At 65.1% G+C, this 220,421-nt stretch carries 225 protein-coding genes, 3 tRNA genes and 1 rRNA gene (2 of these 229 cut by a window edge); 120 read left to right on the top strand and 109 right to left on the bottom strand.

What is annotated here, in order from left to right; genetic code table 11:
• Positions 1-1,952, bottom strand: the 5' portion of a protein-coding gene (pepN, locus tag ACZ1JV_RS09505) for an aminopeptidase N (RefSeq protein ID WP_465151375.1). Its footprint begins 682 nt before the window's first position; the window shows 1,952 of its 2,634 coding nt (coding positions 1-1,952); the start codon lies at positions 1,950-1,952; its stop codon lies beyond the left edge, outside the window.
• An 84-nt stretch (positions 1,953-2,036) separates the two neighbouring features.
• Here pepN and ACZ1JV_RS09500 point away from each other — a divergent pair, with 84 nt between their 5' ends.
• Entirely contained in the window at positions 2,037-2,885 is an 849-nt protein-coding gene (locus ACZ1JV_RS09500) for a Rossmann-fold NAD(P)-binding domain-containing protein (RefSeq protein WP_465151374.1), read from the top strand.
• Here the strand turns inward: ACZ1JV_RS09500 and ACZ1JV_RS09495 are convergent.
• Together ACZ1JV_RS09495 and ACZ1JV_RS09490 are read right to left on the bottom strand one after the other, a co-directional pair.
• Positions 2,795-3,715: a DMT family transporter gene (locus ACZ1JV_RS09495; RefSeq protein ID WP_465151373.1), complete on the bottom strand. Its 921-nt coding sequence runs from the start codon at positions 3,713-3,715 to the stop codon at positions 2,795-2,797. The genes ACZ1JV_RS09500 and ACZ1JV_RS09495 overlap by 91 nt on opposite strands.
• Positions 3,712-4,707 carry a threonine aldolase family protein gene (locus tag ACZ1JV_RS09490; protein WP_465151372.1) on the bottom strand — a complete coding sequence of 332 codons (996 nt, stop codon included), beginning with the start codon at positions 4,705-4,707 and terminating at the stop codon, positions 3,712-3,714. The genes ACZ1JV_RS09495 and ACZ1JV_RS09490 overlap by 4 nt, the downstream gene beginning before the upstream one ends.
• A 62-nt stretch (positions 4,708-4,769) precedes the next feature.
• On the opposite strand from ACZ1JV_RS09490, the gene ACZ1JV_RS09485 reads away from it, so the two are divergent.
• Positions 4,770-5,060, top strand: coding sequence for a GNAT family N-acetyltransferase (locus tag ACZ1JV_RS09485; protein ID WP_465151371.1), 291 nt, complete (start codon positions 4,770-4,772; stop codon positions 5,058-5,060).
• Between the two features lie 141 nt (positions 5,061-5,201).
• Here the strand turns inward: ACZ1JV_RS09485 and ACZ1JV_RS09480 are convergent, their stop codons facing one another.
• The 4 genes from ACZ1JV_RS09480 to ACZ1JV_RS09465 form a co-directional block, all read right to left on the bottom strand.
• On the bottom strand, positions 5,202-8,798 hold the full coding sequence (locus tag ACZ1JV_RS09480; RefSeq protein ID WP_465151370.1) for a hydantoinase B/oxoprolinase family protein: 3,597 nt from the start codon (positions 8,796-8,798) through the stop codon (positions 5,202-5,204).
• 263 nt (positions 8,799-9,061) lie between these two features.
• Entirely contained in the window at positions 9,062-10,360 is a 1,299-nt protein-coding gene (locus tag ACZ1JV_RS09475; RefSeq protein ID WP_465151369.1) for an amidohydrolase family protein, read from the bottom strand.
• Positions 10,357-11,742: an amidohydrolase gene (locus ACZ1JV_RS09470; RefSeq protein ID WP_465151368.1), complete on the bottom strand. Its 1,386-nt coding sequence runs from the start codon at positions 11,740-11,742 to the stop codon at positions 10,357-10,359. Before ACZ1JV_RS09470 ends, ACZ1JV_RS09475 begins: the two co-directional genes overlap by 4 nt.
• Positions 11,743-11,816: 74 nt before the next feature.
• Positions 11,817-13,439, bottom strand: a complete 1,623-nt coding sequence (locus ACZ1JV_RS09465; protein ID WP_465136654.1) for a peptide MFS transporter — start codon at positions 13,437-13,439, stop codon at positions 11,817-11,819.
• Positions 13,440-13,748: 309 nt separating this feature from the next.
• Between ACZ1JV_RS09465 and ACZ1JV_RS09460 the strand changes: the two genes are divergently transcribed.
• From ACZ1JV_RS09460 to ACZ1JV_RS09450, 3 genes are all read left to right on the top strand, one after another.
• Positions 13,749-14,030, top strand: a complete 282-nt coding sequence (locus ACZ1JV_RS09460) for an integration host factor subunit beta (RefSeq protein WP_395329446.1) — start codon at positions 13,749-13,751, stop codon at positions 14,028-14,030.
• Between the two features lie 223 nt (positions 14,031-14,253).
• Positions 14,254-14,338, top strand: a tRNA-Leu gene (locus tag ACZ1JV_RS09455).
• Positions 14,339-14,543: 205 nt separating this feature from the next.
• Positions 14,544-15,230, top strand: coding sequence for a PilZ domain-containing protein (locus ACZ1JV_RS09450; protein WP_465151367.1), 687 nt, complete (start codon positions 14,544-14,546; stop codon positions 15,228-15,230).
• 48 nt (positions 15,231-15,278) lie between these two features.
• On the opposite strand, the gene msrB is transcribed toward ACZ1JV_RS09450, so the two are convergent.
• From msrB to ACZ1JV_RS09435, 3 genes are read right to left on the bottom strand one after another with little or no spacing between them, the layout of a single operon-like run.
• Complete coding sequence (gene msrB, locus ACZ1JV_RS09445; protein ID WP_465151366.1) at positions 15,279-15,770, bottom strand: peptide-methionine (R)-S-oxide reductase MsrB; 492 nt, start codon at positions 15,768-15,770, stop codon at positions 15,279-15,281.
• Positions 15,771-15,796: 26 nt separating this feature from the next.
• Positions 15,797-17,062: an ABC transporter permease gene (locus ACZ1JV_RS09440; protein WP_465151365.1), complete on the bottom strand. Its 1,266-nt coding sequence runs from the start codon at positions 17,060-17,062 to the stop codon at positions 15,797-15,799.
• Positions 17,059-18,066, bottom strand: coding sequence for an ABC transporter ATP-binding protein (locus tag ACZ1JV_RS09435; protein ID WP_465151364.1), 1,008 nt, complete (start codon positions 18,064-18,066; stop codon positions 17,059-17,061). Before ACZ1JV_RS09435 ends, ACZ1JV_RS09440 begins: the two co-directional genes overlap by 4 nt.
• A gap of 74 nt (positions 18,067-18,140) precedes the next feature.
• Here ACZ1JV_RS09435 and queG point away from each other — a divergent pair, with 74 nt between their 5' ends.
• Complete coding sequence (gene queG / locus ACZ1JV_RS09430) at positions 18,141-19,181, top strand: tRNA epoxyqueuosine(34) reductase QueG (RefSeq protein ID WP_465151363.1); 1,041 nt, start codon at positions 18,141-18,143, stop codon at positions 19,179-19,181.
• A gap of 543 nt (positions 19,182-19,724) precedes the next feature.
• Here queG and ACZ1JV_RS09425 read toward each other — a convergent pair.
• The 4 genes from ACZ1JV_RS09425 to lgt all read right to left on the bottom strand — a co-directional run bounded on the left by ACZ1JV_RS09425 (position 19,725) and on the right by lgt (position 23,149).
• A complete protein-coding gene (locus ACZ1JV_RS09425; RefSeq protein WP_465151362.1) occupies positions 19,725-20,177 on the bottom strand; it encodes a hypothetical protein in 453 nt (150 codons plus the stop codon).
• A gap of 443 nt (positions 20,178-20,620) precedes the next feature.
• Entirely contained in the window at positions 20,621-21,130 is a 510-nt protein-coding gene (locus ACZ1JV_RS09420) for a DUF2306 domain-containing protein (protein ID WP_465151361.1), read from the bottom strand.
• 59 nt (positions 21,131-21,189) lie between these two features.
• The gene (locus ACZ1JV_RS09415) at positions 21,190-22,242 is read right to left on the bottom strand and encodes a class I SAM-dependent methyltransferase (protein ID WP_465151360.1); all 1,053 of its coding nucleotides are present in this window, start codon (positions 22,240-22,242) and stop codon (positions 21,190-21,192) included.
• Positions 22,243-22,249: 7 nt separating this feature from the next.
• Positions 22,250-23,149 carry a prolipoprotein diacylglyceryl transferase gene (gene lgt / locus ACZ1JV_RS09410; RefSeq protein ID WP_465151359.1) on the bottom strand — a complete coding sequence of 300 codons (900 nt, stop codon included), beginning with the start codon at positions 23,147-23,149 and terminating at the stop codon, positions 22,250-22,252.
• A gap of 186 nt (positions 23,150-23,335) precedes the next feature.
• Here lgt and ACZ1JV_RS09405 point away from each other — a divergent pair, with 186 nt between their 5' ends.
• The 3 genes from ACZ1JV_RS09405 to ACZ1JV_RS09395 all read left to right on the top strand — a co-directional run bounded on the left by ACZ1JV_RS09405 (position 23,336) and on the right by ACZ1JV_RS09395 (position 28,202).
• Positions 23,336-26,113: a [protein-PII] uridylyltransferase gene (locus ACZ1JV_RS09405; RefSeq protein WP_465151358.1), complete on the top strand. Its 2,778-nt coding sequence runs from the start codon at positions 23,336-23,338 to the stop codon at positions 26,111-26,113.
• Positions 26,114-26,203: 90 nt separating this feature from the next.
• Positions 26,204-27,370: a patatin-like phospholipase family protein gene (locus ACZ1JV_RS09400; protein WP_465151357.1), complete on the top strand. Its 1,167-nt coding sequence runs from the start codon at positions 26,204-26,206 to the stop codon at positions 27,368-27,370.
• 49 nt (positions 27,371-27,419) lie between these two features.
• On the top strand, positions 27,420-28,202 hold the full coding sequence (locus ACZ1JV_RS09395; RefSeq protein ID WP_465151356.1) for a 3-hydroxybutyrate dehydrogenase: 783 nt from the start codon (positions 27,420-27,422) through the stop codon (positions 28,200-28,202).
• Between the two features lie 161 nt (positions 28,203-28,363).
• Here the strand turns inward: ACZ1JV_RS09395 and ACZ1JV_RS09390 are convergent, their stop codons facing one another.
• Genes ACZ1JV_RS09390 through ACZ1JV_RS09380 form a run of 3 tightly spaced genes read right to left on the bottom strand, consistent with a single transcriptional unit; the run spans position 28,364 to position 30,992 of the window.
• Positions 28,364-28,600 carry a hypothetical protein gene (locus ACZ1JV_RS09390; protein ID WP_465151355.1) on the bottom strand — a complete coding sequence of 79 codons (237 nt, stop codon included), beginning with the start codon at positions 28,598-28,600 and terminating at the stop codon, positions 28,364-28,366.
• Positions 28,600-30,183, bottom strand: coding sequence for a phytoene desaturase family protein (locus ACZ1JV_RS09385; protein ID WP_465151354.1), 1,584 nt, complete (start codon positions 30,181-30,183; stop codon positions 28,600-28,602). Before ACZ1JV_RS09385 ends, ACZ1JV_RS09390 begins: the two co-directional genes overlap by 1 nt.
• On the bottom strand, positions 30,180-30,992 hold the full coding sequence (locus tag ACZ1JV_RS09380; protein WP_465151353.1) for an SDR family NAD(P)-dependent oxidoreductase: 813 nt from the start codon (positions 30,990-30,992) through the stop codon (positions 30,180-30,182). Before ACZ1JV_RS09380 ends, ACZ1JV_RS09385 begins: the two co-directional genes overlap by 4 nt.
• 96 nt (positions 30,993-31,088) lie before the next feature.
• Between ACZ1JV_RS09380 and ACZ1JV_RS09375 the strand changes: the two genes are divergently transcribed.
• A complete protein-coding gene (locus tag ACZ1JV_RS09375) occupies positions 31,089-31,541 on the top strand; it encodes a winged helix-turn-helix transcriptional regulator (RefSeq protein WP_465151352.1) in 453 nt (150 codons plus the stop codon).
• Between the two features lie 167 nt (positions 31,542-31,708).
• On the opposite strand, the gene ACZ1JV_RS09370 is transcribed toward ACZ1JV_RS09375, so the two are convergent.
• Genes ACZ1JV_RS09370 through ACZ1JV_RS09355 form a run of 4 tightly spaced genes read right to left on the bottom strand, consistent with a single transcriptional unit; the run spans position 31,709 to position 37,542 of the window.
• A complete protein-coding gene (locus ACZ1JV_RS09370) occupies positions 31,709-32,719 on the bottom strand; it encodes a LysR family transcriptional regulator (protein ID WP_465151351.1) in 1,011 nt (336 codons plus the stop codon).
• A 12-nt stretch (positions 32,720-32,731) separates the two neighbouring features.
• On the bottom strand, positions 32,732-33,652 hold the full coding sequence (locus ACZ1JV_RS09365) for an NAD-dependent epimerase/dehydratase family protein (protein ID WP_465151350.1): 921 nt from the start codon (positions 33,650-33,652) through the stop codon (positions 32,732-32,734).
• 10 nt (positions 33,653-33,662) lie between these two features.
• Complete coding sequence (locus ACZ1JV_RS09360) at positions 33,663-35,069, bottom strand: sulfatase-like hydrolase/transferase (protein ID WP_465151349.1); 1,407 nt, start codon at positions 35,067-35,069, stop codon at positions 33,663-33,665.
• Between the two features lie 4 nt (positions 35,070-35,073).
• A complete protein-coding gene (locus tag ACZ1JV_RS09355) occupies positions 35,074-37,542 on the bottom strand; it encodes a TonB-dependent receptor (protein WP_465151348.1) in 2,469 nt (822 codons plus the stop codon).
• 136 nt (positions 37,543-37,678) lie between these two features.
• Here ACZ1JV_RS09355 and ACZ1JV_RS09350 point away from each other — a divergent pair, with 136 nt between their 5' ends.
• The gene (locus ACZ1JV_RS09350; RefSeq protein WP_465151347.1) at positions 37,679-38,818 is read left to right on the top strand and encodes an FAD-dependent oxidoreductase; all 1,140 of its coding nucleotides are present in this window, start codon (positions 37,679-37,681) and stop codon (positions 38,816-38,818) included.
• A gap of 47 nt (positions 38,819-38,865) precedes the next feature.
• Here ACZ1JV_RS09350 and ACZ1JV_RS09345 read toward each other — a convergent pair whose 3' ends face one another.
• From ACZ1JV_RS09345 to ACZ1JV_RS09335, 3 genes are read right to left on the bottom strand one after another with little or no spacing between them, the layout of a single operon-like run.
• Positions 38,866-39,861, bottom strand: a complete 996-nt coding sequence (locus ACZ1JV_RS09345) for an LLM class flavin-dependent oxidoreductase (RefSeq protein ID WP_465152532.1) — start codon at positions 39,859-39,861, stop codon at positions 38,866-38,868.
• The gene (locus ACZ1JV_RS09340; RefSeq protein ID WP_465151346.1) at positions 39,861-40,748 is read right to left on the bottom strand and encodes a tetratricopeptide repeat protein; all 888 of its coding nucleotides are present in this window, start codon (positions 40,746-40,748) and stop codon (positions 39,861-39,863) included. Before ACZ1JV_RS09340 ends, ACZ1JV_RS09345 begins: the two co-directional genes overlap by 1 nt.
• A gap of 18 nt (positions 40,749-40,766) precedes the next feature.
• Positions 40,767-41,519 carry an alpha/beta fold hydrolase gene (locus ACZ1JV_RS09335; RefSeq protein WP_465136677.1) on the bottom strand — a complete coding sequence of 251 codons (753 nt, stop codon included), beginning with the start codon at positions 41,517-41,519 and terminating at the stop codon, positions 40,767-40,769.
• Positions 41,520-41,862: 343 nt separating this feature from the next.
• Between ACZ1JV_RS09335 and ACZ1JV_RS09330 the strand changes: the two genes are divergently transcribed.
• Positions 41,863-43,197 carry a glycosyl transferase gene (locus tag ACZ1JV_RS09330; RefSeq protein ID WP_465151345.1) on the top strand — a complete coding sequence of 445 codons (1,335 nt, stop codon included), beginning with the start codon at positions 41,863-41,865 and terminating at the stop codon, positions 43,195-43,197.
• A gap of 12 nt (positions 43,198-43,209) precedes the next feature.
• On the opposite strand, the gene ACZ1JV_RS09325 is transcribed toward ACZ1JV_RS09330, so the two are convergent.
• Genes ACZ1JV_RS09325 through ACZ1JV_RS09310 form a run of 4 tightly spaced genes read right to left on the bottom strand, consistent with a single transcriptional unit; the run spans position 43,210 to position 44,611 of the window.
• A complete protein-coding gene (locus tag ACZ1JV_RS09325; RefSeq protein WP_465151344.1) occupies positions 43,210-43,362 on the bottom strand; it encodes a hypothetical protein in 153 nt (50 codons plus the stop codon).
• A 6-nt stretch (positions 43,363-43,368) separates the two neighbouring features.
• Positions 43,369-43,560, bottom strand: a complete 192-nt coding sequence (locus tag ACZ1JV_RS09320; RefSeq protein WP_465136680.1) for a helix-turn-helix transcriptional regulator — start codon at positions 43,558-43,560, stop codon at positions 43,369-43,371.
• Positions 43,557-44,171 (bottom strand): hypothetical protein, encoded by a 615-nt coding sequence (locus ACZ1JV_RS09315; RefSeq protein WP_465151343.1) that lies wholly within the window; start codon positions 44,169-44,171, stop codon positions 43,557-43,559. The genes ACZ1JV_RS09320 and ACZ1JV_RS09315 overlap by 4 nt, the downstream gene beginning before the upstream one ends.
• Positions 44,172-44,173: 2 nt before the next feature.
• Complete coding sequence (locus ACZ1JV_RS09310; protein WP_465136682.1) at positions 44,174-44,611, bottom strand: hypothetical protein; 438 nt, start codon at positions 44,609-44,611, stop codon at positions 44,174-44,176.
• Positions 44,612-44,998: 387 nt separating this feature from the next.
• On the opposite strand from ACZ1JV_RS09310, the gene thrS reads away from it, so the two are divergent.
• From thrS to ACZ1JV_RS09295, 3 genes are read left to right on the top strand one after another with little or no spacing between them, the layout of a single operon-like run.
• Entirely contained in the window at positions 44,999-46,996 is a 1,998-nt protein-coding gene (thrS, locus tag ACZ1JV_RS09305; protein WP_465151342.1) for a threonine--tRNA ligase, read from the top strand.
• A 13-nt stretch (positions 46,997-47,009) separates the two neighbouring features.
• Complete coding sequence (locus ACZ1JV_RS09300) at positions 47,010-47,453, top strand: acetyltransferase (protein WP_465151341.1); 444 nt, start codon at positions 47,010-47,012, stop codon at positions 47,451-47,453.
• A complete protein-coding gene (locus tag ACZ1JV_RS09295; RefSeq protein WP_465151340.1) occupies positions 47,450-48,124 on the top strand; it encodes a spermidine synthase in 675 nt (224 codons plus the stop codon). Before ACZ1JV_RS09300 ends, ACZ1JV_RS09295 begins: the two co-directional genes overlap by 4 nt.
• 324 nt (positions 48,125-48,448) lie before the next feature.
• Here the strand turns inward: ACZ1JV_RS09295 and ACZ1JV_RS09290 are convergent, their stop codons facing one another.
• From ACZ1JV_RS09290 to ACZ1JV_RS09260, 7 genes are all read right to left on the bottom strand, one after another.
• The gene (locus tag ACZ1JV_RS09290; RefSeq protein WP_465151339.1) at positions 48,449-48,667 is read right to left on the bottom strand and encodes a hypothetical protein; all 219 of its coding nucleotides are present in this window, start codon (positions 48,665-48,667) and stop codon (positions 48,449-48,451) included.
• A 30-nt stretch (positions 48,668-48,697) separates the two neighbouring features.
• On the bottom strand, positions 48,698-49,039 hold the full coding sequence (locus tag ACZ1JV_RS09285; RefSeq protein WP_465151338.1) for a hypothetical protein: 342 nt from the start codon (positions 49,037-49,039) through the stop codon (positions 48,698-48,700).
• 29 nt (positions 49,040-49,068) lie between these two features.
• Positions 49,069-49,956, bottom strand: a complete 888-nt coding sequence (locus ACZ1JV_RS09280) for a bestrophin family protein (RefSeq protein ID WP_465136688.1) — start codon at positions 49,954-49,956, stop codon at positions 49,069-49,071.
• Positions 49,953-50,180 (bottom strand): hypothetical protein, encoded by a 228-nt coding sequence (locus ACZ1JV_RS09275; RefSeq protein WP_465136689.1) that lies wholly within the window; start codon positions 50,178-50,180, stop codon positions 49,953-49,955. The genes ACZ1JV_RS09280 and ACZ1JV_RS09275 overlap by 4 nt, the downstream gene beginning before the upstream one ends.
• Positions 50,181-50,391: 211 nt before the next feature.
• Positions 50,392-50,517 (bottom strand): hypothetical protein, encoded by a 126-nt coding sequence (locus ACZ1JV_RS09270; protein WP_465151337.1) that lies wholly within the window; start codon positions 50,515-50,517, stop codon positions 50,392-50,394.
• Positions 50,518-50,590: 73 nt separating this feature from the next.
• Positions 50,591-51,571 (bottom strand): agmatine deiminase family protein, encoded by a 981-nt coding sequence (locus tag ACZ1JV_RS09265; protein ID WP_465151336.1) that lies wholly within the window; start codon positions 51,569-51,571, stop codon positions 50,591-50,593.
• Positions 51,568-53,277 carry a M28 family metallopeptidase gene (locus ACZ1JV_RS09260; RefSeq protein WP_465151335.1) on the bottom strand — a complete coding sequence of 570 codons (1,710 nt, stop codon included), beginning with the start codon at positions 53,275-53,277 and terminating at the stop codon, positions 51,568-51,570. The genes ACZ1JV_RS09265 and ACZ1JV_RS09260 overlap by 4 nt, the downstream gene beginning before the upstream one ends.
• Positions 53,278-53,574: 297 nt before the next feature.
• Here ACZ1JV_RS09260 and glnE point away from each other — a divergent pair, with 297 nt between their 5' ends.
• From glnE to ACZ1JV_RS09215, 9 genes are all read left to right on the top strand, one after another.
• The gene (gene glnE, locus ACZ1JV_RS09255; RefSeq protein WP_465151334.1) at positions 53,575-56,295 is read left to right on the top strand and encodes a bifunctional [glutamate--ammonia ligase]-adenylyl-L-tyrosine phosphorylase/[glutamate--ammonia-ligase] adenylyltransferase; all 2,721 of its coding nucleotides are present in this window, start codon (positions 53,575-53,577) and stop codon (positions 56,293-56,295) included.
• Positions 56,295-56,768, top strand: coding sequence for a peroxiredoxin (locus ACZ1JV_RS09250; protein ID WP_465151333.1), 474 nt, complete (start codon positions 56,295-56,297; stop codon positions 56,766-56,768). The genes glnE and ACZ1JV_RS09250 overlap by 1 nt, the downstream gene beginning before the upstream one ends.
• A 14-nt stretch (positions 56,769-56,782) precedes the next feature.
• Positions 56,783-57,574 carry a ferritin-like domain-containing protein gene (locus ACZ1JV_RS09245; RefSeq protein ID WP_465151332.1) on the top strand — a complete coding sequence of 264 codons (792 nt, stop codon included), beginning with the start codon at positions 56,783-56,785 and terminating at the stop codon, positions 57,572-57,574.
• A 150-nt stretch (positions 57,575-57,724) separates the two neighbouring features.
• Complete coding sequence (locus ACZ1JV_RS09240) at positions 57,725-58,423, top strand: M23 family metallopeptidase (protein ID WP_465136695.1); 699 nt, start codon at positions 57,725-57,727, stop codon at positions 58,421-58,423.
• A 328-nt stretch (positions 58,424-58,751) separates the two neighbouring features.
• Positions 58,752-58,982 carry a ribbon-helix-helix domain-containing protein gene (locus ACZ1JV_RS09235; protein WP_465151331.1) on the top strand — a complete coding sequence of 77 codons (231 nt, stop codon included), beginning with the start codon at positions 58,752-58,754 and terminating at the stop codon, positions 58,980-58,982.
• A 131-nt stretch (positions 58,983-59,113) separates the two neighbouring features.
• Positions 59,114-60,475: a M48 family metalloprotease gene (locus ACZ1JV_RS09230; RefSeq protein WP_465151330.1), complete on the top strand. Its 1,362-nt coding sequence runs from the start codon at positions 59,114-59,116 to the stop codon at positions 60,473-60,475.
• Positions 60,476-60,511: 36 nt separating this feature from the next.
• Complete coding sequence (locus ACZ1JV_RS09225; RefSeq protein WP_465151329.1) at positions 60,512-61,210, top strand: DsbA family protein; 699 nt, start codon at positions 60,512-60,514, stop codon at positions 61,208-61,210.
• A gap of 121 nt (positions 61,211-61,331) precedes the next feature.
• A complete protein-coding gene (locus ACZ1JV_RS09220) occupies positions 61,332-62,495 on the top strand; it encodes a sensor histidine kinase (protein WP_465151328.1) in 1,164 nt (387 codons plus the stop codon).
• Between the two features lie 46 nt (positions 62,496-62,541).
• On the top strand, positions 62,542-63,339 hold the full coding sequence (locus tag ACZ1JV_RS09215; protein ID WP_465136700.1) for a LytR/AlgR family response regulator transcription factor: 798 nt from the start codon (positions 62,542-62,544) through the stop codon (positions 63,337-63,339).
• Positions 63,340-63,491: 152 nt separating this feature from the next.
• On the opposite strand, the gene ACZ1JV_RS09210 is transcribed toward ACZ1JV_RS09215, so the two are convergent.
• Complete coding sequence (locus ACZ1JV_RS09210) at positions 63,492-64,298, bottom strand: 3'(2'),5'-bisphosphate nucleotidase CysQ (protein WP_465151327.1); 807 nt, start codon at positions 64,296-64,298, stop codon at positions 63,492-63,494.
• Between the two features lie 201 nt (positions 64,299-64,499).
• On the opposite strand from ACZ1JV_RS09210, the gene sucC reads away from it, so the two are divergent.
• The 4 genes from sucC to ACZ1JV_RS09190 all read left to right on the top strand — a co-directional run bounded on the left by sucC (position 64,500) and on the right by ACZ1JV_RS09190 (position 68,713).
• Positions 64,500-65,702 carry an ADP-forming succinate--CoA ligase subunit beta gene (sucC, locus tag ACZ1JV_RS09205; RefSeq protein ID WP_465151326.1) on the top strand — a complete coding sequence of 401 codons (1,203 nt, stop codon included), beginning with the start codon at positions 64,500-64,502 and terminating at the stop codon, positions 65,700-65,702.
• 322 nt (positions 65,703-66,024) lie between these two features.
• On the top strand, positions 66,025-66,771 hold the full coding sequence (locus ACZ1JV_RS09200; protein ID WP_465136703.1) for an electron transfer flavoprotein subunit beta/FixA family protein: 747 nt from the start codon (positions 66,025-66,027) through the stop codon (positions 66,769-66,771).
• Complete coding sequence (locus ACZ1JV_RS09195; RefSeq protein WP_465136704.1) at positions 66,771-67,700, top strand: electron transfer flavoprotein subunit alpha/FixB family protein; 930 nt, start codon at positions 66,771-66,773, stop codon at positions 67,698-67,700. Before ACZ1JV_RS09200 ends, ACZ1JV_RS09195 begins: the two co-directional genes overlap by 1 nt.
• Before the next feature lie 212 nt (positions 67,701-67,912).
• Positions 67,913-68,713 (top strand): energy transducer TonB, encoded by an 801-nt coding sequence (locus ACZ1JV_RS09190; RefSeq protein ID WP_465151325.1) that lies wholly within the window; start codon positions 67,913-67,915, stop codon positions 68,711-68,713.
• Positions 68,714-68,808: 95 nt separating this feature from the next.
• Here ACZ1JV_RS09190 and ACZ1JV_RS09185 read toward each other — a convergent pair whose 3' ends face one another.
• The 6 genes from ACZ1JV_RS09185 to ACZ1JV_RS09160 form a co-directional block, all read right to left on the bottom strand.
• On the bottom strand, positions 68,809-69,354 hold the full coding sequence (locus ACZ1JV_RS09185; protein WP_465151324.1) for a GNAT family N-acetyltransferase: 546 nt from the start codon (positions 69,352-69,354) through the stop codon (positions 68,809-68,811).
• Entirely contained in the window at positions 69,351-70,571 is a 1,221-nt protein-coding gene (locus ACZ1JV_RS09180) for a DUF445 domain-containing protein (RefSeq protein ID WP_465151323.1), read from the bottom strand. Before ACZ1JV_RS09180 ends, ACZ1JV_RS09185 begins: the two co-directional genes overlap by 4 nt.
• Positions 70,572-70,670: 99 nt before the next feature.
• The gene (locus ACZ1JV_RS09175) at positions 70,671-74,114 is read right to left on the bottom strand and encodes an efflux RND transporter permease subunit (RefSeq protein WP_465151322.1); all 3,444 of its coding nucleotides are present in this window, start codon (positions 74,112-74,114) and stop codon (positions 70,671-70,673) included.
• Between the two features lie 16 nt (positions 74,115-74,130).
• Entirely contained in the window at positions 74,131-75,333 is a 1,203-nt protein-coding gene (locus ACZ1JV_RS09170; protein WP_465136709.1) for an efflux RND transporter periplasmic adaptor subunit, read from the bottom strand.
• Between the two features lie 330 nt (positions 75,334-75,663).
• A complete protein-coding gene (gene sciP / locus ACZ1JV_RS09165; RefSeq protein ID WP_132387726.1) occupies positions 75,664-75,963 on the bottom strand; it encodes a CtrA inhibitor SciP in 300 nt (99 codons plus the stop codon).
• Positions 75,964-75,965: 2 nt separating this feature from the next.
• Positions 75,966-76,298 carry a hypothetical protein gene (locus ACZ1JV_RS09160; RefSeq protein ID WP_465136710.1) on the bottom strand — a complete coding sequence of 111 codons (333 nt, stop codon included), beginning with the start codon at positions 76,296-76,298 and terminating at the stop codon, positions 75,966-75,968.
• A 162-nt stretch (positions 76,299-76,460) separates the two neighbouring features.
• Between ACZ1JV_RS09160 and mnmA the strand changes: the two genes are divergently transcribed.
• Positions 76,461-77,633, top strand: coding sequence for a tRNA 2-thiouridine(34) synthase MnmA (mnmA, locus tag ACZ1JV_RS09155; RefSeq protein WP_465151321.1), 1,173 nt, complete (start codon positions 76,461-76,463; stop codon positions 77,631-77,633).
• A gap of 207 nt (positions 77,634-77,840) precedes the next feature.
• Here mnmA and ACZ1JV_RS09150 read toward each other — a convergent pair whose 3' ends face one another.
• Positions 77,841-78,809 (bottom strand): DnaJ C-terminal domain-containing protein, encoded by a 969-nt coding sequence (locus ACZ1JV_RS09150; protein ID WP_465151320.1) that lies wholly within the window; start codon positions 78,807-78,809, stop codon positions 77,841-77,843.
• Positions 78,810-79,042: 233 nt separating this feature from the next.
• Between ACZ1JV_RS09150 and pdxH the strand changes: the two genes are divergently transcribed.
• Both pdxH and ACZ1JV_RS09140 read left to right on the top strand, forming a co-directional pair.
• Positions 79,043-79,651, top strand: coding sequence for a pyridoxamine 5'-phosphate oxidase (pdxH, locus tag ACZ1JV_RS09145; RefSeq protein WP_465151319.1), 609 nt, complete (start codon positions 79,043-79,045; stop codon positions 79,649-79,651).
• Between the two features lie 10 nt (positions 79,652-79,661).
• Positions 79,662-80,591, top strand: a complete 930-nt coding sequence (locus tag ACZ1JV_RS09140; RefSeq protein WP_465151318.1) for a cation diffusion facilitator family transporter — start codon at positions 79,662-79,664, stop codon at positions 80,589-80,591.
• Here ACZ1JV_RS09140 and ACZ1JV_RS09135 read toward each other — a convergent pair whose 3' ends face one another.
• Positions 80,592-81,749 carry a serine hydrolase domain-containing protein gene (locus tag ACZ1JV_RS09135; RefSeq protein ID WP_465152531.1) on the bottom strand — a complete coding sequence of 386 codons (1,158 nt, stop codon included), beginning with the start codon at positions 81,747-81,749 and terminating at the stop codon, positions 80,592-80,594.
• A 97-nt stretch (positions 81,750-81,846) separates the two neighbouring features.
• Here ACZ1JV_RS09135 and ACZ1JV_RS09130 point away from each other — a divergent pair, with 97 nt between their 5' ends.
• The 5 genes from ACZ1JV_RS09130 to ACZ1JV_RS09110 all read left to right on the top strand — a co-directional run bounded on the left by ACZ1JV_RS09130 (position 81,847) and on the right by ACZ1JV_RS09110 (position 87,440).
• The gene (locus ACZ1JV_RS09130; RefSeq protein ID WP_465151317.1) at positions 81,847-82,167 is read left to right on the top strand and encodes a hypothetical protein; all 321 of its coding nucleotides are present in this window, start codon (positions 81,847-81,849) and stop codon (positions 82,165-82,167) included.
• Positions 82,168-82,576: 409 nt separating this feature from the next.
• Positions 82,577-83,467 carry an SPFH domain-containing protein gene (locus ACZ1JV_RS09125; RefSeq protein WP_465151316.1) on the top strand — a complete coding sequence of 297 codons (891 nt, stop codon included), beginning with the start codon at positions 82,577-82,579 and terminating at the stop codon, positions 83,465-83,467.
• Between the two features lie 109 nt (positions 83,468-83,576).
• Positions 83,577-86,486 (top strand): isoleucine--tRNA ligase, encoded by a 2,910-nt coding sequence (gene ileS, locus ACZ1JV_RS09120; RefSeq protein ID WP_465151315.1) that lies wholly within the window; start codon positions 83,577-83,579, stop codon positions 86,484-86,486.
• Entirely contained in the window at positions 86,483-87,019 is a 537-nt protein-coding gene (gene lspA / locus ACZ1JV_RS09115) for a signal peptidase II (protein ID WP_465151314.1), read from the top strand. Before ileS ends, lspA begins: the two co-directional genes overlap by 4 nt.
• A gap of 4 nt (positions 87,020-87,023) precedes the next feature.
• Positions 87,024-87,440 (top strand): DUF3035 domain-containing protein, encoded by a 417-nt coding sequence (locus tag ACZ1JV_RS09110; protein WP_395329574.1) that lies wholly within the window; start codon positions 87,024-87,026, stop codon positions 87,438-87,440.
• 252 nt (positions 87,441-87,692) lie between these two features.
• Here the strand turns inward: ACZ1JV_RS09110 and ACZ1JV_RS09105 are convergent, their stop codons facing one another.
• Entirely contained in the window at positions 87,693-89,027 is a 1,335-nt protein-coding gene (locus ACZ1JV_RS09105) for a hemolysin family protein (RefSeq protein WP_465151313.1), read from the bottom strand.
• A 233-nt stretch (positions 89,028-89,260) separates the two neighbouring features.
• Between ACZ1JV_RS09105 and ACZ1JV_RS09100 the strand changes: the two genes are divergently transcribed.
• The 3 genes from ACZ1JV_RS09100 to nadC all read left to right on the top strand — a co-directional run bounded on the left by ACZ1JV_RS09100 (position 89,261) and on the right by nadC (position 91,182).
• The gene (locus ACZ1JV_RS09100) at positions 89,261-89,935 is read left to right on the top strand and encodes a YiaD family glycine zipper/OmpA-like lipoprotein (RefSeq protein WP_465151312.1); all 675 of its coding nucleotides are present in this window, start codon (positions 89,261-89,263) and stop codon (positions 89,933-89,935) included.
• 82 nt (positions 89,936-90,017) lie between these two features.
• Entirely contained in the window at positions 90,018-90,269 is a 252-nt protein-coding gene (locus ACZ1JV_RS09095; protein ID WP_465151311.1) for a putative hemolysin, read from the top strand.
• Between the two features lie 52 nt (positions 90,270-90,321).
• Positions 90,322-91,182, top strand: coding sequence for a carboxylating nicotinate-nucleotide diphosphorylase (gene nadC, locus ACZ1JV_RS09090; protein WP_465151310.1), 861 nt, complete (start codon positions 90,322-90,324; stop codon positions 91,180-91,182).
• Between the two features lie 7 nt (positions 91,183-91,189).
• Here the strand turns inward: nadC and ACZ1JV_RS09085 are convergent, their stop codons facing one another.
• Positions 91,190-91,645 (bottom strand): nucleoside deaminase, encoded by a 456-nt coding sequence (locus ACZ1JV_RS09085; protein ID WP_465151309.1) that lies wholly within the window; start codon positions 91,643-91,645, stop codon positions 91,190-91,192.
• A gap of 115 nt (positions 91,646-91,760) precedes the next feature.
• Between ACZ1JV_RS09085 and rpmB the strand changes: the two genes are divergently transcribed.
• Complete coding sequence (gene rpmB, locus ACZ1JV_RS09080; protein ID WP_465136725.1) at positions 91,761-92,045, top strand: 50S ribosomal protein L28; 285 nt, start codon at positions 91,761-91,763, stop codon at positions 92,043-92,045.
• Between the two features lie 145 nt (positions 92,046-92,190).
• Here rpmB and ACZ1JV_RS09075 read toward each other — a convergent pair whose 3' ends face one another.
• From ACZ1JV_RS09075 to xseA, 4 genes are all read right to left on the bottom strand, one after another.
• Positions 92,191-93,195, bottom strand: a complete 1,005-nt coding sequence (locus ACZ1JV_RS09075; RefSeq protein WP_465151308.1) for an esterase-like activity of phytase family protein — start codon at positions 93,193-93,195, stop codon at positions 92,191-92,193.
• A 61-nt stretch (positions 93,196-93,256) separates the two neighbouring features.
• Entirely contained in the window at positions 93,257-94,123 is an 867-nt protein-coding gene (locus ACZ1JV_RS09070; protein ID WP_465151307.1) for a M23 family metallopeptidase, read from the bottom strand.
• On the bottom strand, positions 94,120-94,323 hold the full coding sequence (locus tag ACZ1JV_RS09065) for a DUF2093 domain-containing protein (protein WP_132387764.1): 204 nt from the start codon (positions 94,321-94,323) through the stop codon (positions 94,120-94,122). The genes ACZ1JV_RS09070 and ACZ1JV_RS09065 overlap by 4 nt, the downstream gene beginning before the upstream one ends.
• Positions 94,324-94,349: 26 nt before the next feature.
• The gene (xseA, locus tag ACZ1JV_RS09060) at positions 94,350-95,906 is read right to left on the bottom strand and encodes an exodeoxyribonuclease VII large subunit (RefSeq protein ID WP_465151306.1); all 1,557 of its coding nucleotides are present in this window, start codon (positions 95,904-95,906) and stop codon (positions 94,350-94,352) included.
• On the opposite strand from xseA, the gene purD reads away from it, so the two are divergent.
• Entirely contained in the window at positions 95,906-97,192 is a 1,287-nt protein-coding gene (purD, locus tag ACZ1JV_RS09055; RefSeq protein WP_465151305.1) for a phosphoribosylamine--glycine ligase, read from the top strand. The genes xseA and purD overlap by 1 nt on opposite strands.
• A gap of 4 nt (positions 97,193-97,196) precedes the next feature.
• Complete coding sequence (locus ACZ1JV_RS09050) at positions 97,197-97,763, top strand: hypothetical protein (protein WP_465151304.1); 567 nt, start codon at positions 97,197-97,199, stop codon at positions 97,761-97,763.
• 157 nt (positions 97,764-97,920) lie between these two features.
• Here ACZ1JV_RS09050 and ACZ1JV_RS09045 read toward each other — a convergent pair whose 3' ends face one another.
• The 3 genes from ACZ1JV_RS09045 to ACZ1JV_RS09035 form a co-directional block, all read right to left on the bottom strand.
• The gene (locus ACZ1JV_RS09045; protein WP_465151303.1) at positions 97,921-98,325 is read right to left on the bottom strand and encodes a hypothetical protein; all 405 of its coding nucleotides are present in this window, start codon (positions 98,323-98,325) and stop codon (positions 97,921-97,923) included.
• Complete coding sequence (locus ACZ1JV_RS09040; RefSeq protein ID WP_465151302.1) at positions 98,322-98,846, bottom strand: 3'-5' exonuclease; 525 nt, start codon at positions 98,844-98,846, stop codon at positions 98,322-98,324. Before ACZ1JV_RS09040 ends, ACZ1JV_RS09045 begins: the two co-directional genes overlap by 4 nt.
• A 72-nt stretch (positions 98,847-98,918) precedes the next feature.
• A complete protein-coding gene (locus ACZ1JV_RS09035) occupies positions 98,919-99,923 on the bottom strand; it encodes an adenosine kinase (RefSeq protein ID WP_465151301.1) in 1,005 nt (334 codons plus the stop codon).
• A 128-nt stretch (positions 99,924-100,051) separates the two neighbouring features.
• Between ACZ1JV_RS09035 and ACZ1JV_RS09030 the strand changes: the two genes are divergently transcribed.
• The 3 genes from ACZ1JV_RS09030 (at position 100,052) to ACZ1JV_RS09020 (ending at position 102,740) form a co-directional block, all read left to right on the top strand.
• Entirely contained in the window at positions 100,052-100,525 is a 474-nt protein-coding gene (locus tag ACZ1JV_RS09030; RefSeq protein ID WP_465151300.1) for a hypothetical protein, read from the top strand.
• 114 nt (positions 100,526-100,639) lie between these two features.
• Positions 100,640-101,998: a sensor histidine kinase gene (locus ACZ1JV_RS09025; RefSeq protein WP_465151299.1), complete on the top strand. Its 1,359-nt coding sequence runs from the start codon at positions 100,640-100,642 to the stop codon at positions 101,996-101,998.
• Complete coding sequence (locus ACZ1JV_RS09020) at positions 101,991-102,740, top strand: LytR/AlgR family response regulator transcription factor (RefSeq protein ID WP_465151298.1); 750 nt, start codon at positions 101,991-101,993, stop codon at positions 102,738-102,740. Before ACZ1JV_RS09025 ends, ACZ1JV_RS09020 begins: the two co-directional genes overlap by 8 nt.
• 70 nt (positions 102,741-102,810) lie before the next feature.
• Here the strand turns inward: ACZ1JV_RS09020 and ACZ1JV_RS09015 are convergent, their stop codons facing one another.
• Entirely contained in the window at positions 102,811-103,140 is a 330-nt protein-coding gene (locus ACZ1JV_RS09015; protein WP_465151297.1) for a UrcA family protein, read from the bottom strand.
• 259 nt (positions 103,141-103,399) lie between these two features.
• Here ACZ1JV_RS09015 and ACZ1JV_RS09010 point away from each other — a divergent pair, with 259 nt between their 5' ends.
• Genes ACZ1JV_RS09010 through ACZ1JV_RS09000 form a run of 3 tightly spaced genes read left to right on the top strand, consistent with a single transcriptional unit; the run spans position 103,400 to position 105,453 of the window.
• Positions 103,400-103,666: a hypothetical protein gene (locus ACZ1JV_RS09010; RefSeq protein ID WP_465136737.1), complete on the top strand. Its 267-nt coding sequence runs from the start codon at positions 103,400-103,402 to the stop codon at positions 103,664-103,666.
• Between the two features lie 46 nt (positions 103,667-103,712).
• Complete coding sequence (locus ACZ1JV_RS09005; protein ID WP_465151296.1) at positions 103,713-104,579, top strand: diacylglycerol kinase family protein; 867 nt, start codon at positions 103,713-103,715, stop codon at positions 104,577-104,579.
• Entirely contained in the window at positions 104,569-105,453 is an 885-nt protein-coding gene (locus ACZ1JV_RS09000) for a metallophosphoesterase family protein (protein ID WP_465151295.1), read from the top strand. Before ACZ1JV_RS09005 ends, ACZ1JV_RS09000 begins: the two co-directional genes overlap by 11 nt.
• Before the next feature lie 146 nt (positions 105,454-105,599).
• On the opposite strand, the gene ACZ1JV_RS08995 is transcribed toward ACZ1JV_RS09000, so the two are convergent.
• The 3 genes from ACZ1JV_RS08995 to ACZ1JV_RS08985 are packed head-to-tail and all read right to left on the bottom strand — an operon-like array spanning position 105,600 to position 107,291.
• The gene (locus ACZ1JV_RS08995; protein ID WP_465151294.1) at positions 105,600-106,316 is read right to left on the bottom strand and encodes a GIN domain-containing protein; all 717 of its coding nucleotides are present in this window, start codon (positions 106,314-106,316) and stop codon (positions 105,600-105,602) included.
• Positions 106,317-106,342: 26 nt separating this feature from the next.
• Positions 106,343-106,909, bottom strand: coding sequence for a DUF1700 domain-containing protein (locus ACZ1JV_RS08990; protein WP_465136741.1), 567 nt, complete (start codon positions 106,907-106,909; stop codon positions 106,343-106,345).
• Positions 106,899-107,291: a PadR family transcriptional regulator gene (locus ACZ1JV_RS08985; RefSeq protein WP_465136742.1), complete on the bottom strand. Its 393-nt coding sequence runs from the start codon at positions 107,289-107,291 to the stop codon at positions 106,899-106,901. Before ACZ1JV_RS08985 ends, ACZ1JV_RS08990 begins: the two co-directional genes overlap by 11 nt.
• Positions 107,292-107,521: 230 nt before the next feature.
• Between ACZ1JV_RS08985 and ACZ1JV_RS08980 the strand changes: the two genes are divergently transcribed.
• Together ACZ1JV_RS08980 and ACZ1JV_RS08975 are read left to right on the top strand one after the other, a co-directional pair.
• Entirely contained in the window at positions 107,522-109,933 is a 2,412-nt protein-coding gene (locus ACZ1JV_RS08980) for a membrane-bound PQQ-dependent dehydrogenase, glucose/quinate/shikimate family (protein ID WP_465151293.1), read from the top strand.
• Between the two features lie 188 nt (positions 109,934-110,121).
• Entirely contained in the window at positions 110,122-110,805 is a 684-nt protein-coding gene (locus tag ACZ1JV_RS08975; protein ID WP_465151292.1) for a thermonuclease family protein, read from the top strand.
• Between the two features lie 91 nt (positions 110,806-110,896).
• Here ACZ1JV_RS08975 and rpsI read toward each other — a convergent pair whose 3' ends face one another.
• The 4 genes from rpsI to ACZ1JV_RS08955 form a co-directional block, all read right to left on the bottom strand.
• Positions 110,897-111,415: a 30S ribosomal protein S9 gene (gene rpsI / locus ACZ1JV_RS08970; RefSeq protein ID WP_465136744.1), complete on the bottom strand. Its 519-nt coding sequence runs from the start codon at positions 111,413-111,415 to the stop codon at positions 110,897-110,899.
• Complete coding sequence (rplM, locus tag ACZ1JV_RS08965) at positions 111,415-111,894, bottom strand: 50S ribosomal protein L13 (protein ID WP_142636519.1); 480 nt, start codon at positions 111,892-111,894, stop codon at positions 111,415-111,417. The genes rpsI and rplM overlap by 1 nt, the downstream gene beginning before the upstream one ends.
• A 289-nt stretch (positions 111,895-112,183) precedes the next feature.
• Entirely contained in the window at positions 112,184-112,519 is a 336-nt protein-coding gene (gene cutA, locus ACZ1JV_RS08960; protein WP_465151291.1) for a divalent-cation tolerance protein CutA, read from the bottom strand.
• Positions 112,516-113,604 (bottom strand): COX15/CtaA family protein, encoded by a 1,089-nt coding sequence (locus ACZ1JV_RS08955; protein WP_465151290.1) that lies wholly within the window; start codon positions 113,602-113,604, stop codon positions 112,516-112,518. The genes cutA and ACZ1JV_RS08955 overlap by 4 nt, the downstream gene beginning before the upstream one ends.
• 272 nt (positions 113,605-113,876) lie before the next feature.
• On the opposite strand from ACZ1JV_RS08955, the gene ACZ1JV_RS08950 reads away from it, so the two are divergent.
• The 6 genes from ACZ1JV_RS08950 (at position 113,877) to ACZ1JV_RS08925 (ending at position 118,369) form a co-directional block, all read left to right on the top strand.
• Positions 113,877-114,272 (top strand): MerC domain-containing protein, encoded by a 396-nt coding sequence (locus tag ACZ1JV_RS08950; protein ID WP_465136747.1) that lies wholly within the window; start codon positions 113,877-113,879, stop codon positions 114,270-114,272.
• Between the two features lie 51 nt (positions 114,273-114,323).
• Positions 114,324-114,536, top strand: coding sequence for a sulfur carrier protein ThiS (gene thiS, locus ACZ1JV_RS08945; protein WP_465136748.1), 213 nt, complete (start codon positions 114,324-114,326; stop codon positions 114,534-114,536).
• Positions 114,537-114,600: 64 nt separating this feature from the next.
• Positions 114,601-115,383, top strand: coding sequence for a thiazole synthase (locus tag ACZ1JV_RS08940; RefSeq protein ID WP_465152530.1), 783 nt, complete (start codon positions 114,601-114,603; stop codon positions 115,381-115,383).
• Between the two features lie 142 nt (positions 115,384-115,525).
• Positions 115,526-116,053 (top strand): hypothetical protein, encoded by a 528-nt coding sequence (locus ACZ1JV_RS08935; RefSeq protein WP_465136750.1) that lies wholly within the window; start codon positions 115,526-115,528, stop codon positions 116,051-116,053.
• A 217-nt stretch (positions 116,054-116,270) separates the two neighbouring features.
• Entirely contained in the window at positions 116,271-117,215 is a 945-nt protein-coding gene (locus tag ACZ1JV_RS08930) for a hypothetical protein (RefSeq protein ID WP_465151289.1), read from the top strand.
• 56 nt (positions 117,216-117,271) lie between these two features.
• Positions 117,272-118,369, top strand: a complete 1,098-nt coding sequence (locus tag ACZ1JV_RS08925) for a calcium:cation antiporter (RefSeq protein WP_465136752.1) — start codon at positions 117,272-117,274, stop codon at positions 118,367-118,369.
• Positions 118,370-118,559: 190 nt separating this feature from the next.
• Here the strand turns inward: ACZ1JV_RS08925 and ACZ1JV_RS08920 are convergent, their stop codons facing one another.
• Both ACZ1JV_RS08920 and ACZ1JV_RS08915 read right to left on the bottom strand, forming a co-directional pair.
• Complete coding sequence (locus tag ACZ1JV_RS08920) at positions 118,560-120,365, bottom strand: AMP-dependent synthetase/ligase (protein ID WP_465151288.1); 1,806 nt, start codon at positions 120,363-120,365, stop codon at positions 118,560-118,562.
• A gap of 125 nt (positions 120,366-120,490) precedes the next feature.
• Positions 120,491-121,564, bottom strand: a complete 1,074-nt coding sequence (locus ACZ1JV_RS08915) for a quinone-dependent dihydroorotate dehydrogenase (protein WP_465151287.1) — start codon at positions 121,562-121,564, stop codon at positions 120,491-120,493.
• Positions 121,565-121,978: 414 nt separating this feature from the next.
• Here ACZ1JV_RS08915 and ACZ1JV_RS08910 point away from each other — a divergent pair, with 414 nt between their 5' ends.
• From ACZ1JV_RS08910 to ACZ1JV_RS08860, 11 genes are read left to right on the top strand one after another with little or no spacing between them, the layout of a single operon-like run.
• Positions 121,979-122,416 carry an SUF system Fe-S cluster assembly regulator gene (locus tag ACZ1JV_RS08910; protein ID WP_465136755.1) on the top strand — a complete coding sequence of 146 codons (438 nt, stop codon included), beginning with the start codon at positions 121,979-121,981 and terminating at the stop codon, positions 122,414-122,416.
• The gene (gene sufB, locus ACZ1JV_RS08905) at positions 122,417-123,925 is read left to right on the top strand and encodes a Fe-S cluster assembly protein SufB (protein ID WP_465151286.1); all 1,509 of its coding nucleotides are present in this window, start codon (positions 122,417-122,419) and stop codon (positions 123,923-123,925) included. It abuts the gene before it with no gap.
• Between the two features lie 44 nt (positions 123,926-123,969).
• Complete coding sequence (locus ACZ1JV_RS08900) at positions 123,970-124,473, top strand: endonuclease domain-containing protein (RefSeq protein ID WP_465151285.1); 504 nt, start codon at positions 123,970-123,972, stop codon at positions 124,471-124,473.
• Complete coding sequence (locus tag ACZ1JV_RS08895; protein ID WP_465151284.1) at positions 124,470-124,964, top strand: endonuclease domain-containing protein; 495 nt, start codon at positions 124,470-124,472, stop codon at positions 124,962-124,964. The genes ACZ1JV_RS08900 and ACZ1JV_RS08895 overlap by 4 nt, the downstream gene beginning before the upstream one ends.
• Complete coding sequence (gene sufC / locus ACZ1JV_RS08890; protein WP_465151283.1) at positions 124,961-125,710, top strand: Fe-S cluster assembly ATPase SufC; 750 nt, start codon at positions 124,961-124,963, stop codon at positions 125,708-125,710. Before ACZ1JV_RS08895 ends, sufC begins: the two co-directional genes overlap by 4 nt.
• Positions 125,707-125,922 carry a hypothetical protein gene (locus ACZ1JV_RS08885; protein WP_465136758.1) on the top strand — a complete coding sequence of 72 codons (216 nt, stop codon included), beginning with the start codon at positions 125,707-125,709 and terminating at the stop codon, positions 125,920-125,922. Before sufC ends, ACZ1JV_RS08885 begins: the two co-directional genes overlap by 4 nt.
• Entirely contained in the window at positions 125,915-126,652 is a 738-nt protein-coding gene (locus ACZ1JV_RS08880; protein WP_465151282.1) for a SufD family Fe-S cluster assembly protein, read from the top strand. Before ACZ1JV_RS08885 ends, ACZ1JV_RS08880 begins: the two co-directional genes overlap by 8 nt.
• On the top strand, positions 126,649-127,848 hold the full coding sequence (locus tag ACZ1JV_RS08875; protein ID WP_465136760.1) for an aminotransferase class V-fold PLP-dependent enzyme: 1,200 nt from the start codon (positions 126,649-126,651) through the stop codon (positions 127,846-127,848). The genes ACZ1JV_RS08880 and ACZ1JV_RS08875 overlap by 4 nt, the downstream gene beginning before the upstream one ends.
• Positions 127,845-128,315 carry an SUF system Fe-S cluster assembly protein gene (locus ACZ1JV_RS08870; protein WP_465136761.1) on the top strand — a complete coding sequence of 157 codons (471 nt, stop codon included), beginning with the start codon at positions 127,845-127,847 and terminating at the stop codon, positions 128,313-128,315. The genes ACZ1JV_RS08875 and ACZ1JV_RS08870 overlap by 4 nt, the downstream gene beginning before the upstream one ends.
• The gene (locus ACZ1JV_RS08865; RefSeq protein WP_465151281.1) at positions 128,315-128,812 is read left to right on the top strand and encodes a GNAT family N-acetyltransferase; all 498 of its coding nucleotides are present in this window, start codon (positions 128,315-128,317) and stop codon (positions 128,810-128,812) included. Before ACZ1JV_RS08870 ends, ACZ1JV_RS08865 begins: the two co-directional genes overlap by 1 nt.
• Positions 128,809-129,177, top strand: coding sequence for a HesB/IscA family protein (locus ACZ1JV_RS08860; RefSeq protein WP_465151280.1), 369 nt, complete (start codon positions 128,809-128,811; stop codon positions 129,175-129,177). The genes ACZ1JV_RS08865 and ACZ1JV_RS08860 overlap by 4 nt, the downstream gene beginning before the upstream one ends.
• 206 nt (positions 129,178-129,383) lie before the next feature.
• Here ACZ1JV_RS08860 and ACZ1JV_RS08855 read toward each other — a convergent pair whose 3' ends face one another.
• Entirely contained in the window at positions 129,384-130,907 is a 1,524-nt protein-coding gene (locus ACZ1JV_RS08855) for a fumarate hydratase (protein ID WP_132387663.1), read from the bottom strand.
• Between the two features lie 297 nt (positions 130,908-131,204).
• Between ACZ1JV_RS08855 and ACZ1JV_RS08850 the strand changes: the two genes are divergently transcribed.
• From ACZ1JV_RS08850 to ACZ1JV_RS08830, 5 genes are all read left to right on the top strand, one after another.
• Positions 131,205-131,798 (top strand): protein-L-isoaspartate O-methyltransferase family protein, encoded by a 594-nt coding sequence (locus ACZ1JV_RS08850; protein WP_465151279.1) that lies wholly within the window; start codon positions 131,205-131,207, stop codon positions 131,796-131,798.
• Between the two features lie 2 nt (positions 131,799-131,800).
• On the top strand, positions 131,801-133,249 hold the full coding sequence (locus tag ACZ1JV_RS08845; RefSeq protein WP_465151278.1) for a TolC family outer membrane protein: 1,449 nt from the start codon (positions 131,801-131,803) through the stop codon (positions 133,247-133,249).
• A 94-nt stretch (positions 133,250-133,343) separates the two neighbouring features.
• Positions 133,344-133,787, top strand: a complete 444-nt coding sequence (locus ACZ1JV_RS08840; RefSeq protein ID WP_465151277.1) for a DUF2497 domain-containing protein — start codon at positions 133,344-133,346, stop codon at positions 133,785-133,787.
• A gap of 62 nt (positions 133,788-133,849) precedes the next feature.
• The gene (locus ACZ1JV_RS08835) at positions 133,850-134,281 is read left to right on the top strand and encodes an acyl-CoA thioesterase (protein WP_465136767.1); all 432 of its coding nucleotides are present in this window, start codon (positions 133,850-133,852) and stop codon (positions 134,279-134,281) included.
• Entirely contained in the window at positions 134,278-134,667 is a 390-nt protein-coding gene (locus tag ACZ1JV_RS08830; RefSeq protein WP_465151276.1) for a (2Fe-2S) ferredoxin domain-containing protein, read from the top strand. Before ACZ1JV_RS08835 ends, ACZ1JV_RS08830 begins: the two co-directional genes overlap by 4 nt.
• A gap of 41 nt (positions 134,668-134,708) precedes the next feature.
• Here ACZ1JV_RS08830 and ACZ1JV_RS08825 read toward each other — a convergent pair whose 3' ends face one another.
• Entirely contained in the window at positions 134,709-135,005 is a 297-nt protein-coding gene (locus ACZ1JV_RS08825) for a hypothetical protein (protein ID WP_465152529.1), read from the bottom strand.
• Between the two features lie 205 nt (positions 135,006-135,210).
• On the opposite strand from ACZ1JV_RS08825, the gene ACZ1JV_RS08820 reads away from it, so the two are divergent.
• From ACZ1JV_RS08820 to xth, 3 genes are all read left to right on the top strand, one after another.
• Positions 135,211-135,636, top strand: coding sequence for a CBS domain-containing protein (locus ACZ1JV_RS08820; RefSeq protein ID WP_465136769.1), 426 nt, complete (start codon positions 135,211-135,213; stop codon positions 135,634-135,636).
• Between the two features lie 86 nt (positions 135,637-135,722).
• On the top strand, positions 135,723-136,052 hold the full coding sequence (gene erpA / locus ACZ1JV_RS08815) for an iron-sulfur cluster insertion protein ErpA (protein ID WP_465138620.1): 330 nt from the start codon (positions 135,723-135,725) through the stop codon (positions 136,050-136,052).
• Positions 136,049-136,825 (top strand): exodeoxyribonuclease III, encoded by a 777-nt coding sequence (gene xth, locus ACZ1JV_RS08810; RefSeq protein ID WP_465151275.1) that lies wholly within the window; start codon positions 136,049-136,051, stop codon positions 136,823-136,825. The genes erpA and xth overlap by 4 nt, the downstream gene beginning before the upstream one ends.
• A 102-nt stretch (positions 136,826-136,927) precedes the next feature.
• Here the strand turns inward: xth and ACZ1JV_RS08805 are convergent, their stop codons facing one another.
• The 10 genes from ACZ1JV_RS08805 to ACZ1JV_RS08760 form a co-directional block, all read right to left on the bottom strand.
• Positions 136,928-137,572: a cell wall hydrolase gene (locus tag ACZ1JV_RS08805; protein WP_465151274.1), complete on the bottom strand. Its 645-nt coding sequence runs from the start codon at positions 137,570-137,572 to the stop codon at positions 136,928-136,930.
• A gap of 191 nt (positions 137,573-137,763) precedes the next feature.
• Complete coding sequence (locus tag ACZ1JV_RS08800) at positions 137,764-138,096, bottom strand: DUF1491 family protein (protein ID WP_465151273.1); 333 nt, start codon at positions 138,094-138,096, stop codon at positions 137,764-137,766.
• 2 nt (positions 138,097-138,098) lie between these two features.
• Positions 138,099-138,596 carry a PaaI family thioesterase gene (locus tag ACZ1JV_RS08795; RefSeq protein WP_465151272.1) on the bottom strand — a complete coding sequence of 166 codons (498 nt, stop codon included), beginning with the start codon at positions 138,594-138,596 and terminating at the stop codon, positions 138,099-138,101.
• A complete protein-coding gene (locus ACZ1JV_RS08790; protein WP_465136774.1) occupies positions 138,586-139,047 on the bottom strand; it encodes a PTS sugar transporter subunit IIA in 462 nt (153 codons plus the stop codon). Before ACZ1JV_RS08790 ends, ACZ1JV_RS08795 begins: the two co-directional genes overlap by 11 nt.
• A gap of 127 nt (positions 139,048-139,174) precedes the next feature.
• Positions 139,175-139,744 carry a ribosome hibernation-promoting factor, HPF/YfiA family gene (gene hpf / locus ACZ1JV_RS08785; protein ID WP_465136775.1) on the bottom strand — a complete coding sequence of 190 codons (570 nt, stop codon included), beginning with the start codon at positions 139,742-139,744 and terminating at the stop codon, positions 139,175-139,177.
• A gap of 25 nt (positions 139,745-139,769) precedes the next feature.
• Positions 139,770-140,453, bottom strand: a complete 684-nt coding sequence (gene dnaQ / locus ACZ1JV_RS08780; protein WP_465136776.1) for a DNA polymerase III subunit epsilon — start codon at positions 140,451-140,453, stop codon at positions 139,770-139,772.
• A gap of 50 nt (positions 140,454-140,503) precedes the next feature.
• On the bottom strand, positions 140,504-141,124 hold the full coding sequence (gene coaE / locus ACZ1JV_RS08775) for a dephospho-CoA kinase (RefSeq protein WP_465151271.1): 621 nt from the start codon (positions 141,122-141,124) through the stop codon (positions 140,504-140,506).
• Positions 141,121-141,984, bottom strand: a complete 864-nt coding sequence (locus tag ACZ1JV_RS08770; protein WP_465151270.1) for a shikimate dehydrogenase family protein — start codon at positions 141,982-141,984, stop codon at positions 141,121-141,123. The genes coaE and ACZ1JV_RS08770 overlap by 4 nt, the downstream gene beginning before the upstream one ends.
• Positions 141,981-142,565: a Maf family protein gene (locus ACZ1JV_RS08765; RefSeq protein WP_465151269.1), complete on the bottom strand. Its 585-nt coding sequence runs from the start codon at positions 142,563-142,565 to the stop codon at positions 141,981-141,983. The genes ACZ1JV_RS08770 and ACZ1JV_RS08765 overlap by 4 nt, the downstream gene beginning before the upstream one ends.
• A gap of 16 nt (positions 142,566-142,581) precedes the next feature.
• A complete protein-coding gene (locus tag ACZ1JV_RS08760) occupies positions 142,582-143,424 on the bottom strand; it encodes a pyruvate, water dikinase regulatory protein (RefSeq protein ID WP_465136780.1) in 843 nt (280 codons plus the stop codon).
• A 346-nt stretch (positions 143,425-143,770) separates the two neighbouring features.
• Here ACZ1JV_RS08760 and hemE point away from each other — a divergent pair, with 346 nt between their 5' ends.
• From hemE to ACZ1JV_RS08740, 4 genes are all read left to right on the top strand, one after another.
• Entirely contained in the window at positions 143,771-144,796 is a 1,026-nt protein-coding gene (hemE, locus tag ACZ1JV_RS08755; RefSeq protein ID WP_465151268.1) for a uroporphyrinogen decarboxylase, read from the top strand.
• Between the two features lie 113 nt (positions 144,797-144,909).
• Positions 144,910-145,353, top strand: coding sequence for a CopD family protein (locus tag ACZ1JV_RS08750; protein WP_465152528.1), 444 nt, complete (start codon positions 144,910-144,912; stop codon positions 145,351-145,353).
• A gap of 217 nt (positions 145,354-145,570) precedes the next feature.
• Entirely contained in the window at positions 145,571-146,827 is a 1,257-nt protein-coding gene (rho, locus tag ACZ1JV_RS08745) for a transcription termination factor Rho (protein ID WP_395329707.1), read from the top strand.
• A 51-nt stretch (positions 146,828-146,878) separates the two neighbouring features.
• Positions 146,879-147,556, top strand: a complete 678-nt coding sequence (locus ACZ1JV_RS08740) for a TerC family protein (RefSeq protein WP_465152527.1) — start codon at positions 146,879-146,881, stop codon at positions 147,554-147,556.
• A 241-nt stretch (positions 147,557-147,797) separates the two neighbouring features.
• On the opposite strand, the gene ACZ1JV_RS08735 is transcribed toward ACZ1JV_RS08740, so the two are convergent.
• The 3 genes from ACZ1JV_RS08735 to ACZ1JV_RS08725 are packed head-to-tail and all read right to left on the bottom strand — an operon-like array spanning position 147,798 to position 151,071.
• The gene (locus tag ACZ1JV_RS08735; protein WP_465151267.1) at positions 147,798-148,766 is read right to left on the bottom strand and encodes a quinone oxidoreductase family protein; all 969 of its coding nucleotides are present in this window, start codon (positions 148,764-148,766) and stop codon (positions 147,798-147,800) included.
• A 13-nt stretch (positions 148,767-148,779) separates the two neighbouring features.
• Positions 148,780-150,366, bottom strand: a complete 1,587-nt coding sequence (locus ACZ1JV_RS08730; RefSeq protein ID WP_465151266.1) for an FMN-binding glutamate synthase family protein — start codon at positions 150,364-150,366, stop codon at positions 148,780-148,782.
• 6 nt (positions 150,367-150,372) lie between these two features.
• Complete coding sequence (locus tag ACZ1JV_RS08725; RefSeq protein ID WP_465151265.1) at positions 150,373-151,071, bottom strand: dienelactone hydrolase family protein; 699 nt, start codon at positions 151,069-151,071, stop codon at positions 150,373-150,375.
• A 104-nt stretch (positions 151,072-151,175) separates the two neighbouring features.
• Between ACZ1JV_RS08725 and ACZ1JV_RS08720 the strand changes: the two genes are divergently transcribed.
• The 6 genes from ACZ1JV_RS08720 to ACZ1JV_RS08695 all read left to right on the top strand — a co-directional run bounded on the left by ACZ1JV_RS08720 (position 151,176) and on the right by ACZ1JV_RS08695 (position 157,081).
• Complete coding sequence (locus ACZ1JV_RS08720) at positions 151,176-151,451, top strand: DUF6489 family protein (protein WP_465136786.1); 276 nt, start codon at positions 151,176-151,178, stop codon at positions 151,449-151,451.
• A gap of 38 nt (positions 151,452-151,489) precedes the next feature.
• Positions 151,490-152,782, top strand: coding sequence for a tRNA uridine-5-carboxymethylaminomethyl(34) synthesis GTPase MnmE (gene mnmE / locus ACZ1JV_RS08715; RefSeq protein WP_465151264.1), 1,293 nt, complete (start codon positions 151,490-151,492; stop codon positions 152,780-152,782).
• Between the two features lie 72 nt (positions 152,783-152,854).
• Positions 152,855-154,702 (top strand): tRNA uridine-5-carboxymethylaminomethyl(34) synthesis enzyme MnmG, encoded by a 1,848-nt coding sequence (gene mnmG, locus ACZ1JV_RS08710; protein WP_465151263.1) that lies wholly within the window; start codon positions 152,855-152,857, stop codon positions 154,700-154,702.
• Entirely contained in the window at positions 154,699-155,340 is a 642-nt protein-coding gene (rsmG, locus tag ACZ1JV_RS08705) for a 16S rRNA (guanine(527)-N(7))-methyltransferase RsmG (RefSeq protein WP_465136789.1), read from the top strand. The genes mnmG and rsmG overlap by 4 nt, the downstream gene beginning before the upstream one ends.
• Positions 155,337-156,113: a ParA family protein gene (locus ACZ1JV_RS08700; protein ID WP_465136790.1), complete on the top strand. Its 777-nt coding sequence runs from the start codon at positions 155,337-155,339 to the stop codon at positions 156,111-156,113. Before rsmG ends, ACZ1JV_RS08700 begins: the two co-directional genes overlap by 4 nt.
• Positions 156,110-157,081 (top strand): ParB/RepB/Spo0J family partition protein, encoded by a 972-nt coding sequence (locus ACZ1JV_RS08695; RefSeq protein WP_465151262.1) that lies wholly within the window; start codon positions 156,110-156,112, stop codon positions 157,079-157,081. The genes ACZ1JV_RS08700 and ACZ1JV_RS08695 overlap by 4 nt, the downstream gene beginning before the upstream one ends.
• A 116-nt stretch (positions 157,082-157,197) precedes the next feature.
• On the opposite strand, the gene ACZ1JV_RS08690 is transcribed toward ACZ1JV_RS08695, so the two are convergent.
• The gene (locus tag ACZ1JV_RS08690) at positions 157,198-157,680 is read right to left on the bottom strand and encodes a GAF domain-containing protein (protein ID WP_465151261.1); all 483 of its coding nucleotides are present in this window, start codon (positions 157,678-157,680) and stop codon (positions 157,198-157,200) included.
• A 62-nt stretch (positions 157,681-157,742) separates the two neighbouring features.
• Here ACZ1JV_RS08690 and ACZ1JV_RS08685 point away from each other — a divergent pair, with 62 nt between their 5' ends.
• Positions 157,743-159,224 (top strand): PQQ-dependent sugar dehydrogenase, encoded by a 1,482-nt coding sequence (locus tag ACZ1JV_RS08685; RefSeq protein ID WP_465151260.1) that lies wholly within the window; start codon positions 157,743-157,745, stop codon positions 159,222-159,224.
• A gap of 60 nt (positions 159,225-159,284) precedes the next feature.
• Here ACZ1JV_RS08685 and ACZ1JV_RS08680 read toward each other — a convergent pair whose 3' ends face one another.
• Entirely contained in the window at positions 159,285-160,112 is an 828-nt protein-coding gene (locus tag ACZ1JV_RS08680; RefSeq protein WP_465151259.1) for a DUF815 domain-containing protein, read from the bottom strand.
• On the bottom strand, positions 160,109-161,842 hold the full coding sequence (locus ACZ1JV_RS08675; RefSeq protein WP_465151258.1) for an acyl-CoA dehydrogenase: 1,734 nt from the start codon (positions 161,840-161,842) through the stop codon (positions 160,109-160,111). The genes ACZ1JV_RS08680 and ACZ1JV_RS08675 overlap by 4 nt, the downstream gene beginning before the upstream one ends.
• A gap of 49 nt (positions 161,843-161,891) precedes the next feature.
• Here ACZ1JV_RS08675 and ACZ1JV_RS08670 point away from each other — a divergent pair, with 49 nt between their 5' ends.
• Complete coding sequence (locus ACZ1JV_RS08670) at positions 161,892-162,839, top strand: L-threonylcarbamoyladenylate synthase (RefSeq protein ID WP_465151257.1); 948 nt, start codon at positions 161,892-161,894, stop codon at positions 162,837-162,839.
• Between the two features lie 16 nt (positions 162,840-162,855).
• On the opposite strand, the gene ACZ1JV_RS08665 is transcribed toward ACZ1JV_RS08670, so the two are convergent.
• The 5 genes from ACZ1JV_RS08665 to ACZ1JV_RS08645 all read right to left on the bottom strand — a co-directional run bounded on the left by ACZ1JV_RS08665 (position 162,856) and on the right by ACZ1JV_RS08645 (position 167,420).
• Complete coding sequence (locus ACZ1JV_RS08665; RefSeq protein ID WP_465151256.1) at positions 162,856-163,182, bottom strand: hypothetical protein; 327 nt, start codon at positions 163,180-163,182, stop codon at positions 162,856-162,858.
• 130 nt (positions 163,183-163,312) lie between these two features.
• Complete coding sequence (locus tag ACZ1JV_RS08660) at positions 163,313-163,846, bottom strand: CarD family transcriptional regulator (RefSeq protein WP_465136798.1); 534 nt, start codon at positions 163,844-163,846, stop codon at positions 163,313-163,315.
• Positions 163,847-164,182: 336 nt separating this feature from the next.
• The gene (gene fdxA, locus ACZ1JV_RS08655) at positions 164,183-164,521 is read right to left on the bottom strand and encodes a ferredoxin FdxA (protein ID WP_395329738.1); all 339 of its coding nucleotides are present in this window, start codon (positions 164,519-164,521) and stop codon (positions 164,183-164,185) included.
• Positions 164,522-164,536: 15 nt separating this feature from the next.
• Positions 164,537-164,833: an RNA-binding S4 domain-containing protein gene (locus ACZ1JV_RS08650; RefSeq protein WP_465136799.1), complete on the bottom strand. Its 297-nt coding sequence runs from the start codon at positions 164,831-164,833 to the stop codon at positions 164,537-164,539.
• A 34-nt stretch (positions 164,834-164,867) separates the two neighbouring features.
• The gene (locus tag ACZ1JV_RS08645; RefSeq protein ID WP_465151255.1) at positions 164,868-167,420 is read right to left on the bottom strand and encodes a helicase-related protein; all 2,553 of its coding nucleotides are present in this window, start codon (positions 167,418-167,420) and stop codon (positions 164,868-164,870) included.
• A gap of 141 nt (positions 167,421-167,561) precedes the next feature.
• Between ACZ1JV_RS08645 and ACZ1JV_RS08640 the strand changes: the two genes are divergently transcribed.
• The 5 genes from ACZ1JV_RS08640 (at position 167,562) to ACZ1JV_RS08620 (ending at position 171,826) form a co-directional block, all read left to right on the top strand.
• Positions 167,562-169,283 (top strand): M23 family metallopeptidase, encoded by a 1,722-nt coding sequence (locus tag ACZ1JV_RS08640; protein WP_465151254.1) that lies wholly within the window; start codon positions 167,562-167,564, stop codon positions 169,281-169,283.
• 106 nt (positions 169,284-169,389) lie between these two features.
• Complete coding sequence (gene hemB, locus ACZ1JV_RS08635; protein ID WP_465151253.1) at positions 169,390-170,385, top strand: porphobilinogen synthase; 996 nt, start codon at positions 169,390-169,392, stop codon at positions 170,383-170,385.
• 4 nt (positions 170,386-170,389) lie between these two features.
• On the top strand, positions 170,390-170,965 hold the full coding sequence (locus ACZ1JV_RS08630) for a GNAT family N-acetyltransferase (RefSeq protein WP_465151252.1): 576 nt from the start codon (positions 170,390-170,392) through the stop codon (positions 170,963-170,965).
• Positions 170,966-170,987: 22 nt separating this feature from the next.
• Positions 170,988-171,545, top strand: a complete 558-nt coding sequence (locus ACZ1JV_RS08625) for a gamma carbonic anhydrase family protein (protein ID WP_465151251.1) — start codon at positions 170,988-170,990, stop codon at positions 171,543-171,545.
• Positions 171,545-171,826, top strand: coding sequence for a DUF167 domain-containing protein (locus ACZ1JV_RS08620; RefSeq protein WP_465151250.1), 282 nt, complete (start codon positions 171,545-171,547; stop codon positions 171,824-171,826). Before ACZ1JV_RS08625 ends, ACZ1JV_RS08620 begins: the two co-directional genes overlap by 1 nt.
• On the opposite strand, the gene ACZ1JV_RS08615 is transcribed toward ACZ1JV_RS08620, so the two are convergent.
• The 6 genes from ACZ1JV_RS08615 to ACZ1JV_RS08590 form a co-directional block, all read right to left on the bottom strand.
• Complete coding sequence (locus ACZ1JV_RS08615) at positions 171,813-172,520, bottom strand: YoaK family protein (RefSeq protein ID WP_465151249.1); 708 nt, start codon at positions 172,518-172,520, stop codon at positions 171,813-171,815. The two genes, ACZ1JV_RS08620 and ACZ1JV_RS08615, sit on opposite strands and share 14 nt — an antisense overlap.
• Positions 172,483-172,872 carry a group II truncated hemoglobin gene (locus ACZ1JV_RS08610; RefSeq protein ID WP_465151248.1) on the bottom strand — a complete coding sequence of 130 codons (390 nt, stop codon included), beginning with the start codon at positions 172,870-172,872 and terminating at the stop codon, positions 172,483-172,485. The genes ACZ1JV_RS08615 and ACZ1JV_RS08610 overlap by 38 nt, the downstream gene beginning before the upstream one ends.
• 76 nt (positions 172,873-172,948) lie before the next feature.
• The gene (locus ACZ1JV_RS08605; RefSeq protein ID WP_465151247.1) at positions 172,949-174,553 is read right to left on the bottom strand and encodes a cisplatin damage response ATP-dependent DNA ligase; all 1,605 of its coding nucleotides are present in this window, start codon (positions 174,551-174,553) and stop codon (positions 172,949-172,951) included.
• Positions 174,554-174,724: 171 nt separating this feature from the next.
• The gene (locus ACZ1JV_RS08600) at positions 174,725-175,729 is read right to left on the bottom strand and encodes a ligase-associated DNA damage response exonuclease (RefSeq protein ID WP_465151246.1); all 1,005 of its coding nucleotides are present in this window, start codon (positions 175,727-175,729) and stop codon (positions 174,725-174,727) included.
• A 67-nt stretch (positions 175,730-175,796) separates the two neighbouring features.
• Positions 175,797-178,166, bottom strand: coding sequence for an ATP-dependent Clp protease ATP-binding subunit ClpA (gene clpA / locus ACZ1JV_RS08595; protein ID WP_465136809.1), 2,370 nt, complete (start codon positions 178,164-178,166; stop codon positions 175,797-175,799).
• Positions 178,167-178,302: 136 nt separating this feature from the next.
• Positions 178,303-178,533 carry a DUF1192 domain-containing protein gene (locus ACZ1JV_RS08590; RefSeq protein ID WP_465136810.1) on the bottom strand — a complete coding sequence of 77 codons (231 nt, stop codon included), beginning with the start codon at positions 178,531-178,533 and terminating at the stop codon, positions 178,303-178,305.
• 113 nt (positions 178,534-178,646) lie between these two features.
• On the opposite strand from ACZ1JV_RS08590, the gene ACZ1JV_RS08585 reads away from it, so the two are divergent.
• Positions 178,647-179,624, top strand: coding sequence for an NAD(P)H-quinone oxidoreductase (locus tag ACZ1JV_RS08585; RefSeq protein WP_465151245.1), 978 nt, complete (start codon positions 178,647-178,649; stop codon positions 179,622-179,624).
• 240 nt (positions 179,625-179,864) lie between these two features.
• Positions 179,865-180,572: a DUF1013 domain-containing protein gene (locus ACZ1JV_RS08580; protein ID WP_465136812.1), complete on the top strand. Its 708-nt coding sequence runs from the start codon at positions 179,865-179,867 to the stop codon at positions 180,570-180,572.
• 145 nt (positions 180,573-180,717) lie between these two features.
• On the opposite strand, the gene ACZ1JV_RS08575 is transcribed toward ACZ1JV_RS08580, so the two are convergent.
• Both ACZ1JV_RS08575 and ACZ1JV_RS08570 read right to left on the bottom strand, forming a co-directional pair.
• Positions 180,718-181,128, bottom strand: a complete 411-nt coding sequence (locus tag ACZ1JV_RS08575; protein ID WP_465136813.1) for a bactofilin family protein — start codon at positions 181,126-181,128, stop codon at positions 180,718-180,720.
• Positions 181,129-181,132: 4 nt separating this feature from the next.
• Positions 181,133-182,266: a M23 family metallopeptidase gene (locus ACZ1JV_RS08570; protein WP_465148408.1), complete on the bottom strand. Its 1,134-nt coding sequence runs from the start codon at positions 182,264-182,266 to the stop codon at positions 181,133-181,135.
• 347 nt (positions 182,267-182,613) lie between these two features.
• On the opposite strand from ACZ1JV_RS08570, the gene ACZ1JV_RS08565 reads away from it, so the two are divergent.
• The 8 genes from ACZ1JV_RS08565 (at position 182,614) to ACZ1JV_RS08530 (ending at position 189,956) form a co-directional block, all read left to right on the top strand.
• Entirely contained in the window at positions 182,614-183,903 is a 1,290-nt protein-coding gene (locus tag ACZ1JV_RS08565) for a glutamate-5-semialdehyde dehydrogenase (protein WP_465151244.1), read from the top strand.
• On the top strand, positions 183,867-184,625 hold the full coding sequence (locus tag ACZ1JV_RS08560; RefSeq protein WP_465151243.1) for a nicotinate-nucleotide adenylyltransferase: 759 nt from the start codon (positions 183,867-183,869) through the stop codon (positions 184,623-184,625). Before ACZ1JV_RS08565 ends, ACZ1JV_RS08560 begins: the two co-directional genes overlap by 37 nt.
• 165 nt (positions 184,626-184,790) lie before the next feature.
• Positions 184,791-185,138 (top strand): ribosome silencing factor, encoded by a 348-nt coding sequence (gene rsfS, locus ACZ1JV_RS08555; RefSeq protein ID WP_395334211.1) that lies wholly within the window; start codon positions 184,791-184,793, stop codon positions 185,136-185,138.
• Positions 185,139-185,295: 157 nt separating this feature from the next.
• Complete coding sequence (locus tag ACZ1JV_RS08550) at positions 185,296-185,721, top strand: 23S rRNA (pseudouridine(1915)-N(3))-methyltransferase RlmH (protein WP_465151242.1); 426 nt, start codon at positions 185,296-185,298, stop codon at positions 185,719-185,721.
• Between the two features lie 305 nt (positions 185,722-186,026).
• Positions 186,027-186,707: a sterol desaturase family protein gene (locus tag ACZ1JV_RS08545; RefSeq protein WP_465151241.1), complete on the top strand. Its 681-nt coding sequence runs from the start codon at positions 186,027-186,029 to the stop codon at positions 186,705-186,707.
• 47 nt (positions 186,708-186,754) lie between these two features.
• Positions 186,755-187,117: a DUF2141 domain-containing protein gene (locus ACZ1JV_RS08540; protein WP_465151240.1), complete on the top strand. Its 363-nt coding sequence runs from the start codon at positions 186,755-186,757 to the stop codon at positions 187,115-187,117.
• A 42-nt stretch (positions 187,118-187,159) separates the two neighbouring features.
• Positions 187,160-188,461 (top strand): MFS transporter, encoded by a 1,302-nt coding sequence (locus tag ACZ1JV_RS08535; protein ID WP_465151239.1) that lies wholly within the window; start codon positions 187,160-187,162, stop codon positions 188,459-188,461.
• Positions 188,462-188,582: 121 nt separating this feature from the next.
• Positions 188,583-189,956: a PAS domain-containing protein gene (locus ACZ1JV_RS08530; RefSeq protein ID WP_465151238.1), complete on the top strand. Its 1,374-nt coding sequence runs from the start codon at positions 188,583-188,585 to the stop codon at positions 189,954-189,956.
• A 73-nt stretch (positions 189,957-190,029) separates the two neighbouring features.
• Here the strand turns inward: ACZ1JV_RS08530 and ACZ1JV_RS08525 are convergent, their stop codons facing one another.
• Positions 190,030-190,245, bottom strand: coding sequence for a hypothetical protein (locus ACZ1JV_RS08525; RefSeq protein WP_465151237.1), 216 nt, complete (start codon positions 190,243-190,245; stop codon positions 190,030-190,032).
• Between the two features lie 93 nt (positions 190,246-190,338).
• Positions 190,339-191,622 (bottom strand): UDP-N-acetylglucosamine 1-carboxyvinyltransferase, encoded by a 1,284-nt coding sequence (gene murA / locus ACZ1JV_RS08520; protein WP_465151236.1) that lies wholly within the window; start codon positions 191,620-191,622, stop codon positions 190,339-190,341.
• 127 nt (positions 191,623-191,749) lie between these two features.
• Here murA and ACZ1JV_RS08515 point away from each other — a divergent pair, with 127 nt between their 5' ends.
• A complete protein-coding gene (locus tag ACZ1JV_RS08515) occupies positions 191,750-192,631 on the top strand; it encodes a UTP--glucose-1-phosphate uridylyltransferase (RefSeq protein WP_465151235.1) in 882 nt (293 codons plus the stop codon).
• A 30-nt stretch (positions 192,632-192,661) separates the two neighbouring features.
• On the opposite strand, the gene ACZ1JV_RS08510 is transcribed toward ACZ1JV_RS08515, so the two are convergent.
• From ACZ1JV_RS08510 to ACZ1JV_RS08495, 4 genes are all read right to left on the bottom strand, one after another.
• On the bottom strand, positions 192,662-193,282 hold the full coding sequence (locus tag ACZ1JV_RS08510) for a lytic transglycosylase domain-containing protein (RefSeq protein ID WP_465151234.1): 621 nt from the start codon (positions 193,280-193,282) through the stop codon (positions 192,662-192,664).
• An 82-nt stretch (positions 193,283-193,364) separates the two neighbouring features.
• On the bottom strand, positions 193,365-194,468 hold the full coding sequence (locus ACZ1JV_RS08505) for a phytase (protein ID WP_465151233.1): 1,104 nt from the start codon (positions 194,466-194,468) through the stop codon (positions 193,365-193,367).
• Positions 194,468-197,257 (bottom strand): TonB-dependent receptor, encoded by a 2,790-nt coding sequence (locus ACZ1JV_RS08500; protein WP_465151232.1) that lies wholly within the window; start codon positions 197,255-197,257, stop codon positions 194,468-194,470. The genes ACZ1JV_RS08505 and ACZ1JV_RS08500 overlap by 1 nt, the downstream gene beginning before the upstream one ends.
• A gap of 185 nt (positions 197,258-197,442) precedes the next feature.
• Positions 197,443-197,517, bottom strand: a tRNA-Thr gene (locus ACZ1JV_RS08495).
• Between the two features lie 70 nt (positions 197,518-197,587).
• Here ACZ1JV_RS08495 and ACZ1JV_RS08490 point away from each other — a divergent pair.
• The 8 genes from ACZ1JV_RS08490 to fabI all read left to right on the top strand — a co-directional run bounded on the left by ACZ1JV_RS08490 (position 197,588) and on the right by fabI (position 203,574).
• Positions 197,588-197,911, top strand: coding sequence for a hypothetical protein (locus ACZ1JV_RS08490; protein WP_465151231.1), 324 nt, complete (start codon positions 197,588-197,590; stop codon positions 197,909-197,911).
• Positions 197,912-197,988: 77 nt separating this feature from the next.
• Complete coding sequence (gene gpmA, locus ACZ1JV_RS08485) at positions 197,989-198,675, top strand: 2,3-diphosphoglycerate-dependent phosphoglycerate mutase (RefSeq protein ID WP_465151230.1); 687 nt, start codon at positions 197,989-197,991, stop codon at positions 198,673-198,675.
• Position 198,676: 1 nt separating this feature from the next.
• Positions 198,677-199,162 carry a 5-(carboxyamino)imidazole ribonucleotide mutase gene (gene purE / locus ACZ1JV_RS08480; protein WP_465151229.1) on the top strand — a complete coding sequence of 162 codons (486 nt, stop codon included), beginning with the start codon at positions 198,677-198,679 and terminating at the stop codon, positions 199,160-199,162.
• A 19-nt stretch (positions 199,163-199,181) separates the two neighbouring features.
• Positions 199,182-200,246 carry a 5-(carboxyamino)imidazole ribonucleotide synthase gene (locus tag ACZ1JV_RS08475; RefSeq protein WP_465151228.1) on the top strand — a complete coding sequence of 355 codons (1,065 nt, stop codon included), beginning with the start codon at positions 199,182-199,184 and terminating at the stop codon, positions 200,244-200,246.
• A gap of 8 nt (positions 200,247-200,254) precedes the next feature.
• Entirely contained in the window at positions 200,255-200,740 is a 486-nt protein-coding gene (locus tag ACZ1JV_RS08470) for a dihydrofolate reductase (protein ID WP_465151227.1), read from the top strand.
• Between the two features lie 12 nt (positions 200,741-200,752).
• On the top strand, positions 200,753-201,685 hold the full coding sequence (locus ACZ1JV_RS08465) for a bifunctional riboflavin kinase/FAD synthetase (protein ID WP_465136832.1): 933 nt from the start codon (positions 200,753-200,755) through the stop codon (positions 201,683-201,685).
• A gap of 99 nt (positions 201,686-201,784) precedes the next feature.
• Positions 201,785-202,774 carry a YihY/virulence factor BrkB family protein gene (locus ACZ1JV_RS08460; RefSeq protein WP_465151226.1) on the top strand — a complete coding sequence of 330 codons (990 nt, stop codon included), beginning with the start codon at positions 201,785-201,787 and terminating at the stop codon, positions 202,772-202,774.
• Complete coding sequence (gene fabI, locus ACZ1JV_RS08455) at positions 202,771-203,574, top strand: enoyl-ACP reductase FabI (protein WP_465136834.1); 804 nt, start codon at positions 202,771-202,773, stop codon at positions 203,572-203,574. Before ACZ1JV_RS08460 ends, fabI begins: the two co-directional genes overlap by 4 nt.
• 74 nt (positions 203,575-203,648) lie before the next feature.
• Here the strand turns inward: fabI and ACZ1JV_RS08450 are convergent, their stop codons facing one another.
• From ACZ1JV_RS08450 to ACZ1JV_RS08415, 8 genes are all read right to left on the bottom strand, one after another.
• Positions 203,649-204,260 (bottom strand): hypothetical protein, encoded by a 612-nt coding sequence (locus ACZ1JV_RS08450; protein WP_465151225.1) that lies wholly within the window; start codon positions 204,258-204,260, stop codon positions 203,649-203,651.
• 127 nt (positions 204,261-204,387) lie between these two features.
• On the bottom strand, positions 204,388-204,903 hold the full coding sequence (locus ACZ1JV_RS08445; RefSeq protein WP_465151224.1) for a demethoxyubiquinone hydroxylase family protein: 516 nt from the start codon (positions 204,901-204,903) through the stop codon (positions 204,388-204,390).
• The gene (locus tag ACZ1JV_RS08440; RefSeq protein WP_465151223.1) at positions 204,900-205,409 is read right to left on the bottom strand and encodes a disulfide bond formation protein B; all 510 of its coding nucleotides are present in this window, start codon (positions 205,407-205,409) and stop codon (positions 204,900-204,902) included. Before ACZ1JV_RS08440 ends, ACZ1JV_RS08445 begins: the two co-directional genes overlap by 4 nt.
• A gap of 11 nt (positions 205,410-205,420) precedes the next feature.
• A complete protein-coding gene (locus tag ACZ1JV_RS08435; RefSeq protein ID WP_465136838.1) occupies positions 205,421-206,806 on the bottom strand; it encodes a S41 family peptidase in 1,386 nt (461 codons plus the stop codon).
• Between the two features lie 138 nt (positions 206,807-206,944).
• A complete protein-coding gene (locus ACZ1JV_RS08430) occupies positions 206,945-208,189 on the bottom strand; it encodes a murein hydrolase activator EnvC family protein (RefSeq protein WP_465151222.1) in 1,245 nt (414 codons plus the stop codon).
• Positions 208,190-208,414: 225 nt separating this feature from the next.
• Positions 208,415-209,959, bottom strand: coding sequence for a DEAD/DEAH box helicase (locus tag ACZ1JV_RS08425; protein ID WP_465151221.1), 1,545 nt, complete (start codon positions 209,957-209,959; stop codon positions 208,415-208,417).
• A gap of 293 nt (positions 209,960-210,252) precedes the next feature.
• Positions 210,253-210,738 (bottom strand): MmcB family DNA repair protein, encoded by a 486-nt coding sequence (locus ACZ1JV_RS08420; protein ID WP_465151220.1) that lies wholly within the window; start codon positions 210,736-210,738, stop codon positions 210,253-210,255.
• Positions 210,739-210,767: 29 nt separating this feature from the next.
• Entirely contained in the window at positions 210,768-211,268 is a 501-nt protein-coding gene (locus ACZ1JV_RS08415) for a hypothetical protein (protein WP_465151219.1), read from the bottom strand.
• A gap of 136 nt (positions 211,269-211,404) precedes the next feature.
• Here ACZ1JV_RS08415 and ACZ1JV_RS08410 point away from each other — a divergent pair.
• A tRNA-Arg gene (locus tag ACZ1JV_RS08410) sits at positions 211,405-211,481 on the top strand.
• A 78-nt stretch (positions 211,482-211,559) separates the two neighbouring features.
• Here the strand turns inward: ACZ1JV_RS08410 and ACZ1JV_RS08405 are convergent.
• Complete coding sequence (locus ACZ1JV_RS08405) at positions 211,560-212,546, bottom strand: GlxA family transcriptional regulator (protein ID WP_465151218.1); 987 nt, start codon at positions 212,544-212,546, stop codon at positions 211,560-211,562.
• Positions 212,547-212,706: 160 nt separating this feature from the next.
• Between ACZ1JV_RS08405 and ACZ1JV_RS08400 the strand changes: the two genes are divergently transcribed.
• From ACZ1JV_RS08400 to ACZ1JV_RS08365, 8 genes are all read left to right on the top strand, one after another.
• Positions 212,707-213,534 carry an alpha/beta fold hydrolase gene (locus ACZ1JV_RS08400; RefSeq protein WP_465151217.1) on the top strand — a complete coding sequence of 276 codons (828 nt, stop codon included), beginning with the start codon at positions 212,707-212,709 and terminating at the stop codon, positions 213,532-213,534.
• A gap of 59 nt (positions 213,535-213,593) precedes the next feature.
• Positions 213,594-214,385, top strand: a complete 792-nt coding sequence (locus ACZ1JV_RS08395) for an SDR family NAD(P)-dependent oxidoreductase (protein ID WP_465151216.1) — start codon at positions 213,594-213,596, stop codon at positions 214,383-214,385.
• A 12-nt stretch (positions 214,386-214,397) separates the two neighbouring features.
• Positions 214,398-214,901, top strand: coding sequence for a hypothetical protein (locus ACZ1JV_RS08390; RefSeq protein ID WP_465136846.1), 504 nt, complete (start codon positions 214,398-214,400; stop codon positions 214,899-214,901).
• 158 nt (positions 214,902-215,059) lie between these two features.
• Positions 215,060-215,503 (top strand): RrF2 family transcriptional regulator, encoded by a 444-nt coding sequence (locus tag ACZ1JV_RS08385; RefSeq protein WP_465151215.1) that lies wholly within the window; start codon positions 215,060-215,062, stop codon positions 215,501-215,503.
• 266 nt (positions 215,504-215,769) lie between these two features.
• The gene (locus ACZ1JV_RS08380; RefSeq protein WP_395329831.1) at positions 215,770-215,970 is read left to right on the top strand and encodes a YezD family protein; all 201 of its coding nucleotides are present in this window, start codon (positions 215,770-215,772) and stop codon (positions 215,968-215,970) included.
• A 141-nt stretch (positions 215,971-216,111) separates the two neighbouring features.
• Positions 216,112-218,655 (top strand): TonB-dependent receptor, encoded by a 2,544-nt coding sequence (locus ACZ1JV_RS08375; protein ID WP_465151214.1) that lies wholly within the window; start codon positions 216,112-216,114, stop codon positions 218,653-218,655.
• Between the two features lie 30 nt (positions 218,656-218,685).
• Positions 218,686-219,468, top strand: a complete 783-nt coding sequence (locus ACZ1JV_RS08370) for a sulfite exporter TauE/SafE family protein (RefSeq protein WP_465136849.1) — start codon at positions 218,686-218,688, stop codon at positions 219,466-219,468.
• Between the two features lie 515 nt (positions 219,469-219,983).
• Positions 219,984-220,421: ribosomal RNA gene (locus tag ACZ1JV_RS08365) — 16S ribosomal RNA — on the top strand (it continues 1,051 nt past the right edge of the window).

Raw genomic sequence — 220,421 nt, 5'->3', positions numbered from 1 at the left:
GCCTCACGCTCTTCATGGATCGCGTAAGGATCGGCGACGAGCACCTGCTCGGCCAGATAGGCGACGGTCGGCAGGCGCATGAGTTCGCCGCGCATCAGGTCGTCGAGCGCCTCATCGGCGATAATCGCCGCGAAAGCCTTGCCGATGGCGGCACGGCCGGCGGCGCGATCGGCATCGCTCAGCCCGCCGCTCACCGCCGCAACAAGGTGCTGGACGACGAGGCTCTGCATCGCCTCATAGCGCGCAAAGGGATCGTCGTCCCGCGCGGCCAGGAACACCAGATCCTCGGCATCGCGCTCGAATTCGATGGCGACGGGGGCCGAGAAGCCGCGGTTGATCGACAGCACCGGCAGGCGCGCGAAGCCTTCGAACGCGAAGCTGTCCCGCGCCTTGTCGAGCACGATCAGCCGCTCGCCCCCGTGGGTGCCGGTGTCGCGGTCATAGAGCGCGATGCGCAGCGGGATCGGCATCGGCTGCTTGTCCGGCTGGCCGGGCGTGGCCGGCACGGTCTGCGCCAGGGTCAGCGTCGCCACATCGCCTTCGTGGGTGAGCGAGACCGAGACTTGCGGGGTGCCCGCCTGCGAATACCAGAGGCGGAACTGCGTGAGATCCAGCCCGGCCCCGTCCTCGATCGCCTTGACGAAGTCCTCGCACGTCGCCGCCTCGCCATCGTGACGGTCGAAGTAGAGGTCAGTGCCGTTACGGAACCGTTCGGTGCCGGCCATGGTCCGCATCATGCGGATCACCTCGGCACCCTTGTTGTAGACGGTCGCCGTGTAGAAATTGCTGATTTCCTGATAGGAATCCGGGCGGATCGGATGGGCGAGCGGCCCCGAATCCTCGGGGAACTGGCCGCCGCGCAAGGTGCGCACATCCTCGATCCGCTTGACCGGCTCGCTGCCCATGTCGGCGCTGAACAGCTGGTCGCGCAGGACGGTAAAGCCTTCCTTCAGCGAAAGCTGGAACCAGTCGCGGCAGGTCACGCGGTTGCCCGACCAGTTGTGGAAGTATTCGTGGCCGATCACGCTCTCGATCCCGTCATAATCGGCATCGGTCGCGGTTTCCGGGTCGGCAAGGACGTAGCGGGTGTTGAAGACGTTGAGGCCCTTGTTCTCCATCGCGCCCATGTTGAAGTCCGACACGGCGACGACGTTGAACAAGTCGAGATCGTACTCGCGCCCGAAGGCTTCTTCATCCCACTTCATCGAGTGAATCAGCGAATCCATCGCGTGCTGCGTGCGCTGTTCGTCGCCCGCGCGGACCCAGATGTTGAGATCGACCTTGCGGCCCGAGCGCGTGGTGAACTGGGCATGGTTGGCCACCAGATCGCCTGCCACCAGCGCGAAGAGGTAGCTCGGCTTGGGCCAGGGATCGTGCCATTCGGCCCAGTGCGTGCCGTCGGCATTCTCGCCCGTGGCGGTGCAGTTGCCGTTGGAGAGCAGGATCGGGAACTGCGCCTTGTCGCCCGCCATGTGCACCGAATACGTCGAAAGCACATCGGGGCGGTCGGGGAAGAACGTGATGCGGCGGAAGCCCTCGGCCTCGCACTGGGTGCAGAGCATGCCGTTCGAGGCGTAAAGGCCCATCAGCTGGCTGTTGCCGGCCGGGTTCATCGCCGTTTCGACTTCGACCTCATGCGCGTCGCCCGAAAGCTCCACCAGCAGGTCGGGCCCATCCAGCCGCCAGTTGTTCACCGCCTCGCCATCAACACGCACGGCGAGCGGGGCGATCTGGTCGCCGTTTAGGCGCAGCGTCGGGCTGCTCTCGCCGGCCGGATTGCGCGTTACCGAGAGTTTCGCGGTGACATGCGTGGCGTCGATGCCCAGACGGAAGTCCAGCGCGATCTGCGGCACCAGCCATTCGGGCGGCCGATAATCCTCGCGGTGGATCACGGGCGGGGCCGTGATTACGGGCGCGGCGTCGGGCTGGGCGGCGTTGCTGACGATGTCCATAGGCTTCGAGTTAAGCCCCCCGCCTTGCGATTGCCAGCCGTGCCGCTACGAATTCGCAGCGATTTTTGAGAGAAAGCGAAAGCGATGGCGCCCCGCCTGTTCATCTTCGGCCTTGGCTATACCGCCTCTGTGGTGGCCGAGCGGCTGTCCCGCATGGGCTGGGAAGTGATCTCCACCGGCCGCGACGGCACGCTTTCGTTCGAGGATGAGGGCAATGTGCGCCTCGCGCTGGCCGATGCCGATCATGTGCTGTCTTCAGTGCCACCGGGCAACGAAGGGCGCGGCGAAGCGCTCGATCCGGTGCTGGACCGCTATGGAAACGCGCTGAAGGGCAAGGCGCTGTCCTACCTTTCCTCCACCGGCGTCTATGGCGATGCCGGCGGTGCATGGGTGGACGAGAGCGCCCCCATCGGCACCGGCCGCCGCACCGCACGGGCAGAGGCGGACCGCGAATGGCTCTCGCTGGGGGCGCGGGTCTATCGGCTGCCCGGCATCTACGGCCCCGGCCGCTCGATGCTCGACCGCGTGCGCGAAGGCCGCGCGCATCGCATCGACCTGCCGGGACAGGTGTTCAGCCGCGTGCATGTGGCGGACATCGCCTCGGGCGTGATCGCCGGCCTAGAGGCTCCGGCCGGCGCCTATAACCTTGCCGACGACCTGCCCTGCGCGCAGAACTTGGTGGTGGAGGAAGCCTGCCGCCTCACCGGCGCGCCGCTGCCCCCGCTGCAGAGGCTGGAGGAAGCGGCGCTCTCCCCGATGGCGCGGGCGTTCTATGCAGAGAACCGCCGCGTCACCAACGGCAAGGCGCGGCAGGTACTTGGCTGGAAACCGCGCTTCGCGACTTACCGCGAAGGGCTGCGCGACATCAGCGCCACCACCAGGCCTACCGTGGCCAGCCCTGCCCCGGCAATCGCCAGCGGCGACCAGCGGTAGCCTTCGAACAGCGTCGAGATGAACATGGCGATCACGATCACCGCCACGCCGTTATAGGCCGCCTTGCCCGCGCCCAACTGGCGGATCAGCGTGTAGTAGAGCGGGAACGTCACCACGGAGCCGAGAATGGCGAGGTAGGCCGTGCCCATCCAGTAGCTCGCCTCATGCGGGATTACCGGCGCGCCGGCGAAGACCAGCGCCAGAATCACGTCGCAGATCGTGCCGTAGAGCATCGCCCAGGATAGCAGGCTCACCATCGGCAGCGCCTTGCCGGTGTCGTTGGCCTGAATCACGTTCGAGACCGAGGCGCACATCATCGCGATCAGCGCGAAGACGGTGCCCAGCACCACCTTGCCGCCCAGCGGCGCCTCATGCGCCTCGTGCAGTAACAGCAGCGCAAGGCCGCCGATGGCGATCAGGCTGCCGATGGCGAATCGCAAGGTGATCGGCTGCTTCAGCAGCACCCGCGCCAAAATCGCATTGGGCACCAGCAGCAGCCCGATCATGACCGCGACGATGCCCGACGTCAGATGCATCTCCGCCCGATAGACGAAGTTGTAATTGCCGCAGAACTGCGTGAGGCCGACCGCGAAAGCCAGCAATTGCCCGGCTTTGCCCAGTTTCAGGCTCTTGCGCATGGCAATCGCCACCAGGAACATCGCCGGCGTCGCCAGCGCAAAGCGCCACGCCACCGACCAGCTGGCCGGCACCACACTAATCTGCCCGGTGATGACGAACCAGGTCGATCCCCAAATCAGCGCCACCAGCAGAAACGGCAGCGCCACCGCCGGCTTGAGGAAGCTCGGCGCGCTATCGGCTCCCTCGCTCACAGCGCGGCGATCGCGCGGGCGAGCGCGGAAACGTGCTCTTCGCGGGCATCCCATGCGGTAACGAGGCGCGCGGCATCGTCGCCCCAGTCATAGAACTCGAAGCCCTGCGCCCGCAGCGCCGCACGTTCGGCAGCGGTGGAAGTGAGGAAAATCTCGTTCGCCTCGACCGGGTGCAGCAAGCGCGTCCCTGCCGAGCCCGCGATTTCAGCGGCGGCGGCATTGGCCGCGCGCGCATTCCTCAGCCAGAGGTCGCCTTCCAGCATCGCCAGAATCTGCGCGGCCAGATAGCGGCCCTTCGATTGCAGATGCCCGGCGCGCTTGCGGCGGAAGCGGACCTTGTCGGCCATCCCCGGATCGAAGAAGACAATGGCCTCGGCGCTCATCGCCCCGTTCTTGACCATGCCAAAGCTCAGTGCATCGACGCCCAGCGCCGCATCCGCCGCGCTACCGCCGAGGAACGCCACGGCATTGCCGAAGCGCGCGCCGTCCATATGCAGGCCAAGACCCTTGCCCTTCACGAAGGCGGAGAGCGCCGTCAGTTCCTCGGGCCGATAGACGCAGCCATATTCGCTGGCCTGCGTGATCGAGACGGCATGCGGCTGCACCTGATGCACGCCGTCACGGATCGGGTCGATCACGCCGGCAATCGCATCGGGCGTGATCTTCGCGCTCTCGCCATCGGCCAGCAGCAGCTTGGCGCCGTGCAGGTAGAAACCGGGCGCGCCACCCTCGTCCATCTCGATATGCGCCTCACGGTGGCAGATCACCGCGCCGTGCGGCTCGACCATGGCCGAAAGCGCCAGACAGTTCGCCGCCGTCCCGGTCGCCACCCAGAGCGCCGCGGAGTCACGCCCGAACAGCGCGGAAAAGCGCGCGTCCAGCGCCTTGCTGAGACCGTCGCCATCGTAAGGCGAATCAGGCTCGTCGGCAGCCTTCATGGCATCCCAGACCCTCGGGTGGACCCGTGCGGCGTTGTCGGAAAGGAACTTCATGGCCATATGCCCTAAAGCGGACGCACTGGCCGTCAAGCATACCTTTTCGGGAGCCTCCACATATGGTCGGCGTGACTATCACTGCGCATGAAAACGGAAATTCCGACGAATACATCGCCCACGTCGCCGACAGCGATGCCACCGGGCGCCTTGTATGGTCGGAACGCGGCGGTGTTCGCTATGCCGAGCATACTCTAGTGCCGCCCGTGATCGGCGGACGCGGCGTGGCCGCGCGGCTGGTGGAAGCGATGGTCGCCGATGCGCGGGAAAACCACTTCAGGATCGGCCCTTCGTGCAGCTACGTCGCCGCGGCGTTCAAGCGACATCCGGAATGGGCGGATGTGAAGGCCTGAACTGACACACTACTTTTCCGAACGAATTCCGTCGCCCCCGCGAATGCGGGGGCCCCGCTTTCCTTGTGCTCGGCCTGAAAGAACAAGCGGGATCCCCGCCTTCGCGGGGATGACGAGGTAGGGTTAGGGGGAGGCCCGGATTTACAACCTCCGCCCGAATCCTCCGCCCCCCGGCGTCTCGATCACAAACACGTCGCCTGCCGCCAACTGCGCCGTGGCCGTGGCCCCCAGTTCCTCAACCGAGCCATCGGCTCGATCGATCCGGTTCCGCCCCGGCTCGCCATCCGCACCGCCCGAAAGGCCGAAAGGCGAAGTCTTGCGCCGCTGCGAGAGGATGCCCGCCTGCATCGGCTCCAGAAACCGCACGCGTCGGGTGGCGCCGTCGCCGCCCTTGTGTTCGCCCGCGCCGCCCGATCCGCGCCGGATCGAGAACTCCTCCAGCAGCACCGGATAATTGGTTTCCAGCACTTCGGGATCGGTAAGGCGGCTGTTGGTCATGTGCGTCTGCACCACCGGCGTGCCGTCAAAATCCGGCCCCGCGCCCGAACCGCCCGAGATCGTCTCGTAATACTGATAGCGGGCATTGCCGAAAGTGAAGTTGTTCATCGTCCCCTGCGAGGCAGCCATGGCCCCCAATGCGCCGAACAGCGCGTCGGTGATCGCCTGACTCGTCTCGACATTGCCCGCGACGACGGCGGCAGCGGCCTTGGGATAAAGCATCGAGCCTTCCGGCACGCGCAAGGTGATCGGCCGAAGGCACCCCTCGTTCATCGGCACCGCATCGTCGATCAGCGTGCGCACGACGTAGAGCACCGCCGCGCGCACAACCGGCAGCGGGGCGTTGAAATTGTCGGGAAGCTGGGCGCTGGTGCCGGCGAAGTCGATGGTCGCCCCGCGCGCCAAGCGGTCGATAGTGACCGAGACGGCGATCTCGGCACCGTTGTCCATCGGCACGCGGAAACTGCCCTCCTGCAGCCGGTCGATCAGCGCGCGGACGGCCTGTTCGGCATGGGCCTGTGCGTGGGCCATGTAGGCGTCCACCACCTCACGCCCCTGTTCGCGCGCGACGCGCCGCAGTTCGGAAGCACCGCGCTGGCAGGCGGCAAGCTGCGCGCGCAAGTCGGCAAGGTTCTGCTCGATGGCGCGTGAGGGGTGCGGGCCGGACGCCAGCAGATCGCGCAGCGGCGCCTCCTGAAGCGTGCCGCGATCGACCAGCAGCACGTTGTCGATCAGCATGCCCTCCTCATCCAGCGAGCGCGAGCCCGGCGGCATCGAGCCGGGGCTGATCCCGCCGATATCAGCATGGTGCCCGCGCGCGGCGACGAACCAAGCCGGAACCGTCTCGCCCTCGATAAAGACGGGCATGACCACGGTAATGTCGGGCAGATGGGTGCCGCCATCGTAAGGCGCGTTGAGGACATAGGCGTCGCCGGGCTGGATGCCCCGGCCGTCCTTCGCATCCCCGCGCCGCTGAAGGATCGTGCGCACGCTCTGCCCCATCGAGCCCAGATGCACCGGCATATGCGGCGCATTGGCGACGAGATTGCCCTCGCGGTCGAACAGCGCGCAGGAGAAATCCAGCCGCTCGCGGATGTTCACCGAACTGGCCGAGTGCTGGAGCGCGGCCCCCATTTCCTCGGCAATCGCCATGAACAGCGCGCCCATGATTTCGAGGCGCACCGGATCGCATTCGGTCGAAAGATCGGCCTGCACCTGCTGCGGTGCATCGCGGGTGAGAATCAGGTTGCCGACATGATCGACGCGCACGCGCCAGCCGGGTTCGACGACGGTGGTGGAGACGTCATCCACCACCAGCAGTGGGCCATCGGCCGTAAAGCCCTCGGCCAGCCCCTCGCGCAGATAGAGCGGCACGCGGTGGTGTGCCCCCTGCGTCCAGAGATCGACCTGTTCCGCCGCGGGCGAGGATTCGGCGGGAAGAACCAGCGTCGCGCCGCCCCCGGAATGGCCGGCATGGACCGCCTCCACCCGCAGCGTTTCGCCGATCAACTGCTCGCCCGCGCCGAAGCCGAAACGCTGGTGCCAGCCGGCGTGGAATGCCTCCCGCATGGCATCAAGCGGGCCGACCGGCACTTCGATGGCATTGTCGCTGCCCTTGGGACGCACGGCCAGCGCCGCCTCGATCGCGATCTCCTCCGGGGCGATGCCCTGCGCGGCCAGCGCCGCCCGCGCCTCATCGCCCAGAGCGGCAACGGCGGCGTCGAGTGACGTCATGGCGTCACCCTCCAGCGACAGCGCCAAAGTGCGCTGGCGCAGCATCCGCCGGTCCGCAAGGCCCATGCCATAGGCCGAGAGCACCGAGGCCAGCGGGTGGCACAGCACGCTCGTCACGCCCAGTGCATCGGCCACCTTGCAGGCGTGCTGACCGCCCGCACCGCCAAACGTCACCAGCGCCGCGCGGGTCATGTCGTGGCCGCGCCGCAGCGAGACGGTCTTGATCGCATTGGCCATGTTGGCGACGGCGATTTCCAGAAAACCTTCCGCCGCCTGCTCGCGCGTCAGTTCCCGGCCGGTCGCGGCGCGGACTTCGGCCAGGACTTCGTCCATCCGCGCCTCGGCCGCGGCAAGGTCGAGCGGTTCGTTGCCTTCGGGGCCGAAGACGTGCGGGAAATGTTCGGGCCGCAGCTTGCCGAGCAGCAGATTGCAGTCGGTCACCGCCAGTGGGCCGCCGCGCCGGTAGCAGGCCGGGCCGGGCACCGCGCCAGCGCTTTCCGGCCCAACGAGGAAACGCGCGCCGTCGAAGCGGCAGATCGATCCGCCACCCGCCGCCACCGTCTCGATCCGCATCATCGGCACGCGCACGCGGGCGCCCGCCACGCGCGTCTCGCTGTCGCGCTCATAGGCGCCGGCATAGTGCGACACGTCGGTGGAAGTGCCGCCCATGTCGAAGCCCAGCACGTGGTCGAACCCGGCCTCTTTGGCGATGGCCGCCATGCCGACGATGCCGCCGGCCGGACCGGACAGGATCGCGTCCTTGCCCGCAAAGGCGTCCCCCGTGGTCAGCCCACCGCTCGACTGCATGTAGAGCGCGGAAACCTTGGGCCCCAGCCCCGCCTCCAGCCCCGCGACGTAACGGGCCAGCACCGGCGAGAGGTTCGCGTCCACCACGGTGGTATCGCCGCGTGCGATCAGCTTGATGAGCGGGGCGACTTCGTGACTCACGGAGACCTGTGTGAAGCCGATCTCCCGCGCGAGATCGGCCAGTGCCGCCTCGTGCGCCTTGTGGCGATAGCCGTGCATCAGCACTATGGCCACGGTGCGCAGACCCGCGTCGAAGTGGCGTTGCAGGCCCGCACGCGCGGCGCCCAGATCGAGAGGATGGTGGACGATGCCATCGGCCCCGACGCGCTCGTCTATTTCCAGCACGGCGGAATGGAGCGGCTGCGGCAGGACGATATGGCGCGCGAAAATGTCGGGCCGCTCCTGCGTGCCGATCTTAAGCGCATCGCCGAAACCGCGCGTGATTGCCAGCAACACCGGCTCACCCTTGCCTTCGAGCAGGGCGTTGGTGGCGACGGTGGTGCCCAAGCGCAGTTCGGCTTCGGGAAGGTCTCCCGTCGCCGTGCCGGTCAGCCGCCGCATCGCCTCAACAGCAGCGTCGTCATAGCGGCCGGGGTCTTCGGAGAGCAGCTTCAGCCGCTCGAACCGCCCATCGGGCGCGCGCGCCACGACGTCGGTAAAGGTGCCACCACGATCGACCCAGAATTGCCATGTGCTCATGCGGAGCTTCATGGCCGGGTGAGCGGGGAGAGGGAAGGCGAAATGGGAGAAAATGTTCGGGTTGGGTTGGCGCCGCCCCACAATGGTCAACGTCGCCAACCAAACTCCGTCGCCCCCGCGAAGGCGGGGGTCCCGCTTCCCTTTGCCAAGCGCGCAAGAAAAAGCGGGATCCCCGCCTTCGCGGGGATGACGAAATGGTTTTGGTAAGGCTTGCGTGCCGATACGGGCAGGATGCCGCTGAAGGGCGCCCTGCCCGTACGATTTTACCAGTCGAAGGCCTTGGGCAGATAAGTCCGATCAAGGCTCTTGTAGCGCTGCTTCAGGCGGCTCTGATGGTTGTCGAGCGGCTGCTTGACGCCATCGATGAACACCTCGGTCGGGGCCGAGGACAGTTCCAGCGGATCGCCGTCCCAGATCACCACGTCGCCCACCGCGCCGGGAGCCAGCACGCCGGCTTTTCCGCCCATGCCGCTGATCTCGGCGGGGACCGAGGTGATCGCCGCGAAAGCCTCTCCCCAAGTCAGCCCCGCTGCGCCGGGCAGCTTGCCGAGAGCGACGAGGTTGCCCGCTTCCTGCGGGGCATAGCGCGGCTGGTTGGAGGTGTTGAACATGCCGATGGCGACCTTCACGCCCGCCTTCTTCATGCGCCCGACATTGGACTGCGTGGCCGCCAGCGCCTCGAACGCGGAAGGCAGGTCGCGCAGCGGCATCGTGATCACCGGCACCTTGGCGGCGGCGATATCGGCCGCGACCAGCCAGCCCTCGGTCGCGCCGACCAACACGAGATCGAGCTTGGGGAACTCGGTCTTGAGCGCCAGCACACTGCGAATGTCGGAAGCGCGCTCGACGCCGACGTAGAGCGGCTGGCGACCGTCGATCACTTGCGCCAGCGCCACGGCATCCGCACGAGTCAGCAGCGCATCGGGGCTGCGCGCGGCGTTAGGCGAAGCGGCCACGTCGCGCGCCTCACGCAGGGCATTGCGCAAGGCCACGTGAGCCGCCACGCGGCTGCCACCTGCGAGCTTCGCGCCTGCTTCGCCCAGTTCGACGAACTGGAAGGCGCGCGCCTTGGTCACCGCATTGGGATCGGCACCAAGGTCGATCACCGCGCCCTGCCCGGCAAAAATCGAATGCCCGTTGTAGGGCGAGACGCTGGCGCGGGTGACGCCGCCTTCGCGGCTGATGGCGATATGCTCGCTGTTCGGATTGACGGCCGGGCTAACGTCCAGCGCGGCGTTGAACGGCGAATCCTCGGCTTCGGTATCGTTGCTGTTGGCCACGCCTTCGACATCGAGCAGGCCCAGGTCGGTCACCGCCGCGAACAGGCCCGGCGTCACCCATTTGCCGGTGCCGTCGATGGTCTGGACGCCGGCGGGCACGGCCACGCCGGCCCCGGCCGCGACGACCCTGCCGCCGCGCACGACGACAGTGCCGTGCTCGATCGGCGCGGAACCGTCACCGGTGGCGACGGTGGCGTTGGTGATGGCGAAGTCCTGCGCGAAGGCAGCAGGAGAGAAAGCAGCAGCCGCGAGTGCCGCGGCAATGATGGCGCGGCGGCTCATTTCACGTCTCCTTCACCGGCCTGCCCAAGTTCGAAATCGCTCACCGGGCGGCGCTTGGGGTCCATCGCGTCGAACATCAGCGCGCCGTCGATCCACACCTTCTCTGGCCGCGAATAGACCGAGAGCGGGTTGCCGTTCCACAGCACCACGTCGGCCATCTTGCCGGTTTCGAGGCTGCCGGTCTTCTCGCCGATACCCATGGCCTTGGCGGCGTTGTAGGTGAACCAGCCGACCACCTTGGCGTCGGGAATGTCGATGCCGATGCGGCGGCCGTCGGCCTGCGCCTTGGCAGCTTCCTGATTCAGGCGCTGGATGCCGTTCTCGTCATCCGAGTGGATCACCACGCAGGTGCCCGCATTGGCCAGCAGCGCCGCGTTCTCGGGGATCGCGTCGTAGGCTTCCATCTTGAAGCCGTACCAGTCCGCCCAGACCGCCGCGCAGATGTCGTTTTCACGCAAGACATCGGCGATCTTGTAAGCTTCGACCGCATGATGGAAGGCCGTGACCTTGTAGCCCATCTCCTTGGACATATCGATCACCTGCGCCATCTCGTCCGCGCGGTAGCAGTGGTTCTGGACGAGGATCTCGCCCTTCAACACGCCTTCCAGCGTATCCTTGCCCAGATCGCGTTCGGAATGATCGCCGTCCATGTACTGGCGCGCATCGATCCAGGCCTGACGGTCCACGGAGAAATTACCCATGCGGGTGGAGGGCTTCTGCCCCTTGCTGCCGTAGACGCGCTTGGGATTCTCACCGCAGGCCATCTTCAGCGAATAGGGCGCGCCGGGGAACTTCATGCCCTGCACGGTGATGCTGGGCACGTTCTTCAGCGTGACGGTACGGCCGCCCATCAGGTTGCCGGAGCCGGGCAGGATTTCCAGCGTGGTGACGCCGCCATTGGCCAGCGCGCGGGTGAAGCCGGGGTCCTGCGGCCAAACCGAGTGTTCGGCCCAGACGTCGGGCGTGGTCGGGCTGGTCATCTCGTTGCCGTCCGCCAGCGCATCGACCGAGGGGGAGGGATAGACGCCAAGGTGCGAGTGGATGTCGATCACGCCGGGGGTGACGAACTTGCCGGTGCCGTCAATCCGCGTGTAGCCATCGGGGATGGCCATGCCGGCGGCGCCGATGGCGACAAGCTTGCCGTCCTTGAACAGCACCACGCCGTTGTCGATCCGGCCGCCGCGCCCGTCATAGACAGTGGCGCCGACCAGCGCGGTGGGCGTGCCCGGATAGGCCTTGTAGGTGGAGGGATAAGGATCGGCGACGATGGGCGCCGGCTTCTTGTCCTGCTTCTTGGCGTCCGCGCTGTTGGCGCTCAGCGCGAGCGCGGTGCCCAGCACGAGCAGCGACGTCCAGCGCCGCAATCCCGGCGTTTTGGTCATGTGAATTCCCCTGTTTTGAAGCGTATTCGTGAAACCGGCCCGGAAACCTTGGTTTCCGGGCCGGTGAGAAGGTGTCAGTTCGGCTTGAGCGTTGGGTGGATGCCGGCCTCCTGCGCCTCCAGCCCGAACTCGGAGGATCCCTCCAGTTCGATGTCCTTCAGCGTGTCCACGTGCATCCAGCGCTTCACCAGTCGGGCGACGAGGATGACGGCAACACCGATACCCACGACCCACCAGCCGATGGTGCCATAGATCGCCACGGTGCCCTCACGCGTCATCGCCCCGTGCTCGCCGCCGGTCGCCTGGCCGATCATGCCGGCCACGAAGTTGCCGCCGGCGGTGGCGAAGAACCACGCGCCCATGATGAAGCTGGCAAGATGGCGGGGGGCAAGGCGGTTCATCGCGCTGAGGCCCACCGGCGAGAGGCAAAGCTCACCCAGCGTGTGGAACCAGTAGATCAGGAAGATGAAGAACACGCCGACCTTGGCGCCCTGACCTGCAACCGCATCACCCCAGACCAGCGACACGAAGCCGAGGCCGACGAGCACGAGGCCGAAACCGAACTTGGCCGGTGCCGAAGGCTCCACCTGCTTGCGGCCGAGCGAACGCCACAGCCACGCCAGGATCGGCGCGAACGTGACGATGAAGATCGGGTTGACCGCCTGGAACAGCGACGTCGGTACGCCGCCGCGCTCCACGAAGCGATCGGTGAACAGCGAGAGCGAACCGCCGGCCTGTTCGAACAGCCCCCAGAAGATCGGCTGGAAGGCCAGCAGGAAGATGATCGCGAAGATGCGCTCACGCGGTTCCTTGGGCATGCGGAACGCTTCGATCAGCAGGTAGCCGAGTAGCGCCACCGCCGAGAGCAGCAGCAGCGTGCCGACAACGGCCTGGAACTGGATCAGCGCCCAGAGCACCGCGACGGAGGCCGTGCCGATCACATAGAGCGTCCATTCGCGCTTCTTTGCCAGCGGCGCCGGCGGTTCGCCGCGGCCGTTCAGCGCGGGCTTGCCGACCATGAAGATGATCAGGCCCAGCACCATGCCGATGCCGGCAAGGCCGAAGCCATAGCCCCAGCCGATCGTCTCGCCCAGATAGCCGACCAGGATCGTGCCCAGCGCGGCGCCGGTGTTGATGCCCATGTAGAACAGCGAATAGGCACCGTCGCGGCGCTCATCGGTGAGCTTGTAGAGCTGGCCGACGATCACCGAGATGTTCGCCTTCAGGAAGCCGGAGCCGACGATGATGAAGGCGAGCGCCAGCCAGAACACGTTGATCGTGGGATCGCTCTGCCCGCCGGTGCCCTCGAACGCCATCAGCACGTGGCCGAAGGCCAGCAGAACGCCGCCGAACAGCACAGCCTTGCGCTGGCCGAGGTAGCGGTCGGCCAGATAACCGCCGAGCACGGGGGTGATGTAGACCAGGCTGGTATAGGCGCCGTAGATTAGGTTCGCCTTGCCGTCATCAAACAGCCAATGTTTGGTGAGATAGAGGATGAGCAGGGCGCGCATCCCGTAGTACGAGAAGCGTTCCCACATTTCCGTGTAGAACAGCACGAAAAGACCGCGCGGGTGGCCAACCACTTCCTGGCTCTTGCGCGAGGCGATGACGCCGCCGATCGCCAATATGGCGAACAGCAGGATCGCGCCGATGGCGCCGACCCAGTCCCCCTCGTTCCAGGTTCCGATATCCTTCATGCGTCCTCTTGTGCTTTGTTCACGCCGACCCGTGGCGCCAAAAGAGGCGACGTTAACGGGCAAATTCGCGCTGTAAATGGGCGAAAGGCACGCGGAACCGCAGTTGCGGGCCTGCATACCCCCTCCCGGAAGGGCAAAACACCCTCATCCGGTAGGAGCATTGCGCGAAAGCCCCGGCAATGGCATTTTCTGCACCAGAGGGATCCAAGTCACGCGAAATATTGTGATTCGCGCTTGGGCTGAGGATTTTTTCGCCTGAGGATGTTTTCGCCTGGGAACGTCCTGATTGCCTCTATGGAAAGGTGCGAGATGATCAGATCCGAACTGCTGCAAGCCCTGTCCAAGGAAAATCCCGAACTGCGCACGGAAGACGTGGAACGGGCCGTGGACACGTTCTTCGATGAGATCGCCCAGCGGCTTGCCGATGGTGGCCGAGTCGAACTGCGCGGCTTCGGTGCCTTCTCCACGCGCCATCGCGACAGCCGCAAGGGCCGCAATCCCCGCACCGGCGAAAGCGTGGAAGTGCCTGAAAAGCGCGTCCCCTATTTCAAGCCCGGCAAGGAGATGCGCGTTCGCCTGAACGTGCATTGAGCCGAGGCCGCTAAACCGCAAGCACAAGTCATCGCGCCGGAGGCCGCAGGTTTCCGGCGGACTTGTTGTTTCCGGCAAACTCGTTGCCGCCCCCTGCCCCGCCACTTGCGAAGGGTAATCACGCCAACGGTAATCAACGGCCCCGTGTCGATGGCCTGTTGCCGGACCCGCTGCGATCTGCCAGATCGCCCACGGCTTTTGAGACGTGCTTCCGGCATGTCGTGCGGGCGTGGCGGAATGGTAGACGCAGGGGACTTAAAATCCCTTGATCTGTGATCGTGCGGGTTCGAGTCCCGCCGCCCGCACCAGCCTCCCTTCGGGAATCCCCTTTACACTTCGGTAACCCGCGAATCGCTATCCTGATCGCGTGCCCGTTTAGCGCGTCTGAGATTTCCCTTCCGCCCGGCCTTGCGCCGGATGAGGGCCGCTGCCTGACGCAGAGCCTCTTTGCGGACCGAATCGAGCAGGATCGCCGGCCCCATTCCCGGCAATCGACCAGGGTGCCCCCAGGATATGACCAATCCCGATCGCCTTCCCCATGAAACGTCACCTGATTCGGGGCATGATTCCGGGCCCGCTTCACCGGACCCGCTTGACGCCGCCCGGACCGACCGACTGGCCGACCAGCGGGTGCAACCGCGCTTTGCGCTGTTGTTGCGGCAGGCCAAGCTGATCGGAACGGGCCGCGAATTCCTGTGCATCGTGCGCGACGTTTCCGAAACCGGCGTCCGGCTGAAGCTGTTCCACGAACTGCCCCCCGGCGAAGGCTTCGCGCTGGAAATCACCACCGGCGAAAGCTTCCCGCTCGAACGTGTGTGGGAACGCGAAGGAGAGGCCGGATTCCGCTTCGCCGGCCCGGTGGACCTCATGCGGTTCATTACCGAGGCCGGCCCTTTCCCCAAGCGCGGGGTGCGGCTGAGGGTGGACCACCCCGCACGGATCGCCGTCAATGGCGAGGAGCATCCCGCCACGATCCGCGATCTTTCGCGGCAGGGCGCGGGGATCGAGACTGCGCAGATGCTGGCAATCGGCCAGAAGCTGCGGCTTTCCGCCAGCGAACTGCCCGCCTTCGACGCCACCGTCTGCTGGCGCCAGCATCCCGACTATGGGCTGGTCTTCGCCCAATTGCTGAGCCTTGAGCAATTGGCACTAAGAACTTCCCGCATGAAAGGCGGCGATTCGGTTCCGTCCGACGATTGACCGGCGCCTGACAGGGGCCTGTGCGGGAGACGGCTTTTTCGGGACGCTTCAGCCCGGTTTGAACGTCATCGCCGCGCCGTTCATGCAATAGCGCTTGCCGGTGGGCGGCGGCCCGTCGTCGAAGACATGGCCCAGATGCCCGCCGCAGCGCGTGCAGTGCACTTCCGTCCGCGACACGCCGATCAGATAGTCGGTAGAGGTTTCCACCGCGCCGGGCAGCGGCTTCGTGAAACTGGGCCAGCCGGTGTGGCTGTCGAACTTGGCAGTGGAGGAAAACAGCGGATTCCCGTCCGCCGCGCAGACGAACGTGCCCTTGCGATGCTCGTCATTGAGCGGCGAGGAATAGGAGCGTTCGGTGCCGGCCTCGCGCAGGATATGGAACTGCGCCGGCGTCAGCAGCTTGCGCCACTCCGCCGGGGTGTGGCTGACCGGGTAGGTCTTCGCCTGGGCAGTGCCGCTGTCGCAGGCGGCCAGCACCGGCATGGCGGCACCGGCGCCCAGCCAGCCCAGGATTTCACGGCGTGTCGATAGAAACGGCATCGAAGGTCCTCTCCTTCTCATGCCTTTCAATTCGCTGCGGCTTCACCCACGGTTACACGCCGCGACCACGCGCGCTTTGCCGAACGCCGCTTCGGCCCCTTGGCCGGGCCGGACTTCATTACCCGCGAACGGAACAGCCGCGCGCCGATGCGCACCAGCAGCAGCACCCATGCCGCCTGCCAGCCGATCGCCATCAGGTGGGGCATGATCGCCGGATCCTGCGCCGCGCGCGCCAGCATCGCGAAGGGCGAACTGAACGGGAAGATCATCGCGGCAGTCTCCACCATGCTGCCGGGCTGGGTCATCGCGAAGCTGGCGAAGAAGAACACCATCAGCTGCAGCATGGTCACCGGCATCGACAGGGTCTGCACCTCGCGCACGGTGGTCGCCATCGATCCGATGGAGAGGAATACCGAGCCGAGCAGCAGATAGGCCATCGCGAAGTAGACGACGCCCAGCGCGATCAGCAGCGGCCAGCCCACGGCGGGCTCGGCCAGATGCGGCAGCGCCGATCCGCCGAAGAAGAACACCACCGATCCCACCGTCGCCCAGGTGCCGATGCCCACCAGCGAGACCCCCAGCATCGCGAAAAGCTTGCCCAGAAACACCGAATCCATCGGAATCGCGGCTGCCAGCACTTCGATGATCTTGTTGCCCTTTTCCTCGACAAGGTTGGACAGGACCATGCCCGCCAGCATCATCGTCAGCAGGAACAGCATCATCTGCGCGCTCTGCGCGGTGGTCAGGCGCCCGCGGCGTTCGCCTGCAGAGCTGCTGGCCACGGGTTTCAGCGCAATCTCGGGATAGGCGATCACATGGCTGGAACGAGCCTGCACCGCCAGCAGCGAAACCGGGCCGCGCCAATTGCCGATCAGCCCTTCGGGACCAGTCAGGACCGGCGCCGCCACGCTGCCGGTGAGGACGGCGGCGACATTGCCCTTCTTCGCCGCCAATGCCGCATGGGCATCGAACGTCTGGCCGGGCGCAAGCTTCTGCAGGACGATCAGGTTCGGCACTGCGTCCCCCAAAGCCGGAGTCAGCCGCGCCCGCGCCGTCGTCAGCGCATCGATATCGGCCGCCTGCATCGCCACGCCAAGCGCCGGCTGCTCCGCGCTCGCCTGAACCCGCGCGCCGACGCTGCCGGCGAGTCCGCCGACGATCACCGGAAACAGCGGGCCGAGCAGGAAGAAGAAGAAGCTGCGGCTGAACAGGATCGCCGTGAAATCGCGCCTGGCCACCACCCAGGCGGCGGCAAGCACCGAAAGTCGGCCGGTTCGGACATGTTCGCTCATCGGCCCTGCTCCTGTTCCGGGCTTTCTTCCAGCGCCTTGGCGGCCGCCTCGCCGGCAATCGCAACGAAGGCATCGTGCAGCCCCGCCCGCTCGATCGAGAGCGAGAGAATGCCCGCATCGCCCTCGATCAGCGCGCGCAGCAACGGCTCCACCCCGGTTTCGGGCAGCGAGAAATTCCAGAACGCCCCTTCCCGCCGCAAATCGGCGGGCAGCGCGGCGCGCCATGGGCCATCGGCGGCGCGGGTTTCCAGCCGGACTTGCGGGCGGATGCGGTCTCGCGCCACGTCAACGGGGCCCGCAAACGGCACTTTTCCGCCGGCGATGATCGCCACATCGTCGCAAAGGCGTTCGGCGTGGGCGATGACGTGGGTGGAAAAGATCACCGTCGTCCCCTCTTCCGCCAAGCCGCGCATCATGCGCTCCAGCTTGCCCTGATTCAGCGCGTCGAGCCCGGAAAACGGCTCATCGAAGATCACCAGTCGCGGACGGTGGACCAGAGTCCCCAGAATCTGCACCTGCTGCGCCATGCCCTTGGAAAGCTGACGAATCTGCCGGTCCGCCGCATAGCCGAGGCCATGGCGTTCGAGCAGTTCGTGCGCCCGCTTGCGCCCTTCCTTCAGCGGCAGACCGCGCAGCGAACCCAGAAAGGCGATGGCTTCGGTGGCCTTCATCGCCGGGTAGAGGCCGCGTTCTTCGGGCAGGTAGCCGATGGCGTGGGCCACATCGTGCGGCCGCTCCGCGCCCAGAATCCGGCGGGTTCCCTCATCCGGATCGATGATCCCCAGCAGCATCCGCAGCGTCGTGGTCTTGCCGGCGCCATTGGGACCTAGAATGCCGTAAACGGCACCTACCGGCACCTGAAGGTCCACACCGTCCACCGCGGTGAACCCGTCGAACCGCTTGACCAGCCCGCGCGCCTCGATCGCAAGAGGGCGCGGATCGACCTTCGCCGAATCGGCTCCCTCATTGCTGGCCACGGGCCAATCTCCTAGTGCGATGTTCATTGGCCCCACCTACCGTCATGACGTGAACCGGAGCATCCGCAAGCTTGGTTAACAACCCTCTAAGTGATCTGACCATGGATCTGGAAGCGCAAGCCCGCGCCTTGGGCTTCTGCGCCTTCGGAATCGCGTCCGCCGAAGAGGATCCGGATCGCGCCGCGCGGCTCGATTCGTGGCTGGCGGAAGGGATGCATGGTTCGATGGAATGGATGGCCGACCGCGCGCACCATCGCCGGTCGCCCCAAGGGCTTTGGCCAGAGGCGCAGCGGGTGATCGCGTTGGGCATGAGCTATGCCCCTGCCGCCGATCCTTTGCGGCTTGCCGATGTGCCCGAAGTGGGCCGCATCTCGGTCTATTCGCAAGGCGCCGACTATCACGACGTGGTCAAGAAAGCGCTGAAACACCTTGCTCGCTGGCTGGTGGAGGAAGCGCGCAAGCGCGGCTTGGGCGAGGCCGGAGTGAAAGTCTTCACCGATACCGCCCCGGTCATGGAAAAGCCGCTGGCCGCCGCCGCCGGCCTGGGCTGGCAGGGCAAGCACACCAATGTGGTCAGCCGCGAGCATGGATCGTGGCTGTTCCTGGGCGAGATCTACACGACGCTGGACCTGCCGCTCTCCGCGCCGGGCCGCGACCGCTGCGGATCGTGCCGCGCCTGTCAGGATGCCTGCCCGACTGCCGCTTTCCCGGCGCCCTACCGCCTCGATGCGCGGCGCTGCGTCAGTTACCTGACCATCGAGCACAAGGGGCCGATCCCGGAGGAATTCCGCACCGCACTGGGCAATCGCATCTATGGCTGCGACGATTGCCTGGCCGTCTGCCCGTGGAACAAGTTCGCCGAGACCGCCCACACCATCAAGGCCTTCCTCCCGCGCGCCGAGCTGACCGTGCCGGAGCTGGCCGACCTGCTGACGCTGGACGATGCGGGCTTCCGCAAGCTGTTCTCCGGATCCCCGATCAAACGCATCGGGCGGGGCCGTTTCGTCCGCAACTGCCTTTATGCGGCAGGGAACAGCGGTTCATCGGCGCTGCTGGGCACGGTTGAAGGCTTGCGGGACGATCCCGACCCGGCGGTGGCCGATGCCGCCGCCTGGGCAGCCGGACAATTACGCGGACATTAGGCCGCGCGGACAAATTCCAGCCTGAACGATTGTCGGCTTCCGGGAAATTCCAGAGCGTGCTGAATGGGAGAAATGTCGGGGGTGGCCGCCCTCCGCTTTTTGATCGAGAGTGCATTTTGACGCAACTTAGGTCATCTCAAGGCCATTGCTCGCATGGCTTTGAATTATCATAGAATCAAAAAACAACCCCAATATAGTATAAAACTTGAAGTACATTAATTGCGATTGAAACAGCCAGCCCCACTAAATTTATAGAAAACGTATACCAAAAAATTGCAGGACATTGCGCCTTGTAAGCAAACTTAGTTTTTACGAAAATTTTCCCGTACACGAAAGCACAATAAGCATTCCACCCAAGCACGATCGACATAATGATGGTTATGAAAATCATTGTATTCTCAGAAAAATCACTATCGTTCGGAAACGACAAGAGAGTTCGATAAGAACAGCAGCTTTCCGGTTAAACCTTTGAAAATATGCCATTCCACTTTCAGGCGCGTTGCGCTGCGGCTCGGATGGCCGGGATGTCGGGGAGCGGACCCCTCACCTAATGAGGTGCAAGGCAATTTCCGCCCCGAGCAAGCATGAGGCTATCGTTGCCCCCTTGATGTCCACACCTGCGTTGAGAGCTTTACTCGTCGCATCAATGTCTGCGCTACTGGCGGCGATGAGCTTGAATGTCTCATGGTCCATTCGACCACGTGCGCGGTGAGCGCGTGCCAATTTCAGGCCACCGACATATTCCGGTTGCCGGTTCAAGTCCGCTGTAACGCTTGTACCATCGGCCTTCAGCGCGGTAATTCTATTAGAAAAATGGCGGACACCTAACTCCTCCAAGATCGGGCGACTGAAGGCCAAAGGTAGCAACTCAACCAGCCGAAAGGCCTCCCCTTCAGAAAAGCCGTCGCTACGAAGGGCTTCAATTTTATGATCGTCCGAAGGGCCCCAATGCTGAGCAATTATCGTCGCGCCTCGAATAATCAGGGCTTCTGACATTTCAGCTTTTTGCCATGGTAACCTCATGGACAAGAGACCTATCGCCCGATCCGGATGTCGGCAATGTCGGCGTGTCCGGAACGGCCGCAATCCGCTGTAAAGTCGTGTGAGCGGACGCTTTCAACCGACGTCATCCCAGCGAAAGCTGGGATCGATCTCACAATCGCGCGAGGCCGATGGCGATCCCAGCTGTCGCTGGGATGACGATAGGATCGTAACGCACGCAGAAACGCGTAGGCGCAAAGCGCGGCAGGTCACTTTCTCCCTTCAACCTCGCGGAAACCGCAAGGTCAGGGAGAGCGGCTTTGCCGCAGGAGCGACCTCTCCGCGCCTCTGCGTGAATTCTTCTTTCATGCCTGCAACGCATCCGGGAGGCAGGTCGGATCGGAATCCGATAAACGCCCTCCATTCCGCGCCTGAATTTGCCTGCGCGCGCCCGGCTCTCAGACTCCGAACAGCCAGCGACCGAGCAGGCGGCCGAAGGGGAATGTGAAGAACCCGGCCACCAGCAGCGCACCGATGATCAGGCCGCGCACGGTGCGGCGGTGGCGGGCGACGCGGTGGCTGCGGGCCGAGAGTACCAGCACCGGCACCATCACGATCACGAAGGCGGAGAGCACGTGGATCACGCTGAATTCGCCATTCTTGCCGCGAATGAACAGGCTGTCGATCGCGGTGGCCATCATCGCCGCGCTCCAGACATAGCCCAGCACGCGGTGCCGCCCGTCGCCGCGCCGCCGCCAGAGCAAGACCGGCGTCAGCGCCAGCGCCGTCAGCATCGTTGCCAGATGGAACCACACGATGCCGGGAATGCGCGCCCATTCGGCCATACCGCGCGCGATGGCGATGAGGATCACCGCCAGCATCGCCAGCGAGAGCAGCCCCAACACGCGTTCGAGCCGGTCCGGCCCCTTCAGATCCCTTGCGGTTACGCCTTTTACCTTGTCGTGCACGGTGCCCCCTATGCCCCTTTGTCAGAACCCGGTGTTGGAATCCGGCGCTAAAACCCGCGCTAAAAACCCGCGCCTTCGGGCCACTCCGGCCCGGCCAGCCCCATCACCTTGAACAGCGTCCCCATCTGTTCATCGGCAATCAGCCGGTCCAGCGCGGACTGGATAGCATCGCCTTGCTGCGGTGCGGAAGCGGCAAGTCGCGCGGCGCGCGCTGCAATGCCCAGCGCGCGCAGAAAATGACCCTGCGTGGTCGTGCCCAGCCACCGGGCCCCGCTCGCCTGTGCCACTTCGGCGGCGGTGGCGAAATCGACGAGGCAGGTCAGGTCCGCCTCACCCGGCATCGCGAAAGGATCGACCTTGGTGTGTTCGCGCAGCGCCTGCAGCGTCGATCCGGTCTGCTTGTCGGCAAAGCCATAGTCGATCAGCAGTGCCGCGCCGCCCTGCGCGGCCAGCCGATAGCCCAGTTCCTGCACGGCAGCGGCCGCGCCGGGGCAGGTTTCCAGAATCGTGCCCTCGGCCGCGTCCTGCCATTCGTCCGGCACGGCGGCATCCATCGGCTTGTCGCCGGCGACGGGGCGGAAGCGATCCTCCGCCCAGTCCACCATGCGTTCGCGCCAGCCGTCTTCGGCCCTGACCAGTTGGCGTACCGGCAACGCATCGAGGAATTCGTTGCCCACCACCAGCAACGGCGCATCGGTGGGCAAGGTGCCGAGATCGTCGTGGAACTGCACTTGCGGCACCGCCTCACGCTGCAAGGCGCGCAGCGCGGTGGAGCCCTCGACGAAGTGGACATCCGGCGTCAGACCAAAGCGCGCCATCGTGCGCAGTGCATCGCGCGCCAAAGTGCCGCGACCGGGGCCGAGTTCGACGTAGTGGACCGTGGGGCTACCCGCGCGGCTCCACATGTCGGCCAGCCAGAGGCCGATCATCTCACCGAACATCTGGCTGATTTCGGGCGCGGTGATGAAGTCGCCCGCGCTGCCGAGCGGGTCCTTGCCCGCGTAATAGCGTGCGTTGGACTCGCCCATGTAGTGCAGCAGCGAAATCGGGCCGTAGTTCTGGATCAGCCGCCTGAAGATATCCGTCAGCGGCTCGGAACGGCCCTCGGTCATCGGTGAATCACGCCGGAAGCGGGCGGCCGGTGGCGAGCGCCGGGCGCACCAGCGAACGCGCGATCAACATCAGGCCCAGCACGAAGAGCGGGATCGTCAGCCACTGGCCCATCGAAAGGCCGGTGCGCATGGCGAAATCCTGCAGCTGCGCATCGGGTTCCCGGAAGAATTCCACGGTGAAGCGCGCGGCGGCAATGCCGGTGGTGAACACGCCGACCAGCATGCCGGGGCGGAAACGCGCGCGCGTCTTCCAGAACAGCGTGAGCATGATCACGGCCATCGCCAGCCCTTCCAGCCCGGCTTCGTAAAGCTGGCTGGGGTGGCGCGGCAGCGGGCCGGCATCGGGGAAGACCATCGCCCAGGGCAGATTCGGATTGGCGACCACGCGGCCCCACAGTTCGCCGTTCACGAAGTTGGCGAGGCGGCCGAACATCATGCCGAACGGCACGCAGACCGCGATGTAGTCCGCCACCCGCAGGAAATCGAGCTTGCCCCGCCACGATACCCAGGCCAGTGCCAACAGCACGCCGATCAGCCCGCCGTGGAAGCTCATGCCGCCATGCCAGAGCGACAGCAGCGCCTTGGGATCGGTCCAGAGGCTGGGAATGCCGGTATCGCCGCCGGTGTAGAACGTGGCGTAGCCCAGGCGCCCGCCCAGGATGATGCCCAAGGTGCAGTAGAAGAACAGATCGTCCGCATGGCGCTGCGCCAGCGGGGCGCCGGGCGCCTTGATCATGCGGGTCAGGTGCCAGTAACCCAGCACGATCCCGGCCAGATAGGCCAGCGAGTACCAGCGCAGTTCGAAACTGCCGATCCGGAACAGATAGTTCTTCAGGCCCAGATTGGCCCAGTAGATCGGCTCATGCGCCTGTGCGGCCGCGCTTGCGGCAAGTGCTGTGAGGGACAAGTGGTTCGACCTCGTATCCATGTGGTCCTGCGCGCCGGGGCGGCGCGAGGGATGCATTGCCGGCCTTCTGGCATAGCCTTGGGGGCGATGGTAGGCTCGTTTTAGGAACTTGCGGGCAAAATCAACGCAGGCAGCGCATCCGCGCGCCTTTCCCTGCGGCCTGCGAAGGATTAGATACCGCCTGACATGAGCGTGATCCGCATCCCTTCGCCCCGTTCCGTGATCGACCGCCGCGCGCTGGTCGAGGCCATAGAAGCCGTTGTCGCCGCCGAAAGCGCCGCCAAGGGCCGCGCCAGCGAAAACACGGCCAAGGGCCGTAGGCAGATCGTCGATCTGCTCCGCGGCGCGCTGGAGGACGGACGGGCGGAGATCGCCCGCCGCCTGGTCGAAAAGCCTTCCGCCGGGCACGAAGTGGCCGAGGCGCAGGCCTATCTGGTCGATCAGCTGCTGCGCGTGATTCACGATCACGTCTCCACCCACGTCTATCCGGCGATGAACCGCTCCACCGGCGAGCGACTGACGATCATCGCCGTCGGCGGCTATGGCCGGGGCGAGATGGCGCCGCATTCGGATGTGGATCTGGCCTTCGTCACCCCTATCAAGCAGACCGCCTGGTGCGAGCAGATCATCGAGGCAATGCTCTATTTCCTCTGGGATCTGGGCCTGAAGATCGGCCATTCCAGCCGCTCTGCGGACGAAATGGTGCGCATGAGCCGGTCCGACCTGACGATCCGCACCGCCATGCTGGAAGGCCGCTATGTCTGGGGCGACCAGCATCTCTACGAGGAAGTGCGCAGCCGCTTCTGGAAGGACGTCGTTGCCGGAACCGAGCGGCAGTTCGTGGTGGAAAAGCTGGCCGAGCGCGAGGAACGCCACAAGCGCATGGGCGACAGCCGCTATGTCGTCGAACCCAATGTGAAGGAAGGCAAGGGCGGCCTGCGCGACCTGCACACGCTCTACTGGATCGGCAAGTACATCCACAAAGTGCGCGATCCCAGCGAACTGGTGGACGTGGGCCTGCTGACCCACAAGGAATACCGCGCCTTCCGCCGGGCGGAGAACTTCTTCTGGGCGGTGCGCTGCCACCTCCACACGATCACCCGCCGTGCCGAGGACCGGCTGACCTTCGACCTACAGCGCGAAGTGGCGATGCGGATGAACTATGCCGACCGCCCCGGCAAAAGCGCGGTCGAGCGGTTCATGCAGATGTTCTTCCTGCAGGCGAAGATGGTCGGCACCCTGACCGGCGTGTTCCTGGCCCAGCTGGACGAGCAGATCGCCAAGAAGCAGCCGCGCGGGTTGCTGGCGGGTTTCCGTGCCCGTCCGCGCGTGCTGAAAGGCTACAAGGTGTTCGGCGGGCGGATCATGGCCCCGTCGGACACCTGGTTCGAAGCCGATCCGGTGCGCCTGATCGAGATTTTCGTGCTGGCGGACCGCGAGGGGCTGGAGATCCATCCGGAAACCATGCGCCTCGTCTCCCGCGATGCCGCGCTGATCCGTGAGGAGGTGCGCCGCGATCCGCGCGCGAACGAGCTGTTCATGGAACTGCTCACCAGCCGCAACAATCCCGAAGCGGCGCTGCGCTCGTTCAACGAAGCCGGCGTGTTCGGCCGCTTCGTCACCGAATTCGGCCGCGTGAACGCGCAGATGCAGTTCGACATGTACCACCACTACACGGTGGACGAACACACGATCCGCGCCATCGGCCTGCTCTCACGCATCGAGAAGGGCGAGCTGAAGCAGGACCATCCGCTCAGCCACGAGATCATCCACAAGGTCCGCTCACGCCGGGCGCTCTATGCCGCCGTGCTGCTGCATGACATCGCCAAGGGCCGCGGCGGGGACCATTCCGAACTGGGCGCGGAGATCGCCCTGAAGCTCTGCCCGCGCTTCGGGCTGGATGAGGAGGAGACCGAACTGGTCTCCTGGCTGGTGCTGCGCCACCTGCTGCTCTCCGCCACCGCGTTCAAGCGTGACCTCTCGGACGCGAAAACCATCAGCGATTTCGTGGCGGTCGTGCAATCGGTCGATCGCCTGCGCCAGCTGACGCTGCTCACCATCGTCGATATCCGCGCGGTGGGGCCGGGCACGTGGAATTCGTGGAAACGCCAGCTGATCAGCGAGCTTTACGGCGCCGCCGAAGAACGCCTGCGCCTCGGCCATGTGGAATTCGGGCGCGAGAAGCGCGTGGCGGCGAAGAAGGCGATGGTCATCGCCCGCGATCCCGCCAACGAAGCGCTGATCGAGGAACTGGGCAGCCAGTTCGCCGATGCCTACTGGATCGCCGAGCCGGACGACGTGATCGCCCGCAACCTCGCCCAGTTCAGCGCCTCTCGCAACGAGCCGCTGTCGATCCTCAGCGAATATTACCCGGCGCGCGGGGCGACACTGGTGACGGTGATCGCATCCGACCATCCCGGCCTGTTCTACCGCATCGCCGGGGGTATTCACCTTGCCGGCGGCAACATCATCGACGCGCGCATCCACACCACGCGCACCGGCCGCGCGGTCGACAACTTCCTGATTCAGGATCCGCTCGGCCGCCCGTTCAGCGAAGATACGCAGCTCGCCCGGCTCAGCGCCTCGATCGAGAATGCGCTGGCCAACCGCATCAAGATCCTGCCGCAGCTGGTCGCCAAGCCCGACGCCCGCCCGCGCGCCGATGCCTTCGACGTGCGCCCGCGCGTGCTGGTGGACAACAAGGCGTCGAACCGCCTGACCGTGGTGGAAGTCAACGCCCGCGATCGTCCGGCGCTGCTCAACCGGCTGGCCCACGCCCTGTTCGAGAGCAAGCTGATGGTCCATTCCGCGCACATCGACACTTATGGCGAACGCGCGGCGGATACGTTCTATGTGACCGACCTGCTGGGCGAGAAGCTGACCTCGACGAGCCGCATCAAGGCGCTGGAAAGGCGTCTACTGGAAGCGGCGAGCGAGGGGAGCCTGACCGAAGTGGCGGCGTAAGAACCCTTTTAAAGATTCTTACGGCTTGAAAGGAACCGCGCATGGGCCCACTTGTTGCATCGCAACATCCCCATGCGCAGGACCCTGCCCATGAATGCCAGCAAGACTACCGCTTCTCCAAAAGACTTGGGCGACGACTTGGGTGATCACCAGTCGGTTCTCGTATTGCAGGGAGGCGGGGCGCTGGGGGCCTATCAGGCCGGGGTCTTCGAAGCCTTGAGCGAGGCCGGCCACGCGCCGGACTGGGTGGCGGGCATCTCCATCGGCGCGATCAATGCCGCGATCATCGCCGGCAACGCGCCAGGAGAGCGGATCAAACAATTGCGCGCCTTCTGGGAAGGCGTGAGCCACGAACTGCTCTACAAGCTGGACGTCGGCAACGGCTTCGCCCGCCGCGCCTTCAACGAAACCTCGTCCGCATGGGCCGCCGCTTTCGGCATTCCCGGCTTCTTCACCCCGCGCATCCCGACGCCGCTGCCCGAATGGCCGAACGATATCGGCCGCCTGAGCTTCTACGACACCACGCCGCTGCGCCAGACCTTGCTCGATCTGGTCGATTTCGACCGGATCAACCACGGCGAAACCCGCTTCTCGGTCGGCGCGGTGAATATGATGACCGGCAACTTCGCCTACTTCGACAACCAGAGCGAGCGCGAGATCGGCCCCGAACACGTGATGGCCAGCGGCGCCCTGCCCCCCGGTTTCCCGCCGGTGGAGATCGACGGCGAGTGGTACTGGGACGGCGGCCTCGTTTCCAACACCCCGCTGCAATACGTGCTCGACAACCGCAGCCCGTGCGAGATGACGGTGTTTCAGGTGGACCTGTTCCCCTCGCGCGGGGTCATGCCCAAGACGATGGCGGACATCGCCCAGCGTGAGAAGGACATCCGCTATTCCAGCCGCACGCGCATGAACACGGACCTGTCCAAACAGCTCCAGAAGATGCGCGCCGCCGCCCAGCGCCTCTATCGCAAGCTGCCGGATGAGTTGCGCGACGATCCCGATCTGCACCACCTGCTCGGCTGCCGACCGGCCGGAGCAGTCGCGATCATGCACCTGATCAACCGCCCGCGCGGCTATGAAACCATGTCGAAAGACTACGAATTTTCACGGATGACGGTTACCGAGCACTGGGAGGCCGGCAAGGCCGACGCCCGCTGGTCGCTGGACAAGCCGGACTGGACCGGGCGCCACCTGAAGCCCGATGAGATCATGACGTTCGACCTCGCGGCCGACCGTCCCGTCAACGGACACTGAACACAAGGCCGAGGGTGCCCCGGCAGACAAAATCAAGGAGAAGAGGTCAATGAAGCTGAAGGACAAGTCCTGCATCGTCACCGGCGCCGCCAGCGGCATCGGCAATGCGATTGCCCACAAGTACGCCTCCGAAGGCGGCAAAGTGGCGATCGCCGACCTCAATCTGGACGCCGCGCAGAAGGCCGCGGACGACATCAAGGCGAAGTACGGTACTGACGCGATCGCTGTCGCCATGGACGTGACCAGCGAGGATCAGGTCACCGCCGGCGTCGCCAAAGTGGTCGAGGCCTGGGGCACGGTGGACGTGCTCGTCTCCAACGCCGGTATCCAGATCGTCAACCCGGTGGAGCAGTTCGCCTTTTCCGACTGGAAGAAGATGCTGGCGATCCACCTCGACGGTGCCTTCCTCACCTCCAAGGCGGTGCTGCCGCACATGTATGCGCAGAAGTCGGGTTCGATCATCTTCATGGGATCCGTCCATTCCAAGGAAGCGAGCCCGCTCAAGTCGGCCTATGTCACCGCCAAGCACGGGTTGCTCGGCCTGTCGCGCGTGATCGCCAAGGAAGGCGGCAAGAAGGGCGTGCGCAGCAACGTGATCTGCCCCGGCTTCGTGCGCACCCCGCTGGTGGACAAGCAGATCCCCGAACAGGCCAAGGAACTGGGCATTTCCGAAGAGGAAGTGGTGAGCAAGGTCATGCTGGGCCAGACCGTGGACGGCGAATTCACCACTGTGGAAGACATTGCCGAAGTGGCGCTGTTCTTCGCAGGGTTCGAAACCAATGCGCTGACCGGCCAGTCGCTGATCGCCTCGCACGGCTGGTTCATGGAGTGATTGCGGGCGGGGCTAAGTCGCTTTGACTGGCCCCCTTCCCCTCTTCGTCATTGCGAGCGGCCGAAGGTCGCGCGGCAATCCAGGGGCGGCTTGTGCGGCTCTGGATTGCTTCTCCCGCTTCGCGGGCTCGCAATGACGAAGGAGGATGGGTGAATCCCGCCCTACTTTGCCTTGCGGAACAGCAGGCTGACGATGAACAGCATCGTCCGCGCATCCAGCAGCTTCAGCGCCGCGCGCGCTTCTTCCGGCGTCACTTTCGCCACCATCGGCATCGCGCCGAAGATCTTGCCGCGAATGACCAGATTGTCGCCGTCCCGCTCGATCCGGCGCACCGCCATCAGTTCCTTGTCCTGCGCGTCGAGGATGCGCATCACCGGGCCCTTCTTGCTCTCCGCCATCACACGCGCTCCCCACAAACTTTGTCGAATTCGATATCGAGGTCATCCATCATCTGGATCGCCGTCGCCCGGCCCGCGCCGAATACGCCGCCGCCGGGGTGCATGAACGGCCCGACAAGGTAGAGCCCGTCGATCTGCGGCACCCGATACGATCCAAGGTCCGGCGTCGGCCGATGCCCGACCGACTGGTAGAAGAACGGCGCGCAGCCGTGGATGTCACCCTTCAGGAAGCTGGCCGGGCTGTCCCGCTCGTGATCGACGGGGGAACGGATCAGGCGGCCGGTGATGTTGTCGTCATCGAGGTTCGCGTAGAACTTGCGGTACTGCGCCAGCGCCTTGTCGGCGATCTCCTCCTTGCGATCGTCCCAAGACGCCGGCCCGCCGGGCCAGAGGTCGTAGGGGGCAAAGTTCACGCCGTAGAACACGCCCGCGCCTTCGGGGGCACGGCTGGGATCGAAGATCGTATTGTCCCCGCCCGCGATCAGCCGTTCGGACACTTCGCCGCGCCGCAGCTTGTCGTACTCCAGCAGCATGTCGCGCATGGTGTAGAAGTCCATCAGCTCGGTCATCATGGCATTGGTTTCGTTGCCGACCTTCAGCCGCAGCCGCTCCTTCAGGGTCAGGTGCGTGAGGTTGATCGAGAAGGTGGACTGCGTGACTCGCTCCGCCCGCTGGAGCACCGGCTCGGGCGTTTCGGCCACGAACTTGCGCAGCACATGCGGATGGATCGCGCCGATCACACCGTCCTTCGCCATGAAGGTTTCGCCATCCACCAGTTCGAGGCCGACGGCTTTCCCGCCCGAGACGATCACCCGGCGCACTTCGGCATTGCAGCGCACTTCGCCGCCGAAATGCTCGATGGCGCGGACCAGCGCGTGGGAAAGCTGGCCGGAGCCGCCCTTGGGCATCGAACAGCCATAGGCGTGGATGATCCCCGGCATCAGGAAGGCGCCCATGCCGGTGCCGAGTTCGTCGGGCATCTGCAGGTTTTCGGTGACCATGCGCACGATGTGGATGCGCAGCAGGTCGCTTTCGAAATACTGGTTCACCACATCGAGTGCAGAGCGCTGCATGACGTCGAGCAGGAAGCGTCCTTCGTCGGACTGGTCCATCATCGCCACGAAGGCACCCATCGGGAACGGCGGTGCATAGAGGCCGGACATGAACATCGGCAGCGCCGCCATCGATGCGCTGGCGAACTTCCGATAGGCCTCCGCATCCTTGGGCGAGAACATGGCGATTTCCTCGCAAGTGCGGTCCAGGTCGCGCCACGATCGCACCATCGTCCCGTCTTCCCAGATCGAGGCGTGGGGCAGTTCGGGATAGATGTATTCCAGCCCGAACTTGCCGAACAGGCCCAGTTCGTCCTCGCGCAGCATCGGATTGCCCTGAATCATGATGTGCACATTGGAGTGCTCGTCATGCCAGAAGCCGGGCTGGATCAGTTCGCGCGTGGAAACGCCGCCGCCGTAGTGGGGCTTGCGCTCCAGCACGATCACCTTCTTGCCCGCCTTGGCCATGTAGGCGGCGGCGACGAGGCCGTTGTGCCCCCCGCCCATGACGACCACGTCGTACTGGCTCATGCATGCTCTCCCGAAAAGAAGGCCCGGAACCGCGCGATTCCGGGTACGTGGCTGGCGCAGCCGCCATCGGCGACGAGCACTTGCCCGGTAATGTTGCGTGCCGCGTCGGAGGCGAGGAAGGCCACTGCCTCCGCAATGTCCTCCGGCGCGCCGAGGCGGTCGCGCAGGGTTTCGTCCTCCACCGCCTGTCGCAGCACGGGCGGGAAGGCCTCGCGCAGCGCCGGGGTCATCGTCATGCCGGGGGCGACGGCGTTGCAGCGCACGCCGTGAATGCCGTGGCTGGCGGCGATGGCGCGGGTCATCTGGATCACCGCCGCCTTGGACGAGGAATAGGCCGCCTGGATCAGGTGCCCCTGCAGCGCCAGATTGCTGACGGTGTTGACGATGTTGCCGCCGCTTGTCCGCAAGTGCGGCAGCGCGGCGCGGCAGGCGATCATCGTGCCGCGCACGTTCACCGCGTAAGTCCGGTCCCAAAGCGCGGTCGCCATGTGCTCCACATCGCCATCGTGGCGCGCGATATCGGGGCCGAGAAGTGCCGCGTTGTTGTGCAGCACATCGATCCGGCCGTAGTGCGCGAGGGTGCGCGCGATCATCGCTTCTATCGAGGCTTCCTGCTCCAGATCGAGGTGCACCGCGATGGCATCGGGCATTGTCGCGGCCAGTTCCTCGGCAGCCGAAAGGGCGATATCGGCAATCACGACCTTCGCCCCGCGTGCGGTGAGCAGCCGGGCCGTGGCGCCGCCGATCCCGCCGGCACCGCCGGTGATCACGGCGACTTTACCATCCATTCTCGTCGCGTCTGCGACCATCTCTCTCTCCCGGAATTGACCTTGTTTGATCCGGGCATAAAGTGGCCGCAGATGGATGGAAGACGGCACTTTTTTGTGCCCATTGCGGGGTAGTTCGTGGATCCGCTGGACCTGCCGGGGCTGCGCGCTCTGGCCAACGAAATGGCCCGCTACGGCCACGAGCGCGAGGCGCCTGCCCGCGCGGTCATGGCCATGCTGGGCGACCGCTGGACCACGCTGATCCTGCTGGTGCTGGGCGAGGGCGAAATGCGCCATGCCGACCTCAAGCGCGTGGTCGCGCAGCTATCGTCCGAGCAGGCGATTTCGCAGCGGGTGCTGACCTTGAAACTGCGCGCGTTGGAGCGGGACGGCTTCGTGCTGCGCAGCGTGAGTGCGGACGTTCCGCCCAAGGTCGCCTATCGGCTGTCTGGGCTGGGCGAGGACTTGTTCGCCAAAGCGCGGGGGATGATCGACTGGATCAACGCCCGCTCGGACGCGATTCACGAGGCGCGCGAGCGGTATGATCGGGAGCATGGGCGGGAGCACGAGCGCGACGGCGAGTGCGACTGACTCTTCCGCTTACACCATAAACCCTCGTCGCCCCCGCGCAGGCGGGGGCCCCGCTTTCTTCTGCGACCTCTCGCATGCCGCAAGAAAAGCGGGATCCCCGCCTTCGCGGGGATGACGAGTTGGGGTTTGGCGAGAGGGTAGACGATGCCGTTAGCTGAAGTGGGCCGTCAAAGCGGCTTGTTGTTCATCCGGAACGCATATTCGATCCGCTCGCGCTCATTTTCCTCGCGCTGGCCTTGCTCGATGGGCACGACGTTGCCCGTGCTGCCGCTGCGCCGGGCGACGGCTTCCAGCTTCTCCACCACCCAGCGCAGCCCGGCGTCGTTGGTGTTGGAGATGTGCCACTGGATCGCCTCGCGGATCGGCGGGAAGCTGAAGGGCATCTCGCGCATGACCAGTGGGAGATCGCGCACGAAGATCTCGGCCATGCGGCGGTGGACGGTGGCGATGCGGTTGCCGTTCATCACCAGGCCGACGATCGAGAGGAAACTGGGCGCCACCACTTCCACCCGGCGCTGCTGCTTTTGCCGGCGCATGAACCAGTCATCGAACGCGGGCACGCGGGCTTTGCCGAAGCGTGCGGTGACGTGGCCGAGTTCGAAGTACAGCTCCCGCGTCATCGGCCCGGCCAGCGCCGGGTTCCCCTCCCAGCCGAGCACTACGTAGTCATCCTCGAACAGAATCTGGCTGGGGTGGTCGGTGGAGATGGCGTAATCGATCGTCAGCAACAGATCGATGTACCCGCGTTCGAGGGACTCGACCGGGGTTTCGTGCATCGGCTGGATTTCGAAACGGATGCCGGGGGCCTCGCGCGAAATTTCAGCGATGGCTTCGGCCAGCAGGACCTGCGTCGAATAGTCGGAAGCCATGATGCGGATCTGGCGTTCCGCCGTGGCCGGATCGAACGGCGGCGCGACGGTGATGGTGGAGCGGATCTGCTCCAGCACCGCGCGCACCGGCTCGATCAGTTCCTCGGCCCGGGCGGTGAGGATCATGTTGCGGCCCTTCACCACCAGCAGTTCGTCCCCGAAGTATTCGCGTAGCCGCCCCAGCGCGCTGGAGGTGGCCGATTGCGAGAGGCACAGCTTGTCCGCCGCCAGCGAGACGCTGCGCTCGGTCAGCAGCGCGTCGAGTGCCACCAGAAGATTGAGATCGAGCCGACCGAACCGCATTGCCATCTCCCGCGCTCCTTACGAAAGGGTTCGCAGGGCGCTTTCGACGAGCATAGCAAGATCGCCGTCGTGCGCAAAACCCGCCTTTTCCGCCGCCGGCGTGGAGAGCGGCGGCTGCGCGGCAAACGCCGCCTCCAGCGCGGCGTCAGGCTCATAGCCGACCAGATCGGCCGAGACGCCGCACTGCCGCGCGATCTCGGCAGCCAGATCGCCCATCGTCACGCGCAGAGCGGGCAGAGTCACCGCGCGGGTCGGCGGCAGCGGCGCGGTGTCGAGCGTTAGGGCATGAACGAAGTTGCGGGCCACGCATTCCAGCGATTCCGCCCAGATCGTGCCCGCAGCGGAGACGGGGCAGGTAAACGCCTCCCCCGCCTTCAGCGCGTGGAACAGGTTCGACATGAAGGCGGACTTCATGCCCGAAGGCCCCTTGGGCCGCGCGAGAATGCCGGGCAGGCGCACCGTCACCCCGTCGATCAACCCGCGATTGGAGAACAGGGCCACGGCATGTTCCATCATCGCCTTGTGCCCGCCGTAGATCATCTTGGGCGAAAGCGGCGTCTGATCGTCCACCTCGGCAGGCAGCGGATCGCCGTAAACCGCGATGGAGCTGGCATAAGCGACCCTGAGACCCGGCGTGAGCGCGCTCGCTTCCAGCAACAGGTCGTACATGGCATCTACGTTGATCCGGCGCGAGGCCACCGGATCGGCTTCCGCCGCGCCGCCGGGGACGGTGGCGAGATGGACCAGCGCGTCGCAGCCTTCCCCCAGAGCCTCTGCCCGGACCGAAGCCGCGCCCAGATCGCCCTCGACCGCGCGCGCACCGGCGGGAATGCCCCCGGCATGGCTGTCGATCCCGACGACTTCATGCCCGGCATCGAGCAGGCTGCGGACGAGTTGCCGGCCGACGAAGCCGCCGGCGCCGGTCACGAGCACTTTCACATCGATCTCCCTAGTATCGGTCAGCGTAAGCCTTGCGCACGTCTTCGGAATATCCGTCGACGCGGTAAGGCAGCATCTGGGCGTTCCAGCCGTCCCACAGGCCTTTCAATTCGGCCAGTTTTGCGGGTTCGGCGGCGGCACGCTCGGCGCGTTCGTGTTCATCTTCGGCGAGGTTGTAGAGGTGCTCCTTCCCGCCGATCTTCACGTACTTCCAGTCGCCCTGCCGCACCGCCGCCTGCTCGTTCGCCTTGAAGCGCCAGAACAGCGTGCGCGGCACCGGTGCGGCCTTGCCGGTCAGTTGCGCCGAAAGATCGACGCCATCGAACTTGCCCGCCTTGGAGACATTGCCGCCCGCCATGGCCAGGAAAGTCGGCAGGAAATCCATCGAGGCCATGACCTGATCGGAAAGCGTGCCCGGCACGATGTGCCCCGGCCAGCGCATCAGGATCGGCACGCGGATGCCGCCTTCCAGCACTTCGCCCTTGTGGCCGATGAAGGGCCAGGTTTCCGAGAACCGCTCGCCGCCGTTGTCGCTGGTGAAGACGACGATGGTGTTCTGCGCCTTGCCGGTGCGTTCCAGCGCGACGAGCACTTTGGCGACGTTCTGATCCATCGCCTCCACCATTTCCTTGTACTTGGCGAGGTTGCCGCCTTCGTAGTGGAAGGAATTGGGCAGCGTCTTTGCCGCCGCCGCATCCTCCCGCCCTTCCCAGGGCCAGTGAGGGGCATTGAAGTGGAGCGAGAGGAAGAACGGCTTGTCGCCCGCGCTCTCGATAGTCCGGACCGCTTCGTCCCCGAACAGGTCGGTGAGGTAGCCCTCCCGCTGTTCGGGCGCGTTGTTCTGGGCAAGGCCGATGCCGACGTCCTTGCCGCCCATCACCATGTGATGCCGGAAGTAATCCGCCGCCCCTTCGACCACGCCAAGGAACTCGTCGTAGCCGTGCTGCAGCGGGCCGTGCTCGGGCGGTTCGCCCAGGTGCCACTTGCCGATCAGCTTGGTGCGATAGCCCTGATCGCGCAGGACCGAGGCGATGGTCGGCCGGTCCAGCGGCACGCCGATATGCGGCGGCGCGCCGGGGCCGAGCGGTTCCTCGATGCCGATGGCGAAGCGCTGGGCATAGCAGCCGGTCAGCAACGCCGTGCGCGTGGGCGAGCAGATCGGCGTGCTGGCATAGCCCTGCGTCAGCCGCACGCCATCGCGGCCGAGGCTGTCGATCGCGGGCGTGCGGATCGCGTGCGAGCCGGTGGCGGAAAGGTCCGCATAGCCGAGGTCATCGGCCATGATGTAGACGATGTTCGGCCGGTTTGGAGGGGGAACCGGGCGGGCAAGCGCCCTGCCCGGCCCCGAAAGCGCGACGAGTGCGGTCGTTGCGCCCAGCCACCCCAGCACTCTGCGACGGTCGGTAGGTACCCCCATACCCTCAGAATTCCGCCGAGAGACGCAGGCCGTAGGTACGCGGCGCGGTATAGCGCGCCACCGCGAAGCCGATGGGCGAGGATTGCGGCGTCGCGATCCGGCGCTTGTTCTCGATATTCTGGATGAAGCCGCCGATGGAGAGGCCGCCGTCCGACAGGCGCACCGCCAGATTGGCGTCGGTCAGCCAGTACGAACGGATCTTCTCGAAATCGAGATACTCGAACGCGCCATATTGGGAGGACCGCCAAGAGGTGTTGACCCCGCCGACCAGCTCGTACTTGTCGCTGAGCGGCACGATCTGCTCCACGCCCAGATTCACCGTCCACTTCGGCGAATAGAGCAGCGGACGGCCCGAGCAATCGAAGGCCAGGATCGGCGTGACGCCGTCGCTGAGGTAGCTGCCGGTCTGGCTGGACGGGCAATTGATGTTGTTGCGCGGCGATGCGGTGGTGAGCGTCAGCTCCTTGTACTCGGTATCGAGGTACTGGACCTTGGCCGACAGCGTAGTGTTGTGCATCGGCTTGGCCATGAAATCGACATCGAAGCCCTTGATGTCCGCCTTGCCCGCATTGTCGATCGTGTTGATCAGCACCGAATCCGGAGAGACGGTGAAGTAGTTGATCTGCTGGTCCTTGTACTTCCAGTAGAACGCTTCGAGGTTGAGCTGGATCTTGTTGTTGAAGAAGCGGTTCTTCGATCCGATCGTGTAGGCGGTGATGAATTCCGGCTTGTAGCTGGGATTGCCCTCGGAAAGCTGGAAGCCGCCGGCGCGGTAGCCGCTTTCGGCGGTGGCATAGAGCAGCGAATCCGGCGCCAGATCGTATTCTGCCCCGGCCTTCCAGGTGACGCGGCTGAAATTGCCGGATTCCACCACCGGGTAATAGGTTTTCTGGATGATCCCCACGCCATTGGTCAGGTTGTAGAACTGGGCATTGGGTTCATCCGTGCTGTTCGCGGCGATGAAGCCGTTGGAAATCAGCCAGTTCACCGTATCGCCGGTGGACGTGAAGTTCGGGAAGTGCGGCAGCGCGCCGGGCGCGGCGCAGCCAGCCGCGAACGAGGCGGGCGGCGTCGTCGGCGGCAAGCCGCCGCAATAGACGATGAAGTTGTTGATGATGCCGTCGATCGACTTGTGATCGTGCGTGTAGCGCAAGCCGCCGATCAGGCGGAACTGGTCGGTAAGGTGTGCGGTCAGCTGGCCGAAGGCGGCGTAGGATTCGGTCTTGTGGGTATAGTGCTGGATCGGCAGCACGAATTCCTGATTGTACTCGCCGGTGTTCTGGATCTTCTCGTTGAAATAGAAGCCGCCAACCACGTAATCGAACATGCCGACCTTGCCCGCCAGACGGGTTTCCAGACTGGCCTGCCGGTCATGCTCGTCGGTAAAGGCGGTGTTGAACGCCGGGCCGTAGAAGAAGCTGGTGGCATCGGCCTCGCGGTAGGCAGGCAGCACCGTCAGCGTGCCGATGCCGGTATCCAGCGTGACTTCGGCATTGACGCCCCAATAGGTGTTGTCGGTCTTCTGCTGCTGGTTCATCGGATCGAGGAAGCCGAAGCCGGGCGCGCCGAGCGAGGTCTGGCGGAAGGCGTTGGCGGCATCGGTATTGAAGCCTTCCGATTTACCCAGCCCGGATTCGGTGAAAGTGAAGCCGGTCGGCCCCGGGGTGAACGATCCGATGTAACTGCCGCCCGCGCCGACGCCGCCGACATGCGTATAGTCGCCGCCCACGCGCACGCTCAGCGTGTCGGTCGGTTCCCAGAGGATCTGTGCGCGCAGGCCGGCACGGTCGAGATCGTCGCTGTCGTCCTTGTTGTAGCCATCATGGTACTGGCGCGTGGCGGCCACGCGCAGCGCGGCGTTCTGGCCGATGGCAAGGTTGCCGAAGCCTTCGACGTTCACGGCATCGTAATTGCCGACCGAAAGCGTGAAGCCGCCCTTGTTCTGGCCCAGTTCGGGCCGGTTCGGGATGATGTTCACCGCGCCGCCGGTAGCATTGCGGCCATAGAGGATGCCCTGTGGGCCCTTCAGCACTTCGACACGGGCCAGATCGTAGAAGGCCGCACCGAACGCGCCGGCCGCGCGGCCCAGCACGACGCCGTCATAGCTCGGCGTCACCGCCGGGTCGTTGTAGCTGGAATTGGTGACGTTGCCGACGCCGCGCAGGAAGATCGAGGTGTTGGAACCGCCGCCGTTGGTGACGGTCAGCGCCGGCACCACCTTGTTCAGCGCGTCGGCCTGGTTGATGCCCGACTGGATCAGGCGATCGCTGCCCACCGCATCGATGGCGATGCCCGCGCGCTGCGCCGATTCCGAACGGCGCTGCGCGGTGACGATGATGTCGCCGATGCCGCCGGTGTTTTCTGTAGTATTGTCGGAACTGCTCTGCGGAGCCTGCGTGCTATCTTGAGCCATGGCCGGTGTCGCCAGTGCGATGGCAGACAGGCAGGCGGATTCCAGAAGCCCTTTACGCACGATCTTCCTCCCAAATGCTGTTTTCTTGCATTCGGGCTACTCAAGCCGGCGCTCCGCGTCACACCGATTGTATCGATAGTCAGGCATCCACAGTACGGATTTGTCTCAGGGCGCCGGCTCGTTAGTCCTCAAGGACATGACACGGGAGAGCATCAGCAGCATCGCCACGGCACTTGTCGTGGGCGGGGGGATCGGCGGCATGGCCACGGCCATCAGCCTTGCGGAGCGCGGCGTCAGGGTGGACCTGATCGACCTCGATCCGGAATGGCGGGTCTATGGCGCCGGCATAACCATCACCGGGCCGACCTTGCGCGCCTATCGCCGGCTTGGCCTGCTGGACGAGATCAAGCAGGCCGGCGCCATCACCAACAAGACGCGGCTCTACCGCTATGACGGCACCCTGATGCACGTTCTGGATGAGCCGGTGATCGAGGAAGGGCTGCCGGCCACCGGCGGCATCATGCGCCCGGTGCTGCACCGGATCATGCAGACGCGGGTGAAGGCGCTGGATATTCCGGTGCGCCTTGGCCTGACCGTCACCGCGCTGGACAGCGACGAAAGCGGCGTCGACGTTACCTTTTCCGATGGATCCACCGGCCGCTACGATCTGGTGATCGGCGCCGACAGCGTATTTTCGACCGTACGCGAACTGGCCTTCCCGCACATGGCACCGCCGCAGCCCACCGGGCAGGGCTGCTGGCGCATCTCGATCCGCAAGCCGCCCGGCCTGACCGAAAGCGAATTCTTCCTGGGGCTGGACAACCCTTGCGGGATCACTGCCTGCAGCCCGGACAACGTCTATATGTGGATGCTGACTCGCCATGAGGAGCGCGAAAGCTTCATGGACGAGGAGGAACTCTACACCACGCTGAAAGGCCTGCTCGCCCCGTTCGGCGGCAATGCCGGCTGGATCCGCGACACCATGACGCGCGAGGACTGGATCAATTATCGCCCCCTCGCCGCCGCCCTGCAGCCGCGTCCGTGGTCGAGCGGGCGGGTGGTGCTGGTGGGCGACGCGGTGCATGCGACCACGCCGCATCTTGCCTCAGGCGCGGGCATGGCTGTGGAAAGCGCGATAGTGTTGGCGGAGGAACTGGCCAAAGCCGATACGGTGGACGAAGGGCTCGCCGCTTATGAGGAGCGCCGTTTCGAGCGCTGTCGTGACGTCATCGAAAGCAGCATCGGCATCGGCCGCCTGCAAATGGAGCATCGCCCGCCGCAGGAACATGCCGCCCTGCTGGAAGGCGCGCTGGCCCGCCTCAACGAACCGTTCTGATGGCAGGGGGATGACGCCGGAACCCGGCCGTCATCCCCCTCTGTCGATCAGGCCTGCGCCGTCGCTCCCAGCGCTTCCATCGCCAGTTCCAGCGAGCGCACTTGCGCATCGGGATCGAAGATCGCGCCGGAGACGATCAGTTCGTCCGCCTGCGTGCGTTCCTGAAACGCCAGAATCTCGTCCCGCACGCGCGCCGGGGTGCCGATGGCGCTGACCGAGCGCACTTCCTCCAGCATCGCCCGCGCCGCGCCGGGCAGCGAATCGCGATAGTCGCGGATCGGCGGCGGCAGGCGGCCCGGCGTGCCGGTGCGCAGGGCGACGAAGCTCTGGTCGATGGAGGAGCCCAGATAACGCGCTTCCTCATCGGTATCGGCGGCCACCACGTTGATCGCCGCCATGAAGTGCGGTTTGTCGAGGAACTTTCCGGGCTGGAACCGCTCGCGATAGATCTGCGCCGCCTGATTCAGCATGGCCGGCGCGAAGTGCGAGGCGAAGGCATAGGGCATGCCCAGCGTGGCGGCGAGGTGCGCGCCGAACAGGCTGGAGCCCAGCACCCACATCTCCACCTCTGCGCCTTCGGCCTGCGGCGCGGAAACGCCGCCCACCGCGTGCCCGGCAAAGCGTGCCTGCAGTTCCACGACGTCCTGCGGGAAGTGCTCCGCCGCGCCGACGATGTCCTTGCGCAGGGCATTCGCCAGCCGCCCGTCGGCACCCGCCGCACGGCCGAGGCCAAGGTCTATCCGGCCGGGGAACAGCGCCGCCAGCGTGCCGAACTGCTCCGCGATCACGTATGGGTTGTGATTGGGCAGCATGATGCCGCCCGCGCCGATGCGGATGGTGGAGGTGGCCGCGCCGACATGGGCGAGCACAACCGAAGTGGCCCCGCCCGCGATCCCATCCATGCCGTGGTGTTCGGCGACCCAGAAGCGCTTGTAGCCCGCCCTTTCGGCGGCCTGCGCGGTGCGGGCGGTGATCGCCAGCGCTTCGGAAACGGTGCCGCCCTGACGGACGGGGACGAGATCGAGAACGGAGAGTGGGAACATCATCTGGCCTTTGTGGGGGGAGCCTTGGATTCGGAACCGAGCTGGGCGATGTAGCCCTTGGCGGTGGCGGCCTGCGGACTGTCGGGGCTGGTCGCGATCACCGAATTCCAGCTTCGGCGGGCTGCTTCGTCGCGCCCCGCAAGGACGGCGATCACGCCCGCTTCCAGTCCTATGTCGGCGTCCTGCGGTGCCAATTGGCTGGCCTGTTCGATCTGGGCCTGCGCCTCGATCAGCTTGCTCTGGCGGCGCGAGAGCGTGGCCGACAGCAGCCAGGCCTGCGCATTGGCAGGATCGGCGGTGCGCGCCTCGCTGAGCGCTGCGCTTGCTTCGTCCGGCTGACCCAGCGCGACGAGCGCGCGGGCGCGGTCCAGCCAGATCGACGCGAGAAGGTCTTTGTCCTCGGCCACTTTGGCATCGGCGGTAGCCGGGGCGAGGATCGACAGCGCCTCACCCGGCTTGCCGCCGGCCAGCGCCGCATTGCCGGCCATGGCCCCCAGACGCGCGCGGCTGGGGTGATCTTCGATGTCGGCGGCATCGCGCGCCTGGATGAAGGCGGTACGCGCCTCGTCCCAGCGGTCCAGTTCCGAAAGCGCGACGCCCAGGCACAATCCGGCGCGCACGCGCACCCGGCCTTGCGCCTCGCTCATCGCCTGGCGGGCAATTTCGGCCGAATGCTCGGGATCGGATTCGACCGCGAGCATGCAGCCGGTGTTCGATTCGGGAACGGCGGGGCCCGCCGCCTGCGCCGCCTGTTCGGCGCGGCGCTTGCGCGCTTCCTCTTCCTTCTTCTCGACGATCTCGCGCGGGAGGGCCGAGGCATAAGGGCTGCGGATGCCGGCCGGATCGAGATTGGCTTGCATCATCATGAGGGGAAGCAGGACGGGCATGAAGGATGGGTCTCCGGGTCAGGCCGCCGGCGCGCGGGAAAGGACCAGTTCGGCCACGCTGCGCAGCAGCTGGTGGACGTCGGACTCGCGCGAAAGGCGGTGATCGCCGTCCTTGATCAGAGTCACCTGCACCTCGGATGAACGCAACTTTTCCGCCAGCCGCACGGAGATTTCCCAGGGCACGTCGTCATCACGCTGGCCGTGCAGCAGGCGCACCGGGCCGTCGAAGGGAATCGGCTTTTCCAGCATGAGGTTGGCCTGCCCGTCCGCCCAGAATCCGGGGTGCGTGGGGGTGGGTTCGGGGCCGTAGGGATTGTCTTCCCAGATCGTTTCGCCATCGGCCAGGACGTTCTTGTCCATCTGGGCGATGCCCCATTCGGTGAAGTCCGGCGCGGCGGCCACGCCGACCATGCCCTTGACCCGGTCCCCCAGCTTGTCCGCCACCAGCAGCATCAGCCAGCCGCCCATCGACGATCCCACCAGCACCACGTCGCGCAAGTTCGCCGCCTCCACCAGCGCGATCACTTCGTCGCGCCAGCGGCTGAGCGTGCCGTCCGCGAACTGGCCGGAGCTTTCGCCGCAGCCCGAATAGTCCAGCAGCATGCAGGCGCGGCCGCTGGCGACTGCCATGTCGAACAGGGCAGTCGCCTTGCTGCCCGCCATGTCGGACATGTAGCCGGGCAGGAAAACGATGGTGGGGCCCATGCCGGGCGTGAAGCGGTGGGCGATCTGGCGCCCGTCGGGCATTGCGTGGAAACGGATTTCGGTCATGCCCGCGATTGTGGGGGCGCGGTAGGGACACGACAAGGGGGCCGGTGCGCGTGAGGCTGGAAAGATGGGGCGAATTGGGACGCCTTGCATGATCCGCGCCGGCAGAACGCAATCACAATAATCCTCGTCGCCCCCGCGAAGGCGGGCGCCCCGCTTGCCTTTAGCCACGCACGCCAAGACCGAGCGGGATCCCCGCCTGCGCGGGGATGACGAGGTTTTAGGCGCTTGGAAGGGGTGTATGTCACGCGCCCCCTTTGCCAGATCGATCCTCCTACTGTTGCCCCCCGTGCTCAGAACCGCGTAAGGCGATGTTAAAGCGTCCGCTTCAGGATCCCGTCGCACTATGTCCGCGCAGATTCTCGATTTTCCGACCCGGCCCGGCCGGCTGGCCTTGCAGCTGGAATGGTTCGCCACCGAACGTTCGGTGCTGCTCGCGATCTGGGCGCTCTATTTCGCGCTGCGCGTGGCGGTGCTGTTCATCGACGTGGCGCCCACATCCGATGCCGAATGGTACTTTCTGCGCGCCGCGGACATCGCTGCGGGCAAGGGCTATCTGAACGATGCCGGCGCGGCGACCGCGTTCTGGCCGCCGGGCTGGCCGATCGCGCTGGGCTTCGCCTTCACCCAGTTCGGCACTTCTCCGGTAACGCTGGGGGCGTTCAACCTGATCTCCGCGCTGCTGATCGGCCTGCTGACGCTGATGCTGGGCCGCCGCCTGTTCGGCAGCGAGGCCGCAGCGCGGCTGGGGCTGCTGCTGCTGGCAGTCTATCCCAATGCCATCGGCTATGTGCCGCTGGCATTGACGGAAGTGTTCTATACCCTGCTGCTGATGGCCGGGTGCTGGGCCGTGGTGGCGCGCGAAAATCGCTGGCAACTGGTGGGCGCCGGGCTGATCTTCGGCTTCGCGACACTGGTGAAGGCGCAGACTCTCGTCGTGGTGCCGCTGCTGTTTGCGATCGACTGGCTGCGAATGAAGCCGATGGGCAAGCGCCTGCCGCGCCTGCTGGTCGATGGGCTGGTGGTCGTGGCCGTCGCCATGCTGGTGGTGCTGCCGTGGTCGGTGCGCAACCGGGTGGAGCTGGGGCATTGGGTCGCCGTTTCCACCAATGGCGGCTACACGCTGCTGACCGGCAATCACGACAGCGCCAGCGGCGACTATTCGCCCGATGCGCCGGTGGTCAAAGCGCTGATGGCGCGCAAGGATCTGGACGAAGTGGCCCGCGACGCGCAGGCCCGCGAACTGGCCATGGCGTGGATCACCGCGCATCCGGACAAGTTCCTGGCACTCGCGCCCAAAAAGTTCATCCGCCTGTGGCTGCCCGATGGCGAGGCGGAATGGGCCTATCAGGCAGGCACGCCCGGCTATGCGCGCTTCGAAAGCCTGTTCCGCGCGGTGCGCTGGGGCAATCAGGTCTATTACGGGCTGCTGATGATCGCCTTCGCGCTGGCCTTCGTGGTGATGACCATGCGGCGGCTGCATGACCGGATCCGCTGGGCCGGCTGGTGGCTGCTGCCATACGGCCTGGCGCTATATCCGACTGCGATCTGTCTGGTCTTCTCCGGCCAGTCCCGCTTCCACTATCCGGTCATGCCTTTCGTCTGCATGGCAGCGGGCTGGGTGCTGGTGGCGGCGCTGGAACGGCTGGCGTGGCGGCGGCGGCGAGTCACGATTCACTAGGGCGCGAGGGCGCTAGAACAGAGCCGGAGCGATCACCCGGATAAGGATAGTGCCGGCCGGGCGCCCTGCCCCCGTTGCCCCCCGGCTTCCGGCGCCGCTTTCATGCAGCACGCCCAGAATTACCAGCACGATCAGCCCAATCGCCAGCCCCGCCTTCGCACGCATTGGCCCTCAATCCTTCTGAAAAATGCCCTCGATCGCGAGGTCAAAAACCTCGGCAATGCGGAAGGCCAGCGGCAGGGAGGGATCGTAGCGACCGGTCTCGATCGCATTGACGCTCTGGCGGCTGACCTCCAGCCGCTCGGCGAGGTCCTGCTGGCTCCAGCCGCGCTCGGCCCGCAGGACCTTGAGGCGATTCTTCATCGCTCCCCCGCACGCATTCGCAACTGGCCAATCCCCATGCCGATGGCCCAGACCGGCACCACCGCCCAGCCGGGAACGTGCGGTACCAGCCGGAAAGTCTCCAGAAAACCCCAGAGCGAGCCCAGCGCCAGAACCGCGCCCAGCCCGTAGAGCGAGGCGATGGCGGCGCGCTGCCGCAGATACTCGTCGGTTTCCTCATGCAGATAGCGCGCGGTGGCCCAGATCATGCCGAAGATCGGCACCACGACCGCCAGCGCAAGGGCCACGGTCACCGCCGTTCCCGGATGGAACTGCTGCCAGCACCAGATGCCCAGCCCCAGCGCCACCACATAGCCGGCCGAACTCACGCCCATGCGCGTATTGAAGCGCCGCACCGCCGGACTGCCGCAGCCATTCTCACGGGCAAGGCGATTGGCGGAGCGCATCATCGGCACGATCATCACCGGCCCCGCCACCAGCATCAGCGCCAGACTGCCGGAAGCGCCGATCACGCCCGCGATCTGCAGTCCGGCGATGATCGCCATGACCGCGAAGAAGGCCAGCCCCCAGAACACCGGGCTGCCGGTGATGCCACGGCGTGTGGTGGGGGCCAATGGTGCGTTCGCGCTCATCGTCATTCCCCCCGGTTGCGCAGGCGCTGGATCGTGCCGCAAGTGCTCTGCGTCACCACCCAGACCACCGCGATCCAGTAATTGGCGATGGGCGCTATCCCGCCCAGTTCGCTGAGAAAGCCCCAGACCACCGCACAGCACATCGCCACCGTGGTCGCCACCAGGATCTGGCGCACCACCATCATGCGCACGTACTCGTCGTTCTCTTCGGACAGGTAGCGCGCGAAATTGGCGAAGATTGCGATCAGCGGCAGCGCCGGCACCAGCGAGAGCAGCGCGACCCAAGGCTGCTGCAGCGGATAGATGTCCGCATGGACGCGCAGCCAGACAATCGGCGGCAGCACCAGTGCGTAGACGCCCAGCGCCATCAGCGAACGGCGATTATGCCGCCGCTGGGCGGGCGTGAAACTGGCCCAGTACGAAGATGCAGGCCCCTTCATCGGAACGACTCCATGCAAACGCCATCGCCTCGATGACAAGCACGCTTTACTTCATCGCCCGATCTTTGACAAGCACACTTTACAAAATGACGTGCCTGCTTTCCAGATCGACCCGTCGATCCGGGGTGACATTTCCGCGCGGGATCGCTACATCGGCGGGCGATGACGCAGCTGCGCAACACGATGACCACTACTACCACCCGGCGCTCCCGGGGACGGTTGGTTGTGGCCTAAGCAGGCAGCCACCGTCGCCCGGGGTCCGGGCGAGCGGCGTCACTCTTCCGGATCGAGCGAATTTCTAAGGCGCAAAAGCTTCACCCGCGCGCGTGCCTGTGCCATTGGGCCAGAAAATCTGGCACGCAGCCGGAAACCGGAAAGACAAGTTCGATGTCCGAGATGTTCAAGATCAGCCTGCCCGACGGTTCGGTTCGCGAAATGCCCGAAGGCTCCACGCCTGCCGACGTCGCCGCCGCCATCGGCCCCGGCCTTGCCAAGGCCGCGCTTGCCGCGAAGATCGACGGCGAACTGGTGGACCTCAGCCGCCCCTTCACCGGCGATGCCAATCTCGCGCTCGTCACCAGCCGGGACGAGGAAGAGGCGCTGGACCTTGCCCGTCACGACTATGCCCACGTGCTGGCCGAAGCGGTACAGGCGCTGTTCCCCGGCACGCAGATCACCTTCGGCCCTTCGACGGGTGACGGTTTCTATTACGACTTCGCCCCGAATCCGGAGCGCGGGCCGTTCACCGACGAAGACCTGCCGGCGATCGAGGCGGAGATGCGCAAGATCATCGCCGCCGACAAGCCGCTGCGCCGCGAGGTGTGGGACCGCGAAACGCTGATCAGCCGCTGGAAGCAGCAGGGTGAGAACTTCAAGGCCGAATGGGCCGCCGAACTTCCGGGCGATGAGCCGCTGACCGTCTACTGGTCGGGCGAGGACTGGCTGGACATGTGCCGCGGCCCTCACTTGCCCTCCACCGGCAAGCTGGACCCGGCCGCCTTCAAGCTGACGCGCGTTTCGGGCGCCTATTGGCGCGGCGACCAGAAGAACGCGATGCTTTCGCGCATCTACGGCACCGGCTGGCTGAACAAGAAGCAGCTTGCCGCGCACCTGACGCGCCTTGAGGAAGCCGCCAAGCGCGACCACCGCAAGCTGGGCAACGAGATGGACCTGTTCCACCTCCAGGCCGAAGCGCACGGTTCGGTGTTCTGGCACCCCAAGGGCTATGTGATCTATCGCGCGCTTGAGGATTACATGCGCCGCGCGATCAGCCAGGCCGACTGCAAGGAAGTGAAGACGCCGCAGGTCATGGACGCGCGGCAGTGGGAAGCCTCGGGCCACTGGGGCAAGTACCGCGAGAACATGTTCGTCATCCCCGACGAAGTGCCGAATACCGAGGATGACGGCCCGATCATCTCGAACGACGCGCAGTGGATGGCCCTCAAGCCCATGAACTGCCCGGCGCACGTGCTGATCTTCAAGCAGGGCATCAAGTCCTACCGCGATCTGCCGCTGCGCATCGTCGAGAATGGCTGCTGCCACCGCAACGAGCCGCACGGCGCGCTGCACGGGCTGATGCGCGTGCGCCAGTTCACGCAGGACGATGGCCACATCTTCTGCCGCGAAGACCAGATCGTCGGCGAAGTGCAGGCCTTCTGCGAGATGGCGGACCGCGTCTACAAGGACTTCGGCTTCACCTACTCGATCAAGCTGGCGCTGCGTCCGGACAACCGCATCGGCACCGAAGAGCAGTGGGACAAGGCAGAGGCTGAACTGCGCGACGCCGTTGTGCGCGCGGGCCTCGCCACGGAGGAATACGGCTGGGAAGAACTGCCCGGCGAAGGCGCGTTCTATGCGCCCAAGCTGGAATGGCATCTGACCGACGCGATCGGCCGCACCTGGCAGGTCGGCACGATCCAGTCCGACCGCATGCTGCCCGAACGCCTCGACGCGCACTACATCGGCGAGGACGGCGAGAAGCACCGCCCGGTCATGCTGCACCGCGCGATCTTCGGTTCCTACGAGCGCTTCATCGGCATCCTGATCGAGCACTTCGCCGGCAAGCTGCCGGTCTGGCTCGCCCCGGTTCAGGCCGTGGTGACCACGATCGTCTCCGACGCCGACAGCTATGCGCAGGAAGTCTCGCAGAAGCTGAAGGCCGCCGGCGTGCGCGTCGAAACCGACCTGCGCAACGAGAAGATCAACTACAAGGTGCGCGACCATTCGCTGAAGAAGGTTCCGCATCTGGTGGTGGTCGGCAAGCGCGAGGCTGAGGAAGGCACCGTTGCCATCCGCACGCTGGGCGCAGAGCACCAGAAGGTCATGACGCTCGACGAAGCCATCGCCATGCTCAAGGCCGAATCCACCGCGCCCGATCTGCGCTGATGGCCAAGCTCCGGTGATCAGGCCCGGCTCCCCCGACGACGCCCCGCGCGCCTTTGCCATCTGGCGCGCGGCGGTGGACGCCACCCACGGCTTCCTGTCGGCGGAGCACAAGGTCGAGATCGCCAGACAGGTCGAAGCCATGCTCCCGGCGGTCCCCTTGTGGATCGCCGAGGATGCGGGCGGCACGGCGCAGGGCTTCATGGTCTTCGTCGATGGATCGATAGAGGCGCTGTTCGTCGATCCCGCGGTCCACGGCCGGGGCTTCGGCTCCGCGCTGGTCGCCCATGCGCTGGCGCTGGAGCCGCAGGCCCGCGTCGATGCCAACGAGCAGGCCGACAACGCCCTGCCCTTTTACGAATCGCGCGGTTTCCTGCGCACCGGCCGGTCCGAACGCGACGCCGACGGCCGCGCCTATCCCATCATTCACTTGCGTCATCCCGGAAAGACATCAGCATGATCAAGCGCGAGCTTATCGACACCGCGTGGATCCCTGACGGGGAGAAGCTCGAACTCTACAAGCACGACCAGGATTACATGATCGTCCTGGGCCACAACGAGCTGATGTCCACGCGCAAGTGGGGCAGCGAGGAAGCCCTCGCGACGATGGCGTACGAGCGCATCAAGGGTATTACCAAGCGCCCGCACTTCCTGATCGGCGGCTACGGCATGGGTTTCACCCTGCGCGCCGCGCTGCGCACTCTGCCTGAAGATTCGAAGATCACGGTCGTCGAACTGGTGCCCGAGATCATCGAATGGGCGCGCGGGCCGATGGCCGATCTGGCACAGGGCTGCCTCGACAATCCGCGCGTCAATCTGGTGATGAGCGATGTGGCGCACGTGATCGACGGATCGCGCGCCGCCTACGACGCGATCCTGCTCGACGTCGACAACGGCCCCGACGGGCTGGTGCGCGAGGACAACAACGTCATCTATTCGAAGGCCGGCCTGCGCGCGGCGCGCAATGCGCTGACGCCGGACGGCGTGCTGGCGGTCTGGTCCGCCGGTGCCGATCCCGCCTTCACTCGCCGTCTGGAGCGTGCCGGGTTCAAGGTGGACGAAGTGAAGGTCTCCTCGCGCAGCAACGGCAAGGGGCCGAAGCACGTGATCTGGTTCGCCACCCCGGAATAAGTCCGGCGGGCGGCGGCCTATCTGCGCGCGATATTGGCGCACAAGCTCCGCAATCAAAAACTCGTCGCCCCCGCGAAGGCGGGGGCCCCGCTTATTTTGGTTCACGCGGAGACGCAGAAGTGTCGGCGGCAGCACGATCCCTCTGCGTCTCCGCGTCTCCGCGTGCTAAAAAAGAAAGAAGCGGGATCCCCGCCTTCGCGGGGATGACGGGGTTATTTGATTAGGTCGGGGTAGGTTGGGTTGAATTGAGCCGGCTAGGCTAGGCTAGGCTGGGCTGGGCTGGGCTGGGCTGGGCTGAGCGTGAAATCCCCGCCCGAAACCCAGTCAACGCGGAAGGCTGCGATCCCCGCGCGCCTGAATCCGCCGCGCTTTGGCCCTTCCGGCCGCCGCCACCAGAACGCTGGTGCTCAGCAGAATGCCCGAGACCAATATGCCCACGGCCACCAGCCCCGGCGGGCTGAAGTCGGTGCGGGCGTCGAGTTCCACCCATTTGCCCAGCCGCGCAGTGGCGCGGGCGGTCTGGCGATCCTTGGAGAGACGCATCACGGCTCCTTCGTGCTATCGCACCAAGGACTAGCCTTCCTGCGCCAGCCGATCCAGCCAAGCCTGCGCCTGCTTGGGCTCACCTACGGCGTGCGACTGCACCGGCCCGCGCGCCGCAAGGAATTCGGCGTGGAGCGCGAAAGGCTCCATATCCAGCTGATCGCGCAACTGGTCGATCTCGTCGGCCAGTTCGGTAAGGCCGTCCACCAGCGGCGCGGCCTTGGCGCGGGCCTGTTTGTCCTTGTTGTGGCCGAACAGGCCCCACTGCCCCGCCGCCGTCACCCGCAGCGCCTCGATCAGCGCGGCGCGGTATTCGATTTCGAGGTCGGCACGGCGGGAGTCCATGCGCTCAAGACGGTCTATTTTGGCCATGCACCGCTCCTAGAGCGCTTTGTCCAGAATCACCACAGGATGCCGTGCTTGTCCTGCACGATCGGCGGCGGTGCTTCCTCGCCGATGGACTGGAGCAGGTCGATCTCGATGGTGCGGCACATGGCGTTGAGCGGCAAGTCGTGAACCGAGTTGGCGAAAGGATCGACCAGATCGTCACCGATCGCCAGCACCGCCAGGAACATGATTCCCGCCAGGGTCGAGCCCAGCGGCGTCGCCACGCCCAGCGTCTCCACCAGGCCGATCGGCAGCAGGATGCAGAACATGTGGGTGAAGACGGTGGGGAAGAAGCGATACTGATAGGGCAGCGGCGTGTTCTTCAGCCGTTCCATACCGCCCTGCGCATTGGCGATGTCCACCAACACGGCTTCCATCTGCGTCTGCTGGATGGTGTCGATCCAGCCCTTGCGCCGCGCCTCATCTATACGGCGGCCGGTATCGTCGAGAATGCCGTTGGCGATGTTCACCCGCTCCAGCGATTCGTCGGCATCCCCGCGCGACAGCATGCGCCGCACTTCCTCGTCCGGCTTGATCCGGCGCAGCTGGCAGCGCAGCGCGTTCACGTAGGCGATCTGGCGCAGCACCACGCGGCGCTTCAGCTCGGTGGCTTCGGGATCGGGCATGAAATTGCGCGCGGCACGGGCGATGTTGCGGCTGGCATTGATCATCAGCCCCCACAGCCCGCGCCCTTCCCACCAGCGCTGGTAGGCGGAGTTGCTGCGAAAGCCGAGGAACAGCGCCAGCGCCGAACCGAACAGCGTCACCGGCAGGTTGGGCGCGTGGAACGGCAGCATGAAGTACGTCACCGTGACCACGACGTCCCAGACGAACAGCACGGTAATCGGCTTCCAGATCTCTCGCAGGATCTGGAGGGGTTGCAGCGAAGGGGTAACGATCATCGCTTGGCGGAATCCTCCACGACGGCCGCCTTGCCATCGGTCTTGACGGTCGCGGCATTGGACAGCGCGACCGAGGTTCCCGAAACCGGCCGCAGGGTGAACCATTCGGCCCTGTCGACGGCAACGAGAAAGCCCAGCACGCCCAGGCCGAACAGCAATAGCAGAAAATTCCCGACGAGCGATTGGCGAAGACGGGCCCGCTCGGCTTCGGTCGTGGGTTGCATGGCGTATCTCCAGTTCAAATCGCGTGAGCGCTTAAACTGGGAGGCTATGATTTCGTTTGCATCGACCGAACGTGACAATTCATTGCTGCACCGCAGCAGACACGATGTGCAGTGCAGCAGAAACGATGAGACGCAAACAACCACGTCAAAACGTTTTGAAACGGAATGGAAAATTGGCGGACTTGTGTGCCTTACGCACACTTCCATTGCCTCAGAAGGGCAGCGGAGCCTTGGCAAGGATTAGAGCCAGTGCGCAGCCGCACACGATGGCGGTGCGCAGGATCTCGACCTGAACGGCGGAGCGGGCGACGGGCGCAAGGGCGAGAATGCGGGCCATGGAGGGGATCATGCGCCTGCCCGGTTGCCAATCGGTTAAGGACGGCGGGGAGCGCGTTGCTCCCCACCATTCCTTATTTTGAGGGCATCTGCTGGCTGGAGCAGTGGAACGAACCACCACCGGCCAGCACCGCATCGGCCATGACGCCCACGGTATCGCGATCGGGGAACAGTTCGGCGATGGCGGCAATGCCGTCCGCGTCGTGCTCGGTGCCGTAGATCGGCACGACCACCAGCTTGGAGGTGATCGCGAAATTCATGTAGCTGGCGGGCTCGATCCGGCCGTCAGACTCCACGCGGCCCGGCGAGGGCACTTCGCGCACCGTCACGCCCATCGCCTCGGCCCGGGCCTTGGCATCGGCGTAGATCGCGGCGTTGGGATCGTTCGGGCCGGTCGCGCGCGGCAGGGCCAGCACATTGGGCGCAACGAAGCGCGCAAGGTTGTCGACATGGCCGTCGGTATGATCGTTGATCAGGCCGTCGCCCAGCCACAGCACGCGGTCGTAGCCCAGATCGCGCTTCAGGCGCATTTCCAGATCGTCGCGGCTCAGGTGCGGGTTGCGGTTGGGGTTGAGCAGGCACTGCTCGGTGGTGGCGACCAGCCCGGTGCCGTCGCCGTCCAGCGCGCCGCCTTCCAGAATCCAGTCCGAGGTTTCCACCGCCAGCCCGGCATCGTGCGCCAGTTCGGCGCCGATTTCCTGGTCCCCATCCATCAGGTACTTGCCGCCCCAGCCGTTGAAGCCGAAGCGCATCGCCTTGAGCGCGCCCGCACCGTCGGCACAGACCAACGGCCCGGTATCGCGCAGCCAGACGTCGCCATAGCGGCGCACTTCCAGCGAGACCTTGGACGAAACGAGCGAGGCCGCGCGCGCACGGTTGGCCTCGTCCCGCACGATCAGGCGCACTTCCTGCCCCGATTCGGCCACGGCCGAGGCGAACTCGGCCATCTGCACCTGTGCGGCTTCCAGGAAGCCCGGCCATTCGACCGGGTCATGCGGGAAGCCGATCCAGATCCAGTCCTGCGGATGCCATTCGGGAGGAAGGGCGAAAGTCACTTGTGGCAGCCTCCTTGAGCCGCGGCGCAAGCCTTGTCGCGGATCGCGCGGAATTCGTCGGTTTCGTGCCAGTTCGGCCAGAAGTCCGAATCGGCGAGCGTGCGGCCGAGCCGATAGTAGAGCCCCGCCGTCTGGGCAATGCCGTCCCAGTTCCAGCTTTCCGAGTATTCGTCCTTGGGCCCGTGATAGCGGTTGGAGTTGTAGTCCTCGCTCGCCGCATCGCCTGCGGCCTTGCCGCCGTCCACCCAGTCGGTGCTGGCGGCCAGATCGAACATCGGCACACCGCGCTTCGCCATCGAGAAGTGGTCGGAACGGTAGTAGTAGCCGCGCTCCGTGTGCTCCTCGGGCACTTCGCTCAGACCTTCATCGGCCAGTTCGTCGCGGAAGATCGAGGTGAGGTCGGACTTGTCGCCACCCGTCATGGCATAGGAACGCGTGCGACTGCCCGGCAGCAGCGCATCCATGTTGACCCCGCCCACGGTGTGGTCGAGCGGGTAGATCGGGTTGGCGGCATAGTATTCCGAACCGAGCAGGCCTGATTCCTCCAGCGTCACCGCCACGAAGACCTGGCTACGCGCAGCCGGGCCGGCCTTGGCATTGGCCTCAGCAATCGCGGCCAGCGCGGCGACGCCGGTGGCATTGTCCACCGCGCCATTGCAGATGCCGTCGCCGGTATTGTCCGGGGTGCAGTGGCCAAGGTGGTCCCAGTGCGCCGAATAGAGCACGTATTCATCCGGGCGCACCTTGCCCGGCAGCACGCCGACGACATTGTGCGAGGTGGAGCGGCGGATCGCATTGTCGAAGCCCAGGCTGACCTTCAGGCCCAGCGGCACCGGCTTGAAGCCCTTCTGCTTGGCAGCAGCCGACAGCGCGGCAAGGTCCTTGCCCGAAGCCTTCAGGATCGATTCGGCAACCGACTTCTGGATCCAGCCGTTGGCGGCGGTCTGGTCCATGTCATCGTTCGGGGTGGCGACGCGGTACTGCGCGCCGGTCCAGCTGGAATTGACGACGTTCCAGCCATAGGCAGCGGGGAAAGTGTCATGCACGATCAGCGCGGCGGTCGCGCCCTGACGCGCGGCTTCCTCGAACTTGTAGGTCCAGCGGCCGTAATAGGTCATGCGGCGGCCCTTGAAGGGACCTTCTTCGGTGGCGGCGTCATAGTCGGCATCGTTGACCAGGATGACCGCGGTCTTCCCGTGCATGTCGATCCCGGCATAATCGTTCCAGCCCAGTTCCGGCGCGTTGATGCCGTAGCCGACGAAGACCAGTTCGCTGTCCTTCACCTGCGTCTTGGGCGTCACGCGGTAGCTGGCGGCCACATAGTCGTCACCGAACTTGAACGAGAGCGGCGTCTTGCTGCCCGTCACCGTCAGCGCGGAATGGTTGCTGCCGGTGATCTCCACCGTCGGCACGTCCTGCAGCCACTGGCCCTTGTTGCCCGGCTGGAGCCCGGCCTTCTTGAAGGACGCGATGATGGTATCGAGCACCTTGGGCTCCGCACTCGTGCTGGGCGCGCGGCCTTCGAAATCGTCCGACGACAGCGTCTTCACCAACGTCTTCATGTTGTCGACCGAAAGCTGCGGTGCCGGTTCGGCAGTCATCGGCGGCGGCGGCAGGGCGGTGCCCTTGGGCAGCTTGGGCGCGGCGATGGCGGCCGTGCCGAAGCACAGGGCGACAGAGGCAAGCAGGGCGGCGGTGCGTTTCATTATCTGGGCGATCCTGTTTTCAGACCTCGACTGCATCGGGCCTGTTGTATTTTGGATGACCGGCCTCGTGCCAGAGGCAGGCGGTGGGCACAAGGCGGAGCGAACGCACGGCATCTCCTCCAATTAACCCGTCATCCCCGCGAATGCGGGGATCCCGCTTGTCTTTCAACGCCCGCGCCATGACTCAAGAAAAGCGGGGCTCCCGCATTCGCGAGGGCGACGATCTGTTAAGTTCGGGATACGCCGCGCCAACTGACACGCTTGCCCTCACGCTCCCGCTTGGGCAGGAACCCCGGCATGGATGCCGAACTGCAAGCCGACTGGACCGGCGCGATCGAACGCGCGCGTGCCCATGCCCCTTACCTCGCCTCGCTGCTGGACCGGCATCCGGACCTTGCCGCGCTCCTGGCACAAGGGAAGGGCGAGGAAGCGCTGGCCTTCGCCCGCACCGCCGGCAGCGGCATCGACGATGTCGGCATCGCGCTGCGCCGCGAGAAGCAGGCAATGGCCCTCGCCCTCGGCATCGGCGACCTTGCCGGGGCCTTCCCGCTGCTGCGCGTCACCGGCGAGCTTTCCGCACTGGCCGACCGCGCGCTCGATGGCGCCATTGCCGAGGGTATCCGCCGCCGCGTGCCCGATGCGGAGCCTGCCGGTTTCCTCGCCCTCGCACTCGGCAAGCATGGCGCGGGCGAACTCAACTACAGTTCGGATATCGATCCGATCCTGCTGTTCGATCCCGAACTGCTCCCCCGGCGAGAGCGGGACGAACCGGGCGAGGCCGCGCAGCGCGTGGCCCGCGCGGTGGTGGAGACGCTCGGCAAAGTCACCGACCACGGCTACGTCTTCCGCATCGACTTGCGCCTGCGCCCGGCCTCCGAGGTCAGCCCGCTGGCGATTTCGATCAATGGGGCGCTGAGTCATTATGAATCGTCCGCGCTGGCGTGGGAGCGCGCCGCCTTCATCCGCGCCCGCGCCTGTTCGGGCGACATTGCCGCGGGCGAGGCGTTCCTGGCCGCGATCCGCCCCTTCGTATGGCGCAAGAGCCTGGATTTCGGCGCCATTGCCGAGATCGGCCGCCTCACCGCGCAGATTCGCGCCAATACGCGCGGCAGCGCCACGGTCGGCCCCGGCTTCGACCTCAAGAAAGGGCGAGGCGGCATTCGCGAGGTGGAGTTCTACGCCCAGACCCACCAGCTGATTCACGGCGGCCGCAACCCCGCGCTGCGCCTGCGCGGCACCCGCGCCACGCTGGACGCACTGGCTGAAGCCGGGCTGGTGCCGGCCGAGGATGCGCGCCTGCTGGGCGAAAGCTACGACCGCCTGCGCACCATCGAACACCGCCTGCAGATGGTGCAGGATCAGCAGACTCACGCCCTGCCGATGCGGCCCGAAGCGCTGGAAGCCGTGGCCCAGCTCGACGGGTTGCCCGACGGCGAGACCCTGCTCAGCGAGTTGCGCGCGATCACCGATGCCGTGGGCGAACGCTATGACGCGCTGGTCATGGCCCAGACCCCGCTCGGCCCCACCACGCAAGTCGCCATGCCAGCGCAGGATGACCTACGCGACGAACTGGCCGGCCTTGGCATTGCCGATGCCGAGACGATGGCCCACCGCGTCGAAGGCTGGCTTTCCGGCGGCATGCGCGCACTGCGTTCGGACGCAGCGCGCGCCGCCTTCGCTGCCGTGCGCGCCGATCTGTTCGCCGCGCTGGCCGCCGCGCCGGAGCCGGAGCGCGCCTTCGCCCGCTTCGAAAAGCTGCTGAACAACCTGCCCTCCGCCATCAACCTGTTCCGCCTGCTGGAAGCGCGCCCGGCGCTGCTGGAACGGCTGGCGCGCATTCTCAGCCTTGCGCCCACGCTGGCCGACGCGCTGGCCCGGCGCGCCGACCTGCTGGACCCGCTGATCGATGCCAGCGCCTTCGACCTGCCCGGATCGGTAGAGGAACTGGTCGCCGAATTTACCCAATTCGAGCCGGGTGCCGACTACGAACAGAAGCTGGGCACCGTGCGCCGCAAGGTGGGCGATCGCCGCTTTGCGCTGGGCGTACAACTGATCGAGGGCGCCAACGATCCGCTCGACATCGGCCATGCCCTCGCCCGCATTGCCGAGGCCGCACTGGTGGTGCTGACCGATGCCGCGCTGGAGGAATTCCGCGCCGTCCACGGCGTGGTGCCGGGCAGCGAACTGGTCGTGCTCGGCCTTGGCCGCATGGGCGGCGGCGTGCTCACCCATGCCTCCGACCTCGATCTGATCTACCTGTTCACCGGCGATTTCGCGGGCGAATCGGATGGGCGGCGGCCGCTGGGGGCAACGCTCTATTACAACCGCGTCTCGCAGCGCGTGACCGCCGCGCTATCGGTGCCGACGGCCGAAGGCGCGCTCTACGAAGTCGATACCCGCCTTCGGCCCTCTGGCGAGCAGGGCCCGCCTGCCGCCAGCCTCGACAGCTTTGCACGCTATCAGCAGGAACAGGCCTGGACCTGGGAACACATGGCGCTCTGCCGCGCCCGCGCGCTTTACGGCTCGGCCAAGGCGCGCGCCGACCTTGGCGACGTGATTCACAGCGTGCTCGCCGCGCCGCGCGATGCGGACAAGCTGCGCGCGGACGTGCTGGAAATGCGCGCCAAGATGGCCGGGCACAAACCCGCCAAGGGCCCGCTGGATGTGAAGCTGATGCGCGGCGGGTTGGTGGACCTCGAATTCCTTGTCCACTTCACGCAGCTGCGCAGTGGGCTCGGCCTCGATCCCGATCTGGGCGCGGCGCTGCAATTGCTGGTGGCGGACGGGTTGCTGCCGGCCACGCTGGTGGAGGCGCATGACGTCATGACGCGCCTGCTGGTGGCAGGCCGCCTCTTCGCGCCCGATACCCACGTGCCGGGCAAGCCCTCCTGCATGGCGCTGGAACGCGCCTGCGGCTATGCCGCATGGCAAGAGCTTGAATCCGCCCTCGCCCGGGCCCGCGCGCATGTCGCCGCGAGTTGGAGCGAGACTTTCGGCGAAACACTGGAGACCACTTGATGAGCACCCGTCCTGCAGCCGGAGACCTGTTCCCCGATATCGCGATGGAAACGCCCGAAGGCGGCAGCGTGAAGGCTTCGGACTTCGCGGGCCGGAAGCTGGTCGTGTTCTTCTACCCCAAGGACAACACCCCCGGCTGCACCACCGAAAACCTCGATTTCTCGGCGCTGAAGGGTGAGTTCGACGCGGCCGGCGTCGCCCTGCTGGGCGTCAGCAAGGATTCGGCGAAGAAGCACCAGAACTTCATCGCCAAGCACGACCTCAAGGCCCCGCTCGCCAGCGATGCCGAGGAAGGCGGCCTGTCCGACGCGCTTGGCATCTGGACCGAAAAGCAGAACTATGGCCGCACGTATATGGGCATGGTCCGCACCACCTACCTGATCGGCCCGGACGGCAAGATCGCCCGCGTGTGGGATAAGGTGAAGGTCAAGGACCACGCCGCACAAGTGCTGGAGGCCGCCAAGGCGCTCTGATCGTGCAGTCTCCAATGCCCAGTGTTGCCGCCGCGATCCGCGAGGTGCTGCTCGAATCCGACCCCCGCGCCAAAATCATGGCTACCCGCAAGGTGGCACGCGACTGGCGGCTGGGCCGCCTCGCCTATGCCTTCGATGTGGAAATGCCCGAGGAACCGGGTCGGCCGGCCGCGCCTGAACTGCTGCCGCCGAACCGCATGCCCAAGCGCGGCAAGGGCGGTTCGGAGCGCGGGCGGCTCGCGCTCTGGCATGCCATCGCCCACATCGAATTCGTTGCCATCGACCTTGCGCTCGACATGGCGGGGCGATTCGGCGGGCAGATGAATGAGGGCTTCGTCAGCGATTTCCTCTCGGTCGCCGCCGATGAAGCACTGCACTTCGCGCTGATCGACCGGCATATGCGGGCACTGGGCGGCCACTACGGCGCCCTGCCCGCACACAGCGGACTCTGGGACGCCGCGCACGAAACGCGCCACGACGTTACCGCCCGCCTCGCGGTGGTACCGATGGTGCTGGAAGCGCGCGGGCTGGACGTGACGCCGGCCATGCTGGAACGGGTGCGAAGTTCGGGTGACGAGCGCGGCGCGCGCATTCTCGAAAGAATCCTTGACGATGAAATCCGCCACGTTCGTTTCGGCTCAACCCATTTCGCCGCATGCGCCGAAGCGATGAACGGTGAACCGAGCGAGCTTTGGAAAACCCTGGTTTCCCGCCATTTTCGCGGTGCCGTTAAGCCACCGTTCAACGACTCGGCGCGCCTCGCTGCCGGTTTATCGCGGGATTTCTACCTTGGGGTTGTCTGTTAGGAACTGATCGGCATAACTCCACCTCGCGAGACGGCGGGGGGTTCCGACCATCTCACATAACTAGGGTTAACGGTGCGCCGTTTGGCGTGCCGGTCGCTAAAGACAAGCGTCGAATCTCTCGGGATTCCGGCGGATAACAAGGTATTGCGAGTGGTCGTAACGAAACTCATTGCCAAGTTCCGCACGGTGTCGGCTACGGTCGCAGTCGCGGGTCTTTCACTGGCAGCCCACCCCGCCATGGCCAACAGCGCTGCAGCCGCCGCCGACATTTCGGCCCCGCTGCGCACCGCCCAGGCCGCCAACCAGTCGGCCAGCGGCGGCGAGGACGAACAGTTCCGCACCCTGTTCAGCTCCTGGCAGAATTTCGAGGAAACCGGCCTTGCCGCGGCCAAGGCGAAGCCCGCCATCCCCGGCACCGCCCGTCTTTCCGGCGTCAACATCCCCTCGCGCACCCCGCTTGAAGGTCTGAAGCTCACCAGCAGCTTCGGCATGCGCGAACACCCGATTTTCGGCGGCCGCCGCGCCCACAAGGGCATCGATCTGGCCGCACCCGTCGGCACCCCGATCTACGCAACCGCTGACGGCGTCGTCGGCAAGGCTTCGTGGTTCGGCGGTTACGGCCTGTTCGTCGAACTCGAACATGGCGGCGACCTTGAAACCCGTTACGGCCACATGTCGCGCCTGAACGTTGCCGAAGGCCAGATGGTCCACAAGGGCGACGTGATCGGCTACGTCGGCACCACCGGCAATTCGACCGGCCCGCACCTCCACTACGAAGTCCGCGTCGACGGCGAAGCGGTCAACCCGATCCCCTATATGCAGGGCGATCGCATGGCCTCCGCCAACTAAGAACGGCGCCAACTAAAACGGCTTCGACCGATAGAGTTTCAAACCGGTCAGGAACCGCAAAAAGACGGTCCGGCCTTCACGGTTTGGAGAGGAGGGAAGAGGCGGCTTCAGGGCCGCCTTTTCTTATGGGCGATCCGGATTATCCGATCGCTGAGGATACCCTGCCGCCCCTTTCTTCGTCGCCCCCGCGAAGGCGGGGGTCCCGCTTTTCTGCGGGCGGAGAAGGACAAGCGGGGTCCCCGCCTTCGCGGGGACGACGGGCTTTATTTAACGGCAACCGAGCAAACACCGGCTTCAAACCGGGCAGATCCACGCCTAGGCTGGCTGCGTGACGTCACTCTATCACCCACCCATCAAGCGTTCGGTCGAGATCGCCGGGCACAAGACCTCCATCAGCCTTGAGCCGATATTCTGGGACATGCTGCGCGCCGCCGCCACCGAAGCGGGCGTGCCGGTCAACGCGCTGGTCGCCCGAATCGATGCCGAGCGGCTGGAGGCGGAAGTCCCGCCCGGCCTTGCCGGCGCCGTCCGCGTGTGGCTGGTAACGAATCGGGCGTAGGCGGCTTTCCGCCCAAGCATCTCGATCGAGTTTCTTTTTCCCATCTTGCCAGCCCCGGCTCGAACGCTAGGCTTCGCCCCTTCACACGGCGCTTCAGCCCCGGTTCAGCGCGAGAGGTCCCAACAGTCCCCATGTCCTTCGCGCGTTTTGCCGCAGTAATCCTGAGTGTGGTTGCGCTGCTCGGCTGGTCGGCCACGCCCGCCGCAGCCCAGTCGATCCTGCGCGATGCGGAGACCGAGGCCCTGCTGAAGGACATGGCCCGCCCGCTGATCGTCGCCGCCGGGCTGGATCCCTCGCATGTCGATATCGTTCTGGTGAACGATCCCTCGGTCAATGCCTTCGTTGCCGGCGGGCAGGCGGTCTACGTCAATTCGGGCCTGATCAATGAGGCCGATTCCGCCGCGCAAGTGCAGGGCGTGATCGCGCACGAACTGGGCCACGTCACCGGCGGCCACGCAGTGCTGAATCAGGGCGCGCAGAGCGCCACCAACATCTCGCTGCTCTCGCTGCTGCTCGGCGCGGCGGCGGCGGCGGCAGGCGGCGCCGAGGCAGCGATGGGTGTGATCATGGCCGGCCAGCAGGCCGCCATGGGCAAGTTCCTGGCCTATACCCGCACACAGGAAGCCTCCGCCGATGCCGCCGGCGCGCAGTATCTCTCGGCCGCCGGCATCAGCGGGCGCGGATCGCTGGAATTCTTCCAGAAGCTGCAGAATCTGGAGTTCCGCTACGGCTATCGCCCGCAGGACGGCGACCAGTTCTATTCCACCCACCCGCTGACCGGCGATCGCATCCAGACCTTGCAGGATACTTATGAGAAGGATCCCGCCTGGCTGAAGCCTGACGATCCCAAGATTCAGGCCCGCTATGTGCGGATGAAGGCCAAGCTGTTCGGCTATCTGGCCGAACCACGCGACGTCTTCCGCATCTATCCGCAGACCGACAATTCAGTGCCGGCGCATTATGCCCGCGCCTATGCCTGGCATCGCCAGTCGGAAATGGACCGCGCCACGGCAGAGGCCGACGCACTGTTGATGACCGATCCCGACGATCCCTATTTCCTGGAGCTGAAGGGGCAAATCCTGCTCGAATCGGGCCAGCCCACCGAAGCGCTGGTGCCCTTGCGCAAGGCAACCGAACTCACCGGATATCAGCCGCTGATCGCCACGCTGTTCGGCCACGCGCTGATCGCGACCGAAGACCCGCAGCATTTCAAGGAAGCCGAGACGGTGCTGAAGAACGCCGCCGCGCGCGACCGTGAGAATCCGTTCACCTGGTATCAGCTGGGCACGATCTACGCCGCCAATGGCGACATGCCGCGCGCGCGCCTTGCCAGCGCGGAACAGCAATCGCTGTCCGGCCAGATGGATGCCGCGCTGATGAACGCGCAGGCGGCCGAGGCCGGACTGAAGCAGGGCACGCCGGACTGGCTGCGCGCGCAGGACATCGAGATGGAAGCGCGCGCCACACTGGAACGCAACAAGAAGCGCCGTTAAAGGCGGGACCTCCAGATTACGGGAATGACGACAATAATGGCACTTGGAACGAAGATCGCGGCGACCGTGGCAGGCATCGCTCTTGTAGGGGCAGGCGTCTGGTTCGGCGGGCCGGTGATCGCCGGCCGCGTGATTCACGACTATCTCGTCACCAATCCCGAAGTGCTGACCGAGGCGATGGACGCCCTGCAGCGCAAGCAGGCCAAGGCGCAACTGGCCGGCGTGAAGCAGAGTGTGGAAACGCCCTTCCCCGGCGCCGTGCTCGGCAATCCCAACGGCGCGGTCACGCTGGTGGAATTCACCGACTATGCCTGCGGTTACTGCCGCCGCAGCCTGCCCGACGTGGCGCAGCTTCTGGCCAAGAACCCGAACTTGCGCATCGTCGTGCGCGAACTGCCGATCATCAGCCCGCACAGCCCGGACGCGGCGCGCATGGCCCTCGCCGCGGCCGAACAGGGCAAGTACGCGAAGTTCCACGATGCCATGTTCTCCGCCGGGCAGGTCGATCCGCAGGCGATCGAGGCTGCCGCCAAGCAGGCCGGTCTGGACATGGACCGCGCCCACAAGGTGGCTGCAAGCCCGGTGGTGGCACAGGAACTGTCCCGCAATCTGGATGTCGCCGGCCGGCTTGGCTTCAGCGGCACGCCCAGCTGGGTTGTCGGCGACCGCCTGATCTCCGGCGCGGTGGGCTTCGATCAGCTGTCGCAGGCAATTTCCGAAGCAAACGGGGCCTGACGGGCTGCGGCGGATGGGGCAAAGGATCCATATCCTTGTCACCCATCGGAAAATCGCGCGGAGCCACCTGCGTAGCGCCCCGGATTTGCCGCCCCGTGCGATTTTCGTCTAGATAGCCGTCATGCGCGTTCTGCCGATCCAACCGATCCCCTTCTTCGCCGACAAGGACAAGGCCTTCTGGCGCCTGCAGTTCGCGGGCTGGGGCGGTGCGATGCTGCTGCGCACGATGTCGGCGCTGGCCAACGACCAGCCGCTGTCGAATCTGGTGCTGGTGCTGATCGCCACGATCACCGGCTTCTCGATCTCGCTGGTGCTGTCGGTCGTCTATCGCCTGCTGATTACCAAGCGGCCGATCGTCACCTGGGGCATGACCGCGCTGATCCTGCCGATTGCGGTGGCATTGCACGCGTTCATCGATGCCTGGGTGATCTCGCTCTACCGCGCGGACAGCGACACCAGCTTCACGCAGCTGTTCATCGGCGTGTTCTATTACGACGCCACGCTGCTGGGCGCATGGTCGGCACTCTATTACGCGATCAATTTCTACCTGCAGGTGGAAGAGCAGAACGATCAGCTGATCCAGCTGGAAAACCAGGCGACCCAGGCGCAGCTGGCCATGCTGCGCTATCAGCTGAACCCGCATTTCCTGTTCAACACGCTGAACTCGATCTCCACGCTGGTGCTGCTGAAGCAGACCGAGCCGGCAAACGCCATGCTCAGCCGCCTGTCCTCGTTCCTGCGCTACACCCTGATCAACAAGCCTTCCGCGCGCGTCACGGTGGCGACCGAGGTGGATACGCTGAAGCTCTATCTCGACATCGAACTGATGCGATTCGAGGAACGGCTGCGCACCACCTTCGCCATCGATCCGGCCACCGAAACCTGCCTGCTGCCCTCGCTGCTGCTGCAGCCGCTGGTCGAAAACGCCATCAAATATGCCGTCGCGCCGCAGGAGTCGGGCGCCGAAATCACCGTTGCCACGCAACTCGTCGGGCCGATGCTTCGCATCACCGTCTCGGACACCGGACCGGGCTTGCAAACTCCGACTACCGACAACAGGTTGTCGGGCATGACCTATGATGGAGGGGAGCCGGTATCCACCGGCGTCGGCCTTTCGAACATCCGCGACCGCCTCAGCCAGGCCTACGGCGAGCATCACCGCTTCGAAACGGTGGAGCCTGTCGAAGGTGGCTTTGCCGTGCTGATCGAGCTTCCCGCGGAGCGCCAACCCTCCCCCGAGGACATGGAAGAACCCCAGCGGCAGCCCGTTCTCGTCGGGCGATGAAACAATTTTGGCCGCCGCGCGTTGCGAGGCCGGAGACAAGTGACACATGACCATTCGCACCATCCTCGTCGATGACGAGAAACTCGCGATCCAGGGCCTTCAGATTCGCCTGGAGAAGTACCCGGACGTCGAAATCATCGACACCTGTTCGAACGGGCGCGAGGCGATCCGCAAGATCAAGACCGAGAAGCCCGATCTCGTGTTCCTCGACATCCAGATGCCCGGGTTCGACGGCTTCTCGGTGGTGAAGGGCGTGATGGAAATCGAACCGCCGCTGTTCGTCTTCGTTACCGCCTATCAGGAACACGCCGTCCGCGCGTTCGAGGCCAATGCCGTCAACTACCTGATGAAGCCGGTGGATGAGGCGAAGCTGGACGACACGCTCGCCCGCGTGCGCCAGCGCATTGCCGAAAAGCGCTCTTCCGATGAAGCGGAAAAGCTCAAGACCGTGCTGGCCGAAGTCGCGCCCGACGCGGTGGATTCCATGCCGGAAGAGAGCGATCCCAATGCGGACCGCTACGAAAAGCTCATCAACATCAAGGATCGCGGCCAGATCTTCCGGATCGACGTCGATTCGATCGAGCATATCGAGGCCGCCGGCGACTACATGTGCATCCGCACTGCCGACAATTCGCTGATCCTGCGCGAAACTATGAAGGACCTGGAACGCCGGCTGGACCCGCGCGTGTTCCAGCGCGTGCACCGCTCCACCATCGTCAACCTGAATCAGGTCCGTCAGGTGAAGCCGCATACCAACGGCGAATGCTTCCTGGTGCTCGATTCGGGCGCGCAAGTGAAAGTCAGCCGCTCCTACCGCGACGTGATCGCGCGCTTCGTGCACTGAGTTTTCGCGCGGAAACGATTCCTTACAAACCGTCGCCCCAGCGCAAGCTGGGGCCGCCACCTTTCTGCAACGCTGGCCAAGAAAGCGGGATTCCCGCCTTCGCGGGGATGACGGCTGAGGGTGTCGACGCCCCTTCGATTCAGGCGCGTCGTTCAATCCTTCGAGCCGGCCGAGAACCGCGCGGCACGTTCCGCCAGACGCGCCACGGCCGCTCTGTGAATCGCGCGTGACGTGCAGAGCACACCGAAAGCGCGGGGATCGTGCTTGTTGTAGTTGAGCGGCGCACCGAAGGCGTCGGTCACTTCCGCCCCGGCCTCGCGCGCGATCAGCCCGGCCGCGGCGATATCCCATTCGTAGCCCCAGCGCAGGGTGGCGACGATGTCCGCCTCGTCGGCGCCGACCATCGCCATGCGGAGCGCAATCGAATTGGGCTGGTCTACCAGCACCAAGTCCGAATCTTCGGCCGCCAGCTTCTTCGCGGGGACTCGCGCGCCGGGCAGCGTCTCGCGGTGGCTGGCGCCGAGGCGCTTGCCGTTGCGCCAGGCACCCTTGCCCGCTTCGGCGTGCCAGAATTCGCCGCCAGCATCGCGCGCACGCGCGGGGGCATAGAGGTAGCCCAGCAAGGGCCGCCGCGTATTCACCAGCGCGACCGAGATCGCCCAGCCCGGCCGCCCGGCGATAAAATCGCGCGTCCCGTCGATCGGATCGACCAGCCACACCAGTTCATGCGCGGTACGATGGTGCGAATCGGCGGTTTCCTCGGACAGCCAGCCGGCCGAGGGCAGCAGCGCGCTGAGTTCGCGGCGCAAAAATTCGTCCACCGCAAGGTCCAGCGTGCAGACCGGACTGCCCGGCACTTTCTCCCAATGATCAAGCACATGGCCATCACCCGGCCACCCGGCAAGGGCGATACGTCCTGCCTCGCGGACGATAGCTTCGAGTCTGTCGCGGTCGATCATGTGCAAGCCCGGGGCTTCGATGCGGATGGTTCGTGGCGGCACCGTGCGCGAATGCACAGGCCGCGTGCGCGTCCTTGCGCGAGGGAACGGGACTTTTCAAGCGCGCAGGGATGTGCTTATGCGGCCCGGATCAAGTTCGGGGCCCCCCGTGCTTTTGGACGAGCCTTTCCACGGACACTCCAGCAGAAAGCGATTTCAGCGATGAACATTCACGAATACCAGGCAAAGGAACTGCTTGCGAAGTTCGGCGTCGGCATCCCCGCCGGCATTGCCGCCCTCACCGTCGAGGAAGCGGTTGCCGCCGCGAAGCAGCTCCCCGGGCCGCTCTACGTCGTGAAGGCCCAGATCCACGCCGGTGGGCGCGGCAAGGGCAAGTTCAAGGAACTGCCGGCCGACGCCAAGGGCGGCGTGCGCCTCGCCAAGTCGGTTGAGGAAGTCGAAGCTTTCGCCAAGGAAATGCTCGGCAACACGCTCGTCACCGTGCAGACCGGTGAAGCCGGCAAGCAGGTGAACCGCCTCTACGTGACCGACGGCGTCGACATCGCCGAGGAATACTACCTGTCGATGGTCGTCGACCGCGCCACCAGCCGCGTCGCCATGATCGTGTCGACCGAAGGCGGCATGGACATCGAGGATGTTGCCCACAACACCCCCGAGAAGATCACCACCGTCACCATCGACACCGCCGCCGGCTTCCAGGCCCACCACGGCCGCGCCGTTGCCTACGCTCTGAAGCTGACCGGCGACCTCAACAAGCAGGCGCAGAAGATCGCCAAGCAGCTGTACGAAGCCTTCGTGGCGCTTGACTGCGACATGCTCGAAATCAACCCGCTCGTCGAAACCAAGGATGGCAACCTGCTCGTCCTCGACACCAAGATGAGCTTCGATTCGAACGCCCTGTACCGTCACCCCGACGTGCAGGCCCTGCGCGACGAGACCGAAGAAGATCCGGCGGAAGTCGAAGCTTCGAAGTACGACCTGGCCTACATCAAGCTCGATGGCGACATTGGCTGCATGGTCAACGGCGCCGGCCTCGCCATGGCGACGATGGACATCATCAAGCTCAACGGTTCGTTCCCGGCCAACTTCCTTGACGTTGGCGGCGGCGCCACCAAGGAAAAGGTGACCGCGGCGTTCAAGATCATTCTGCGCGATCCGAACGTGAAGGGCATCCTGGTCAACATCTTCGGCGGCATCATGAAGTGCGACGTCATCGCCGACGGTATCGTTGCCGCGGCGAAGGAAGTGAACCTCTCGGTTCCGCTCGTCGTTCGCCTCGAAGGCACCAACGTCCAGCAGGGCAAGGACATCCTGGCCAATTCCGGCCTGCCGATCGTCCCCGCCAACGACCTGGGCGATGCCGCCAAGAAGATCGTGGCCGAGGTCAAGAACGTCGCCGCCTGATAGGGGGCCGTCTCTTGGATCGCACACGATCCCGTAACGGATAATGCAGCGGCGGGGGTCTTCCGGACCCCCGCCGTTTGCATATCAAGTTCGCATGAAGCCGGCCTTTCCGGCGTCATAGTAATTCTGGGCCGCCCATTTCTGCCGGGGCGATGCGCATTCCGGCGGATTTGCGATATGGCACTGGCGGTGAACCCACCACGGGCTCATCTCGCCGCCAGCGGGGCTTGACGTATACGTCAATTGCCTATTAGGCGGGCCTTGAGTGGATTTAATCGAGCGGCTAAATACGCCGCGCCTGAAACTGAGAGGACCCGATCAGATGAAGATCCTCGTGCCCGTAAAGCGGGTGATCGACTATAACGTAAAGCCGCGCGTGAAGGCGGATGGCACGGGTGTTGACCTGGCCAACGTCAAGATGAGCATGAACCCGTTCGACGAGATCGCGGTCGAAGAAGCCATCCGCATCAAGGAAGCGGGCAAGGCTGAAGAGATCGTCGCCGTCTCGGTCGGCCCGGCCAAGGCGCAGGATACGCTGCGCACCGCACTCGCCATGGGTGCCGATCGCGCGATCCTGATCGAAACCGATGCCGAGGTTGAGCCGCTGGCCGTCGCCAAGATCCTCAAGGCGATCGTCGCCGAAGAGAATCCCGGCCTCGTGATCCTCGGCAAGCAGGCGATCGACGACGATTCGAACCAGACCGGCCAGATGCTCGCCGCGCTGCTCGGCCGCCCGCAGGGCACTTTCGCCAGCAAGGTCGAGATCGACGGCGATCACGTTGCCGTGACCCGCGAAGTCGATGGCGGTCTGGAGACCGTGAAGCTGGCTCTGCCCGCGATCGTCACCACCGACCTGCGCCTCAACGAGCCGCGCTACGCTTCGCTGCCGAACATCATGAAGGCGAAGAAGAAGCAGCTCGATGTGAAGACTGCCGCCGATTACGGCGTCGACATCGCCCCGCGCCTCAAGACCCTGAAGGTCTCGGAGCCGCCGGTTCGCGTCGCAGGCGTCAAGGTTGCCGACGTCGATGCGCTGGTTGCAAAGCTCAAGGAACTGGGAGTCGCCTGATGAAGACGCTCGTTTGGGTCGAACACGACAACGCGTTGGTCAAGGACGCAACGCTCCACACCGTCACCGCCGCCGCCAAGCTGGGTGAAGTTCACCTGCTGGTCGCCGGCTCGGGCTGCCGCGCCGCTGCCGAAGCCGCCGCGAAGATCGCCGGCGTCGCCAAGGTCCACGTGGCCGACAACGCCGCCTACGAACACGCCCTGGCCGAGAACGTCGCGCCGCTGATCGTGGAGCTGATGGGCCACCACGACGCGTTCCTGGCGCCCGCCACCACCACCGGCAAGAACGTCGCCCCGCGTGTTGCCGCGCTGCTCGACGTGATGCAGCTGTCGGACATCCTCTCGGTTGAGGGCGAGAAGACCTTCACCCGTCCGATCTACGCCGGCAACGCCATCGCGACCGTGGAATCGAGCGATGCCAAGCTGGTGATCACCGTGCGCGGCACGGCCTTCGAAAAGGCCGCTGCCGAGGGTGGTTCGGCTGCCATCGAAGACGTCGCCGGTGCGGGTGATGCGGGTCTCTCCAGCTTCGTGGGTGCCGAACTCGCGAAGTCGGAACGTCCGGAACTGACCAGCGCCAAGGTCATCGTCTCGGGCGGCCGTGCACTGAAGGATTCGGAAACCTTCGAGCAGGTCATCATGCCGCTCGCCGACAAGCTCGGCGCCGCCGTCGGCGCCTCGCGCGCGGCGGTCGACGCGGGCTATGTGCCCAACGACTACCAGGTCGGCCAGACCGGCAAGATCGTGGCTCCCGAAGTCTACATCGCAGTGGGCATCTCGGGCGCGATCCAGCACCTTGCGGGCATGAAGGACTCCAAGACCATCATCGCCATCAACAAGGACGAAGATGCCCCGATCTTCCAGGTCGCCGACGTCGGGCTGGTGGCGGACCTGTTCAGCGCCGTTCCCGAACTCACCGGCAAGCTCTGATCGTCCGTGAAAATTTGATAAGCGCAGCCCCGGCCGGAAACGGCCGGGGTTTTCGTTTGTCTTCGCGGCGTTATAGGGAGAACCCGGAAAAGAGGCGCTTCGACCACGGCTGTGTCGGGGCGTCCGGGGCGCGCCGGGGGCGCGAAAAGGCGGGGAACTTCGTGAGGAATATCGCTTTCACTGCGATCGCATTGTCATGCCTGGGGGCCCAGGTGGCGACGGCCGCCGAACTCAAGCTGGAACTGCACCCGGTCACGCCGTGGACCGTCGATTGGGCGGACAACAGCTGTTCGCTGGCGCGCGGCTTCGGGAGCAGCGAATCGCCTTTCATCATGCGGTTCGAGAAGTTCTCGCCGGGCGATTCCTATCAGCTCGTGCTCATCGGCAAGGAACTGCGCGGCAGCGTCCACGATACCGGCCTGGAGCTCGCCTATGGCGACCGCCAACCGGAATCGATCGACGACCACGCCCGACACGGCGAATATGGCAAAGGCATCCCCGCACTGTTCGTCACCTCCAGCCTCGGCGTTCGAGAGCCGGGTAGCGACGAGCCGCCGAAAGTCACCGCGGAAACCGAGCGGAAGATCGGCAAGATCACGGTATTCTGGGGCGTCCGCAAGCTCACCCTGGACACCGGCCCTCTCGACCAGCCTTTCGCCGCGCTGCGCAAGTGTACCGATGACATGGTGCAAAAGTGGGGACTGGATCCGGCAGAGCAGGCCTCGCTCTCTCGCAAGGTCAAGCCGTCGACCGCGACCGTCAGCTATCTGCAGAACCGGTATCCGCAGGATCTGGCGTTCATGGGCAAGCAGGGCCTGATCAATATGCGCGTGCTGGTGGATGCCGAGGGCCGGCCGAAAGACTGCGCCATCCAGCGCTCTTACAGCAACCCCAAGTTCGAGCAGATCGCCTGCAAGGTCTTCATCGAACATTCCGCCTTCACACCCGCGCTGGATGCGCAGGGTCGTCCGGTGGCATCATACTTCGTCACGACCATTCACTGGGTGCTCTAGAGCGGGATCGGCCCTGCCCGCCATCACGTGCATGGGCCGGGGACCCTGTCCGCCGCCACGGTCGGCTATTGGCTCGGGCGGGATCGGACGGGCATTCAGCCCCCGCTGGCCGGAAGCCGCTCGAACAGGTTGATGGCGCTGACCCGGCCATCCTCGGGCTCATGCCGGCCGTAGCGCACGAAGCCCAGCGCATTGGCCACACGTTCGGACGCTGCATTGCCTTCATCGATCATGCAGGCAACGCGGCGCGGGCCGTGGGTCTCGTCGAACCAGGCGAGCGCGGCGCGCATGACTTCCTGCGCCAGCCCCTGCCCCCAGCAATCCTTGCGGACGATCCAGCCCGCCTCGGGCGTATCGTCCATGCCCTTGCCGAAGCCGCGCCAGCTGTGGAACACGCCGCAATTGCCCAGCAGGTCGGGTTCCCCCGGCCGGCGGACATAGAGCGTGCCGTAGCCGTATAGCGACCAGCTGCCGGCATTGCGGCCCAGACGGTTGAATTGCTCCATCGGATCTGCCGAGGCCGGCCCCAGATAGCGGCGCGTATCCTCATCCGCGATCAGCCGGCACAGGCCGTCCAGATCGTCCGCAGCGGGCTTCCACAGTTCGAAGCGCTCGGTCCGGAGGAAAGGGCCGTCGGTCACAGCAACTGGTCCACGCCATGGATGCAGAGGCCGAACAGGCCGCCCACCAGCGTGCCGTTGATGCGGATGAACTGGAGATCGCGCCCCACCGCGCCTTCGATGCGGTCCGTCACGGTCCGCGCATCCCAGCGTTTCACAGTTTCCGAAACCAGCCGCACAATCTCACCCCCATAACGCGACGCCACGCCGACAAGCGTGCGGCGGGCGAAGCGATTGACCATGTACTGCAAGCGGCGATCTTCGCCAAGTGACTGGCCCAGCTGGGAAAGACTCTCACCCAAGGCGCCGGAAAGCGCCTTGTCGGGATTGCGCACGGCCTTGAGCAAGCCGGAGCGGGTGCGTTCCCACATCCCGTCGATCCAGGCGCTCATCGCCGGGTTGGCGAGAAGGTCGGCCTTGATTCGCTCTACCCGCAGCTGAGTCTCCGGACTGTGGCGCAAGTCGTGCGCCAGCTTGGTCAGCGCCTCATCCACTTTGCCGCGCAAGGGATGATCCGGCTGGACGATCACTTCGGCCAGCAGGCGATAGGCGCCATCGAGCACGCCGTTGGCCAGCCGCTCGTCCAGCCCGGTCCAGCGCATGATCGAATTGGCGCGCTGGTGGATCATCTCGCGGATCATCGGCTCGTTGGCTTCGATCGCCTCACCGACCTTGCGCAACACACTTTCCAGCAGTGGCCGGTGCCGTCCTTCGGCAATCGCGTTTTCCAGTATCTGGCCCAGCAGCGGCGCAGCGTCGATCTTCTCGATCTGGCGGCGCAGGCCCGCCTTGACCATGCCGCCCATCTCTTCGGGATCGAGCGATTCAAGAATGTCGCCCACCAGTTGGGCGGCACCAGCGCGAATGCGCGACTGCTCCTCGCGCCGGGGATCGGCCAGAAAGCCACCCAGGCTCGCGGCGATGTTGAAGCCGTTGAGCCGCCGCGCGACGACCTGCGGCGTCAGGAAATTGTCGCGCAGGAAGGTCGCCATCGAATCGGCGATGCGATCCTTGTTCTCGGGGATGATCGCAGTGTGCGGGATCGGCAGGCCCAGCGGGTGGCGGAACAGCGCGGTGACCGCGAACCAGTCCGCCAGTCCGCCGACCATCGCCGCTTCCGTGAAGGAAATGGCATAGCCCAGCGGCAGGCTCCATTCAGGATGGATTGCCAGCAGATGCTTCAACACGACAAAGGCTGCCGCCATAAACAGCAGCAGCCCCGTCGCGAACATGCGCATCTGCCGCGCCCTGTCCGCCTTTGGCCCAACGGACCCGAGCAGATCTTGCCTTACCACCAAGACGTTACGCACGGGTGGCGGCAAGGTTCCTTCCGCATCTCATTCCGCCGCGATCGGTTGCGGCAGGGCTTCCGGCCCGTGCGCGTGGCCCGAATCGTGCGCGTGGTGCGGCTCGTAAGTGAGCAGCTTGCGGCGCAACCACGGCCCGATGCGCTTTTCGAAGCCATCGGCAAGGCTGAAGGCAGCCGGCACGATCACCAGCGTCAGCATCGTCGAAAGCAGCAGGCCACCGATCACGGTAATGCCCATCGGCGCGCGCCAGGCGGCGTCACCCGAAAGCGAGATCGCCGTGGGCACCATGCCCGCGGTCATCGCGACCGTGGTCATGACGATCGGCTGCGCACGCTTGTGCCCGGCGTCCATGATCGCGGAAAGCTTGTCGACGCCCTTCTCCATCTCCTCGATCGCGAAATCGATCAGCAGGATCGAGTTCTTGGCGACGATGCCCAGCAGCATCAGGATGCCGATGTAGACCGGCATTGAAACCGGCTGGCCGACCACCACCAGCGCCAGCAGGCCACCCAGCGGCGCCAGCAGCAGCGAGGCCATGTTGACCAGCGGCGAGACGAAGCGGCGATAGAGCAGCACCAGCACCGCGAAGACCAGGAAGATGCCGCTGATGACCGCGACGATGAAGCTGGTCACCATTTCCGCCTGCCACTTGTCCTCACCCACCGCCTCGTTCGAGACGCCCGTGGGCAGGTTCTTCATGATCGGCAGCTTCTGGATCTGCTCCATGATCGGGCCCTTGACCTGCCCTTCGCCCAAGTCGGCACCGACGAAGATGCGACGCGACTGGTTGTAGCGCTGGATCTGCGTGGGGCCGGCGCCGAAGCGGATTTCGGCAACGCGCTTCAGCGGTACCGAGCCGCCGCTGGCGGTGGTGACGGGGAGGTTCTCGATCGTCGAGAAATCGCGGCGCGAAGTGCGGGCAAGGATCACGCGGATCGGCACCTGACGGTCCGACAGCGAGAACTTGGCCGCGTTCTGGTCGATCTCACCCAGCGTGGCGATACGGATCGTCTGGCTGAGCGCCTGCGTGGTGACGCCAAGCTGCGCGGCCAGATCGACGCGCGGCACGATCACCAGTTCGGGGCGCTGCAGGTCGGCCGCGATACGCGGAGCGACCACGCCCGGAACCGTGCGCATCTGGTCCGCCAGCGTCTGCGCGGTCTTCTTCAGCAGCACGGAATCGCTGCCTGACAGCATGACCGAGATGTCACGGCCGCTGCCGGTGCCGCCCGATTGGGTGGCGAAGGTTACGCGCGCATCGGGAATGTCCTGAAGCTGCGGAGCCAGTCGGCGTTCGAACTCGATGCTGGTCGCCTTGCGTTCCTTCGCCGGCTTGAGCGCGAGGTAGAGCGAACCCTTGCCCTCACGGGAAGCCACCAGCACGCGTTCCACCTCGGGCTGCGCCTCGATCAGCGCCGCCACCTTGGCCGCCACCTGCTCGGTCTGCTCGATCGTGGTGCCGGGCACCATCTCGATATTGACCTGGCTGGTGTCGTTGTTGGTGTTCGGCTGGAACTGCGAGGGCAGGCCTGCCAGCAGTGCGAAGGTCACCACCAGTGCGTAGATGCCCGCGCAGAACGCGAAGAAGCGGTGATCGTGCATCCGCGCGATGATGCGGTCGGTGAAGTAGCGATACCAAGCGCCAAAGCTGCCAACGGTTTGGGCGAACAGGCGCAGGAGCCAGCCGAGCACGAAGATGCCGGCGGGAACACCCAGCGGTGCGACCACCGCGGCCAGAACGAGCGCGGCCTTGTCCAGCCCGACTTTCTCGAAGCCCATCTTGGCGGCCATGAAGATCGCAATGGCCAAACCGATTCCGGCAGCGAAAAGCGCCAGCAGGGCAATCGCGGCGAAGGGATAGAACCACCAGCGGCCTTGCGCCTTGACCAGCGCCGCCTTGCGGCGATGCGCTTCCGTGCTGTCCAGCGTCCAGGCAAGGACCTTCATGTACAGGTCCATGGCCTTGCCGCCGCCATGTTCCGCATGGCCGTGGGCTTTGAGGAAGTAGGCCGCGACCATCGGCGTGATCAGGCGCGCGACCGCAAGGCTCATCAGCACCGCCGCCACGACAGTGAGGCCGAACGCCTTGAAGAACTGCCCCGGAATGCCCGGCATCATGCCCACCGGCAAGAACACCGCGACGATCGAGAAAGTGGTGGCGACGACCGCAAGGCCGATTTCGTCCGCCGCGTCGATAGACGCCTGATAGGCCGATTTCCCCATGCGCATATGGCGCACGATATTCTCGATCTCGACGATGGCGTCATCGACGAGCACGCCGGCCACGAGGCTGAGCGCCAGCAGCGAAAGGAAGTTCAGCGTGAAGCCCAGCAGGTCCATGAACCAGAAGGTCGGGATCGCCGAAAGCGGGATCGCGATCGCCGAGATCAGCGTCGCGCGCCAGTCGCGCAGGAACAGGTAGACGATGACGATGGCCAGCACCGCGCCTTCGACCAGCGCCTCCATCGAACTGGTGTACTGCCCCTTGGTGTAGTCCACGTCCGAGAACAGGCGGGTGATGTGGACGTTGGGGTTTTCCTTGCGGATTTTGTCCAGCGACTTCATCGCCGCATCGTAGACGGCGACGTCCGAGGCGCCGAGCGCGCGCTGGAAGCCGAAGGTCACCACTTCGCGGCCATGAAGCTTGGCGATGCGCGTGCGTTCGGAATAGCCGTCATAGACTTGCGCGATGTCGGACAGCTTGACCTGACGGCCACCGCCCAGATTGATGCGCGTCTGCGAAAGGTCGTAGGCGGTCTCGGCATTGCCCAGCACGCGGACCGACTGGCGCGACCCGGCGATTTCCGCCTGACCACCCGCCGCGTCGGTATTGACCTGACGCAACACGTTGTTGACGGCGCTGGCGCTGACGCCCAGCGCGATCATGCGCTCGGGATCGACGACCACGCGGATTTCGCGATCGACACCGCCGTTACGCTCGACCGAGGCCATGCCGTCGATCGCCAGCAACTGCTTGGAAATCGTATCGTCGACGAACCAGCTGAGCTGCTCGATCGTCATGTCATCGGCGCTCACCGCGAAGTAGCCGAGCGAATCGCCGCCCGCTTCCACCTTGATTACCTGCGGTTCCAGAATGCCGTCGGGCAGATCGCTGCGGATCTGGTCGACCGCGTTCTTCACCTGGTTGGTGGCGACATCGGGATTGGTACCGATGGAGAACATCACGAAGGTGGAGGAATTGCCTTCCGATGCGGTCGACTGGATTTCCTCGACGCCGGGCACCGAACGGGCCGCGGCCTCTACCTTCTGGGTGATCTGCGTTTCGATTTCCGTTGGCGCCGCACCCGGTTGCGAGACCGAGATGTGGACGCCGGGAAATTCGATATCCGGCATGTTGTTCACGTCCATGCGCATGAACGAAACCACGCCGGCGACCATCACGCCGATGAAGAAGACGATCGGAATGATCGGATTGCGGATCGACCAGGCCGAGATGTTGCGAAGGCTCATCGCTGGGGTGTCCGTATCAATCGGGCTTCGCAACGGTGACGACGCGGGGTTTCACCGTGTCGCCATCGTTGAGGAAACCGCCGGCGCGCAGGACGATCTTTTCGTCGCCCTGCAGGCCCGACTTCACGACGATGCCGCGCGCGGTGACGAGACCGGTCTGGACGGTGCGGCGGTGAACCTTGTTCTTGCTGTCGACGACATAGACGAAGGGGCCCTTGTCGTCGTTCTGGATCGCCGATTCCGGAAGGACCGGCGCATCGACGGTGCCGCTGCCGATCGTCGTGCTGGCAAAGCCGCCCGGACGCAGTGCCGGGTTGTAGGCCAGCAGGATGCGCGCCACGCCCTGGCGGTTGGTGGCATCGATCATCGGCGAAATCTGCCAGACATGGCCGATGAAGGTCTGGTTCGACCCGACCGGCACGACCTTGGCTTCCGCCCCGACGCTGACGCGCGCCAGATCGTCCTCGCTCAGCTGGGCCAGCAATTCCATCTCACCGTCCTTGGCGAGGCGGAACAGCACGGAACTGCCGCCGCCGACGACCTGCCCCATTTCGACATTGCGCTGGAGCACGAGGCCGGACGCCGGAGCAAGAATGTTGAGCCGCGCCGCTTGCGCCTGAAGCTGACCAAGCTGCGCACGCGCCACTTTGACTTGCGCCATGGCGGCATCGCGGGTGGCCGTCAGGCGATCGATGTCGGCCGCGGAGATGAAGCCGCGATCGACCAGCTTGAGCGCGCGGTCCAGATTGGCCTGTGCCAAACGTGCATCCGCTTGCGAGACCGAAATCTGCGCGGACTGGCTGGCCTGCTGCTGGTTCTGCACCGAACGGTCTACCACCGCCAGGACCTGGCCTTGCGAGACCCAATCGCCCGGTTCGACCATGACGGCGCGCACCTGTCCGCCCTCACCCACCGAGCCGACGGGCATGTCGCGGCGCGCGGCCAGCGAACCGGTGGCGGAAATCTCGCCCTGCACCGAAGTGCGGCCCGGCACCACGACGGTGACCGCCGGGGTCTGGACATCGGCATCCTTGGCCTTGTCGTCCGCGTTGCCGCTATGGACGAAGAACCAGATCGCCACCACAACCAGGGCGGCGGCGATGATTATCCAGAGCCATTTGCGCGACTTGCGATCCTGATCGACGTCACCCTCCAGCGGGCTGCCGGACATGGCCACGTGATTGTTCTCCCTGGCGTCAATTCTGCTGTCGTAGTTCATCTTCACCGCAAATCCTGCGATTGCCCCCTAGTCATGACCCTGCCAGCCCCCATGGCCGCACCGGTTCATGCCGCCGCCTACAGCACGCGCACAAAGACACGCGCCGCCTTCACGGCGGTAAAAAACACCCGAAACGACATATACCTGCGGCAGATCGGTGGCAATCTACTGTCGGCCTGCAGCAATCCTTGATCGACCAGCGTCGAGCGCGATGTTGCTGGGCCTTTGCGTCGATGAATTTATTGAAACCCCGGAATAAAACGCAAAACGGCGGCGAACCGGGGGTCGCCGCCGTCTGCCGGGCTCTTGCAAGCCCTGTTAAAAAACCGATCAGTACTTCTGCTGACGCTCGTAAAGATCGCGGTAGTGCTGGATGCGGGTCACCCGCAGGCCTTGCATGCCCGAACGATCGACCGCGCGCTGCCATGAGGCGAACTCTTCCAGCGTCAGCTTGTAGCGTTCGCACACTTCGTCGATCGTCAGCAGCCCGCCGTTCACGGCGGCCACGACTTCGGCTTTGCGGCGCACAACCCAGCGCGTGGTCGACGGCGGCGGCAGGCTATCCAGCGTCAAGGGCTCGCCAAGCGGCCCGATCACCTGCGCGGGACGAATCTTCTGGTTTTCGATCATCATCACCCTCGTGCGCCGGTGTTGCGTCCGCCGGCGACGGAAGCGAAATTGACTGTCGTAGACTTGCGAATGGTTAAATCATTTGGGTTAACACTTCGTACCCCCTCGTCATACGCGTGTAACGCATCGGCCGCCGGGCCAGCGAAACTGCCGCGTCGATGCAGGCGCACAGGTGGTGAATTCTCCGCAAGAGTCACACCTAGGTCATGCGCGGCAAAGAATCGCGAGCGCAAGGCAAACCAGTCGATCGGTGCGAACTCCGGGATGAACTCCTCGCCGTCGCGACCTGACGCATGCCCCGCTTTGCAGGTTTCATGTTCAAAAGCGATGTTCATGCCCCGTCCTTACGACAGGGTTGGTCAAAGGACGGTAAAGGCCGCGTTTACCTGTCCTTCACCTTGATTAACCGTTGTGAGGATTTGGATAGCCCTGCCAGCGCCTTGGAAGACGCACGAGAAAGCTAGGATTTTTGCGCCGTTCCCTGTATGGGCCCGCGCATGACCGCCCTTTCCGACCTTTCCGGACTGGTGGCCGGCATCGACCCCGCCGACCTGTTCCAGCTCCCCGCGCCCGTTAACGCCCGGCGCATCGTCGTCGCCATGTCCGGCGGCGTCGACAGTTCCGTCGTCGCCGCGCTGGCCGCCGCCACCGGTGCCGAGACCATCGGCGTGACGCTCCAACTCTACGACTATGGCGCCGCCACCGGGCGCAAGGGCGCCTGCTGCGCCGGCGACGACATTCGCGACGCGCGCGCCGTGGCGGACAGCCTGGGCATTGCCCATTACGTCTTCGATCACGAGAGCCAGTTCCGCGAGGAAGTGGTCGATCGCTTTGCCGACGATTACATGGCCGGCCGCACGCCGATCCCCTGCATCCGCTGCAACATGGGGCCGAAGTTCACCGACCTGCTGACGATGGCGCGCGATCTGGGGGCCGACTGCCTGGCCACCGGTCACTACGTGCGCCGGGTGATGGGGCCGGCCGGCGCCGAACTGCACCGCGCCACCGATCCGGCGCGCGACCAGAGCTATTTCCTTTACGGCACCACCGAAGCCCAGCTCGATTTCCTGCGCTTCCCGCTGGGCGGTCTGCCCAAGACCGAGACGCGCCGCCTGGCCGAAGCCGCCGGCCTGCGCAACGCCGCCAAGCCGGACAGCCAGGACATCTGCTTCGTGCCCGACGGCGATTATGCCAAGGTCGTCACCAAAGTGCGCCCCGAAGGCAACGCCCCCGGCCCGATCGTCCACGCCCTGACCGGCGAGGAACTGGGCACCCATCGCGGCATCATCCACTATACCGTCGGCCAGCGCCGCGGGATCGAGATCGGCGGCCAGCCCGAACCGCTCTACGTCACGCGAATCGAGGCGGAAGGCCGCCGCGTGGTAGTCGGCCCGCGTCGCCTGCTGGGCGTTTCGGCCGCGCGCGTGATCGAAACCAACCGCATCGGCCCGCTGCCTGCCGGTCCGCTGACGGCCAAGGTCCGTTCGTTGGCCAAGCCCGTGCCGATCGTGCTGGATGGGTCGTTCGGCGAAGGTGCCGAGACGACGATCCGCTTTGCCGAGCCCGAATATGGCGTGGCGCCGGGTCAGGCGGCGGTGATCTATTCGGGCGACCGCGTGATCGGCGGCGGCTGGATCGACGGGACTACGCCGGCAATTGCGGACGAATAAAAAGGTGTGACGAGGGGATAGTTCTCCCCCGTTCCCTACATGCACACCTAACAGGACCTTGCTCACCCAATTCGTCGCCCTCGCGTGGCGGGGGCCCCGCTTTTCTTGCGCGCATGGCAAAGAAGAAGCGGGATCCCCGCCTACGCGAGGGCGACGAGGATCTTGTTGGTGTTTTCTTTAGCGGGCCTTACCTATCGGGGGCCGCCCTCAGACCCCCAGTTTGCCGCGCACGTCGCGGCTGTCCTTCCAGCCTTCGAGCCGCTTGAGCAGATCGGCGTCGTTTTCCGGCAGGGTGATTTCAAGGCTGATCAGCAAGTCACCGCGTGTGGCGTCCTTGCGCGTCATGCCGCGCCCCTTCAGGCGCATGACCTTGCCCGAACTGGCGCCCGCCGGAATCGACAGCATCACCGCGCCCGAAGGCGTGGGCGTCTTAACCTTGGCGCCGTGCAGCGCCTCGTCCAGCGTCACCGGCAGATCGAGGCGGAGATCGTCGCCATCGCGACGGAAGAAGGCGTGCGGCTGAATCTGGATGGTGATGATGGCATCGCCGGCACCGCCCGGTCCCTGCTCACCCTTGCCGGTAAGGCGCATCTGGGTGCCGTCCTCCAGCCCGGTGGGCAACTTGAGGTCGATGGTCTTGCCGTCGGACAGGGTGATGCGCTGCGGATTGAGTTCGGCCGCGTCCAGCAGCGGCACCGAAAGGCGGTAGGAAACGTTGGCGCCACGCGCCGCCGCGCGGGAGCGGCCACCCATGCCGGCACCGCCGCCCATTCCGCCGAAACCACCCGCGCGCTGCTGCCCGCCGCCGAAGATCCCGCCGAACAGGTCTTCCAGGTCGATCCCATCGTTCCCGCCGAAGCCGCCCGAAAAACCGCGCTGGCCGGCGCCGCCGAAGCCGCCGCCGCCAAAACCGCCACCCGCACCGCCACCGAAACCGCCGAAGCCCATCGGGTTGCCATCCGCATCGATCTCACCGCGATCGAACTTGGCCCGCTTGTCCTTGTCGGAAAGCAAGTCGTAAGCGGAGGTCACTTCGGAAAAGCGGTCGGCCGCTTTCGGATTGTCCTTGTTGGTATCGGGGTGAAGTTCCTTCGCCAGCTTGCGATAGGCGGATTTGATTTCCTTCTCGCTGGCCGTACGCGATACGCCAAGGGTGGAATAAGGGTCTGCTGCCATGTGCCCTAGCTAGGATCGCGCGCGCCGCTCGGCAAGCGACACTTTCCTAGTTCCTACACCGGAGTTATGGCGGCACGCATGTCCTTCCGCCCCAACCGGATTTGCCACGGGTCAAGGCAGGCCCGATGCAACGCAGGTAAGGACGTCGCGGCCCGGGATTCCTTCCGGGGGAGCGTGTAGACTGTGCCGGCCGCCATCGCCATGGGAGGCCCGCATCAATTCAGGAAGCGAATATGGAAGCTGAACAGGCGCGCGAAGTCATCCCCCATGGCGATCCCATCGCGCTGTTCCAGACCTGGTACGACGAGGCGCGCGAGACGGAGCCCAATGATTCGAACGCCATGGCACTGGCGACGGCGACGGCGGACGGCGTGCCTTCGGTGCGCATGGTGCTGCTGAAGGACTACGGCCCGGACGGCTTCGTGTTCTACACCAATGGCCACAGCCGCAAGGGGCAGGAAATCGCGGCGAATCCCCATGTCGCGCTGCTGTTCCACTGGAAGAGCCTGCGCCGCCAGATCCGCATCGAGGGCGTGCTTTCGCCCGTAACCGATGCCGAGGCGGATGCCTATTTCCATTCGCGCGCGCGCGATTCGCAGCTGGGTGCCGTCGCCTCCGACCAGTCCGCCCCGCTGGACAGCCGCGAGACTTTCCTGTCCCGCTACGAAGAGGTAAAGGACCGGTTCGAGGGCGGCGAGGTCGAACGGCCGAAGCACTGGACCGGATATCGCGTCGTCCCATCCGCCATCGAATTCTGGCAGGACCGGCCCTACCGCCTGCACGAACGCCGCCGCTTCGTACAAGGCGATTCGGGCTGGACCAGCTCGCTGCTCTACCCGTGACGGTTCCGGCATGAGCGACCACGCGTTCCTGACCCGCAGCGCCGCGATGGCCAGCATCGGCACGGCACTGTTCCTGCTGCTGCTGAAAGGCTGGGCGGCCTGGACCACCGGCTCCACCGCGATGCTGGGCAGTCTGGCCGATACCACGCTGGACCTCGTCGCCAGTCTGGCAACGCTGCTGGGCGTATGGATCGCCGCGCAGCCAGCGGACGACAAGCACCGTTTCGGCCACGGCAAGGCGGAAGCGATCGCCGCACTGTTCCAGATCGTGCTGATCTCGATCTCCGCCATCGGCATCGCCAGCCGCGCGATCGAGCAGTTCTTCACCGGCAGCCGGGTGGAAGATGCGCAAGGCGGCATCATCGTCTCGGCCGTGGCGATCGTGGTCACGCTCGCGCTGGTGGGCTGGCAGCGCCATGTGATCCGCCGCACCGGCAGCATCGCCATCCATACCGACAGCGTCCACTACCAGTCCGACCTTCTGCTGAACGTTGCGGTGATCGTTGCGCTGGTGCTGGAATATTACGCCGGTTTCGGCGGCGCCGATGCACTGTTCGGCCTTGTCATCGCCGGCTGGCTGGGCTGGGGGGCATGGGGCGCCTCCCAGGCGGTGCTCGACCAATTGATGGACCACGAGTGGCCGGCCGAAAAGAAGCAGCGCTTTCTGGAAGTGCTGGCCCTGAACCCGGACATCACCGGCGTGCACGACCTGCGCACGCGCACTTCGGGCAACAAGGACTTCGTGCAGTTCCACGTCTGGGTCGATGCGCGGATGACCGTGCGGGAAGCGCACAAGGTGATGGACGCGATCGAGGAGCGGCTCCACGCCGTGTTCCCCGATCTGGAAATCCTGATTCACCCCGATCCGGAAGGGCTGGTCGACGAAGTGGGCCCGGCCGGCAAGGACATCCTGCCACCGATTCGCGTGGCGCTGGACTGATCAGACCCCGCCGGGGAACAGGGCCAGCAGCTTGCCCATGCGATCGTGCAGCTCGCCTTCCTGCGCGTGGGTGCTTTCGCCCAGTCGCACCACGGTAAGCAGTTGATCGGGCGATCCGATCACGTACTGGCCCTGTTCGCCAAGGCAGGCGAAGGCGTTGGGCGGTGCCTGCCCGGGGAACAGGATCGCCTGCTCGCTGGCCTTTGCGCGATTCAGCCAGACGCCGGCGCCATAGGCAGCGTTGCGGGGGGAGGGTGCCAGCATGAACTGCACCCAGCGGCGCGGCAGCACTTGCGCACCGCCGACCGTTCCGGTGTGGCGCAGGAATTCGCCCAGCAGCGCCCAGTCACGCGCCGAGGCATGGACCATGGCGGAGCCGACCATCGTCCCCTTGCCGTCATAGCCGACCAGGGTGGACTGCATGCCTAGCGGCAGCAGCACGCGATTCTTCAGATATTCGCTCACAGCGATGCGGCGGCGGTCCGGCGTCGCATCGGGCGAGAGCACGCGGGCGGCAAGGTCGGCAAGAATCACCGGCGTCGCCGCGCTGTTTTCGAATACCGCCCCGGCCGGGGCCTCCAGCGGCTGCGCCTCGGCATAAGCGGCCATATCGTCGCGCCCGTCGAGGAACAGCATCCGCATCCGGTCGGACTGGCCCGAAACGCCGTCCGCCGGCTCACCGCCGGCTTCGGAATGGCGCAGGCCCGATCGCATCTGCAGCAGCTGGCGCAGCGTGATCTCGCCGCGCGGGTCGCCGGGGCGCTGCCATTCGGGAACCGGTGCCGATTCGTCCAGCCGCAGGCGCCCGTCGCTGACCAGCTGGCCGATCATCAGCGCGGTCACGCACTGGCCCATGCCCCAGCCCTGCAGGCGGGTTTCGGGCTTGATGCCATCGCCATAGCGCTCCGCGATCACGGAGCCGCGCTTCATCACCACCAATGCCTCGGTGCGGCCGACTTCGGCCTCTTCAAAAAGCCCGTCGATGGCGCGGCCGAAGGCATCGTGCACGGCGCCGCCATTGTCCTTGATCGCGGCCTGCGCCTCCGCACTCGGCGGGGGAGGGCCGTCCGGCGCGGACTTTCCACAGCCCCAAAGTGGCAGCACCAGGGCTGGCACCGCAAGAAGGGCAAGGATATGGGGAAGGCGGCGCACCGGCATGACGCGGGTGTGATGTGCGAGGCGCGAACGGATGGCAACAGCGGGAACCGAAAGGATGGGGGACAGCAGGCCAAGGGATCGGCAGCCAAGCCCGTGGGTGCGAAACATCGTGCTGCTGGCGGCACTTGCGCTGGCGATCGCGCTGGCCTTCGCCTGGCCCGGCCTGCGCCAGCAGGCGCTGATCGGCACCTCCTATGCCGCGCAGTCCGGCTGCACCTGCCGGTTCGTCGCCGGGCGGGAGCTGGGTTCGTGCAAGGCCGACCTCAAGGTGGTGAACCTTGGCCGCACCACCAGCCTGCTGATGCTTTCGGAAGACGCGCAGGCCCGCACCGTGAAAGCCAGCGTGCCGCTGCTCGCCAGCCAGACCGCCACTTTCACCCCGGATCGCGGCTGCCAGCTCGAAGCATGGCCTCGTTGAAAGCGCACCTCAAGTTGCGCCGAATGCAACATGAACACTCCGGATTCGCTTGCGCGCCGCTACGGAACCGCTAGATTCTCCTCTGTCGAAACGGAAATTTTCAAAGGAGCAGGTGTAGCGGCGTTACGGCTTGAGCTTTAGGTCCAGTGCAGTTTGCGCAAACGCGCAAGGAACTGCACGCAGCGATTTTTGGCTGTTGCTTTCGTCGTCCTCGCCTGCGCGCATCGCCCTTTGGGCGCCCGCGCATCCGTCGACCCGAACCCACCCGACAAACGATCGCCGTCGCCCGGGCGCCGCACCGACGAGGTGCGCCCCGGCGGCTGGCTCCAGATCCTCAACCCGAACGCCCTGCCCGCCGCCGTCGATCGACGACGACAGGGGAGCGGTTCTTCCCGCATGGAGAACGAGGATGGGTTATTTGGACAGTGATCAGGGATCGCGCCCGTTGAGCGGAATGGGCCGCGCGGTGCGCAGTCTTGCCGGGCGGGGCGGCCTGGTGGTGGGCGTGATCGCGGTGGGCCTGCTGCTGACGTCCAGCATGGCGCGGGTGCAGCCGGGCAACGTGGGCATTCGCGTGAACAACATCGCCGGCGGCGTTTCGCCCGATGCGCTGGGCGTGGGCTGGTACCTGGCCCCTCCCGGCACGCACATCTACGAATATCCGGTGTTCACGCGCACTTATACCTGGACCGGCAATTCGACCGAGCAGAGCCCGACCGATGAAAGCTTCCTCTTTCAGGACAAGAACGGCCTCTCGCTCAAGGCCGACGTGGCGGTAAGCTATCACGTCGATCCCGCGCGCGCGCCGATCCTGTTCCAGCGCTATCGCACGGACATGGACCAGATCATCGCCGGGCCGCTGCGCAATGCGATCCGAAACGCCATTGTCGAACGCGCGGCGCAGCTGGGGGTCGAGCAGATCTACGGCGACCACAAGGCCGAACTGATCGAGACGGCGCAGCGCCGCGTGCAGGCGTTCTTCGCGCCGGTGGGGCTGGAAGTGGAGCAAGTCTACTGGGCGGGCAACATCGGCGTGCCGGACAAGGTGCTGGAACAGATCAACGCCAAGATCGCCAACGAGCAGGCGGCACTGGCCGCGCAAGCAAATGTCGCCACCGCAAAGGCCGATGCCGACGCGCGCGTCGCCAAGGCAGAGGGTGACGCCAAGGCGATCCAGGTGGAGGCGGAAGCGATCCGCACCAACCCGGAGATCGTGCGGATGCGCGCGGTCGAAAAGTGGGACGGCAAGCTGCCCACTTACAGCGGCGCAGGCCCGGTGCCGTTCCTGGGCGTGCAGTAAACGGGCAGGTGAAGGGATGCAGGCAGTTCTCCTGCCTGCATCTTCCCCCCGCATCATCCTTTCGCCGCGTCTTCCAACCGCCGCGCATTTGCTCTAGTGCGCAGCGGTTATGACCGAACAGCGTGACTATCGCAGCACCGTCTTCCTGCCGAAGACCGATTTCCCCATGAAGGCCGGGCTCCCCCAGAAGGAGCCGGGTATTCTGGCGCGCTGGCAGGAACAGGACATTTACGCCAAGACGCGCGAGGCCCGCGCGGGCCGCGAAAAGTTCGTGCTGCATGACGGCCCGCCCTACGCGAATGGCGACATGCACATCGGCCACGCGCTGAACCATATCCTGAAGGACATGGTCGTGCGCACCCAGACCCTGCTGGGCAAGAACGCACCCTACGTCCCCGGCTGGGATTGCCACGGGTTGCCCATCGAGTGGAAGGTCGAGGAAGAATACCGCAAGAAGAAGAAGAACAAGGACGAGGTTCCCGCCGAGGAATTCCGCGCCGAATGCCGCGCCTATGCTCAGAACTGGGTGAACGTGCAGCGCGAGCAGCTGAAGCGCCTTGGCGTCAACGGTGACTGGGACAAGCCCTACCTCACCATGGACTTCCAGGCCGAAGCCACCATCGTCACCGAACTGCTGAAGTTCGCCGAGCACGACATGCTCTATCGCGGCGCCAAGCCGGTGATGTGGAGCCCGGTCGAAAAGACCGCGCTGGCAGAGGCCGAAGTCGAGTACGAGGACATCGTCTCGACCCAGATCGACGTGGCTTTCGAAATCACCGAATCCGCCGTGCCGGAACTGGTCGGTGCTTATGCGGTGATCTGGACGACCACGCCGTGGACGATCCCGACCAACCAGGCGCTCGCTTATGGGCCTGAGGTTGCATACACGCTGGTCAATGCTAGCGACGGCCGCAAATATCTTGTTGCTGTGGACCTTCGAGAAGGTTTTCTTGCTCGGACGGGGCTGCAAGAAGTTGATGAACCCGGCATGCCCGAAAGTGGGCAGGACCTCATCAAGTGGGCCTTGGATCGCACTTACATCGGCGAGAAGCTCACAGGCACCCTCGCCCGCCACCCGATGCACGCGCTGGGCGGCTTCTTCGCCGAGCCGCGTCCGCTGCTCGCGGGCGATTTCGTCACCACCGAGAGCGGCACCGGCCTCGTCCACATGGCGCCCGACCATGGCGAGGACGACTTCCTGCTCTGCAAGGCGAACGGCATCGGCCCCAAGTTCGTGGTCGAGGCCGACGGCAAGTATCGTGAGGACTGGGGCTGGCTGGGCGGACAGGGCTCGGTCATCAACCCGAAGTTCAACGCCCCCGACGGCCCGATCTGCTCGGACCTGCGTGAGGCTGGCGCGCTGCTGGCGGCTTCGGCTGACTACAAGCACTCCTACCCGCACTCGTGGCGTTCGAAGGCCAAGGTGATCTTCCGCTGCACCCCGCAGTGGTTCGTGCCGATGGACAAGGTTCTCGGCCATCTGCCCTCCAAAACCCGCGCCGAACGTCGCTGGGAAGGGGAAGGCGGCGCCATCGATCCGCAGGACGAAACCGCCGAAGCCTCGCCGACGCTGCGCGAAGCCGCGCTGGACGCCATCGCAGAGACGCGCTTCGTCCCCGAAAAGGGTCGCAACCGCATCGGCGCCATGGTCGAGGGCCGCCCGGACTGGGTGCTTTCGCGCCAGCGCGCCTGGGGCGTGCCGATCACGCTGTTCGTCGATCGCAAGTCTGGCGAATACCTCGTCGACGCCGAAGTGAACGCCCGCATCATCCACGCCATCCGCGAGATCGGCGTCGATGCCTGGTCGGACGCGCGCGCGCAGGAATACCTGGGCACCAAGTACAGCGCCGATGACTACGAGCGCGTCGTCGACATTCTCGACGTCTGGTTCGATTCCGGCTCGACCCACGCTTTCGTGCTCGAATCCGGCCGCTGGCCCGAACTGGTGCCGGCCGAGGATCATGTCGGCCCCACCGCCGATCTCTACCTTGAAGGTAGCGACCAGCATCGCGGCTGGTTCCAGTCCTCGCTGCTCGAGAGCTGCGCCACGCGCGGCCATGCGCCGTACAAGGCGGTGCTGACCCACGGCTTCACGATGGATGCCAAGGGCTTCAAGATGTCGAAGTCGCTGGGCAACACCATCAGCCCGATCAAGGTGATGGAGACCAACGGCGCCGACATCATCCGCCTCTGGGCGCTCTCGGTCGACTATACCGAGGATCACCGCATCGGCGACGAGATCCTGAAGGGCGTGGCCGACCAGTACCGCAAGCTGCGCAACACCATGCGCTACCTGCTGGGCGCGCTGGACGGGTTCTCGGAAGACGAGAAGCTGCCAGTTGCAGAGATGCCCGAGCTGGAGCGCTATGTGCTCTCGCTGCTGGCGGGCGTCGATGCCACGCTGCGCAAGGCGGTCGCGGACTTCGACTTCAACACTTACGTCCGCACCCTGCTGGATTTCTGCAACGAAGACCTCTCGGCCTTCTTCTTCGATATCCGCAAAGACTGCCTCTACTGCGATGCGCCTTCGGATCCGAAGCGTCGCGCCTATCGCACCGTGCTGGACACGCTGTTCCACGCGCTGGTCCGCTATGCCGCGCCGGTCACCGTCTTCACGGCCGAGGAAGTCTGGCAGAGCCGCTTCCCCGGCAGCCAGAGCGTGCACCTGCTCGAATGGCCGGAAGTTCCCGCAGTGGAGGCCGATGCCGCCCGCTGGGCGGACTTGCGCGCCCTGCGCGTGAAAGTGACCGAAGCGATCGAGCCGCTGCGCCGCGAAAAGATTGTCGGCTCCAGCCTCGCCGCCACCGTGACGGTGCCAGCTTCCGCGCCCGAGGGCGATCTGGCCGAACTGTTCATCACCGCGACAGTGACGCGCGGGCAGGGCGATGGGGTGACTGTCACCCCGTCCACCGACCACAAGTGCGGCCGCTGCTGGCGCCACCTTCCGGAAGTTTCGGAAGACGGCGACCTTTGCGACCGCTGTGACGATGTGGTCGGCCAGATGGAGACCCCTGCATGAACGTGTGGCGCAACCGCCTGATCGGGCTGTTCATCGCGGCTGCGGTCTTCGTGGTCGACCAGGCGGTGAAGCTGTGGATGGTCGCCAATCTCAAGACCATCCCTGCAGCCGAGCGGGTGATCGAGATCCTGCCGATCTTCAATTTCCGCTGGACGGAAAACTACGGCGTTTCGCTGGGCCTGTTCACCGCCGGTTCGCCCGAGGGCCGCTGGGCGCTGGTTGCCATGACCGGCCTGATCGCGATTTTCGTGCTGGTCTGGCTGCTGCGCGAGCGCAAGCTGCCGGAAATCGCCGCGCTTGCGCTGGTTCTTGGCGGTGCGCTGGGCAATATCCGCGATCGTGCGGGCAACGGCTATGTCATTGATTATGCCGACTTGCACTTTGGCGAATTCCGTCCCTTCCTCGTTTTCAACATCGCCGATGCCGCCATCACCATCGGCGTCCTGATTATCCTTGCCCGTTCACTGCTTTCGCGCGACAAGCCGGACACGAACGGCGGACACGACACGGCTGATGCCGCCCCGGAGATTTGAGTTGATGCCCATGAAGAAGACCGGAGCCCTGATCCTCGTCGCCGCCGGTGCGGCGCTCGTCTCCGGCTGCGGAAGCACTGGCCTGTTCAATCACGCCCGTCCTGACGAATTCGCCGTCCAGCGCCAGACGCCGCTGGTGGTGCCGCCCGACTTCGCGCTCACCCCGCCGAAGCAGGGCCAGCCGCGCCCCAGCGACGATTCGGTGCAGCAGCAGACGCTCGACGCGCTGTTCGGCGGCCCGCAGGCCCGCAGCGATATCGAGAAGTCGACGCTGAACCTGGCCGGCCCGGCCGATCCGGCGATCCGCTCCACCGTGGGTGATCCGGGCACTTACACGGTCGCCAAGGGTCAGGTGACCCGCGCGATCCTCGCCGCCCCCGAAGGCGACGGCCAGAGCGCCCAGACCGCCATCGGCGGCTGAGCTTCTTTCAAAGCGCACAAAAAGAGCCGGGGCGGGATGACCGCCACCGGCTCTTTTTTTGTTTGGGGAGCAGAGGCGGGACCCCCAGATCAGACTTATCCGTAATTTACATCGTCGCCCCCGCGCAGGCGGGGGCCCCGCTTCCTTTTTGCGACCTCCCGCTGTGCCGCGAGGAAAAGCGGGATCCCCGCCTACGCGGGGATGACGAGGAATGGTTAGGTTCCGAGTAGGGAGCGTTTTCCGGGGCGGCGCTCACCCCTCGCCGGAAACGCCATCGTCGCTCGTGTCCACTTCGATCCGTGACACGAGCAGCTTGTCGATCTTCAGGCCGTCCATATCGACAACCTCGAAGCGCCAGCCCTGATCGCTGAAATGCTCGCCCTCGCGCGGCACCTTTTTCATCACCGCCAGTACGAAACCGGCGACGGTCGCGAATTCGCGGTCGTCGCTGAGCGTCAGGCCCAAGCGGTCCGCCAGCGCATCGGCGGGCATCGAGCCGGAGACCAGCAGCGATCCGTCCTCGCGCTCGGTCACGTAAGGCGCGTCGCCCTCGTCCTGATGGCTGACGAAGGTGCCTGCCAGCGCCGCCAGCATGTCGGACGTGGTGACCACGCCTTCCAGATGGCCGTACTCGTCATGGACCACCGCCATCGGCACTTCGGCCTGCTGCAGCTTGCGCAGCGCATCCATGGCGTCGAGCTGGTCGGGAATGACTTCCGCCTTCTTCATCAGCGCGGCGATCTCCACCGGCCGCCCGGCGACGAATGCGGCCAGAACCTCACGCAGCTTCAGAATGCCCAGCACCGTATCCGGCGAACTCTCGCGCGCCACCGGCAGCAGCGAGTGGGGCGAAGCCTCGATCTTGGCGCGCAGCGTTTCCACGTCCGCGTCGATGTCGATCCAGTCGATCTGGTTGCGCGGCGTCATCAGTTCGCGCACCGGCCGGTCTGCCAGCCGCATGACGCCCGTCATGATCGCGCGCTCTTCCTCCTCGATCACGCCCGAACGCGTGGCCTCGGCAAAGATCATCTGCAGTTCTTCTGCGGTGATCTGCTCCTCGCCGCCGCGCCGCACGCCGATCAGGCGCAGGATCAGGCCCGAGGACCGGTCCAGCACCCAGACGATCGGCGCCATCGCCTTGGACAGCCAGACCATCGGCTGCGCCATGATCAGCGCCACCGATTCGGCGGCGCGCAGGGCAAGTTGCTTGGGCACCAGTTCGCCGACCACCAGGCTGGCATAAGTCGTCACGATGATCACCAGCGTGAAGGCGCTCTCGTGCGAGAAGCGGGGCGATACGCCCCAGGCTTCCAGCCGTTCGGACACCGGCTGCTCAAGGCTGGCGCCCGAATAGGCGCCGGCGATGATGCCGATCAGGGTGATGCCGATCTGCACGGTGGAGAGGAACTTGCCGGGGTCTGCCGCCAGGTCCAGCGCGGTCTGCGCCGCCTTGCTGCCCTTGTCGGCGGAGATCTTCAGCCGCGCGGCGCGCGCCGACACGATGGCCAGCTCGGACATGGAGAACAGGCCGTTGATCAGGATCAGGCCGGCGATGATGAGGAGGTCGGTCCAGGGAAAGGGCGTCACAATGAACCCGCGCTAGCAGAATTCGCAGCCCCTGCGAAGCGGATGTTGCGAATGCAGCATTCGATCACAGAAGCGAAACATCGGCCCGCCATATCCACCCGGATTATTCCAAGTGCCTGAATGGAGGGGAACACCTGAGCTTTGCGTTCGTTCCTCCGCCATGGTGCATATGCTATTCATGGTCACGACTGCACACAGTCGCCGGTAGTAATTCGCAGAGGAAGGGCAAACTCATGATGAAATCACGCCTGCTGGTATCCGTTGCCGCCGCCGTTTCGCTCGTCGCCGTATCGGGCTGCGTCACCGATCCCAACACCGGTCAAAAGAAGGCCTCCCGCACGGCTTTGGGCGCGGCGGGCGGTGCTGGCCTTGGCTATCTGCTGGGCAGCGTGATCGGCGGCAGCACGGCGCGTATCGTCGGCGCCGGCATCGGCGGCGTGGCCGGCACCGTGGTCGGCAGCCAGATGGACAAGCAGATCCGCGAACTGAAGGAAACCACCGCCGGTTCGGGCATCGACGTCACCCAGGAAGGCGACGGCATCCTGGTCAACCTGCCGGACGTGACTTTCGCCTTCAACTCCACCGAGATCAGCCCATCCTTCCAGCAGTCGCTGAACAAGGTGGCCGATTCGATGAAGCAGTATCCCAACAGCCTGATCGACGTTTACGGCCACACCGATTCGGTCGGATCGGACGCGTTCAACCTTGATCTTTCGAAGCGCCGTGCCGATTCGGTGGCTCGCTACCTGATGATGCAGGGCGTCTCTTCCGCACGCATCCAGACGCAGGGCATGGGCAAGAACTACCCGGTCGCGGACAATGCGACCGAGGAAGGTCGCGCCAAGAACCGCCGCGTGGAAATCAAGATCACGCCGGTGACCACCGAACAGGTGCAGGCCGCGCACTGATCGCGCGGATTGCGCTTATATGCGATGACGGGGGGCTGGATGCGCAATCCGGCCCCTTTTTCGTGAGCGGAGAAGCACAGTCATGCGAATCGCGATCCTGAGCCTGCCGGTCCTTCTTGCCGCCTGCGCCTCCGCGCCTGCGGAGAAACCGCCAGAGCCGGGGGCCTCCCCCATCGGTATGGCCAATCCGGCTTCCAAGTACTGCGCCGAGCAGGGCGGCCGCAGCGAGATTCGCCGCGAACCACAGGGCGAGACCGGGTACTGCCACTTGCCCGACGGACGGGTGGTTGAGGAATGGCAGTTCTATCGCGCGGCGCATCCCGCCGGCGATTGAACGAGCGGAGCAACCTCGACAATCCGCTTCGAACGCGCGAAAGACGCGGCCCATGAGCACATTCGCGATCCCCGGTTTCGACCTTTCCGCCTTTGTCGACGCAACCCTGGCCGAAGACCTCGGCGTGGGGCTCCCGGGGGGAGGGCGTGATGTCACTTCCGAAAGCGTGATCGACGCCGATGCGCGCTTTTCCGGGGAGATGGATTCGCGCGATGCGATCACTGTCGCCGGCCTGCCGATCGCTGCCGCTTTCTTCCGCACTCTCGATCCCGCCATGGAGATCGAGATTCTGGTCGAGGAGGGCGTCCGCGTCGAACCCGGCGCCAAGCTGATGCGGCTGACCGGCAATGCCCGTGCCATGCTCACCGGTGAGCGTTCGGCGCTCAACACCGTGCAGCATCTGTCCGGCATTGCCACGATGACGCGCGAATACGTCGACGCCATGGGCGGACACGCGATCCTGCTGGATACGCGCAAGACCATTCCCGGCCTGCGCCACCTCGAAAAGTACGCCACCCGCATGGGCGGCGCGCAGAACCACCGCATGGGCCTGTGGGACGCGGCGATGATCAAGGACAATCACGTCCTCGTCGCCGGCGGCGTCGGCCCTGCCGTGGCGCGGGCCAAGGCAGCGGGCGTTGCCCAGATCATTTGCGAGGTCGACCACCTCGACCAGATCGAACCCGCCATCGCAGCAGGCGCACATCACCTGCTGCTGGACAATATGGGGCCGGACAGGCTGCGCGAAGCCGTCGCCCTCGTCGCCGGGCGCGTGCCTACCGAGGCCTCGGGCGGTGTGAACCTCTCCACCATCGGCGCGATTGCCGCTTCCGGCGTGACCTATGTTTCGGTCGGTCGCCTGACTCAGAGCGCGCCGGCAGCGGACATCGGGCTGGACTTCACGCCGCTGTGAATCGGCCTCAGCGCCGGTCCCTGAAGAAGCTGCGGAGCATCTCCGCAGCTTCGGCTTCCCCGATTCCCGAATAGACTTCCGGCCGGTGCAGGCACTGGTCGTGCTCGAACACGCGTGCGCCATACTCCACCGCCCCACCCTTGGGGTCCGACGCGCCATAATAGAGCCGCGCGATGCGGGCGTGGGAGATGGCGCCCGCGCACATCGCGCAGGGCTCCAACGTCACCCAAAGCTCGCAGCCTTCGAGTCGCTCGTTGCCGAGAATCGCCGCGGCGGCCCGAATCGCCTCGATCTCCGCATGGCTGGTGGGGTCGTGCCGCTCTCGCGGGCCGTTACGGCCGGTGGCGATCACCGCGCCGTCCTTCACTACCACCGCGCCGATGGGCACTTCGCCCGAGTCCGCGGCTTCCCGCGCTTGCGCGAGGGCGAGTTGCATGTATGGGGGAAGCGGCCATCGGGTCATTCCCAAGCGCTAGCGGCTGAAAAAGCTGTGTGCAACTTGACCATCGCGGGGGGAATCGCTAAGGGCGCGCCTTCCCGTATTAACGGCAACAGATTTTTTCGAGCGAGAGTTAGACATGTCCCGCATCTGCGAACTGACCGGCAAGGGCCGCCAGGTCGGCTGCAACGTCAGCCACGCCAACAACAAGACCAAGCGCGTCTTCCTTCCCAACCTGCAGAACGTCACGCTTCTGTCGGACGGCCTGGAGCGCAGCTTCAAGTTCCGCGTTTCAACCCACGGTCTGCGCTCGGTCGAGCACAACGGTGGCCTCGACAACTGGCTGCTGAAGTCCTCGGACACCAGCCTCTCCACGCGCGCGCTCAAGGTGAAGCGCGAGCTGAAGAAGAAGCTGGCCGCCTGATTCTCCCACGCTTCCTTCGGGAAGCGTGATCTTTCAGGACATGCGACAAGGGCGTGCGGGCATTGTGCCTTGCGCGCCTTTTCGCATGTCCATCATTCGTAGATCGGTGACAAAGGCCGGGACCCAACCGGACGGGCCGTGGAATTCAGGGAAGTTCGCGGGGATCGACGCTCATCTTCCAGAGCAGCGTGCGCTGGAGCGGCGAATAATTGTCGTCGGAGATCAGCCAGACGGTCAGCCGCCCATCCTGTCGTGGGACGATGGCCAGCCCTTCGAAATTGTCGATCGGCAGATCTGACGACAATCGCGCCACTTCGGTGACCCGCCAGGGCTGACCGGGCCGAATCGTCGCAGGATCGCCGATGGCGATGCGCCCGGCGAAACGCTGGGGCATCGGCCAGATCAGGCGGCGCATCAGAATCAGCAGCCGGCCATCGGGCATTTGCGCCATGTCGGTGGGGCTGAACCCGGCGGGACCATCGAAGACGAAGCGCTGGCCGTCGGGATTCTCGGTGGGATCGCCGGGAAAAGTAACCGCCGGATGGAGATGATCGCTCCAGCCCGCGAAGCCTTCACGCAGCAGTACGAAACGACCATCGGCAAGGCGGGTCATGGCTTCGGGGCCGGTGTTCACGCCCCAATCGCGCATCGATTCGGGCTGCACGCGGCGTTCCACGTGAAACGCCGGGTTCAACCGGAAGATCGCGTTCTTGCCTTCCAGCCCCAGCCAGATCGTGCCGCTGCCGTCCTCTGTGGCCGACTCGACATCGCGGTCTTCCTTCGCGTCGCCATCTGACAGGGGAAGCTTGCCAAGCTTGCTGTGCCTTTGCGATTCGCCGGGCGCTCGAAAGCGTAGGAAGTTCCCCGAATCGCTCAAGGCCAGCATCTGCCCGTCCGGCCGCATCAGCAGCGCGGAATAGCTGCCGAAGCGATGGGTGCGACTGTGCAGGTGCCAGACCTGCTCCAGATGGAAGGCTCCCAACTGCGCGGTCAGCCGCTCGGGTGAGGGCAGCGGCAGCGTCTCGAAGTTCAGTTCCAGCCGCTTCAGCTTCGCAGGCGGCGTGGAGCGTGCCCAGGTCAACGGCAGGAGCGCCAGCAGCGCGAAAAGGGCGATGGTGCGGCGCACGTGGAGCGGGATAGGGAATCTCACGCGGGCTGCAAGCCGCTTCGCGCATTTATCCCGGAAGAGTCAGTGCAGGATCAGCACAGAATCAGTTTGGCGGCCCGGTGAACAGGATCGGATCGAGCCGGGCATCGTTCCACTTGATCGACCAGTGCAGATGCGGGCCAGTGGCGCGTCCGGTCATGCCGATGCGGCCGATAACCTGCCCCTGCTTCACGTGATCACCTTCCTTCACCAGCAATTGGGAGCAGTGCAGGAAGGCGCTGTTCAGGCCCATGCCGTGATCGATCATCAGCAGGTTCCCTTCCAGCGAGAAGGGCTTTTCCGCCGCCAGAATGACCACGCCGTCGGCCGGCGCCACGAAAGGCGTGCCGCTGGTGCCGGTGGCGATGTCCATGCCGGAATGATAGGCCGCCGGTTCGCCCTGATAGACGCGCTGCGATCCGAAACGGCCGGAAATGCGGCCCTTTGCCGGCCAGATGAAATGCTGGCGCCAGCCCTGCGCATCGGTCTGCAGGTTGCGGGCGGCATTGATCCGGTCCAGCTCCGGCTGGCGGATCTTCATGAATTCCGCTGTCGGGCCGCCCGGCTTGCGGGGGATATTGATGTTCTCGATCTGCCAGGCGCGCGGGGCGATGGCGACGGTCTGGGAGACCTTGCGGCCATCGGCCAGCGTGGCGATCAGCGTCTCGCCCGGCTTGGCGTCGCGATCGAAGGCGGCGAACCATGCGCCGTCCGCCGCGATCTTCACCGGTTCGCCATCAAGGGTAAGCGCGCGGGTGCCTTGCGGAACCTTCCCGCGGATCCAGCCGCCCTGCGTCACTTCACCGGCATAGGTAATGCCGGAAGGACTGGTGACCGCGACCGGCGCAGCGGGGGAAGCCCCCACCAGAACAACCAGACCGGCAACGGCAAGCACCCCGCCGGCGATGAGCGATACTTTCAGACGAGTCATGCCTTCCCGAGCAGGCGCCGGGTGGCGATTTCGGCGGAAGCGTAGGGCTCCTGAAGCTCGACGCTCCAGTACCGCAGTTCCTCAAGCGGAATCTTCTCGCCCGAAACGGCGCAGAGCACGAAGTGGCCACCGCTCAGGACGCGGAATCCATTGGGGCCATATTGAAGCTTGGCGGGACGATCGGCGGAAGACATCAGCATGGGCAAATCCTAGCAGGTCGCGCTGGTCAAAACAAATCACCCTGCCGAGGTTCTTCAGGTTTTTGGCGCACCGCACGCTTCGGGGCCGCACCTTCGACCGAACCTGTCGCTTCGGCCGGGGCCGATACAGGCGGGGTCGGGGCAATAGAACCTGCGCCGCCTGAACCAGGGGTGACTGTTCCGCCATCCGTGGCCACCTGCAACATGCCGTCGCGGAACCGCAGCATAAGCGCCGACTCCTGCGCCGCCGTGCCGCGGCTGGTCAGCGTCCGCCCGTCCAGCGCGGTTACGCGGGCAAAACCACGCTCCAGCGGCTTGTCGGGATTGAGCTGGGGCAGCACGCGGGCCGTCGGCGCGAGTGCGTCACGCGCCATCGCCCAGCGTCGCTTGAGCAAGCGGGGATGCAGGCCCGCGCGCTCTACCCGCTCGCCAGACACCTGAACGCGATGGCGCAGCAGCGGCAGTGAGAGCTTTCCAGCGACGCGATTCAGCTGCTCCCGCTTGGCCCCGGCTTCATCACGCAGGCCGCGGCGCAGGCGATCGGAGAGTTCGTCCAGCTTCTGCGCCTTGGCGGCGAGAATCGCTTCCGGCTTGGGCAGGCGCTGCACGCGCGCTTCCAGTCGCTCGCGCCCCAAAGTTACCGGGCGGAGCGCGCAGCGGCGCTTGCGGTAAGCCAATTCGTCCAGCGTCGCGGCCAGTTCCGCTCGCACCGGCACCGCCATTTCGGCAGCGGCGGTCGGCGTCGGCGCGCGGCGGTCGGCCGCATAATCGCAGAGCGTGGTGTCGGTCTCGTGGCCCACGGCCGAGATCACCGGGATCGACGATTCGGCCACGGCACGAACGACGACTTCCTCGTTGAACGACCACAAATCCTCGATCGAGCCGCCGCCGCGCGCGACGATCACCAGATCGGGGCGCGGCACCGGCCCGCCGGGCTGGATCGCCGAGAATCCGCGCACGGCATTGGCTACTTGCTGCGCGGCACCTTCGCCCTGCACCAGCACCGGCCAGACCAGCACACGGCTGGGGAAGCGGTCTGCCAGGCGGTGGAGAATGTCGCGGATCACCGCGCCGGTGGGTGACGTCACGACGCCGATCACTTGCGGCAGGAAGGGCAGGGCGCGCTTGCGCTCCGGCGCGAACAGGCCCTCTGCCGCCAACCGCGCGCGCAGCTTTTCCAGCAGCGCCAGCAGCGCACCTTCACCGGCGATCTCCATCGTTTCGATGACGATCTGGTATTTCGATCGGCCCGGATAGGTCGTCAGCTTGCCGGTAACGATCACTTCCACGCCGTCTTCCGGCCGGAACGCCAGCCGCTGGGCACCGCCGCGCCACATGACGCCGTCGATCACCGCCTTGTCGTCTTTCAGCGCGCAATAGAGGTGGCCCGATGCCGCCCGCTTCACGCCCGAAAGCTCGCCGCGCAAGCGGACGAAGCCGAAGCGATCCTCCACCGTGCGCTTCAGCAGATTCGAAATCTCGCTGATCGAGAGCGGCGCGGCGTTGTCCCCGGGCGCTTGCTTCGCTACCAGCCCACCGGAACGACCATCATCGAATTCGTCGTCATCGAAAGGCACGGGCAATGAATATCCTTCTTCTGGGCTCTGGCGGCCGCGAACATGCGCTGGCCTGGAAGCTGGCGCAATCCCCGCTCTGCCAGACGCTCTGGGCTGCTCCCGGTAATCCCGGCATTGCCGAAGTGGCAAGCTGCATCGACCTGGATGTCACCGATCATGCAGCGGTCATCGCCTTCTGCGAGGCGAATGTGATCGGCCTGATCGTGATCGGGCCCGAGGCGCCGCTGGTCGACGGCCTGGGCGATGCCCTGCGCGCAGAGGGCTTTTCGGTGTTCGGCCCGAACCAGAAACCGGCGCAGCTGGAAGGCTCCAAGGGTTTCACCAAGGACCTGTGCGAACGCGCCGGCATCCCCACTGCCGGGTACGAGCGCGTTTCCAGCGAGACGGCCGCGATGGCCGCGCTCGCCAAGTTCGGTGCACCCGTGGTCATCAAGGCCGATGGCCTTGCCGCCGGCAAGGGCGTGACCGTGGCCATGACCATGGACGAGGCCGAGGAAGCCGTGCGCGAGATCTTCTCGGGTCGCTTCGGCGAAGCCGGTGCGGAAGCGGTGATCGAGGAGTTCATGGAAGGTGAGGAAGCCAGCTTCTTCGCGCTAACCGACGGTTCCACCATCGTTCCCTTCGCCTCCGCGCAGGACCACAAGCGCGTGGGTGACGGCGACACCGGCCCCAACACCGGCGGCATGGGCGCCTATAGCCCCGCCCCGGTGCTGACCCCCGCACTGGAAGCCGAAGTGCTGGAACGGATCATCGCGCCGACCGTGCGCACGCTGGAGAACGAGGGCATTCCCTATTCGGGCGTGCTGTTCCTGGGCGTGATGCTGACCGCACGGGGCCCGAAGCTCATCGAATACAACTGCCGCTTTGGTGATCCGGAGTGTCAGGTGATGATGATGCGCCTTGAATCGGACCTCGTCGAACTGCTCCATGCCTGCGCCGACAATCGCCTTGCCGCGATTCAGCCGCCCAAGTTCAGCCCGGATACCGCGTTGACCGTGGTGATGGCAGCGGACGGCTATCCGGGCACGCCCGCCAAGGGCGGCACAATCAGCGACATCGACAAGGCCGACGCGCTGGGCGCCAAGGTCTTCCACGCCGGCACCACGCTGAAGGACGGCGCGCTGGTCGCCAGCGGCGGCCGCGTGCTGAACGTGACCGCCCGCGGCGCTTCGGTGACGGAAGCGCAGGCCAAGGCCTATGCCGCCGTCGACGCGATCCAGTTCCCCACCGGCTTCTGCCGCCGCGACATCGGCTGGCGCGAAGTGGCGCGTGAAAAGGGCGCCAGCGCGTAATCCTATGGCAAGCCGGGTCGATACCGTTCTCAAGCTCTCGCTGGCGGCGGCTGCGCTGATCGCGGGATCGGGCGTGGGCTGGTACTACGGCGTGGTCCTGCCCCGGCAGGCCGCGCGCGAGGAAGCCCGCGTCGCCGTTGAGCGCGATGCCGAGCAATCGCGCCAAAAGGCCGCCGCGCGTGCCGAGGCTGAGGCGAAGCAGCGGCAGGAATCGGCGCAGCTGGAATATCAGGACTGCCTCAACTTCGCGGAGCTTTCCTACAAGGAGCGCTGGACCGCCAGCTGCCGCGCGCAGCACGATGCCGACATCGCGGCGTTCGAGGATTGCGCCGACGACCTTTTCGCCACCGAGGAAGGCTGCCGCGCCAAGCATCCGATCCGGCCGGACCGCGACTGCGCACTGCCGGGCCAGACCGCGCAGAGCTATTCCGACGCGCGTGAGCAGCGCAAGAACGAGTGCCTCGCTCGGTTCCAGGCGGCGCAGGGCGGCGGGCAGTCACTGCCGCTGCAGCAGGTTCTGCCGCAAACGATGCCGCAGCAGGTTCCGTTGGCCCAGCCGACCGGGTTCTGACGAGTTCCTTGAGGAGGCGAACTCTCTCCCACTCTCTTCACTCGTCGCCCCCGCGAAGGCGGGGGTCCCGCTGCCTTCTCGCCACACCTGCAAAGAAAAGCGGGGTCCCCGCCTTCGCGGGGACGACGGAATGGCTTGGGCTGGAGACCGAGCGCTCTTAGCGCATCGCCATCCGCACCGGCGCGATCTCGATCACCGGCACTTCCCATGGGTGGATCGCGATGATCCGCTCCACCGCTTCGGCGAATGCAGAATCGTCCGACGCGCAGGGGGCATGAACGGCCACCACGACCGTCGGCGAAAGCGTCACTTGGCCCGATTCCCCCAATGCCGGCCGCGCATCGGCGCCGGGCTGGAAGCCTTCCCAGCCGGGGCTCAGTTCGAACACGCCCTTGTAGAGCCCGAAATCCCCCAGCGGATTGTCCTCGCGGATCACGCCAAGAATCGACGCCAGCACGGGATCGCGCTCCGCCGCCGCGCCGTCGCCTGCCAGCATGGCGGCCAGTGTTTCGGGAGTAACCGGCACGTGGATCCGCACCAGCATGGCGTCGCGCAGGATCACACCACTTCGCTTTCCATCAGCAGGCGGACAACCATGGCAAGCCGCTTGGCATCCTCACGCGCGAGGTGTTCCTTGGGCAGAAGGGTCTTCGCTTCTTCCAGCGCGGCGACGACTTGCGGGCGGGTATAGCCGCGCGACATCATCCATTCGCCAAGGTAGCGGATCGGGAAAGGCAGCCGCGCGCCAAGGCTCTGGCACAGCACTTCCAGCCAGTATTCATCGAGCTCGGCGTCGGAATAGACCGCACAATCGCCAACGAATTCGGCCATTTCGGCAAGGACTTGCGCGGCGGGAAGGCCATCGCATTCCAGCATGGCGCGACTGATGCCGTGCAGCGCCTCGGCCTCGTCGGACCAGTCCCAGTGCTGCCAGGCGTCCAGCGGGCGGATCATCCAGGCCCGGTTTTCGCCGTCGATCCGCGCGACGGCCACTTCGATGGGGTACGACTGGCCGTGCTCGGGCAGGCAGCTCGCCTCGAAGTCGATGACGGCCAGAGAGGGGGCCGGATTCACATTCGCCATGCGGCCTCCGGGAAAGGTCGGGGAATTACCAACCTCTCCCGGAGTCTGTGCCGCGTCAATGGTGCGGAATAATTACGCCAGAACCGGTGCGGTGAGCGCCTTGAGGTCCGCTTCAGGACGGGCGCCGTAGTGCGAGATCACTTCGCAAGCGCAGATCGCGCCCAGCTTCAGGCACTGTTCCAGGCTCTTGCCGCGCACGTGGCCGTAGAGGAAGCCGGCGGCGAAGAGGTCGCCCGCGCCGGTGGTATCGACCACGCGGTCGATCGGCTCGGCACCGATCTCCACCCGCTGGCCTTCCGACAGCGCGACAGCGCCGGCCGAGCCACGGGTAACGACCAGCACCGGGATCTTCGGTGCGAGTTCGGCAACGCCCTTCTCGAAATCGTCATGGCCGACGAGGGCGGCCATCTCGTGCTCGTTGCAGAACAGCACGTCGATCATGCCGTTGTCGATCAGGTCGCGGAAGTCCGCGCCATGACGGTCGATCACGAAGCATTCCGAAGGGGTGAAGGCGATCTTGCGGCCGGCGGCGCGGGCCGCCTCGATCGCCTTGCGCATCGCGGCGCGCGGTTCCTCGGGATCCCAAAGGTAGCCTTCGAGGTAGAGCACGGCGGCATTGGCGATGGCGCTTTCGTCCAGCGCTTCGGCCGGCAGGTGCTGCGAGGCGCCGAGGAAGGTGTTCATCGTGCGCTGGCCGTCCGGCGTCACGAAGATCAGGCAGCGCGCGGTGGGCGTGCCGGCGCGGGCGGGCACGTCGAAATCGATGCCGCCGGCGCGGATGTCGTGGGTGAAGACTTCGCCCAGCTGGTCATCAGCCACCTGGCCGATGAACGCGCACTTGGCGCCCAGCGCGGCGAGGCCGGCCAGCGTGTTGGCGGCCGAACCGCCGGAAATCTCCCGCGCGGGGCCCATGGCTTCGTAGAGGCTCGTCGCCTGATCGGCGTCGATCAGCATCATGCCGCCGCGCGACAGGCCGAGTTCGTCGATCAGCGAATCCTGGCAGTTGGCGATAACGTCGATAATGGCATTGCCGATGGCGATGACATCGAGGGTAGGCGGCACGGTAGGCTGGGCCATGCGGTCGAAATCCTTGGTGGTCTGATGATGTTCGGGGAAGTCAGACCGCGACTAGCGCGCGGCCGGCCGCTTCGCAAGCGCTGCGGCGGTTGACACGGCGAAGCGAGCGGGCGATGCCGGGCCGGATCATGACCCAGACCCGTGCGATCGCAGCCCCTCTCCTTCCTGTTACCCCCCGCAGCCTGAGAGGCCCGATCGCGGCCTGCGCCCTTGCCTTGCTGCTGGCCGCTTGCGGCGGCGGCACCGTGGCCAGCACACCAACGCCCAGCCGCACGCCGCACAAGCCGGGCAAACTTTCCGACGTGCGCCAGCCCAGCCACGTATCGCGCGCCCCCACGCTTCAGGCGATTCCGGGCGTGGCCGGCGTGATCGGCGCCGACCGCGCGCAACTGGTGCGCAGCTTCGGCGAGCCCCGGCTGGACGTGTGGGAGGGGGACGCGCGCAAGCTGCAGTTCACCGGCACCGCCTGCCTGCTGGACATCTATCTCTATCCCACCACCGGATCGAAGGAGCCGGTGGCGACCTACGTCGATGCCCGTCGCGCTTCGGACGGACAGGACGTTGACCGCGCCGCCTGCATCGCGGCATTGCGCAAGCCCTGATCGGGCCTGAAGAGGCCCGGCGCGCCCGGCACTGAATAACTTTCGACGAAGGTCGATTCCGATCCGATTTGCGAACTGGCGCAAAAGGCAATTTTCGCGCTATCCCGGCAGACCATGTCGGATGTCGCCACTCAGCCGCGCGTGCCTGCGCGGGTCGTTCTGCTTTCGCTAGCCGCCCTGTGGGCCTGCTATTTCCTGGTTGCCACGCTGCGCGGCGCGGTGATGGGGTATGATTTCATCTGGCCGATCTTCTCGCGCCGGTTGACGATCTGCATCCTGTCCATGCTGGTCATGGCGGCGGTCTGGCCGCTGCTGCAGATGCTGGAGCGCAAGTCCGGCGGCGTGCGGCTGACGATCGTGCTGATCGGCGCACTGCCGCTGGCCCTGCTGCTCAGCGTGATCAACGAGACCGTGTTCTCCGACATCGAAATGACGCAGGCCTACGGGAACGAGGATGAGGCAGAAGCGGTCAAGTCCGGCAAATTGAAGATCACCCGCGATGAGGCGGGCAACATCATGGTCGACCTGCCGCCCGCCGTCACCCAACCACCGGCCCCGCCAGCGCCACCGTCCCCCGGAGCGTCGTCGGACGAAGCGATCACGCCGCCGCCTGCGCCCGCGCCCACCGTCACCAGTGACAACGGCGCCCATTCGATCACCATCCACACCAACAAGGCGCTGGGCGAGCAATATGCGCGCTGGACCTCGGTGGTGGACTACGCCTTCACCCGCTACTTCCTGGTGCTGGCCTGGGCGGCTCTCTACTTCGCGCTCGCCAAGGCCGAGGAAGCGCGCGCGGCCGAACGGCGCGAGGGCGAATATCGCCGCGCTGCCGCCGCCGCAGAGCTGCGTTCGCTGCGCTATCAGGTCAATCCGCACTTCCTGTTCAATACGCTCAACTCGCTTTCGGCGCTGGTGATGACGGGCAAGCAGGACGATGCAGAAACGATGATTCAAACGCTGTCGACTTTCTATCGGCGCACCCTCTCCGGCGATCCCACAAGTGACCTGAAGCTTGTCGATGAGATCGAACTTCAGAAACTCTATTTCGAGATCGAGGCCGTTCGTTTCCCAAATCGCCTGGTTACGACGATTGATATTGACGATGCCGTTTCGGATGCGATGGTGCCGGGCATGATCCTGCAGCCCCTTGTCGAGAACTCGGTGAAGTACGCCGTGGCCGCCACCCAACGGCCGGTGACGATCGCCATCCGCGCCCACGCAGTGGGCGACCGGCTGGAAATCTCCGTCAGCGACGACGGACCCGGCGGCAAGGTCAAGGGCGTGCAGGGCTTCGGCATCGGGCTGGGCAATGTTCGCGATCGGCTGCGCGCCCGCTATGGCGCGGCGGCGGAAATCAGTTTCGGCCGCCGCGAGGAGGGCGGTTTCGCCACGGTCCTGCGCCTACCCTTAAACTTTGGGTCCCACTCGGGCCCACCGGCCGCGGAGCCGCTGGAGTTTTCTCGTGCCTGAACCCGTGCAGACTTTGGAAAACGCGCCTTTGCGCGCGCTGATCGTTGACGACGAGCCGCTGGCGGTGGAGCGCATGCAGGTGATCTGCGCCCGGATCGATTCGATCTCGGTGATCGGCACGGCCAGCGATGGGGAGGCCGCACTGCGACTGATCGAGGCGCTGACTCCCGATCTGGTGCTGCTGGACCTGACCATGCCCGAAACCGACGGCCTGACGGTCGCGCGGCGGCTGGGCGGCCTTCCGGAAGCGCCAGCGGTGATCTTCGTCACCGCGCATGACGAATTCGCGGTAGAGGCGTTCGACCTCGACGCGGTAGACTATGTGCTGAAACCGGTGGCGCCGGAACGGCTGGAGCGGGCGATCTCCCGCGTCGGCGCGCGGCGCGGCGAACGCACCTTGCCGACGGGCAAGTGGCTGGAGGAATTCTGGGTGCCGCACCGTTCGGAACTGGTGCGCGTACCGGCCGCCGATGTCGAACGGATCGACGCGGAGCGGGACTATGTGCGCCTGCATGTCCGCGGGGCCAGCTATCTGCTGCTGCAGACCATCACCAGCCTGGAACAGCGCCTGGATCCGGAGAACTTCATCCGCATCCATCGCAGTTGCATCCTGCGCCGCGATCATGTGTCGGGCCTAAGGCATGAAGGGCTGGGCGTATGGTCGGTGGAAACCGCCGATGGCGAGGCGCTGCGGATCGGGCGGACCTATCTGCCGTCGGTAAAAAAAATGGCGGGCCGCTAGGGGACCCGCCAGTCTTTCATCCGATTATTTTTTAGGGACCTCTTGGGCGTTACCGCGAGCACGGGAGCGCTCAGTTCGCGGCAACGCGGGAGCGGGCATTGGCGCGTTCGACGGCGGCAGCGACATGGGCGCTGAACTGGGCGCGGGCCTTGTCGTAGCATCCGACCGCTTCGGAGCTGCGCAGGCGCGAACCGGTGGTCACGTCGTTGTAGCCACAGACTTCGCGGGCGGCGGCGTCGAGCCGGTTGTCGAGCTTCTTCTGGCCTTCGACGCTGGTCAGGTCGAGATCGGCATAAGTGACGGTGACGTCCTTGGCATTGGCCGGGGCGGCTACCGAGAAGCTCAGGCCGGTGAGAACGAGGGCGGCAGCAGCGGCTGCAATCGAAGTGGTCTTGATCATCGTACTTCCTCCTTGATGGGCCGGCGGCGGGGGGTCCTGCATCGGCCCGGTGAGTTTCTTGTGCACCGCACCCGGCAGCGATTCACGCGCACCTCGACCGCAGCGCCCCGCATGTCGACGAAAGGGCAGGCGGACGGACGAACGACATTCCGGTTCGACGAATGACTTGCCGTTTCAGGGCCGAAGACGAATCGCCCAAGACTTTGATTCGGCACGCACTGGCAAGAACGGGCCGGGGCATGTACAATCGATACCGGCTATGGGACTTGTCTTCGTCTTCTTCCTTGGCGTCGTTAACTTTGCAGCGCACAAGGCAGTGCTCGAATCCGGGCACCCGATGCTTGGAAGCATGGCCTGGCTGGTGCAGCCGCTGGGCGGACGGCTCAGCCTGATCGTGGAATTCGCCATGTTGCTGGGCGCGATGATCATGACCGCCGCCGGGTCTGCCGGATGGGCCTGGATCTATGCCTGCTATTCGGGACTCAACGCACTGGCGGCCTGGCTGATCTTTTCGGGCCGGGCATGACCCGGCCAGATAGGGAACCAGCCCCTATCTTGCCGGTTTTGGGGGCATGACTGGTAATCCCGCCTCTTCCCGCCGCAGCTGGCTGGTCTGCAACGCGGCCAGCGGCAGCAATGACGATGCCGCCGTCGCCGAAGTGCTTTCCGCGCTTACTGCCATCGGCTTCGTGCCTGACCGCACGATCCGCTTTCCCGACGAGTCCCCTCCCGATCCCGAGACACTTACGGCGTCCGAGGTCGGCTTGCTGGTCGTGTTCGGCGGGGACGGCACTGTCCATTCGGTGATCGAAAACGTCAGCGGCTGGGACGGGCCGGTGCTGGTATTGCCCGGCGGCACCATGAACATGCTGGCCAAGCGGCTGCATGGGGATGTTCCCGCGTCCGAAGTGATTGCCCGGCTTGCGCCCGATCGCCTGCCCACCACCCGGCCGGAAGTGATCGCCACCCGCCACGGCATCGCGCTGACCGGTGTTCTGGCCGGCCCCGGCACGATCTGGAACGAAGTGCGCGAGGCGATGCGCGCGGCAAACGTGCTGGATTTTGTTGCTTCCACCAAGGAAGCGATCGCCTGGTCCATGAACGGCCCGAAAGTCGTCTGTGCCGAGGTCGACTGCGGGCGCGAGGACGGCTATGCCGCCATCACCGTGACCCCGAATGCAACCGGACTTGAAGCGAACGGCTATTATGCTGAAACGCTGGGCGATTTTGCCGGACAGGGCATTGCCTTGATCAATCGCGATTTCCGCGATGGCCCGCATGATCCGCTGGGCAACCACGCGCGCCTGCGGCTGGTCTGCCCCGATGGCGAGCCGATGGGCCTGCTGATCGATGGCGAGCCGTTCGAAGGGGGCACAGAAGAGCACTTCCATCCCGCGATCCTTGAGGTCGATCTGGTGACGACATCGCATGAACCTTGAGACTTCCGCCCCGCTTCGCACGCTGAAGCTGTTCCACCTGAGCGATGTGCATTTCGGCCTCGAAGATCCCGAGGCGATCGCCTGGGCCAAGGACTGCATCGCCCGCGAAAAGCCCGATGCCGTCGCCATCACCGGCGATCTGACGATGCGCGCGCGCCATCCCGAATTCGCTGCCGCCTGCGCCTGGATCAAGGGGCTGAACGTCCCCGTCACGGTCGAAGTCGGCAATCACGACATTCCCTATTTCAACCTCTACCAGCGGTTCTTCGATCCCTATCGCCGGTTCAGGGCGATCGAGCGGCAGGTGGAAGCGCAGCTGGATCTGCCGGGCCTGGCCATCGTGCCGCTGCGGACGACCACGCGCGCGCAGTGGCAACGGTTTCCCTGGTCGAACGGCTGGGTGACCGGCCATGCGCTGCGCGAGACTCTCGCCGCGATCGATGCGCTTCCGGCCGGCACCCGCGTGCTGGTTGCCGCGCATCATCCGCTGATCGAGCGCCGCGCCCGCGACAACAAGCTGCTGACCATCAACGGCACGCGGACGATGGAGATCCTGGCGGGCCGCAAGGTCATGGCCGTGCTTTCCGGCCACATTCACGACGCTTTCGACCTGACGAGCGACACCCCCGCCGGGCCACTGCGGATGATCGGCGCCGGCACCCTGTCCAAGCGGATCCGCTCCACCCCGCCCAGCTTCAACGAGATCACCATCGCCGGTGACGCGATTCGCGTCGTCGCACGCAATCTGGAACATGTGCCGACGGCAGCGATGCAGATCGACGAAGTGCCCGAAAACGCCCTGCCACCGCGCGAACCGGGTGAGCCGGTGGCCCCGGTCGGCGCGGTTCCGCCGGTCGATCCGCCAGTGCATTGAAGCTCGCACTGAACGGCACTGAACGACACCTAAACATACGAGAAAGGGCCGCAGCATCCGGAGAGATGCCGCGGCCCTTTTCGTATCAACCGCTTCCGGGTGGGGGGATTTCGGAAGCGGTTCTCTCCTCCCTTGGAGACCTCTGATTACTGGTAAGCGTGGTCGATCTTGCCCAGCCCGTTGATCTCTTGAGTCAGGTGGGCGGGCTTGCGGACCAGCTTCACCGAGCCGATGCCGTTGATGCTGACCGAGACGTCGCCGGTGGCACCGATCGTCACGCTGCCCACGCCTTCGACGTTCACCTTGGCGTCCTGCGCTTCCAGTTCGCCGAGGTTGAGGTTGCTGGCGCCTTCGGTGTGGACGTCCAGCTTGCGGACCTTGCCCGATGCGTCGAGGTTGATCGCGCCGTCGGCCTTCAGCGTCAGGCTGTCCTGGTCGAGCCCGGTCAGCGTCACGTCGCCCGGCGCGTCGAAGTCGAAGCTTTCGATCTGCGGCGCGGTGATGCGCACCTTCAGGCCCCTGTGGATGTTGGCGTTGCCAGCAATGCTGAGGCGGCCATTCTCCCAGGTCAGGCGGTCGACCACCTTCTGCGGGCCGGTGACGACCATTTCCGACTTGTCGCCCTTGGTGAAGACCAGCTGGACCGGGATGTCCATGGCGAGGCGGGTGCCCGGCTGCAGCGCGAAGTTGCGGCTCTTGTCCGGGCCTTGGTCCTGATCCTCGTCATCGAAGGAGAAGTTCCAGCCGCCATGGTCTTCCATGTCCTTGCGGAACTTGTCCCCGCCGATCACCCAGGCGGCACCGATGGCGACGATCGAGAGGATCACGCCGCTGGCGAATACGATGAGCAGTTTCCTGAACATCACTTGGTTCCTTTCTCTCGTGCGCTTCAGTCTTCGGGATGGATGGCGGGTTCGATCACGCGGTAGTGCAGGCGGCCGAACCACATGAGGGCATTGATGATCCAGATGCTGATCAGCGTCAGCAGCGCGCCGAAGGCGACCGAGGCGCTCATCACGCCCAATCCGCCAAGGATCGCCACCAGTATCCCGCCCGGAAAGCCGCTGAACGGCCCCGCGATCAGGATGAAGCCGCCGACGAAGAACATCACCAGCGTGGCCACGAACAGGCCGAACATCACGCCCAGAACCGGCAGCACGATCGGCAGCAGGATCAGGATGTCGATAGTGGCCAGGCCCATGAAGGCCAGGATCGCACCCCATGCGGAAGACGGCGAACGGCCGCTTTCCCAGTTCTTGAAGCCGGCTTCGAAACGCAGTTCGCGCGCCAGCCTTGCCGGATTGCCAAGGGCATTGGCGACTTCTTCCTCACCGCGCCCTTCGGCGGCACCGGCTTCGAAGTGTTCCTCGTAATCGGCGACGATGTCGTCGATCACGTCCTGCGGCAGGCCCTTGAGGCCGGCCTTCAGGCGGCGGATGAATTCATTACGCTTCATCGCTCTGCTCCCCTTCCTCTACAGGTGCCGAAGCCGCCCCAGAAGCAGCCTGCACCGGCTCTGCCGCGCCTTCGATCAGGCCATCGACGGCGGCGGTGAAGCCGCGCCATTCGGCAACCTGTTCGGCCAGTCGCGAACGGCCGGTCTCGGTGATGCGGTAATACTTGCGCGGCGGACCGGAGGGCGATTCCTCAAGGTAGGTCACTACCAGGCCATCGCTCTGCATCCGGCGCATCAGCGGGTAGATCGTGCCTTCGCCCATATCGACCGCGTCGGCCATGCGGCTGGCGATCTCGTAAGCGTAGCTGTCTCCCCGCGAAAGCAGCGCCAGGACACAGAGCCCCAGCACCCCTTTCTTCAACTGGATTTCGATTTCGGACATCGAATCATCTCCTGCGGATGAGCACTGTATATAAGCAGCTACTGTGTAACGCAAGATACCTTGCATAAGAAAATACATGGCACGGCAAGATACCTTGTTATGACGAGGTATCCAGCATCGAACGATGGCTATGCGAGGCAGACAATTCGGCCAGTTCCCGTGATTTGCGCCGTTTCGAGGAAACCATGCGGCAGGCGGCGAATTGTCGAGGGTGGCAAAGGAGAAACACTTTGACACTTTCCCCCCTATCGCGCCGCCGCCCGTGGTTCACGGGCGTGCTGCTGCTTGCCGTCGGCGCCGTGTTCGCCGTCGGCGGCGTCTGGCTCGTTTCGTTTTCCGGGTCGTTCTATTACCTCGTTGCCGGGCTTGCGCTGATCGCGACCGGCGTGCTGGCCCTGCGACGAAGACCCGAGGCGCTGTGGGTCTACGCGGCGCTGCTGGTGGGAACGGTGATCTGGGCGCTTTACGAAGTCGGCCTGAATGGATGGGGGCTGGAACCCCGCCTTGTCGCGCCGACGGTGCTGGGGCTCTGGCTGCTGCTGCCCTGGGTCCGGCGCGGAATCGTGCCTGCCGGCGACCGTCGCGCGCTAGCCCGCCACGCCGCGATCGCCCCCGCACTGGCCTGTGCGCTTTCCATCGCGGTGCTGGTCGTCGGCTTCGCACAGCCGGTGGGCGTTTCCGGCGATGCCGGCAACCGTATCTTCGCCGGACAGATCGACAGTTCAGTCCCCGCCGAGGACTGGTGGTATTACGGCCGCACCGCCAAGGGTGACCGCTTCTCCCCGCTCACCCAGATCAACACGGGCAACGTGAAGAACCTGAAAGTGGCCTGGACCGCCGAGACCGGCGACCACATGCGCCCGGGCGAGGACGTGGGCGGCACCGACGCGGGGCATGAATTCAACTTCGAAGTCACCCCGATCAAGGTGGGTGACACGCTCTACGTCTGCACCGGCCATTCCTGGGTGGAGGCGCTGGACGCGCGCACCGGCAAGGTGAAGTGGAAGTTCGATCCCAAGGCCAATACCGATGCCGACGTCTACCTCGCCTGCCGCGGCGTCGCCTTCTACAAGGCGCCGGAGGGCAAGAGCAGCGTCTGCCCCACGCGCATCCTCGCCCCGGTGCTCGATGCCCGGATCGTCGCCCTCAATGCCGAAACCGGCAAGCCTTGCGAGGATTTCGGCGAGCATGGCTTCATCAGCCTGGCCCGGTACCTTGGCCATGTGCCGGCGGGCTTCCACTTCGTCACTTCCCCCCCGCTGGTGATTCATGACCGGATGATTCTGGGCGGCTGGGTCTACGACAACCAATCCCGCAACGAGCCTTCAGGCGCGGTGCGCGCCTTCGATCCCATCACCGGCCAGATCGTCTGGGCCTGGGACGTCGGCCATCCCGATCAGGTGGTCCATCCCGACGATAAGACCGAACTGACACGCGGCACGCCCAATGCCTGGGGCGTCTATACCGCCGATCCGGACCTCAACATGGTCTACCTGCCGCTGGGCAATGCCACGCCGGACTATTTCGGCGGCGGGCGCCGTCCGTTCGACGATGCCTATTCCAGCTCCGTCGTCGCGCTGGACATCACCACCGGTCAGCCGCGCTGGCATTTCCAGACCGTGCACCACGACGTGTGGGACATGGATCTGCCGGTCGGCCCCTCGATGGTGGACCTGCCGGTGAACGGCAAGCTGGTGCCCGCCCTCGTCCAGTCAACCAAGCGCGGCGAGTTCTTCGTGCTCGACCGGCGTACCGGCCAGCCGGTGGTGAAGACCATCGAGAAGGCCGTGCCGCAGGACGGCGTGCCGGGTGAGACTCTGGCGAAGACGCAGCCCTATCCGGTCGGCATGCCCTCGCTGACGCCCGCCGATCTGGTGGAGAATCACCTCTGGGGCGCGACGCCGATCGACCAGATGCTATGCCGCATCCAGTTCCGGCAGGCGCATTACGAAGGGCAGTTCACCCCGCCGCAGCTGAAGGAGACGATCGTCTATCCGGCCTTCGACGGCGTGATCGACTGGCATGGCGCCACTATCGATCCGCAGCGCAAGCTGCTGATCGCCAATTCGAACTACATCCCCTTCATGATCACGATGAAGCCGCGCGGGCCCTACGAAAAGTCGGGCGCGGTGCCGCCGTGGAACGGTGCGGGCAACGAGCCGAAGATCGGCCCGGGACTCGCCCCGCAATACGGCACGCCTTACGTCGGCATGGTCCATCCCTGGCTCAATCCGCTGGGCGTGCCCTGCAACCCGCCGCCATGGGGCACGCTGACCGCCATCGATCTGGTGACTCACAAGATCGTCTGGGAGCGCCCCATCGGTGACACCCGCGCCACCGGCCCTGGCGGCACGCATACCAACCTGCCGCTGCCCACCGGCATCTTCAACATCGGCGGCAACATGATGACCGCCGGCGGGCTGGACTTCATCGGTGCCACGGCGGACCAGATGTTCCGCGCGGTGGATGTGCAGACCGGCAAGGTGCTTTGGCAGGTCGGCCTGCCGGCCGGGGGCAATGCCACGCCGATGACTTATGCGGTGGACGGCAAACAGTACGTGCTGATCGCCGCCGGCGGCCATGGCGGGCTGGGCACCAAGACCGGCGACTATCTGGTCGCCTATGCCTTGCCGCAAGGCTGAGCGACTGCGGATGGGAAGGGGCGTCGCTTTCGGGCGGCGCCTCTTCCCGTTTCAGGGATTCAGGGCATCGAAGGTCGATACATCGGATCCGCGACCGGCCGAGCCGCCCAAGGACTCATTGCGGGAAGAATTTGTTGGCAGATTCGTCATAGAATCCCCTCGCGAATGGGACGGGACGATAACCTTCTGTGCGAAAACCAGATCTGACACGCCTTCTTGCCTGCACGGTTTTTCTGCTCACGCCCGGGCTGGCGTGTGCTCAAGTCTATTCTGGCAAGGTCGTCGCCGTGGACGGCGATACGCTGGACATGACCGGCGCACGCATCCGTCTCTTCGGGATCGATGCAGTAGAGAAGGCGCAGACCTGTGAACGGGGCGGGACAAGCTGGTCCTGTGGACTCGATGCCAGTCAGGCGCTCTCCCGGTTGGTCGCCGATCGGGAAGTGTCCTGCACTCAGCAGGACACCGACGACTATGGCCGGGTCGTGGCGATCTGCCGTGTGGATGACATTGATCTGGGTGCGACGATGGTCCGCATGGGCTATGCCACCGCACTACCGCACTTCACACAGGCTTACTTGGGAACCGAAGCCGATGCACGTGCCAGAAAGGCGGGCATCTGGGCCGGAACTTTCGATCCGCCCGCGGCCTACCGTGCCGCGCACCCCCGCGATTATGCCCCGGCACCGCGGCGCGCGGTCGCCAAGCCGCGAGCGACAGGCCAAGCCACCGCGACCAGCCTCTACTTCCGCAATTGCCGTGAGGCGTGGGCCGCCGGGCGGGCGCCGCTCTACGCCGGTCAGCCCGGCTACCGCCGCGAGATGGACGGCGATGGCGACGGCGTGGCCTGCGAGCCCTTCCGTCGCCGTTAAGGCCTTCGATCGCTATCGGGGCAGACAACAAAAAAGGGCCGCGGTTGCCCGCGACCCCTTTTCGTAAAGCCGAAGCTCTCGAAAAAGCGGATTAACGCTTCGAGAACTGGAAGCTGCGGCGTGCCTTGGCGCGGCCGTACTTCTTACGCTCGACCACGCGGCTGTCGCGGGTGAGGAAGCCGGCTGCCTTGACGGCGGCGCGCAGGGCGGGCTCGTACTTCGACAGGGCCTGGGCGATGCCGTGCTTCACAGCGCCGGCCTGACCCGAGAGACCGCCGCCCTTGACGGTGGCGATCACGTCGTACTGGCCGTCACGACCAGCAACCTGGAAGGTCTGGTTGATGACGAGGCGCAGGGTCGGACGTGCAAAGTACACTTCCTGGTCGCGACCGTTGATAATCACCTTGCCGGTGCCGGGCTTGACCCACACGCGGGCAACGGCGTCCTTACGACGGCCGGTGGCGTAGGCACGGCCCTGGGCGTCGATTTCCTGGGCGCGGAGCGGAGCGTTCGAGACGACCGGAGCGATCGTTTCAGCCGAATCGGCCACAGCGACTTCGCCGAGGTCCTTGAGGTCGGACAGGCTCTGAACGGTTTCGGTATCAGACATTACGCGCCAACCTTGTTCTTGCGGTTCATGGAAGCGACGTCGAGCGCTTCGGGCTGGGTGCCACCGTGCGGGTGCTCGGTGCCGGCGTAGAGGTGCAGGGCACGCATCTGGTCACGGCCGAGCGGGCCGCGCGGGATCATGCGCTCAACAGCCTTTTCAAGCACGCGCTCGGGGAAACGACCGGCGAGAACCTTGTCCGCGGTCACTTCCTTGATGCCGCCGGCGTAGCCGGTGTGCTTGTAGTAGGTCTGCTGCTTCAGCTTGTTGCCGGTGAACTTCACCTTTTCGGCGTTGATCACGACGACGTGGTCGCCGCAGTCAACGTGCGGGGTGAAGCTCGGCTTGTGCTTGCCGCGCAGGAGGTCTGCGATGACGACCGCGAGACGGCCAACCACCAGACCTTCGGCATCGATCAGATGCCACTTCTTTTCCACCTCGGCCGGCTTGATCGACCGGGTGACCTTCGTAAGCGCCTTCATGGCTGGTCTATCCCTAATGTTCAGGTCGCGGAGGCCGAATCGTTCGCTTTCACGAATCTCCGGCACCGCGGGAAGGCGGCCAAATCGTCGAAAAGGCCGCGCAAGTCAAGCAGACCGCGGTATTCCAGAGAGGTAAAATAATACCGCTCTGGATTTTGAGGCGTTGGAGCGGACCTAGTCAAACCATTCCGTCGCCCCCGCGAAGGCGGGGGCCCCGCTTGTTCTTCTTAGCGGCGGCGCAAAGGAAGCGGGATCCCCGCCTTCGCGGGGATGACGAGGAAAGGAAGGATCAGTCCGTTCCGATACTGGCCAGCCAAGCCAGCGTGCCCGGCGCGCCGGTTTCGCAGCGCCAGCCGAGGACCGCCGGTTCCTCGTAAGGATGCAGCTCGGTGAGCCGGGCGACAGCGGCGTCGAGCAAGTCGGCATTGGTCTTCACCATGAGGCCGAGTTCGTGCGCGCTGTCCTTCTCACCCTTCCAGACGAAGACCGAGGTCATGCCCGGCATGAGGTTGCCACAGGCAGCAAGGCCTTCGTCCAGCAGGGCGTGAATCGTCTTGAGGGCACTGTCCTGATCGGGAAACGGGCTCCAGATCAGTGCCCCGGTCGAAACAGCCCCCTCGCTCACATGCCCAGCCCGACCTGATCGCGCCGGCCTAGGCCGTGTGCGCCCCAGGCCGTCGCCGCTACCAGCAGCGCCCCGCAGAGCTGGTGCGCCACCGCCAGCCACAGCGCCACGCCGGACCAGACCGTGCAAATGCCCAGGATCACCTGAATCCCGAAGGCGCAGTGGATCGCCACCGAAATCTTGCGCAGGCGCATCGCCTTAAGCCGGCGCGCCATGACGATTAGCACCGCGACCACGGCCCAGGCCCACCAGCGGTGGACGAAGTGGGTGAGGTACGGATCGTTGACGAGGGCATGCAGCGCGCCGCCCGCCCATTCCACGCCATCGGGGAAGAAGGTGCCCTGCATCAGCGGCCAGGCGTCCAGACTGAACCAACCGGAACCCGCAACATAGCCTGCGCGCAAGCCGGCGACCATCGCGCCCATGAACAGCTGGAAGAACAGCATCGCCAGCACCAGCGCGCCAAAGCGGGTCATGCGGGCAGGGGCCTGCCCGCGCGCCAGTTCACGCAGATCGAGCGCGGTCCAGACCAGCCCGCCCAAGGTCGTCAGCGCCACCAGCAGGTGCGCGGCAAGGCGGAAGTGGCTCACGCGGTCGGCCGCTTCGGCGGTCAGGCCCGAAGAGACCATCCACCAGCCGACCACACCCTGCAGTCCGCCCAGCGCCAGCAGCGCCAGCAGGCGCGGCTTGTAGCCCAGCGGAATCGTGCGCTTGAACCAGAACCACGCCAGCGGCAGCGCGAAAGCCAGACCGATCAGGCGGGCGAGCAGGCGGTGGACCCATTCCCAGAAGTAGATGAACTTGTACTGCCCCAGCGTCATGCCGGCCGGGCCGTTCACGTCGATATATTGCGGGATCTGCTTGTAGTGGTCGAATTCCGCCTGCCACTGCGCCTGCGTCAGCGGCGGGATGGCGCCGGTGATCGGCTTCCATTCGGTGATCGACAGGCCGGATTCGGTCAGGCGGGTAATACCGCCCACCGCCACGATCATCACGACCAGCGCGGCAACGAAGAAGAGCCAGCGCACCATGGGAACGATATCGTCGGAAGTTCCGAGCAGCGGGCGACCGTCAGCATTTCTCATGGCCCATGTCCCTGCGATCTTGCGACGAATTGCGCAAGGCTAACCTTAATATGTGATCCGAAACTTGCGTTTCGGATCGTTCGGCACCGGCCCGCTCCCGTCCCGAAGAACACAAAAAGGTCCGGGGGACCTTTTTGCTGAGGGGGCCGACCACCCATCAGAATACACTCGTGGGTGGTCGGGTGGGGGAGTGGGCCGGTGCCGAACCGAAATTCGCTCTTCCGCGAATTTCGCATCAGCCACCTCTTGCATGATGTTACAACATCACATACATGAACGCCATGCGGAGCACCCTGACAGCGATTCGAAACCGGATGGACCGGGCCGGTATCCTACTCAGCGGCCTGTGCGCGGTGCATTGCGTTCTCGGCGTCGTGCTGGTCGGCTTCCTGGGCCTCGGCGGTGACATCGTGGGCGGCAAATTTCTGCTCTCGCCAGAGATTCACCGGGTCGGCCTGGTGCTTGCGGTCATCGTCGGGGTGATCTCGCTCGGTTTCGGCGTCGCCCGTCATGGGCGCGTCGCTCCGCTGGTGATCGGCGGCCTCGGCCTTGCGCTGATGGCGACCGCGGTTGCCGTGGGCCATGGCAGTGCCGAGTCCATATTGACGATCATTGGCGTCGCGCTGGTGGCCTTCGCGCACATCCGGAACATGCGCCACGCGCATTGAGAGTTGCCAATCGGCACTTTCCAAATCCGTTCCCGGCGCTATCTGCGCCTCATGGCTGCAGATATCTCCCTAACCGTCAACGGCGAGCCGCGCCGCATCGCGCCCGGCTCCAGCATTGCCGACCTAGTCGCCGACATCGGGCTGGACCCGAAGAAGGTCGCGGTCGAGCACAATGGCGAGATCGCCCCGCGCTCGACGCTGGGCGATGTCGTGCTAGCGGACGGCGACGTGCTGGAGATCGTCCACTTCGTCGGCGGCGGCTGACGCCCGGCCTTTTTCGAAACCTCTGACTCCACGCTCCCCCGAAAGGATGCGCACCTTGACCGATATCACCGCTGCTTCGAACGATACCTGGACCGTCGCCGGCCGCACCTTCACCTCGCGCCTGATCGTGGGCACCGGTAAGTACAAGGATTTCGAGCAGAACGCGGCGGCAGTGGCAGCCTCGGGCGCGGAAATCGTCACCGTGGCGGTGCGCCGCGTCAATGTGTCGGACCCCAAGGCGCCGATGCTGACCGACTATATCGACCCGAAGAAGATCACCTACCTGCCCAACACCGCCGGCTGCTTCACTGCCGACGACGCGATCCGCACCCTGCGCCTGGCGCGCGAGGCGGGCGGCTGGGATCTGGTGAAGCTGGAAGTGCTGGGCGAGGCACGCACGCTCTATCCCGACATGCGTGAGACGCTGAAGGCCACCGAGATTCTGGCGAAGGAAGGCTTCCTGCCGATGGTCTACTGCGTGGACGACCCGATCGCCGCCAAGCAGCTTGAGGAATGCGGCGCCGTGGCGGTGATGCCGCTGGGCGCGCCGATCGGTTCGGGGCTGGGCATCCAGAACAAGGTGACCGTGCGCCTGATCGTCGAAGGCGCCAAAGTGCCGGTGCTGGTCGATGCCGGAGTCGGCACCGCATCCGAAGCAGCCGTGGCGATGGAGCTGGGCTGCGACGGCGTGCTGATGAATACCGCCATCGCCGAAGCGAAAGATCCGATTCGCATGGCCCGTGCAATGAAGCTGGCAGTGATGGCCGGACGCGACGCATATCTTGCCGGACGCATGGGCCAAAGGCGCTATGCGGACCCTTCAAGCCCGCTTGCCGGCCTGATCTAATGGTTAACGATTTCCTTTCCAAATGCTTCCGCGTGCAACCGTAAGCAAGCGTTTGCACGCTTAAGCTGATTGTAATCCGCGAAGGCGGAAAATGGCTCTCGTGAGGAAGGGATCGGCCTTCCGGATCACGGGAGCCAGCATCATGACCTACACCGGCACGGCCACAGTCACGATCAGCGAGTTGCGGGAATTCGCCAGCTTCACCGGATGCGAACAGCGCTATATCCGGCGCAGTCTGGATGTCGGGCTGGATCGGCAGGATGCTTTCAAGCTCTGGGGCCGCAACGCCACCGAAATAGCCTCCATCCGCAAGCAATACGCCGCCTATGCCGAAATTCCGGCGCTGCGCGGCATGCACCCCGACGAAGCCGGCTTCGACGATCTCGACGCGTTCATGGGCAAGCTGCTGCGCATGGCTGCTTTCGACCTTTCGCAGGAACGGATTTCCTCGTTCCCGGCTTTCCGCTTCCTCTACGAGCGTCTGCTGGGCGCCTGGGTGCGTCCGTGGCTGCCCGGCGCCTTCTGCGGCGCGGCGGCGCTGCCGCAGATCCATCCGGACCGCCGCAAGCTGCTGCTCCATTCGATCAGCGAAGCCGCCGCCACCGCGCCCGGCTGGTCCAACCGCGAACCCATCTTCTTCCCCGAATGGATCGAGAAGGAAGCCGCCTGACAGTCCATACCTGAACCCCATACCTGACCCCCAAAACCTGACCGGAGCCCGCCGGGTCGCAACACAAAAACGGGAAACCACGCATTCCAGCGGGGGGAGCGCGCCGGGTGGCAACATCCGGCGCGTTTTCTTTGGGGCGGTTAAAAAGCATAAATCCGCCCCCGGGCAGCCCTTGCCGACGTTGCCGACGCCGGGCCACCATGGCAGCATTCTGCCCATGATTCAGCCTCTTGCGTTCGCCATTGCTGCCACCGCATCCGTGCCGGTTCCGGATATGCCGGACACCATGGCAGGCACCTGGGACATGAAGGCAGGCGACACCACCATCTTCCGCCTGCAAATCTCGCAAGACGCCAAAGCGCCGACGGCGACATGGGAACGGCCCGAGCACTTCGAAACCGATGGAGAAAACTTCTCCAGCATCCGGGGCCCCGCTGTACGCCGACCCGCCAAGAGCATTCGCGCGGATAAAGGGGACGTCGAACTTCGTTTCGACGATCCGGCACCGCATTCGCGGCCCGATGTTTTCCGGCTGCACCGCATCGATGCCACCCATCTGCGCGTCACCTACGAAGACTTCGAACCGTTCGATTTCGTCCGGGCTGCACCCGAAACCGCAACGCTCGGCCCTTGGGATCAGGGGCGTAGTTATGCGCGTTTCGTCTCCCGCTCCACCAATGCGGAAATGACCGCGATCTTCGAAGCCGACCAGAACGACCGCAAGGCCGAAAAGATCGACTGGTCGCAAGTTGGCGCAGCAGATGGCCAGCGGCGTGCCCGCACGCAGGAATTGCTTGATTCCGGCGCTCTCCAAAGCGGTGAAGATTTCTATCATGCCGCTTTCGTGTTCCAGCACGGCGACAGCGCCGATGACATCCTCAAGGCCCACGTTCTGGCGACGATCGCCGTGGCGAGAGGCAAACCGGCCGCCGTGTGGATCGCATCGGCCAGCCTCGACAGGTATCTCCAAAGAATTGGCCGACCACAGGTGCTCGGCACCCAGTTCAAACTCCCGCAAGGCGAGCCGGTGACTCAGGAGCCTTACGACAAGGCGCTCATTTCGGATTCCCTGCGCAAGGCGCTTCACGTTCCCGGCCTTGCCGAACAGGAACAACAACGGCTCCGGTTGCAGGCACGCCATGCGGACGCAAAACAGCCCTAGGCGACGTTCGGCCCTATCCAACTGGCCGACCCGGCAATTTTGCCTATAGTGTGCCGATGAGCGCCGCCCCATCCGCCGCCCCTCGATTCCCCACCTTCGGGCTTTCGCCCTGGTCGATCGCGGTGCCATTGCTGGCGCTGGCGGCGATCCTGATCGGCAAGCCTTCGGGCATCGTCCTGACCGCGACGGTCGCCGTGGCGCTGGGCGGGGCGGTGATGGCGGCGGTCTATCACGCCGAAGTGATCGCCCACCGCGTGGGGGAACCGTTCGGCACGCTGATTCTGGCCTTCGCGGTAACGGTGATCGAAACATCGCTGATCGTCTCGATCATGCTGAGCGAAGGGGCAGGCGCGCAGTCGCTGGCACGCGATACCGTGATTGCGGCGGTGATGATCACGATGAACGGCATCGTCGGCGTCTGCCTGCTGCTCGGCGGCGGACGGCATCACGAGCAGGGCTATACCCAGTCCGGCGTGAATCACGGCCTGGCGATCCTGGCCACGCTCTCGGTGCTGACGCTGGTGATGCCGAACTATACCACCAGCAGCGTCGGGCCGTTCTACAACGACAACCAGTTGATCTTCGTCGCGCTGGATGCGCTGATGCTCTACGGCACGTTCGTGGTCGCCCAGACCATCTGGCACCGCGACCACTTCCTCTACCCCGATAAAGACCAGGCCCCGCACGAAACGGTGCCCACCGCCAAGGCCGCCGCTGCCGCGACGATGCTGCCGGTGGCGCTGATCGCCGTGGTGCTGCTGGCCAAGGCCCTGTCGCCTTCCATCGAGGCGGGCGTGGCGGCGATGGGCGCGCCGCCTGCGCTGGTGGGCATCATCATCGCCGCGCTGGTGCTGGCGCCCGAAAGCCTTGCCGCGCTGTCTGCTGCGCGCGCCAACCGGGTGCAGACCAGCCTCAACCTCGCCATCGGATCGGCGCTGGCCACGATCGGGCTCACGATTCCGGCCGTCGCCATCGCTTCCATGGCGATGGGGCTCGACCTGGAACTCGGCCTCTCCGCCAAGTCGACCGTGCTGCTTGGCCTCACCCTGCTGGTGGCGACGATGACCCTGAGCACCGGACGCACCACGCTGGTGCAGGGCATGGTGCATCTGGTGATCTTCGCGACCTATCTGTTCACGACGTTGGTGCCCTGAGCCTTCGACAAGCTCAGGGTGAGCGGGGAGGGGTGGCTATCGGGCGATTGGCTATCCGATCCAACACACTCCGTCGCCCCCGCGAAGGCGGGGGCCCCGCTAACTTGCGTCAGGGCTCAGGAAAAGCGGGATTCCCGCCTTCGCGGGGACGACGAACGGCATGTCGAAGGATTAGGCGCCGCCGCGCCCATCAGTTCCGGTAGAGCGCGTCCAGCCGGTCGGCATAGCGTTCCTTCAGCTTGTGCCGGCGGATCTTCAGGCTGGGCGTCATTTCCTCGTTCTCGATCGAGAACGGCTCGTCCGCGAAAGCGTACTGGCGCACCTTCTCGATCACCGAAAGGTCGGTGTTGACGCGGTCGATCGCGCCGCGAATCTCGGCGCGGAAGGCGGGCAGGCGCTGCAGCGCCTTGAAATCGAACTTTTCGTCGTTCGCCTTCGCCCATTCCAGCGCCCAGTCGGCATCGGGCACGATCAGGCCGACGATGTAGGGCCGGCGGTCGCCATAGACCATGGCCTGCGCGATCTCCGGCTGGAGCGTCAGCATCGATTCCACCTTCTGCGGGGAGACATTGTCGCCCTTGTCGTTGACGATCATGTCCTTCTTGCGGTCGGTGATCTTGATGCGGCCGCGGCTGTCGATGTGGCCGATGTCGCCGGTGTGCAGCCAGCCGCCGATCAGCACCGCGCGGCTGGCCGCGTCGTTCTGCCAATAGCCGCCCATCACCAGTTCGCCGCGCACCAGAATCTCGCCATCATCGGCGATCTTCAGGTCCACCCCGCGCAGCGGCGGGCCGACGGTGGCATGGTCGATGCCCGCAGCCGGGCGATTGCAACTGATGATCGGGCCGGCCTCGGTCTGGCCATAGCCTTGCAGCAGGGTCAGCCCCATCGAATCGAAGAACACGCCGATCTCGGGATTGAGCGGCGCGCCGCCCGATACCAGCGCCTTGATCCGGCCGCCGAACTTGGCCCGCACCTTGGGCCGCAGCGTGTGTTCCAGCAGCAGATTCATCGCCTTGTCGCCAAAGCGCCAGCGGCCGTTCTGGCGGCGTTCGCCAAGGCCGGTCGCCATGTCCATCAGGCGTGAGGCGACCGCGCCCTGCTTTTCGATCTGCTTCATGATGCGCGTGCGCAGCACTTCGAACAGGCGCGGCACGACGACCATGATGGTCGGCCGCACTTCCTCGATATTGGCGGCCAGCTTGTCCAAGCCTTCGGAATAGTAGATCTGCCCGCCGCAGCCGATCGGCAGGAACTGCCCGCCGGTATGCTCATAGGCGTGGCTGAGCGGTAGGAACGAGAGGAAGATCTCGCTCTGGTCCAGCCCGAAATCGTCCATGACGATCTGCGCCGCGCCGGCCACGTTGGTCAGCAGCATGCCGTGGTGCTGGCGCACGCCGCGCGGGGCGCCGCCGGTGCCGCTGGTGTAGATGATGCAGGCCAGATCCTCGCGCCGGAAATTGACGAGGCGGGCCTCCACTTCGGCGCGCGCCGCCACCGGATCGCCTTCGAACAGGCCATTCCAGTCGTGCAGTTCGAAGGTGCCGCCCTGCAGCGGCGGCATCGGCTCCATGCCGATCACATGGCGGCACAGGTCGGTCTGGACGATCGCCGGCAGCAGCGTCTTGCCCAGCTTGGCGGAGGAGACGATGGCCGCATTCGCGCCGGAGTTTTCCAGAATGTGGATGTGATCGCGCGTAGTGTTGGTGGTGTAGGTCGGCACCGTCACGCAGCCCGCGGCCATAATCGCCAGATCGGCGATGCACCATTCAGGGCGGTTTTCGGAGACGATCAGCACCCGGTCGCCATCGTGCAGGCCCATGCGGCGCAGGGCGGAGGCCATCAGGCAGACGCGGCGCGCCACTTCGGCCCAGGTGATCGGCTGCCAGGCGCCATCGCGCTTGGCCCAGAGCATCGGCGTTTCGCCGATGGCATCGGCGCGCTTCAGGAACAGCGAAACGAAGTTCGTGCTGTTGTCGAAGTCAACAAGATCCATGTTGACCGGGGTCCTCTCAATGAAATGTCGGAATTTGTCGTTTGGTCAACGTCTAGGCGCGCGCGCGGGTTGCGACAAGCGCGGCCAATGACCAGATCGGGCGGGGAAAAACCGCGATTGCGGCACTACTCGCTGCCCACGGCTTCGGCGATGGAGCCGAATCCATCGCGTTTCATCAACGATTCCAGACCTTTGCAGATCGCCTTGGCAATCCCCGGCCCCTCATAGACCATGGCGCTGTAGATCTGCACCAGGCTGGCCCCGGCGCGGATGCGCGCCCAGGCATCTTCCGCCTTGGCGATGCCGCCCACGCCCACCAGCGGAATCGCGCCGCCGGTGGCCTTGCGGAAATCGCGCAGGCGCTGCAGCGCCAGATCCTTCAGCGGCGCGCCCGAAAGCCCGCCGGTCTCACCGGCATGGGCCGAAGCGAGGGGCGGGCGGGAGATCGTGGTGTTGGAGACGATCAGTGCCCCCAGCCGGCGATCGATGGCGATTCGGGCAATGGCATCGATATCGGCCGGCTCCAGATCGGGCGCGACCTTCAGGAACACCGGCGGGCGGCGCCCCCCGCCGCCAACATCGTCACCGCAAGCCTCGTCACGCGCGGCGATCACCGCGTCCAACAGGCCGGTCAGCGCCGATTCGTCCTGCAGCGCGCGCAGGCCCGGCGTGTTGGGGCTGGAGATATTGACGGCAAGATACGTCGCCAGTGGCGCCATCATCCGCGCCATCGTGGCGTAATCGGCGACGCGGTCGGTCGAATCCTTGTTGGCGCCGATATTGATGCCCAGCACGCCCGGACGATCGCGCCGTGCGGACAGGCAGGCGAAGGCGACTTCGGCGCCCTTGTTGTTGAATCCCATGCGGTTGATCACCGCACGGTCCTCCACCAGCCGGAACAGGCGCGGCTTGGGATTGCCGGACTGGGGCAGGGGGGTGATCGAACCCACTTCGGCAAAACCGAAGCCCAGACCCAGCAGGGCATCGGGCACTTCGCCATCCTTGTCGAAACCGGCCGCCATGCCCACCGGATTGGGGAAGGCGATTCCGGCGACTTGCGTGGCAAGGCTGGCCGGGAAGGCCGGCGCACGCGTGGAACCAGCCAGCTTCAGGCCGGCAAGGGCGAGACCGTGGGCCGATTCGGCATCGAGTCGGAACAGGGCGGGGCGTAGTAACGAATAAATCACGTTCGCGCGCATAAACGGGTACGGCGCGTGGCTCAAACGCTTCTTTACCTGCCCTGAATGCGGGTCCGGACGGCCGCGAAGCGACGGAATCGCGGATGACAGTGCGATCTGCGACACGGCGTGTCGCAATTATACAATAAATCGCCCGGCCCCTTGCCTACACGGGATTTGCGACCCGAAGGGCTCGTAGCGGGATGCGCACGAGTTCTTTATTACCTTAAGGGCGGTTCCCAGTTCGCTGGGGGCCGCCTTTTTTTGCTTAATTTCGGGTTATTTTTCCTCGGATATGGAGAGGGTTGCAACAGCGTTAACCGGTGAACGCCGCAAATCCTGTTGAAACTCCATTGAAACCGCGCCCCTCCTGCACTAGGTGGCAAATCGGAAGAAATTGATCCACTTTAGCTGCGGGTCCCGAAAGCCTTACCGATGCGTCTATCGAGCATGGCGGATTATGCCGTCGTCATCATGTCTGCTGCCGCCCGGCACTGCGGCGGATGCCCGCTGGTTGCGGGTGATTCGAAGCATGGGCGAGTCTCGGCGGCGCAACTGGCCGAGGAAACCCGGCTGCCCGCGCCCACCGTGCAGAAGCTGGTGAGCAAGCTGACCGCCGCCGGCCTGTTGATTTCATCGCGGGGCGTGGGTGGCGGGCTGAAGCTTGCCCGGCGCCCCGAAACGATTTCGGTTGCGGATATCGTCGAGGCAGTCGAAGGGCCCATCGCCCTTACCGCCTGTCTGGAACCCGGAAAGTCCGAATGCCAGATCGAGGGTGGCTGCCATGTGCGCCCGCACTGGCCGCAGGTGAATGCGGCGCTGCGCGGCGCTCTGGCGCAAGTGGCCCTGACCCAGCTCGTCGAGGAAGTTTGAATGACCGAAGAAACCGCTCCCGCAATCGGTGCTGAGGCGCCGGAACTGCGCGATCAGGCTGCTCGCGAAGCGGCCGCGCGCGTGGCGGAGTACGAGCACGGCTGGGTTGCCGATATCGAGCAGGAATATGGCCCCAAGGGCCTGTCCGAAGACACTGTCCGCTTCATCTCGGCCAAGAAGGATGAGCCGGAGTGGATGCTCGAATGGCGCCTGAAGGCCTATCGCCGCTGGCTGGACATGCCGATGCCGGACTGGGCGAAGCTGAACGTGCCGCCGATCGACTATCAGGAAGCCTATTATTGGGCCGCGCCCAAGAAGAAGCCGACGCTGAACAGCCTGGATGAGGTCGATCCCGAAATCCTGCGCGTATACGAAAAGCTGGGCATTCCGCTGGAGGAGCAGAAAGTGCTCGCCGGCGTCGAGGGCTCCCGCAAGATCGCGGTGGACGCGGTGTTCGATTCGGTTTCCGTTGCCACCACCTTCCGCAAGGAGCTGGAACAGGCGGGCGTGATCTTCCGCTCGATCTCCGAAGCGATCCGCGAATACCCGGAACTGGTGAAGAAGTGGCTCGGCAAGGTCGTGCCGGTGCAGGACAACTACTTCGCGGCGCTGAACTGCGCGGTCTTCTCCGACGGCACCTTCGTCTACATTCCGGAGGGCGTGCGCTGCCCGATGGAACTTTCCACCTATTTCCGCATCAATGCGGAGAATACCGGCCAGTTCGAACGCACCCTGATCGTGGCCGAGAAGGGCAGCTACGTCTCGTACCTTGAAGGCTGCACCGCGCCGATGCGCGATGAGAATCAGCTTCACGCCGCCGTGGTCGAACTGGTCGCGCTGGAAGATGCCGAGATCAAGTACTCCACCGTGCAGAACTGGTATCCCGGCGATGCCAACGGCAAGGGCGGCATCTACAACTTCGTGACCAAGCGCGGCCTGTGCCAAGGCGCCCGCTCGAAGATCTCATGGACTCAGGTGGAAACCGGATCGGCGATCACCTGGAAGTATCCCAGCTGCGTCCTCAATGGCGAGGATTCGGTGGGCGAGTTCTACTCGGTGGCCGTCACCAACAATTACCAGCAGGCCGATACCGGCACCAAGATGATCCACAACGGCAAGGGCAGCCGTTCGACGATCATTTCCAAGGGTATTTCGGCCGGCAAGTCGAACAACACCTATCGCGGCCTCGTCCGCGTGGCCGCCAATGCCGAGGGCGTGCGCAACTTCACCCAGTGCGATTCGCTGCTGCTGGGCAAAGAATGCGGCGCCCACACCGTGCCCTATATCGAAGTGCGCAACCCCAGCGCCCAGATCGAGCACGAAGCGACCACCAGCAAGATCAGCGACGACCAGATGTTCTACGCCATGCAGCGCGGGCTCGATACCGAGCAGGCGGTGGCGCTGATCGTCAACGGCTTCGCCAAGGAAGTGCTGCAGCAGCTGCCGATGGAATTCGCCGTCGAAGCGCAGAAGCTGCTGGGCATCAGCCTTGAAGGAAGCGTGGGGTGATGACGCAGGCCCCCGCCCCAACCCCTCCCCTGAAGGGGAGGGGCTTGTCCAGTCGCGAAACTAGCGCCCGTACCAACTCCCCTCCCCTTCAGGGGAGGGGCCGGGGGTGGGGGCTATCCTCCGCCCGCAACGCCGAGATCGCGCAATTCGCCCGCGAAATGCGCAATGAGCCGACCGAGCCGGAAAAGCGCCTGTGGTGTGCCCTTTCCCGCTCGCAACTTGGCGGCTTCAAGTTCCGGCGGCAGGCCCCGGTCGGCCCGTTCATCGCTGACTTCCTTTGCCCGCAAAAGGCGCTGATCGTGGAAGTCGATGGCGAAACCCACGATGCGGCCAGCGACCGCAAACGTGATACGGCGCTCGCTGGGATGGGCTTCACCACAATTCACGTCACCAATGCCGAGGTGATGCGCAATTTCGAAGGGGTTCTGACCTTCATCCTTGGCGCCTTGCACGAGGCGCCGGATCGTTGGGAGAACCCCCACCCCAACCCCTCCCCTGAAGGGGAGGGGCTTTCGGATACTTCTTTACTTCAAGGACTTCGACCATGACCGCCGCCCGTAAGACCCTCGGCATCAGCAAGGACGCCGCGCCGAAGGCGGACGCCAAGGCCAGCTTCAACGTGACCGGTGCGCGCCTCGAAACGCTCAAGGAGCGCGCCAAGGAAATGCGCCGCAACCCCAGCGAGGCGCAGAAGGCACTCTGGGCGGAACTGTCCGGTTCGAAGCTGGGCGGCGTGAAGTTCACCCGCCAGTCGGTGGTCGGCTCGACCATCGTCGATTTCGCCTGCCCGTCGCGCTGGATCGTCGTGCAGCTCAGCGCCGAAGACTCCAATCCGGACGTCAACGAGTTGCAGGACCGCAAGCTGATCGAAGTGGGCATCCGCGTGCTGCGCTTCTCCGAAGACGAAGTGCTGGACCGCATCGACGGCGTCGTGCGCGAGATCACCACCGAACTCAACGTGCCGTTCGACAAGCGCTCCGCGCGCCGGAAGGCCGGGACCACTGCCGCACCTCGCTTTGATGAAGGTGCCGAAGGATGACCATGCTCAAGATCGATAACCTTCAGGCCAATGTTGCTGACAAGCCGATTCTCAAGGGTCTCTCGCTGACGATCAATCCCGGCGAGATTCATGCGATCATGGGGCCGAACGGCGCCGGCAAGTCGACGCTGGGCTATACGCTCGGCGGTCGTCCCGGCTATGAAGTGACCGGCGGTTCGGTCGATTTCCTGGATCAGGACCTGCTCGAACTGGAACCGCATGAGCGCGCCGCCGCCGGCCTGTTCCTGGGCTTCCAGTACCCGGTCGAGATTCCCGGCGTCTCCTTCGTCCAGTTCCTGCGCGAAGCGGCCAATGCCCAGCGCAAGGGCCGGGGCGAGGAACCGCTTTCGGGCGGCGAATTCCTGAAGCTCGCCCGCGAAAAGGCGGGCCTGCTGCGCATGGACATGGACATGCTGAAGCGCCCGGTGAACGTCGGCTTCTCCGGCGGCGAGAAGAAGCGCGCCGAGATGGTGCAGATGGGCATCCTCGATCCCAAGCTGGCGATTCTGGACGAGACCGACTCCGGCCTCGACATCGATGCGCTGCGCATCTGCGGCGAGGGCATCAATTCGATCATGCGCGCGCCCGACAAGGCGGTGCTGCTGATTACCCACTACCAGCGCCTGCTGGACTATGTGAAGCCGGACTTCGTCCACGTTCTGGCCGCCGGCCGGATCGTCAAGTCGGGCGGCCCCGAACTCGCGCTCCAGCTGGAGGAAGAGGGCTACGAGGCCGTCGTCGCATGAGCCAGGCCTATTTCCTCTGGCACGATAACGATCCCGCCATGGAAAACGGCGAACTGGTCGGCGTCTATGGTTCCGAGGCGGAAGCCGCTTCGGCCATTGCCCGCTCCGCCCGGAATCCGCGGGAATTCTCCATCGATGCCCATGCCATGGGCGGCGAACGCTGGCTGGCCGGTCTTCCCGGCGCTTTCCTTGGGAGCGCGGCCAATGACTGACACCCTGACGCTTCCCACCCGCAAGGATGAGGACTTCCGCTATTCCGATTTCGACGCGCTGGCGGGCCTCTGGCCGATCGCGCGCGAAGAGATCGTGGTGGCTGCCGATGCCGAAGAATCGCTGCAGATCGTCGAGGACGGTGCCTCGGCCGTGGCGCGCCATCTGGTGATCACGCTGGGTGCCCGGGCGAAGTTCGACTTGCGCGTGCTCTCCGCCGGCCCGGCTTATGGCCGCGTGGCGGTGGACGTGCGGCTGGCCGAAGGCGCGGACTTCACGCTGGGCGCAGCGCAGCTCGCCAGTGGCAGCGAGACGCTGGAAGTGGTGACCAAGGTGGTCCACGCGGAAAAGGACGCGACCTCCAGCCAGATCGTGCGCACCGTGCTGGCGGGCCATGCGGTCGGCTCCTACCTCGGCTGCATCGGCGTCGAGCGCGGGGCGGACGGCACCGATGCCGAACAGTCGGTCCGCGCCATGCTGCTGGACCGCACGGCAACCGCCAATGCCCGGCCGGAACTGGAAATCTACGCCGATGACGTCAAGGCGGCACATGGCTGCGCGGTGGGCGAACTCGACGCCAATGGCCTGTTCTACCTGATGAGCCGCGGCCTCACGCCGCCCGAGGCCAAGCGCCTGATGCTGCAGGCTTTCGTGGCCGAAGCCTTCACCGGTGCGCCGGGCGAAGACATGCTGAACGAAGCCGCGATTGCCCGTCTGGAGGCGATTCTGTGAGTACCGATACGCTCGTCCTGAAGGACCAGTTCCCCGGGCTTGCTGGTAACTGGCACTACCTCGACACCGGTGCGACCGCGCAGAAGCCGCAGGCCGTGATCGACGCCACCGTCAATGCGCTGGGCCGCGACTATGCGACCGTGCATCGCGGCGTCTATGCCCGCTCTGCCGAGATGACGCTGGCGTTCGAAGCGGCGCGCCGCAAGGTCGCCGCGTTCCTGGGCGGGCATGAGGATGAGATCGTCTTCACCCGCGGCGCGACCGAGGCGATCAACCTCGTTGCGCAGACCTGGGGCGTGCAGAACCTAAAGGCCGGTGACCGCATCCTGCTTTCGGTGCTGGAGCATCACTCCAACATCGTGCCCTGGCAGTTGCTGCGCGACCGTACCGGCGTGGAAATCGACGTCTGCCCGCTGACCGAGGACGGCCGGATCGACCTTGAAGCGGCCGAGCGTATCCTCACCCCCGCGCACAAGCTGGTGGCCTTTGCGCACGTTTCCAACGTGCTCGGCTCAGTGCTCCACGTGGAACATGCGGCGAAGCTGGCCCATGCGGTGGGCGCGAAGCTGCTGATCGACGGCTGCCAGGCAGCGCCGCGCATCGCCCTCGACGTGGCGGCGATGCAATGCGATTTCTACGTCTTCTCCGCGCACAAGCTCTATGGCCCCACCGGGATCGGCGCGCTCTGGGCGAAGAAGGCGCTGCTTGATGCCATGCCCCCGTGGCAGGGCGGCGGATCGATGATCGACCGCGTCACTTTCGAGAAGACGACTTACGCCCCGGCGCCGCAGCGCTTCGAGGCAGGCACGCCGATGATCGTCGAGGCCCTTGGCCTTGCCGCCGCCATCGACTGGCTGACCGCGCAGGGCCTCGACCGTGCCGAGCGCCACGAACGCGATCTGGCCGCGCGCCTCCGCGCCGAACTGGGCAAGCGCAACGACGTGACCCTGTTCGGCCCGGCGGATTCCGTCGGCATCGTTTCTTTCGCGATGGACGGGGTGCATCCGCACGACCTCGGCACCATATTGGATGAAGAGGGCGTCGCGATCCGTGCCGGCCACCACTGTGCACAGCCGCTGATGGACCACCTTGGCGTTCCCGCCACGGCCCGCGCCAGCTTCGGCATCTATAGCGACGACAGCGATATCGAGGCGCTCATGAAGGGTATCGAGCGCACCCGGAGAATTTTTGGATGAGTGACCAGAAGCCCACATTCACGGTCGAGGAAGTCGACTCGGTAACGCCCGCTCCCCGCGCGCGGGTGGAAGACGTGCCGGTTCCCCCGGCTGAACGCAAGCGCGACTATCTGGACGGCTTCCTTGCCGAAAAGCCGCAGGGTATCGATCCCGGCCAGCCCGGCGGATCGATCTACGACGGCGTGATCGACGCGCTGAAGGAAATCTTCGATCCCGAGATTCCGGTGAACATCTACGACCTCGGCCTGATCTACGGCGTCGAAGTCTCGCCCGAGGCTTCGGTCGCGGTGACGATGACGCTGACCACGCCGCATTGCCCGGTGGCCGAATCGATGCCCGGCGAAGTCGAGATGCGCGTGTCCGCCGTGCCCGGCGTGCGCGATGCCGAAGTCAACCTCGTCTGGGATCCGCCATGGGACATGGCCAAGATGTCCGACGAGGCGAAGCTCGAACTGGGCATGCTCTGATGGCGACGCTTGCCCCTACCGTTACCGTGCGTCTTGCCGACTATGCTGACGCGGCCGATGCCGCGCGCGTGGTCGCGCTGCTGGACAGCTATGCGCGCGATCCGATGGGTGGGGGTAAGCCGCTGTCGGACGATGTGCGCGAGCGGCTGGTGCCCGGCCTTGCCGCGCACTCTGGCGCATTCTCGCTGCTGGCCTTCGCCGGTGACGAGCCGCTTGGTTTGGCGAACTGCATCACCGGATTCTCGACATTCGCCGCGCGCCCGCTGGTGAACATCCACGACATGGCCGTGCTGCCCGAGGCACGCGGCAAAGGCGTGGGCCGGGCGCTGATGCTGGCGGTAGAGGCAGAGGCCCGCACGCGCGGCGCCTGCAAGATCACTCTCGAAGTGCTGAGCGGCAATGACACGGCCAAAGGCCTCTACGCCTCGCTCGGCTACGGCGACTATGCGCTGGACCCGCAGGCGGGCACCGCGCTGTTCTGGGAAAAGAAGCTATGACCACCACCACTGAAGCCAAGCCTGCACGCCAGCGCCCGGCTGCCGTGATCCTCACGCCCAATGCCGAAGCGCGCATCGCCAAGCTGATGGGCGAGGCGCCCGAAGGCACCATCGGCGTGCGCCTCTCCACCCCGCGCCGGGGCTGCTCGGGGCTGGCCTATTCGGTGGACTATGTGAGCGAAGAGAAGCCCTTCGACGAGAAGATCGAGACTCCCGGCGGCCTGTTCTACATCGAAGGCGCCTCGGTGCTCTATCTGATCGGCAGTACCATGGATTGGGTGGAAGACGACTTCACAGCCGGATTCGTGTTCGCCAACCCGAATGCCAAGGGTTCGTGCGGCTGCGGTGAGAGCTTTACGGTTTGATCCTCTGATATCCTCCCCCTTTGGGGGAGGGGGACCGCCCGCAGGGCGGTGGAGGGGTGTCACCGCCAGCGTGGATACCCCTCCGTCAGCGCTTCGCGCTGCCACCTCCCCTTGCAGGGGAGGAATTCAATCTTCCAAACAAAACAAAAGGGGCCGGTCCCGCCTTGGGATCGGCCCCTTCGTCATTTCCAGATCCCGCGAAAGGATCACGCCGGCAGCAGATGCTCCTTGGCGATCTTTTCCTTCCACACCAGCGGGGCGAGCTGGTGGACGTTCTTGCCTTCGGAATCGACCGCCACGGTCACCGGCATGTCCTTGACGGTGAACTCGTAGATCGCCTCCATGCCGAGGTCCGCAAAGCCGACGACCTTGGCTTCCTTGATCGCGCGGGCGACGAGGTAGGCGGCGCCGCCCACGGCCATCAGATAGGCCGACTTGTGCTTGGCGATGGACTCGGTGGCGGCAGGGCCGCGTTCCGACTTGCCGATGCTGGCCAGCAGGCCGAGGTCGAGCATGGTATCCGAGAACTTGTCCATGCGCGTCGCGGTGGTCGGGCCGGCGGGGCCGACGACTTCCTCACGCACCGGATCGACCGGGCCGACGTAGTAGATCACGCGGCCCTTGAAATCGACCGGCAGTTCCTCGCCCTTGGCCAGCATGTCGGAAATGCGCTTGTGCGCGGCATCGCGGCCAGTGAGCATCTTGCCGTTCAGCAGCAGGCGGTCGCCCTGCTTCCAGCTCTGGACGATTTCGGGGGTGAGGGTGTCGAGATCGACGCGGATGGCGCCGGCATCGGGGGCCCATTCCACCTTCGGCCAATCGTCGAGGTTCGGCGTTTCCAAGAAGCTCGGGCCCGAACCGTCCAGCGTGAAGTGCGCGTGGCGGGTGGCGGCGCAGTTCGGAATCATGGCGACCGGCTTGCCGGCGGCATGGCACGGCCAGTCCATGATCTTGACGTCGAGGATGGTGGCCAGGCCGCCAAGGCCCTGCGCGCCGATGCCGAGAGCATTCACCTTGTCGAAGATCTCGATGCGCAGCGCCTCGATATCGTTCTGGGGGCCGCGCTGCTTCAGCTGGGCCATGTCGATCGGCTCCATCAGGCTCTGCTTGGCAAGCTTGACGCAGTGCTCGGCGGTGCCGCCGATGCCGATGCCCAGCATGCCCGGCGGGCACCAGCCGGCACCCATCTGGGGCAGCATCTCGATCACCCAGTCGACGATGGAATCGCTGGGATTCATCATCTTGAACTTCGACTTGTTTTCCGAGCCGCCGCCCTTGGCCGCAACGTCGACCGAAACCTTCGAGCCGGGGACCATGCTGACCGAGAGCACCGAAGGCGTGTTGTCCTTGGTGTTGCGGCGGGTGAAGGCGGGGTCCGCCAGCACCGAGGCGCGCAGCTTGTTCTCGGCATTGTTGTAGGCGCGGCGCACGCCTTCATCGACCACTTCCTGCAGCGACTTCTCGGATTCGAGGCGGCAGTTCTGGCCCCATTCGATGAAGACGTTGACGATGCCGGTGTCCTGGCAGATCGGGCGATGCCCTTCCGCGCACATGCGGCTGTTCGTCAGAATCTGGGCGATGGCGTCCTTGGCGGCGGGGCCTTGCTCCGCCTCATAGGCGTCGCCCAGCGCGCGAATGTAGTCCATCGGGTGGAAGTAGCTGATGTACTGGAGGGCGTCGGCAACACTCTCGATGAGGTCGTCTTCGCGGATCGTCACCATTTCGGCCATGGAAAGAGCGCTCCCGTTTCCTGTCGGTTCACGTGATTTTTGCAGGCCCCTTAGACCGAGTTTGGATTTTGCGCAAAAGCGCATTTTCGACGCGTTTCGCGTCAAAAATCGCAAGTGCTCTTTCCAAGTGCCTGTGCCATCGTCCAAACGTCGCGATAGATCGACCAAGGTATTGCAAATGGCTTGGCCTCATTCGCGGCTTGGCCTAGTAAGGCCGCCATCTAGTCCGTCTTTGCGGGGGGTGGAGGCGCGTAACGCCCCATTCGTGCCCGCAACAGCATGAGGAATGGGACCAAAATGACCTTGACCGAGGATCGGTCCGCTGCCGCGGTTGCCCGCCAAGCCATGATCGTCAGCCAGCTGCGCACCAGCGGCGTCAATGAACCCTGGGTGCTCGAAGCCATGGCCGGCGTCGCGCGTGAGGATTTCGTGCCCGCCGGTATGCGCGATGCCGCCTATATCGACCGCGCGATCGCGCTGGAGAACGGCCGTCAGCTTGCCGCCCCGCTGTTCTACGGCCGCCTGCTGGCCGAAGCCGCGCCGACCAAGGACGACAAGGCCCTGCTGGTGGGTGACGCCAACGGCTACCTTGCCGCGCTGCTGCGTCCGCTGGTCGGCTCGCTCGACGTGGTCGATCCGGCTGCCGCCAAGGACGTTGCGAGCACCGGCCACACCCTGCTCGTGGTCGATGGCGCTGCCGAGGAACTGCCCGAGGCACTGACCGCATCGCTGGCCGATGGCGGCCGCGTGGTCACCGGCCTGGTCGTGCGCAACGTGCCGCGTTTGGCCACCGGCACCAAGATCGCCGGTTCGCTGGCGCTGCTGCCGCTGGCCGAAATGGGGATTCCGGTTCTGCCGGAGCTCGCTGCTCCCAAACGCTGGAGCTTCTGAGCATGGCCCGGTTCGCGCTGCGTGCCGGGCTTCTCACGGGGGGATGTCTGATACTGGCAACGGCCAGCGCACCGGCGCTGGCCGATACCCTCCGCGAGGCGCTGGTCATGGCCTATCAGACCAATCCCACGCTGGAGGCGGCCCGTGCGCAGCAGCGCGCGACCGATGAGGGCGTGCCGATCGCACGTGCATCGGGCCTGCCCAATCTGGCGGCCGACAGCTCCTTCACCAAATACGTGGATTCCGGCGCCGCTGGCGACCTCCAACCCACCAGAATCCTTTCGGCCGGCGTCGATCTGGGCGTGCCGATCTATTCGGGCGGTGCCGTGCGCAACAGCGTGGCCGCCGCCAAGATCCGCGTCGAAGCCGGTCAGGCCTCGCTGCGCGGTTCGGAAAGCTCGCTGTTCTCGCAAGTGGTCGGCGCCTACATGGACGTGATCCGGGCAGAGGCGATCGTCGGGCTGAACCAGAAGAACGTCGCCGTGCTGAAGGTCAACCTTCAGGCCACCAGCGACCGTTTCCAGATCGGCGAACTGACTCGAACGGACGTGGCCCAGTCGCAGTCACGCCTTGCCGTGGCGACGGGCGATCTGCGCAGTGCCGAGGCGACCCTGGCCGCCGCGCGCGAAACCTATATCCGTTTCGTCGGGAAGGCGCCCGAAAGCCTCGAAACACCGCCGCCGCTGCCGAACCTTCCGGCCAGCCCGGAAGAGGCGACCACCGTCGCGCTGGATGCCAATCCCGACGTCTTGGCCGCGCGCCAGCGCAGCAAGGCCTCGGAAAAGGACATCGACGTGGCCGGCGCCGGCCGCCTGCCGCGCGTCAGCCTGTTCACGAATGGCGGCTATACCGATTACCTCGGTTCTGCGGATACGCGGGTCACCGGCTATGAGCACAACCATACGGTGACGGCCGGGGCCTCGGTCTCGATCCCGCTGTTCCAGGGCGGTCTGCCTGCCGCACAGCGCCGTCAGGCGCAGGCGACGGCCTCCGCCACGCTGGAACAGGAAATCGCCACCGAACGCGGCGTGATCGCGCAAGTGCGTTCGGCCTATACGGCCTGGATCGCCTCCAACGACCTGATCGTGTCGTCCAAGACCGCCGTAGATGCCGCCTCGCTCAGTCTTGAGGGCGTGCGGGCGGAGAACTCGGTGGGCAACCGCACGATTCTGGACATCCTGAACGCCGAACAGGAACTGCTGAACGCGCAGGTCGATCTGGTGACCGCCCAGCGCAACGCCTATGTCGCCGGCTTCACGCTGCTGGCCGCGATGGGCCGTGCGGAAGCGCGCGACCTGAATCTGGACGGCGGCGTGCTCTACGATCCGCAGGTCAATTACGACCGGGTGAAGGGCAAGATCTTCGACTGGGACAACGATCCGGATCCTGTGGCGAAGTCCACCCGCACCGTTGACACGCCGGTGCAGGATGGCGAAATTCGCGGGGAGTAACCATCTCTTAACCGTGATTCGGAGAAAGATGGGGGGCGCGCGTCAATCCTGGATTCCACTGTAGGATCCGGGGACGGATTATGGGGCAGTTGCAATGCGGCAGAACGGCGAACCTTCGGTCGAGGAGATCCTCCAGTCGATCAAGCAGGTAATCGCGCGTGACAACCGTGCGGCTGCCCGCTCCGAACGCCAGCGCCGCGCCGGCGAACCCGTGCGCACCGTGGTGTTCGAGGATGACGTGCTCGAACTGCCCGAAGCCGCCGAACTGGATGACGATGTGGTGCTGACCGGTGACGAGCCGGCACTGCTGGACGATGGCGCCCGCGATTCGATGCGCGAATCGCTGGCTGCCCTCGCCATGCTGTCCGAACCCGGCGTGCCGCCGCAGATCGTCCGCTCGGGCGAAACCTCGCTGGAAGGGCTGACTCGCGAACTTCTCCGCCCGGCACTGGCCGAATGGCTGGACAAGAACCTGCCGCCGATGGTGGAACGCCTGGTTGCGGCGGAAATCGCCCGCATCGTCGGCAAGAAGCTCTGATCGGCCTGTTCGCGCCGGAGTTCGCACTGGACCTCCGGCCTACGGCTTCCTAACTCAAAGCCATGCCAAGACCCGATCCCGCGCTGCTCGATCCCGCGCGCTACCCGTTTTCCTGTGACATCGAACCGCGATTCAGCGATCTCGATCTCAACCACCACATCAACAACGTCGCCATTGCCGGCATGCTGGAAGACGCGCGCGTGCGCTTCTACCGCGCCGCCAGCGAGCAGGACGAGTTTCGCGGCCTGGCGACGATGGTGGCCAGCATCTCGATCGAATATCTGGGCGAGACGCACTATCCCGATACGCTGACGCTGCACGGCGCCGTCGAACACCTCGGCCGCAGCAGCCAGCAACTGGTGCAGGTGGTCACGCAGGACGGCAAGCCGGTGGTCTTCGCCCGCACGGTGATCGTCATGGTCGGCCCCCAAGGCCCGGCCGAGCTGCCCGAAAGCTATCGCGCCCGCGCCGCCCAATGGATGCTGCGCGCATGACCGCATCGGCCCGCGAGATGGAACAGGCCGGCGAAGCGCTGGCCAAGGCCGGCGGCGATTCCATCCAGCGCCACATCTTCATCTGCGCGGAACCGCAGAAAGGCGAATGCTGCTCCCCCGAAAAGGGCGCGGCAGCATGGAAGTACCTGAAGAAGCGGCTGAAGCAGCTTGGGCTGGATGGCCCGAAGCGCGAAAATGGCGGCGGCGTGGCGCGCACCAAGGCGGATTGCCTGCGCATCTGCTTCGCCGGCCCCGTGGCGGTCGTCTGGCCTGATGGCGTCTGGTATCATTCCTGCACCGAGGATGTGCTGGAAAAGATCATCCAGCAGCACCTGATCGGCGGTGAGCCGGTCGAGGAGTTCCGGCTTCGCCCCAAGGCGGTTTGAACGGGCCAGAGCGGCCTACTTTGGCGGCCTACTTTGGCGGCCTACTTTCCCTTCCAGTCGTCCTCGAAAGGATCGACGATCGATTCGTCGTGCCCGGTGCCGCTGGACAGGAACGCCAGACCCATCAGCGCCGAAGTCAGCAGCATCGTGAAGCCGACTCCCAGGGCGGTGGCGATGTAGAAATGGATCGAAACCAGCCCGTTGGACCGATAGAGCAGGATCACCGAGGCCAGCACCAGGCCGACCGTGACCGTCATCATATAGGCCATGATCCGGCGATAACGCGCCCAGGCATGGGCGGCCTTTTCCGGATCTTCGAGGGGTGAACGCGGGAACATGCGCCCCATTTGGGCCTTTGCCCGCTGCCTCGCAAGGAAATCCCGCAAGAGCGGCTTTCGCCGGATTCGATTCCCGCGCCATCCGCAATCCGACGAAGTGGCGGGGGGCCTCGCGCTATGGTATTCTCCCTTTCCAAACCGCGAAGACGCGGATCTGACCGCCAGACAGAGGGGCAGAGGGGCCGACGAGGGGAGAAGAGCGACGATGACGATTGCGCGCATTATCGAGGGCCGTGGGCCCGTGCAGACCTGCCAGATCGATACCGCCGTGGGTGACGCGGCCGGGATTCTCGCCGAACGCCGGATCGGTGCCCTGCCGATCATGGATGGTGACGAACTGGTCGGCATCTTTTCCGAACGCGATGTGATCTACCGCCTGCATGAGCATGGCCCGGAGATGCTGCGAAAATCGGTGGCCGATGTGATGACCTCCCCCGCCGTAACGGTGGAACCCTCCACTCCGGTGCTCAGCGCGCTGGCGCTGATGACCCGCCGCCGCATCCGCCACCTGCCGGTGGTGGAACAGGGCCGGATGGTCGGCTTCGTGTCGATCGGCGATCTGGTGAAGTACCGCATCGACAAAGTGGAATCCGAAGCGGCCGCGATGCGCGACTATATCCAGATGGCCTGAACCTGATGGCGGGAAGGGCGGCGGGCCGTCATTTCCCGCAGCGCTCTCACCTTGCCGCGCGGGCCTGCGAAGCCTACATCGCAGGCATGGACCAAACCGTTACACTCAGCCCTTCGGCTGCGGCGCGCGTCGCCGCCATTGCCGACAAGCAGGGCAAGCCCGCGATCCTTCGCCTTTCGGTGGAAGGCGGCGGCTGTTCGGGCTTCCAGTACAAGTTCGGCCTGGCCGATGCCCCTGAATCCGACGATTCCGTGGCCGAAACCGATGGCGTGCGTCTGGTGGTCGATTCGGTGAGCCTCGATCTCGTCAGCGGCTGCGTGGTCGATTACGTCGAATCGCTGGGCGGCGCCGCCTTCCGCGTGGAAAATCCCAATGCCGCCGCCGGCTGCGGGTGCGGATCCAGCTTCTCCGTATGAAAAAGATCGCCACGTTCAACATCAACGGGGTCAAGGCGCGCCTGCCCCGCCTGCTCGAATGGCTGGAAGAAACCCGCCCCTCGGTCGCCTGCCTGCAGGAGATCAAGAGCCAGGACGAAGGCTTCCCGATCGAGGAATTCGAGAAGATCGGCTATCAGGGCATCTGGCATGGCCAGAAGGGCTTCAACGGCGTCGCCATCCTGGCCGACGGGGTGAAGCCGGTCGAAGTCCAGCGCGGTCTGGAAGGCGAGCCCGAGGATGAGCATTCGCGCTATCTGGAAGCCGATGTCTTCGGCATGCGGGTCGTCTGCATCTATCTGCCCAATGGCAATCCGGTGCCCGGCCCCAAGTTCGATTACAAGCTGCGCTGGATGAACCGCCTGCGCCAGCGCATGGCCGCGATCCGGGCCGAGGAAGTGCCGGCGATCGTCACTGGCGACTACAACGTGATTCCCACCGATCAGGATGTCTGGTCCCCGCCCGCGATGGCGGCGGATGCCCTGATGCAGCCGGAATCGCGCGATGCCTATTTCCGCCTGCTGGGCGACGGCTGGACCGACGCAATCGCCACGCACAACCCGCGCGGCGGGGTCTGGACGTTCTGGGACTATCAGGCCGGCGCCTGGCAGCGCGATCACGGCTTCCGCATCGATCATGCCCTGCTGTCGCCCGAACTGGCCGACCGGCTGGAGACTTGCGGTGTCGACAAGGCCTATCGCGGGCGCGAGAAGGCCAGCGATCACACGCCGGTCTGGGTGCAGCTCCGCGACTGATCGCCGCCGCAGGCAGACATAAGAATGGGGTCCGAAGCAGCTAGCTTCGGACCCCATTCTTTTTGGCGAAGCGGAAGCGGGGCGAACGCCCGCTTCTGAAGCTCAGCGATAGAAGATGTGATCGTCGACCTGGGCGATCCTGGTCAGGCGCCACTTGGGCGAGACGCGCTTGGCGTGGAAGTAGAGGGCGTCTTCCGCCTCGCTCTTCCAGGTTTCCTCCACCGCGATGCGGGCGATGGCAAGGGCCTCGTGCCAGTCGGCCGAGGCTTCGCGGATGCTGGGCATATGCTTGCCCTGCACGAAGGAGAACTGGCCCGGCTGATAGACCACGCCGCAATAGCTGGCGGGGAAGCGGCCGGATTCGGCGCGATTGATGATCACGCGGCCAACCGCAAGCTGGCCTTCCTGCGTTTCACCGCGGGCTTCGAAATAGATGGCGCCGGCAAGGCACCGCATCTCACGGTCGACCGACCCGGCGCTGGGCTGCATGGCAACCAGCTGCGCAAGGGAATCGGCATCCTGCGGATCGTTCTGGGCATCGTCAGCCTGATTGTCCGTCGCAGCTGCCCCGTCGGCGGGGAGGGACTGGACGACCGGCGTGGAAACGAATGCCGTCTCGGTGTTCGATTTTGCTGCAACCAGAACCGGCTGGCTGGCAGCGGCGCCCGAACCCTGTGCGCCGAAAAGAGCGGTCATAACCGTAGCGGCAAGCGCGACCATGCTCGCCCACTGAACTTTGCTTCGCATTTACTCTTGTTCAAAGGCGGTGAACCAGTCCGACGCAGATGGGAACGCATCGTCCATTTAGGACGTTACATTCACACGATCTGCCGACGATCCCCCGTCTGCGTGCTAGTCGAGCATGCCTTATTGCTGCCCGACCGCCTGCGCGTGTGTGAAGGGGCCATTAACTTGCAGGGCGTGCAAGTCAACCGCGTTTATCCTCCAATGCCGATGAGCCGTTCGGGTCTTGCGGTGTCCAGTTCGATCACCCAGAGATCGGGGTCCTGCCCGGCCCGTCGTTGCACGTAATCCGAAAAGGCTAGGGGATCTGCCGATTCTTCGCGTTTCGAACAAGTCCAGGCGCGGCTGCCGTCGATCTGCGGCATGCGTTCATAGGCCCGCCCGTCGCGCCCGTTTTCGAGCAGCACGACAAGGATCGTGCCGGCGTCGCGTTCACCTTTTTGTATAACCATCCCAAACCCGCCTGCGGTTTCGGCCGCACGGATGAGGGCGCTGACCTCCAGATGCGCGGGCAGGCGGGCGTCCATCGTCAGGCGGTTCCAGCGTAGCCGGGCAAGCCGGAAAGCGCGATCCGCGATCGCATGAAGGTGCCAGTGCCGCGGCCCACTTCGTCGCCATCCTCATCCACCAGACGCGATTCCGCCACCAGCACGCGGCGCCGGCCGCTGACCCAGCGGCCCTCGGCAACGATGGTGCCGCCCTTGATCGGCTTGCTGAGCAGGAGGTTGAACGATGTCGTCAGCAGAAAGCGATCGGTGACCAGCGTGTTGGCCGCGTAGAAGGCCGCATCGTCCAGCATCTTGAAATAGATCGTGCCGTGAGCGGCACCGGCAGCGTGGAAACACGCGGGATCGACATCGAAGGTGATCCGCGCCCGCCCCTCACCGGGAACTTCCAGACGCGAGGCGAACAGGCCGTTGATCGGTGCCGAGGCGTAGAGACTTTCGAGCGCACGCCAATGCAGGGCGGCCCCGCTGGTGTCGGCGCCACCGGCACCGGGGCCGGCACCCGACGTGTCAGGCTGCATCGCGGTCGATAACGTTGCTGAGCAAGCTGTAGAGCGCCTCCGCGCCGGGCGCCTCGATCAAGGCCTCGTGCATACGTTCGTCGCGCATCATGCGCGAGATTGCCGCCAGGGCATGAAGATGCGTCGCGCCGGCGCCCTCGGGCGAGAGCAGGCCGAAAACGATATCGATCGGCTGGCCATCGGCGGAATCGAATTCAACCGGCGAATCGAGCCGGATGAAGGCCGCCACCGGGCGCGAAAGACCGGAAAGGCGGGCATGGGGAATCGCGATACGCCGGCCGAATCCGGTGCTGCCCAGCGCTTCACGATCAAGCACGCGCGCAAGCACGACGTCCCGATCGAGCCCGTAGACTTCGGTGAAAATGCCGGCGAGGCGCTCCAGAATGGATGCCTTGGTATCCGCGCTGGCTGTGGTGACAGCGTCGGGCAGAAGATTGAAAAGACTGCTCATTTCGTTTTCTGGTTCTGGTCTCAGATCGGTTGCCAATGCCTAAACGCTCGCAACCCCCGGTAGGTCCGGGGGCTGCTTACTCTCCTCCGATCAGAAGTGCAGGCGCCGCAAGACGCTGCTGTCGGCGTCAGTGCGGTTCGACCCAGCCAATCGAACCGTCGCCGCGGCGGTAAACCATATTATGCCGGCCAGTGCCAGCGTTTTTGAACAGGAGCGCAGTGGTATTGCGCAAGTCCAGCATCATCACCGCGTCGGAAACCGTGGCTTCGGGAACGTCCACGCGGGTCTCCGCAATGACCACCGGAGCATCAGCATCCAGTTCGTCGTCCACCTCGACCTGGGGTTCTTCGAAGATGGTGTAGGCGGCTTCCTCGGTGGCGAGGGCATGGGCGGTCTGTTCGTGCCGATCCTTCAATCGACGCTTGTAGCGCCGCAACTGCTTGTCGATCTTCTCCGACGCCTGATCGAGTGCGAGATGCGCGTCCTGCGCCATCCCGGTGGCCTTTAGCACGAGGTTCTGCATCACATGCATGATGATATCGCAGCGGAAAGCACCGGCAGGCGCCCGTCCGAACGTGACATGTGACGACAACGCGCGGTTGAAGTACTTGTCTATGATCACCGTCAGTCGCTCGCTGGTGTGAACCTGCAGGGCCTCACCGGTTTCGACCTGGTGACCGGAGACGCGGATGTCCATGAGCGAATACTCCTCTGCTATTGTATCAGTCACCCCAGAGCGGGGTATCGACCGACTTGAGGAACTCGGCATGAATGGCGAGTTCCGCTTCGGTAGCCGCGTGGGGACGCGGCTGGCGGAACGGTCGGTCCTTTCGGGTAAGGACTTTCATTTCCACCACGATCTCGGTTGCGTCGGCCATCAGTTCAAGGCCGATCTGACGGCCGCCGCGCAGTTCCACATAGACCTGCGCCAGCAGTTCGGCGTCTAGAAGCGCGCCGTGCTTGGTACGATGACTTCGATCAATTCCGTAACGCGTGCAGAGCGCGTCGAGCGAAAGCTTGGCGCCCGGATGGCGCACCTTGGCCAGCGCCACGGTATCGACCATGCGCGACTTGTCGACCGGGGCCAGACCCAGCAGGCCCAGTTCGTGATTGATGAAGTTGAAGTCGAACCCCGCATTGTGCGCGACCATCGGGCTATCCTCGATGAAGTCGAGGAAATCCTGCGCGCCGGCAGCGAATAGCGGCTTGTCGGCAAGGAAGGCGTCGGACAGGCCGTGCACGGCCTCAGCCTCGGCCGGCATCGGGCGTTCGGGGTTGAAATAGGCGTGGTAGCTGCGACCGGTCAGCACCCGGTTGACCATTTCGATGCAGCCGATTTCGACCATCCGGTCCCCGGTCTTAGGGTCGAATCCCGTGGTTTCGGTATCGAATATGATCTCTCGCATCTAATCTCATATCTGCCTGCCGGGGCGGGTTCGCAAGGGCTTGGCGCGGATTATTCCTGCCGCCCCAACGCAGCCACGATGCGCTCCACCTCGGTGCGGGTCTCTGCGAGCGACGTTCCGGTATCGATGACGAAGTCGGCCCGCCGGCGCTTTTCTGCATCGGGGACCTGAAGCGCCAGAATCTGTTCGAATTTTTCCGTGGTCATGCCCCGCCGGGTCAGCACCCGCTGGCGCTGCACCTCTGCAGGAGCGGAGACTACGGCCACTCCGTAGAGACCCTCATGTCCCCCTTTTTCGTAGAGCAGGGGAATATCGAAGACGACCAGCGGCGCATCGGCATTATCCCTTAGAAATGCCCGCCGCATGGCACCGACCGCCGGATGGACGATCGATTCGAGTCGCCCCAGCGCCTCGCGATTCCCGAAGACCGCCGCGCCCAGTTTCGCGCGGTCCACGCCGCTCTCCCCGGTGGTGCCGGGAAACGCCGCCTCGATCTCGCCCAGCAATGCGCCGCCCGGACCTTGCAGCTGGTGAACGGCAGCATCGGCGTCGAACACCGGCACGCCCAGATCGCGCAGCATGGCCGCTACGGTGGACTTGCCCATGCCGATCGAGCCGGTGAGGCCCAGGATTTTCGGCCTTGTTTTTGGGGCTTTCGCGGGCACGGTCATGCCTCCAGCCGCGCGCGCAGTTCGGCGTCGCTGGCGGTATCGCGCGGCGGCACTGCGCCGAAGAAGCGGCGGAAGGCATGGTCGGCCTGACCGATCAGCATGGCGAGTCCGTCCACCGTCTCGAACCCGGCCGCCCGTGCCGCTTGCAGGAAGGCGGTATCGCGCGGGCTGGTGACGATGTCGTAGACCACGCTTTTCGGCGGGGCGTGGCTGAAATCGAAGGCGAGTGCCTCTTGCCCGGTCATGCCCAGCGGGCTGGCGTTGATGACCACGTCGAAGCACTGTTCGCGATCGTCGAAGGCGAAATCGGTGGGATCGGCAAAGTGGCCGAGGTGAATCGCGTGGTGATCGTCCTGCGCGGTCAGTTCGCCCAGCATCTCCTGCGCTTTCGCAGGATCGCGGCCCGCCAGCACGATCACGAAACCGCGCTCGGCCAAAGCCGCGACGATCGCCCGCGCTGCGCCGCCAGTGCCGAGCACGCGCGCCATGCGGAACAGGTGAGTCTCGGCCAGCCGCGATTCCAGCGGTTCGAGGAATCCCGGGGCATCGGTGTTGTAACCGGTGAGTGTGCCGTCCGCTTCGCGCACGACCGTGTTTACCGCGCCGATCCGTTCGGCCAGTGGGTCCAGCCGGTCCATCAGCGGCAGAATCGCCAACTTGTGCGGCATCGTCACATTGCAGCCGCGCCAATCCGGATCGGCGCGCCGCGTGGCCAGATAGTCGGCAAGACCATCGGTGCTGACCTGATGGCGGTCGTATCGCCCCTCGATTTCCAGCTTTTCCAGCCAGTACCCGTGAATCACCGGAGACTTGGACTGGGCGATCGGATCGCCGATCACTTCAGCATAAGGCTGACTCATTGCTCGATCTCTCCCAGACGGCGCAGCGCCGCCTGTACTTTCAACAGCGGCATGCCGAGGATGGTGAAATAGTCCCCCTCGACCGCCTCGAACAGTTGCACGCCGCGCGCCTCGATCCGGAAAACGCCTACGCAGCCGGCCACTTCGGGCCATTCGGCATCGAGGTAGTGTTCGATGAACGCGTCCGACATGGCGATCACATGCAGCGACGCCACGGCGTCTTCCGCCCAGACGATTTCGCCATCGCGCGCCAGTGCCGCCGCGCTGTGCAGATTCATCACCTTGCCCGAAAAGAAGCGCAGATGCTCGGCCGCCGCTTCCCGGCTGCCCGGCTTGTCGAACCGGCGTCCGCCGCATTCCACCAGCGAGTCACTGCCCAACACAAGTTCGCCCGGCGCCTCGACCGAGACCGCCAGCGCCTTGGCTTTCGCCAGTTCCAGCGCAATCGTCGCGGGCGCGGCGCCGACAAGCCCGGCTTCGATGCCGCGCTCGTCGACATGCGCGGGCTGGGCGCGGAACGGAATCGCGGCAGCTTCAAGCATGGCGCGGCGCGAGGCACTTTGGGAGGCGAGTACGATCATCGAAAATTCCTGAGATTCAAACGGGCCCGCCCTCGGTTTCCTGCGGTCCGGAAGCCTTGCGTTCGTTGTAGAGGTTGATGATGGCCGCCGCGGTTTCCTCGATCGAGCGGCGCGTCACGTCGATCACCGGCCACGAATTGTCCGCGAACATGCGCCGCGCATATTTCAGCTCATCCTCCACCCTATCGGTCTTCACATAATCGGTATCGGGCGACTGGCTGAGCGAAAGCAGGCGATTACGGCGGATCTGGATCAACCGGTCCGGCGCGGTGGTAAGGCCCACCACCATCGGCCGCTTCAAGCCGAACAGGATCGAGGGCGGCGGGCTTTCCACGACGATGGGAATGTTCGCCACTTTGTAGCCGCGATTGGCGAGATAGATCGAAGTCGGCGTCTTGCTGGTGCGCGACACGCCCGCCAGCACGATATCGGCCTCTTCCCAATCCTCCCAGGCGATGCCGTCGTCATGGGCGATGGTGAATTGAATCGCATCGACGCGCGCGAAGTAGGCATCGTCCAGCCGATGCTGACGGCCCGGACGACCCTTGGCTTCCTGCCCCAAGAGCGCTTCCAGCGCATCGGTCACCCCATCCAGCACCGCGATCGCCGGCAAGCCGAGCTGCTGGCAACGTTCCTCCAGCCGCCCGCGCGTTTCCTCATTCACCAAAGTGAAGAACACGAGGCCCGGATTGGCGGCAATCTCGCCCATGATCCGGTCCAGATGCTGCTGCGAACGCACCATCGGCCAGAAGTGCCGCAACACATCGGAATCGTCGAACTGGGCGAGCGCGGCCTTGGCGATCATCTCCAGCGTTTCGCCGGTTGAATCGGAGAGAAGATGGAGATGAAATCGCGCCATATCGGCCTTTTCCGGGGTGTTCAGGGGGTTCCACAGGGGCGCTGTGGATATGTCCCGGCATAAACCACGGGATGGATACGGTGACAACTCGGGAAGCCGTTTTCCTCCCCGTTGAACCGATTCAATCGGATGATTCTTAAACAAGATTCAAATCCCGCCCACACCCTGTGGGTAACCGGGATAAAGAGTCTTTGACTCAGACTCTTCGGAGAGTCGCAGCTGACTCTTGAACCTGTTCAGCCCGGGATAAATCGGGCAGGGTTCAATCGTCCCCGATATCCACAGGGCCAACAGACTCTATCAACCTTTTAAGAATCTTATTTTTTTGGACTGGACCTGAATCTCGATGCCTGGCCTTCTTCTCGACACCCTGCGCAAAACGAACCCGAGCAGGCGCCCAATCTGGCTTATGCGTCAGGCTGGACGCTACCTTCCCGAATATCGCGCCCTGCGCGCCGAAAAGGGGGGATTCCTCGCGCTGGTCTACGATACCGACGCCGCGGCCGAGATTACGATTCAGCCGATCCGGCGTTTCGGATTCGATGGCGCGATCCTGTTTTCCGACATTCTCATCGTGCCTTACGCGATGGGCCAGGATCTTCAGTTCCTGGCCGGGGAAGGCCCAAAACTGACTCCCCGCCTTGTCGACGGCGCGCTGAGCGGACTCACCGCCGTCCCGGAACGCCTGACTCCGATCTACGAGACGGTGCGCAAGGTTCGCGGGGCACTCGATTTGGACAAGACCATGCTCGGCTTCGCAGGAAGCCCCTGGACGGTCGCTACGTACATGTGTGCGGGCGAGGGTAGCCGGGACCAGCATGAGACCCGGGCAATGGCCTATCGCGACCCTCAGGCGTTCGCGGAGATCATTCAGGCTATCGTGGGGGTGACTGTCGAATATCTCAGTGGCCAGATTCAGGCCGGGGCTGAGGCCGTGCAGTTGTTCGATTCATGGGCAGGCTCGCTTTCGCCCGCTCAGTTCGAGCAATGGGTGATCGCGCCCAATGCCGCCATCGTTGCCGCAGTGAAGGCGCGCCATCCGGAGACTCCGATCATCGGCTTCCCCAAGGGATCAGGCGAAAAATTACCCGCTTACGCCCGCGAGACCGGGGTGGACGCGGTCGGAATCGATGAGACGATAGACCCCCTATGGGCCGCGCGCGAATTGCCGCAGGGCATGCCGGTGCAGGGGAATCTCGATCCGCTGCTGCTGCTTTCGGGCGGCGCGGAACTCGAATCCGGCGCGCGGCGCGTGCTCGATGCCTTTGCCGACCGGCCGCATGTATTCAATCTGGGGCACGGAATCGGCCAGTTCACGCCGATCGAACATGTCGAGGCGCTGCTACGTATCGTGCGGGAGTGGTCGCGGTAATTCCTGTCCTCCCCGGCATGGGGAGGACGACAACTTACTGGAATCACCTTGAACCGCGCGGGGGGAGCGTGCAGGAGGGGCGCCTTGCCGCTCCAACGAGTCTGCGCGCGCCGATGCAGGAAACGCTTTCGATGCTCTATCTCTGGCTCAAGGCCGGACACGTCATTTTCGTGATCTTCTGGATGGCCGGGCTGTTCATGCTGCCGCGCTATTTCGTCTATCATCAGGAAGCGGAGCCCGGCTCGGCGGAAGCCGCGCGCTGGATCGATCGCGAAGCGAAGCTGCGCAAGATCATCCTGACGCCCTCCCTGATCATGGTGTGGATCTTCGGGATCGCCACGGCCTTCTCGATCGACGCCTGGAGCCAGGGCTGGCTGCATGCCAAGCTGTTGTTCGTGCTGGGTCTTTCCGGATATCACGGCTGGCTGGTGGGCTATGCGAAGAAGCTGGCTAAGGGCGAACGCACGCTGAACGGCAAGCAGCTGCGCCTGCTGAACGAGATTCCGGGGCTTGCCGCCGTGGTCATCGTCATCCTGGTGGTCGTCAAGCCGTTCTGATCGGCCCCGATCGTTTGGGGATCGTTCGAGTCATCGTTTGGGCGCAGGCTGAGTCCGGCTTGTGGATCGCGCGTTGACCGAAGGCGGCGGAATCCCTATCTGAGCCTTGTCCCGGCACAGGGCGGCGAGCCCATTCTCCTGCCCGGATCCGCTTTCCCCAAGCCCATCCGATCCGCCGGCCGACTCCCAAGAAATTTCCATTCGGAAACCAGAAAAAATGCATCTCAAAGAACTCAAAAAGAAATCGTCGGCCGATCTGGTCGAAATGGCGGAGGAACTCGGCGTAGAAGGCGCCTCGACGCTCCGCCGTCAGGACCTGATGTTCGCCATTCTCAAGGAAGTGGCCGAGGACGGTGAGGAAATCATCGGACAGGGCACCATCGAAGTGCTGCCGGACGGCTTCGGCTTCCTGCGCAGCCCTGAGGCGAACTACCTTGCCGGTCCGGACGACATCTACGTCTCGCCCAATCAGGTCCGCAAATGGGGACTGCGCACGGGTGACACCGTGGAAGGCGAGATTCGCGCGCCCAAGGACGGTGAGCGCTATTTCGCCATCACCAAGCTTATCAGCGTCAACTTCGACGATCCGGACGTGGTGCGCCACCGCGTCAACTTCGACAACCTGACGCCGCTCTATCCCGATCAGCGCCTGAAGCTCGACAGCCTGGACCCCACGGTCAAGGACAAGTCGGCCCGCGTGATCGATCTCATTTCGCCGCAGGGCAAGGGCCAGCGCGCCCTGATCGTGGCGCCGCCGCGCACCGGTAAGACCGTGCTGCTGCAGAACATGGCCAAGGCCATCACCGACAACCATCCGGAAGTCTTCCTCCTCGTGCTGCTCGTCGACGAGCGTCCGGAAGAAGTCACCGACATGCAGCGTTCGGTGAAGGGCGAGGTTATCTCCTCCACCTTCGACGAACCCGCCCAGCGGCACGTCCAGGTCGCCGAAATGGTGATCGAGAAGGCCAAGCGCCTGGTCGAGCACAAGCGCGACGTCGTCATCCTGCTGGACTCGATCACCCGCCTTGGCCGCGCCTACAACACCGTTGTGCCCAGCTCGGGCAAGGTGCTGACCGGCGGTGTGGATGCCAACGCCCTGCAGCGCCCCAAGCGCTTCTTCGGCGCCGCGCGCAACATCGAGGAGGGCGGCTCGCTCTCGATCATCGCCACGGCCCTGATCGATACCGGCAGCCGCATGGACGAAGTCATCTTCGAAGAGTTCAAGGGCACCGGTAACTCGGAAATCGTCCTTGACCGCAAGGTGGCGGACAAGCGCATCTTCCCGGCGCTGGATGTCGGCAAGTCCGGCACCCGCAAGGAAGAGCTGCTGGTTCCGAAGGACCAGCTCACCAAGATGTGGGTCCTGCGCCGTATCCTCATGCAGATGGGCACGGTCGACGCGATGGAGTTCCTGCTCGACAAGATGAAGGACTCGAAGACCAACGAGGACTTCTTCGCGACGATGAACCAGTAAGAGGGGCTCGGGGGCTTGAGCATTCTCGATACGCTTGTCGCCACCGCGTCCATGGGTGGGCCGGCGGAGATCTGGCAGCACATCGTCAACGACTTCTCGAACCTGGGATCGCCGGCAGCCATGTCGGCGTTCCTCCAGGTCCTGATGATCGACGTGGTGCTGGCGGGCGATAACGCCATTGTCGTTGGCGCGCTGGCGGCGGGGCTTCCCGCCGATCAGCGCAAGAAGGTGATCGCCATCGGCGTGATCGCGGCGCTGGTTCTGCGCATCGGCTTCGCGCTGGTGGTGACCTGGCTGCTGGGCATCGTCGGCCTCGTCTTCGCGGGCGGCCTGCTGCTGCTCTGGGTGGCATGGAAGATGTACCGCGAGATTCGGGGCGGCGATCACTCGCCGGGCTCGCCCGAGATCGAGGGGGACGAGCATTCCGGCGTGAAGCCTGCCAAGAGCTTTGCCGGTGCCGCCCTGTCGGTTGCGGTCGCGGATATCTCGATGTCGATCGATAATGTGCTCGGCGTGGCCGGCGCCGCGCGTGATCATCCGGGGATTCTGATCGTCGGTCTGATCTTCGCGGTGGCCCTGATGGGCGTCGCGGCGAATTTCATCGCCCGGTATATCGAACGCTATCGCTGGATCGCGTGGATCGGCCTTGCGGTGATCCTCTACGTGGCGGTCAAGATGATCTACGAAGGCTGGGTCGATCCGCAGCTGGGCATCATCACCCTGATGTAAGCGAAACAAAAAAGGGCCCGGAAGTGTGCTGCTTCCGGGCCCTTTTTCTTTGGTTGCTATGATCAGCGCCTTTTGGGCTGCTCAATCTCGCCGGCATCAATCCCGTCGTCCCCGCGAAGGCAGGGACCCCGCTTTGCTTGAGATGCGGTGCGAAAGTAGCGGGATCCCCGCCTTCGCGGGGATGACGATGGAAGTGTGGGCAATCGCAGGCAAATTAGTGCCTTGGAGGCCCTGCCGCTCTTTAGGGAACCAGAACCGTCGAGCCCGTAGTGGCGCGAGATTCGAGGGCGCGATGGGCCTCAGCTGCATCCTCAAGCCGGAAAGTCTGTCCGATCTTCGGGGAGAGGACTCCGCTGGCGATCCGGTCGAACAGCTTCTTGGCGCTTACTGCGAGTTCTTCCGGCGTAACGACATAATCCGCCAGAGTCGGGCGCGTGAGATAGAGCGAGCCGGCCCGCATGAGGTCGAGCGGGGGCAGGGCAGGAACCGGACCGGAGGCATTGCCATAGGTCACCATGAGACCCCGCCGTCGCAGAGAGGCGATTGAGGCGTTCCAGGAATCCGCGCCGACGCCGTCGTAAGCGACATGGCACATTGCGGCACCCGTGATCTGGCGAATCTGTTCTGGCAAATCCTTGAAATCGCAGAACAGTGAATGCTCGCCCGGAACCTGTGCGGCCTTCTCCGCAGAGCCGCTATGGGCGATCACCGTGACTCCCTTGTCAAGCAGCCAGGGCACCAGCAGAGAGCCGACTCCCCCTGCCGCCGAATGGACCAGCGCGACATGGCCGGCAGCAGCCGGGAAGGTGTCCTCGGCCAGATAGCAGGCGGTCAGGCCCTTGAGCATGACGGCGGCGGCAATCTCCGGCGCGATGCCGTCCGGGATGTGCATGGCCTTGTCCGCCTTGAGCAGCCGGTGCGTGGCATAGGCACCGCCGGCACTGGTGGTGCCGACGCGGTCACCGATGCCGAATCCGGTAACACCGTCCCCCAGTGCGACGATCCGGCCGACGCTTTCCGATCCGAGGCTGATCGGCAGCGGATCGGGATAGAGGCCCTTACGATAATACGTGTCGATGAAGTTGAGGCCGACAGCCTCGGTCTCGATCACCAGTTCGCCCGGGCCGGGGGAGGGGACGATGAAGTCCTCCCGCTCGATTACTTCGGGGCCGCCGTGGCGACGGGCGATCATCCGGTATCCGGTGGTCATGGCATTCGGTCCTTCAGAACACGCGGCGGAAGGTGTCCGCCCGCGCAACTTTCCACGCACGCGCATAGGGCGTGGAGTCGGGATCGGCGAGCAGCTCGCCGGGTTTGAGGAAGCGATAGACTTCGTCCAGCGGGCCGGCCTTGGCACTGTCTATCCGCTGGTACATGTCATGCTGGGTAAGCTCCCAGGGGCTGTCATAGCCCATCGAGACGACGATCTCGCGCAGGGCCTTCAGCGTTTCCTTCTGGAAGCGGGCGACGCGTTCGGCCTTGTCTTCCACCACCAGTCCGCGCTGGCGCCAGAACGACTGGGTGGCGACGCCGGTCGGGCATTCGCCGGTGTGGCATTTCATCGATTGCACGCAGCCGAGGGAGAACATGAAGGCACGCGCGGCATTGCACCAGTCGGCCCCGAGCGCGAAAGCACGGGCCATGCCGGCTCCGGAGTGAATCTTGCCCGATGCACCAAGACGAATGCGGTCCTTCAGGTTCGCGCCGACAAGGGCATTGCGCACCAGCATCAGCCCTTCGCGCAGTGGCATTCCGACATTGTCGGTCAATTCCTGCGGTGCCGCGCCAGTGCCTCCCTCGGCACCATCCACGACGATGAAGTCCGGGGTGATTCCGGTTTCGATCATGGCCTTCACGATGGCCATGATCTCATGCGGCTGGCCGACGCAGAGTTTCATGCCGGCCGGCTTGCCGCCGGACAGTTCGCGCAATTGCACGATCCATTCGAGCAGCTCGATCGGCGTGGAGAAGGCCGAATGCGCGGCGGGGGAGAGGCAGTCCTTGCCCACTTCCACCTTGCGCGTCTCGGCAATCTCTTTCGTCACTTTGGGGCCGGGCAGGACGCCGCCGTGGCCGGGCTTGGCGCCCTGGCTCAGCTTGATCTCCACCATCTTAACCTGCTCGCTCTGTGCCTGTTCGGCAAAGAGATCGGGATCGAAGCTGCCATCCGGGTGGCGGCAGCCGAAATAGCCGCTGCCCAGTTCCCAGATCAGGTCGCCACCATACGTGCGGTGATAGGGGCTGATCGATCCTTCGCCGGTGTCATGCGCGAAGCCGCCCATCGCCGCGCCTTTGTTCAGCGCCTCGATGGCATTGGCCGAGAGCGAGCCGAAGCTCATGGCGGAAATGTTGAGCAGGGCGCTTTCGTAGGGCTTGCTGCATTCGCTGCCCCCTATCTTCACGCGCCAGTCTTTCGGCGCCTTCTCATTCGGCGCGATCGAATGGCCCAGCCATTCGTACTCGTCGGAATAGACGTCCAGCTCGGTACCCATCGGGTGGGAATCGATCTCGCCCTTGGCGCGGGCATAGACCAAGCTGCGCTCCTCGACCGTGAAGGGCCGGCCCTCGCGATCGCCCTCGACGATATAGGCGCGCAAGTAAGGGCGCAGGTCCTCGAACAGCCAGCGGACCCGGGCGATCAGCGGATAGTTGCGTCTCAGCGCGTGGCGGCCCTGCACGAAGTCCCAGAGGGTCAGCAGCAGGACCGGCACCATGAGCCAAAAGGCCCAGCGCCACGACGGAAGGAACCAGCAGATGGCCGTGAGACTCACGACCGCCAGCGGCACGGCGTAGCGCGGGGCTATGGTCATTGCAGCTTAGCCGATATGCTCCGCGAAGAACGCCTCGGTTCGTCCGTCGGCAAGTTCCGCACCGGCTTCGTCGCGGCGGGCGCCGATCTCGGCGGCGAAACCGTGGTCTAGCCCTTCGTAGTCCCAGAGGGTGACGCGTGGGTGATCGTCCAGCCCGTCGTGAATCGCCTTCTGCGCGGCGGCGTCGACGAAGTGGTCGGCGGTGGGAATGTGCAGCATCAGCGGGCGGGCGATCGCGTGCTTTTCATTCAGCATCTGGTCGATCATCACGCCGTAGTAGCCGACCGAGGCATCGATATCGGTGCGGGCGGCCACCATGTAGGCGATGCGTCCGCCCATGCAGAAGCCGACGAGGCCAACCTTGGCAACGCCTTCCTCGCGGCGGATCCAGTGAATCACCGCTTCCAGATCGCGCATGCCCAGATCGAAATCGTGCGCCATCATGTGGCCGACGGCGGCCTGGAATTCCGCATCCACGTAAGGGCTCAGTTCGATGCCGGGCCTCTGCCGCCAGAACGTATCGGGTGCGACCGCAAGGTAGCCGCGTGCGGCCCAGGAATCGGCCTTGTTGCGGATGCCGGTATCGACGCCGAAGATTTCCTGCTGGACGATGATCGCGCCGCGCGGGGTGCCTTCCGGCCGCGCCACATAAGCGGGGATCGAGCCATCGTGATCGAGGGTGGGGATTTCGGTGTTGGTGGTCATGGGGGACTCTCCTGCAGGCCGTTTGGGCGAGTTAGGCACGGGTGATGGACTTTGCCAACGCCCTGTGCCAGCTATGATGCAGAAATTCCAAGAGGGAGGCCGCAATGAAGGTCAATGTCGAGGTCGAATGCTCGCCCGAAGAGGCCCGGCGCTTCCTTGGCCTGCCCGATGTCACCAAGGCCAACGAGGTCTACGTGGATGCCCTCAGCAAAGCGATGAAGGGTGTCGGCAGCTTCGATCAGCTTCAGGAAATGAGCAAGCAGGTCGCGCCGATGGGTGAATTCGGACTCAAGCTGTTCCAGCAGCTGATGGAAAGCGGTGCCGCCATGGCGCTGAGCGGCGTGCTCAATCCGCAGGGCAAGCCCGGCAAGGACAACTGAGCCTTCCCGCGCCGATCCGGTCAGGCTAGGCGAGGGCCATGTCTGACCCGATGCGTTCCGATACGATCTTCGCCCTGTCCAGCGGGGCGCCGCCTGCCGCCATTGCCATCGTTCGCGTGAGCGGGCCCGATGCCGGCGCCGCGCTTATCGCTCTCACCGCTTCGCTGCCCGCGCCGCGTCAGGCGCGCTACCGCGTGTTGCGCGATGGCGCGGGCGCGGTGCTCGATCAGGCGCTGGTTCTCTGGTTCCCCGGCCCGGCGACGGCGACGGGCGAGGATTTGGCCGAATTCCATCTGCATGGCGGACGGGCGGTAGTGGCCGCGGTCGAGGCGGAATTGGCCCGTTTGCCAAAGTTGCGCCGCGCAACTCCCGGCGAATTCACCCGCCGCGCCTTTGCCAATGGCCGGATCGATCTGGCCGAGGCGGAAGGCCTGGCGGACCTGCTCTCGGCCGAGACCGAACTGCAACGCCGCTCGGCTCTTGCCATGGCGGGTGGGGCCTTCTCGCGTCAGGTCGAACAGTGGCGCGAACGGGTGCTGACGGCGTCCGCTTCGGTCGAGGCCGTGCTCGACTTCGGCGATGAAGATGACGTGGCCGACTTGCCGGCCGACTTTCATGCCCGGCTGGCCGCGCTGCGCGATGAGCTTGGCGAATGGCTTTCGCGTCCCCGGGCCGAAGCGCTGCGCGAGGGCTATCGCGTGGTACTGGCCGGTCCGCCCAATGCCGGGAAGAGCACGCTGTTCAATGCCTTGGTCGAGGATGAGGCAGCGATCACCTCGCCGCTTGCCGGGACGACGCGTGACGTGCTGACGCGGGCGGTGTCGATCGGCGGCGTGCCGTTCCTGTTCGGCGACACCGCCGGGCTGCGCGACGAAACCGGCGATGTGATCGAGGCGATCGGCATTGCCCGTGCGCGCGATGCGCTGGATCGAGCTGACCTTGTCCTCTGGCTGGGGCCGGAAGGGGAAGGGCCTGACGGGGCCTGGGAGATCGCGGCGCAGGCGGATGTGTTCCACGTGGAACAGAAGCGCGATCCCCGCCATCGCGTGTCGGCGGTAACCGGAGAAGGGTTGAACCAGCTTCGCGCCAGCCTGATCGAGACCGCTCGCGATGCCATGCCGAAGCCCGGGGAGGCCGCACTCAATGCGCGCCAGCATGCCCTCGTTGCTCAGGCCGAATATGCCATCGCGTCGGCGGGGCATGAGCGTGATCCCTTGCTGGTTGCCGAAGCGCTGCGACTGGCACGCGTGGCGTTCGATGCCCTGATCGGGCGCGCCACGACAGAGGATATGTTGGACGCTCTGTTCGGACGCTTCTGCATCGGCAAGTAACTGATGCCATAAAGGGTGTTCCACGTGGAACACACCTTTGACGCGATTCACAGTTTCGAGTAAGCGCGGCGAATGCATTCCTTCGACGTGATCGTGATCGGCGGCGGCCATGCCGGCTGCGAGGCGGCTTCCGTTGCCGCGCGCATGGGCGCGCGCGTGGCGCTTGTCAGCTTCGACCTCGATGCCGTGGGCGCGATGAGCTGCAATCCTGCCATCGGCGGTTTGGGGAAGGGACACCTCGTGCGCGAGGTGGATGCCTTCGATGGACTCACCGCCCGCGCTGCCGATGCGGCGGCGATTCACTACCGGATGCTCAACCGTTCAAAGGGCAGCGCCGTGCAGGGGCCGCGGGTTCAGGCGGACCGCAAGCTGTTCAAGGCCGCGATCCATCGGCTGCTGAAAGAGCAGGGCGATCTGACTCTCGTCGCTGGCGAGGCTTCGGCGCTGGTCATCGAGCAGGGCAGGGTGGTCGGACTCGACCTGGCCGACGGCACGCGTCTCGGTGCGCGGGCGGTCGTGCTCTGCACCGGCACCTTCCTTGGCGGCACCTTGTTCCGCGGCGAGGAGCGCATGGTCGGCGGCCGCATCGGCGAAAGCTCCGCGCAAAAGCTTGCCGCGCAATTGCGCAATGCGAAGCTGCCGATGGCACGACTCAAGACAGGCACGCCGCCGCGTCTGGATGGTCGCACCATCGACTGGGCACGCCTTGGCGAGCAGCCTACCGATGGCGAACCCTGGACGATGTCGGCCATGGGCCAGCGCCGTGAAGTGCCGCAGGTCTTCTGTGCGATCACCCGTACCAACCCGCGCACGCATGACGTGATTCGCGAGAACCTCCATCGCTCTCCGCTGTTCACCGGCGCGATCGGGGCGCAGGGTCCGCGCTATTGTCCGTCGATCGAAGACAAGATTCATCGCTTTGCCGACCGGGACGGACATCAAATCTTCCTGGAGCCGGAGGGGCTCGACAATCCACTCGTCTATCCCAACGGAGTGAGCACCTCACTGCCGGCCGACGTCCAACTGACAATGCTGCGGACGATGGAAGGGCTGGAGCGAGTCGAGATGGTCGTGCCCGGCTATGCGGTCGAATACGATCACATCGATCCGCGCGCCTTGCGGACGAGTCTGGAACTTCGCGAGATCGCCGGGCTCTATTGCGCCGGCCAGATCAACGGCACCACCGGTTACGAGGAGGCGGCGGCCCAAGGCCTCGTCGCCGGGATGCATGCAGCGGCGACGGTGCTGGGTCGCGAGCCGGCGGCACTCGATCGCGCCAACAGCTACATGGCGGTGATGATCGACGACCTCACGCTGCATGGCGTGAGCGAGCCCTATCGCATGCTCACCGCCCGCGCCGAATATCGTCTGCGTCTGCGCGCCAACAATGCCTCCACCCGACTCACCCCGCTCGCCATCGAGGCAGGGGCGGTGGGCGCGGCGCGGCGTGAATGGTTCGCGCGGCGTCTGGAAGCGCGCGGGGAACTGGAAGCGGCTTTCGATACGCCGGTTGCTTCGGTCGAGATGGCGCAGGCCGGACTGCCGGTTCGGCCCGATGCCGGTCGCTTGCCGATCCGCGAGTGGCTGCGTTTTGGCGGAGTCGATCTGGCCGGTCTCTCGCCTTGGATCGCCAGCGTGCATCTAGCCGACGCCGATCTGGCCGAAGAACTGGCCGAGGATGCGGCCTATGCGCCCTACCTTGATCGGCAGGAGCGTGAGCTGCGCGAACTGCGCGCGAGCGAGGCCATGCCGTTGCCCGAAGATTTCCCTTATGCCGAAACGCCCGGCCTCTCGCGCGAGATGGTCGAGCGACTGACCAAAGCCCGGCCGGAGACCCTGGCGGCGGCGGGTCGCATTCCCGGCATCACCCCTGCGGCGCTGGCGGCGCTGCTTGTCCATGCCCGCAAGGAAGCAGCGTGATTTCCACTGAAGACGAAGCGCGCGACTGGCTGCGCGCTCTGCCCGAATACGACCAGGCTGCGGAAGAGCGGCTGGAGATTCTCGTCCGCATGCTGGCGGAGGAGAACACCCGGCAGAATCTGGTTTCGGCGGCGAGCCTCGATCAGGTCTGGCTGCGCCACATTGTGGACAGCGCCCAACTGCTTCCGCATGTTCCACGTGGAACATCTTCGCCCTGGATCGACCTTGGCACCGGCGCCGGCTTTCCCGGTCTGGTGATCGCGGCGCTTCGGCCTGAGTGCGAAGTGCTGATGGTCGAATCGCGCGCGCGGCGAATCGAGTGGCTCGACCGGGCGCGCATGGCGATGGGCCTCGATAAGGCGCGGGTGCTTGGCCAGCGTCTGGAACTGGTAGAAACACGTGAGGCGCGCGTGATTTCCGCGCGCGCTTTTGCGCCGCTTGAAAAACTGCTCACTTTATCCTCGCGTTTTTCCACAAGCGACACGGTCTGGCTGTTGCCCAAAGGGCGGTCTGCACAGCAAGAATTGGATGACCTTCGCAAGTGGCGGCATGTGTTCCACGTGGAACAGTCCCTGACGGATCCGCAAGCGGGCATCATTGTCGGCACGCTGGCCGGCGGGAAGGGTAAGACCAAGTGATCCGTATCGCGATTGCCAACCAGAAGGGCGGTGTCGGAAAGACCACGACCGCGATCAACATCGCGACCGCGCTTGCCGCCACCGGCTGGAAAACGCTGCTGATCGATCTGGACCCGCAAGGCAATGCCTCGACCGGGATCGGCATTGCCGCCACCGAGCGCGACAGTTCCTCCTACGACGTGCTGGTCGATCGCGTGCCGGTGGTCGATTGCGTGATGCCCACGCGCATTCCCGGCCTCGATCTGCTGCCGGCTACCGTGGATCTTTCAGGCGCAGAGGTGGAGCTGGTCAGCGTCGACGATCGCGCGCACCGCCTGCGCAGCGCACTGCGCGGCGATTTCGGCTACGACGTCTGCCTGATCGATTGTCCGCCCTCGCTGGGCCTGCTGACGCTCAATGCGCTGACCGCCGCCGATACGCTGCTGGTGCCGCTGCAGTGCGAGTTCTTCGCGCTGGAAGGGCTGAGCCAGCTGTTGCAGACGGTGGAGCGCGTGCAGCAGCGCTTCAACCCCGATCTGGGCATCATCGGCATTGCACTCACCATGTTCGATCGCCGCAACCGGCTGACCGATCAGGTTTCCGAAGACGTGCGATCGTGCCTGGGCCAACTCGTCTTCGAAACGACCATTCCGCGTAACGTGCGCCTTTCCGAAGCGCCCAGCCACGGCGTGCCGGCGCTGATCTACGATCACGCCTGTGCGGGCAGCCGTGCCTACATGGCGCTGGCGCGCGAACTTATCACCCGACTGCCCGAGAAGAGGAAAGCGGCATGAGCGACGATTCGATTGTCCGCATCAGCGTACCCCAAGCCGACAAGCCCGTAGCCCCCAAGCAGAAGCCCAAGGGTCTCGGCCGTGGTTTGGGCGCGCTGCTGGGTGAGACCCGGCGCGAGGAACCGCTCCCGGCCGGCGGAGAGGGCAACGTGACCCCACTGCGTGGCGGAGGCGGTCTGGCCGTGCTGGCCATCTCCGACATCACGCCGCACCCGGATCAGCCGCGCCGCATCTTCGATGAGGAAGCGCTGGAGGAACTGGCCGCCTCGATCGCGCATCGCGGGGTGATTCAGCCCATCATCGTTCGCCCGATGAGCAGCGGCGGCTATCAGCTGGTGGCCGGCGAACGCCGTTGGCGCGCGGCGCAGAAGGCGCAGCTTCACGAAATCCCGGCGCTGGTGCGTGACCTTACCGAGCGTGAGGTGATGGCACTGGCGCTGATCGAGAACCTTCAGCGTGAGGATCTCAATCCCATCGAAGAGGCGCGGGCCTACAACCGCCTTGCCGAGTTCGAGGGCATGACTCAGGCCGAGATCGCCCGGATGGTCGACAAGAGCCGCAGCCACATCGCAAACTTCCAGCGCCTGCTCGCGCTGCCGGACGGCGTCATCGCCAAAGTGGAGAACGGCAGCCTGTCGATGGGCCATGCCCGCGCGTTGATCGGCTGCGACGATGCCGAGGAAATCGCCGAAGCCGCCATCGGCAAGCAGATGTCGGTTCGCGATGTCGAGAAGCTGGTGCGCAAGAAGCTACGCGGGGATGTCGCGCCGCGTCGGGCCCGCACGGCGCGCAGCGCAACGGAAGACGCTGATATTGCCGCCGTGCAGAATCACCTTGAGGAGTTTCTGGGGATGCCGGTGAAGATCAGCGCCGACACGGATCCGAAGTCCGGCACGGTAACGATCCGCTACGCCACGCTGGATCAGCTCGATCTGGTTTGCCAGCGTCTTACTGGCGGGGCTATCTAAGGGGTCCAACCCGCGCAGAAGGCGGTTTGGAAACAGTCGCGATTGAGATTCAAAAAGGCGCAGGGGGCGATCACTCCCTGCGTCTTTTTCATTGATCCAGGTAGTATTCCAGGGCCTCAGATCGACCCAGCTACTGCTGCCGCAAGGCGCTCGATTCCCGCCGCATCCTCATCATCGAAACGACCGGGCAAGGGGCTGTCGAGGTCGATCACCGCGATCACCTTGCCATCGCGCAGCACCGGCACCACCAGTTCCGAACGGCTCGCCGCGTCGCAGGCGATGTGGCCGGGGAAGGCGTGGACGTCAGGCACGACCTGAGTCTCACCGCTTTGCGCGGCCGTGCCGCAAACGCCCTGGCCGAAGGGGATGCGGATGCAGGCCGGCTTGCCGATGAACGGGCCCAGCACCAGTTCGTCTTCGACATTGCGATAAAAGCCGGACCAGTTGAGGTCGGGCAGATACTGCCACAGCAGCGCCGCCAGGTTGGACATGTTGGCGACCGGATCGGGCTCGCCGGCGATCAGCGCCTGCGCGGCCTCGACAAGCTCACCATAAAGTTCGGGCTTGGGCGTGTCGCCCTTGGGTGCGAAGTCGTACATGCGAAAGCCGTTACTCCAAGTCGTTGTTGCCGCCTAGCCGCCTCGGGCTTATCCATTGCGCCATGCGCTCGATATTCATCAAAGTCGCCGTCGTCCTGCTGCTGATCATCCTCGCCATTGTCGGGGTGATTGCCTGGGCGCAGTATTCCAACACGTCCGACCTGCCGCTCGATGCGACGACGGGCAAGGACCCCAAGCTGGTCGAGGCTGACCCGCAGACCATTCCCAGCGTGAAGCTGGTGAAGACGGTAGGCTGGGCGCAGGGCGAGGCGCCCACGGCGGCGCAGGGCTTTGCCGTCAATCGCTTTGCCGAAGGGCTGGACCATCCGCGCACCATGCTGACGCTGCCCAATGGCGACGTGCTGGTGGCCGAAACCAATGCACCGCCGGGTAACAAGCCCAGCGGCATTACCGGAATCGTGATGGGCTGGATGTTCAGCCGCGTCGGCGCCGATGTGCCTTCGCCGAACAAGATCGTGCTGCTGCGCGATGCCGACGGCGACGGCAAGGCAGAGACTCGTTCGGACTTCCGGACCGAGGACATGCATTCGCCCTCCGGCATGGCCTATCGCGATGGCAAGCTCTACATCGCCAACCACGATGCGGTGCTGGAATTCGCGTTCCAGCCCGGTGAGACCAAGCTGGTCGGCAAGCCGCTGCGCAAGATGATGGACCTGCCTGCGGGCGGGAATCACTGGATGCGCAACCTGCTGCTGAGCGACGATGGCCAGCACCTCTATGTCGCGGTCGGTTCGTCCTCCAATATCGCCGACAATGGCATGGAAGCCGAAGCGGGCCGCGCGGCGATCTGGGAAATCGACGTTGCCACCGGGCGCCGCCGCCAGTTCGCGGCGGGCATGCGCAATCCCAACGGCATGGGCTGGAACCCCTCCACCGGCGAACTCTGGGCCACGGTGCAGGAGCGTGACATGCTCGGCCCCGATCTGGTGCCCGACTATCTGACCAACGTTCCCGTCGGCGCGCAGTATGGCTGGCCGTGGATCTACTGGAAGACGACGTTCGACGATCGCGTCCAGTGGCCCATGGAAACGTACATGCTGGAATATACCCGCAAGCCCGAATACGCGATGGGCGCCCATGCCGCTGTGCTGGGCATGGTCTTCGCGCATGGCGGCATCACCATGGGTGACAAGTTCGCCAACGGTGCTTTCGTTGCCCGTCACGGTTCGTGGAACCGTCGCCCGGCGGTGGGCTACGACGTGGTGTTCGTGCCCTTCGACGAACACGGCAATCCGCAGAACGTGAAGCCGGTGCCGGTACTGACGGGCTTCCTGAAGGACCCATCGCATACCCGCGGTCGCCCGACCTGGCTGGCCTTCGACAAGACCGGCAGCCTGCTGGTCAGCGACGATACTTCCGGCATGATCTGGCGCGTCCATGCGCCCGGTGCGAAGCCCTCTGCGGACATCAAGCCGGTGGTGGCGGAGCACATGAAGCCGCAGACGGAACTGAAGGATCCGACCGTTCCCAGCGCGGAGACCGTTGCCGGCTTCAAGCAGGAGCCGGACAAGCTGCTGCCCTGATCGGCAGCCGAATTTAAGACTTACCGAAGGGCAGGGGGCGATAACCCCCTGCCTTTTTCGTTAGAGCACTTTGCCGGCGCGGCCCGCCAGTTCGGTGACATATTGCCAGGCCACGCGGCCCGAGCGGGCACCGCGACGACGCGACCATTCGAGGGCGTCGCTCTCCTCGAACGCCAGCCCGTACTGTTCGGCATAGCCGTGGATGATCGCGAGGTACGAAGGCTGATCGCAGTTGTGATAGCCGATCGAGAGGCCGAAGCGGTCGGCCAGCGCGAGGCGATCGTCGATCACGTCGCGCGGATTGATGGGATCGTCCTGCTCGCTCATGGCGCGGCCGACGATGGCGCGGCGGTTGGAGGTCACCGCAAGGCGCACATTGGCTGGACGCGCCTCCACGCCCCCTTCCAGCCACGAGCGCAGCAGGCGCGGGCCGGTGCCGTCGCCTTCCTCGAAGCCGAGATCGTCGATGTAGACGAGGAACTGGCGGTCCACTTTGCCCAGCAGCGTGAACAGCGCGGTGACGCCGTGGAGCGCTTCCTGTGCCACCTGGACGAGGGCGATGCGGCCCGGATGAAGGTCCTGCGCCGCGCGGATCGAGGCGCGGATCACGGCGGACTTGCCCATGCCGCGCGAACCCCACAGCAGCATGTCGTGCGCGGCATGGCCGGCGGCGAGACGCTCGACATTGGTGACCACGCGTTCCTTCTGCGTGTCGATACCGCGCAGCATGTCCAGCAACGGCGCTTCCAGCGTGGCGACGGCCCGCGCTTCGGTTCCGGTCCAGACGTAGGCCGGATGCGCCAGCCAGTCGACCTGAGCGGCCGGGGGAGGGGCCAGTCGTTCGAGCGCGGCGGCGATACGGGTAAGGACTTCGATCTTCTCGGTCACGCGGTCAGTTCCTCGCTGGTGAGGTCGTAGAGCAGGGCCGCGCCTTTGGCGGCCTGTGCGAGCGCGCCCATGGCTTCGGGCACGATGTGGTCGGCGAAATAGCGCGCGACCACGACCTTGCGCTTGGCGAAGGCTTCGGGAAGGTCAAGCGAGGGCAGGGCGGCCACTTGCCGTTCCAGCTGCCATGCGGCGACGGTCACGGCGCAGGCTTCCAGGAAGGGCACGCTCGCGGCAAGGCGGTCGTCCAGCGATCCGGCAAGGAAGCGCTCGCCCATGGCCTTGCAGCCCAGCGCGAGGTCACGCAGCGGGGCAGAGCCTTCGCCGGCGATTTCGTCCATCAGTGCGAAGAGCACGCCGCCCTGTTGCATGCCCAGCTTGCGAGTCACGAGGTCGGCGGCCTGAATGCCGTTGGTGCCTTCGTAGATCGGGGCGATGCGCGCGTCGCGGTAATGTTGTGCGGCGCCGGTCTCCTCGATGAAACCCATGCCGCCGTGGACCTGGATGCCCAGGCTGGCCACTTCCACGCCTATGTCGGTGCACCAGGCCTTCACCAGCGGCACCAGCAGTTCGGCGCGCTGCTGGCCGGCGGAGTCTCCCAAGCCGACACGGTCGAGCTGCCCGGTGGCGTAATAGAGCAGGGCGCGGCCACCTTCGGTCAGCGCGCGCATGCGCAGCAAGGTGCGGCGTACGTCGGGATGCTCGACGATGGCGACGGGGTTCTTGTCGGGCGATCCGGCGCGGGCGGACTGCACGCGGTCGTTTGCATAGGCCATGGCCTGCTGCATCGCCCGCTCGGCGATCTGCACGCCCTGTGCGCCCACGTTGATGCGGGCGTTGTTCATCATCGTGAACATGCAGCGGAGGCCTTCGTTCTCCGCGCCGACCAGCTCGCCGATGCATTCGCCATTGTCGCCATAGCTCATCACGCAAGTGGGCGAGGCATGGATGCCCAGCTTGTGTTCGAGGCTGACGACCTTGAGATCGTTGCGCGCGCCGAGCGAGCCATCAGGTTCCACGTGGAACTTCGGAACGAGGAACAGCGAGATTCCGCGCGAGCCTGCAGGGGCGCCCGGCGTGCGTGCCAGCACGAGGTGGACGATGTTTTCGGCCAGATCATGCTCGCCCCAGGTGATGAAGATCTTCTGCCCGGCCACGCGGTATTTGCCGGCGTGCGGACCTTCGGTGATCCGCACGGCCGTGCTGCGCAGCGCGCCGACGTCGGATCCGGCCTGCGGCTCGGTAAGATTCATCGTGCCGGACCATTCGCCGCTGACGATCTTCGCCAGATAGGTCGCCTGCTGCACCGCGCTGCCGTGATGAATCAGCGCCTCGATCGCGCCCACGGTCAGCATCGGCAGCAGCGAGAAGGCCATGTTCGCGGTGCCCATGCATTCGAGCACCGCTACGGCGAGCGACTGCGGCAGGCCTTGTCCGCCGAATGCCTCCGGCGCGGAAATCGAATTCCATCCGGCTTCGACGAAGTCCGCATAGGCCTGCGCGAAGCCATCGGGCAGCACCACTTTGCCATCGACGATGCGCGCGCCTTCGCTATCCCCCTTGCGGTTCAGCGGCGCCCATTCGCCTGCCGCGAACTGTCCGGCACCCTCGACCACGGCCTCAACCACATCGGGGCTGGCAGCAGCGAAACGCTCGGTTTCGGCAAGCGCGTCGAGCCCGGCGTTTACGCGCAGGGCCAGAACCTGATCGGTGCTGGGGGGATTGAAGGTCATTTTCGCGGTTTTCCTTGGCTTTCCTCGCGGTGCGCTATAGCGGCAGGGCATGGAGCGCACCAGTCGACCCGAACGCCTTGCCGCCGATTCCGCCGGCCTTGCCCGCGCGGCGGCGCTGCTGCGCGAGAACGGTCTCGTCGCCGTTCCCACCGAAACGGTCTACGGTCTTGCCGCCCGCGCGGATCGTGATGAATCCGTCGCGGCGATCTACCGCGCCAAGGGACGGCCAAGCTTCAACCCGCTGATCGTCCATGTCGCCGATCTCGATTCGGCGCGGCGTATCGCCCGTTTCGACGAGCGTGCGCTGGCGCTGGCCGATGCGTTCTGGCCGGGCGCCTTGACCATGGTGCTCCCGCTAGAGGAGAGGGCGGACATCGCCCCCGCCGTTACCGCAGGCCTTCCCACGGTCGCCCTACGCTGCCCGGCCCATCCGGTGATGCGTGAGGTGATCGCGCAGGCCGGTCTTCCGCTGGCAGCACCTTCAGCCAATCGCAGCGGCGGCGTCAGCCCGACCACGGCGGACCATGTCGCGGCATCGCTGGGGGAGGGGATCGATGCCATCGTCGATGGCGGTGCCTGCGAGGCCGGGCTGGAATCGACGATCGTGGCGCTGCGGCAGGATGGCCGCTGGCAAGTGCTGCGCCCCGGCCCGATTCCCGAAGCCCGGATTCGCGAGATTCTCGGCACCGATGCGGACGCCGTGACGTCACAGGCGATCGAAGCGCCCGGCCAGCTTGCCAGCCATTACGCCCCCGGCAAGCAAGTGCGGCTGAATGCGGTGGTTTCCGAAGAGGATGAGTTTCATATCGGGTTCGGTGAGATCGCCGGGAATGCCTCGCTCTCTTCGTCCGGAGACCTCGTGGAAGCGGCATCACGGCTCTATGCCTTGCTCCACCAAGGGGCTGAGGCGGCGTTCCCGCGCATCGCTGTAGCGCCTGTTCCCGAAGGCGGGATTGGCGCAGCGATCAATGACCGCTTGCGCCGGGCGGCAGCTTAGAGGGTAGAGCCACGACTCAGCGTGGCGGCGGGGCCACGCCGGGGTTGAGGTCCTGAATATCCGCATAGTCGTCGCGCGCCTTGGTGCAGGCATCGCGGTCGCCGCGGTCGCAGTCCTTCAGGTGGCGCTGGTACTGGCGCTGCAGCTTGCCCAGCTTTTCATCCCGCTCCCGCATCTGGCGGCCGCGCTTTTCGTCGGCTTCGGACTGGCTGGTGGTGGCCATGTCCACGGCCGAACTGGCGATGCGCACCGGCGCGGTCACCACTTTGCCGACGGTGCTGATGCAGCCGCTCAGGGCAAGAAGGCCAAGGGGCAGGGCGATGAGGTGGGCGTGCCGGATCATATCGGGCGCGAAACTGTCACGCCGGATCTGTCGAAACAATGAATGGGCGCAGGCAAGCTGGGGATAGGCAAAAGGAAAGGGCCGCTCCCTTGCGAGAGCGGCCCTTTGCCTTGCACGATTGCGCTGCCGATCAGACGGCTTCGGCGCTTTCGTAATACTTCGGGGCGTATTCGTTGAGGATCGTAAGGATCTTCTTGAGTGCGCCCTGTTCGTCGGTCTTTTCCATCGCCGCCAGCTCACGGGCGAGGCGCGACGAAGCGGCCTCGAAGATCTGGCGTTCGGAATAGCTCTGTTCGGGCTGGTCATCGGCACGGAACAGGTCGCGCGTCACTTCGGCGATCGATACGAGGTCGCCCGAATTGATCTTCGCTTCGTATTCCTGGGCGCGACGCGACCACATGGTGCGCTTGACCTTGGGTTTACCCTTGAGCGTGTCGAGTGCTTCGCGCAGAGTCTTGTCCGAAGACAGCTTGCGCATCCCGATGGCTTCCACTTTGTTCATCGGAACGCGCAGAGTCATGCGTTCCTTCTCAAAACGGAGCACGTAGAGTTCGAGCTGCATCCCGGCAATTTCCTGCTTCTGGAGCTCGATCACACGGCCCACGCCGTGCTTGGGATAAACGACGTAATCTCCAACATCGAAGGCATCGGCCTTGGTTGCCATTTATCGTCCTTTCACCTGCAGGTTCGTTGCCTTACCTACGGCATGGGAGAAACCCGGGAGGTGCGACAATGGAGACAAACGCCTCCGCCGCCCGGTCAGATAACTCTCCCAACCGTCTGCTTTCGAACCCTGCCTCGCAATGAAAATGCCTGCCAAAACGGGCGGGGAGCCCGGGCAGTCGCGGGATTATATAGCACCGATGTGATAAAATTACCAGAGGCGTGCGTATAATTAACAGGTACCGCGCGCAACGTTCGCGCCGCGGCACCCATTTGCTCAGCAAGTCCCTCTGCCTAGGGGGAAACCGCTTGCCCCCTCAGGCGCCTTTGGAAAGGCTCAGTCGCCTTCGCCGGGTTCGGGCGAGAAATATTTTTCGAACTTGCCTTCTTCGCCGCGCATTTCGTCGGCGTCGGCCGGCGCGTCCTTCTTGGTGGTCAGGTTCGGCCACTCGGCAGAGTACTTGGCGTTGAGTTCCAGCCACTGCTCAAGACCGCTTTCGGTATCGGGCAGGATGGCTTCGGCCGGGCATTCCGGTTCGCAGACGCCGCAGTCGATGCACTCGCTGGGATTGATCACCAGCATGTTCTCGCCTTCGTAGAAGCAGTCCACCGGACAGACTTCGACGCAATCCATGTACTTGCACCGGATGCAGTTATCGGTGACGACATAGGTCATGGCGGCGTATTCCTCTTAGACGGCTTCGTTGCGGTTGGCCGCTGCTATGGGATCAGCGGGGCCTGCGTCAAGCACTCTATAGCAGGCCTGCGCCTCCGGGGCAGGGCCGCGACGGTCCGGAAGGGATAGGATTTCTATCACCCTTGCACCCTGCGCTGTCGGCAAAGTCAGGACATCGCCGCAGACGACCTTCTGGTGTGCGCGTTCGACTCGCTTGCCGTTGATTCGCACATGCCCGGATTCGGCCATGGTCTGGGCAAGCGGCCGGGTCTTGGTGAGGCGCAGGAACCAGAGCAGCTTGTCGATCCTCAAACCGCCGCCTCCGTTCCTGTGCCCGCCGCGCCCATCAGCGTGAGATCAGTTCGCCCAGCGCCGCGAAGGCGCTGTCCTTGCGGACGGGCCGGGGGCGGGTTTCCTCGGCCTGCCGCCGTGGCGGACGCCAGCGCCAGCGCACCGGGGCCGGCGGCCCGTGCGCTTCCTCGGCTAGCGGGCGCGGCATTACCGGCTGGAATCCGGCCAGACGCAGCAGCCGGGCATAGCTGGAGGTGGTGAGTCCCATCGAGACGGCGCGGGCCGGATCGAGCGCGAAATCGCGCGAAGCGGGGCCGGAGCCGCGCGCTTCATGCGCCTCGCGCAGCAGCTTTTCGGCCATGTCCAGCCGGATCAGCTGCTTGCCGAGATTGCGATAGCCAGGCGCGCGGTGGCGTTTGGCGGCGTCCATCGCCGGCGGCATCGCGGCATCGGGCTCGCCGCCCTGTGGTTTGCCGGCAATCCGTGCGAGCTGGCGCCACAGCGCGATCGGCCCGGGGCGCAGCATGGCGGGCACGAAGAGATCGAGCGCACCCACGCGCACACCCAGCTTGGCCAGCATGGTGCGGCGGTTCTTGTCGAGCCGATCCACGCCGGAATCCTCGCGCGCGGAAATGCCGCCGCATTCGACCAGCGTGATCAGCAGCGCGCGCAAGTCCGGCCCGGCCTCTTCCGATCGGCTCGCCTCATCCAGCTTGCCCAGTGGCGCGAGCGGTTCCAGCGCGGCGATCAGCCAGGCCTCCAGCGCGGCGACCAGCGCCTTGCGCGAAGGGGCGGGAATGGCATCGAGCACGCGATCGGGCACCAGCACCGGCGCCAGCAGCGATCGGCCGGCGGAAAGCGTGGCGATCTTCTCACCCTCCCACCGCAGATCGCCGGCTTCCAGCGTGATGACGGCAGTGCCTTCGTGAATCGCGGCGGCCAGTGCATCGGCGCGCTTTTGCAGCAGGGCGGGCAAGTGCCGTTCGGCCGCGGCCAGCAACAGCTTGCGGTCGGTAAGCCGCGCGCCGGGATCGACCTGGAAGCCGAAACCGCGCAGCGAGCCGATGTGTTCGCCTTCCACCAGCACTTCCTCGTCTTCGAGGCGGACCGAAAGCAGTCCGGCGTCGGGACCGAGTTTCTTCATGAGCACGGCAGTCCTGCGGTTGATGAAACGTTCGGTAAGCTTGCCATGAAGCGCGTCGGAAAGCCGCGCCTCTACCGCCCGGGCGCGCGCCGCCATCTCGTCGCGAGCGAGCACCCAGTCGGGGCGCTGGGCGATATAGGCCCAGGAACGGATTGCGGCAATCCGCCCCTGCAGGGTGTCGATATCGCCGCCGGTGCGGTCCAGCTGGGCGATCTGCTGCGCCATGTAGTCCGCACCCAGTTCGCCGTGTCGCAGGTCCTGCCACAACCGGGCAACGAAGCGCGCGTGCGTTTCCGAACCCTGTTGGCGGAAATCGGGCAGGCGGCAGACCTCCCAGAACCGGGCGACTTGCGCATGGCCGCGCACGGTGCCGCCGATGTCGGGATCTTCGGCCAGCCGCTTCAGCACCGCCAGATCGATGGCTTCCGGCGCGGGCGCGAGTTCGGGGCGTTCGGGCGGCGCTTCCAGATCGGCGATCAGCGTGGCCAGACTGTCGAAGCGCGGTTCGGGTTCGCGCCAGAACAGCTTGGTCAGCGGCGGGAAGCGATGTTCCTCGATCGCGTAGATCTCTTCGGATTCGAATTCGGAATCGTGGCCGCCCGATCCGGTCAGCGTGCCGAAGGTGCCGTCGGTCTGGTGGCGACCCGCGCGTCCGGCGATCTGCGCCATTTCCGCAGTGGTCAGGCGGCGATGGCGGCGGCCGTCGTACTTGGACAGCCCGGCGAAGGCGACATGCTGGACATCGAGGTTGAGCCCCATGCCGATAGCATCGGTGGCGACCAGATAGTCGACCTCGCCCGATTGGTAGAGCGCGACCTGGGCGTTGCGCGTCTGCGGGCTGAGCGCGCCCATGACCACGGCGGCGCCGCCGCGAAAGCGCCGCAGCATTTCGGCGATGGCGTAGACCTGCTCGGTAGAGAAGGCGACGATCGCGCTGCGCGGGGGAATCCGGCTGAGCTTCTTGGCACCGACGTGGGAGAGCGTGGAAAAGCGCGGGCGCGAGATCACCTCGACGCCGGGAACCAGCGCCTTGACCAGTGGCTCGATGGTGGAGGAGCCGAGGATCATCGTCTCCTCGCGCCCACGGGCGTGCAGCAGGCGGTCGGTAAAGACGTGGCCGCGCTCACGGTCGGCGGCCAGTTGCGCCTCGTCGATGGCGACGAAGGCCAGGCTGCGGTCGGTGACCGGCATCGCCTCTGCCGTGCAGAGCAGGTAGCGCGCGTTCTTCGGCTCGATCCGTTCCTCGCCGGTGATCAGTGCGACATTGTTCTCGCCCTTGATCTTGCAGACGCGGTCATAGACCTCGCGGGCCAGCAGGCGGAGCGGGAAGCCGATGGCGCCACTGGAATGGGCGCAGAGCCGCTCTATGGCGAGGTGGGTCTTGCCGGTGTTCGTCGGGCCGAGCACCGCCTTGACCCCGCTGGGAGCGTCGTTTCGCGACGAGGCATGCGGCTTGTGAAACATTACCCCCTAGATTTGGCATCCCACCCGAACGCCCGCAAGACTCGGCTCGCCGAAAAACGGCTCACAAATCCACATCGTTAGGGTGCAATTAACCTTAAGCGGGCAGGACAGGTGCCCAAGGTCCCGTGTGGGGGCGTGCGAATGCCACTGAATCTGCCGCCTGTCGGGCTCGTTCCGATCGCAGGCGACGAAGAGGCAGGGTGCACAACTGAGCTGCGTGAGAAGGACGGGCATCTGTTCAAGGCACTTGAACATGGCGGGGAGATCGCTGCGGGCGAGGGGCGCGGTTACGCTGCCGCGCTTTCGCACGCGCAAGTCGTTCCCGCTTCCGCCACGCCTGAATCTCCTACCCCAGCCGCACCGACGACACTGGCCAAGCCGCGCCTGTCGCATCGGATTGAGGGCTGGAAACGCGATATCGAACACTGGTGCGATCGCGTCGAGATCGCGCCGGACCTTGCCTGCGACATCGGCAGCCGTCGCTGGCTGCGCGGCATGGCGACCATGCTTGGCCTGTCCGTGGCGGCCTTCGCCTTCTGGCCCGATTTCGCGATGGTGGAGGCGGCCACCACGCCGCTGGCCGCGCGCGAGCGGGACGAATTCCGCAGCCAGACGATCACCCCGCTGGGGCTGGGTGCCGACGCCGGCCGCCACATGGGCGCCAGCCCGCTGGTCCGGCCGCTGGGCAGCGTGCCCGAACGGCCGAGCGTGGAACTGGTGGCGACGTTGGGGCAGGGCGACAGCTTCGCGCGGATGCTGCAACGCGTCGGCGTGGGCGACGACGACGCCACGCGGATCGGCACGCTGGTCGGCCAGGCGGTTCCGCTCGACCAGATCGAGCCGGGAACCCAGTTCGACGTCACACTCGGCGCTCGTCCGGCACCGGGGGCGCCAAGGGCGCTGAGCGCGATGAACTTCCGCGCGCGATTCGACATGGATCTGTCGATCCAGCGCGGTGGCGGCGGGCTTTCGCTGGTGCGCCATCCGATTCACGTCGACGAGACGCCGCTGCGCATCCGCGGCACCGTCGGGTCCAGCCTCTATCGTTCCGCCCGCAATGCCGGCGCGCCGATCGCGGCGATTCAGGCCTATCTTCAGGCCATCGACAAATATGTGAGCCTCGAAAGCGACATCCGCGCCAACGACGCGTTCGATATCGTCGTCAGCTACAAGCGATCGGCCAAGGGCGAACGTCAGGTCGGCAACTTGCTCTATGCGGGCCTCGAACATGAGGGCAAACCGCGTGTCCAGCTGTTGCGATGGGGTCAGGATGGCGAGATGGTCGCCGCCGGTGGCCTGTCGGAATCGACCAGCACGGCCGCCGGGATGCCGGTGGCCGGACACATGACCTCTCCCTATGGCATGCGCCGCCATCCGATTCTGGGCTATGTGCGGATGCACGCCGGCATCGATTACGGCGCGGCCTACGGCTCGCCGATCTACGCGGTGGCCGATGGCGTGGTGAGCTTCTCCGGCCGGCACGGCGGCCACGGCAACTACGTGCGGATCGAACATGGCGGCGGGCTGGGCACCGGTTATGGCCATATGAGCCGCATCGCGGTTTCCGCCGGCAGCCGCGTCCGCGCCGGGCAGGTGATCGGCTATGTCGGCTCCTCCGGCCTCTCCACCGGGCCGCATCTCCATTTCGAGGCCTATCGCGGCGGGCAGACGATCAACCCGGCCGGCCTGCGCTTCGTTTCGGCGCCGCGGATCGACGGCAAGGAAAAGAACGCCTTCGATGCGCGGATGAAGGCCCTGCTCACCGTGCAGCCGGGCGAGGCGCTGGGCTTGGTCGCGCCGGCGATGGCCACGCCGATGGGGGCGGCGCGCGAGATCGACCGGCTGGAGCCGAACACGCTTTGAATCTTCGGCGATAATTTGCGGGTATGCGCACCGCGCAAGCGCTCTTGCGGCCTTGGACAGTCCGCCACATTGAATGCCTTGCGCTTTTCCGGCAATCACACCGGCCATGACTGGAGCCTATCCCCACACTCGCCTGCGCCGCGCGCGCGCCACGGCCTGGAGCCGCGCCATGTACCGCGAGACGGTGCTGACCCCCGCAGATCTGATCTGGCCGGTCTTCGTGACCGAGGGAGAGGGCGTGGAGCAGCCGATTCCCTCGCTGCCTGGCGTTTCACGCTGGTCGGTGGACCTTCTGGTAGAGCGTGCGAAGGAAGCGGCGGACCTTGGCATTCCGTGCCTTGCGCTGTTCCCCGATACCCAGCCGGAACGCCGCAGCGACGACGGTGCTGAGGCGCTCAATCCCGACAACCTGATGTGCCGCGCCTTGCGCGCCATTCGTGCGGAACTGGGCGACCGCATCGGCCTGCTGACCGACGTGGCGCTCGATCCCTATACCAACCACGGTCAGGACGGCCTGTTGGGGCCGGATGGCTATGTCCTCAATGACGAGACGATCGAGGTGCTGGTCGGCCAGTCGCTGAATCAGGCGCGGGCCGGGGCGGACATCATCGCCCCGTCGGACATGATGGACGGCCGCATCGGCGCGATCCGCGATGCGCTGGAGGACGAGGGCTTCGTCAACGTCCAGATCATGAGCTATGCCGCCAAGTATGCCTCGGCCTTCTACGGCCCGTTCCGCGATGCGGTGAACACGCGCGGGCTGCTGAAGGGCGACAAGAAGACCTACCAGATGGACCCCGCCAACAGCGAGGAAGCGCTGCGCGAGGTCGAGATGGATCTGGCCGAGGGTGCGGACAGCGTCATGGTCAAGCCGGGCCTGCCCTATCTCGATATCGTGCGCCGGGTGAAGGAAACCTTCGAGGTTCCCGTCTTCGCCTATCAGGTCTCTGGCGAATACGCGATGATCGAGGCGGCAGTGGCGGCCGGCGCGGCGGACCGCGATGCGATGGTGCTGGAAACGCTGCTGGCCTTCAAGCGCGCGGGTTGTTCGGGCGTGCTGACCTACCACGCCGTCCACGCCGCGCGCCTGTTGCAGAAGTGACGTCATGACGGACTTCAGACTGGAAACCGACCGGCTGGTACTGCGCAACTGGCAGCCCGGCGATATGGTGCGCTTTGCCGAAGTGACCAACAATCCGGACGTTATGCGCTGGCTGGGCGGGGTGATGGACGCGGAGCGGCTGGCCCAGTCCGAAGCCCGCATGATCGGCTTTCACGAGAGCTACGGTCACACCTTCTGGATCGTCGAGCGCAAGGCCGACGGCGGCGATCTTTCCGGAGAGATGCTGGGCTTTTGCGGTCTCAAGAAGATCGATGCGCCGGGGGCCTCGTTCCCCGGCGAGTTCGAGATCGGCTGGCGCATGCGCAGCGATGCCCATGGCAAGGGCTATGCCAAGGAAGGGGCGATCGCCTCGCTCGATGCCGGGTTCGGCTTGTTCGGCGCGGCCGAGATCTTCGCAATTACCGTGATCGAGAATGAGGCAAGCTGGGGCCTGATGCGCCGGCTGGGCATGCGCCGGCGCGGAGAACTCGATTACGACGATCCGCGTTTCGAGCCTCCGCTGCGGCACACGATCGTCTATTCGATCGCCCGCGACGATTGGGCCGCACAGCTGGACTGATGTGGCGGGGAGAGGACCGACAATGAATCGCACCGACGTGACCGTGGCGGCCTTCAACGGCAAGGCGCCGCACATCCATTCCAGTGCTTTCATCGCGCCGGGCTGCCGCATCATCGGCGATGTCGAGATCGGGCCGGACGCCAGCATCTGGTACAACTGCGTGATCCGCGCCGATGTGAACCGGGTGGTAATCGGCGCACGGACCAATGTGCAGGATGGCACGGTGATTCACTGCGACAGTCCCAAACCCTCCCGCCCCGAAGGCTATCCCACGCTGATCGGTGAGGATGTGCTGATCGGGCACATGGCGATGGTCCATGGCTGCACGCTGGAGGATCGCGCTTTCGTGGGCCTTGGCGCCATCGTCATGGACGGCAGCTATATCGAATCCGACGGGATGCTGGCCGCCGGCGCGCAACTGACCGGCAAGCGCATCGGTGCGCGGCAGCTGTGGATGGGGCGCCCGGCCAAGTATTTGCGCGATCTGGATGACGCGACGATGGCCGGCAATCAGGCGGGCGTGCGGGCCTATGTCGAACGCGGCCGCCAGCATGCCGAGGCGCTTGGTCTTATTCCCTGATGGCCAAGCCGAAACTGGCGCTTCCTTCCGCAGAAGCGGTGCTGGCGCTGATCGATTCCGAACAGCGATTGGCCGTGCGCGTGACTCCCGGCGCCAAAGTCGAAGCATTGGAAATCGTCGAGGGACGGCTTCAGGTGAAAGTCCGCGCTAAGCCCGAAGACGGCAAGGCGAACGAGGCGGTGCGCACGATTCTGGCGGCGGCGCTGGAACTGGCGCCATCGCGCATCGCCTTGTTGCGCGGCGCAACTTCGCGCGAGAAGCAGTTCTCTATCGCGCAGTAGTCCGCACAATGCGGTAGCCGGCGAAGGTCACTGCCAGACCGCAGGCCACGGCCAGCAGCAGGCAGGCCGGTCCGTAGGCAAGGAACAGGATCGCCCCGAATGATGCGCCGAAGGCGAGCGCCAGCCACAAGCCGATGAACGAAGTGAGCCCCGGTTCGCGCCGCCCGGTGATGAGTCCGCCAAGGCCCTGACCGATCCGTACCAGCGCGCCGGTCAGATACGTCAGCGCGACCGGCGCTTCGCCCTGACGCAGTGCGGTGTTGAGCGCGCCCATCGCCAGCACCAGCATGGCCATCATCGCCGCCGAATGCCCGGTGAGCGCAAGGATGGAGCCGATGGCGAGCAGGGCGGTTACCAGCCCTAGCACCGCAGGTTTGCGCCACACGCCAGTGCTTTCCGCAACGACATGGCCCAGCGCCACGCCCAGAATGAAGCCAAGGATCAGCAGTGCCGGCGTCGCCGCGCGGGGCGTATCGGCGATCAATTCGGTCGCCAGCCGGGTTGTGTTGCCCGACATGAACGAGACGAAATAGCGGTCGGCAGACAGGAACCCTACCGCATCGACGTATCCGGCGAGACCTGCAAGGGCGGTGGCCAGCAAGCGGCGGGGACGATCGAGCCGGTTCACATCGCGACGATAGCGACCGGGTTCCGCTTTAGCGACCCATTCCGCGCGCCATGCGGGCCAGCACATCGGTCATGGCTTGGGCAATATTGGCGGGCTCCGGCGCGACATCGGCAATGGCGCGCGTCATCGCATCGGCCCATTGCGCGGCGGTCTGGCGGTCGATGGGAAAGTCCTTGTGCAGACTCATCATGCATTTGCCGGGATTGGCCTCGAACCAGTCGCGCGGGCCGCCGGCCCAGCCGGCCAGGAAGCGCGGCAGGCTCTTGCGCATCGGTTCCAGGTCGTCCGCATGCATGGCGCGCAGTTCGGCATAGGCCGGGTCCTGCTCCATCAGATCATAGAATCGGTTGGCGATGGCATCGAACACGGGAGCGCCGCCGATCTGGTCATGCGGGGATTGGGCGATTTCGGTGGTCACGGGGCTAATGTCTCCGGCACGCAGGTGGTGATGCTGACGGGATAATCGATCGGTTCCACGTGGAACTTGATCCCGATCAATCGCGGACCATGGCGCGCAAGGTTTCGATGCGATCGGCCTCATGCGCCGGCTTGTCGGCGCGGATGCGGTGGATGCGGGGGAAGCGCATGGCCAGGCCGGACTTGTGGCGCTTGCTGAGGTGGACGGAATCGAAGGCGACTTCCAGCACCAGCGACTTGTCGGTTTCGCGCACCGGGCCGAAGCGATTCACCGTGTGGCTCCGCACATGGCGGTCCAGCCACTTCAGTTCCTCATCGGTGAATCCGAAGTACGCCTTGCCCACGGGTAGCAGTTCGGCGCCCCCGTTCGTCAGGTCATCGGGATCTCCGTCCCAGCAGCCGAAGGTGTAGTCGGAATAGAACGACGACCGTTTGCCGCTGCCGCGCTGGGCATACATCAGCACGCAATCGATCAGCAGCGGATCGCGCTTCCACTTGTACCAGAGCCCGGTCTTGCGCCCGGCGACATAGGGGCTGTCTCGCCGCTTGAGCATAACACCTTCGATAGCATCCTCGCGCGCCTTCTCCCGGATCGCGGCGAGTTCGGCGAAATCGGCGGCCGGAATCACCACGCTGAGGTCGAAATGCTCGGGATCGAGCCGGGCGATCAGGGCTTCCAGCCGGGCGCGGCGTTCGCCCCAGGGCAGGGGGCGCAAGTCCTTGCCTTCCAAAATCAGCACATCGTAAAGGCGCACGAAGGCCGGGTATTCGGCCAGCATCTTCTTGGAGACGATCTTGCGGCCGAGACGCTGTTGCAGGGCGTTGAAGCTGGCAGCGCCGCCTTCCTCGCGGCCCTGATGCGATCCGCGCACCAGCAGTTCGCCATCCAGCACGGCATCGATATGGAGCGCTTCGGCGATCTCCGGAAAACTGCCCGAGATATCGTCACCCGATCGCGAATAGACGCGCGTCTCGCCTTTCACCCGTACCACCTGCACGCGAATGCCGTCCCACTTCCATTCGGCGGCATAGTCGGAAAGGTCGAGTTCGGCCGCCTCCAGCGGATGCGCCAGCATGAAGGGGCGGAATAGTGGCAGGTCTTCGGAGGAGGGGGCTGCTGCCCCGCGCGCGGCCCAGTCGAACAGCGCGAGATAGGGCGGTTGCTGGCCGTGCCAGTGCTCCTCGACATCTTCCACCGCCACATCGAAGGCCTGCCCGAAGGCGGTCTTGGCCAGCCGCGCGGAAATGCCGATGCGCATGGCGCCGGTTGCCAGCTTGAGCAGGGCATAGCGTTCCTCGGCATCGAGCCGGTCGAGCAGGCGCGGCAGTTCGGTCATGACATTGGCGCGAGTCATGTGAGATAGCGCATCGACTGCCTCGCTCACCGTTGGCGGGTCTTCGGCGATATCCGGGCCGGGCCAGAGCAGGCTGGCGGTTTCCGCTGTATCGCCCACGTAATCGCGGCTGAGCGACCAGAGCACCGGATCGACGCGCTCGGTCATCAGGTTGCGGATCGTCGAACTTTTCACGGCTGGAAAGTCGAGCCCGTCGGTCAGCGCCGCCAGCGCCCAGCCGCGATCGGGATCGGGGGTGTCCCGTAGATAGTCCGCCAGCAGCTTCAGCTTCGCATTGCGGCTGCGGGTATAGACCAGCGCGTCGAGCAGGGCGGCAAAGCGCTTCATGGGATAGCGCGGTCCAATTGACCTGATGAATCAAATCGACCTGACGAATCAAAACCTCGTCGTCCCCGCGAAGGCGGGGACCCCGCTTTTCTTACGGCGTGGGAAAGAGGAAGCGGGGCCCCCGCCTTCGCGGGGGCGACGATGGTTGCGCGCGGGGACATTTTGCGCATCTCAATCGTCCTCGTCTTCATAGCCGACCAGCGCCAGCGCTCGCGCCTTGCGCTGATTCAGCTCGCACCAGCGCAGCATCGCATCCTCGCGGCCGTGGGTGATCCAGGTCTCGCCCGGATTAACTTCGGTGATGGTCTGCGTGAGTTCGTCCCAATCGGCGTGATCGGAGATGATCAGCGGCAGTTCCACCATCCTTTGCCTTGCCCGCTGCCGCACGCCCATCCAGCCGGAGGCCATGGCGGTGATCGGATCGGGCAGGCGGCGGCTCCAGCGGTCGTTTAGCGCGGAGGGCGGGGCGATTACGATCCGCCCGGCAAGGTCTGGCGTCTTGACGTCACTCACCAGCCGTAAGTCGCCCAGATCGACGCCGAACCGTTCGTAGAGCCGGCACATCGCCTCCATCGCGCCGTGCAGATAGATCGGCTCCAGATGCCCGGCGCGGCGCAGTTCGGCGATCAGGCGCTGCGCCTTGCCGAGCGCGTAGGCGCCCACCAGCACGCAGCGCTCGGGATTGGCGGAAAGCGCCGAGAGCAGCTTGGCAATCTCGTGCTCGACGGGGGGATGGCGGAACACCGGCAGGGCGAAAGTCGCCTCGGTCACCAGCACATCGCAGGGCACGACCTCGAAAGGCGGGCAGGTGGGATCGGGGCGGCGCTTGAAATCGCCGGTGACGACGACGCGCTCACCCGCATGGTCCAGCACGATCTGCGCCGATCCCAGCACATGGCCGGCCGGAACGAAAGTGGCGGTAACGCCTCCGGCCAAGCGCAGGGTTTCGCCATAGGCCACCGGCACCGCGCCATCGCGGGTGGCGTAGCGCAGTTCCATGATCGCCAGAGTCGCGGGCGTGGCCACCGTCTCGCCATGGCCGCCGCGCGCGTGATCGGAATGGCCGTGAGTCACCAGCGCGCGGGCAACAGGGTGAGAGGGATCGATCCAGCAGTCGGCGGGGAAGACGTGGATGCCGTGAGGTTCGGGTCTGATCCAGGCGAAATCGCGGGCCATGAAAGGAAAATGGGGCGGAAACCGCGCGGTTCCCACCCCATTTCTTATCGTGTCAGTTCAGGCCGGTTCAGTCGTCGGCATTGGCTTCCGGCTGGTTGCCGGGCTTCTTGGCCGTCTTCTTCGCCGGAGCCTTCTTCTTGGCCTTCACCACCTTCGGCGCGGCGGGCGTCAGTTCGAAACTGAGCGCATCCTCCTTGACCGAAACGTGGACCTCGCCGCCGATGGCAAGCTTGCCGAACAGCAATTCCTCCGCCAGCGGCTGCTTGACCTTCTCCTGGATGACGCGGGCCATCGGCCGCGCCCCGTAGAGCTTGTCGTAACCGCGATGGCCCAGCCATTCGCGCGCGTCCGAATCGAACTGGATGTGAACGTTCTGGTCGGCCAGTTGGAGTTCCAGCTGGAGGATGAACTTGTCCACCACCCGGCTGATCGTTTCCTTGGCCAGATAGGCGAAGGGCACGATGGCATCGAGACGGTTGCGGAACTCGGGGCTGAACATCTGCTTCACCGCCTCGTCGCCGGCATCCGCCTTGGACGTGTCACCGAAACCGATGCCCTGCTTGGCCATGTCCGACGCGCCCGCATTGGTGGTCATGATCAGGACCACGTTGCGGAAGTCCACGGTCTTGCCGTGGTGGTCGGTCAGCTTGCCGTTGTCCATCACCTGCAGGAGGATGTTGAACAGATCCGGGTGCGCCTTTTCGATTTCGTCGAGAAGGAGCACGCAGTGCGGCTGCTGGTCCACCGCATCGGTGAGCAACCCGCCCTGATCGAATCCGACATAGCCCGGAGGGGCACCGATCAGACGGCTGACCGAGTGACGCTCCATATATTCGGACATGTCGAAGCGCTGGATCGGGATGCCCATGATCTGGGCCAGCTGCTTGGCGACTTCGGTCTTGCCGACGCCGGTGGGGCCGGAGAACAGGAACGAGCCGATCGGCTTGTCCGGATCGCGCAGGCCGGCGCGGCTCAGCTTCATCGCGGTGGAGAGCACCTCGATGGCCTTGTCCTGACCGAAGACCACGCGCTTCAGATCGCGTTCGAGATTTTCGAGCGCCTTCTTGTCGTCCGAGCTGACCGACTTGGGCGGGATGCGCGCCATCGTCGCGATCACCTGCTCGATCTCGCGCGCGGTGATCGTCTTCTTGCGGCGGCTGGGGGGCACCAGCATCTGCATCGCGCCCACTTCGTCGATCACGTCGATCGCCTTGTCGGGCAGCTTGCGGTCATTGATGTAGCGCGCCGAAAGCTCGACCGCGGTCTTGATCGCGTCCGGCGTGTACTTGACCTTGTGGTGTTCCTCGAAGGCCGTGCGCAGGCCGCGCAGGATCTTGATGGTGTCTTCCACGGTGGGTTCGTTCACGTCGATCTTCTGGAACCGGCGCAGCAGCGCACGGTCCTTCTCGAAGTGGTTGCGGAACTCCTTGTAGGTGGTCGAACCGATGCAGCGGATCGTGCCGCCCGAGAGTGCGGGCTTCAGCAGGTTCGAGGCATCCATCGCGCCGCCGCTGGTGGCGCCGGCACCGATCACCGTGTGGATCTCGTCGATGAACAGGATCGCGTGCGGCATCTTCTCCAGTTCGGAGACGACCTGCTTCAGGCGTTCCTCAAAGTCGCCGCGATAGCGGGTGCCGGCCAGCAGGCTGCCCATGTCGAGCGAGTAGATCACCGCTTCGGCCAGCACTTCCGGCACTTCGCCTTCGACGATCTTGCGTGCCAGACCTTCGGCGATGGCGGTCTTGCCGACGCCGGGATCGCCCACATAGAGCGGGTTGTTCTTCGAACGGCGGCAGAGGATCTGGATCGTGCGGTCCACTTCGGGGCCGCGGCCGATCAGCGGGTCCACTTTGCCCAGCAGCGCCTTCTCATTGAGATTGACGGTGAACTGGTCGAGCGCCGAATCCTTCTTGTTGGCGCTCTTGGTCTCGGCCTTTTCCTCGGGCGTGGGGGCTTGTTCCTCGCTGCCCTTGGGGCTGCGCTCGTCCACCCGCTTGCCGCCCTTGCCGATGCCGTGGCTGATGTAGCTGACGGCGTCCAGGCGGCTCATGTCCTGCTGCTGCAGGAAATAGACGGCGTAGGAATCGCGTTCGGAGAACAGGGCGACCAGCACGTTGGCGCCGGTCACGGTGTCCTTGCCGGAGGACTGGACGTGCAGGATCGCGCGCTGGATCACGCGCTGGAAGCCGGCGGTGGGGGCGGGATCGCCCTTTTCCTCGGTCTTCAGCGACTGGTATTCCTGGTCGAGATACTGGCGCACCACGTCACCAAGGTCGCCAAGATCCACGCCGCACGCCTGCATGACCTGTGCCGCATCCGGATCGTCGATCAGGGCGAGCAGCAGGTGCTCTAGCGTGGCGTACTCGTGGCTGCGCTCCGAAGCGTGCGAGAGCGCGGCATGTAAGGTCTTTTCTAGGCTTTGCGCGAAGCTGGGCATCTAGGAAACTTTCATGTGGGAGTGGGACTCTCCTTGAGGGGGAGCTTTGGAGGAAATCGGGTTTCGAGATTCATATAGGCACGTTCAGGACGGTTGCGAGGTGCCTTCCGCAAGATCGGCTGCAGCCTCACCCCGATCATGACGTAGGCCCCGGGTTTCGGGGCTTGAACAGGGCATCCGCAGCCAGCATGTGGGCCTGCGAAGCGCGGCGATGCGCGCGGATGCGTTCGATTTCGGCTTCCAGAAGAACGACGCGTGCGTCGAGTTCATCCAGCGAATAGCGCTCCAGGCTTTCGCTGGCGAGAAGGCTGGCGGCTCCGAGTTCTACCTCGGGCGACCGCCGCCGCGGTCGATCGTCGTCGTCCATTGCAATGCAGCATCGGACGGTAGATGCTTACTGTCAATGGCCTGAAATTATGTTCCCAACCATAGTGGGTCTGTGGCAACAGGACGCCTATGTTAGTTAACCAAGTTAAACAGATGACCGCGATCGGCTTTGAAGCGCCGGGTGGTCCTGATGTTCTGAAGCCCGTTACGCTGCCGATTCCGGAGCCGGGACCGGGCGAACTGCTGGTCAAGGTATCATTCGCCGGGGTTAACCGTCCCGATGTGGTGCAGCGGCAGGGGAAATACCCGCCACCGCCCGGCGCATCGCCGATTCCCGGGCTGGAAATTTCCGGCAGGGTCGCCGCGCTGGGGCAGGGCGTGACCGAATTCCTTCCGGGCCAGCCGGTCTGCGCGCTGGTCAGCGGAGGGGGCTATGCCGAATACTGTCTGGCCAAGGCCGCGCACTGCCTGCCGGTGCCCGAGGGGCTGGGGCTGGACGAGGCGGCGGCACTGCCGGAAACGCTGTTCACCGTTTGGCACAATGTGTTCGAGCGTGGCTACGCCCGCGATGGCGAGACGATGCTGGTCCATGGCGGCACCAGCGGCATCGGCACGATGGCGGCGATGCTGGGCAGGCATTTCGGGTTGACCGTGATCGTCACGTGCGGCTCGGCTGAAAAGTGCGCGCGGGCGCTGGAGATCGGCGCGGCCCATGCCATCGACTACAAGGCCAGCGATTTCGTCGAGGAAGTGGCCCGGATCACCGAAGGCAAGGGCGTCGATATCGTGCTGGACATGGTCGGCGGCGATTATGTGGCGCGCAACCTCAAGTGCATGGCGCCCGATGGCCGGCACGTGACGATCGCCGTGCAAGGCGGGGTGAAGGCGGAGGTCAACATGGCCGTCGTCATGACCCGTCGCTACACGCTTACCGGATCGACCCTGCGGCCGCGTTCGGATGCCTTCAAGGGGCTGCTGGCGCAGGAGATCCTCGCCAATGCCTGGCCCTTGGTCGAGGATGGCGAACTGCGCCCGGTGATGGATGCGCGTTTCCCGCTGGCAGAGGCGGCCGCCGCCCATGCGCGGATGGAAGCGGGCGATCATGTCGGCAAGATCGTGCTGGAGATCTGAAGCGGTATTCGAGGAAAGGAGAGTTTCTGAAAATGCGTGGCGGCGCATTTTCATGAGGCATTTGCGTAAATCCTGACTCCCCGGTTCGGATGGTTTTGCCAAGTCGTTTCAAATTCACGTGCGATCGAATTGCCAAAATCAAGGCTTGTGCTTGCCGAATCCGCAAAGTTTGCCTAAATCAGGCCCGAACGGCCGCTCCGCAAAGGGGCGGCCCTTATTGTTTCCGCCGGAGATAGAGACATGAGCCAGCCCACTCCGCTGATGCCGCACGCGACCGCCTCGTGGCTGGTCGACACTACCGCGCTGACGTTCGAGCAGATTGCAGAGTTCTGCGGTCTGCACATGCTCGAAGTGCAGGCGATGGCCGACGATCTGGCATCCAGCAAGTATACCGGACGCGATCCCGTGCGTTCGGGCGAACTGACGATGGAAGAGATCGAGAAGGGTCAGGCAAACCCGGAGTACAAGCTCCGCATGCACAAGATCCCGATCACTTCCAACCGCACCAAGGGCCCGCGCTACACGCCGGTCTCGAAGCGTCAGGACAAGCCGGACGGCATCGCCTGGATCCTGCGCAATCACCCCGAGGTGTCGGACGCGCAGATTGGCAAGCTGATCGGCACGACCCGCAACACGATCGCGGCGATCCGTGACCGTTCGCACTGGAACATCGCCAACATCACCCCGAAGGACCCGGTCACGCTGGGTCTCTGCTCGCAGCGTGAGCTGGACTTCATCGTCTTCAAGGCCGCCAAGAAGGCTGGCATCGAAGACGACGGCCAGAACGACGAGCGCCTGGTCGACGATCGCGAAGCGCTGATCGAAGAACTGCGTGCCGAGCGTGAAGCCGCCTCGCGCGCCGCTTCGGAAGCCGCGCAGGAAGCCGAAGTCGCCGCATGGCTCCAGGCCAAGCGCGCTGCCGAAGCGGCGGGAGAACAGGGCGAGTAATCCTCACCCCGTCTCTGCAGACGAATACAAAAAGCCCCGCGACGAAGCATCGTCGCGGGGCTTTTTGTTTGTGCGGAACGTGTGTCCGGGAATCCGGGGCCGGGAAGGGTGCCTTCCCGGCCCCGGATTCCCGGCGGCGCCGAAATTACTCGGCCGGTTCCAGCGTGCTCTCGTCGGTAAGCTGGGCGATCGCCGGCGGGGTTTGGCCGCCGTTCGGATTCAGGCGGCCTTCAAGGCGGGCGCCCTGCTCGATGGTGAGCGCGTCATAGGCCACGTCGCCCTCGATCCGCGCGGTGCGCAAGATCACGACTTCGCGGGCAGAGATCGTGCCACGCACCGTCCCGGCGATGCGCACGGATTCGGCAGTGATGCCGCCGGCAATCTCGCTGGCGTCACCCTGGATAAGCGATTTGCAGGCGATGTCCCCGGTTACGCGGCCTTCGACGTGAAGGTCGACGGAGGCTTCGATGTTGCCGGTGATGGCAGTGTCCGCGCCAAGCACCGAAAAGCTCGTGGAGCCGGTGCGGGCGGTAGCGGTCGAAAAAGTCTTGGCCATGGCGTTATCGGGCTTCTTGCTGAACATTATGGGCGGCCTCGAGGAATGTGCGCGGATTCATGGGCCGGTTGTTGATGCGCACCTCGAAATGGAGATGCGGGCCAGTCGACCGGCCGGTCGAGCCCATTGCGGCGATACGGGTTCCGCCGTCGACGAGTTGGCCGGGGCGGACGTTGAAGCCGGAAAGATGGCCATAGCGGGTCATCAAACCGTTGCCGTGGCTGATCTCCACGCAGTTGCCATAGCCCTGGCGCTGACCGACGAACGTCACGCGACCCTTGGCGGCGGCATAGATCGGGGAGCCCATCGGGCCGGGGAAATCGAGCCCGGCGTGGAACGCGGCGCCACCGGTGAAGGGGTCGGCGCGATAGCCGAAGCTGGAAGAGACGTAAGCAACGTGGGCGGGCTGGACCTGCGGGATCGACGCCAGGCCGTTCTCCAGCGCGTCCATGCGGGCAAGGCTCTGGCCCAGACGCTGGAAGCGCGGATCGATCGAGCCGTCGGCGGCAGTTGCCAGCTTTTCCAGCGGACCACCTTCGCCGCCGCGCGCATTGGCCATGGCGTTGGGGTTGAGGCCCAGCTTGCGGATGGTGTCGGCCGTGGCCGCCGCGCGGCGATCCGCATAGCGCGTCAGGCGTTCGACGAAGGCCAGCTGCTGGGCCTCGATACCGGCCAGCTTGCCCGCTTCAGGAACCGCCAGGCTGACCTTCTTCACCGTTTCGGCGGTTTCGGCCGAACTGTCGGTGACGGTTTCGTCAGCCTTCTGGTCCTCCGGAAGCTCGCCGATATGCGCTTCGACCATGGTTTCGATGAATTTCTGGCGGCGGGCCAGATCGTCCACGGTGCCGTCAAGATTGTTGCGATACTGCTGCACGCGGCTTTCGGCGGTGGCGACTTTGGCTTCGCGCAGGCGCAGCAAGGCATGCTCGCTGGTGGAGCTGAGCTGCGATACGGCGACAGCGCCCATCGACACGCACCATGCGCCCAGCAGCGCGGCGCAAGTGCCGGCAGCCACTTTCTGCATTCGCGACGAAATGCGGATGAAGCGGACTTGCCCCTGCGAGCGCATGATGAACTCGCGTTCAGGAAAGGCCGCCTGGAGACGCGATTTAAGCGCCCCGGCAGATATGAACTTCAAAACGACCCCGCTTAGAATTCTTATTTCCTAACCCCGGCGGCCGGGTAGCAGGGGAGGGGGGCAAAGGCGAATCGACTCGCCCCGATTGGTTGCAAAAACGGGACGAGTCGGACCATCATTGCGATGAATCGAGGGAACGGTTGCGCATTTGCGACGAACCGTTGGCCGGAAAATGGCGCGATTCGCGCGTCCAACCGGCTGAATTCATACGAAAGTTTGGGCGAATCCGGCCCTCCGGTCAAGAATGACGGCAAAGCAACAGTTGCATGACTTGCATCGGGAAGAGGGACTTGCGTTCGTTTCGCCTGATCGGTGACAGCATCGCGCAACAATGCTAGGCGGCGGCTATGACCGAGCAGACTATTCTTGCCCCCGAGGCGGCTGTCGAGACGCCCGAGGCGCTTGTGGCCCGACTTGCGAAGGCCGGCCGTACCGCCCAGCGCGAACTGGCGAAGATGAGCGATGCGCAAAAGGCCGAAGCCCTGCGCGCCGCCGCTGCCGAATTGCGCAAGGCGGAGCCAGAGATTCTCGCGGCCAATGCGCAGGACATCGCGGCAGGTGAGGCCAAGGGGCTCAGCGGCGCGCTGCTCGACCGCCTGCGGCTCGATCCCGCACGGCTGGCTGGAATCGCCGATGCGGTGGAGCAAGTGGCGGGTCTGCCCGATCCGGTTGGCGAAGTGATTTCGACGAGCGAGCGGCCCAATGGCCTGCAGCTTTCGCGCGTGCGCATTCCAATCGGGCTGATCGGCATCATCTACGAAAGCCGGCCCAATGTGACCGCCGATGCGGCGGCGCTGTGCCTGCGTTCGGGCAACTCGGCATTGCTGCGCGGCGGCAGTGAGGCGCTGCATTCCAACCGCGCAATCATGGCGGCGATGGTCGCGGGGCTCGCCCAGGCCGGCGTGCCCGAAGCGGCGATCCAGCTGATGCCGACGCAGGATCGCGCGGCAGTGGGGGCGATGCTGACGGCGGCCGGCTTGATCGATATGATCGTGCCGCGGGGCGGCAAGAGCCTTGTGGCGCGGGTTCAGGCCGATGCGCGGGTGCCCGTGCTCGCCCATCTCGACGGCATCTGCCACACTTATATCCATGCCGCTGCCGATCCGGACATGGCGGTGCGTCTTGCGGTCAACGCCAAGATGCGCCGCACCGGCATTTGCGGCTCGATGGAGACGCTGCTGCTCGATACGCAGTTCGCCGCTTCGGGCGAAGTCGTCCGCGCCTTGCTCGATACCGGCTGCGAACTGCGCGGCGATGCCCGTGCGCAAGCGCTCGATCCGCGCATCCTGCCTGCGACTGCAGAGGATTGGGATACCGAGTATCTCGACGCGGTGCTGTCCGTGGCGGTGGTCGACGGGCTCGATGCCGCGCTCGACCACATCGCCGCGCATTCGTCGCACCATACCGACGTGATCGTCAGCGAGGATCCGGCGGCGGCCGAACGGTTCCTGAGCGAAGTCGACAGCGCCATCGTCATGGTCAATGCCTCCAGCCAGTTCGCCGATGGCGGCGAATTCGGGCTGGGTGCGGAAATTGGCATCGCCACCGGGCGCCTGCACGCGCGCGGTCCGGTCGCGCTGGAAGGGCTGACCACTTACAAGTGGCTGGTGCGCGGGACCGGGCAGGCCCGGCCCTGACAAGCTCGTCCCTGACAAGCTCGTCCCCGGCGAATCTTTCCATGCGACATGTCGGCGGACGCAAGGGCCCGCTCACCGGGCTGCTGGGCGGCAGCTTCAACCCGGCCCATGGCGGCCATCGGCGCATCACCCTGTTTGCGATCGATGCGCTGGGGCTGGATGAAGCCTGGTGGCTGGTGTCCCCGGGCAATCCGCTCAAGCCCAAGGCGGGCATGGCGCCGCTGGCCGCGCGGGTGGATTCGGCCAAGCGGCAGGCGCGACGGGCGCGAATCCGGGTGACCGCGATCGAGCGTGAATTGGGCACGCGTTACACGGTGGAGACGCTGCGCGCGCTGGTCCGGCGCTATCCGCGAAGGCGCTTCGTGTGGTTGATGGGGGCCGATAATCTGGCCCAATTCCACCGCTGGAAGGACTGGCGCGATATCGCGCGACTCATGCCGATTGCGGTAATTGCCCGTCCGGGGTATGATGGCGATGCCTTCGCGAGCCCCGCGATGGCCTGGTTGGGGAGATTCCGGAGGTCCCAGTCCAGTCTTCGCAGTCCGGAAAGGTGGAGCGCACCTGCGCTGGTGACATTGCGATTCGACCCCGATGCGCGGTCGGCCACGGCGATCCGCCAGGCCGATCCGGAGTGGGCCCGGAAGTCGATGGATCGACTTTCGCGTGCAGACTCCATTCGAGATGGTGTCACGTACCACCGCATCCCCGGACATGCAGCGTGAGCGGGCAATCGCCTTTCTCTCGCACGTCCGCATATCAAAAAGTGAGATTGCAACGGGCAGGGTGTTCCGCACCCGGCCTGATGCGATCGTGAGAAAGGAGCAGTAACCCTCTAGATGCCACAGGCACAGATACAGCCGGATCAAACCGGCGCCACGCCCCCGGCCATGGTCGAGTCTGACGACCCGCAATTGGCCCTCGTCCTGCAAAGCCTCGACGACGATCAGGCGCAGGACATTGTCACCATCGACCTCGAAGGCAAATCGAGCATCGCCGAATACATGGTGATCGCGTCGGGCCGTTCGACCCGCCAGGTGGCGGCGATGGCACAGAAACTTGGCGAACGACTGAAACAGGGCGGTTTCGGCCACGCGCGCGTCGAAGGTCTGCCGGCGGCCGACTGGGTGCTGGTTGATGCCGGCGGCGTAGTCGTCCACCTCTTCCGCCCGGAAGTGCGCAGCTTCTACAACCTCGAGCGTATGTGGGGCTTCGACGGTCCCTCGGGCGCTGCCTGAGGTCGATTGAACGCTGAAGGGATGACCCGGCCGCGACGGTGGCCGGGATTCTGAACCGGTAATGGCGCGCCTGCTCCGCGCCACCGGGGCCCGCGCGCTTCGGAGCCTGCAACTCCTGAGGGCTTGCGCACCCGGCACCGGGGGGCGATGAGGAGAGATGCTTCTCCACATCATCGCCCGTGGCAAGATCGCCCGCTCGCCAGAGGCTGAGCTGCTGGATCGCTATGCCAAGCGCCTGACCTGGCCTTTCAAACATACCGAACTGCCGGATCTGGGCGGCAAAGTGCCGCCGCCTGTGCAGACTCCCTATCGCGAAGTGCTGCTGGACGAACGCGGCAAGCTGATGAGTTCGGAGGAATTCGCCGACCTTCTCGGCCGCTGGCGCGACGAAGGCGTGCGCGAATGCCGCTTCCTTATCGGTGCGGCAGACGGGCATGGGGACGAGGCGCGTGCGAATGCCGATCATCTGCTCTGCTTTGGCCGCATGACCTGGCCGCACCTGATGGTGCGCGCGATGCTGGCCGAACAACTCTGGCGCGCCACCGCGATTCTGGCGGGGCATCCGTATCATCGATCGGGATAAAGGCGGCGCAGGTCTTTTGTGTTGAAAAACCAGTGCCGGTCGGCCCCAACCAAGAGAATTCAAAAACAAACCTCGTCGTCCCGGCGTAGGCGGGGACCCCGCTCCCTTTCCGCCGCCTATCGAAAAAGCGGGGCCCCCGCCTTCGCGAGGGCGACGGAGTGATTTCGGGCTTTTGTCCGTCTGCCTCACCCAATCCGGCCATCGTGCTTCCCTCTGGCCACGATCCCATCCGGCGCGCATAACCATCGCCGATGCCTGCGATTTCCGGTCCCGGCCTTTGGGCACTTTGCACTTCCGCCGCTGCGATGACGGCGATCGTTGGGCTGCGCTATCTCGGTACGTCGGGCCTGTTCGCCTGGATCACTGCGCGCGTGCGGCCAGGTCTCTACCACGGACTCGACAGGCAGATTCGGGCGGAGATCGGCTGGTCGCTGGCCTCCAGCGCGATCTATGGAGTCCCCGCCGGCGTTGTCGCATGGGGCTGGCAGGCGCACGGCTGGACGCGGATCTACACGAATCCATCGGCCTACCCGCTCTGGTGGATGCCGCTATCGCTGCTGCTCTACCTGTTCCTGCACGATACCTGGTTCTACTGGACCCACCGCTGGATGCATCGGCCCAAGGTGTTCCGGATCATGCACCGCGTCCACCACGCCAGCCGCCCACCCACTGCGTGGGCAGCGATGAGCTTTCATCCGCTGGAGGCGGTGACGGGGGCAATCGTAATTCCGGCGCTGGTCTTCGTGGTGCCGATTCACGTCGCCATGCTGGGACTGGTGCTGACGATCATGACGGTGATGGGAATCGCCAATCATATGGGTTGGGAGATGTTTCCGCGCCGCCTTGTCGAATCGCGGCTGGGCCATTGGCTGATCACCGCCAGCCACCACCATCGCCACCATGAGATCTATCGATGCAACTACGGGCTCTACTTCCGGTTCTGGGATCACCTTTGCGGCACCGATCGCGGCATCTCGCAGCCCTGACCGCCTGCGCGGCTTTGCTGTGCGGCGCTTCGGCGCCGCAATCGGTCGTGACGGCAACCGTCACCGGCCTGCGCTCGTCCAAGGGGAATGTACTGGCCTGCCTGACGGCAAACCCCCGCGCCTTTCCCGACTGCAAGGACGACCCGCAAGCGCGCAAGCTGACGGTTCCGGCGGCGGGGCTCAGTCGGCTCGATTTCGGCGCTATGCCGGAAGGGCGCTATGCCATTTCCCTGATTCATGACGAAAACGCCAATGGCCGGCTGGATACCGCGCTGGCGATCCCGCGAGAGGGATACGGCTTTTCGCGCGATGCGCCGGTGCGTTTCGGCCCTCCCAGTTTCGACAAGGCGGCCTTCGTCGTGGGGGCGGATGCAGTGCAACTCGAAATCCGGATGCGATATCTGCTCTAGCCGCCCTTGCTGCACCTCGTCCGCGCGCCTACCCCTGAAGGCGTGACCAAACAGCACGATATCGTCGAGGAACTGGTCGAAGAGGCCGTCGAGGTCGCGACCGCCGGGCTGGTGCCGCCGCCCGCGCATGGGACGTTCTCGCCGTTCCGATATCCCGTGTTTCGCGCGATCTGGATCGCCAACTTGTTCTCGAACCTCGGTTCGACGCTGCAAAGCGTGGGCGCCGCATGGCTGATGACGGAACTGACGCCGTCGCACCAGCTGGTCGCGCTGGTGCAGGCGTCGGCCACCGTGCCGATCATGCTGCTGGGTGTGTTCGCCGGGGCGATCGCGGACAATTACGACCGGCGGCAGGTCATGCTGATTTCGCAAGTGGGGATGTTGACCGTTTCCGCCCTGCTGGCGGTGCTGACTTACGCGGGGTGGATCACGCCGTTCCTGCTGCTGGCCTTCACGCTGGGGGTGGGCACCGGCACCGCGCTCAATTCGCCGGCGTGGCAGGCCTCGGTTCGCCAGCAAGTCGATCCCGAGCAATTGCCGCAGGCGATCGCGCTCAATTCGATCTCGTTCAACATCGCGCGTTCGATCGGGCCGGCGCTGGGCGGGCTGCTGATCTCGATCTGGAACCCTGCCTTTGCCTTTGCGATCAACGCGATCAGCTACATCGGCCTGATCGGCGTGCTGCTGTGGTGGAAGCCGGAGCCGCGGGCGATCAACGCGCGGCCGATCCTGCCGGCCGTGGGCGCGGGCATCGCGTTCTGCGCACGATCGGTGCCGCTGCGGCGCATCCTGATTCGCGGCTTCGCGCTGGGTTTCTGCCTCGCGACGTTCCAATCGCTGCTGCCGGGGCTGGTGCACGATTCGATTCACGGGGAAGAGGTCGATTACGGGATCATGCTGGGGCTGTTCGGGATCGGATCGATCCTTGCTGCGCCCTCGATCGGGCCGATTCGCCGGAAGCTGGGGCTGGAAGGCATCCTGATGCTGGGATCGGCGCTCTATATCGCGGCTCTGCTGATCGCCGCCGTCGGCCACAGCCTGCCCGCCGTCATGCCTGCCGCCTTCCTGGCCGGCGTCAGCTGGGTTCTGATTCTCACCACCATCAACACCGCCGTGCAGATGCGATCGCCCGACGAAGTGCTGGGGCGCTGCCTGTCGATCTATCAGGCGGTGACGTTCGGCGGCATGGCGATGGGGGCGTGGACCTGGGGTTCGGTGGCGGATTGGAAGGGGATTCCCTTTGCGATGCATGGCGGGGCGGCGGTGCTGTTCGTCTCGTTTCTGGTGCTGCGCTTTCTGGCGCCGATGCCCCGGCCGGGGGAAGGCGTGCTGCGCCCGCGCTAGACGTGAATCGCGCGGATCGCGGCGTGAAGCCCTGCCTATGCGGCAATTCCTGCCGCGCCTTAAACATTGATTCACCACGACAGCGCACAATCGGACCCACTGGAAATGGGGTATTCCGACGATGGATACGTTGCGTGGGGAGTTCGCCACCTCGGACGGACTGGACAGCAGCTATGACGCGCCAGAGGCAGGTGGCGGGTACGAAACGCGCGCCACAGCCGTGATGGGCGATGAGCGGCGCATGCAAGTGCGCGCCTACAACTTCTGGGCCAGCCTGCTGGGCGATCGCCAGTTTCCCCTGATCGCGGACCTGCGCCCCGACGACTATCCCGATTTCGGCCCCTATAGCGTGCTGCTGGATTTCTCCGCCGGGCTTGACGATCCCAAGATCGCCTGGCTGGGGACGGCGCTTGCCGCCGAATGCGGCACGCAGGGCCAGATCGGCAGCCTGGGGCAAGTGCCCAGCCGTTCGTTGCTGTCGCGCATTACCGACCATTACATGCAGATTCTCGCCAACGAGGCGCCGATCGGCTTCGAGGCCGAATTCGTCAATGTGCGCGGCGCCACCGTGCTCTATCGCGGCATCCTGCTGCCGTTCTCGCACGATGGATCGCGGATCGACTGGATCTACGGCGTGATCAACTGGAAGGAACTGGCCGATCAGGCCAGCACCGATGCACTGATGCGGCAGGTGGACGATGCGCTGGCCGTGCGCTCGCCTTTGCAGCGTGATCTGCCGCCATTGGGCGGCTGGGCCGATGGTCCGGTTGAAGTATCGCTGGATTCGCCGATCGACGATGCCCTCGCGCTCGACGAGTTCATGGCGCTGGAAACCGATTCGCTGCCGTTCGGCGAATCGCGCTTCGATGAATCGGACATTCTCGAACTCACCGCCGACATGGAACTGGCCGATTGGCTCGCCTCCGCCCGCGAACTGGCGCAGGCGGCGATGGGCTGCGAGGATCGATCCCGTCAGGCACTCTACGCGGCGATCGGCCGGGCCTACGATTTCGTGCTGGCCGCGGCCGAGGCCCCGGCAGAATTGGCCGAACTGCTGGAAGATGCCGGCCTGAAGGTTCAGGAACGCGCGCCGCTGGTGCCGCTGGTGAAGCTGGTTTTCGGTGCCGATTACGACAAGACCCGCCTGACCGAATTTGCCGGGGTGATTGCCCACGCGCAGCGTCTCGGTCTCGACCGTGGCGCTCTGACGCCATTCCTTGCCGCAGAGCCCGGCGGAATCAAGGCCGTGGTCCGCGAAGAGCGCCGCCTGAAGCGCGAGGAAAGCGACAGTGTGATCACCACCGAGACCCGGCGCGACCGCATGGTGCGCGGGCTTCGCGATCTGGCGCCCAAGGCGCTCAGCGAAATGGGCAGGGACAGTGAGTTCACCGTCTTGATCGCCCGGCGCGGCGAGGACGGCACTGTGGTACTGCTGGGCGAAGTCAGCGACGACGAATCGCTGCTGGACCGCGCCGCCCGCCGCTTGCTCGGTTGAGGCAGCAGGAAAGCGAAAGGGCGACAACCGCGTGGTTGCCGCCCTTCAGGATTCGCACGAATCGCCGCGCGATTCAGTAATTGCCCGGCGGATCGCTGGCCGGGAAGCTTTCGTCGATCGCCTGATCGGTCTTCGACCAGCGCTTCGGCTTGGATTGCATGTTCTCGGGCCCGGCATCGCGCACGGGCGGGCAGGCGGTCGCGGCCAGTGGCTCTTCCTGGTCCCGCGTCGCATATTTGTAGAGTGCATAGCCGGCAGCACCGGCCACGGCCAACTTGATGAGTCCCATCGATCCTGCTCCTCTCGGTGGCAGCAACCCCGCCCGATGGAGCGGGGTGCAGTGTTCCACGTGAAGCAACGCAGGACTTCGGGCGGGGTTGCCTTAATCGCCGCCGACGCGTTCGATCTGCGCGCCGACCAGAGCCAGCTTTTCCTCAAGCCGCTCATAGCCGCGATCGAGGTGGTAGAGCCGGTGGACCTGAGTCTCGCCCTCTGCGGCAAGGCCGGCGATGACCAGGCTCATCGACGCGCGCAGATCGGTCGCCATGACTTCGGCGCCGGTCAGCTTCTGCACGCCGTGGACCACGGCGGTGCGGCCCTTGGTCTCGATATGCGCGCCCATGCGGTTGAGTTCGGGAACGTGCATGTAGCGGTTCTCGAAAATCGTCTCGGTCAGCACGCTCGATCCTTCGGCGCGGCAGAGCAAGGCCATGAGCTGGGCCTGCATGTCGGTTGCGAAACCGGGGTAGGGCGCGGTGGAGATGGTGACGGGCTTCAGCGGGCCGTCGGCGGCGACGTGAAGGCCCTCGGCATTCTGCTCAACATGGACGCCGGCATCGCGCAGGGCCTGCACGGTGGCTTCCATATCTTCGATCTTGGCGCCTTTCAGCGTGACTTCGCCGCCGGTGATCGCCGCTGCGCAGGCATAGGAGCCGGCCTCGATACGATCGGGCATCACCATGTAGGTGGCGCCGTGCAGGCGCGGTACGCCGTGGATGGTGATGTCAGAGGTGCCGATGCCCTCGATCTGCGCGCCCATGGCGACCAGCAGGTTGCAAAGGTCGACGATCTCCGGCTCACGCGCGGCGTTGTGCAGCGTGGAGGTGCCGGTGCAGAGCACGGCGGCCATCAGCGCGTTCTCGGTCGCGCCGACCGAGACCACCGGGAAGGAATAGCGGCCGCCGGGAAGGCCGCCGTCGGGCGCGATGGCGCGGACGTAGCCGGCCGCCATCTCGATCTGCGCGCCCAGTGCCTCAAGCGCCTTCAGGTGCAGGTCGATCGGACGGTTGCCGATGGCGCAGCCGCCGGGCAGCGACACGGTCGCCTCGCCCATGCGGGCCAGCATCGGGCCGAGAACGAGGATCGAGGCGCGCATCTTGCGCACCAGATCGTAGGGCGCGACCGAGCTGGTGATGCGCGTGGCCTGCAGCGTCATCACGCGGCCGAAATCTTCGGGACGGCTGCCGGCGATCATCGTCGAGATGCCGAACTGGTTCATCAGATGCTGGAACCCGTCGATATCCGCCAGACGCGGCAGATTGCGCAGCGTCAGCGGCTCTTCGGTGAGCATCGCGCAAGGCAGCAGCGTCAACGCCGCGTTCTTTGCGCCGGAAACGGGAATGGTGCCGGAAAGGCGCTTGCCGCCTTCGATGATGATCTTGTCCATTGCCCGCTCTTTAACGGGATTTGGCCGCGCAGCAAGCACGGCTCGGAGAAAGACGGATGGACTGTTGCGCTGCACCTGCGAAGCGGCTTTAACAGCACTGTAACTAAATGGAGTCAGACCATTAACTATGTCTGCGCCTCAGTTCAAAAAACCCGTCCGCAAAGCCGTGTTTCCCGTTGCCGGGCTCGGAACTCGCTTCCTTCCCGCCACCAAGGCGATTCCCAAGGAGCTGTTGCCGGTCGTTGACCGCCCGCTGATCCAGTACGCCGTGGATGAGGCGCGCGAGGCGGGGATCGAGGAATTCGTCTTCGTCACCGGGCGCGGCAAGACCGCGATCGTCGAACATTTCGACACCGCCTACGAACTGGAAGCGACGATGTCCGCGCGCGGCAAGTCGCTCGACGCGCTGGACCCGACGCGAATCCAGCCGGGCAATCTGGTGACCGTGCGCCAGCAGGTGCCGCTGGGCCTTGGCCATGCGGTCTGGTGCGCGCGCGCGGTGATCGGTGATGAGCCTTTCGCGATCTTCCTGCCGGACGAGCTGATGTACGGTTCGCCCGGCTGCATGGCGCAGATGGTGGAGGCCTATAACGAAGTGGGCGGCAATCTCGTCTCGGTGCTGGAAGTGCCGCGTGAGGAAGTGTCCAGCTACGGCGTGATCGCCCCCGGCGAAAGCAAGGGCGCGCTGACCGAGGTGAAGGGCCTGGTCGAAAAGCCGAAGGTGGAGGATGCGCCCTCCAACAAGATCGTCTCCGGCCGCTACATCCTCCAGCCGGAAGTGATGGATCTGCTCGCCAACCAGGGCAAGGGCGCCGGCGGCGAGATTCAGCTGACCGATTCGATGGCGAAGCTGATCGGCGTCCAGCCGTTCCATGCGGTCACGTTTGCCGGTCGGCGCTTCGACTGCGGTTCCAAAGTGGGCTTCGTGGAAGCGACGCTCGCCATCGCGCTCGACCGTCCCGACATGGGCGACGAAGTGCGCAAGATTGCGGCCAAGTTGCTGGGCTGAAAGTAAAGGGCGTCCCGATGAGGGGCGCCTTTACTGGCGAACCGGGTCCGTCAATCGCGACATGATCGCGGCGACATAAGCCTGCGTTTCGCGGATATTGGGCACGCCGCCAGCCCGAGTCACGCGGCCCGGTCCGGCATTGTAGGCGGCCAGTGCCTTCTCGATATCGCCGCCGAAGGCATCGAGCTGCATCCGCAGATACCGGGCGCCGCCTTCCAGATTGGCCATCGGATCGCCGGGATTCACGCCCATCTGCGCGGCAGTGCCGGGCATCAACTGGGCAAGGCCGCGTGCGCCGACAGGCGAGACGGCCAGTTCGTTCCACCGGCTTTCCTGCCACACCACCGCTTCCAGCAGGGTGGGGCTGATGTCGTACTTGGCGGCCAGTTCGGCCACGCGGATGCGCCAGCGCGTCGGCCCTGCCGCGTCGAGCGCGTCGGTGATCGATTGCGGCGCCAGCGTGTCCGCGCCCACTTCGGCGGGCGGCGAGCCATCGTCGGGCGCATTGAGTGCGGCAGGATCGACCGCCTGATGGGCAGGTCCACCGGCAACCCAGCGATAGTCGCCGTTGCCGATTTCCAGCACGTCGGCATGGGCAGCGCCGGGCATGGCAGCCAGCGTCAGCAGCGCGGCGGCAATGGCCCGATTCATGTGATTCGCTTCCCTCACCATGTCTGCCGTTTACAGCGTGGCGCCCGCGACGTCACCTGCGTGAGATCGCGGGCGGCCACGATCAATCGAGCCCCAGAGCCGTGCGAATCGCGCGCCAGGAGACCAGCTTGAAGTTCTGCGCATGGGGGGCGTTGTCGCCGTCCTGTGCGACCATCAGGCCATCGGGATAGGTCGGGCCGAAGTCACCCAGCGCGATCTCGATGCCGTCGGTTTCGCTGGTGCCACCGATGGTGCCGCCATTGATCCGGAAGCGGCCGGCGGGCTTGCCGGTGCCGAGGTCGAACACGGCATAGGCGCTGTCGCCCTGACTCGACGCGACCAGCCAGGCGCGGCCGCCATCTTCGCGGGCGACTGCAAGGCCCTCTACATCGGCGACGAGGCCGTCCTGCTCACCCACGCGGGCGAATGCTTCGGCAACCAGCTTGTCGCCGGCCAGCGGCACTTTCCAGATGCCCACGTCCTCCTCGGCGACGAACAGCACTTTGCCGGCATCGTCGACCACGCACCCTTCTGACTGCGTGGCGAACTTCACGAGGCGCACATAGTCGGGCACGATTCGCCCGTCGCGTTCGATCAGCCGGCTTTCGGCGACCGATCCGTCCTTCAGCACGACATAGGCGCGGGCGAGTTCGCCTTGCGCCAGGGCGCCGCCCATGCAGAAGCCATAGGCCTCGGCCGGGGCGTGGCCGGCGGGCAGGAACGTCTCCGCGCCCAGCGACGTCAGCTTGCCGCTGGCGCCATCGAGCGTGAACAGCGCGATGCGCGGTTCGGCCCGGTCGGTACGGTCGCTGGCGCCGACCAGAATGGTCGTCCCGCCCGTGCGGCGCACTTCGCGCAAGTCCACGTTGTTGAGCGCACCTGCCGCGGCGTAGTCGCGCACCTTGCCGTCGAGCCCGTAGACATAGAGCCCGGCCTTCTTGTCGGTGCCGAGTACCAGACTGGCGGCCGGATTGCCGGCATTGCGCCAGATCGCCGGATCGTCGGCGGCATCCGCATTGGCGGTGCCGACGGGCTGGGTCTCGCCGGCAGCGGGTACGTCGATGGCTGGAAGGCGAGGGGCTGGCGCCGTCGCGGTGGTCGCGCAGCCGGAAAGCAACAGGGCCGGGAGCAATGCTCCCGACCCCAGCTTCACGGCATCGGCGATGGTCGTGAAGGCGGCCTTCATCAGAAGGTCACCCGCGCGCCGAACTTCACGGTCGAGCCGTATTCCTCATACTGCAGCACGCGCTTGGCGCCGGCGAGGTTCTGGTAGGCGAAGTACTTGGCGTTGTTGACGTTCACCCAGTCCGCGAAGAGGCGGATGTTGTCGGTCAGCTTGTACTTGGCCGAAAGGTCCAGCTGGAAGTGCTGGTTGACCGTGCGGTCTGTTTCGATCGAATCGCCCACTTCGTCGAGGTACTTGTCGCGGAAGGTGCCGGCAGCGCGCAGGCTGATCGGGCCCTTTTCGTAACCGAGTACGGCGTTGAACGTGTTCTTCGACGCGTTCGGCAGCGAGATGCGACGGGCGATCTGCACGCCGTCATCGTCCGTGAACACCGAGCCGCGGGCATACGTGTACGTGTAGTTCAGCTGGGTCAGCAACCCGTCGAAGGGCGAGGGCAGCATCGAGAACACCTGGCTGAAGCTCACTTCCACGCCGGCGATTTCGGCCTTGTCGCCGTTCATCGGGATGGTGATCTCTTCATAGGCGATGCCGTTGTAGGTGCCGGCTTCCTTCGAGTTGAGCGAGTAGGTGTAGTCCTTGATCGACTTGTAGAACCCGCCGACCGAGAGGGCGCCGTTGTTCGAGAAGTAGTATTCCATGCCCGCGTCGAGGTTCCACGCCTGATAGGGCTTGAGCTGCGGGTTGCCGACTTCCAGTTCGAGATCGTCGTTGATCGTATTGCGCGGCGCCATCTGCGAAAGCTTGGGGCGCACCACGGTCTTGTACCCGGCCAGACGAGCGACCAGGTTCTGCTGCGGGCTGTAGCGCACGGTCAGGCTGGGCAGCCAGTTGGTGTAGTTGCGCTTGTAGCTTTGCGGATCGACGGTGAAGGTATCGTCGCCGTTGTCGGTGACGAGGCTGCCGTTGAGGTCGTTATGGGTGTGCTCCATGCGCACGCCGCCGATCACGCGCAGGGTGGAACTGTCCCAGCGGGCGAGGGCATAGCCGGCGACGATGTCTTCGCGCACCGAATAGTCGCTGATCGCCGAGTTGTAGCCGCTCTCGAAGTCGTTGACGACGAAATCTCGGGGGTTCGCGAGCAGGAAGTCCTTCGGGCCCGTCTTGCTGGAGACCGGGCCCATGTCGACCAGGCGGTAGGTCTGCTTGCCCAGCACGTCAGCCAGCGTGTAATCGGCGCCGTCGGCCAGTTCGTAGTAGGTCATGTTGAAGTCGTAGGACTTCTTGCGCCAGCGGGCCTTGCCGCCGGCCTGGATGGTGAAGTCGCCGTTGTCGCCGGCAAAGGTGCGGGCGAGGTCGGCCTTGATCGCCCATTCCTGGTCCTGGCTGTTGGACAGGGTAGTCAGTTCGGTCTTGTTGAATTCGTACTCCGACGCGTCGTTGAAGCTGTCAGCGCCTTCGGTGACCGAATAGGTCGGGAAATACTTGTTGGCGTAGTCCATGCCGACCACGGTTCCGTCGGTGAAGCGGGCACGGAAACGGGTGGGATCGATCGAGAAGGTCTCCTTCTCGGTCGACTTGGCGTAGCTGGCCATCCAGTTGAACTTCCACACGCCGGTGTCGGTGTCGCTGCCGATCGAGACCGAGCGGATGCGCTGGCGCTCGAAGCGGTCCTTCAGGTCGCGCTCGACAGTGATGCGCTCGTCCGAACCGTCGAACGTGGCGCTGCTGTCGGTGCTGGCGCTCGGGTTGTCGAAGTCGCTGAAGTCCAGCGTGGTGCGGCGGCGGTATTCGTGGTCGTCGAACTGCGCCCAGTTGCCGCGTATATAGGCCTTGGTCGTGTCCGAAACGCGCCAGTCGGCCGACAGCGCCGCGTTGATGCGGGTGCGTTCCACATCATAATCGCGGTATTCCACCGATTCGGCCCAGGCATTGCCGCTGTCGTCGACGTTCCAGCCGCCGGTTTCGACGTTGTCGGTCTCGAACTTGCGCTTGTAGTAGCTGACCGAGCCGGCGATGCCGAAGTCGTCACCCAGCTTCTGCGTGAAGTCGAACGCACCCTTCGGGGTGACCTTGCCCGAATAGTCGTTCCAGCTGCCCTCGGCGCTCAGCGAGTAGCGGTTCTTCTTCGAATCGAAGGCGCTGGTGGTGTTCACCTCGATCGAGGCGCCAATGAAGTCGCCGTCCATGTCGGGCGTGAAGCTCTTCTTCACTTCGATCGACTGGATGGTGTCGGACGAGATCACGTCGAGCGCAACCGAACGAACGTCCGATTCAGGGGCGGGCAGGCGCACGCCGTTGACCGAAGTGCCGTTGAGTTCGGGATCGAGGCCGCGCACCGAAACGTAGCGGCCTTCGCCCTGGTCGTTGAGGATGTTCACGCCGGGCAGGCGGCGCAGCGATTCGGCGACGTTCTGGTCGGGGAACTGGCCGATCGCGTCGCGGGTGAGGACCGAGACGACGCCGTCAGCGGCCTTCTGGCGCGACAGGGCGCTGGTCATGTTGGCGGTCTGGCCGGTGACGAGAATGTCGCCGCCGCCGATCGCGGCAAGATCGAAATTGCCGGAAACACGGCCGGTGGCGGGCACGGTAACCGACTGGGTGGTCACTTCCGCGCCGACGTAGCGCGCTTCCAGCGTGTAGGTGCCGGCAGGCACGTCACCGAAGATGTACTGGCCCGAACGGTCGGTTTCGACGCTGCGATCGAGTTCGACGATGCGCACGCTGGCCGACTGCAGGGCGCGGACGCCGGCGGCGTCATGAACATTACCGGCCACTTCGCCTGCGTGGGCGATCGTGGCGAATGAGGCAGAGGCGAGCAGCCCCGCAAGGAGGCGCATGGAGAACGTCATTAGAGGCAAACCCCTGTTGGTTCGAGGAATTGGGGCCGCCTCTAGGTACGTTCGATGACAGTTTTGTGCTGATGGAGTGGCAGTTTTGTGACTTTGCCCTACTGCAGCAATCGGGCAACAGTATACGATCCGCAGGCGCGAATCCGCCTCGCCAGACACATTCCAAACATGCAGGGGGAGGGGAATGGTGCTGCTGGGGAGGATTGAACTCCCGACCTCGTCATTACCAATGACGCGCTCTACCACTGAGCTACAGCAGCGCCTGATCCGAAGGCCTTTCGGCCAGCGCTTCAGCGCTTGCCCACGGCGACCCGGGGCAGGGGCGCGCTAATGTCCGTGACCGAAGCAATTGTCAAGCGGTGCTTGCGCATTCTTTTTCGGAAGGCCATTCCGCGGGGGACAGAACGGCCTCGGAAAGACGCATTCGCCATGACGCAGCCCCAGCAATCCCGCGAGGAAAGGCTTGCCGCCAAGCTTCGCGAAAATCTTCGCCGCCGCAAGGTGCAGGCACGCGCTTTCGATGCCGCGATGCACGACCCGGCTGGCGCGACTTCCGAATCGGAAACTGCCGATACGGCTGCCAGTGAAAAAGACGCTGCGAATGGAGGCGAAATCGAATCGGGCGCTCTTTCCAAATCGACGCCGGAAAGCTAGGGGCTGCGCCCAGACATATCGTTCAGTCTGCCAAGAGGCGTTCCCCGCCGGAGCGCCGATGAGCCCGGGAGTATGCCTTGCCTCGCCTGATCCTCGTCCGCCACGGCCAGAGCCAATGGAACCTTGAAAACCGCTTCACCGGCTGGTGGGATGTCGACCTGACCCCGCTGGGTGAGGAAGAGGCCCGCGCCGCCGGCACGCTGCTCAAGGAAAAGGGCATTGAGCCCACCGTCGCTTTCACCTCGCTGCAGACCCGTGCGATCCGCACGCTGCACCTGGCGCTGGAAGCCGCCGGCCTGCTGTGGATTCCCGAGACCAAGGACTGGCGCCTGAACGAGCGTCACTATGGCGGCCTCACCGGCCTGAACAAGGCGGAGACCGCTGCCAAGCATGGCGAGGATCAGGTGAAGATCTGGCGCCGCAGCTTCGACACGCCGCCGCCGGTGCTGGAGAAGGGCAGCGAGTTCGATCTTTCCACCGACGCGCGTTACGCCGGGATCGCCGTGCCGCAGACCGAAAGCCTGAAGGACACCATCGCGCGCGTCCTGCCTTACTATCAGGGCTCGATCGTGCCGCACCTGAAGGCCGGCGCCGACGTGCTCGTCTCCGCCCACGGCAATTCGCTGCGCGCGCTGGTGAAGCACCTTTCGCATATTTCGGACGACGAGATTACCGGTCTGGAAATCCCGACCGGCCAGCCGATCGTCTACGAACTGTCGGGCGATCTGGCGGTGGTCGATCGCTACTATCTCTCGGAGCGCTGAGATGACTTCTCCTGTCCCGGTCGCCATCATCATGGGCAGCCAGTCCGACTGGCCGACCATGGGCAAGGCCGCCGAGATGCTGGACAAGCTGGGCGTCGCCTACGACGCCCGCATCGTCTCCGCCCACCGCACGCCCGAGCGTATGGTGGACTTCGCCAAGGGCGCAGCGGACGAAGGCTTCAAGGTGGTGATCGCCGGCGCCGGCGGCGCCGCGCATCTGCCGGGCATGGTCGCCGCGCTCACGCATCTGCCGGTGCTGGGCGTGCCGGTGCAGTCCAAGGCGCTTTCGGGGCAGGACAGCCTGCTCTCGATCGTGCAGATGCCGGCCGGCATCCCGGTCGGCACGCTGGCCATCGGCGAAGCGGGCGCGGCCAATGCCGGCCTGCTGGCCGCCGCGATCCTGGCCACCACCGATGAGGCGCTGGCGCAGCGGCTCAAGGCTTTCCGTGCCGCGCAGACCGAAAGCGTGGCAGTCCGTCCTTCCTGATATATCGAGTAACGGCGTCATGATTCCCCCCGGCGAAACCATCGGCATTCTTGGTGGAGGCCAGCTTGGCCGGATGATCGCGATGGCGGCAGCGCAGCTTGGCTATCGCTGCCACATCTACGCGCCGGAGGCCGACTCGATCGCCGCCGAAGTCAGCGCCGCGTTCACCTGCGCGGCCTGGGACGATGCCGAGGCTATGGCGAAGTTCGCCGCCGACTGCGCGGTCGTTACTTACGAGTTCGAGAACGTGCCCGTCGCCCCGCTGGCGGCGCTGGGTGATGTGCCGCTGCTTGCCCATGCCCGCGCGCTGGAAACCGCGCAGGACCGGCTGAACGAGAAGCGCTTCGTTACCGAACTGGGCGGCACACCCGCGCCGTTCTTCCCGGTCGATACGGCCGAGGATCTGGCCGCCGCGATTGCCGAGATCGGTACCCCCGGCATCCTCAAGACCCGGCGCGACGGCTATGACGGCAAGGGCCAGTGGCGGATCATGAAGCCGGAAGATGCCGAAGGGCTCGACCTTCCGGCGCAGGCGCTGATCTACGAAGGTTTCGTCACCTTCTTCGCCGAATTCTCGGTGATCCTGTGCCGCGGCATCGATGGCGAAATCCGCTATTTCGATTCGGCCGAGAACGTGCACGAAAGCGGCATCCTGTCGCTCAGCACCATTCCGGCATCGCCCACGATTGTCGAACAGGTCCCGGCCGCGCGCGCACTGGCGGCGAAAGTGGCCGAGGCGCTCGATTACGTCGGCGTGCTCACGCTTGAATTCTTCGCCACCGGAAACGGGCCCGTGTTCAACGAGATGGCGCCGCGCGTGCACAATTCGGGGCACTGGACGATCGAGGGCGCCGTCACCTCGCAGTTCGAGAATCACGTGCGCGCGATCTGCGGGCTGCCGCTTGGCAGTACCGGGCTTGCGGCGGACACCGTGGAAATGCGCAACCTGATCGGCGATCAGGCGCATGACTGGCCGACGATCCTTGCCGATCCGGCCAATCACCTGCATCTCTACGGCAAGGCCGCGGCTCGCCCCGGTCGCAAGATGGGGCACGTTACGCGCCTCTCCTTCGGGCAGGACTGACCGGCGACTTGGCGCAGGATATCTTCCTTATCTACGCTCGCGCCGAAAACGGCGCGATCGGACGCGACGGGACCTTGCCCTGGCGCCTGCCGGCCGACCTGAAGCGGTTCAAGGCGCTGACGATGGGAAGGCCCATGATCATGGGCCGCAAGACTTTCGACAGCTTCCCCTCGCCGCTACCCGGCCGCCGCCACATCGTGCTGACCCGCGATGAAGCATGGCAGGCCGAAGGCGCCGAAGTCGCTCACACCGTCGAACAGGCGCTGGAGCTTGCCGGTCAAGGCGAGATCGCGGTGATCGGCGGCGCGGAAATCTACGGCCTCTTCGGAGGCATTGCGAACCGCATCGAACTGACCGAGATTCATGGGGACTATGAAGGCGATACTTTCATGCCCCGGCCCGGCAGCGAATGGTACGAGACTGCCCGCGAAGAGCATGCGGCGGACGGCGAACGCCCCGCCTATGCTTTCGTGACGCTCGTGCGCGACCTATAGGCCCGAACCGACATGATTCGCCTCGACAACCGTGAGCCCTTTCCCGAAGACATGCGCGGCGCCGTGCTGGCGCTGGGCAATTTCGACGGATTCCACCTCGGCCATCAGGCCGTCGTCGGCGAGGCGATCCGCTGGGCCCGCGCCGAAGGGCGCAAGGCGATCGTCGCCACGTTCGATCCGCATCCCGTTCGCCATTTCCAGCCCAACGCGCAGCCGTTTCGCCTGACCACGCTGGATCAGCGGCAGGAACTGTTCGGCGAAGCCGGCGCAGATGCCATGCTGGTGTTCCATTTCGATGGCGCGATGGCGGGCATGCATGCCGATCAGTGGATCGAGCAGATTCTGGCCGGGCAACTGGGCGTGGCCGGCGTCGTCACCGGCGACGATTTCACTTTCGGCAAGGCGCGCAGCGGCAACCCTTGCGTGCTCAAGGAGGTGGGCGGCCGGTTCGGCATCGAATCGCGCGCGGTCGGCGCGGTGCTCGACAATGGCCTGCCGGTCAGTTCCAGCCGCATCCGCGAGGCGCTTCAGGCCGGCGATTGCGAAACCGCCGCGCGTTTGCTGACGCGGCCTTTCGCCATTCGCGGCCATGTCCAGCACGGCGATAAGCGCGGCCGGGTGATCGGCTTCCCCACCGCCAACCTCGACATGGCGCACTATCTGCGCCCGCGTTACGGCATCTATGCGATTACCGGCCATCTGCCCGGCGGCCGCACGGTGATCGGCGCGGCGAACATGGGCATTCGACCGACGTTCGATCCGCCCAAGGAACTGCTGGAGCCGCATTTCTTCGATTTTTCCGGCGATCTCTACGACCAGGAAATCGAAGTGGCCTTCCACCACTATCTGCGCGGCGAGGCGAAGTTCGATTCCATCGATGCCCTAAAGGCGCAGATGGCGCTCGACTGCGATCGCGCACGGGAACTGCTCGCCAACCTCGTGTAAGATTGGGCAGCAGTCCAGCAAATCCTTACCGGATTTGAATAACCCGGCTGGAATGCCTATGTCGGCTCGGTGCAAGTCGAGCCTCCGACGACGCCCCCGATGACGCCTGAGGCGCGACGGCGGGCAGCCTTGCTCTGGCGCGAAGGGCGTGGGCCGCGTATTCCGCGTCCCAACCTGACCGCGCGGCCGTTCGTGATCGTCCGCCGGGTGATCGAAGGAACCTGGGAAGACGGGTTCATCCACGCCGGCAATCTGGCCTACATGACGATCGTGGCGCTGTTCCCGTTCTGCATCGCCGTCGCCGCGATCTATTCGGCGGTGGGCGAGCAGGGGCAGCTCGATCAGTCGATCAATGCGCTGCTTCAGGCGCTGCCGCTGCGGGTGCGGGAGGAACTGGCCCCGGTTGCGCACGACGCGGTGCGGGCGCGCCACGGCTGGCTGCTCTGGATCGGCGGGCTGCTGGGCGTGTGGACCGCGACCAGTCTGGTGGAAACCATCCGCGACATTCTCTATCGCTCCTATGGCATCACGAAGAGACGCGCGTTCTGGCGCAACCGGCTGGTATCGGGCGGGCTGATCTTTGGCGCGGTGCTGCTGATGCTGCTTTCGCTGTCCTCGCAAGTGTTCCTCTCGCTGATCGAGGACGTGCTGCTGGATCTGTTCCCCCGGTTGGCGCGGTTCAACTATCAGCTGGCGATTTCGCGCCTGATCACGGCAGGCACGCTGTTCGGGTCGCTTTATACGCTGTTTTACATGCTCACGCCGTCGCAATACCAAGGGAAGGGCTTTCCCAAATGGCCGGGGGCTGTATTGGTGGCGGCGTGGTGGCTTGCCACCGCATGGGCCCTGCCCAGAGTGTTGCGCAATTTCATCGCTTACGATCTGACTTACGGAAGCCTTGCCGGAGTGATGATCGCGCTTTTCTTTTTCTGGTTTGTCGGACTAGGGATGGTTGCGGGCGCCGAACTCAACGCGGCCCTCACCGTCAGTCCCGAGGAGCAGGAGATGCTCGCGGGGCGAAAAGGCGGCAACGGCGGAATCCTGAACAGGGCCGCCGAGAACAACGAAGCACAGGAAGAACGAGAATGACCGGTCTGATGCAAGGTAAACGTGGCCTGATCATGGGCCTTGCCAATGACAAGTCCCTGGCCTGGGGCATCGCGAAGAAGCTGCACGAACACGGCGCGGAACTGGCCTTCTCCTATCAGGGCGAAGCGCTGGCCAAGCGCGTGAAGCCGCTGGCCGAAAGCCTGGGCAGCGATTTCCTCATCGATTGCGACGTTTCCGACATGGCGGCGCTGGACGGGGCGTTCGAAACGCTGAAGGCGCGCTGGGAAACGATCGACTTCGTCGTCCACGCCATCGGCTTTTCGGACAAGAACGAGCTGCGCGGCAAATACGTCGACACCAGCCTCGACAACTTCCTGATGACGATGAACATCTCGGCCTATAGCCTGGTGGCCGTCGCCAAGCGGGCGGAGCCGATGATGCGTGAGGGCGGATCGATCCTGACGCTGACCTATTACGGCGCCGAAAAGGTCGTGCCGCACTACAACGTCATGGGTGTGGCCAAGGCCGCTCTCGAAACCTCGGTGAAGTACCTCGCCAACGATCTTGGCCCGCAGAACATCCGCGTGAACGCGATTTCGGCCGGTCCGATCAAGACGCTGGCTGCCAGCGGCATCGGCGATTTCCGCTATATCCTGAAATGGAACGAGCTGAACTCGCCGCTGCGCCGCAATACCACGATCGAGGATGTCGGCGGTTCGGGCCTCTACTTCCTCTCGGACCTGTCCTCGGGCGTTACCGGCGAAGTCCATCACGTCGATTCGGGCTACCACCTCGTCGGCATGAAGCAGGAAGATGCGCCGGATATTGCGCTGAGCTAAGCCGCGCCCAGCTATGTAAAAAGGGCCGGAGGAGCGATCCTCCGGCCCTTTTTGGTGCCTTGCTTGTTGGGTGCTTACTTTGGCTGCGGCAGCGGCGCGTCGGTCTTTCCGGCAGCGTTTTCGGCCGCATCCTGCTCTGCCGCCTGACGCTTCTGTTGTTCGAAGTAGGCCTTTTCCGCCTCTTCCACGCGCTTTTGCTGCGCAGCGGCATCGGCGTCGATCGTAGAGAGGCGCTTCTCACGCTCGGCAGCGATCAGTTCGCCGAAGCGGACTTCCGAACCGTTGGCGCGTTCCGAATAGGCCTGGTTGATCAGCTTCTGGGTGCAACCCGATGCGCCTCCGGGCCCCACGGGCGAGCAACTGAGATTGCCGAAAGCGCCAACAGTCTCATAGGCCTGAACCTTGTTGTTCCAGGCCTGCGAGGTGGGCGAATCGATGCCGCGCAGGGGCTCGGGGATGCGATAGCGCTCCGATTCGGCCTTGCGCGCGCACACGGTGATCTCCGCGTCCGAGGATTGGGGGCAGGGATCGTCACCGTAGATGATCAGCTGGTTGACCTTTTCACCCCCGCTGGAAGCGGGCTGATCTTCCTGTGCGGCGGCGGACGGTACCCACCCGGTCAGGCCCCCAGTTAGACCTAAGCCCATAATGGCGATCGCAGCAGCAGTGGTCTTGAGGGGCGTCATCGGAATTGCTCCAGTCGATAATACGTCGCACGGCGGATGATAGGGCGCGCATCGCTTGAATGGTAGCTTAAGCACAGCCCCTGGCCAGAAGGCAAACGGCCGGTCGGATCAATATAACGCCTGAAATTCAGATTCTTTCCGAAAGCTTGATGGCCACGCGGCAGCCCATGCGGATGGCGTTGAACAGCAGGGGGTAGGCGGGCGCACGCTCGGCCCCGGCGGCCAGCGCGGCGTCCCGGTGTTCGCGTTCCTCGTCGCGGAACTGGCGTATCACGTCGCCCAGTTCGGGATCCTCGTCGCCGAGTTCCTCAAGCTGTTCGGTGTAGTGACGGTCGATCTCTGTCTCGATCGCCGCGGTGCAGGCCATCGCCGCTTCCGGCCCGATCAGCGCGGTGGCGGCGCCCAGCGCATAACCGGCCACCGACCAGACCGGCTGGAGCAGGGTGGGGCGCACGCCCCGTTCGGCGATCATGCGGTCGAACCGGGCCTTATGCTCGGCCTCCTGCTCGGCCATGCCGGCGATCTCGGTGGAGAGCGGTGCGCGGGCACCCATGACCGCCATTTGCCCGGCATAGATCTGCACTGCGCCATATTCGCCGGCCTGATCGACCCGGATCATGCGCTCGGCCCTGGTGGATGTCATGACGTCAGGCTCCTGATGGCGGAAGCGGAGGGATTGCTGCGGGCGATCAGGCCGAAGATGGCCAGCGCGCCGAAAGTGGAAAGCAGGAAGTTGAAGCCCGCCAGCGATACGCCGCCCAGTGTCCAGGGGGCGACGTCGCAGCGAATCAGCGGCGCGGCCATGATCGCCGCCATCGGATCGGTGCCGGCGGCAAAGGGGCTGGCGGTGCAGGCGGTAAAGCCCTCCCACCAGCCGTATTCCACGCCGGCGTGATAGCCGCCGATCAGCCCGGAACTGAGGATCCCCAGCGCCGCCACTGCCACCAGCGGGCGCACCGGCCGCCAGAAGAAGGCCAGCGCCGCAAACGGCAGCGCGAACATCTGGCCATACCGCTGCCACCAGCACATTTCGCAAGGGTGCAGGCCAAAGCCGTACTGGCTGATATAGGCGCCGCCCAATGCGATCACGGGAATGGCCAGCGCAAGCAGGCGGGCGGCGCGCAAGGGTGCGGCAACGGTGACGGTCATCGCGGAAGCCTTCAGTTCTTGCCCGGTACGGCCGGCGTGGCGGCCGTGGCGAGCGCGGGCTTGCCGGCGGTGCGGCGCAGCGTGTCGATCGCGTAGCTCAGCTGGAAGTCGGTGACGCCCCGCTTCTTCAGATCCTCCGCGCTGACCTTGAAGCGCGGATCGTCGGCCTTGTCCTTTTCCAGTTCCTTGTCGTCCAGCGCCGCCTCGTTGATCAGGTGGCTGCGCAAGTCGGATTCGCGCACGGCGCGTTCGGAGCGCGCGCGGGCATCGGGATCGGACAGCTGCGGCACCTTGATGTCCGGCACGATGCCGCCTTCCTGCACCGAATGGCCGGAGGGCGTGAAGTAGCGCGCCGTCGTGATCTTGATCGCGCTCTCCTTGTCGAGCGGGATGTACGACTGGACCGAGCCCTTGCCGAAAGTGCGATCGCCCATGATCACCGCGCGGTGCAGATCCTGCAGCGCGCCGGCGACGATTTCGGAGGCCGATGCGGAACCGGCGTCGACCAGCACGACCAGCGGCATGCCCTTGACGACATCGCCCTTGAACACGGTTTCGGCGCGGTAATACTGGTTCTCGCTGGCGATGCGGCCACGCTGCGAGACGATCGTGCCATGGTCCACGAAGAGGTCGGACAGGGCCACGGCCTCATCCAGCGAACCGCCCGGATTCGAACGCAGGTCCAGCACCAGGCCGTCCAGCTTGGTGCCCTTCTTGGCGGCCTGCAGCTTCAGGTCGGCAATGCCCTTGTTCACGAAATTGCCGACATCGCGGGAGAATTCGTTGACCGAGATGACGCCGACGTCGTCCTTCAGTTCCCAGGTCACCGGTTCCAGCTCGATCACGCCGCGCGTGACGGTGACGTCGAACGGCTGGTCGCGGCCCTGGCGGAAGATCGTCAGGCGGATGGAGGTGCCGGCCGGCCCGCGCATCTTGTCCACCGCTTCATCCAGATCGCGCTCGTAATAGAGCACGCCGTCCAGATGGGTGATGTAGTCGCCCGCCTTGATCCCGGCCTTTTCGGCGGGGCTGCCCTTGAACGGGGAAACGACCTTCACGGCGCCGTCGTCTTCCACCACGGAAAGGCCAAGGCCGGTGTAATTGCCGTCGATCATCGTTTCCAGCCGCTGCTTGGCCGGGCCGTCGAGATAGTTGGAATGCGGGTCCAGGCTGGCCAGCATCCCGTCGATCGCGCCCTTCAGCAGCTTATTGTCATCGACCGGATCTACGTAGTTGGCCTTGACCAGCTGGTAGATGGTGAAAAGCTTCTGGAATTCGCGCCCGGCATCGCTGTCGACGGCGGCCAGGCCGGAGGTCGCGGCGGGCAGTACGGCGACGGCGGAAACCAGCAGAGTCGCGCGGATAATCGAAACGAACTTGGTAGAGCCAAACTTCATCGGGCTGGGTCGCCTCTCGTGTATCGCGTTCGGCCCCGGGCAGTAGCGGCACCGGGGGTATTTTTGACCATCATGCTGCGAAGGCCAATCACCGGCGCATAGTACCGGGGCGGGACGGCAATTGCCAGCGCGTCATGCTTACAGCGAGCGGACATATTGTAGCGGATTGACCGGGACGCCGGCATGGCGAAGCTCCACCTGCACGCGCGGATCGCCGGGCCCGGTCTCGCCCAGCGGCGATCCGGCGACGATAGTGTCGCCCACCGCAACATCCAGCAGCGAAAGCCCGGTCACCAGCGAGGTCCAGCCGCCGTCGTGCTCGATGATCACGATGCGGCCGAAGCCGCTGTAGGAACCGGCAAAGGCTACCCGTCCCGGCGCGGGAGCGACGATCTGGGCATGGGCACGCGTCGCCAGCGACAGCCCGCGCGATGGCGATTGGCCCGGCAATACTTCGCCAAAGCCGGTGACGACGCGGCCGGTTACCGGCAGCATGTAACTGGAAAGGCCCTCGGGCGGGGCATCGAACCGGGACGCCTCGATAATACGGGCATCCTCGGGCCGGTCGGGCCGCATTATCGGCCCGGGCAGGGCGGAAAGCTGGTCGCGCAGCGCACCTTGCCGGCCCATCTCGTCCACCAGATCGCCAAGGTCTCGCGCGGTTTCGGCCAGCGCCAGCGCGTGTTCCGCCTCGCGGGCGGCAATGCCAGTGGCCTGGTGGCTGGCCAGCCGCTGGCGGGTTTCCAGCACGGCGAGCTGGCTACGCCGTTCGCGCATCTGGTTTTCGGTCGCGGTCAGATCGGCGCGGGCGGCCAGCGCCTGCGTTTCCAGCGCCCGGCCGCGTTCGATTTCCGCCCGCAGTCCGGCAGTGCGCCGCTGGACTTGCGGCAGCATGGTATCGAGCAGGGCGCGCAGATAGACCGCATCCTGTACCGAACCGGGCCGCAGCATGGCCAGAATTGGCGGCCGTCGGCTCAACAACTGCAGCGAACCGGTCAGCCGCGCGAGCGGGGCCTGACGCACCGCCAACCGCTGGCGCAGCGCCGTGCGCTGCGAGGCGATCAGGCGCAATCTGGCCTGCTGCGCGGCGATGCCGGCTTCGGTCTCCTGGATGCGCGCGGCGACGGCGGCGGCTTCGCGCGCGGTCTTTTCCGTCTGTTCGCTGACGTCGCGGGCCTTTTTCTCCAGCGCTTCCGCACGGAGGCGGGTCATTTCGCCTTCGCGCCGCGCGGCGATCATGTCCTGCTGGGCCTGTGCGGCGTCGGCGGCGGGATCGAGCACGGCCAGCGCGCCGATCTGGCCGATGCCGGGGCCTGAAAGCACGATTGCCCCTGCCGCCAGGGCGGCAGAGGCAATCAGGATCGTGCGGTTGCGCGGGCTCACGAAGGCGTGCCTAAAGCACTGCGAGTCCCGCGCAAAGAGGGAAACCGGAGGAATGCTCCGGCATTCGTCTGAGAGTTTGTTTGGAAATTCGCGAAAAGCGAATTTCGCGGCACCAGCCCACTCCCCCACCCTGCCACCCGCAGGATACTACCGATGGGTGGCAGGGTGGGGGAGTGGGCTGGTGCCGCTCTGAAAATGCCCCATGGGCATTTTCCAAACGGTCTCTTAGCCGGTGCGGCGGACGGCGCCCTTGTGCGCGCCCACGCCCTTGGGGCCGCGCGGACGGAAGCTGCGCTTGCGCTCACCCTGCTCCTCGCCACCACGATCACCACGCGGCGCGTCCTGACGCGGACGATCGTCACGACGGCGGTCGTCGCGGCGCCCATCGTTACGCCCATCGTTACGGTGGCCGTCGTTACGCTGGCCATCATGGCGCTGACCATCACGGCGGCTATCGCCGTCACGACGCTCGCCGCGCGGCTGCTGGCTGCGGTTGCCGCCGCCATTGCCGCCACGCTTGCCCTGACCGCCATTGCGGCCGTTGCCCTGCGGTGCGGCCGGGGCGCTGCGCGAAGGCGCGGGAAGGCGCGAAGCCTGCTTCTGGAAATCTTCCGGCAGGCCGAGCGCGGCCAGCTTTACGCGGGTCAGCTTCTCGATGTCGCGGATGTAGGGCTTCTCGTCCGGCGCGACGTAGCTGATCGCCACGCCGTCCGCGCCGGCGCGCGCGGTGCGGCCGATGCGGTGGACGTACTGTTCGGCCACGTTCGGGATTTCGAAGTTGTAGACGTGGCTGACGCCGCTCACGTCAATGCCGCGCGCGGCGATGTCGGTCGCGACCAGGATGCGGATGGTGCCCTGGCGGAACCCGCCAAGCGCGGCGGTGCGCTGGGCCTGGCTCTTGTTGCCGTGAATCGCGGCGGCCGGGATGCCGGCGGCGACGAGGTGGCGGACGACGCGGTCGGCACCATGCTTGGTGCGGGTGAACACCAGCGCGCGGTCGATGGCGCCATGCTCTGCCTTCTCTGCAGCGTCTTCGGCCAGACCGGCGCGCAGGCTGAGCGTCAGCAGTGCCTGCTTTTCAGCCTGGTTGATGAAGGTGGCGTACTGTTCGACACGCTCGGCAGTGGTCGACTGCGGGGCAACTTCGACCTTGACCGGGTTGTTGATGAACTGCTTGCCCAGCTCGGCGATCGCCTGCGGCATCGTGGCCGAGAAGAACAGGCTCTGGCGCGTCTTCGGCAGCAGCGCGGCGACGCGCTTCAGCGGCTGGATGAAGCCCAGGTCCATCATCTGGTCGGCTTCGTCGAGCACGAAGATCTCGACATGGCGCAGCGTCAGCGCGCGGCTGTCGATCAGGTCGAGCAGGCGGCCGGGCGTGGCGACGAGGATGTCGGTGCCACGCTCAAGCGCGCGCGCCTGCTTGCCGGCGGGCACGCCGCCGAACACGCACTGGACGGAGAGATTGAGGAACTTGGCATAGCCGCGCATGTTCTCGGCGATTTGCGCAGCCAGTTCGCGCGTCGGCGACAGCACCAGCATGCGGCAGCCGGCGTTCTGGCGCGGCTTGGGATCATTGGCGAGGCGGTGCAGCGAAGGCAGCGAGAATGCGGCGGTCTTGCCGGTGCCGGTCTGGGCGATGCCCAGAATGTCGCGACCTTCCAGCAGTGCCGGAATGGCCTGACGCTGAATCGGCGAGGGATCGGTGTAGCCCTTGGCGGCGAGCGCACGGAGAATCGGCTCGGCCAGACCAAGTTCGGAGAAATAGGACATAAGTCACTTTCACAAGCAGCCCGGGCGCGCGGATAGGAAAAGGCGCGCGGAGCTAGGTGTCGTTTCGGGCGACCCTGCGTGAAGAAGGAAGCTGGTTCAGGTGCAACCGCTCGTCCGGGCCGGTTCAGGCGTTGACGCCGGAAACCTCACGCTGCTCTCGGATTGCGGCGGGAAAATGGACCCCACGCGCCGGTTGCTTGGCGTGCATTTAGGGTGTGGCGGGGGAAAACGCAAGAAAATTACGTGTCGGGGGAATCGGAAGGCGCCGCGGGCGAGCCGTCACAATCCCGGCGTTACCCCTCTGCACCCCATTGCAGGGTTTGCGGATCGCCCAGCGTCACCAGCCGGCGCAGCGCCGCGCGGGCAAGGCGCTCCGTCTCCACCTTGCGGCGCGCGGCGGCCAGCTGGTGGAGCGGGGCGGGCCGCAGAATCTCGGCATCATAGCCATCGGCCACGATCACGCCGCAGCGTTCGGGCAGGAACAGTTCGGTTTCCAGCGGCGCGCGGTCCAGCGAGGGGGGGAGGGCCCAGTAGAACCGGTCGCAATAGTCCAGATAGTCCGTCCACTTGCCATCACCCAGCAGATCGGCGCGGCTCACCTTGATCTCGACGATGATGACATGGCCCTTGGCGTCCACGCCCATCAGATCCGCCCGCCGGCCGCAGCGCAGGGGCATTTCCGTCAGGCACCAGATATCGTTGCGGGCAAACAGGCGCCCGACACCGCGCGTTACGTCGGCTGCGGTAATCGGCGAAAGGGGGGAATCGACGTCGGCCATGCCCTATCATAGGAACATAGCAAGAACTTTCAAGCCGATTGGCGCGGCGGTGTCATCAGGTTCAGCGCGTCGGGCGGCGCAAGCGCGACCATGGCATCGCGCGCGGCGACGAATTCCTCCCACAGCGAACGCGCGGCGGCACGCGGATCGGCCCCGCGATCGAGCGCGGAGAGCAGGGCGCAGAGGCCGGGCTCCATGATCGCGGTCAGATCGTCGATGCCCTGTTCGGCCAGTTTGCACCGCCATCCGCCCGCTTCGCGCATGATGGCCGGGAAGGCGCGCGCTTCAAGGCTGGGGCTTTGGTCATCGGCCCCGGCGATGGCGGCGACGACTTGCCCCGCCTGGTGGAGTGCTGCCCATTTCATGGCGATGGCGCCCAGTGCCGCAGGGGCAGGGGCATCCGCCGGTTGCGGCCAGGAAGCAACATAATCGGGGGTGCCATAGGTATCGGCGCCACAGTCACGCACATCATAATCGCGGGCCTCAGCCTCCGCCCAGCTTTCGTCCGAGGTGAAACCCGTCGCGTCCATGTCCGATTCGATAGCCGAAAGCCTATTGCGAATTTACTAACTCGGCATCCGGCGCATATTTTCCCGTGGACTGTCGGGCGATAGCCACATTTGTCTCTGGCAACACCGGCGATGCTCTGCTAGTCGCCCCGGCACTGCACCCGTAGCTCAGCTGGATAGAGCGCTGCCCTCCGAAGGCAGAGGCCACAGGTTCGAATCCTGTCGGGTGCGCCATTTCCTCTGGAAATGGCCACCCTCATCCAAAAAATCTGTTCGAACGGGTGCGCCATTTCTCCCAAATCGTCGATTTCTTTATGCGGCCACGGCCAAGTCGGCGCCGCTGTGGAAGCGCGCGCGATAGTCGCCCGGCGTCAGGCCGAGGATGCGGTGGAAGGTGCGGCGGAATGCGGTGGCATCCTCGTAACCCACGGTCCAGGCGATCTGGTCGATCGGACGGCGGGTGAATTCCAGCAGTTCGCGCGCCTTGCCGATTCTCAGGTGCTGCACGTATTCGATCGGCTTCATGCCGGTGGCGCTTTTGAAGCGGCGTTGCAGCGTGCGTTCTTCCAGCCCGGCCTGCTGCGACATCTCCGCAAGGCTGGTCGCCCGGCTGGCGCGCGATTGCAGCCAGTGCTGGACTTTCAGGATCGCTTCGTCACCGTGGGTAAGGCGGGGGGCGAAGCTGGAATAGTGGCGCTGTTCGCGGCCGGCGGGATCGATCAGCAGGAACTTGGCCGTCTCGATCGTGACGGTGGGGCCCAGCAGGCGGTCGACCAGCCGAAGGCCAAGGTCGGTCCAGGCCATCAACCCGCCAGCGGTGATCAGGTCGCCATCCTCGATCACGATGCGGTCGGCATCGACCAGCACGTCGGGAAAGCGTTCCTGCAACTCACGCGCGAAAAGCCAGTGCGTGGTCGCGGGGCGTCCGTCCAGCAGCCCGGTGGCGGCAAGGATAAAGGCGCCGCCGCAGGTCGAGGCGAGGGTGGTGCCGCGCGCGTGGCGGTCCAGCAGCCAGCGGGCGTAGGGTGCGGCCTCGTCGCGGTCGGCGGGGCCGGTGAGCCGGCCGGGGACGATCAGCACGGATGGCTCACCCGGTTCATCGGGGGCGGTGTCGTGGCAGCGGCGGAACACGCCGTCCTCACCCCGTTCCCAGTGGCTGACGCGCAGGGCCGGGCCGCCGTTGCGGGTCGAGAAGTGCGAGGCGATGGCGAAGAGGTCGGTAATGCCGTGGACCATGGCCATCTGGCAGCCCTGATAGAGCATCAGACCCACTTCGCGCCCACCTGAAACTGACTCCATTGCAGTTGCCGGATTCATCGTCACACCCACTCCGTCCCAGCCGAATGTCGGAATCGGCCTGCTCAATGTCGTTTGCGACAATCCCGGGCCTCGTGCGGGGAGCGTATCTCTTGTTTTACCGGGCGCAAAGGGCGCTCTTCAGGGAAGCAGGACGCAGACGATGAGCACGATCACCGCCAAGGACGGAACCCGCATCTTCTTCAAGGATTGGGGCGACCGGAACGCCCAGCCCATCGTCTTCTCGCACGGCTGGCCACTGTCTGCCGATGCCTGGGACGTGCAGATGGCGTTCTTCGCCGATCGGGGCTTTCGCACCATCGCCCACGACCGCCGCAGCCATGGCCGTTCGGATCAGGTCTGGAACGACAACACCATGGACCAGTATGCCGACGATCTGGCCGAACTGATCGAGACGCTGGATTTGCGCGACGTCATTCTGGTTGGCCACTCGACCGGCGGCGGCGAAGTCACCCGCTACATCGGCCGCCACGGCACGGCGCGCGTCGCCAAGGTGGCGCTGATCGGTGCGGTGCCGCCGCTGATGCTGAAGACCGAGGCCAATCCCGGCGGCCTGCCGATTTCCGCCTTCGACGCGATCCGCAAGGGGACCTATCAGGATCGCAGCCAGTTCTTCTACGACCTCACGATTCCCTTCTACGGCTATAACCGCGATGGGGCGACGATCTCCGAAGGCGTGCGGCGCGAGTTCTGGCGGCAAGGGATGATGGGTGGCCTCAAGGGCCAGCTCGATTCGATCCGGGCCTTCTCCGAAAGCGACTTCCACGCCGATCTGGCGAAGTTCGATGTGCCGACGCTGGTGCTCCATGGTGACGACGACCAGATCGTGCCGATCGGCGCCGCCGCGCTGGAAACGGTGAAGATCGTCAAGCAGGTCGTTCTCAAGGTATACGAGGGCAGCAGCCACGGACTCACCCAGATCGAGGCCGACCGTTTCAACGCCGATCTTCTCGACTTCATCCGCAACTGAACCCCGGACGCCCGGCGGCAGTGATGATCGCCGGGCTCCTTTCGAAAAGGAGTAATGTGATGAACGCCAAGACCTACCTCGTCACCGGCGCGTCCGACGGTATCGGTGCGCTCTATGCCGATCGCCTCGCCCGCCGTGGGCACGACCTGATCCTGGTTGCCCGCCGCAAGGACAAGCTCGCCGATCTGGCCGCCCGGCTGGAGGCTGAAACCGGCGTCTCGGTCGAAGTGATCGGCGCCGATCTCGCCAAGGCGGAAGACCTGTTGCACGTGGAACAACGGCTGCGCGATGACGCGGCGATTGTCGGCCTCGTCAACAATGCCGGCATCGCCAACGAAGGCACGATCCTGGAGGCCGATGCCGATTACCTGTCGGGCATGATCGACCTCAATATCCGCGCGGTCACCCGGCTCTCGGCGGCGATCGCGCCGCGGCTGGCGGAGCGAGGTGAGGGCACGATCATCAACGTCACCTCCGTCACCGCGCTGATGCCGGAGGCGTTCACGGCGGTCTATCCCGCAACCAAGGCCTATGTCCTCGCCTTCAGCGAGGCGCTGGCCGCCGAACTCGGGCCCAAGGGCGTGCGCGTGCAGGCGGTGCTGCCGGGGATTACCCGCACCGCGATCTGGACCGAGGAGAAGATGGCCGCGCTGCCCGCGCACATGGTCATGGAGGCGGACGACATGGTCGATGCCGCATTGATCGGGCTGGACATGGGCGAGACCGTGACGATCCCTGCCTTGCCCGACATGGCGCAGTATGACGCCTATATTGCCGCGCGTACCGCACTGCGCCCCAACCTGTCGCTTGCCAAGCCCGCCGCGCGTTACGGCGCGGTCATGGCCAACTGAGGAGAGCGTGCCATGATCCCCTCCACCACTATATTAGGTCTGACACTTGCCCAGTTCACTGCGCTCCACGTCGCGATCAGTCTGGTGGCGATTGCGAGCGGGATCGTGGTCATGCTGGCCTTCGCTGCCGGGCGCTACAGCATCGCCGGGCTATCCGGCCTGTTCCTGATCACCACGGCGGCGACGACGCTGACCGGCTTCCTGTTTCCCTTCCATGGAGCGACGCCGGCCTTCATCACCGGCGTCGTCTCCACCCCGGTGCTGGCAGTGGCCTTCGCCGCCTATTACGGGCGCAAGCTGCGGGGCAGGGCGGCCGCGACGTATGCGGTGGCGGCCAGCATAGCGCTTTACCTCAACCTGCTGGCTTTCGTGACGCAGGCTTTCCTGAAGATCCCGCCGCTCCATGCACTGGCCCCTTCGGGCACCGAGCCGCCGTTCCTGGTCGCGCAAGTGCTGACATTGGCGGCGATGATCGCGGTGGGAACCCTGTCTTTCCGCGCCGCCCGCCGCATCTGAATCGCAACCACAATCCATTGCAATTTTGCCCGCGAGGATCGCCTGATCCGCGCGGGCAAAATGTTTCCACCGAATTCCCAACCGCAATGGCTGACAAAGTGCGAATCGTCCCTTTCGCCCGCTTGCAAGGGGCTCACGCGTTGAGGCATGACAGTCGCGTGCTTTCGCAGAAAACCCGCTATGCCATCCGCGCCATGCAGCACCTTGCCGATCACTACGGGCAAGGTCCCATCCAACTGGCGCAGATCGCGGAAGCCCAGAACATCCCCGCCAAGTTCCTGACCACGATCCTGTCCGAGCTGACACGCTTCGGCATCGTTGACTCCCAGCGCGGCAAGGATGGCGGATATTGGCTGGCGGTGGCCCCGGTCGACATCACCTATGGCGACCTGATCCGCATCATGCGCGGATCGCTGGCGCTGGTGCCCTGCGCCAGCCGCTTCGCGCACGAGAAGTGCAAGAATTGCCTGGAAGAAGGCGATTGCCGCACCCGCGCCCTGATGCTGGAAGTGCGTGATCGCACCGCCGATCTGTTGGACGGTATCCGCCTGTCGGACCGGATCGACCTGGTTCCCGCACAGGAAGAAGACGAAGCCGCCTGACTGCGCTTCGGCGGCCATTCGCGGCCACCGGTTTTCGGCAGATTTCAGCAGTTTTCGTAGGATTTCAACGCTTGGGCGGCTGGCTTCTTTGCCCCCCTCTACCCCTTTCGGATCGTATCAAACGCCAAGCCATCGCTTCGGCGTAAATAGATTTTGTTTTGCCGCGAATGCGAGAAACTTTCGGATAGGGGTATTGTCAACTTTTTAGGTTGAGAATATCAGTACCTCAGGCGGTGCAAAGCGCCGCACTCGGAGGAAGATTCGCAATGGCTCAACCGTCAACGGATACCCAGCGATCGGGACTTCACCTTTCCAGGGACTCCGAGGGCTCGAACTCCAAGGCGGCCCCGCTTCAGGTCGTCGCCGATGCTCTCGACAGGATGCGCTACGGCGTCATCCAGATGACAGTCCACGATGGAAAGCTGGTCCAGCTCGACATCACCGAACGAAAGCGCTTCGCTTCCTAAGCGCGCGCATCGACACCGGATTCTGACCAAAACCAAATAACCGACTGCCCATAACCGACTGCCGCCAAGCAGACCGGACCACCGGATGTGAGGCCCTCGAATAGCGACCATTCGCACCGCGACATATTCAAGGGGGACTTCATGAGAAGACACATCCGCGGGCCGCTTCCGGCTCCGCTTCCGCTCGCCTGCCTTTCGTTCACGCTGCTGCTGGCTGCAACGCCGGCCCTCGCGGAAGAAGCGCCGGCACCCGTTGCTGCCACGGCCGACGCCGAACAGGAATCGCCCACTTCGGTCGGCACCGGCGCCCATGATCGTGGCGGCGAGATTCTCGTCACTGCGCGCCGCCGCCAGGAATCGAGCCAGGAAGTGCCGCTGGCGATCTCGGTCGTGGGCGGCGAACACCTTGATTCCACAGGGGCCTTCAACGTCGGCCGGCTTCAGCAGCTAACGCCCACGCTGCAGTTCTATTCGTCGAACCCCCGCAACACCGCCGTGAACATCCGCGGCCTCGGTGTGCCGTTCGGCCTCACCAACGACGGTATCGAGCAAGGCGTCGGCATCTATATCGACGACGTCTACAACTCGCGTGTCGCCTCGGCCACGTTCGACTTCCTCGACGTTGCCCAGATCGAAGTGCTGCGCGGCCCGCAGGGTACGCTCTACGGCAAGAACACCACGGCCGGCGCGATCAACATCACCACCAACCAGCCCACCTTCGATTTCGAGGGCAAGGCAGAGGTGTCGGTCGGCAATTACAACTTCAAGCAGGCCAAGGTCGCCGTTTCGGGGCCGCTGACCGACAATGTGGCGGTCCGCATCGCGGCGTCCACCACCGATCGGCGTGGCACCATCTATAACGTGACCACCAATCAGTGGATCCAGAGCCAGGACAACATCGGCCTGCGCGGGCAGGTGCTGTGGAAGCCCACGGAGGATCTGGCGATCACCTTTGCCGGTGACTATTCCACGCAAGACGCAAACTGCTGCGGCTCGGTCTACGTCGGTTACGGCCCCACCCAGCGCGCCGCCAACCGCCAGTATCCGGCGCTCGCTGCCGCGCTTGGCTATACGCCGCCCAGCACCAACCCCTACGATCGCCTGACCGACCTCGACACGCCGCTCAAGGCGAAGAACAAGATCGGCGGCGCTTCGGTGCGGGTGAAGTGGGATGTGGGCCCCGGCACGCTGACCTCGATCTCTGCCTGGCGTTTCTGGGACTGGGATCCGTCGAACGACCGCGATTTCACCGGTCTGCCGGTCGTTGCCTTGTCGCAGAACCCGTCTCAGCAGGACCAGTACACGCAGGAACTGCGCTACAACTACAGCGGCAAGCACTTCGATTTCGTGGTCGGCGCCTTCGGCTTCTACCAGCGGATCGATACGCAGGGCACCGAATCGCAGGGCGCGGCCGCCAGCCGCTGGAACATCAATCCGGGCACCGTCGCGCAGGTCCCGCCGGGCTCTTCGGGCTGCGGCCCCAGCGCGGCAAACCAGCTTGCCTGCAACCCTGCAGTGCTCAACGGGCTGGTCGCCTACAATTCGCAGTATCTGAAGAACACCAGCGCCGCGCTGTTCGGCCAGCTCAGCTGGCATGTCACGCCGGAACTGACGGTGCAGCCGGGCGTGCGCCTGAACTACGACAAGAAGGACGGCTACTACCAGCGCCGCGTGTTCGACGGGCAGGGCAATGAACTTCTGCTCGGCCAGGCGTCCTACACGGCCACGCAGAGTGCGCAGCTGGCGATCTATACGCCGCAGGAAATCTCGCCCAAGTTCAGCGACTGGAACTTCAGCTATGACTTCAACGTCAGCTACAAGGTCACGCCGGACATCCTCGTCTATGCGACGTATGCGAAGAGCTTCAAGTCGGGCGGCATCAACCAGAACGGCGTGCCGGTCGATGCGCAGAACAATCCGATCCTTGCCGCACAGACGGTGAAGCCGGAATCGGTCCACAACTACGAAGCCGGCCTCAAGACGCAGTTCTGGGATCGCCGCGCGACCTTCAACCTGTCGATCTTCCGCTCGGACATCGGCAACTATCAGGCCAACGTCACCAACGGCCAGTACGGCGTGCTGCGCGGCTACCTCGCCAATGCGCAGGAAGTGCGCTCGCAGGGCGTGGAGTGGGACTTCTCGGTCCGCCCCAGCGAACGCTTCAATGCCTATGTCAACGGCGCCTACACCGACGCGACCTACCGCAAGTTCACCGACGCGCCGTGCCCGCCGGAACTCTCGGGCGGCACCGTCGTCACCGGCACCCAGGTGCCCGGCGCGGCCGGAACGCCCGGCGCGCTCAGCCCGGCGAACTGCGATATCTCCGGCCAGCGCCTGCCGGGTGTGTCGAAGTGGACGTTCTCGTTCGGCTTCGAGGCGAATACCCCGGTCACGCTGCTGAAGCAGGAGGGTGAGGTCTACTTCGGCTACGACGGCAGCTATCGCTCGAACTTCTCGTCCAACCCTTCGCCTTCGGCTTATACCTGGATCGACGGCTACAGCCTGTCGAACTTCCGCCTGGGCTTCCGGACGGAGAGCGGCTTCGATATCTATGGCTGGGTACGTAATGCCTTCGATCAGAACTACATGGATCAGCTGTTCGTCGGCCCGGGCAACACCGGCCTGATCGCCGGCCTTCCGGGTGACCCGCGCACCTGGGGTGGCACGATCCGTTACAACTTCTGATCCCATTCACGGAACAGGGAGGACAACCTCATGTTCGATCTCGGAATCGGCCTCGACGATTTCCTGCCTTTCGTCATCGTCGGATTTGCCGCGCAAGTCATCGATGGTGCCCTGGGCATGGCCTTCGGGGTGATTTCCCAGACGATGTTGGTCAGCGTGCTCGGGATGGCGCCGGCGGCGGCATCTGCGAGCACGCACCTCGTCGAAATCTTCACGACCGGCGCATCGGGCGCGAGTCACATCCTCCACCGCAACGTCGATTGGGGCCTGTTCAAGCGACTGGTCCCCTTCGGCGTGGCGGGCGGCGTTCTCGGCGCTTACGTGCTGTCGAACATCGATGGCTCGGTCGCTCGACCCTACATCATGCTCTACCTCACCGGGATCGGCTTCTATCTGCTGGTGAAGGCGATCCGCATGAGACGGCCGCGCTTCGAGGATCCGCGCATGACTCGCCCGCTGGCAACTGTGGGCGGCTTCCTCGATGCCGCCGGTGGTGGCGGCTGGGGGCCGGTCGTCACCTCGAACCTGCTGGTGCAGGGCGGAGACCCCGTGAAGGTGATCGGCACAGTCAACACGGCTGAGTTCCTGCTGTCGCTGTCGATCTCGATCTCGTTCATCGCCACATTGGGAGTTGCGGCATTCAGCGTCGCGACGGTGGGCATGATCGTCGGCGGCGTGATCGCGGCTCCATTCGGAGCCTACCTTGCCAAGCGCGTGGCACCACGCGTGTTGCTGTTCGCAGTGTCGTTGGTGCTGATCGCCACCAGCATGTTCAGCATCGTGAAGGCCTGGCATCTCGTTCCAGGCATGTGAATCGGGTGAAAGCGCAGAAAACCGTCCCTCTCGGCGACCCGATTCGCCGAGGGCGGAATCCGACCCAAAGCGAACATGCTCTGAAACCCTCGGAAATCTGCCAAAATTTAGAAAAAAGACGTTTTTTTGAAAAAGGTGTGTTGACCGAATCGTAGGTGGGTCTTAGAGGGCCTCTCACCGCAGCGGACCAGACGGTTTGCTAAGGTCGCCAACATAGACGGGCAACATGCTCCTCGAGATAGAAATCGAGGAAGGCTGTTTGTCCGGGTTTTTCGTCGGCGGGAGCTTTGCAAGAGGCTCCGGATCTTTGACATTGTAGGTTTTTGATGAAGGGACATGTGGGCGACGGCGCCTGGTCCTGCGGATCTTCGGGCCGCGGGTACCAGTTTAAAGCAAGCCGACGCTTGTTACATGTCCTTACGTAACCATACGTTTTACATGTGCAGGTATCGGCTCCCGAAGTTCGATCATCTGAGGTTGATGCTCTTAGGAGTGTGCCTTGATGGTTGTGACACAAACTTGAGAGTTTGATCCTGGCTCAGAACGAACGCTGGCGGCATGCCTAACACATGCAAGTCGAACGAGATCTTCGGATCTAGTGGCGCACGGGTGCGTAACGCGTGGGAATCTGCCCTTTGCTTCGGAATAACAGTGAGAAATTACTGCTAATACCGGATGATGTCTTCGGACCAAAGATTTATCGGCAAAGGATGAGCCCGCGTAGGATTAGCTTGTTGGTGGGGTAATGGCCTACCAAGGCGACGATCCTTAGCTGGTCTGAGAGGATGATCAGCCACACTGGGACTGAGACACGGCCCAGACTCCTACGGGAGGCAGCAGTGGGGAATATTGGACAATGGGCGAAAGCCTGATCCAGCAATGCCGCGTGAGTGATGAAGGCCTTAGGGTTGTAAAGCTCTTTTACCAGGGATGATAATGACAGTACCTGGAGA

Source organism: Novosphingobium sp. BL-S-19 (genome assembly GCF_055521675.1).
Note: the sequence above shows the minus strand (reverse complement) of the source record. Positions and strands in the feature narration are given on the sequence as shown.

What these genes read in the sequence shown, in the direction of transcription:
- ACZ1JV_RS09500 (WP_465151374.1), top strand. Translation starts at nt 2,037, where the DNA reads ATGGCGCCCCGCCTGTTCATCTTCGGCCTTGGCTATACCGCCTCTGTG.
- ACZ1JV_RS09490 (WP_465151372.1), bottom strand. Translation starts at nt 4,707, where the DNA reads ATGAAGTTCCTTTCCGACAACGCCGCACGGGTCCACCCGAGGGTCTGG.
- ACZ1JV_RS09485 (WP_465151371.1), top strand. Translation starts at nt 4,770, where the DNA reads ATGGTCGGCGTGACTATCACTGCGCATGAAAACGGAAATTCCGACGAA.
- ACZ1JV_RS09480 (WP_465151370.1), bottom strand. Translation starts at nt 8,798, where the DNA reads ATGAGCACATGGCAATTCTGGGTCGATCGTGGTGGCACCTTTACCGAC.
- ACZ1JV_RS09475 (WP_465151369.1), bottom strand. Translation starts at nt 10,360, where the DNA reads ATGAGCCGCCGCGCCATCATTGCCGCGGCACTCGCGGCTGCTGCTTTC.
- ACZ1JV_RS09470 (WP_465151368.1), bottom strand. Translation starts at nt 11,742, where the DNA reads ATGACCAAAACGCCGGGATTGCGGCGCTGGACGTCGCTGCTCGTGCTG.
- ACZ1JV_RS09465 (WP_465136654.1), bottom strand. Translation starts at nt 13,439, where the DNA reads ATGAAGGATATCGGAACCTGGAACGAGGGGGACTGGGTCGGCGCCATC.
- ACZ1JV_RS09460 (WP_395329446.1), top strand. Translation starts at nt 13,749, where the DNA reads ATGATCAGATCCGAACTGCTGCAAGCCCTGTCCAAGGAAAATCCCGAA.
- ACZ1JV_RS09450 (WP_465151367.1), top strand. Translation starts at nt 14,544, where the DNA reads ATGACCAATCCCGATCGCCTTCCCCATGAAACGTCACCTGATTCGGGG.
- msrB (WP_465151366.1), bottom strand. Translation starts at nt 15,770, where the DNA reads ATGCCGTTTCTATCGACACGCCGTGAAATCCTGGGCTGGCTGGGCGCC.
- ACZ1JV_RS09440 (WP_465151365.1), bottom strand. Translation starts at nt 17,062, where the DNA reads ATGAGCGAACATGTCCGAACCGGCCGACTTTCGGTGCTTGCCGCCGCC.
- ACZ1JV_RS09435 (WP_465151364.1), bottom strand. Translation starts at nt 18,066, where the DNA reads ATGAACATCGCACTAGGAGATTGGCCCGTGGCCAGCAATGAGGGAGCC.
- queG (WP_465151363.1), top strand. Translation starts at nt 18,141, where the DNA reads ATGGATCTGGAAGCGCAAGCCCGCGCCTTGGGCTTCTGCGCCTTCGGA.
- ACZ1JV_RS09425 (WP_465151362.1), bottom strand. Translation starts at nt 20,177, where the DNA reads ATGTCAGAAGCCCTGATTATTCGAGGCGCGACGATAATTGCTCAGCAT.
- ACZ1JV_RS09415 (WP_465151360.1), bottom strand. Translation starts at nt 22,242, where the DNA reads ATGACCGAGGGCCGTTCCGAGCCGCTGACGGATATCTTCAGGCGGCTG.
- ACZ1JV_RS09405 (WP_465151358.1), top strand. Translation starts at nt 23,336, where the DNA reads ATGAGCGTGATCCGCATCCCTTCGCCCCGTTCCGTGATCGACCGCCGC.
- ACZ1JV_RS09400 (WP_465151357.1), top strand. Translation starts at nt 26,204, where the DNA reads ATGAATGCCAGCAAGACTACCGCTTCTCCAAAAGACTTGGGCGACGAC.
- ACZ1JV_RS09395 (WP_465151356.1), top strand. Translation starts at nt 27,420, where the DNA reads ATGAAGCTGAAGGACAAGTCCTGCATCGTCACCGGCGCCGCCAGCGGC.
- ACZ1JV_RS09390 (WP_465151355.1), bottom strand. Translation starts at nt 28,600, where the DNA reads ATGGCGGAGAGCAAGAAGGGCCCGGTGATGCGCATCCTCGACGCGCAG.
- ACZ1JV_RS09385 (WP_465151354.1), bottom strand. Translation starts at nt 30,183, where the DNA reads ATGAGCCAGTACGACGTGGTCGTCATGGGCGGGGGGCACAACGGCCTC.
- ACZ1JV_RS09380 (WP_465151353.1), bottom strand. Translation starts at nt 30,992, where the DNA reads ATGGTCGCAGACGCGACGAGAATGGATGGTAAAGTCGCCGTGATCACC.
- ACZ1JV_RS09370 (WP_465151351.1), bottom strand. Translation starts at nt 32,719, where the DNA reads ATGGCAATGCGGTTCGGTCGGCTCGATCTCAATCTTCTGGTGGCACTC.
- ACZ1JV_RS09360 (WP_465151349.1), bottom strand. Translation starts at nt 35,069, where the DNA reads ATGGGGGTACCTACCGACCGTCGCAGAGTGCTGGGGTGGCTGGGCGCA.
- ACZ1JV_RS09350 (WP_465151347.1), top strand. Translation starts at nt 37,679, where the DNA reads ATGACACGGGAGAGCATCAGCAGCATCGCCACGGCACTTGTCGTGGGC.
- ACZ1JV_RS09345 (WP_465152532.1), bottom strand. Translation starts at nt 39,861, where the DNA reads ATGTTCCCACTCTCCGTTCTCGATCTCGTCCCCGTCCGTCAGGGCGGC.
- ACZ1JV_RS09340 (WP_465151346.1), bottom strand. Translation starts at nt 40,748, where the DNA reads ATGCCCGTCCTGCTTCCCCTCATGATGATGCAAGCCAATCTCGATCCG.
- ACZ1JV_RS09335 (WP_465136677.1), bottom strand. Translation starts at nt 41,519, where the DNA reads ATGACCGAAATCCGTTTCCACGCAATGCCCGACGGGCGCCAGATCGCC.
- ACZ1JV_RS09330 (WP_465151345.1), top strand. Translation starts at nt 41,863, where the DNA reads ATGTCCGCGCAGATTCTCGATTTTCCGACCCGGCCCGGCCGGCTGGCC.
- ACZ1JV_RS09325 (WP_465151344.1), bottom strand. Translation starts at nt 43,362, where the DNA reads ATGCGTGCGAAGGCGGGGCTGGCGATTGGGCTGATCGTGCTGGTAATT.
- ACZ1JV_RS09320 (WP_465136680.1), bottom strand. Translation starts at nt 43,560, where the DNA reads ATGAAGAATCGCCTCAAGGTCCTGCGGGCCGAGCGCGGCTGGAGCCAG.
- ACZ1JV_RS09315 (WP_465151343.1), bottom strand. Translation starts at nt 44,171, where the DNA reads ATGAGCGCGAACGCACCATTGGCCCCCACCACACGCCGTGGCATCACC.
- ACZ1JV_RS09310 (WP_465136682.1), bottom strand. Translation starts at nt 44,611, where the DNA reads ATGAAGGGGCCTGCATCTTCGTACTGGGCCAGTTTCACGCCCGCCCAG.
- thrS (WP_465151342.1), top strand. Translation starts at nt 44,999, where the DNA reads ATGTCCGAGATGTTCAAGATCAGCCTGCCCGACGGTTCGGTTCGCGAA.
- ACZ1JV_RS09295 (WP_465151340.1), top strand. Translation starts at nt 47,450, where the DNA reads ATGATCAAGCGCGAGCTTATCGACACCGCGTGGATCCCTGACGGGGAG.
- ACZ1JV_RS09290 (WP_465151339.1), bottom strand. Translation starts at nt 48,667, where the DNA reads ATGCGTCTCTCCAAGGATCGCCAGACCGCCCGCGCCACTGCGCGGCTG.
- ACZ1JV_RS09285 (WP_465151338.1), bottom strand. Translation starts at nt 49,039, where the DNA reads ATGGCCAAAATAGACCGTCTTGAGCGCATGGACTCCCGCCGTGCCGAC.
- ACZ1JV_RS09280 (WP_465136688.1), bottom strand. Translation starts at nt 49,956, where the DNA reads ATGATCGTTACCCCTTCGCTGCAACCCCTCCAGATCCTGCGAGAGATC.
- ACZ1JV_RS09275 (WP_465136689.1), bottom strand. Translation starts at nt 50,180, where the DNA reads ATGCAACCCACGACCGAAGCCGAGCGGGCCCGTCTTCGCCAATCGCTC.
- ACZ1JV_RS09270 (WP_465151337.1), bottom strand. Translation starts at nt 50,517, where the DNA reads ATGGCCCGCATTCTCGCCCTTGCGCCCGTCGCCCGCTCCGCCGTTCAG.
- ACZ1JV_RS09260 (WP_465151335.1), bottom strand. Translation starts at nt 53,277, where the DNA reads ATGAAACGCACCGCCGCCCTGCTTGCCTCTGTCGCCCTGTGCTTCGGC.
- glnE (WP_465151334.1), top strand. Translation starts at nt 53,575, where the DNA reads ATGGATGCCGAACTGCAAGCCGACTGGACCGGCGCGATCGAACGCGCG.
- ACZ1JV_RS09250 (WP_465151333.1), top strand. Translation starts at nt 56,295, where the DNA reads ATGAGCACCCGTCCTGCAGCCGGAGACCTGTTCCCCGATATCGCGATG.
- ACZ1JV_RS09245 (WP_465151332.1), top strand. Translation starts at nt 56,783, where the DNA reads ATGCCCAGTGTTGCCGCCGCGATCCGCGAGGTGCTGCTCGAATCCGAC.
- ACZ1JV_RS09230 (WP_465151330.1), top strand. Translation starts at nt 59,114, where the DNA reads ATGTCCTTCGCGCGTTTTGCCGCAGTAATCCTGAGTGTGGTTGCGCTG.
- ACZ1JV_RS09225 (WP_465151329.1), top strand. Translation starts at nt 60,512, where the DNA reads ATGGCACTTGGAACGAAGATCGCGGCGACCGTGGCAGGCATCGCTCTT.
- ACZ1JV_RS09220 (WP_465151328.1), top strand. Translation starts at nt 61,332, where the DNA reads ATGCGCGTTCTGCCGATCCAACCGATCCCCTTCTTCGCCGACAAGGAC.
- ACZ1JV_RS09215 (WP_465136700.1), top strand. Translation starts at nt 62,542, where the DNA reads ATGACCATTCGCACCATCCTCGTCGATGACGAGAAACTCGCGATCCAG.
- ACZ1JV_RS09210 (WP_465151327.1), bottom strand. Translation starts at nt 64,298, where the DNA reads ATGATCGACCGCGACAGACTCGAAGCTATCGTCCGCGAGGCAGGACGT.
- sucC (WP_465151326.1), top strand. Translation starts at nt 64,500, where the DNA reads ATGAACATTCACGAATACCAGGCAAAGGAACTGCTTGCGAAGTTCGGC.
- ACZ1JV_RS09200 (WP_465136703.1), top strand. Translation starts at nt 66,025, where the DNA reads ATGAAGATCCTCGTGCCCGTAAAGCGGGTGATCGACTATAACGTAAAG.
- ACZ1JV_RS09195 (WP_465136704.1), top strand. Translation starts at nt 66,771, where the DNA reads ATGAAGACGCTCGTTTGGGTCGAACACGACAACGCGTTGGTCAAGGAC.
- ACZ1JV_RS09180 (WP_465151323.1), bottom strand. Translation starts at nt 70,571, where the DNA reads ATGCGCATGTTCGCGACGGGGCTGCTGCTGTTTATGGCGGCAGCCTTT.
- ACZ1JV_RS09175 (WP_465151322.1), bottom strand. Translation starts at nt 74,114, where the DNA reads ATGAGCCTTCGCAACATCTCGGCCTGGTCGATCCGCAATCCGATCATT.
- ACZ1JV_RS09170 (WP_465136709.1), bottom strand. Translation starts at nt 75,333, where the DNA reads ATGAACTACGACAGCAGAATTGACGCCAGGGAGAACAATCACGTGGCC.
- sciP (WP_132387726.1), bottom strand. Translation starts at nt 75,963, where the DNA reads ATGATCGAAAACCAGAAGATTCGTCCCGCGCAGGTGATCGGGCCGCTT.
- ACZ1JV_RS09160 (WP_465136710.1), bottom strand. Translation starts at nt 76,298, where the DNA reads ATGAACATCGCTTTTGAACATGAAACCTGCAAAGCGGGGCATGCGTCA.
- mnmA (WP_465151321.1), top strand. Translation starts at nt 76,461, where the DNA reads ATGACCGCCCTTTCCGACCTTTCCGGACTGGTGGCCGGCATCGACCCC.
- ACZ1JV_RS09150 (WP_465151320.1), bottom strand. Translation starts at nt 78,809, where the DNA reads ATGGCAGCAGACCCTTATTCCACCCTTGGCGTATCGCGTACGGCCAGC.
- pdxH (WP_465151319.1), top strand. Translation starts at nt 79,043, where the DNA reads ATGGAAGCTGAACAGGCGCGCGAAGTCATCCCCCATGGCGATCCCATC.
- ACZ1JV_RS09140 (WP_465151318.1), top strand. Translation starts at nt 79,662, where the DNA reads ATGAGCGACCACGCGTTCCTGACCCGCAGCGCCGCGATGGCCAGCATC.
- ACZ1JV_RS09135 (WP_465152531.1), bottom strand. Translation starts at nt 81,749, where the DNA reads ATGCCGGTGCGCCGCCTTCCCCATATCCTTGCCCTTCTTGCGGTGCCA.
- ACZ1JV_RS09125 (WP_465151316.1), top strand. Translation starts at nt 82,577, where the DNA reads ATGGGTTATTTGGACAGTGATCAGGGATCGCGCCCGTTGAGCGGAATG.
- ileS (WP_465151315.1), top strand. Translation starts at nt 83,577, where the DNA reads ATGACCGAACAGCGTGACTATCGCAGCACCGTCTTCCTGCCGAAGACC.
- lspA (WP_465151314.1), top strand. Translation starts at nt 86,483, where the DNA reads ATGAACGTGTGGCGCAACCGCCTGATCGGGCTGTTCATCGCGGCTGCG.
- ACZ1JV_RS09110 (WP_395329574.1), top strand. Translation starts at nt 87,024, where the DNA reads ATGCCCATGAAGAAGACCGGAGCCCTGATCCTCGTCGCCGCCGGTGCG.
- ACZ1JV_RS09100 (WP_465151312.1), top strand. Translation starts at nt 89,261, where the DNA reads ATGATGAAATCACGCCTGCTGGTATCCGTTGCCGCCGCCGTTTCGCTC.
- ACZ1JV_RS09095 (WP_465151311.1), top strand. Translation starts at nt 90,018, where the DNA reads ATGCGAATCGCGATCCTGAGCCTGCCGGTCCTTCTTGCCGCCTGCGCC.
- nadC (WP_465151310.1), top strand. Translation starts at nt 90,322, where the DNA reads ATGAGCACATTCGCGATCCCCGGTTTCGACCTTTCCGCCTTTGTCGAC.
- ACZ1JV_RS09085 (WP_465151309.1), bottom strand. Translation starts at nt 91,645, where the DNA reads ATGACCCGATGGCCGCTTCCCCCATACATGCAACTCGCCCTCGCGCAA.
- rpmB (WP_465136725.1), top strand. Translation starts at nt 91,761, where the DNA reads ATGTCCCGCATCTGCGAACTGACCGGCAAGGGCCGCCAGGTCGGCTGC.
- ACZ1JV_RS09070 (WP_465151307.1), bottom strand. Translation starts at nt 94,123, where the DNA reads ATGACTCGTCTGAAAGTATCGCTCATCGCCGGCGGGGTGCTTGCCGTT.
- ACZ1JV_RS09065 (WP_132387764.1), bottom strand. Translation starts at nt 94,323, where the DNA reads ATGCTGATGTCTTCCGCCGATCGTCCCGCCAAGCTTCAATATGGCCCC.
- purD (WP_465151305.1), top strand. Translation starts at nt 95,906, where the DNA reads ATGAATATCCTTCTTCTGGGCTCTGGCGGCCGCGAACATGCGCTGGCC.
- ACZ1JV_RS09050 (WP_465151304.1), top strand. Translation starts at nt 97,197, where the DNA reads ATGGCAAGCCGGGTCGATACCGTTCTCAAGCTCTCGCTGGCGGCGGCT.
- ACZ1JV_RS09040 (WP_465151302.1), bottom strand. Translation starts at nt 98,846, where the DNA reads ATGGCGAATGTGAATCCGGCCCCCTCTCTGGCCGTCATCGACTTCGAG.
- ACZ1JV_RS09035 (WP_465151301.1), bottom strand. Translation starts at nt 99,923, where the DNA reads ATGGCCCAGCCTACCGTGCCGCCTACCCTCGATGTCATCGCCATCGGC.
- ACZ1JV_RS09030 (WP_465151300.1), top strand. Translation starts at nt 100,052, where the DNA reads ATGACCCAGACCCGTGCGATCGCAGCCCCTCTCCTTCCTGTTACCCCC.
- ACZ1JV_RS09025 (WP_465151299.1), top strand. Translation starts at nt 100,640, where the DNA reads ATGTCGGATGTCGCCACTCAGCCGCGCGTGCCTGCGCGGGTCGTTCTG.
- ACZ1JV_RS09015 (WP_465151297.1), bottom strand. Translation starts at nt 103,140, where the DNA reads ATGATCAAGACCACTTCGATTGCAGCCGCTGCTGCCGCCCTCGTTCTC.
- ACZ1JV_RS09010 (WP_465136737.1), top strand. Translation starts at nt 103,400, where the DNA reads ATGGGACTTGTCTTCGTCTTCTTCCTTGGCGTCGTTAACTTTGCAGCG.
- ACZ1JV_RS09005 (WP_465151296.1), top strand. Translation starts at nt 103,713, where the DNA reads ATGACTGGTAATCCCGCCTCTTCCCGCCGCAGCTGGCTGGTCTGCAAC.
- ACZ1JV_RS09000 (WP_465151295.1), top strand. Translation starts at nt 104,569, where the DNA reads ATGAACCTTGAGACTTCCGCCCCGCTTCGCACGCTGAAGCTGTTCCAC.
- ACZ1JV_RS08995 (WP_465151294.1), bottom strand. Translation starts at nt 106,316, where the DNA reads ATGTTCAGGAAACTGCTCATCGTATTCGCCAGCGGCGTGATCCTCTCG.
- ACZ1JV_RS08990 (WP_465136741.1), bottom strand. Translation starts at nt 106,909, where the DNA reads ATGAAGCGTAATGAATTCATCCGCCGCCTGAAGGCCGGCCTCAAGGGC.
- ACZ1JV_RS08985 (WP_465136742.1), bottom strand. Translation starts at nt 107,291, where the DNA reads ATGTCCGAAATCGAAATCCAGTTGAAGAAAGGGGTGCTGGGGCTCTGT.
- rpsI (WP_465136744.1), bottom strand. Translation starts at nt 111,415, where the DNA reads ATGTCTGATACCGAAACCGTTCAGAGCCTGTCCGACCTCAAGGACCTC.
- rplM (WP_142636519.1), bottom strand. Translation starts at nt 111,894, where the DNA reads ATGAAGGCGCTTACGAAGGTCACCCGGTCGATCAAGCCGGCCGAGGTG.
- ACZ1JV_RS08955 (WP_465151290.1), bottom strand. Translation starts at nt 113,604, where the DNA reads ATGAGAAATGCTGACGGTCGCCCGCTGCTCGGAACTTCCGACGATATC.
- ACZ1JV_RS08950 (WP_465136747.1), top strand. Translation starts at nt 113,877, where the DNA reads ATGAACGCCATGCGGAGCACCCTGACAGCGATTCGAAACCGGATGGAC.
- thiS (WP_465136748.1), top strand. Translation starts at nt 114,324, where the DNA reads ATGGCTGCAGATATCTCCCTAACCGTCAACGGCGAGCCGCGCCGCATC.
- ACZ1JV_RS08935 (WP_465136750.1), top strand. Translation starts at nt 115,526, where the DNA reads ATGACCTACACCGGCACGGCCACAGTCACGATCAGCGAGTTGCGGGAA.
- ACZ1JV_RS08930 (WP_465151289.1), top strand. Translation starts at nt 116,271, where the DNA reads ATGATTCAGCCTCTTGCGTTCGCCATTGCTGCCACCGCATCCGTGCCG.
- ACZ1JV_RS08925 (WP_465136752.1), top strand. Translation starts at nt 117,272, where the DNA reads ATGAGCGCCGCCCCATCCGCCGCCCCTCGATTCCCCACCTTCGGGCTT.
- ACZ1JV_RS08920 (WP_465151288.1), bottom strand. Translation starts at nt 120,365, where the DNA reads ATGGATCTTGTTGACTTCGACAACAGCACGAACTTCGTTTCGCTGTTC.
- ACZ1JV_RS08915 (WP_465151287.1), bottom strand. Translation starts at nt 121,564, where the DNA reads ATGCGCGCGAACGTGATTTATTCGTTACTACGCCCCGCCCTGTTCCGA.
- ACZ1JV_RS08910 (WP_465136755.1), top strand. Translation starts at nt 121,979, where the DNA reads ATGCGTCTATCGAGCATGGCGGATTATGCCGTCGTCATCATGTCTGCT.
- sufB (WP_465151286.1), top strand. Translation starts at nt 122,417, where the DNA reads ATGACCGAAGAAACCGCTCCCGCAATCGGTGCTGAGGCGCCGGAACTG.
- ACZ1JV_RS08895 (WP_465151284.1), top strand. Translation starts at nt 124,470, where the DNA reads ATGACCGCCGCCCGTAAGACCCTCGGCATCAGCAAGGACGCCGCGCCG.
- sufC (WP_465151283.1), top strand. Translation starts at nt 124,961, where the DNA reads ATGACCATGCTCAAGATCGATAACCTTCAGGCCAATGTTGCTGACAAG.
- ACZ1JV_RS08885 (WP_465136758.1), top strand. Translation starts at nt 125,707, where the DNA reads ATGAGCCAGGCCTATTTCCTCTGGCACGATAACGATCCCGCCATGGAA.
- ACZ1JV_RS08880 (WP_465151282.1), top strand. Translation starts at nt 125,915, where the DNA reads ATGACTGACACCCTGACGCTTCCCACCCGCAAGGATGAGGACTTCCGC.
- ACZ1JV_RS08870 (WP_465136761.1), top strand. Translation starts at nt 127,845, where the DNA reads ATGAGTGACCAGAAGCCCACATTCACGGTCGAGGAAGTCGACTCGGTA.
- ACZ1JV_RS08865 (WP_465151281.1), top strand. Translation starts at nt 128,315, where the DNA reads ATGGCGACGCTTGCCCCTACCGTTACCGTGCGTCTTGCCGACTATGCT.
- ACZ1JV_RS08860 (WP_465151280.1), top strand. Translation starts at nt 128,809, where the DNA reads ATGACCACCACCACTGAAGCCAAGCCTGCACGCCAGCGCCCGGCTGCC.
- ACZ1JV_RS08855 (WP_132387663.1), bottom strand. Translation starts at nt 130,907, where the DNA reads ATGGCCGAAATGGTGACGATCCGCGAAGACGACCTCATCGAGAGTGTT.
- ACZ1JV_RS08850 (WP_465151279.1), top strand. Translation starts at nt 131,205, where the DNA reads ATGACCTTGACCGAGGATCGGTCCGCTGCCGCGGTTGCCCGCCAAGCC.
- ACZ1JV_RS08845 (WP_465151278.1), top strand. Translation starts at nt 131,801, where the DNA reads ATGGCCCGGTTCGCGCTGCGTGCCGGGCTTCTCACGGGGGGATGTCTG.
- ACZ1JV_RS08840 (WP_465151277.1), top strand. Translation starts at nt 133,344, where the DNA reads ATGCGGCAGAACGGCGAACCTTCGGTCGAGGAGATCCTCCAGTCGATC.
- ACZ1JV_RS08835 (WP_465136767.1), top strand. Translation starts at nt 133,850, where the DNA reads ATGCCAAGACCCGATCCCGCGCTGCTCGATCCCGCGCGCTACCCGTTT.
- ACZ1JV_RS08830 (WP_465151276.1), top strand. Translation starts at nt 134,278, where the DNA reads ATGACCGCATCGGCCCGCGAGATGGAACAGGCCGGCGAAGCGCTGGCC.
- ACZ1JV_RS08825 (WP_465152529.1), bottom strand. Translation starts at nt 135,005, where the DNA reads ATGTTCCCGCGTTCACCCCTCGAAGATCCGGAAAAGGCCGCCCATGCC.
- ACZ1JV_RS08820 (WP_465136769.1), top strand. Translation starts at nt 135,211, where the DNA reads ATGACGATTGCGCGCATTATCGAGGGCCGTGGGCCCGTGCAGACCTGC.
- erpA (WP_465138620.1), top strand. Translation starts at nt 135,723, where the DNA reads ATGGACCAAACCGTTACACTCAGCCCTTCGGCTGCGGCGCGCGTCGCC.
- xth (WP_465151275.1), top strand. Translation starts at nt 136,049, where the DNA reads ATGAAAAAGATCGCCACGTTCAACATCAACGGGGTCAAGGCGCGCCTG.
- ACZ1JV_RS08805 (WP_465151274.1), bottom strand. Translation starts at nt 137,572, where the DNA reads ATGCGAAGCAAAGTTCAGTGGGCGAGCATGGTCGCGCTTGCCGCTACG.
- ACZ1JV_RS08800 (WP_465151273.1), bottom strand. Translation starts at nt 138,096, where the DNA reads ATGGACGCCCGCCTGCCCGCGCATCTGGAGGTCAGCGCCCTCATCCGT.
- ACZ1JV_RS08795 (WP_465151272.1), bottom strand. Translation starts at nt 138,596, where the DNA reads ATGCAGCCTGACACGTCGGGTGCCGGCCCCGGTGCCGGTGGCGCCGAC.
- ACZ1JV_RS08790 (WP_465136774.1), bottom strand. Translation starts at nt 139,047, where the DNA reads ATGAGCAGTCTTTTCAATCTTCTGCCCGACGCTGTCACCACAGCCAGC.
- hpf (WP_465136775.1), bottom strand. Translation starts at nt 139,744, where the DNA reads ATGGACATCCGCGTCTCCGGTCACCAGGTCGAAACCGGTGAGGCCCTG.
- dnaQ (WP_465136776.1), bottom strand. Translation starts at nt 140,453, where the DNA reads ATGCGAGAGATCATATTCGATACCGAAACCACGGGATTCGACCCTAAG.
- coaE (WP_465151271.1), bottom strand. Translation starts at nt 141,124, where the DNA reads ATGACCGTGCCCGCGAAAGCCCCAAAAACAAGGCCGAAAATCCTGGGC.
- ACZ1JV_RS08770 (WP_465151270.1), bottom strand. Translation starts at nt 141,984, where the DNA reads ATGAGTCAGCCTTATGCTGAAGTGATCGGCGATCCGATCGCCCAGTCC.
- ACZ1JV_RS08765 (WP_465151269.1), bottom strand. Translation starts at nt 142,565, where the DNA reads ATGATCGTACTCGCCTCCCAAAGTGCCTCGCGCCGCGCCATGCTTGAA.
- ACZ1JV_RS08760 (WP_465136780.1), bottom strand. Translation starts at nt 143,424, where the DNA reads ATGGCGCGATTTCATCTCCATCTTCTCTCCGATTCAACCGGCGAAACG.
- hemE (WP_465151268.1), top strand. Translation starts at nt 143,771, where the DNA reads ATGCCTGGCCTTCTTCTCGACACCCTGCGCAAAACGAACCCGAGCAGG.
- ACZ1JV_RS08750 (WP_465152528.1), top strand. Translation starts at nt 144,910, where the DNA reads ATGCAGGAAACGCTTTCGATGCTCTATCTCTGGCTCAAGGCCGGACAC.
- rho (WP_395329707.1), top strand. Translation starts at nt 145,571, where the DNA reads ATGCATCTCAAAGAACTCAAAAAGAAATCGTCGGCCGATCTGGTCGAA.
- ACZ1JV_RS08740 (WP_465152527.1), top strand. Translation starts at nt 146,879, where the DNA reads ATGGGTGGGCCGGCGGAGATCTGGCAGCACATCGTCAACGACTTCTCG.
- ACZ1JV_RS08735 (WP_465151267.1), bottom strand. Translation starts at nt 148,766, where the DNA reads ATGACCACCGGATACCGGATGATCGCCCGTCGCCACGGCGGCCCCGAA.
- ACZ1JV_RS08730 (WP_465151266.1), bottom strand. Translation starts at nt 150,366, where the DNA reads ATGACCATAGCCCCGCGCTACGCCGTGCCGCTGGCGGTCGTGAGTCTC.
- ACZ1JV_RS08725 (WP_465151265.1), bottom strand. Translation starts at nt 151,071, where the DNA reads ATGACCACCAACACCGAAATCCCCACCCTCGATCACGATGGCTCGATC.
- ACZ1JV_RS08720 (WP_465136786.1), top strand. Translation starts at nt 151,176, where the DNA reads ATGAAGGTCAATGTCGAGGTCGAATGCTCGCCCGAAGAGGCCCGGCGC.
- mnmE (WP_465151264.1), top strand. Translation starts at nt 151,490, where the DNA reads ATGTCTGACCCGATGCGTTCCGATACGATCTTCGCCCTGTCCAGCGGG.
- mnmG (WP_465151263.1), top strand. Translation starts at nt 152,855, where the DNA reads ATGCATTCCTTCGACGTGATCGTGATCGGCGGCGGCCATGCCGGCTGC.
- ACZ1JV_RS08695 (WP_465151262.1), top strand. Translation starts at nt 156,110, where the DNA reads ATGAGCGACGATTCGATTGTCCGCATCAGCGTACCCCAAGCCGACAAG.
- ACZ1JV_RS08690 (WP_465151261.1), bottom strand. Translation starts at nt 157,680, where the DNA reads ATGTACGACTTCGCACCCAAGGGCGACACGCCCAAGCCCGAACTTTAT.
- ACZ1JV_RS08685 (WP_465151260.1), top strand. Translation starts at nt 157,743, where the DNA reads ATGCGCTCGATATTCATCAAAGTCGCCGTCGTCCTGCTGCTGATCATC.
- ACZ1JV_RS08675 (WP_465151258.1), bottom strand. Translation starts at nt 161,842, where the DNA reads ATGACCTTCAATCCCCCCAGCACCGATCAGGTTCTGGCCCTGCGCGTA.
- ACZ1JV_RS08670 (WP_465151257.1), top strand. Translation starts at nt 161,892, where the DNA reads ATGGAGCGCACCAGTCGACCCGAACGCCTTGCCGCCGATTCCGCCGGC.
- ACZ1JV_RS08665 (WP_465151256.1), bottom strand. Translation starts at nt 163,182, where the DNA reads ATGATCCGGCACGCCCACCTCATCGCCCTGCCCCTTGGCCTTCTTGCC.
- ACZ1JV_RS08660 (WP_465136798.1), bottom strand. Translation starts at nt 163,846, where the DNA reads ATGGCAACCAAGGCCGATGCCTTCGATGTTGGAGATTACGTCGTTTAT.
- fdxA (WP_395329738.1), bottom strand. Translation starts at nt 164,521, where the DNA reads ATGACCTATGTCGTCACCGATAACTGCATCCGGTGCAAGTACATGGAT.
- ACZ1JV_RS08645 (WP_465151255.1), bottom strand. Translation starts at nt 167,420, where the DNA reads ATGTTTCACAAGCCGCATGCCTCGTCGCGAAACGACGCTCCCAGCGGG.
- ACZ1JV_RS08640 (WP_465151254.1), top strand. Translation starts at nt 167,562, where the DNA reads ATGCCACTGAATCTGCCGCCTGTCGGGCTCGTTCCGATCGCAGGCGAC.
- hemB (WP_465151253.1), top strand. Translation starts at nt 169,390, where the DNA reads ATGACTGGAGCCTATCCCCACACTCGCCTGCGCCGCGCGCGCGCCACG.
- ACZ1JV_RS08630 (WP_465151252.1), top strand. Translation starts at nt 170,390, where the DNA reads ATGACGGACTTCAGACTGGAAACCGACCGGCTGGTACTGCGCAACTGG.
- ACZ1JV_RS08625 (WP_465151251.1), top strand. Translation starts at nt 170,988, where the DNA reads ATGAATCGCACCGACGTGACCGTGGCGGCCTTCAACGGCAAGGCGCCG.
- ACZ1JV_RS08620 (WP_465151250.1), top strand. Translation starts at nt 171,545, where the DNA reads ATGGCCAAGCCGAAACTGGCGCTTCCTTCCGCAGAAGCGGTGCTGGCG.
- ACZ1JV_RS08615 (WP_465151249.1), bottom strand. Translation starts at nt 172,520, where the DNA reads ATGTGCTGGCCCGCATGGCGCGCGGAATGGGTCGCTAAAGCGGAACCC.
- ACZ1JV_RS08605 (WP_465151247.1), bottom strand. Translation starts at nt 174,553, where the DNA reads ATGAAGCGCTTTGCCGCCCTGCTCGACGCGCTGGTCTATACCCGCAGC.
- ACZ1JV_RS08600 (WP_465151246.1), bottom strand. Translation starts at nt 175,729, where the DNA reads ATGGCCCGCGATTTCGCCTGGATCAGACCCGAACCTCACGGCATCCAC.
- clpA (WP_465136809.1), bottom strand. Translation starts at nt 178,166, where the DNA reads ATGCCCAGCTTCGCGCAAAGCCTAGAAAAGACCTTACATGCCGCGCTC.
- ACZ1JV_RS08590 (WP_465136810.1), bottom strand. Translation starts at nt 178,533, where the DNA reads ATGGACGACGACGATCGACCGCGGCGGCGGTCGCCCGAGGTAGAACTC.
- ACZ1JV_RS08585 (WP_465151245.1), top strand. Translation starts at nt 178,647, where the DNA reads ATGACCGCGATCGGCTTTGAAGCGCCGGGTGGTCCTGATGTTCTGAAG.
- ACZ1JV_RS08580 (WP_465136812.1), top strand. Translation starts at nt 179,865, where the DNA reads ATGAGCCAGCCCACTCCGCTGATGCCGCACGCGACCGCCTCGTGGCTG.
- ACZ1JV_RS08575 (WP_465136813.1), bottom strand. Translation starts at nt 181,128, where the DNA reads ATGGCCAAGACTTTTTCGACCGCTACCGCCCGCACCGGCTCCACGAGC.
- ACZ1JV_RS08565 (WP_465151244.1), top strand. Translation starts at nt 182,614, where the DNA reads ATGACCGAGCAGACTATTCTTGCCCCCGAGGCGGCTGTCGAGACGCCC.
- rsfS (WP_395334211.1), top strand. Translation starts at nt 184,791, where the DNA reads ATGGTCGAGTCTGACGACCCGCAATTGGCCCTCGTCCTGCAAAGCCTC.
- ACZ1JV_RS08550 (WP_465151242.1), top strand. Translation starts at nt 185,296, where the DNA reads ATGCTTCTCCACATCATCGCCCGTGGCAAGATCGCCCGCTCGCCAGAG.
- ACZ1JV_RS08545 (WP_465151241.1), top strand. Translation starts at nt 186,027, where the DNA reads ATGACGGCGATCGTTGGGCTGCGCTATCTCGGTACGTCGGGCCTGTTC.
- ACZ1JV_RS08530 (WP_465151238.1), top strand. Translation starts at nt 188,583, where the DNA reads ATGGATACGTTGCGTGGGGAGTTCGCCACCTCGGACGGACTGGACAGC.
- ACZ1JV_RS08525 (WP_465151237.1), bottom strand. Translation starts at nt 190,245, where the DNA reads ATGGGACTCATCAAGTTGGCCGTGGCCGGTGCTGCCGGCTATGCACTC.
- murA (WP_465151236.1), bottom strand. Translation starts at nt 191,622, where the DNA reads ATGGACAAGATCATCATCGAAGGCGGCAAGCGCCTTTCCGGCACCATT.
- ACZ1JV_RS08515 (WP_465151235.1), top strand. Translation starts at nt 191,750, where the DNA reads ATGTCTGCGCCTCAGTTCAAAAAACCCGTCCGCAAAGCCGTGTTTCCC.
- ACZ1JV_RS08510 (WP_465151234.1), bottom strand. Translation starts at nt 193,282, where the DNA reads ATGAATCGGGCCATTGCCGCCGCGCTGCTGACGCTGGCTGCCATGCCC.
- ACZ1JV_RS08505 (WP_465151233.1), bottom strand. Translation starts at nt 194,468, where the DNA reads ATGAAGGCCGCCTTCACGACCATCGCCGATGCCGTGAAGCTGGGGTCG.
- ACZ1JV_RS08500 (WP_465151232.1), bottom strand. Translation starts at nt 197,257, where the DNA reads ATGACGTTCTCCATGCGCCTCCTTGCGGGGCTGCTCGCCTCTGCCTCA.
- ACZ1JV_RS08490 (WP_465151231.1), top strand. Translation starts at nt 197,588, where the DNA reads ATGTCCGTGACCGAAGCAATTGTCAAGCGGTGCTTGCGCATTCTTTTT.
- purE (WP_465151229.1), top strand. Translation starts at nt 198,677, where the DNA reads ATGACTTCTCCTGTCCCGGTCGCCATCATCATGGGCAGCCAGTCCGAC.
- ACZ1JV_RS08475 (WP_465151228.1), top strand. Translation starts at nt 199,182, where the DNA reads ATGATTCCCCCCGGCGAAACCATCGGCATTCTTGGTGGAGGCCAGCTT.
- ACZ1JV_RS08465 (WP_465136832.1), top strand. Translation starts at nt 200,753, where the DNA reads ATGATTCGCCTCGACAACCGTGAGCCCTTTCCCGAAGACATGCGCGGC.
- ACZ1JV_RS08460 (WP_465151226.1), top strand. Translation starts at nt 201,785, where the DNA reads ATGACGCCTGAGGCGCGACGGCGGGCAGCCTTGCTCTGGCGCGAAGGG.
- fabI (WP_465136834.1), top strand. Translation starts at nt 202,771, where the DNA reads ATGACCGGTCTGATGCAAGGTAAACGTGGCCTGATCATGGGCCTTGCC.
- ACZ1JV_RS08450 (WP_465151225.1), bottom strand. Translation starts at nt 204,260, where the DNA reads ATGACGCCCCTCAAGACCACTGCTGCTGCGATCGCCATTATGGGCTTA.
- ACZ1JV_RS08445 (WP_465151224.1), bottom strand. Translation starts at nt 204,903, where the DNA reads ATGACATCCACCAGGGCCGAGCGCATGATCCGGGTCGATCAGGCCGGC.
- ACZ1JV_RS08440 (WP_465151223.1), bottom strand. Translation starts at nt 205,409, where the DNA reads ATGACCGTCACCGTTGCCGCACCCTTGCGCGCCGCCCGCCTGCTTGCG.
- ACZ1JV_RS08435 (WP_465136838.1), bottom strand. Translation starts at nt 206,806, where the DNA reads ATGAAGTTTGGCTCTACCAAGTTCGTTTCGATTATCCGCGCGACTCTG.
- ACZ1JV_RS08425 (WP_465151221.1), bottom strand. Translation starts at nt 209,959, where the DNA reads ATGTCCTATTTCTCCGAACTTGGTCTGGCCGAGCCGATTCTCCGTGCG.
- ACZ1JV_RS08420 (WP_465151220.1), bottom strand. Translation starts at nt 210,738, where the DNA reads ATGGCCGACGTCGATTCCCCCCTTTCGCCGATTACCGCAGCCGACGTA.
- ACZ1JV_RS08415 (WP_465151219.1), bottom strand. Translation starts at nt 211,268, where the DNA reads ATGGACGCGACGGGTTTCACCTCGGACGAAAGCTGGGCGGAGGCTGAG.
- ACZ1JV_RS08405 (WP_465151218.1), bottom strand. Translation starts at nt 212,546, where the DNA reads ATGGAGTCAGTTTCAGGTGGGCGCGAAGTGGGTCTGATGCTCTATCAG.
- ACZ1JV_RS08400 (WP_465151217.1), top strand. Translation starts at nt 212,707, where the DNA reads ATGAGCACGATCACCGCCAAGGACGGAACCCGCATCTTCTTCAAGGAT.
- ACZ1JV_RS08395 (WP_465151216.1), top strand. Translation starts at nt 213,594, where the DNA reads ATGAACGCCAAGACCTACCTCGTCACCGGCGCGTCCGACGGTATCGGT.
- ACZ1JV_RS08390 (WP_465136846.1), top strand. Translation starts at nt 214,398, where the DNA reads ATGATCCCCTCCACCACTATATTAGGTCTGACACTTGCCCAGTTCACT.
- ACZ1JV_RS08380 (WP_395329831.1), top strand. Translation starts at nt 215,770, where the DNA reads ATGGCTCAACCGTCAACGGATACCCAGCGATCGGGACTTCACCTTTCC.
- ACZ1JV_RS08375 (WP_465151214.1), top strand. Translation starts at nt 216,112, where the DNA reads ATGAGAAGACACATCCGCGGGCCGCTTCCGGCTCCGCTTCCGCTCGCC.
- ACZ1JV_RS08370 (WP_465136849.1), top strand. Translation starts at nt 218,686, where the DNA reads ATGTTCGATCTCGGAATCGGCCTCGACGATTTCCTGCCTTTCGTCATC.